The sequence below is a fragment of the Mesoplasma sp. JKS002658 genome, from assembly GCF_023566355.1.
Lineage (GTDB): Bacteria > Bacillota_I > Bacilli_A > Mycoplasmatales > Mycoplasmataceae > Edwardiiplasma > Edwardiiplasma whartonense.
Genome location: NZ_JAKNSW010000001.1, coordinates 1 through 230,686, shown reverse-complemented (window position 1 = coordinate 230,686; position 230,686 = coordinate 1). Strand labels below are relative to the sequence as shown.

Below are 230,686 nucleotides of genomic sequence, written 5' to 3'. Positions count from 1 at the left end.
GATAAAGCTAAGTTATTTCCAACAAACTTTAAAGAATTAACCGAACTAGATAAATCACCAAGACTAATTTTTCCAGTTAATAATGGTGATTGAGAGGTTAAATTACTAAAAATCGGTAAACCTTGATCAATTAAATCATTAACATCAGCGGCAAAAAACTTTTCTCGAAATTGGTGATAATCAACATCTAAGGGTCATCCACCATTAGTGAAACGGAAGGTGATTGCTTTATTAATTCCTACAACCCTAACCTTGATAGTTTCTCGTTGATTAGTATCGGTCTGGGCATTAAAAACATCACCAATCGCCCAGTTATTTTCTCTTGCTAATCCATAAGGAATGATTGCATTAATACTATCATCAGTTGAAGGTTCAGCAATCTTGGCAAATTGTTCTTGACTAACACCATTCAAACTATAAACTTGGTGATAATCTCCATACTTGGTGGATTGACTATCAATTAGTCGTAAATAAGAAGAACCTTCTCCTTTCTTTTTATCTAAGTTTAATAAGGGTAACTCGTACTCAAGAAAATCAGTCTTTTGATTATAAAATAGTTCATTAATTGTCAAAGTTGGCGAGTGGTTAATATCACTAGGATTATCCTTTAGCATCATTGAAGACATCACCAAAGAGATAGTTTCTTTACTTAATTTATTTAAAGAAAGACCTCCACTATTAGCATCGCTATCATCACTATCAGAATTGATTAAGGTGTTGATATTAATTAACGGGTTGTTGTTAATCCCTCAGTACTTAATTAGATTAGGACTAAACTCCTGCACCAAATTGTCATTTTGAGCTCAAGTAATCGCCTTATCAATATCACTACGAGAATACTTACCTTCATCATTTGCACTTGCCTTCGTAGTTAAATAATTGTTCACCCGGTTATCAACATAGTTTTCAAATAATTCTAAGACAATAATTTTAGTAATATTGCTAATAAACAAATTATTCTTTAAACCATTACTAGTATCTAACATTCCAAATAAAGTGTTTGGGAAGTTAGCAATTAAAGCATCTCTAGCATCATCATCTCCACTTAAAGCACCTGCTAGATCTAAACGACTATCAGGATTAGTGGCAACAAAAGCATTTAAATCATTCACATTGAAGTGTTGATTATTCTTAACTCCTTCAACTTGAATAGAAGTTAAAGCATTAATTTGAAAACCTAAAATTCAATTTAAATAATAATCAGCATAAATTATTTTTGGTGAAAATAAGGTTTGCAGACGTGTGTCATCATTCACTGGTTGATCACTATACTTATCATAATAAGCATCAACTGGCATGACCATCTTCAAGGCAAGACTTCGGTCTTGACCTTGATCAAACTGGTTAGCAATTGAGTCAACCAAATAACTAGCACGAAAACGAGAATCAGATGTCTTTTCATTATCATTCAAGACATCTCCAATACTTTGATTATCATCTGGATTATAAGCAAAATATTGAAAATCACGAGCTTGATAACCACTCAAATCTTTAAAGTTATACTTATTAGTTTGATAGGCGATATTTAACTCTTGGGCATTAGTTCAATAAAAATTGTGGTCAACTGTTTTTTGAACTGAAGAAAATCCTTGATTAACTGTTGAATACATGATCGATTGTGCCCCAAACATTAACGCAAATGTTAACGAAGCAAAAGCAAACAAAATCTGCACCACTAAAAATTTTCCAAAACTTGTTCGCACAAACGAGCGTTGTAACCTATAACTAAACCCCTTACCAGTTTTAGCTAAGTAGTGCACCAATGGAGATGGGTGAATTTTAATTTTACTAATTTTAAATCCGTTTGATAATAACGAAAGGGTTGGTTCTTTTAGATAAATTAAGGTTAATAAATAAGAAACTCCCAAAAACAGTGCAGGAACAACAATAAAGATTAGTGCCATGAAGAACGGATTAAGATAAACATGGTGAAAAGAAAAAGTTAAGTTGCTTGTATAGTTTTTTGCTGAATATAGTTGCAAAGGAATTGAAGCTAAATATCCGCATAAAACTCCCAAAGAAATACTGATTCAAGTTTTAATAGCAAAAATTCAAGAGAGTTCAGCAATTTTATACCCAAAAGATTTAAAAATTCCAATCTGTTTTCTAGTTTCGTTAAGTTCTTTTCGAATACTAAAGTTAATAAAAATAAAAGCCAGGACTAGGACCACCATTCCCAAGATAAAGTAAATCACTACTTGAATCTTAAGATTATTTAATGAACGTTGTGTTGTCGAAGCAGTAGCATCTCCCAAACTACTTTCTTTTCAATCATAAATTCCATTATTAGCTGCCGCATTTTTACTAAATGCTTGCTCTACACTAGCATTAATGGTTAATTTCTTGACACGATGTACACTTGCAAAATTTGCTGTATTTGTATTAGCATAATTTCAACGAGCATTTCTAAGAATATTAAAAGCAGTGTCATCAACATAACCAATTGCATAGTTCTTAATATCTTCTAAAAAGGGAATGTACTTACTTCCTGGGGTTAAATCATCATACTTTTCTCCAGTTCCCACAATCTTAAACTTGAGTTCACGAGTCAAAATTGCATCAACAGAAGTTGAATCCAATACCTGGTTAGCCTCTGATCCACCAGGAAGATTGATAATATCACCAACCTTTAACTTATTCATTTTCATATAAGAACTAGATAAAACAATTTCAGGAGTTACTTGGTTATTCATCCATTCTCTAAGCGTAATTGTGTTTGGATAGCGACCTTTCTCAATTTGTAACTGGTTTAAAGCAGTTGGTTTACCCACGTTTTTTAATTCTAAAGCAAAGGTTGGAAAGAGTGATTCAGTTGAGGTTTGACTTAAATAGTAGTTGTTTTCGACATCATATTGGAAATTATAGATTTTTCCAACACCATCGGGGTTAACATCACTATTAGCGATGTTATGAAAAACTTGATAATTAATAAAAGTTTGAAAATTATAACTATAAGTTGGATCTGCTAGAATTTCATACATTCCAGGCGAAAACATTTGAAAGGCTAACAAAGGAGCTTCTTTATTAGCAATATTATTATCAAAAGAATGTAATTTTTCATCAACTAATTTCAACAACACCGAAGAAAAGGCGTCATTTGTATCACCTAATCCGTCTAAGCTATTATTAATATTAGTTAAATCAGTAGTGGTAATTGGTGCTCCCAGAGTTTTGAAATATCCAAATAATTTTGAAGCAGCCCGAACTTTACCATCTTTTAATCCCTGGTTTTGAGTTACCTTTAAATCAGTAGTTAACATTTCTAATAAGTTATTTTTTATTAGGTTGATATTAGCAGTAACCGGATTTTTGTCATTATCAGTTAAAGGTAGTCCTGTGGTGGTGTCTACCAAGGCCCCTATCTGAAATGATTCCATTCCAATTACAATTTCATCAGCAACTGATGATTGTTTTTCTTGATCACTAACTTGTGAAGATGATTCCAAAGTAGCCAAGTGTAGGTCAAGTGCTTTTTTATAAGCATCTGAAAGGATGGTAATTTGTCCCTTTTGATTTGCAGGAATCGCTAAAATTTGTTTAGCGATTCCTGAAGCAGGACTACTAACTTTATAATCTTGGTTTTGATAAACATAATCATAAATGAAACTAGCATTATAAAGTTTGTTTTTCGTGTTGGTTGGAGAATTCTGATTAATATAAGTGTCAAATTTGTTGTTATTTTGTTCTGATCGAGATAATTTGTTACTGATTTGCAAAGGCGAGGTCAACATTCCAATAACAATTGCACACATCATTAAAATAAAGAGAATTGTCCCTAAAGTTTGGATCCAGTTATTAATGAAGGTTTTTAAATAACTTTTAAAAATAATCCGCACAAATTAACTTCCTTTCCCTTTATATTCGACAACAAAAACTACTTCTATTATAAAGATATTTAGCATTCTTGCCTACTATCAGTGGGTTTTAAAACAAAAAAACAAGCCCATTTATTCAATAGACTTGTTTTTTTTGTTGACCTGGCAACGCGCTAGTTTCGCACAAATGCACTATTTTCACCGTAATAGAGCTTAACTTCTGTGTTCGGCATGGGAACAGGTGTAACCTCTATGCTCTAGTCACCAGATTAGTGGGATTATTCTTTGAAAACTAAATACTTGAATGAGAAATCACTTGTAAATTGTTTGTTGTCCATTATATTTGCGTCTAATTTCTCTCGATCGATTAGTAATGGTTAGCTTAATGCCTCACGACACTTACACACCCATCCTATCAACCATGTGGTCTACATGGGATCTTAACTCACCCGAAAGTGAGGGGGAAAATTCATCTTGAAGGGGGCTTCTCGCTTAGATGCCTTCAGCGATTATCCTATCCACATTTAGCTACCCAGCTATGCCGTTGGCACGACAACTGGAGCACCAGGGATGTGTCCAACTCGGTCCTCTCGTACTAGAGTCAGCTCTTCGCAATTTTCCAACGCCCACAACAGATAGGGACCAAACTGTCTCACGACGTTCTGAACCCAGCTCGCGTACCGCTTTAATGGGCGAACAGCCCAACCCTTGGAACCGACTTCAGCTCCAGGATGCGATGAGCCGACATCGAGGTGCCAAACCTCCCCGTCGATGTGAACTCTTGGGGGAGATCAGCCTGTTATCCCCGGGGTAACTTTTATCCGTTGAGCGACGGCCCTTCCACTCGGGACCGCCGGATCACTAAGTCCTGCTTTCGCATCTGTTCGACTTGTAAGTCTCGCAGTTAAGCATCCTTCTACCTTTGCGCTCTATGCATGATTTCCAACCATGCTGAGGATACCTTTGAGCGCCTCCGTTACATTTTAGGAGGCGACCGCCCCAGTCAAACTACCCACCAGACACTGTCCTTGGCCCCGATCAGGGGTCGAAGTTAGAAATTCAATGTGCCAAGGGTCGTATTCCAAGGTTGACTCCCCACCCCCTAGCGGTTGTGGTTCAAAGTCTCCGACCTATCCTCTACATAGCACACCAAATTTCAATATCAAGTTATAGTAAAGCTCCACGGGGTCTTTCCGTCTAGTTGCGGGTAACCAGCATCTTCACTGGTACTAAAATTTCACCGAGTCTGTAGTTGAGACAGCGAAGGGATCATTACGCCTTTCGTGCGGGTCAGAATTTACCTGACAAGGAATTTCGCTACCTTAGGACCGTTATAGTTACGGCCGCCGTTCACCAGGGCTTCAATTCAAAGCTTCGCTTACGCTAACCTCTCCTTTTAACCTTCTAGCACTGGGCAGGCGTCACCCCCTATACTTCGTCTTACGACTTAGCAGAGAGCTGTGTTTTTGTTAAACAGTTGCCCCTCCCTCTTCACTGCGGCTTGGTTTTCACACCAAGCACCCCTTCTTGCGAACTTACGGGGTGATTTTGCAGAGTTCCTTAACTACAGTTTTCTCGCTTGCCTTAGGATTTTCTCCTTAACCACGTGTGTTCGTTCTCGGTACAGGTAATTAGTTATTAAGTTAGAAGCTTTTCTTGGAAGCTTAGGGTCATGTACTTCACTACTAAGCGAACTGTTCGTTCCCCATCACACTTCAGTGTTGAATACGTTGTGGATTTACCAACCAACGCCACCTTTGTGCTTAGCCCAGGACAACCAACGCCTGGGATACACTACCTTTCTCCGTCACTCCATCACTAACTAATCAGTACAGGAATATCAACCTGTTGTCCATCGAATACGCCTCTCGGCCTCTCCTTAGGTCCTGACTAACCCTGGGTGGACGAACCTTGCCCAGGAATCCTTGGTTAAACAGCATGAGAGATTCTCACTCTCAAACGTTACTCATGCCGGCATAATCACTTCTAAGCGCTCCACCAGTCCTCACGGTCTGACTTCATCGCCCTTAGAACGCTCCCCTACCACTGTATAAAATACAATCCGCAGTTTCGGTGGAATACTTAAGCCCCGGTACATTTTCGGCGCAAAATCACTCGACTAGTGAGCTGTTACGCACTCTTTAAATGGTGGCTGCTTCTGAGCCAACATCCTAGCTGTCTGTGCAATTTCACATCCTTACACACTTAGTATTCACTTAGGGACCTTAACTGGCGATCTGGGCTGTTTCCCTCACGAGCATGGACCTTATCACCCATGTTCTGACTGCCGTGGACGAGATAGTGGCATTCGGAGTTTAATTTTAGTCAGTACCGCTAGGTGCGGCCATTCTAAATTCAGTGCTCTACCTCCACTATTCTAACCACGACGCTATCCTTAAAGATATATCGGGGAGAACTAGCTATCTCCGAGTTCGATTGGAATTTCACCGCTAGCCACAACTCATCCACGGTCTTTTCAACGAACGTTGGTTCGGTCCTCCATTGGGTTTTACCCCAACTTCAACCTGGTCATGGCTAGATCACTCGGTTTCGTGTCTACAACTACATACTAAACGCCCTATTAAGGCTCGCTTTCACTACGGCTCCACACTAAAAGTGCTTAACCTTGCATGCAACTGTAACTCGCCGGCTCTTTCTACAAAAAGCACGAGGTCACGCCTTAACGCGCTTCCTCTTCTTGTAAGCATATGGTTTCAGGAACTATTTCACTCCCCTCTCGGGGTACTTTTCACCTTTCCCTCACGGTACTGGTTCACTATCGGTAAAATGGGAGTATTTAGGCTTACCAAGTGGTCTTGGTAGATTCCGACAAAATTTCACGTGCTTCGTCGTACTCAGGAACATTTCTTGAGGTTCAATGATTTCGTATACGGGAGTATCACCCTCTGTGCTGTGGTTTCCCAACCACTTCTACTATCATTAAACTTGATTACTCGTTATGAAAGTCCTACAACCCCGGTTCGAAAACCGGTTTGGCCTCTTCCCTGTTCGCTCGCCGCTACTAAGAGAATCATTATTTATTTTCTTTTCCTCTAGGTACTAAGATGTTTCAGTTCCCTAGGTTCCCGACTTTGTAGCTATGTATTCACTACAAGTCAACAAGAGGTAAATCTTGCTGGGTTTCCCCATTCGGATATCACCAGATCAAAGCTCACTTCCAGCTCCCTGATGCTTTTCGCAGGTAGTCACGTCCTTCTTCGGCTCCATTTTCCAAGGCATTCACCATATGCCCTTACTTTTATTAGAAGAAATCTAATGGCAATTTACAAATTTTAGTTATTTTTTTCTGATCTCAATATCATCGATTAATAACTTAATTTTAGAAAATTGTTTTGTTTTAATTTTTATTTTTTCTCATCAAATATTTAGTTGTCAAAGAACAATCTGTTTTTCAGAAGTTAAATTAATAACCCCTGAAAACTAAATAGAACCAAATAGTCAAGATTGGTGGAATCCAATCCATTCTTATCAATAAACTCCATAGAAAGGAGGTGATCCATCCGCACGTTCCCGTACGGATACCTTGTTACGACTTCACCCCAATCGCTAGTCCTACCTTGGAAGGCACCCTCCTAAAAGGTTAGGTAACCTGCTTCTGGTATTACCAACTCTCGTGGTGTGACGGGCGGTGTGTACAAGACCCGAGAACGTATTCACCGCGGCATCGCTGATCCGCGATTACTAGTGATTCCGGCTTCATGAAGGCGAGTTGCAGCCTTCAATCCGAACTGAGACTGACTTTATGAGATTAGCTCCTCCTTGCGGGATTGCGACTCTTTGTATCAGCCATTGTAGCACGTGTGTAGCCCAGGACATAAGGGGCATGATGATTTGACGTCATCCCCACCTTCCTCTAGCTTACACTAGCAGTCTCATTAGAGTCCTCAACTGAATGTTAGTAACTAATGACAAGGGTTGCGTTCGTTGCGGGACTTAACCCAACACCTCACGGCACGAACTGACGACAACCATGCACCACCTGTCTCAATGTTAGCCTCCGGTATATCTCTATACCATTGCACTGGATGTCAAGCCCTGGTAAGGTTCTTCGTGTTGCTTCGAATTAAACCACATGCTCCACCACTTGTGCGGGTCCCCGTCAATTCCTTTGAGTTTCACACTTGCGTGCATACTACTCAGGCGGAGTATTTAATGCGTTAGCTGCAGCACCGAACTTAAGTCCGACACTTAATACTCAACGTTTACGGCGTGGACTACTAGGGTATCTAATCCTATTTGCTCCCCACGCTTTCGTGCCTCAGCGTCAATAATGACCCAGTAAACCGCTTTCGCCACAGGTGTTCTTCCATATATCTACGCATTTCACCGCTACACATGGAATTCCGTTTACCTCTGTCACATTCTAGTCGTATAGTTTTTAAGGCGAACCAGAGTTGAGCTCTGGACTTTAACCTTAAACTTACACAACCGCCTACGCACCCTGTACGCCCAATAAATCCGGATAACGCTTGCCCCCTATGTATTACCGCGGCTGCTGGCACATAGTTAGCCGGGGCTTTCTGGTAAGGTACCGTCATCACCAAGACATTTCCTTCCTGGCTTATTCTTCCCTTACAACAGAGCTTTACAATCCGAAGACCTTCATCACTCACGCGGCATTGCTTCATCAGACTTTCGTCCATTGTGAAAAATTCCCTACTGCTGCCTCCCGTAGGAGTCTGGGCCGTATCTCAGTCCCAATGTGGCCGATCAACCTCTCAGTTCGGCTACGTATCATCGTCTAGGTGGGCCTTTACCCCGCCTACTAACTAATACGCCGCATCCTCATCTTTTAGCGATCCAAACGGATCTTTCCTCTTCTTCTGATGTCATAATGAAGATCTTATGCGGTATTATCCTTCGTTTCCAAAGGTTATCCCCCACTAAAAGGTAGATTAGATACGTGTTACTCACCCGTTCGCCACTGGAGTGCAAGCACTCCCGTTCGACTTGCATGTATTAGGCATGCCGCCAGCGTTTATCCTGAGCCAGGATCAAACTCTCATTTTAAATATAAATTCCTTTTTGATGCTGACTATTCTTTTATCTCAATTAAATTGTACGAGTTATTTTACAATAACTTTTTTTAACAAGTAATTGGTTGTTCTATTTAGTTTTCAAAGATCATTTTTCGTTAAAAAACAAAGAAAGATTGTGAAGTTTTAATTCATTTTCATAACTCGTTTTTCCCTAACGACAAATAAGATATTAACTTATTCAAAAATCAAAAGCAACTAAAAAAAACTTTTTTTTAAAATATTTTTTGTTTTTCCTAAAACCCCAGAAATTAAGGAGTTTTTAAAATAGAATCTTTCCTGATATACTGCTTGGTTTTCTGAAAAGCACTTTAATCATAGTGCGCTTTTCAAAAAGAAAAAAACACCTCACTCAAGAAAGGTGTTTTTCTACTTACTATTTCTTTAAAGGATCTTTGTAATTAATCACAATTCCCCGATAACGCGTACACGATAGCAAGGTTTCGTGAATTCCTTGTACTCCATAACCTGAATCTTTAATTCCTAAAAACGGAAAAGAATCAGGTCCTCGTTGTGATTTTCCGTTAATATTAACTGTTCCTGCTTCAATTTTTCTAGCGACACTAATCGCTAAATCTAAATCAGTGGTAAAAACACTAGCTTGTAAACCAAAGTTTGATTGGTTAGCAAGTTTAATTAGTTCTTCAACATTATCGTTACGAATTACTGGTAAGACAGGACCAAAAGGCTCTTCTCAAGCCAAGCGTGATTTAACATCAACCCGGTCAACAAGAGTTGGTTGCATTAAGTTCTTTTCACGACTATTACCAAAAACAATCGTCGCACCATCACTTTGAGCATCATCAATTAACCCTTGGACATAATCAGCAGTTTTCTCATCAATCACCGGAGTAATAAAGGCGTCATCTTCCGGTTTACCCACACTTAGCTTACTGATTTTTTCTTTTAACAAAGGCACTAATTGGTCAGCAATCGCATTAGTGGTTAAAACCCGTTTAATCGCGGTACATCTTTGTCCTGAATAAGATAAACCACCACTAATAATTTCTTCAGCGACAAATTCTAAATTATTTGCATCCAACACCAAAGCCGGGTCTTTTCCTCCCAATTCAAGAATTACATCTTTAGTTTTAGCGATTTCTAAAATATGGTGCCCGACCTTAACACTTCCGGTGAAAGAAATAAAGTCTAACTCTTGATTCTGGGTAATAATATCCCCAATTACTGAACCTCTTCCTGTCACCACGTTAAAGATTCCTTTTGGTAAACCAGCCTCAACTGCTAATTTTCCTAAATAACTTCCAGTTAAACTTCCTGCTGTAGCTGGTTTAAACACCACAGTGTTTCCCATCACCAAATCAGGAGCAATTTTAGACATTGACAGATTAAGTGGATAGTTAAAGGGTGAAATTGCTAATCCTACACCTTTAGGAACCCGATCATAAAGAGCATACTTGTTGTTAACTCCCATTCCTCTTCCAGTAAACACTGATGGCTCTAAACGTTTCGCTTCTTCAAGAGTGTAATCAAAATATTCAACAGTTCGATCAACTTCACTCAATGAAGCCTTATATCCTTTAGCCACTTCACTGACCATAATCTTGGCGATTTCTTCACGTTTTTCTTGAATTAAAGCGTTCCACTTTTTTAAAACTTCAATTCTTTTCATTAAGGGTAAATCTGCTCAAGGTTGTTGAGCTTTACGGGCTGCCTGATAGGCTTGATCGATATCTTTTTCTTCTAATCCTGCAACACTACCAGCAGATTCTAAAGTAGTGGGGTTCAAGATTTCTACCCGATTAGCACCTGAAACAAATTCATTGTTAATCATTGCATCAAATTTATACATCTTGATTTCTCCGTTTCTAAAATTTGTTAAGTATATTTTACCTCTGCTAAAACTTTTTTGTAAAAAGTCCCATTAAAGGACTATAACTTATGTTCATAAATTTCATACATCAGAATTGAACCAGCTACTGCAGCATTTAGTGACTCCACTTCTTCTTCCATCGGAATCAAAACATTATAATCAATCAACCTGCTAATTTCAGGAGAAATCCCTTTTGATTCATTCCCAATTACAACTGCATATTTTTGGTTATCTTTTAAACGAACCTTTGGTAGCATCTTACTCTCTTCATGCATTTGCGTACCAATAATCACATACCCCTCCTCTTTTAAATCATTGATTGTTTGCATTAAATATTCTCGAACCAAATTAATTTGAAAGAAGTTTCCTTGAGTAGAGCGAATGACTTTATCATTATAAAAACTTACTGAGGTCGGAGCACTAATTACAGTTCTAAAATCAAAAGAAGCCGCACTCCGAATCAAAGTACCAATGTTACCTGGATCTTGAACTCGGTCTAACAAAAGGATATCGTGGTCATAATCAACTTCTTGTGCCACCATTTTACAAACTGCAAAAATCCCTTGGTTGTGAACAGTCATCGAAACTTTATCAGCAACATGATTTTTAATAATAAAGTATTGGTCATTACTTGTAGGCAACGATTCGTACAATTCTTCATAAACACCTTGAGTTAAATAAACCGCTTCCACAATTCCTTTTTTTAACGCTTCAGCAACTAGGTGAATACCTTCAACAACAAACTTCTTAACTTCACGACGATAAGTAGCGTTTTTTTGAAGTTTAACAATTTCTTTTATTGAAGGATTATTAACTGAATTAATAATCTTGCTACTTTTAATTACTTTAACTATCCTAGTTCCAGGTTTTTTTGATTTTACTGACTTAGTTGTTTTTGAAGTTTTACCAGTTTTTTTACTACTCTTGGTTTCTTTACTAGTTTTTGGGTTTTTGGGGGGCATCTTGATTAAATATCCTTCTTACTTTCTTGTATTATATTGTACTAATTTTTTGTAATTCTTCAGCAATTCGCTTGGTATATTCTTTCTGCAAAGTATTATGCGCTGTTTCTAAAATATTAACTTGTTTACTTAAAGTATGCCCAACTTTTAAAATCGCTTCTAATTGAGTTTCAAATTTCTTTTTAAATCCTGGAAGTTTTTCAATTAAAAATTGTTCTAGTGCTTCGTGCTCTTTTTCATACTTAGAAAGTAAAACGTTTTTCTCATTAGTACTTAATTCTTTTACCTTTTGACGATAATAGTTTTCGTTTTCCATCATTCTTCGCAAAATTTGGGCCACAAAGACAAAACTATCACCATCAGTTAAATAAATATGATCGTTTTCTGAACTTTTGACAAAGGGCACATCATGATATTTATCATTAAATTTAGTAGCGACTAAAATTCCATACTGAGCCTTTTGTTGGGCAGTATCAACCACCAACTTTGCTTCCCACTTGTCAGATCATTCGGCATTTTTGACTTCATAAACAATTCTGCCCAGTTCTTTTCTTTGACTATTGCGAACAATTTGTAGGTAGTCTGCTTTTTTATCAGCAACTGTGATTTTTTCAATCATATCATCACTTGAACCAAAAGCTTTGCGTAATTCTCCCTCCACTTCATGTTCAAAGTTTTCACCTTTGATCTTGTTATTGATAATACGATTTTCATTGTTTTTTAAAATAAGGTCAGCTTTTTCTTTTTCTAACTGATGAATTTTTTCGTTTAATTCCAACTCTTTGGCCTGTAAAGCAGTTTTAACTTCATTATCATAACCTGATTTTAAAGTTTCAATTTTTTGGTTTAACAACTGAATTTCACTATTTTTTGTTTCCATGATTACTGCTTTTTGAGCATCTAAATTCGTTTGAGCTAAATCCAATTGCGCTTTTTGATCTTGTTTTAATCTTTGAATCTCTAATTGCTGATTATTAATCTGATCTTGATATTGTTTTTCGATCGTTTGTTTTTCAGTTTGGATAACTAAACTTTCTTTATCTTTTTGATCATGTAACTCTTTCTCTAAATTTTTAATCTGTTGGGTTAATAACTGAATTTCACTATTTTTTGCTTGTACTGCTGATGCTTTTAATGCAGCAATCTTTTCTTCAGTTAACTTAAGTTGAGCTTTTTGATCCAATTCCAATTTTTGAATTTCAGCTTGGTAATTTTTAATCGCATCTTGATACTGCTCTTTAAGTTTATTTTTTGTTTGCTCTACAATTAAGGCTTGAGCTTGGTTTTCTTGAACAAGTTGGTGCTTTAGCTTAGTAATTTCATCTTGACTTTGTTGCAAATTTTGTTGGTGTTCTTGTTGAATTTTGCTCAACTCAATTTTTAAAACTTGTTCTTGTTTGCTAACTTCATCTTGACGAATTTCACCTTCACGGATCTTTAATTGTTGTTGAGTTTTTTTATTGATATAGTCATTTCAAGCATCAGAATTATGTTCTAAAAACTCGTTTAAACTATATTTACCACCACAACTTGGGCATTTAAATTTAACTTCTGTTTCGTTCATTTTTTCCATCTCCCTTTGATGCATATTGTACAGAAAGTTTTCCCAGGCAAAAAGACAGAGGGATTAAATTCCCATCTTTTTAATGAGCTTTAGAACGTTTAGGCGGGGTGTCTGATTTTCTTGTTGAAAACACTTTCATGCTTTTATTACTTAGAAAGTTTAATAAATTACCCAGAGCATAGGGAGAGAAAATCAGCAGTACTAGTGCTGGTGCTCATAAATAGGCAGGTTTTTCTCACGGGTTTAAACCATAAGGAAAGATAATTGACACCCCTTCTTTTCAACTTCTAGTTTGGTTTCAAGTTAAGTAATCCGACTTTGGCCCGTATTTATAAAGCATCGCTGCTCGAATCACAACCACCAAAACATAAACAACCGGAAAGATGATGGTAATTCAACCAGTTTTTTTTGCATAATTACGGGTTTTAACCATTCCTGTTGGGTGAAAAAAATAAAGAACAATTAATAACAAAGGAGTAATGAAGTGTTCAAGAATGGTCTTCAAAGTCTTGTATCACACGCCAAAACGATTCTCACGTTCAGGATTAAAAATCAACATTAAAGTATAAGCTATCATAATAATAATTCCCATACTGGTAATAAAAGTATGGTTATTCTTTGTGGTTAATCAACGGGGCATTTTGTTAGTAAATAAGTTAATTAAATTAACCAAACCAAAAACAGCAATCCCTAGAGTAACTCAAACTGAAAAATAAACAAACTGGTTAATTACAGAAAGGTCAAAATAAGACGTTGGGTTCTGATTCCCGTTTTTACTGATCGTTGGCGAAATTGTTGACATAAATAAATCTAAAACAATACAAAAAATCGGTACAACTACCATTCAAGCATAAAAAATAATTAATCATTGTTTTTTCATTTTTTCTCACTTGGGGATTTTAAATCTTTCCAATTTTAACAAAAAAACACACTCGTAAGTGTGTTTTTCATAGTAAGAATTAAGAACTATTTTACCCCTGGCTTCCCAAGTAATTTAAACATGTTGTGTTTATAAATTTCTACTCCAGGCTGATTAAACGGATTAACCCCCAAAAGATAACCGCTCATAGCAACAGCGCGTTCAAACCAATAAACCAAATATCCAAACATAAACCCATCCATTTTTTCAAACTCTAAAATAATGTTAGGCATTTTCCCATTATTAACGTGGGCATCAACCACACCAGTTAAAGCAGTTTGGTTCACCTCGTGGAAAGTTTTTTCCTTTAAGTAATTTAATCCATCCAAATTATCTGCATCAGTAGGGATCTTTAAATCAACGTTTGGTTGGGCAATCTTAATCACAGTTTCAAACATTATCCCTCTACTTCCTTCTTGGACTCATTGCCCTAAAGAATGAAGATCAGTAGAATAAATCATCGCTGAGGGTAATAGTGATTTACCATCCTTACCTTCTGACTCACCAAAAAGTTGTTTTCACCACTCACCAACCATTTGCATCTGCATTTCATAATTAACTAAGGCTTCAGTTTTATAACCTTGATTCAACAATAAATTTCTCGCTACTGCATATTGATAAGCAGAATTAGTTAAATCAGGAGCAGTTAAATCATTCAATGCTTGCAAAGCACCTTGCATGATTTCATCAGTATTAATTCCTGCAACCATTAAAGGAAAAATTCCCACTGGGGTGAGTACAGAAAACCTTCCTCCAATATCATCAGGGATAGTAAAAGTTTGATACCCTTTGTTATCAGCAAGTTGTTTTAAAGCTCCTTTACTTTTATCAGTAACTGCAATAATTAGTTCCTTAGCTTTTTGTTCACCAACCTGAGTAACCAACTCCTGTTCAAATACCCGAAAAGCAATTCCAGGCTCAGTTGTTGTCCCTGATTTAGAAACAACACAAATCCCATATTTCTTATCTTTTAAAAATTCTTTAAGTTGCGCAGTAAAAGTTGAAGAAATGGTATTTCCTGCATAAATTAGATTCACACCATTAACTGGGTGTAACCCGCGGATCATTTCATCAGCAGCACGAGTTCCCAAATAAGAACCACCAATCCCAATGACAACTAAATAATCAATCTTCTTGGCTAAAGTTCGACTAACTTCTTTCATTAAAGCATACTCTTTTTGATCATAAGTTTTTGGTCAGTCTAACCATCCCAAGAAATCTGCTCCTGCACCAGTTTTTTTAAAAATCATTTCATGAATTTGTTTTACTTTTGTTACATCAATTTCTTGATCCAAAGCTTTTAAACCTGTTTGTGATAAATCAACATTAATCATTACCAAACCTTCTTCCTATGCTTTTATTTTAGCGATTATTTTTTCAAAAAACATCAGCAAAGACAAAACAATAGCGGTTATATTTCACTTAGTTTGCGATAATAAACTTCTTTTTCACTAATAACTGCACTTAAAGGTTGATCAAAGGGTTCGCTATCAATTAACTGCTTGGTGTGTTGAGTTTCAAAAGCTAAACCAACCACCAAACCATGATAATTTCGCCCCTTAAAGTAACTATCATAATAACCTTGACCAGAACCAATTCTATTTAAACGATTATCAAAACAAATTAAAGGGAGAAAATAAGCATCAAGTTGAATTTCTTGGGTTAAAAGCGAAGTAATGTTAGGAACTGGTTCTCAGATTTTTAAAGCAGAATTAAAGGTTAAATCTTTTTCAAGATTAAAAATTTGATAAAAGTCCATTGTTTTATCCTGATTAACCTTTGGTAAATAAACTGCAATCGAATGTTCAAGTGCATACTTAATCATTGTTAATGTGCCAACTTCATAGGTTCTAGCAACATATAAAGCTAAACTTTTAATTGTTTTTTGGCGCACAAAATTAATAAACCCCACATCAATCAGTGCTTGAGCTTGGTTTTGATATTCTGGATCAAGATTTTGTTGTAACTTTAAATATTGTCCTCTTAAGATTGGCTTATTATTTAGCATGGTTAATAAAATCAATAATCCCTTCTGCTCCTAAAGTTGCACATTTTCATCTTCCTTTTTGATGGTGAAGATTTTCAAAAATCATTAACTCGCTTAAATTATCTTGAGGAATTGTTCCTTTATAAATCATTGAAAGGTATTCATTAAGCAAACTTTGAGCAGTGGCTAAACTTTTACCAATTAAAAAGTCGCACCATAAATCGATACTACTAGTAGCAATTACACAAGCACTACCTTCAAAGCGCAGACTCTGAAACACTCCATTTCTCACATCAACTTGTAGGGTTAACTCATCAGCGCAACTATCTGATTGCAAACGTTTGGTATAAAGTTGAGAATTATCAACAAGTCCTAAATGCACAGGCTTAACGTAATGATTCATTAAAACTTCACGTTTCTTTTTAAGATTATCCATCTTTATTCCTTTCCTTTCTTATAAAATATGATCTAAAAAGTGCTCAATATTTTTTAACCCTTCAACTAACTTATCAATTTCTTTCTCCGTATTATAAATTCCAAAGCTTACCCGAACACTAATTTTAAAACCAAGTTCAGCAGTCAATCGCGCACACATAGCTCCACTACGAACACTGATTTGATAATCATGAGCCAGAAAACTAGCAATATCTTGAGGGTTAACACCTTTTAAGTTAAATAAAAGCATTGGGGCATCGTTTTCTAAATTATAAAAAACAAGTTCAGAATTTAAGTTAGCTGCTTTAATCTTTGTTTGAGCATATTTTTTGAGTTTAAGTTCGTGATTATGAATTGTTTCAATCCCAATCTCATTAATAAAATCCAAAGCTTTACTAAAGGCATAAATTCCTGCGATGTTTGGTGTTCCTGCTTCTAAACGCACTGGTAGAGGGGTTAATTGATATTTTAAAGGTTCAACTCGCACACTCTCACTCATTCCCCCACCAAAAACTAGCGGTTTTAAAGTTTCTAAAACATTCTGGTTTCCATATAAGACTCCCACTCCAAACGGACCATACATTTTATGAGCAGAAAAAGTAAAAAAATCTACTCCTCAAGCTTGGACATCAGTTTTTTGGTGACCTACACTTTGCGCACCATCCACACACACTAAAGTTTGCACATTAACTTGTTTAATTGCTGTTGTAATTTTCTTTACATCATTACTAATTCCGATTGTATTACTCATCACAGCAAAACTTACCACCTTAGTTTTAGGAGTAATCATTTTGCTTAATTGATCAATATCAATAGCAAAAGTTTCAGTTAAAGGAATTTCTTTAATAACTAACTGCTTTTCTTGAGCCAAAACTAATCAGGGAACAAGATTAGATGAGTGTTCTAAATCACTGACAAAAATTTCATCACCAGGGTTTAAATAATCCCTCAATCCAAAAGCAATTTGGTTTAACCCAAAACTTGCACCGCTTGTGAAGACAACTTCCTGCTCACTTCGAGCATTAATGAAGGTTTGAACTTGTTTTCTAGTTTGACTTAAAATTTGGTTACTTTGATAAGCGTTTTGATAATCAAAACTGTGGGGATTAGCGTTAATGTGCTCATAGTAAAACTGTTCAGCCCGACTCACAATTAGAGGTTTTAAAAAGGTTGCACTACTATCAAAATAAATTTCTTGTGGATTATTTTTTAAATAACCAAACTGCGCTCTAATATTTGCTAAGTTCATTTTCCTTTTCCCTTTTCTTTTTGTTGATTTTATTATAAACAACCCTTGGATTAATCAATCAAATTTTTCTAAAAACCGCCTTAGTACTTTTCTTTTTGGGTTATAATTACTAAGTCTTTCTTTTTATTTATTTTAGCAATGATTAAAAAGAAAAAGAGATTATTTTGTTTCGGGAAAAAGACTCAAAAAGGAGAATGGCAACTATGAAAAAATTACTAAGTCTTTTGGCAACGATTACCTTGACTGTAACTCCAGTCACCAGTGTAATTGCTTGTACCAATAAAACTAGTGATGGGGATAATAATGCAACAAACAGTATTTTAAAAAGTCCGATTTTTAACTTAACTGCTGATGACTTAGTAAAGAGCGCAAAAGCAGAAACTTTATTTGGCGGGCATGATAATGCAGTTCATGATTTCATGAACTATTTTGCCTTTCAAGTTTCTAAGCAATTGAGCGACACTAAATCTGATCTTTACCAACAATTTAATGCTGCAGTCGAAGCTGATAACACTTATATTAATGATGAATTTATCAATAGTGTGCAAACACAATACAACAGTTCTAGACAATATGCGATTAGTCAGTGAAATGAAGCAGTCGATGCTGCTAAAGATGATGGAAAGAAATGAGAAGAAACTTTCCGTAAAGCTTTAGAAAAGCAATTAAACCGAACTTTTACAAAATATCAAGATGCCAAAGATGTTTATATCACTAACCAAATGATGAAAGGAACTAACAACACTTCGGTGATTGATTCGTTATTAAATGCAATTTATGCAATTCCTCAAGATAATAAAGTTTTAACTTTCGACCAAATCATTCAGAACTTTTCTGGACAAATTCTAGGATTAAACCAAACTATTGGGGGAATTAGTTTTAACCTTTTAAATGCTTGGGGAGCAAACTGAGTTAAAGATTCAGGTTTAGATTTGGTTGGAGAATTAACCAAGTTGCTTCAGGGATTAGCAATAGAAGTTGGTAACTTGAGTCACCCTTACTTTGATTCACTCTCAACTTATTTAATTGACTTTATTAATGCTACTGGAGGAACAAATAGTCCAAGTAGCAACACTACTGCTCAACTATCAAACATCACCTGGATGACCCAATCTGCTTTCAAAAGTAGTGTCCTTGGTGATCCTGCCACTTGAGCGAAGGAAATCATTGCTCGTGCTTGTTCAACTTACACCACTGATTATGATAGTTCAGGAACACCAACCAGTAATTACAAACCTAAAATTGATGGAAAAGGTGCAGGAGTAGCGAAGTTTGCTGCAATTAATTCTTATGTTAGTTTAACTGATAATAGCAGTATTTCTAACAACGCTTCAACAAAGGGATTATTTTCTAATGCTCAACGTTATTTTGCTAACCAATACTTTAATACTAAAAAACCATTAGCAATTTCTGAATTTATCATTAAACCTTTAACTAGTACCAATACTCTTTCAACCAACATTAATAACGCTGGTTATATCGCTGATAATGTTGCTAACCAAGCTGATGTCGGATCACTTTACAACTTTATGAATTTATTTGTTAACCAAGGTAATTGAGGCGGAACAAGTTCAACTGATAATACCAAGACAATGGTGAGTGGATCTAGTGATTATTCTTGAGACCAATTAATGAATAGCGGAGGAAGTTTAAGTAATTGAACTAACCAGGCAGGAAAAAACTATACTTGAACTGATACTTTTACCAGTGATTTTAGTTTAAACCAACACACCAAGCTTTTAACCATGGATTCTATAAGTAGTGATTATAGTGACATTTTAAAATATTCAGTTTATGATTATTTGGCAAAAAGTTCTGCAACTGAATATACTAGCAATACTAGTGCTCCTACTGTTGAAAATGATGGTAGTGTTACTACAAATTTAAGTGATCAACAAAAAGCGATTACAAACTGAATTACTAGTATGAACCGTCGAACTAGTGGAACAAATAATGTTTATCAGGTTTTAAATAACACCCAAGGAATTATTAGTTTTGTTGATACTGATGGAATTCACATTACCAGAATTGAAGGTTATGGCTTATTGAAGGATGCCAATGGGTTAACAAGTCAAACCAAACTTTCTACCACTAGTTTTGTTGATGGTAATCAAGCATTGATTAACAACTATCAAGCAATCGAATCAATTAGTCGTAATTTAAACAATAATAGTAACAGTAGTGTGGTAAAAAACGCGATTAAGAACCAAACTTATGATTATACTAATGCTGATGCTACTAGTTATTATCAATACAATAACTTGAATACAAGTTTTGGTAACAAGTATTTACAGTTCCTTGCCAATAGTTCGGTGTTAGCTTCTATCGGGATTACTAATACTAAAGAAAAGTATGATTTAAATAGTGAGGTCCAAAGTTATCTTGCCTCAGCAATTCCAAGTAGTAGTGCTACAAGTACCAATATGTGAATTAGTGCTTGAACTTATTTCAAAGAAATTCTAGGACTTGATGATAGTGAACTTTTTGATTTAATTTTCCCTACTTCTAATGCAACTTATGATTTGTTTGGAATTGGTGCCTATGCGACCCAAACCACAATTTACACCAAATATCGTCAATATATCTTAGATGTTTTAAATAATGTTGGTAATGATATTAGCAATAGTGTCGAGGATGCTTTTGAAAATGGATGAAACACTTGAGCAAAATCTAATAACAATGTTCCAATCGACAATCCAGAAAATGATTATAAACCTTTAAAGACTTTGCCTGTAGGATACTCAGACATTGAAAATGCTACTTATTGAGATTATCAAGTCGCTAGTCAGAAGGAGAGATCATAATGAAAAAAATATTATCAATTTTAACAATTACAGGTCTAACCATCACAACAACAGCCACGGTGGTTGCTTGTGGATCTAATTCAAGCAATGAACATAAACGTTATGACAACCTAAAACCAGACAACAATGATGAAGTTATCTTGAAATTTGGAGATTCAGCTTTAGAAGTTGGTGATTTAAGTGGGTTGACTGGTGATAGTGCTAAAAATTTAATTTTAGATTGAATCAACACTAAATCAACTACCCGTTATTCTCAAGATGTTTTAAATAGTACAAATACTTCACGATTAAAATTAACTGATGAAAATATCAATAACCTCATCACTAACGCTACAAGCAGTCTTGATCCAAGTAAGGTTGATAACAGTACCAACTACTACTATCAAGAATTTAATACAATTGCTAACAATTTAACTTTAGAATTACTATTTACTAATTACACCAAAGCGGTTTCTACTGATGGAACAAAAACTTTAGATGATCAAAAGCAATATTATTTTGGTGGTTTAAATCCCAATAGTTACTTAGATACTGATGGGGGAACTCGAGACAACAGCGGTAGAGAAAGTACCCTTTCAATTTGGTTTACTGATCCAAGTGATTCATCAAAGTTAATTCGTTGAGTAGCTAAACATGAAGTTCCTCGGGTTGGAACTTATTCTAAATCATTAGACTTAAGAAACTCTTTAACAAACAAAGAATTTTCTCCTACCGGGCAATCATTAACCACTAGTGAATTTTATATTGTTAAGGACCAAACCCTTTTAAGTGATGCTAATTTAGTAGCAACAGATTTAACCAGTAGCAAAACAAGTTTAGGCGCTAACATTCTTAACACTACTCCTTTAAGTGGTCGTGAAGCTTTAGCTTTACGCTTTGAAAACTACATTGCTAACCAAAGCCCTGAAACTGAAAAAATTATGGCAATGCAATACTTAAAAGGCGATCTTTACAAGATGCGTACCAATAATGGAAATTTGAGTGGAGGATTAGGAGACCAAACATTAGAAAACTTAACTAAAACAAGTTTATTTTTAAATCGAGATTCCTTGTTAGCTAAAGATGTGCAAACTTGAACAAGCAACGGCCGAGCAAGTTATACACCAACCTACAAGATGGTTTGGGCGTTTAGTTTCAAAAAAGATGACGCAATCATTACCAAAGTTAATAATTTGTTAAACAGCGCTTATAACGCTTCTACTGCTAATAGTGATGATGTTTTAAACCTTAACACCATTACCAGTGATACTACTTTAAATAGTTTTACCACTGCTCTAGCAACTTTAGTTTCAACTGTTGGGAACGCTAATTTAAACACTTCAGGATTAGATCCTTTCTTTAACCAAGGTGGGTTCCAAGGTATTGTTAAAAGTAGTGGAGGGACTGTAACTTCTGTGTTGGGAGGAAACCTTAACATTAATGATAGTACTAAAGCTAAACTTGCTAATGTTAATGGGCCTTCATTCTTAATTAACAAACTGGTAGGAAACAACTCAACAAAATATGATTTTACCTTCCAAAGTACCACTGATGTTAATAACCAAGTTGATGTTGTCTTAGCATTACCGATTTATTTACAAGATTTACTTGGTGATATTGCTACAACCACAACTACAAATAGCACCAGCAACACTTTAAATAATCTTGCTTTGAATACTTGAGTAGAATTAAATCCTCAAGATAGCAGTGACACTTGAACCAGTAGTGCAACAATCACTGGGGGAAGTTTTAGTGAATACACACCTACTACTCAAGTTCCTGTTGGTCCAAGTTATTATTATTTAAATAAGAAAACTTATGTTTATGTACCAAGCAGTGCTCAAAGTAATGATTTAACCCTAACTCTTTCTAGTGGAGAAACAATTAGTTTTAATTGAAGCGATAATAATCAAGAAAATTATCTTGGAATTCAAGGCGTTTATAACAATGCCAAGACAACTTTGAATGGTCAAAATGTTGCTTATAAACTTCACTTAGGAAACGATACTACTAATCCTGATGTTTTAGAAACTGACTGAAAAACCAACTTCACCCAACAACAAACACTTGATATTCTTAACTTAAGCACAACTGCCAAACAAGCTTTATTAGATGATCTGTTGTACTTAACTGCAGATAGTGATTCTCAAGCGATCGAAAACGCAAAGAACGGAATTTATAAACGTTACATTAATCCTAATGATATTTGATACCAACCGATTTATGATGCCCTAATCGGGTATATTAAGGTCAATGATGAAGATGAAGACTCTGATTAAAAATAACCTCGAACAAGAATGTTTGTTTTGCAAAATTATTCGTCACGAAGTTCCTAGTGATATTGTTTATGAAAATGAAATGGTTTTGGCTTTCTTAGATATTAATCCCAATAGTAATGGTCATACCTTGATCATTCCTAAAAAACACTTTGAAAACTATTCTTCATGTGAAGATGACTACCTAGTTGCAATTGCCTTAGCTAAGAAAATTGTTGCTAAGAAAATGTTAACTGCTTTAGGACCATTAGAAATCAAAGGAATTAATTATACTTCTAATCAAGGAAAAGAAGCTTATCAAGTGGTAATGCACTATCACGAGCATGTCATTCCTAAATATCTTAAAAATGAAGGTTATGTTATTACCAACAAAACTAATCATGCAACTTTAAAACCAAACACCGAAATTATCGATTTGTTGAAAATCGATTAGCATTAGTAAAGTAAAAAACCAAGTAAGTACTTGGTTTTTTTATTTCTCTTTTTCTGAAGTGTGATTATAAAACATTTTCATATCTTCGGTAGGAATTCGAGGAGTTCATTCACCATAACCAATTTTTTGAAGTTCATCGTTTACTTTAAAGATTTTAGCATCTAAGTTATCGAAGGTAGAAAGAATAATTGCTTCAATCAACAACGGCTCCACAGGTGATCCATACTCATTTTTACCATGACTTGCTAAAATCATGTGTTCTAATAAAGTAATGTTAGGGTTAATAACACCATCATCCTTATAAAAAACTCCTAAACTTTTAGCAGCTTCAGCCACAAACGTATTTCCAATTGAAATATGACCCAAAAGCTTTCCTTCTAAGCTATAATCAGTAGCTCCGACATCAGCCATTTCAACAACCTTGCCAATGTCATGTAAAATTGCTCCACAAACAACTAACTCCCAATCAACTTGCGCATAAGCATAGTTTGGTTTAATTGCTAAACAATCACGCACTAACGTGTAACTATGTCAAAACAAACCAGACTGAACATTGTGATGAATTGTCATTGCTGCTGGATACTTCTTAAATTTTGCTTCATTATCATTTAAAATTTTTAGAGTAACTGCCTTGTAATCCTGATTCTTAAATCCTTGAATTAATTCGATTAACTTTGGGTATTCTCGTTCAACATCTAATGGTGCACTGATAAAAAAATCATCATAACTCAAATTCCACTTTTTCAACTCTTCTTGATCAAGAATTTTATAGTTTTGCACTTTTAGTTGTAACTGATTCCGATATTCACTTGCAACACCATTTTCAATCAAAATAATCTCATTTGGCTTAATTGTTTCAACATCTCCATCCTGAACTAATCATTTTCTCGCCTCAATGCGACCAGATTGGTCCACCAGGTTAATGATCATATAATTTTGCCCATTACTTCCAGTAGAAAGAATCACCCTTTCAATTCTCCCAATCACTTGAACATCACGATCGTTATTTACCAAATTAGCAATCGGTTTTATCATCCTTGTCACCTTACTTCTATATTGTAATTCTACTTGATTTTTGGTAAATAAAAAGCACCCTCGAGCCATTACCCAATTTAGTGCTAATTGAAAAATTATTTTGAATAAGTTTTTAAAAAAGCTTTTAATTCTTCAACCTTATCAAGTTGTTCTCAAGGTAATTCGTTCTTACCAAAATGACCATAAGTTGAGGTTTTTTTAAAGATTGGTTCTCTTAATTTCAAAGTTTCGATCATCCCTCCAACAGAGAAATCAAAAAATTGGTTGATTGCAGCAAGAATTACTTCGTCATTAACTTTTTGAGTACCAAAACTTTCAATAGCAATTGAAACTGGATTTGGTTCACCAATCGCATAACCAACCTGGATTTCTAAGCGATCAGCATATCCTGCTGCCACTAAGTTTTTAGCGACATACCGACTCATATATGCTCCAGAACGGTCAACCTTAGTAGCATCTTTACCACTAAAAGCACCTCCCCCGTGACGAGAACTTCCCCCATAAGTATCAACAATAATCTTCCGACCAGTCAGGCCAGTATCACCTTGAGGTCCTCCAATTACAAAGCGTCCCGTCGGGTTGATTAAAACCTTGAAATCAGTATTTAAACCAAAATCCCTAGCTACCTTCTTCATAATTTTTTCGTGAATATAAGCTTTAAATTCTTTAATATCAACTTCAGGGTCATGTTGGATTGACATTAAAATAGTAGCAATTCTGGGATGATTAGGTTCTTGATAATCAATTGTTACTTGTGATTTCATATCAGGACGAGCATGCTTAAACTCACCACTTTTTCTTAATTGGGTTGCAGTTTGCACTAAATCATGAGCGATTGAAATCGGTAAAGGGAGCATTGTTGGTGCTTCGTTGGTAGCATAACCAAACATGATTCCTTGATCTCCTGCACCAATTTCACCATCAAGCAAATCAACTCCTACAGCAATATCACTTGATTGTGCTTCTACCTTTATCAGAATTTCACAAGTTTGATAATCAATTCCATAACTCTTATCAACATAACCAATTTCTTTTAAAGTATTGCGAGCAATTTGCTCATAGACACCATCAGGAACTGCAAAATTGGCACTAACTTGACCACCAATCAACAAAAAGTTGGTTGTAGCAAAGACCTCAATAGCAACTTTAGCATTTGGATCTTGATCAATAATATAATCTAAAATATTATCGGCGATCTGGTCACAGATTTTATCTGGATGTCCTTCAGACACCGATTCACTTGTAAAAAGACTTTGATTCATACTATACATACCTTCCCAACCAATAGTTAATAACCCTTAAATTCAATGTTGTTGTTTAACTAAATTCTTTTTAAATCCTCAAGCAACTAAGTTCGTAATTATTCCCACCACATTTAAAGTACAACAATCAATTCAGAAAAATGAATTTAACTTTAAAAGATAAACCTTATAATCACGCACCTTACCAAGATTTAAGATTAATCACAGCAACGTCAATGAAAGTATACTAAAAACAAGTCCGATTTTCCATCCTTTTAAAACATCAAGTTGGATTAAACAAATTAAAGCAATCACTAAGCCAAACAGAAGAATTGCGTTAATCATTAAGGTGTTAATCATCAATAAATTTAACTTTTTATTGATGATTTTGAACCGATTATTATCTTTAAAATTAGCACGAAGGGTAAAAATCATACTATAAAGACAAAAGAAAATGTTTAGAGTTAGCAAATCAACAATCCCTACTCACAAGGGTGAAGCAAGGTTTGATTCTAAAAAATATTTTTTCACTCCCAAACAAAAAGCACTTGTAATAAAGGAAAACAAACACAAAAGATAAATCCAAGCATAATGATAACTAAACATACTATCAGGAGAAAAAGTATTAATCATCAAAACATCAATTACAAAAATTCACAAAACGGTTAATAAAATTAGTAGATCCAACCCTCAGTTCAAGAATTTGTTAATTTTAATATTCTTATCCAAAGCATCAACTGTGTTTAAATACTCTTCGTCATAATCAAGCATTCATGATAAATACTGACGGTCTTTGAAAGTGTAAACCAGAAAAGGAATCGAAATAAAGAAGAATGTCGCAAAAAAACTTAATGAAGCAAGCGCAATCTTATCGCGAATATCACTATTTTTTAACAAAGCATAATCAATTTCTAAAAATAAGTAGATACTAACAATCATGAAGGGAGAGAAAAACACCATTGAAATGACGCTACTAATCTTTAACACATAAACCCACACTCAGTTTTGTTTCTTGTAATAATAAATATCAGTCAAGATAATACTATTAATCGTTTCTTTGGGGTCATTGATTTTTTTTAAGAAGCGAATTAAACAAAAGAAAGCCAAGAAATTAAAGGTAAACAAAGCAGTCGCCTTGAGAAACTCTTGGTGATAACTTAATCGTGGTTTGGTAGCAAAAGCAAGAATAAATCACAGCGAACTGTGTCACCCACACACAAAACTAACCACAGCACTAATAATGGTAAACTGTTTAATATGAATCGTAACGTTTAATGAATCAATTTTTAACCAATTAATATTATTAATTTCACCAAGTGCAATAGATAAATCAATATAACCAACAAAAGCCAGGGCACAAAAAACAATTCCAACCACAAAAAAAGCTTTTCCGTAGTTTTTATCAGGAAAAATGATTTGGTTAAAGTTAATTCGATTTGATGGTTTGGTTGGTTTAGTCGTTTTTTTCTTGTTCATTATTTTTTAGCCATTCAATTAAACTCTGCAACATCTCTTGGTTTGGATTAAGGAGCAAATCGTGTTTCTTATCAGCAATTCATTGATGATGTTTTTGAGAATAACTAATCTGGTCGTAAAACTTTGTAGTTTTACTTGAGAGTTGAAAAACATCATCAGAACCATTCAACATTAACACTGGTTTGGTAATTAAACCAGAAGCTTTTAAACTAGTCTTAACCAGTTTTTTATTTTGAAAATACTCTCGTACAGTAATTTCACTAAAACTATTTAAGTTCTGAGCCAAACTTTGAACATCTTTATCAGACACATTATAATCTGCTGCGCTAAGATTAATTTTAACCATTCTTGTATAAGCAAACAAAGTTCCCTTAATTAAAGCAATTGTAATTGCTGAAGAATTTTTATCTGGTTTAAAATTAATCATCGAATCAAGCACGATCCCATCAACCAAGTAACCGCGTTTTTTCATAAAAGTAACAATAATATTAGCCCCAAAACCACTACCATAAAGATACAACTGTTTACCTGGATAAGTGGTTTTGCAATAATTAAGAATTTGTTCTAAATCACTAAGAACAGCTATGCTACTACGATCCTTAGCATCCTGGACTTTGTTTTGACCAAAATTACGTTGGTCAAAACTAATTAGACTAATCTTCAAATCAATACTAGTCAAATTCTTAGTTAACTGTTCAAAACTTTTTGCTCCCAAAGCAAAATCATGAACTCCCAAAATAATTATTTCATCATCAGGTTTAACCTCTCCATACCATCGTAACTCATACCCATCACTAGTAATAAAAGCCTTCTTTTTTATTAATTCTGGAGTTTGGTTATGATTTGGATGAAACTTTAATGAACCAAAGGCTTTAATTTTTAAAAGTAGGGAAGCAAAAAAATATAAAGCAACTAAAGCGGCTAAAATAATTACTACAATGATAATAATTGAAATCCCACTACTTTTTGACATCGTTTTCCCTCTCTTTGATAAAACTAATTTTTAGTTTTCTTTAAAAAAATCCGTTTAATTTCCATAGCTTGATTAGTCTGATCATTAATTTCAATAATCACTCCACACAACTGTTGGTGGATTGAAGTTGCTGGTTCAAAAACAACAGGTAAACCAGTTTTTTCCTTAATGATGACATTTTTAGGATCAGCACCAATAATTGAATCAGTTGCCCCGCACATACCAAGATCAGTGATAAAAGCACTTCCCTTGGGCAATAACCGTTCATCAGCAGTTTGAACATGGGTGTGAGTCCCTACAACCGCAGTCACTTGCCCATCATAATTTCACGCAAAAGCAGCCTTTTCTGCACTAGCCTCAGCATGAAAATCAACCAACAAAAGATCATAAACAAGTTTTTGGGCTAGAAAAGCATCCATAGCTTCGTAAGGATTATTTGCCTTATCCATAAAACTTGTTCCCATTAAGTTTAAAACACAAATCTTTTTGTCATTTTTCTTAACAATTACATACCCAGAACCTGGAGTGTAACTAGACATATTTAAAGGTTTTAAAAGGTCAGGAGTAGAAGCAATGTAGTCAAGCACCGCTTTGTTTTTAAAGATATGATTGCCACTAGTAATCACATCAACTCCAAACGATTTTAATGCTTGGAAATGTTTAAAAGTAATTGATTTGCCGTGAGTGACATTCTCCCCATTAGCAACAACAAAATCAATCTTTTGATCAGTAATTAAAGAGGGTAATTCTTGTTGAAGAATTAAACGACCCTCACTTCCATAAACATCTCCAAGCATTAAAACTTTCACTAAACTAGCTCCTTAAGTTTCTTAATTATACCACTAACCTCTTGGTCGAAACTATTTTCATATTGACTAATTATTGCTTGTAAAGTCGCAGTTTTAGCAACTATTTGTAAGTTTAATTCAAAGTTTTCTAAAACTTTAATCGTCTTATTAATCGAATCAGAAACTGCTGCACGGCTAATTTCATAATCAACAGAAATTTCGTTTAGCGAATAATCTTCATTGACATATAATTCAAAATAAGTTTGTTGTTTTTCAGTTAACAAACTTCCATAGGCTGCAAACAAACGGGAGTGATAGAGTTTGGTGGCAACTAAGTTACTCATTTTCTGCCTCATTTTCCATAAATCCACTAGTTAATCCATAAATATAATCATCAACATTAAAGAGAATTAAATCTTCAACTTGTTCTCCAATTCCCATTAATTTAACTGGAATTTTTAACTGGTTTTTAATCGCTAAAGCAATTCCACCCTTAGAAGTTCCATCCATCTTGGTAAGAATAATCCCGCTAATGTTGGTGACTTCATCAAATTGCTCAGCTTGCATCACCCCGTTTTGTCCAGTGGTAGCATCAATCACTAATAAAGTCTCGTGAGGTGCTTTTTTATCAAAGCGATGAACAATAGTATTCATTTTTTCTAGTTCTTGCATTAAGTTAACTTTATTTTGTAGTCTTCCTGCTGTATCAATAATTAATAAATCATAATTTTCTGCTTGACCCTTTTTTAAAGCATCAAAAATCACTGATGAAGGATCAGAAGTTTTCATCGTAAATAAATCAACATTTTCTAATCTGGTTGTAGTTCATTCTTGCAATTGTTCTACCGCGCCAGGCCGAAACGTATCAGCAGCAGCAATTAAAACCTTAAACCCTTGACTAGCGTAATAATTTGCCAATTTTGCTACAGAAGTAGTTTTTCCTGTACCATTAACTCCAATCACTAAAAAAACATTTAAACGGTCAGGTTTAAAGTCTATTTCATAATTATCGCGAGTTTGGTGATAAAGTTCATAAATCTCCTCACTAAGCAAATCTTTAACTGTTGTCATTGAAGTAGTGGCATCAACCTTTTTTTGTAAATTTTTAGAAATCCCTAGGACCAATTTCATTCCCATATCAGTTTTAATCAAAATTGCTTCTAAATCCTCAAAGAACTGGTCATCAACTTGGTGGTATTTTTTTGATAACTTCTGAATATCTTTAGAAAAGGTCAAAGAAGACTTCAATAACGCTTGGTTAGCTTTTTTTTGTTTGGCTTTTTGTTTTTGAAGAAGCTTAATTCGTTTTTCTTCTTGTTTACCCCCAGTTTTAATAACATCAGGTGGTGAGACCACTTGCTCTTCATCATGCTTTTTTTTAAATTTATCTCAAAAACCCATCCTTAATAAATCCCTTCTGTTCAAGTTTAACCATTTTAATACTTAATCTTGAGTTTCATCAAGAACATCATCACCCTCGTCATCTCGAGGACTGATTTCTTGAAATTTTCCTGTTCGAATGAAGTTTAAAATTTCTTGAATCCCAACCATGTGATCAGCAGCACGTTCAAGTTTTTTTAATTGTCGCAAAGAAGTATAAAGTAACAAAGCTTCTTGATCACTTTCTGAATGACGCATACGGTCAATAATCTTGCTTCTAGTTTGAACAAACGCTTGGTTTACTTCTTCTTCAAAACCTTCAACTTTTTTAGATAAATCAACATCAGAACGATCAATTAAGTTATTGATTAAATCTAACATTTGTAAAACAATATCAAAGTTTTGCTCAATAATTTCAGTGTATTTAATATCTGGTTCATAGTCTAAAACAAAATAACTAACTGCTTTAGCATAACTTGCAATTTTCCGAATTTCTCGTGCGATTAAAACTGAACCAATCGCAAACCGTAAATCCCCAGCAACCATGTTTTGTTTTGCAATTTTTCACAAAACCGTGCTAATAAACTCGTTTTGTTGTTCATTAATTTTCTTATCATTATCAACCACTTTTTGGGCTAACTTATAATCTTTTTTTGTTAAAGCCTGATACGTATCGTTATACTGTTTTTCAACTTTTTTAATTAATCCATCTAACTGGTCTTTAATCACGTCAACATCGTGGTCTAAAATTTTATTGATTGACATTTTTAAATAACCTCCTATCCATTAAATCTTCCTGAAATATAGTCTTCAGTACGTTTATCCTTGGGGTTGGTAAACATTCTTTTAGTAGTACTATACTCAATTAACTCTCCTTTTAAAAAGAAGGCAGTGTAGTTACTAATCCGAGTAGCTTGGGCCATCGAGTGCGTCACCATAATAATGGTATAATCTTTTTTTAGATTTAAAACCAACTCTTCCACCTTTAAAGTTGCAATTGGGTCTAAAGCTGAGGTTGGCTCATCCATCAAAAGAATTTTAGGATGCATTGCAATTGCTCTAGCGATACACAAACGTTGCTGTTGTCCCCCTGACAACCCTAAAGCAGGTCCGTGAAGATTATCTTTAACCTCTTCTCATAAAGCGGACTTTTCTAAAGCATCTTGCACCAACTGGTCTAAGACATTTTTTTTCTTAACCCCTTGTGAACGCGGTCCATAAGCAACATTCTCATAAATCGAAATTGGAAACGGGTTGGCCTTTTGAAAAACCATTCCCACATCAGTCCTTAATTCAGTAACATCATAACCATAATCAAAAATATTTTGATCAAAAACCAAGATTTCTCCGCTTGAAACACTACCCTCAACCAAATCATTCATCCGGTTGATTGAACGTAACAACGTCGATTTACCACAACCAGAAGGCCCGATAAAAGTAGTGATGGTATTTTCTTTGATATCCATATTGATATCAAACAACGCTTGCTTCTTACCTTTATTATAAAAGAAATTAAATTCGTTTACTTTGACAATAACTTCTTTTTTCCCTCCACTACCATTTCTTGGTTTTTCAGGATCACCTTCATGAGCAAGTTTTGCTGCAATCATTTCTAATTCATCAATCTTTTGGTTCTTTTGTTGCTGGTGTTTTTGGTGTAAGACTTTAAAAACACTTTGATGGTGTTTTTTAGTACGAGGTCGATGATCTTTGGTTTTCTTAGCTTTAGGTTTTTTGGGAGCAGAATTTTGTTTATTTTTCTTAATCTTCATAATCATGAACCTCCTTTTTTTGAGTAATCTTTTTAATAATCCAACGGTTTTTTCACTCTTTTTTTAGTTGAGTTTTAATAGTCTTTCAACCAAAACGACGTGAGAAAGCTTTAAATTTTTTCTTGATTTGTTGCCAAGTTTTTCTGAAGAACTCCTTGTAATGATAATGGAAAATTCCAGTTCAGTTAATCGCTTTTAAACGCAAGAACCAAACTTTGAAACTTTTAGCTCTTGAAGTCACTCTTTCGCTAAGTACATTTAAACTAAAGACTAAAACCATTGTCACTAACGAGAACAGGAAGGCAATTGAAGTAGCTTCTCCTCCGCCTCCTTCAGAAGCTAACATATAAATTTCAGTAGTTAAAGTAGCTCCGCTTGCTAAGAAACCTTCACTTGGCATTCTTAGTGCTGTTCCTAAGGTTAGATAAACTGGAGCAGTTTCTCCAATAATCTTTGCCATTGCCAAAATAATTCCAGTCACAATTCCCTTAATTGCATTAGGAATGGTGATTTTAAAAAGTACTTTACTGCGACTTAAACCTAAAGCTGATCCAGCCTCTTTAATATTATCTGGTACCTGAGTTAAAGCATCTTCAAAGTTAGAAGTTAACATTGGAATCACTACAATCGCCATTGTTAAAGAAGAGGCGAAAATACTCATTGGTAATTTAAACATAACAATAAAGATCGAAAGACCAAAAATCCCAAAAACAATTGAAGGAGTTGATGCCAACAAACTAATCATAAAACGAATAAACTTCGTGGTGATTGAATTTTTATTTGCATATTCGCTTAAATAAATTGCTGTTCCCAAAGCCAAAGGAATTGCAAACAAAAGGGTTGAAAGAATTAAAAGAATAGTTGTAAACAAAGCAGCAAAGATTCCTGCTTGACCCTTAACACTAATAAAGGCATCAATGTGTTGCAATCCAATTAAACCTTCAATCAAAATATCACCAAGAATTCAAATTGCAAAAGCAAAAACAATTAACACCGAAGTTCACATAAAGAACAACGCCACTGCTGACTTTAGTGACTTATTAATTTTATTACCTGCATTTGCTTTTACAATTACTTTCAGTTCATAATCACTATACTGTTTGTTATCATGACCAGTCGTAGTTTTGATAGCTTCTGAACGATTAGGATCAATTCTTACTTTATGAAGTCTTTGAAATCGTTTCTTTAAATAATCAGCATTAGAAATTAATAAAATCGTTAAATTAATAATAATCACAAGAATAAAAAGAATTAATCCAATCGCAAATAAAGCAGACTCGTGATAAGAACCTGAATTTTCTAAGATTTCTAACCCAATTGTTCCTGCTAAAGTTTTGATTGAAGAAAAGATAAATCCTTTAAATCCATTACTACTATCCAGTCCTGCTGCTGAGTTTCCTGCAATTAAAATCACAGCCATCGTTTCACCAATTACTCGAGCCATCCCCATAATCACTGCAGAAATAATTTTTGGAGTTACGCTTCTTCGTACAATACTAAAAGTTGTTTCTTCTTTAGAAATTCCTAAACCCAAAGATGCATAACGATAAGCATCAGGAACAGTTTGTAAGGCGTTATAAGTTAGGCTGACCATCGTTGGCAAAGCCATAAATGCCAAAGTGAATGAAGCAGTCATCAAGTTACCATTTGTAATTGCGCCCATCTTAATAAACATTGGTCCTACCTGATTAATAGCAAAGAGTCCAAAAACAACTGAAGGAATCCCAGCCATTAACTTAATTACTCCCATGCAAAAGTTTTGCACTCTTCTACTCATATATTCACTTATGAAAAGCGCAGAAAAAAGCGTTAATGGAACCACGAACAACAACGCAAACACCATCATTAGCAAAGTAGAGGCAATAATTCCTCCAATCCCATAATAAGAACCAGCACGATCATGAGCACTTCAAGTATTATTAGGTCCTGGTTGTCAACGGTCAACAAAAATAAACTTGAAAAACCCTTCTTGTTTAAAGATTTTTCCAGACTTAATTGCTACAAATATCAAGATGATCAATAACAAAGCAGCCACAATTAAAGTGAATAAATAAATAAAGGTTTTGACCGAGACATCACCAAGCGAACTTTTTGGTCTTGAAGCGTTGATTTTAAAATCATCTGGAGCTTGAGACTTATGAAAAAAATGATGATTACTAAACTTTTTCTCTTCTTTTCGAGTTTTTTTAGTCATTGAAGGTTCTTTTCTTTCTTTCTTTCTTATCTTAAGCATTGACTTCATACTCCACTCCATCCAAACCAAATCTTGGGGTCAAACCCTCTTTTTTATACTGTAAAGCAGGAATGCTATCAACATCTTTTTGTGCTAATACCATCCAAGCAATGAAAGCAGCAATTTTGTTTAAAAGTTTACTATCTAAATTAGCCTTAAATAACCCGATATAAGGACGAGTTAAAGGATAATCAGTAAAATCTTCTAGTTGGGATGGATCATAAGTAGTTCCATTAGCCTTGATTGTCAATAAGTTCAAATCGCTTTTTTCCTTAACAGCATCTAAATAGTTTAAAGAAAGATAACCAAAAGATGAAGCACGCGCCATTTCTTGAAACATCATTCCATTCGAGTTCAAAACACTAGAATTAGTCGTTGAACTTAAATCTGAATCTAGTTTCATTTGGTGTTCAAAAGAGTTTCTTGTTCCTGAACCTGGCTCACGAGAAAAAGCTTTTAATTGGTTTTCACGATCGCTTGCTAACTTGGCAATAACCTCCTGATCTCCATCAAGTGGTTGGGCTCGACTTAAAGATGTAGCAATTTTATCCCAAGTAGGATTTTTATCATAAATTAATTTGATTAACTCTTCAGAAGCAACATCGACCACTTGGTTTTCAATTGTAATTGTAAAACGTTCTTTAAACTGCTCATTAAAGATAGTTGGTGCATGATAAACAATGATAATTGCATCAAGAGCAATTTGAAGTTTATGTTTTTGATCACCAAAACCACGAGTATTTTGTAAATAACTAGCAATTTGGTTTTCATCACTAAGATCAGAGGTTAAGCCATTAGTTTTTCCGTTTTCCACTAAAGAAATTGATGTGTCATCAGCAGCAATTTCTTTAGAAATAAACCCCATTTTATAAGCATTTGATTCAATGTTTTTAATCCCTCCCTGTGATCCAGAAGAGGCATAAATAAAACTTTCTTTACTTGTTTTTTTGTATTCATTTGTTAAACGTTGCATTAACGGGTCAACTGAAGTTGATCCTCCGATGCTAATGCTATCTTTTGGAACTACAAGTGTTCAGATTCAAAGTATAACTAAGATTGCAAACACCGCACTTAAAAGAATGCCAGCTTTTCTACTCATTTACTTCCTTTATTCTAGGCAATAAACCAATGATTATCTTTGTTAATTATATAGAATTCCAATAAAAAGAAAAGCAGACTAAACTTCAGGACGCTCTAAACCAGCTTCTGCATCAACCAGAACTTTTGCTTGGTTTAACTTGATTTTAACAATTTTAGTGATTCCCTTTTGTTCCATAGTCACACCATACAAGACATCACAATTTTCCATTGTTCCTTCTCGATGGGTCACCACAATAAACTGAGTATCATCAGTAAAATTCTTAATATACTTAGCAAAACGCTCGACATTAGCTGGATCTAAAGGAGCTTCAGCTTCATCTAAAATTACTAAGGGAAGTGGACGAACCTTTAAGATTGAAAACAAAACACTTAAGGCAACCAAAGATTTTTCCCCACCAGAAAGCAAGTTAATGTTGGTAATCTTTTTGCCTGGAGGATTAACTTTAATATCAATTCCTGTATTTAATAAGTCGTCTGGATCAGTATAAACTAAAGCAGCACTGCCTCCACCAAATAATTTTGCAAACGATTGGGGCAAGGCTGCATTAACTTCATCAACGACTGCTTTGAATTGTTTGACCATGCTTTCATCCATGTCTTGAATAATTTTATTCAAGTTATTAACAGAGCTTTGCACGTCTTTTCGTTCTCGATCAAAAGTTTCAAAACGTTCTTTCTCTTGTTCATATTCTTGGATCGAATCTAAATTAACGTTTCCTAATCCAGTCAAATCAGCAGTTAATTGCTTAATTTGACTACGAACAGCATCTTCATCTTCAATTGAAACTACCACATAATCTGGAGCTAAAATTGCTTCAGGAGTTAAGTTGTACTTGTCTAACAAACGCTCAGTATAACCTTGAATTCGTTCACTTAACTTCCCTTCTTCAACCCGTCAAACTGCAGTTGAATCTTTTAGTTGGGTTAACTCCTGGCGTTTTTCTTGGTTTAAATCACTTAAAGAAGCCTGACGAGCAGCATACTTAGTTCGTGCTTCAATAATTTGGTTAACCATTTGTTGCTTTTCTACCAATTGGTTTTGCATCTTACTAATTTCACGAGCAATTTTCAAAGATTCACTCTCACCACTCTCTTCACGAATACCTCCTTCAATGTTGGTTTTAGTAATCAAACGATAATCATCATTTAAAGACTGCAACTTGCTGTTTAAATCACGTTTTGTTGCTAAACATGATCTTATTGATACTTCGAGTTCGTTAATGTTTTCTCGGACTTTGTCTCGAGCTTGGCGATATTCATTCAGAGTTTTAGTTTCAACTTCTTCAGTTTGATTTAACTCTTCGACCTGTTTTTTTAACTCTTCAAGGTTATTAACTGTCTGTCTAGTAAAGATATTATTATTCCGTCCCTTACCACCTTGAACTGCTCCCTTGGGCATAATGCGACGACCATCTAAACTGACGATGTTATAACGGTAATTAATTTGTCGACCCAAACTAAGAGCATGATCATAATCATCAACTACAATTACACTTCCCAAAGCATAATCTAAGGCTTTTTGATAACTTGACTGAATGTTAACAAGCTCGTTAGCAAACCCTAAGAATCCTGGAGCTTGCTCAATGACATTACGGTTAACCCCACTAATTGTGGTTGGAGCAAGAGTATCAAGGGGGAGAAATGTTGCTCTTCCTAAGCGGTTGGTGTCTAAAAATTCAAGGGCGTTTTTTGTTGCTTGACTTGATTCCATCACCACTGAAAACATATTTTGTGCAGAAACTACTGAAATTGCTTCTTGATATTGATTATCAACTTCAACTAAATCAATTAATTTTCCAATCACTCCCCCAATCCGACTCTTGTTTTGAATAATATAATCTTGAGCAGTTCGGTTAGTAGTTTGGTGGTTATTTTCATAACTAATTCTTGCTTCTAACTGGTTAACATTTTTCCGAATTTGGTCAATCTTTTTCACAATTGCATCAAATTGTTGGGTTAATAAATCGTTTTGTTCGCGTTCTTTGGTTATATCAGCATTTAACTGTTGACTTCGTCCTTCTTCTGTTTCCAAACGAACTTTATTTTCTTGATACTCTTTTTTTAAACGGGTTGCTTGCAAAACATCATCATTAACATTCGCATTTTTTTGACTTTCACGACTATCAGCCTGGGTCTTTTTTACTCGTAAATCAACTAAACGTTGGTTTAGTTGATTAATATCGTTTTGAAGACTAGCATTTTGTTGTTCATAATCGTTTAACTGGGTTGCAAGACTTTTAAATTCATCATCAGATCCATTAATTTCTTTAGTTAATTCAGAAATCTTTTGGTTAGTATCACTTAATAAACCATTAATTTCTTCAACTCGAGCAAAAAAGATTTGTAAATCTTTTTGAATAATTGCAATTTCAATTTCTGCTAATTCTTTAGACTTTTCTTGATAAATCTTTGCTTTTTTAGCAGCGCGCTCCAGCGAAGGGAGACGTTTACTAATTTCACTAACCAAGTCATTGAACCGGTTTAGATTCTCTTGAGCATGAATTAATTTATTTAAAGCTTCTTGTTTACGTTTTTTATACTTGGCTACCCCCGCAGCTTCGTTAAATAATTCCCGACGATCCTCGGGACGTGAAGAAGCAAAATTAGTAATCGTTCCTTGGGAAATAATTGCTAAAGATGACTTTGTTAGACCAGTTTCAAGTGCTAATTCTTGAACTTCACGTAATTTAACCTTTTCACCGTTGATAAAAAACTCACTTTCACGTTTCTTTTTGTCAAAAGTTCTGGTAATTTCAACCACATCAGCATCAAGGGTGCTAAAAGTGTTGCGTTCGTTACTAAAAGTCAAACTAACTTTGGCATTATTTAACGCAGCTTTGTTTACACTACCAGAAAAAACAATATCATCCATTGATTTTCCCCGTAACGACTTATTACTTTGTTCTCCTAATGCTCAACGAATTGCATCAGTGATGTTTGACTTTCCTGATCCATTTGGACCAACAACTCCAATCATTTCACTGGTAAAGTCTAGAGTGGTTGGGGTGGCAAATGATTTAAAACCATATGCATAGAGTGTTCTTAAAAATAACATCGATTATACCTCCTTGTGGTAATCAGTATTAATAATTGAATTAAAAACAATTAGTTCGTCTTTAATTTCTTATAATTACTCTCTTATTTTCTTCTCAGTTTCTCTAAACAATTTTTAGCCGCTTGTTGCTCAGCAGCTTGTTTAGAAAGACCCGTTCCCTCACCATAAACTTGTCCGTCCAACTTAACTTCGACTATATACTCAATACTATTATTTTCAACTGGGTGATGCGATTTAACAATATACTGCAAATCACTACGATTTTCTGCTTGAATTAATTCTTGAAGTTCGGATTTATAATCCTTGATTGATTCAAGATATTCACTTTGGGAAATATAGGTAATCAAAGTTTGTTTTAATCATTGTTTAATAACTTGATCAGCACTACCATTAGCTTCGTTATCTAAATAAATTGCTGCTGTGATTGATTCGAAAACATCAGCAAGAATTGAAGGTTTATCATTTCCTCCGCTTGCCATCTCACCATTACCCAAACGAATATAACGATTCAAACCAATCCTGCGCATCACTCCTGCTAATGTTTCTTCTCGGACAGCATTAGAACGCTCTTTAGTAAGCTTTCCTTCATCAACTCTGGGATTGTTCTTATAAAAGTAGAGCGACATATACTCTTGCAAGATTGCATCACCTAAAAATTCTAACCGCTGATACGTATAGTCTAATTTATTTTCATTAGCATAAGAATTATGGGTTAAAGCTTGATCATAATAACAGTGATCATTAATTTTAATTTGAAAAGTAGTTTCAAAATAGTCTTCAAACTTAGATGAATTAATTTTCTTGGTCATGATTTTGTTTATCCATTCCTTCAACTAAATTAACTAAAACTTCGTTTTTCACTGCTTGATAAGTCATCCGTAAAGTTGCTTCAAACGAACGCACATCACTTGAACCATGTGATTTAAAAACAATCCCATTAATTCCTAACAAAATTGCTCCTGCATGATTTTTATAGTCAAATTTTTTAGCTATCGCTTTAAAGGTAGGAATCATTCCAACAAGTGCCATTTTTCTAAAAATTGACTTCTTAACTTGGTTTTTAACTTCTCTAAAAATACTTTTTGCAGCCCCTTCAGCAGTTTTTAAGGCAATATTTCCTGAAAATCCGTCAGTGACTAAGACATCAACTTTTCCTACCAAAAGTTCGCGAGGTTCTAAATTACCATAGAAATTAATGCTTTTATCAGCACTTAAGAGTTTATATGCTTCTTTTTGCAACTCTTTTCCTTTACCCTCTTCTTCACCAATATTCATTAAACCAACCAAAGGTTTTTCAATTTTATTAACACTGCGAGAATAAACTGTTGCCATTTGTGCATATTGCAATAATTCTTCGGGACTATTTTCTAAATTAGCACCAGCATCCAATAATAACAAAACCTTGTTATCAACATTAGAAGGAATTGTAGGCATAAATCCCGAACGTTTAACCCCAGGAAGGTTACCAATAATAATTTGTGCTCCTGCAATAAAAGCAGCACTTGGTCCTCCTGTGAGCATCGCATCAACGCTATTATTTTTGACCGCTTCTAAAGCACGTACAATTGAAGCATCTTTTTTGCGACGAACGTCTAAAATTGATCCATGAACATCAATTACTTCATTGGTAGGAACAATTGAATAACGAACCGGGTCAACCTTGTATTTTTTCAAAGCAAAAAGATGCGCTTTAATTTCAGTTTCATCACCATAAAAAACTAGTTCTAAATCATCATGAGTCGATAAAAACTTCAATCCCGCTTCAAGCGCAACCTTTGAACCTTTATCTGAGCCCATGACATCAAAAGCAATTTTAATCATTTTTATTTTTCCTATCTATTAACGATACATTATAAAGAAACTAAAAGACGACGACATCTTTTAGTTGAATTTTATCTATTCAATTCCAATAATAAAGGTATAAATTTTTTGGCCACCATCAACAATTTCATATTCAATATTGTAATCTTCATCTAACATCTTGCGTAAATCATTGACATTGCTTGTATCAGCATCTTGACCTACAAAGATTGTTAAAATTTCAACTTTGTTAGTAATATATTTTGAAAGGCTTTTTTCAAAAACCGCACGAATTGAAGGTTGTGTTTCAATAATCTTATTATCAACAATCGCCATTTGTTGACCCTTTTTAACATCAACACCATCAGAAACTGAGTCTTTAGCAGCTTGGGCGATTGAGAAAGAAATGACATTCTTAACTGCTTTAGTTAAGTTTTTCACATTAGCAGAAGTGTTTCCACCTGGTTCAAAAGAAAGTGCTGAACTAACTCCTTGAGGAATCGTTTTGGTTGGAATTACTAGTACTTTTGACTTCTTTTCTTCTTTTTCAGCTTGGCGAGCTGCGAGAATAACATTAGAGTTGTTCGGAAGAATAAAAACATTTTTTGCATCAACATCGCGAATTGCTTTTAAGAAATCATTGGTCGAAGGATTCATTTTATCCCCCGCATTAATCGCTAAATCAATTCCTAGTTCTTTTTCAAAATAATCTTTTTGTTCTTCTGATTGCACCACAGCAATTGTTGCTGTTTGGTTAACTAAATTTCGCTCCTTCAATACTGTTGAAGATTCACTTCACCCTTTTTTAGCATTGGGATTACCACCCTTAACTTGATAATCTGATTGTAAGGTCATGTTTTCAACCTTAACAGTTCTAAAGTCTCCATACTGCTGTAAAAAGGTTAAAACTTGACCAGGATTTAAAGCGTGGGTATGGACCTTTAAAATATCATCATCAATAATCACAACCATTGAAGTATTACCATACAACTGTAACTGATCACGAATTGTGTTAACTTTTAGTTTATTGACATAATTTGAACTTAAATCAACAATTGTTTCTGTACAATAACCAAATTCAACGTCTTCTAAATCAATATCTAAGTTACCACCATCGTTGACCTCTAACTTTTGTAACTCTGCAACAATTTTGCTGTTTTGGACATAATAACTCATTCCTTCAAAGAATTTAACCAGACCATAACCACCAGAATCAACCACACCAACATCTTTTAATTGCTGCAACAAGTTAGGAGTATTATCTAAAGAGGTGTTGGCAAATTGGCAAATTTGAGTTCAAAACTCCTTGTCATCAAGATCATCTGCTAAACCATTGGCTTGTTCAGCAGTTTCACGAATAACTGTTAAAATGGTTCCTTCAACTGGTTTCATTACTGCTTGATAAGCAATTTCACTTGCTTTAATTAATCCTTGTTTTCATTCACCAGGATTTAATAAAGTAGCATCTTTCATCCCTACAGAAAAACCTTTAACAATTTGCGAAAAAATAACTCCTGAATTCCCACGAGCGCCCATGATTAACCCACGCGCAAAGACTGACAATTCTTCACCAATTGTTTGAAACTTTTTATCCTTAATATCTCTATAACCATTAGTTGCAGTTAAGTTCATATTTGTACCTGTATCACCATCAGGAACAGGAAAGACATTCAATTTATCAATATGCGGATAATTATTATGTAAATTATTTACACCGCTTAAAATCATTTCCTTCAAGTATTCAACTTTGTCCATTGTTTCCACCTTATTTTTTCTATTTACAGTCTTAATTATTGCTTAATATTAGTTGTTAGTAATGCCTTCTACTATCACATCAACTAAGTATTTATTTGTAAACTTGTTGCTTTTTTCCAATTCGTACTTAACTCTGATCTGAATTTCGTTAATTACATCTTTAATGTTTATTCCGCTGATTAAAATTACATGAATTTTGAATCTTGAGACTTCAGCGGTTAATAACTCAATTGATTTATCGATATCTAATGTCGCCAAATTGTCATTACCAACTGATGGAGTAGTAGTATTATGATAATCAGCAAAAGAAGCAACACCCGGAACCGTCACAACAGCATTCTTGATAATCTTTAAAATATTTTCATCAATATCAGTTATCATTTAATGAACCTCTTTTCCTTGATTTTAACATATTTTTAGAGAGTGTCTAAAACTATTATATTTATAAAAGTTTCATTGTGAAATATTTAATTTAAACTTTCTACAGAGCTTTTTTGATTTTTTAAAATAAGTATTAACGCTTTTTGGTTGCATATATACAGAAAATTATTTACAATAACCTATGTGTTTTAATATTTTTACGGGTTTAAATTTTTTTAAAATACAGATTAAGGGAGAGGTGAGTAATAATGGCAAGAAAAGATGCTTTAACAGGTAGAGGTCCGCTTTCTGGAAACAACAGATCTCATGCATTAAATGCTACAAAAAGAAAATGAAACTTAAACCTGCAAAAAGTTAAAGTAGTAGACGAAAAAGGAAACATTAAAACAGTTAAGGTTTCTACTCGTACTTTAAGAACTCTTAAAAAAACTGAAAAGTTAGTTTAATATTACAAGCGTAAAAATAAAGCATCTTAAGATGCTTTATTTTTTTTAACAGTCGTATTCATTTTAGCCTTAATTTCCATATCAACTCTATCTTGTTTTAAAGCAACCTTAAACTCTGTGCTTGGAGTTTCAAGTAAAACTGTTTCCACCTGACTATTTTGATTATAGTCAGGAATAAATTCCTTTAAATCCTTGCGAAGTGAAAATTCATGAATATTTTTAGTCAATTGCTTAGGATCATTAACTATCGTTTTATAACTTTCAATAATTTCATAAGTATTGGTAATTGTTGGAGTTTGTTCATAGATTAAAAACAAAAGATAAACTCCAAAACCTCAAATAATTTTTCGATTAGCTTCAATTGAAGCGTTGTTTAATTGATTAATAGTTTCTTTCTCTTGAACTCTTTGTAACTTTTGGTCTTGTTTGATTTTAAAAGTTTTTAATTCATCATCAGTAAAATCAAAATCAAAGTCTTCAATTTGTGGTTCTTTATCCTCAACATTAGTTTGTTTATGGTTGACAGGAAAAACATAACGATGGTTTTCTTGAACTTTGCGTGCCTTTTTAACCTTATTGATTTCATAAGTTTTTTTGATCGAAAAATAAGCAAAAACATTTAGTACTAATAAACTACCAATTTTACTAACGATATCCATTTTTGGATTATTTTTATTCAAAATAAATCAAATTAAATTAAAAACACAAACAATTGAAATCAACGCCAAGTAGTAATAACTATCATCTTTAGTACTATAAGAAACTACTCCAGCAATTACTGGGAAGAGAACAATTCAAAGAATTAAAAAAAAGTAGGAAAGTAATCGCATTTTAGAGCCTCATATCGAAATTATATTATAAAAATAGCTGGTTTTTCTATATAATAAGACTATGCCCTCTTGGCGGAATTGGCAGACGCATTAGACTCAAAATCTAACGAGGAAACTCGTACCGGTTCGACCCCGGTAGAGGGCACCATTGTATTTTATCCGGTTTCACGACCGGTTTTTTTGTTCCAAAATGGTAAAATGTATCTATAGCGAGGTCAGTGATTTAATGGATAAAAAATGATCAATTATTAAGAACGAAGACGATAACCTTTTATATGTAACTGAAGATGAAAACGGAATCTATTCAACTAAAGAGGCTGCTTTAGCTGATGCGCGTCAACAAGCAATCATGGATAAAACTTTTTTAAAAATAAACAATGAAGCAGAACCTGATACTTATGAAATCACCAACTATACTAGTGCCTTATCACAAGCAGAGTGAAATTCGAAGTTAAAATCAGAATTTAAAATTGCTAAAGCAGAATATATGATTTCTAGAACGAGAGAAAAAAGTATCAAACAAGCGATTCGTAAAGCTAGATTAGTTCGAGATTATGAGAAAGAAGCTAAATTAAAAATTCGACTTAACGAAACTATTTTGAAAAAAAGAAAAAACGAAATTAACTTAAAAGAAGCTAAAATTCGTTTAAAAGAATCTAACAAAATTAATAAAAGAAAAGCAAAAGCTTAAGTTTACTTGCTCATAATCACTACCAAAGGTTCACTGTTACTAATCTTTGGATTCTGATAAGCAATGAAAGCATTAGAAATGCATCGAGTAGAGAAAACGTCCAAAATTCCTTGGTAGGGATATGCTAAGTTTTCTAAGATAAGGTGATTGTTATTCTTTAAACTAAAGAAAGATAAGTAAGTCATTTCTTGAAAATTATTAAAGTTAATTTCCCTAGTACCGGCAGGGATTTTTTTTATCAGAGAATGTTCATTAAAAATTTCTACATCGTCATATTGATTCATAATATCAAGAATTGAAAGGTTCATATCATAACGTTTAGTTGGTTTAGATACAAATTTTATTGGTGCTTGAGGGAAAAGTTCTCTTGCTGTTTTGAGTGCTACCAAACCATCTAATCAATCCTTATCAAAACTTAGTTTAGTGAATTGCAAAGCATAATCCTTAATTAAGACCAATTCTTCTGGTAGAACCTGATCAAAATCACTAATTGCTAAATCAAGTTTAATTTTCTTTTCAATTAAGTCCAAACATCCCCGTTCAACACCGATAATAAAAAATTGTTCGTTATTATAACGATCAAAGTTGAGTTGGGTGGTGGTGGTAACAATTAGAACAACTTTTTTATTTTCCATAATTTATGAATGTTTCTACAAAGACTTTTTTTTGATTACTTTCAAAAAAGCTATTTCCTGCTACAAATTGGTTTGCTCCTGCTAAAAAAGCAAGCTTCCCAGTTTCTAAATTAATTCCTCCATCAACTTGAATATCATAATTCAGAGCTTTATCCTTCTTAAACGCATCTAAAAATCGAATCTTATCTAAAACCTCGGGCATAAAAGTCTGACCACCAAAACCTGGTTTTACACTCATGACCAAAACTCCATCCAAACGGTCCAGAAACGGAACGACCTCAACAATCTTTGTGGTCGGTGAAATTGCCAAAGTACAATTGACTCCATGAAAGTGGCATTCATCAATAAATTGATGAATATTACTTTTCTTTTTTAGCGATTCAATGTGCATTGTCATTGATTTTGGTTGACAAGCAAAATACTCTTTTAAATATTCTTGAAGATTAACAGTAATTTCTACCATGAAGTGAAGATCTAACTTTAATTGCGGAAACTCACTGACAATATCTTTTAAAATTTTGGGTCCAAAAGTTAAATTTGAAACAAAGTGTCGATCCATCACATCATAATGAATTCAATCAGTACCAGCTGCTAAACAACTTTCAATTTCAGTTTTTAAATTAATAAAATTCGCACTTAACAAACTGGGTGCAATTATAATTTCTGCCATGAACTTTCCTCTTTCTGTACTTCTTCTGCAATTTTGATATAGTCTTCATAAAAAAACAACGGAATATCCTGGGTTTCAACCTTTTTTTTAATCATACATCCCTTTTCACTTAAATGTAAACAATCATTAAACTTACACTCGCCTTGATATTTTTCAAAAATCCGAAAAGCAGAACGTAATTCTGCTAAACTAATTCCTTTTAAATCAAATGCAGAAAATCCTGGAGAATCGGCTAAAAAAATTACTTGATTAATAACATAAATTCGAATTTTGGTGGTTGTGTGTTTTCCACGATTTAAAGCTTTAGAAATAGAATTCGTTCTTTGTTGGTTCTCAAAACTTAAGAAATTATTCAATGTACTTGTTTTCCCTGCTCCTGTTTGTCCAACAAAAACTGAAAGTTTGTTTTCCATTATCTTTTCAATTTCACCCAAAACCTTTTTGTCTGGAGAATTATTATTTAAAAGAAAAGTGGTATAACCCATTTCTTGATAAGCTTTAACTTTTGTAAAAATTAAGTCATCATTTGTTAACAAATCTTTTTTAGTAAAAACTAATAAAGGTTCAATTTGGTATACTTCTAAAAAAGCAAGATACTTATCTAATAAAAAAGTATTGAGCGAAGGTTCTTTTAAAGCGTTCACGAGTAAAACATTGTCAATATTAGCGATTTTAGGACGAAATAAAGTATTTTTTCGAGGAAAAATTTTGGTAATATAACCACTTTGATCATTTAAGTGTTCAAACATTACCAAATCCCCAACATAAAAAGTTTTGGTCAGCTTTTTTAAATTCCCTTTGGCATAACACGAAATGATTTCTTGACGATCAAAAGCAAAAACCTCACTTTGATCACTATCAATATCTAAAATCATTCCTTTTTCTTTTTTTATCATTTTGCTTTCCTAAACTAAGTTAATTACTAATGCAAAACCAAAAACAATTACCAACAAGATTAAAATCATCATCACTAATCATTTTCAGTTAAAGATTTTTAAAAACCGATTAAACTTGCTAACATAAGTTACTAATGGTTTTTCAATATTTTTAGGACGAGTATTGTAATCTTCAAAAGGTTTAAAATTATTGTTATCAATTTGGTCAAAATCATCCATCAATTCATTTAAAGTTTGATAACGTTTATGATAATCTTTCGCCATCGCCCTTAAGATTACGTTTTCTAAAGCACGATTAATTTCAGGATTATAAACTGAAGGTTTAACTAAATCCATCCATAAGTTTAAATCACGCGTTGCAATTTCCTTCTTATGGGTTTGTTCAGGATAATCAATTACATCAAAATTTTCAAAAGGAATCATTCCTGTTGAATAAGCATAAAGCATCACTCCAATTGCATAAATATCGATATAGTAGGGTTGGTTAATGTTTTTATCATAATTGTTTTCTAAAAAGAGTTCAGGAGCCATGTACTTTGGTGTTCCGCTAGCTTCAATCAAAGTATTTTTTTCAGTTTGTAAAACTTGGCTAATCCCAAAATCAGCGATGAAAGGATCTCACTTTGCGTTCAATAAAATATTCTGCGGCTTAAGGTCTTTATGAATCATTTTGGTCACTTGATTATCATGAATCCCCTTTAACCCCAGCAAAATTCGTTTGAAATAATATTCTAATTCGTTATTAGAAAAAAGCAAATAGGTGTTAGTAGAAGCGATATTTTGAATCGTTTTATTTGGATAAAATTCTAAAACCATATAAGGATAATTTTCATTTTCAAAAGTAAAGATTCCAAAGTCATCAATCGGAGTAACATAATGTTCAAAATTTAGCGAAGACAAAATTCCTGCTTCTTTTTTAAACGCAACATCAACATTTTTAGCTGTTGTTAAAATTTTTAAAGCTTTAAAGGCATTATTGGTGAGGTCAAGAACTTTATAAACTAAACTAGTAGCCCCCTTGCCTTCTTTGCTAATGATTTTGTACCGACTATCAATTACTTGATTAATTTTTAATTCCATTTTGTTCACCACTAACTTCTAAAATAATTAAAGATAAATTATCAGCCGAAGCTCCAGTCAAGGCCAAATTAATTAAATTTTTTCCCTTCTGTGCTAAAGCATCATTACTCGCCAAAACGTTTTTAATTACTTCAGGATTGATATAATCATGAACTCCATCACTAGTTAAAAGAAAAGAACCACGAATTTTTTTTAAGTGCTTAACATCAACTTGAATATTTTTTTCTGGCCCCAAAGCACTGGTTAAAATTTTTCAATAGTGACGAGGATTAAACCGTTGATCATCTTCATAAAGATGGTTAATCTTTCTTCGTTCAGAAGCTCTTGTTTGATTATACAAATTTTGATCAATTGTTAACTGTTTTAATTTGTCATGGTAGAACTGATAAATTCTTGAATCACCAACATTAACAGTAAAACCATTTTTTCCATCAACAATTAAAAGTGCTGATAAAGTGGTCCCCATCGCCAATTTTTGTTGATCATCGTTGGCGATTATCTCCATTTTTACCCGAATTTTCAGTACCACAACTTCTAATCATTGTCTGATTTCGTATCTTTTAAAATTAGCAAAGTTTGTCGTTTTAAATAAAGCTAAAAACTCATTTAAACCAATTTCTGCTGCCAAATCACCGTGAGGATGACCTCCCATCCCATCACAAACAATCGCTAAAAACTGACCATACTTATTGAATGCATAATCAACTCGATCCTGATTTTGCGTTCTAAAATCACCTTTTTCAGAAATTTTGCTTACTTCGAATTTCACAGTTACCTCGTATAGTTTTATTTTACCATTATCTTTTCTTTTTCTTTTTAATTCGTCACCAGATAAACAACAGCAACAAACAGACAAAAACTCCTAATAACAACAACCACAATAATTCAAGATTTTTAGAACCAGAGTTTTTATAATTTGTAGATTCAGAATCAGGATTAAGTTGATCATTGTGATTATTCCTATCATCAGGAATCAAAGAAGGCGCTTCGACAAGTGGTGGAGGTGATGAAGTTTCTTCTTTATGTAGAAGAATCTCTATTTTATTGCTAACTTGAGCATTGTTTCCTTCTAAAAATAGTTTGTTATTGATAACCTTACTAATAACATCTGAGGGTAATAGGTAATTTTTCACCAATAAAGTGTTGATAATTGTTTCTAATTGCGTTGGAGTCTGATAAGTAATTACTTCTGGTCAACCAATTGTTTTCAAATCAATCTTCTTAAAAATATTGACCTTGACCAAAGGTTGACCAAGAATTTGTTGATAATTACTACTTCCCATAGCCTCTTTAAAAGAAATTGGCAAGCAAAGAGTTGTGTGATTATTTGCATGGTTGAACACAGGTAATGGTTGAGTACGTAAATTTTCATACCAGAGTTGAATCGGAGAATTTGCTTTAAAATGACTTTTAATAAAATTATCAATCTTGAAGTAGAGATCAAGATTATCAATCGGAAGTTGTTGTTTGGTGGGGTCAAACTCTAAATTAATTTCGATTTGTTGAGCATGGGTAAAGTCAAGAATTTTGATAAGGTGAAACAAAGACATTGCAATAATTTTAGTGGTAAGGGTTGCATAAACTTCGTTATTATAAGGAACATTTACTTGCAAATCTTCAAAATATTGAGAGTTATAGCACCCACTGATTCAAAACCGAGGCATCACTCCTGGTCCTTGCAAATCACTCTCGGTGTAACGTTTTTGTTCATGAACAGAAAGAAATGGTTCAAAGTGAATTTGAGCTTGATAAAGTTGGTTTAAAATCACTTGAGCTGAGTTGGGGAAATCTTGATAAGCTACACTGGTAAGAATGCCAGTTTGATAACTATAACGTGGTGTAAATTCTCCAACAAATTTATAGCTTTGATCATTAATTGTTAAACCAAAATTAACTTGAATTTTAAACTGGAAAAACTTTTTCTCATCATTTGCTTGTTGCTCTTCATCACTTAAATCAACCATTTTCTCTTCAAAACTTAAATGATCATAATTGATTAAGTGTTTAGTTAAGTCCCAAATTTCTTGCGAAGGTTTAAAAGCAGTGTCAATAACATTAATTCCCGATTCACCTCCTCCATAGCAGTTGGTTTCATGAGCTTGAAGTGGTTTAGTGTACTTAAAAGTCGTTGTTGCTAATAAACCGTGATGAATAAAAAGGTGTTGCTCGTTATTGGTATAAGTAGAACTAAATTCACCCTCGCTATTAAGTTTATAAGTATCTTCTTGATAACCAGGACGAATAAAGTCATCAAGATAAGGTAAAGAAAAATTGATGTCAGCAACTGGTGCGATACTAGAAAATAAAGGCGTGGAGAATAATCCTAAACTAAAGAATAAACTTTTAAACATAAAAAAACCTCCCGTTGAAGTATACGGAAGAAAAAGACTTATTTTTTTAAAAAGTTTTCAATTTCAAAAAGATGGTCAATTTGATAAGTAGCCAAAGGTTGAATTGCCTTGTTATAGGGTTGGTTAATCACAAAAGAATTTTCAAAATATTCTATCATTCCCACATCATTATCATCATCGCCAACCACAATCACTTGGTTGTCAGAAACATTAAACTTTTTTTGTAATACTTGAATTGCATGACGTTTAGAAGAGTGAGGTGGATGAATTTCTAACACTTCACTATCATTATTTTTAATAATTGTTAAATTGGGAGCAATTCTTTGGACATCAAGAGCAATCTGGTCAAGTTTTTCGCGTTTTTCTTGAATTTTAAAACAAACTAATTCAAACGATTTTAAATCAATAAACGAATAATTAGTAACCTTCCGTTTCAACTGACCGTTTTCATAATATGAAGGATGGTCAGTAAATAAGTAAAACTCTTCAAAAGGAGTAGCATAAATTAAACTTTGCAATTCCTGGTTTTCCAAATAATCAATGATTACGTCACGATCTTGATGAGGCAAAACACATTGATAAAGAATCTTTCCGTGTTGATCACGAATTATCGCCCCTGCGTTAGTAATATAAAATGATGACTGAATCTTTAAAGTTTTCATTTCATAAAGCATTTGTTCATAAGGTCGACCACTTGCAATCACAAAAACTTGGTTTTGGGCGATAAATTCTTGAACAAACCGCAAATCAGAAGGATCAACTTTCCCATCAGCGCCATTTCGAAGCGTACCATCATAATCACTAAATAATCATCACTGCATTATTTCTCTTCTTTCTTCATAAGTTTACAAATAAAAAAACCATCAGTCGCTTGTTCAAAACCAAATAATTGTTGACTAAAAACCACTTTCATATCAGGATGAGCAGATAAAAACCGCTCAATCTGGGTTTGGTTTTCAACCTTATTTATCGTGCAAGTTGAATAAACCATAACCCCACCTTTTTTTAAAACTTGATAAGCAACCTCTAAGAGTTCAGCTTGGGTTTGGACTAAGGTAAAAAAATCATCACCAGAATTATTAAAGTTTAATTTAATTTCTGGTTTTCTTTTTAACACCCCAAAGCCAGAGCAAGGAGCATCTAATAAAATAAAATCATAAGGTTCGTCATTAATTGCCAAAAGTGCATTTTGAGTTCTCAATTCAACATTATTGCATCCTAATCGAACTAAATTCTGTTGAATTAAATCAATTCGTCAAGGGTTCAATTCATAAGCGATAATGACCCCAGTATTTTGCATCAAAGCGCTAAGATGACTAAGTTTACCCCCAGGAGCACTGCACATATCAAGCACCCGACTATTAACACTAGGGCTTAAAACTTGTCCAACCAATACTGAAGCTGCATCCTGAATTGTAATTTCACCAAGCCTATATAATTCAGAATGCACCAAAGGTTTAGTAGCAATCAAACAATCATCAACTCCCAAAACCCGAGTAAGACCAAACTGGTCTTGATACTGATTTAGAATTTGTTCAACGCTGGTTTTTAAAGTATTTACCCGAAAATTAATTAATGGTTTTTTCACCGAGTCAATTACAACTCCCATAGCATTCTCTTTCCCATAATCATTGCTTAATAAGGTGAACAATTTTCACGGAAAGGCATGAGTTAAACAAAAGTTTTTGTCCTGATTCTTTTCCTTAACAAGATAAAGTTCACTTTCTTGAGGAACAAGAGTTTTTAAAACCTTATTAACTAGTCCGGCGAACTTTGGATCAATAGTTTTAACTAAATTAACACTTTCATTAACAACAGCGTAAGGCGGAATTGAAGTTAAATAACGGAGTTGATAAACTCCCATTCAAAGCAAAATTTGCACTGATACTGGTGTTTTTTTCTTATCGATTAATTTATTAACCACATACGAAAGATAAATCTTCCAGGTCACCACTCCATGAACTAAGTTAAACACTAAATTCTTATCAACTGGTTTTAATTGATTATTATTTGCAACTTCATTTAATAAAAGGTTTGAAAAAGCGTGATTTTCAATTACTCTAATTAAAATCTCTCAAGCTTGATGTCGAGGATTAGAACTTTTTGGCAATGTCATTTCTTACCCCAAAAAAGTCAATCTCCAAAATATTAGTGTTTACAAGCACTTGCACTTTTTTATGATCTTCTAAATCAGTGAATAAACCATGAGCGAGAATATAAGTATAAATTCGGTCGCTAATTACTTTTGATAATTGATCAATAAAGTTATCCTTAGTAAACAAAGTTTTATAAATCGAAGCTAAGCGGGGGAGGTTTTCTTGGATAATTTCAATAAATAAACCATAATCTTTTAAGATAATTTCTTCAACCTCACTTGATAATTTCTCATAAGCTGAAACTGATTCATAATCAGTTAAACCTTCCTTAATCAAAATATCACGAACTTTAGCAATAGCATTTTCCACAGTATCATTTTGAACAACATACTGGTAATTATCTTTTAAAGGAATTTCAAATAAAGATTTTGCTAAACGTTGTTTAATAATTTCCTTACCTTCAGTTCCGCGAGTAATAATCCGTTGTTGAAGTTCATAAAAACTTGGAGGCATCAAAAAGATTGAAAGGACGTTCTTTTCTTTTTTAACCACTTGAGTTGCACCTTCAACTTCAATTTCTAAAACTACGTTCTTCCCTTGTTTTGTTTGTTCCTCTACTAACTTTCGCGGAGTACCATAATAGTTCCCGATGAATTCAGCATACTCAACTAAATCTCCGTTCTGAACTGCTTGTTCAAATTCACTTTTCAAGACAAAATGATAGTTTTTTCCATCCACTTCTCCAGGACGAGAAGCACGAGTTGTCATTGAAACTGAATAAACTAAACGGAGTTTTTCATCTTCAAACAACCGCTCGTTAATTGTTCCTTTTCCCACTCCGCTTGGTCCAGAAATAACCACAATTTTTCCAGTTTTGTCTGTTAATTTTGTCATTCTTAATTCTCCTCTAATCTAAAAATATAAAGATACTTATCAACCTTGCTTTTGACCACTTTGCTTTTCAAAAGTTTTAACCAACCGTTGATGATTTCTTCCAAAGGAATTGGAGATTCCACCACAACTACACCCCAATTGTTTAAGAGATTAATTGAGGCTAACTTTTGAAAAAACTGCTCGTAATATTCAGTGTGAGGAAAAGGGGGATCTAAATAAATCAAATCAACCTTAACTTGATTGTGAACCAATTGGTTCAATAAAACCAAATAATCACTTTGACTCAAAACAAAGTCATCAGGATCAAGGCCATGAAAATTTTCTTTAATAATTTCTAATGCTTCAGGGTTTAAATCATTGACATAGGCCTTCTTTATTCCTCGTGATAAACCCTCCAAACTTAAAGCTCCACTACCAGCAAACAAATCCAGAGAAATTTTGTTTGTAAAAATAAAGTAGTTATTCAAAATATTGAATAAATCTTCTTTCACTCTTGCAGTGGTAGGACGAGTAGAAAGTGAAGGTAAAGTTTTTAATTTTCGGTGTTTATATTTACCAGCAATTACGTTCATTAAACCTCACCTTGATGCTTTCTTATTTTAATAATTATAACAATAAGCTCTTTGGGGTTGTATAAACTTTTTTCACAAAAACAACCATTAGTTTAATTAAAAGCAAGGGTTTGCTAAAATATGAAAAGAAGCGGAGATAGAAACTATGAAAATCGATTTGACCAAGGATTTACTCCAAGAGCAGATCCCAACCAATGATTGGTTAATTAAAGACAACGAGTCTACAATTATTAGAAGAATAAGTGATAATGTTCTGGATGTTGAGCACCTTAATGCTGATGAAGAACAAACGATGCAGCGATTAATTGATTTTGTCCGTTATTCTCAAGATCCTGACTTAAACCCTGAAGATAAACCAGACCATCTTCGTCCAGCAGTTGGCTTAGCTGCCCCTCAAATTGGAATTAATAAAAACCTCTTTTTTATTCGGATTGAATGAGACAAGGATGATTTAACCAAGGTTGAAGAAATTGCAGCAATTAATCCTAAAATTCTTTCACGCTCTTCACAAATTGTTGCTCTTGAGGATGGCGAGGGGTGTCTTAGTGTTGATATTGATCACGAAGGATTGGTTCCTCGTAGTTATAAAGTTATTGTTAGTTATTATGATTACTTATCAAAAAAACTTGTTAATAGAACTTTAAGAGGTTATCAAGCGGTCGTCTTCCAACACGAATATGATCACAATATCGGGAAGTTATATTATGATCATATCAACCAAGAAAACCCTTACTTTAAAAAAGATGATTGGTTATTTATTTAAAGGATAACCAATCACTGGTTTAATAGATATGACTAAAGAACAACAAAAGTTGTTCTTTTTTTGGATAAAAATAAACCATCATTTCAACAATTAATTACCTTTGATAATTACGCTTGTTATAATCTGGTTTTTAGATATCAATTGAAATTTACTGTTTTTTTATCGAGATAGACGCCAGACAGAAATTAGGGTAGAATAAAAATAATATCAGTCTTTTTTAAAACCTATTATTTAGCTTAACCAATAAGAGCTCGGGTTAAACTAAACAAATTTTAATATTAACATTATTGATGGGTGAAAAAGACCAGTTTTTAAATTTTTAAAAGGAGAAAGAAATCAATGGAAAACAAAAAAAAGGAAGTAACTAAAAGCCCAATTAAGAAAGTTATCAACCAGAATGAAAAAGCACCACTAGTTGAGGAAGAACCCTTTCATTTTCGTCAACGTGAAGTTGTTCGAAAATACAGCGGAGGGAACATTCCTACCAAAGTCTTTGCTTTAGGAGGATTAGAAGAAATCGGAAAGAATACCTATGTAATTGAACATGATAATGAAATCATTATTATCGATGCAGGGGTAAAATTTCCTGATGCAGGAATGCTAGGAGTTAATGCAGTTATTCCTGATTATTCTTATTTAGTCGAAAACCAAACAAAAATTAAAGCGATGTTTATTACCCACGGACACGAAGATCACATCGGTGGAATTCCTTATTTATTAAAACAAATTAAAATTCCAGCAATTTTTGCTCCTGAATTAGCTGCAGCTTTAATTCGTGACCGAATGAAAGAAAACAAAGTTACTGATAAAACTGTAGTCAAAGAATATGTTGCTGAAGATAAATGAAGGTCAAAAAACTTCCAAGTAAGTTTTGCAGCATTGAATCACTCTATTCCTGATGCTTTTGGAATTCTTGTTAAAACACCTAATGGAAACATCTTCTCTACAGGTGATTATAAGTTCGACTGGTCACCTCTTGGACACTTTGCAGAGATTGACAAACTTGCAGAAATTGGAAACGAAGGAGTGGAGTTATTAATGGCTGACTCCACTAACGCTGAAGTGGTTGGTTATACTCCTGGTGAACGAGGAATTATTGACAACTTGGATAAACATTTTATTAAAGCAAAGGGGAGAATTTTAATTACCACTTTTGCCTCTAATGTCCACCGAATTCAATACATTATTCAATTAGCTAATAAGTACAATCGAAAAATTGTAATTCTTGGTCGTTCAATTGAACGAATTATTAAAATTATTCGAAAAATGGGACATTTAAAAATTAGTGAAAAACGCTTCATTAAACCAACTGATATGCACAAGTATCCTGATAACGAATTAATGATTATTACCACTGGATCACAAGGTGAACCAATGGCAGCACTTTCACGAATTGCCAATGATAAACACCAAAGCGTCCGTATCAAACCAGGTGATACAGTAATTTTCTCTTCTTCACCAATTCCAGGAAATCGTGCTGATGTTGAGCGTTTAGTTAATAGTTTGACCAGAATTGGAGCGACTGTCATCGAAAATACTCCTACTAACCAAATCCATACTTCTGGACACGCTAGTCAAGAAGAACAAAAGCTTTTGTTCACCCTTTTAAAACCAAACTACTTTATGCCAATGCACGGGGAATACCGCATGCTAAAAAAACATGTCGAAACTGCTCGTTCAGTTAATTTAAAGTCTGGTCATGGTTTTGTAGTAGCAAACGGAGATCAAATTGAGTTACTGAATGGATTTGCGAAGGTTGGTCGGAGAATTGATGCTGATGCAATTTATGTTGATGGGAAAGATATGACTGGGCAAGCATCAAATGTGATTCGTGAACGTGATACTTTAAGTAAAGATGGACTAATTGCTGTTGTGGTTTCAATTGATTCTCAAAACAATAAGTTGTTAGCTCAACCCCGCATCATTTCTCGAGGAAGTTTCTATGTCAAAGATTCTGGAAGCATTATTGGTGAATCAATTGGAATTGTTACCAACGCTGTAGTTGAAATCTTAAATTCTGATCGACCAACCTTCGGAGCGATTAAAAAAGCAATCAAACAAGCACTTTCACCTTACATTTTTAAAGTCAAACGTCGCAATCCCTTAATTATTCCTGTTATTCTCAACAAGAAATAAAAAAAGCACTTTTGGAATTGCTTTATAATATAAAGTGTATTAAAAGGAGGAAATAGTTATGAGAAATTCAGTTACTGGAATTTCAAGAGGATTTATTATCTTTGCTCAGGTGTTTGGAACAATGTTTGCCATAATCGGTTTAATTGCCTATTGTGCTTTATTAGATGATGTTATTAAAGGTTTGGGCAACGGGTCTAATGATAATATTGTTGCAAAAGCAAGTGCAGGGGCAATTATGGCTTTAATTGTTTATTTTGTGTGAAAATCAGTTTGATCTTGTGTTGTTATTATTCGTAGCATGAATGAAATGGATGACTTTACTTTGAGTGCTAACAAATGAATAATTTCAGCATTAAGCTTAACTGTTGGTGGGTTTTTTACCCCTTTCATTATTAGTTCATTTCCCAACATTAAAGTTAGTGCCACTATCAAACCAAAACCATTCTTAACTAAAGCATTTGGAATGTTTATGGTGGTGGGAGCACCTTTGGCAATGTTAACTTATGGAATTTATATGCGTAACAATATGGGCGGAGCAGCGCAAGGATGAACGATTGCAGTGTTTGCTATTAGTGGTTTCTTGTTGGTTTTAGGAGCGTTAAATGTTGGTTTCTTCTACCAAAAAAATGCCAATCAAAAGTACGAATCAAGCACTTTTATGAAACTTTTAGCAAACACTACCCTAGTAATTGTTACTTTAGAGTTAGTCTTTGTGATGTTAGAAGCGGTTTTAAGATTATTAGCCAACCTTTATCGAATGATTTACGAATTCTCACAAAACGGGTTCTTATGAGGACTATTGGCTTTGGTTAACTTTATGTTTGTGATGATTTATGTCTTGTTTGTGATTCGTCTTACTTGAGAAACAATCACTGGAATTTGAGCAGATGAAGTAGAATTCAACGTCTTTGAGCCATTAAAGGATTATCAAAAAGATCAAAAAAACAGTCAGCTCGCATAGCTCTGATTTAGTTAAAATAAAAGAACTTCCAATCTGGAAGTTCTTTTATTTTTTATCGTTTTGGTTTAATTTGGTACTTTTGTCTCAAGATTTTAATGATTGAAAGAATTACTAGAGACATTCACGTTAAATACTGAATAAACAAGGAGATGTTTAATAATCGCAAACCTGCTAAACCAGAAAACTGTAAAATACTAAAAACATCGCAAAGCAATCAGAACAAGAACTGGATCTTTAGTCCTAACACTTGAAGAATTGTTGCAGTCATTTTAAACGAACTTGCCAAAGAGTCTAAAGTTCACTTTAAACCAAGATTGAACCCATCATTATAACCAAAATCAGGATACTTGCCATTGTTATCATGAGGATAAGGGTTATTTTCATGACCAAACAATAAGTTTCCTGCATTAGATAAATAAGCAAACCACGAAAATACTAACATTCCAAACAAAGCAAGACCAGTGAAATAAATTGTTGCTTTAACAACAACTGGTTGAGTTTTTAAATCCAAAACAAGTCTTGCTTTTTTATGCAAAATTATTCATCCCACCGGGGTAACTAAAACAGTAAACAGCCCCATCGTCATATCACCGATATAACCCATTCCCAGAGTTGTTAAGAAAAAAAAGGCATTAGAAACCATACTTCAGAATCATTGTGATTCCTTGTGTTCAGTAATCATTAACACCATTAAGATTCCTGTAAAAGAAGCCACTCCTGATAACGCTCAAAAAATTGCTACTAAAATTCCTGCCGCACTACTAGTTCCAAATACTGAATGACCACCAGGTCCAGTGACGTAGTTATACTTATCTAAAGGAATAAAATAACTTGCACCTTCCTTATAACCTTGAACATTAAATAAGGCAAAAAAGGTAGTAATAACCATGGAAATAAACATTACATAAATCAAAGGTTTAGAAAGACTTTTAAGATCACTTTTAATGCTTCTCAGACCTAAAAAACTTGATCCGACCACTTCGTGTTTAGCCATTAATGGAGATTTCGACTTTCCATATCTTTAATGGCATCTTCAAAGGAATTAACCACCAAGACAACTTCTTTTAATGTTGGATCAGCAAAACTTCCTGTCAACATTTCATTCACTCCTCATCCCGGGATAGCATCACCACTTGGACGTAATTGGGCACGAAAGTCAGAAATCACTGGATAAATTGCTAAGACGTCACCAAGTTTTTTAGCTCTAGTAATTGCATAACCCAATTCAAACATCGTACCACTATCATATTCAGCCAAATCAAAAATAAAGACATTAGCTTTTTCCATTAAATTATAGTCGTTAATAAAAATTTCATAGTTAGTACGAACACTACCATCATTGTGGGGTAAATCGATTGGATTAAAGATTAAACTACTATCCATTTCATATTTTTTAAAATATTCAACTAACATTTTTCCCTCGTACTTACGTTGATTTTGTTCAGCACTAGAGAAAAGGGGACCCGCATTATAAATCCCAGTAATTTTTGTTTCAGACATAAAAACCTCCTTGTTGATTTCTGACCTCCCCACCAATAGTCACAATGTTATTTCCCAAATTCTAAATTAAACTTGAAATAACTCCCTATTTATTGACATTATTGGGGACGAATTCAACAAGTACGACATCGGGGTTGATAGCTATCTTGGGCCCCAATTAAAACAATTGGATCATCTTTTTTTGCTGGTGCTCCATTAATTAATCGCTGACTAAAACTAGCATCACGTCCACAAATGGTGCACACAGCTTGAAGTTTAGTAACATAATCAGCTTCCACTAATAATTGATCAGTATTTTGAAAGGCATCACCCTTAAAATCTTTATCTAAACCATCAACAATTAAGTTAATTCCCTGTTCTGATATCTCAAGAATTACTTGCATAATATTTCGATCAAAAAACTGCACTTCATCAATCCCAACCACCAACCTACAGTGATCTTCAACATCTTCTTTGTGAACATAGTCAAGAATTTGACTAGATTCTGTAACTACAAAAGAAGGCAATTCTTCTCCATCATGAGACATAACTTTGCTTTGTTCGCCCCGAGTATCTAAAGATGGTTTAAAAATTAAAACCTTTTGATTAGCAAAACTTTTGCGACGTAAACGTCTTAAAAACTCTGTAGTCTTTCCAGAAAACATTGGTCCACAAATTAATTCAATGATTCCCTTTCGCTGTTTGGGTTCATGTGTTGTCATCTTTGTTGATAATCCTTTCCTCTATTTTACTCATATTCATAATAAAGGAATTTTAGCAACAGTTATAGTCGCTATAACTGTTTTGTCAAGACACTCAAATCAAAACCTCCCAGTTTTGATTAAAAAACCTTTTTAAATCGCCCTTTGTTCAAAATAACAGTTGCAATTGGAAAAATTTCCACTTAAATCACTGTTCTAAATGAAAATGGAAAATAAGCACTAAGATTTAAATAATTGCTCATTTGACTAGTTAAAGTTTGATAACCCAAACTCTTAATTTGCGCTTCCACACTTTCATTAAATTTTATCGTCACATTCATTCACCAAAAGATAATAATTAACATTATCACCCAGCCAATGATTGCTAAAGCTTCAACACTGATCCAATAACGTAGTGACACTTTTTGATTCCCATCAACCCCGGGAAGAAAAGTTAATAGCATCATCGCTAAAAACAAACCATCCAACAAGAAGTTTAAAAGGTTTAAACCTCAATATTGATAATAGTAAAGGTTGTGGGTTTGATGAGTCTTTTCTTGAGCATAAACAACACTTTGACAAACAATCAAGTTGGTGGATAAATTTTCTTGATCCAAAACACGGTTAGAAAGCCAAAATTGTTTAGTTCTTTGATGATAAGTATAACAAGCACTGGTTAACCCAAGCTTCTGAGTCTTAATCAGAGGGTGATCAAAGTGACTCTTTTCAATTAATTGGTCAAAAATTTCTCGACCACTAAAACTAGTTTTCAGACGAGTTGCTCACCAATAAAAACCAAGTCTACCAACTGTTGAAAACAAAAATAACACACAAAGAAAAATAATAAAGATGATAAGAATGGCCCCAGTTTGGGTACCTAAACGTTGAAACATTCATTCACTTCCTTCTATTTAATAAAAATTAAGGGTTGATCATAATCAAGCAGATGATTATCAAGATAAAGCGGTTTTCCAATCAATAACTGCTTTTTTCACGATGCTAAACGATAAAAATATTGTGAGGTTAAAGGGTTAAAGTGATCATAAGCATCGCCATTGACATAGTAAGTTTCCTGCTCTTGTTCTACTGAAATCAAAAACGAAGAAGCATCAAAACTACTAATAAAAAATTCAGAATCAAATTGTTTAATTAAATTAGACGCAGCTGTCTCTTTTCAATATACATAAAGCTTAAAATCAAGTGTACTTAAAAGATAGGCGTTTTCCACTTCAACTACCTGATTAAGGTTGGTTAAGTTAAATTCTTTAAATTCATTATTCACGTAGAAATATGTTTGTTTTGAAGTTAAAGTTTGAAAAAGTAAACCATCAAGAAAACAGCCGATCAAGACATAATCATTTCAAGTTTCCACTTGTTGAACTTCTTCTCACTGATGGTCAAATTTCAGAATATAACTACTCAAACGGTTAGGCTTAATCAACGAAAGGTAATAATTTTCGTTCACCTTTACAACATTATAAAGATAATCATCAAAATAATTAATGGTAGTAATTGCTGTGTGTGAAGCTTCTAAAAACGAAGAGTTCAAAGGGTGGGGGTGCTTTAAAAAATCTTCATTCAGAACACCTTTTTTAGAAATATTCACGTTAATATCGCCCATCGGGATTGTAGCTAAAAGTTTTGGTTCAACATCAAACTTAGCATCAGTTAAATACAACCAGTCATCAATAATTCAAAAATTAGTAATCCAATGACTGCTTTCAACTTTTTGGTGCAGCAATTTAGAAAGATTAGGAGGAACTTGCTTTTTTCAATTAAACTTTTTCATCGTTTTAATTATAAATTAACAATTGCCAAACCTAACTCTAATTGAAAAAATAGGACCAAAGTCCTATCATTTTCTCTATTTATCTTGGATCGCTTCGATTCCTGGTAATGCTTTACCTTCCATGTATTCCAAAGAAGCTCCCCCTCCAGTAGAAATTCAAGAGAATTTATCAGCCAAACCAAGTTTTTTTGCAGCTGCAGCAGAGTCTCCTCCACCAATTAAAGTGAACGCACCATCTAAATTAGCAATTGTCTGACCAACTTCTAAAGTTCCTTTTTCAAAGTTCTTAAATTCAGTTACTCCCATTGGCCCATTTCACACTACAGTTTTTGCCCCTGTTAGTTCTTTTTTAAAGAGTTCAATTGTTTTTGGTCCAATATCTAAACCCATGACATCTGTTGGCATATCGTTGCTTGTATCAGAAAAGGTTGGAACGACATCTTCAAAACTTGGTGCATTAGCAGAATCAATAGGAAGAATAATTTTTCCTTTACCAATTTCTAGGTAATGTTTAGCATCTTCAATTTTATCTTCTTCTAATAAAGATTTACCTACCTTATGACCCTGAGCTGCAAAGAAAGTATAAGCCATTCCTCCACCAATCAAGATTTTATCAACCTTGTTTAAAAGGTTATCAATTACCCCGATTTTATCAGAAACTTTCGCTCCTCCTAAAATCGCCACAAAAGGAGTAGCAGGGTTATCAATTCCCTTGCTCAAATTAGCCAACTCTGCTTCTACTAAGAAACCAATTCCTGACTGAGCAATATTAGCTGCAATTCCAACATTTGAAGCATGAGCACGATGGGCAGTTCCAAACGCATCGTTAATGAATAAATCCCCTAATCCCGCTCAATACTTACCAAGTGATGAATCATTTTTTGATTCTCGCTTCACAACTTCGCCATTAACAACATCTTCAAAACGAGTGTTTTCTACTAAAAGAATTTCACCTGAATTTAATTTATTAACCGCTGTTTCTAACTCTTCACCTTCAGTTACAGGAACAAAAACCACTTTTTGTTTCATCAATTCTTCTAAACGTTTTGCAATTGGTTTTAAAGTTTTAGTTTGTTTATCTGCTTCACTTTTAATTCGACTTAAGTGAGAGAATAAAATAACCTTCGCTTGATTTTCTACCAAGTATTTAATCGTTGGTAACGCAGCAGTAATTCGGTTATCATCAGTAATATTTCCCTGTTTATCTAAAGGAACATTGAAATCAACTCTGACCAAGACTTTTTTATTAGCAACATCAAGATCTTTAATGGTTTTTTTCTTATTGTAATCCATAATTAGTTTCCTCTTTCTTATTAACTAGTATAATTCTATTCTAACTCGTTTTTAGCAATTTAGATATTCAGATTAAAACCTTTATCGACAAAAAAACAACCCTTAATGCGGTTGTTTGTTATTATAAAGATTGTCTTGACGATTATAATGATAAAACGTGAAGTGCAGTTCTCACAAATTGTGAAGTATATGAACTTTCGTTGTCATATCAAGCAAATACTTTTACCAATTGAGTACCATCATTTTCAATTACCTTAGTTAAAGTAGCATCAAAGATTGAACCATGTGATTCTCCAACAATATCAGCAGAAACAATTTGTTCTTCATTATAAGACATTGCTTCTCCTAAAGCTTTATTTGAACTTACTGCTTCTTTAATTGCAGCATTAATTTCTTCAACACTAGTATTTTTGTTTAATTCCACAGTTAAATCAGTAATTGATCCAGTGATTACTGGCACTCTTAATGCAAATCCATCCATTCTTCCGTTCAATTCTGGTAGAGCTTTACCAACAGCTACTGCTGCTCCAGAAGTAGTTGGAATAATGTTTCAAGCAGCAGCACGTCCACGACGTAAGTCACTGTGTGGTAAATCTAGTAATCTTTGATCGTTAGTAACTGCGTGTACAGTAGTCATCAACCCTTGTTTTACTCCAAATTTTTCGTTTAAAACAAATGCTAAGGGAGTTAAACAATTAGTAGTACATGAAGCTGCAGAGATGATGTCATCTTCGGGAGAAATATCTTTTTCATTTACTCCATAAACAATAGTTTTTAAATCCCCTTTAGCAGGTGCAGAAATTAAAACTTTCTTTGCTCCTGCAGTCAAGTGCGCTTTTGCCTTTTCTTTATCAGTGTAGAATCCAGTTGATTCAATTACTAAGTCAACACCCAAATCGCTTCATTTTAAGTTAGCAGCATCTTTTTCAGCAAAGATTTTTACTTCTTTACCATCAACAATAATTGCCCCGTCTTTAGCACTAATTTCACCTTTGTGGAATCATCCGTGTGCTGAATCATGCTCTAACAAGTAAGCCAAGGTTTTTGGATCAGTCAAATCGTTAACTGCAACAATTTCAACATCTTTGTTGTCTCACAATTTTCTGAAAGCTAAACGACCAATTCTTCCAAAACCGTTAATTGCGACTTTTTTTGCCATATATAATATGTTCCTTCTTTCGTTAATAATTCATAAGCTTATTATAATATAAGAACATTAAATACTCAAAGATTTTCCCCAAATTACTAACTAATTATCATCAGAAAACTAACTCAAAGTTATCATCATTATCAACCTCTATTCAACCTAGTGTTGATCTTGAAAAAATGAAAAACAAACCTTTCTTTAAACCAAGAGAGGTTTGTTTTTTACATTATCGGTTTTTAACCATGACTGTGTTCTAAATTTCTTGGAAAGGATACTTCTTGTAGCGACAAATCTCAGTTATTAATTCCAACTCTCTTATTAGCACTCTTGATTGCAAAGTAATTGCCTTCGATAAATTTTATAATATCTGGAATTGACAAACTAACTGCTAAGGCATTGTTTAAATATCAAGATGGAGCCTTATTGCAATAAGAATTAATCGAATCTTCTAAAGTTGAATTGTCACTGCTGATAACATTGTCTTTATTACAAAAAATGCAAGCACTATTCTCTATTCAGGGAATAAAAAATGGACCAATAGTAGAAATATCGTTAAAATAACCCACATTCAACATCGGTATTTTGAATTTGATTGTTAATTCATTGATTTCTTCAACAATTTCTTTTTCATCAGCAGATAGAATTAATATCGTTTTTTGGAAATTCATACTACGAATTTTTTCTATTAAAAACAAGGATTCTGTACCAGAATAATCTTCATTTGTTTCAATTTTCAGATTATCAAACCGATCGATTAATCCTGATTTTAGTACCTTTGTTTTTAATTTTCCTGCGTCTTTTTTTGAAAAAATAAACTGTCGATTTAGATTTGTGTCTTCGATAATATCTTTGTCAAACAAAACAAAATTTTTAGCTCCAATAGAAGCCAAGGCATAACTAATCGCGTTTCCGATTCCGCCACACCCGACAATAAAAAAATTAAAAGACTCTATTTTATTTAAAAGACTTTTGTAATCACCAGTTCCTACATGATAATTTAGCATTAACTCACTTCTACTCAATAAGTCTTCTTCATCAAAACAATCATCGATTATAATTGAACCGTTCAAAATATAATCTTGCATATCTTCATCTATTGATAAGCGATGCATTTCTTTTTTTAATTCATTTTTAGAAAAAAATGTTGTGTTCAATAAATAATTAAAAATCGATTTGTTCTTTTCTCATTGATTGTTGCTTATTATTTTTTGATTAGTTCCTTTGTTTAAAACAACAAATTCTTTTGCCTTAAATACCATAAATGTTTTGGCTAATTTATATTTTTCCATTGCTCCTCCTTAAAAACAGTCTAGTTATAAAAACTAGACTGTTTTACTCTACTGATTAATTCATCATTAAACCAACAAACATAACTCACACCTCCTCTCCCTACGTCGAATTGCAAGAACTATGGATTAGGTTTAATAATTCTTTGTTTTTTACCATCAATTATAATTGGCTTATTTAATTCAACAACTAACATCGGTTTGGTATGTGAAAAATCAACATCATACACAATGGGAATCTCTTTTTTAGCTTCATCTAAAATTTCTCGAAGAATTTCAATTGGTTTAACACCAGTTCCTTGATCATCAAATTTTTCATATTTTCCCAAGATAATGGCAGATACTTGATCAAAAATTCCGTTCAATAAACAAGCGCTAAAGTTCTTCTCCACAACCTCAGCATTCTTGCAACTATCTTCTAACAACAAAACATCACCTGGTTGGATTTTTAAACCGTACTCTGAACCAAAGGTTCCCAGCATTGCATTGACATTACCACCAATCAAGCGTCCTTTAATCGGATGAGACGACTTGAAAAATTCATATTTCCACGAGGACTGACTAAAAATCTGTTTAGGCTGTTCAAAGTCTTCTCAATTTTTTCAATCATCAGTCCATGAACCTGGAACATTATAAATATGTTTTTTTGAACTTAAAACACAGTCAAGAAGGGAATTATATGTTATTGACTTAAATTCTGGCTCTATATCACCAAAACTAGGAATCAAAGCAGGACCATACAAAAAACGAATTTTAGAACTCTTAATTCTATTCATCGCACCAAGTAATAAAACAGTAATATCAGAAAAACCGCAGATAACTAGGTTCCTTTTTCTGTTTTCTAATAATTCATAATCAAGATGGGGGAGGATTGAATTGGTATCAAACCCGCCAATTGAAGACATCAACACATCCAAATCTTCATCTTTTAACAAATTATTAATTTCTGCAGCTCTCTGTTTTATAGAACCAGTTCGATAACCTTCATCGTTAAAAAACAACTCACCTAAAACAAGCTCATTGCCTTGCGATCTAAGATATTCTAGTGCTCTATTTACACGATTAGGGCACTTTGAAACAACCGAAGTTGAAGGAGAAAAAATACCAATTTTCATTTTCTAATCACCTCATTTGATTTTATTACTTTTGTTATAGAAAAACGACAAAAGGAAATGAAATACCCACGTTAATGAATAAAAATATTATAGTTAAGAAACATTATTTTATTCGGTGATTAGTACCAATCAATTCAATCTCTTTAGCTAAAACATTAATTCGTTCGATGAAACGTTCATTTTTCAGTTCGTTATCTTCTTTTGACCCTGGATAAGTTTTACCAATTTTAGCTTGATAATTTTTTCTTAACCGGTCAATTGAAAAATTAGAAGTAAAAAAAGTAGTCTTTTCGTGAGTCATTCGATAGTTTAAAACCGTAAACAAAACATCATCTCTCAATCATTCACTAGCAGGTTCCCCTCCGATATCATCAAGAAAGAGAAAATCAGCAATTTGTAACTGTTCAAGAATTTTTTTACTACTTTCAACGTGATTATTAAAAGATCCTTTTAATAAATTTGCAAGATTAGAAACGCTATAAAAAGCAATGGTTTTTTTGTGGTTTTTTGCTGCATCAATTGCTAAAAACCGAAATAAAGTAGTCTTACCTAAACCCAAACTTCCTCACAAATAAATTCCATAACGTTTTTTATTTGCCAAAACATCCTGATAATAGGCAACCACTTGTTGTTTTAATAAAAATTCTTCTTTTGAATTAATTCGGGTTTGAATAATTTCCTGACTTTTAGAATCATCATAATTCAAAGCAAAAAACTTTAAGTTTTGCTCATTTGTCTTATAAAAAACCTGTTCTTGTTGCAAGGGGTCAAAATCAGTTAACAAAAAACGGTTCAAAAAGTTTTGTCTATTTTGTTGGTAAACTAAGTGTTCACAAGGAACAAATCCTTTGTAAAACTGGTTATTTTCGTATTTCAACGAGGCCTTATAACCCTTCTGACTTTGTTGACATGAAGGAAAGTTTTCTGGGTTTTGACAATCAAAATGATTATTTACATACCAATTAATAGCAGAGTGATAAAGTTCAAGCGTTTGCTCAGAAACTTGATGAGTTTTAACTAATTTATTAACTAAAGTTTGGTTTTCTAAACGATCAATTTCCATCAACATTTCTCTCTATCTACTATTTTCATTTTAAAAGATTAAATCTAAAGTTGCTAGTTGAAGGTCGAGATCATCTAATTTAGTATGTTCGTCACGATTATTTTTTTGACTATTCATTCAACTTAAATCTGGCATTTTTAATATTTTACTACTCTTATTCAAAGAAGATGGGGTTAAAGTAGAGTGAAAACTAGCTAAAGAACTCTGACAACTATATTTAACCGCTTGCTTCAAATAACTCATTGTTTCTAAAGTATTACTGATGTGTTTTTTATTTAAAGTTTTAGCAATTTTAAATAAATATTCACCAACAATTTTTCCATTATTTTTATAATAAGAAAAATCTAACAAGCAATTCACTACACCATTAGATAAGTGGTATTCACCACTTAAGATGTCAATAATTTTTTTGATATTAAACCCAGGTTCTTTAGACAACAACGCAGTAGCATAATCATAACTTTCAAAAAGATTCATTTCTTTTGCTTTTTGTTGCGAAGGAGTGATAGTTGCTGATTTAATCACCAAAAGTTCTCTTTGAAAAAGCACTTTAAAAACATTGAAATTGATTTTCTTTAAGTTTTGATCGTAGGTTTGAACCAACAAATTAATAATTTCTTGGTCATCTAAACTACAACTAGGTTGATTATCAATTAAAAAATCAATAATCTCAGAAGTCAAGCAACTTGGAACAATACCCTTTTGCGCAAGAGCAACTTGCAAAGTTCCTAAATCAAGATTTTGCTCAGCAACTAAAGAAAGATTATTAACCATTTTTTGAGAGTTATCCCCAATCATTTTCTGGATTTCTCCTGTTGATGGAGAAAAAAACTCACCAAAGATTGCAGCACTTTTTTCTCTATCAAAATCATCATTACTGATTGTACTGATTGTTGTTTTATCTGCTCCTTGACAATGGAACTTTAAAATCTCGTAATTCTCTTCATCTAAGTGATTTTTTAACATCTTGTCATAGAAAACATCACCAAAGAACTGATTAGCAGCAAGAGGTTTTATGATTTGCAAAACATATAAGTTTTTAAGTTTTGTATAGGTTCTTTTTAAAAGACCGATTTCTTCTAAACGTTTAAATCCATTTTCGATTTCTTGGTCCAAAGCGCCTAAAATCACTGTTAAACGACTATTTTCAAACGTTAAGTTGTTCAACTTGGACATGATTTCACTTTCTTCGACCAAAGTTAAATAAATCGCACAAGCCTCTGATCCAACTATGGGTTGATAGAGATTAATCAGGGTTTTACGATCAAGATCACTGATAGGAGAATGTGAAACCACTTTGTACTTATAACTTCCCATATAAGTGATTCACCTCGCATTCTAATCATAATCTTTTTTAACTTTTTTTAAACAAGGTTTTAGCAATTTTTCCCAACCAATTTTTAGAAGAAAAATAATGCTTTGCAATTAAAAAGGAAATGAGAGTTTTCCACATTTCCACTTTTAAATCTTTTTTAATTTTTGGCACCAAGAACAATAATAAGTGCCGCGACCATTAACATTAATTTTCTTAATTTTAGTACCACAAACAAAACAAGGAAGATTTTCCCGACCATGGACTTGGAGATACTTTTGATAATGACCACTTTGATGATTACCCACCATAAAAGAATGGATTGTCGTGCCTCCCTCTTCAATTGATTTGCCAAGAATCTCTTTACTTACTTGTAAAATCAAGGCACAATCTTGCAAAGTTAGGTTTTTCCCACTTTCTAAAGGGTGAATTTTTGCCTGAAAAAGAACTTCATTCACATAAATGTTCCCCAAACCCAAAAGAATAGTTTGGTCCAAAAGCAAGGTTTTAATAGCTCTTGAAGAACTGTGAACTTTATTGAATAAATAATCAGCAGAAGCACCTTTATCAAATGGTTCATATCCTAATTTAGCAATCGCAGGTAAAGTTTTTCATTGGTTTTTAGCAACCAATTGCAAGGTGCCAAAACGTCGAAAATCATAATAACGTAAAACCTTTGCTTCATGTTCGAATTCAATTTCAGCTTCAACTAAATCTTGGGGATAACTAAAAAAGTTATCAGATTCAAAAATTCATTTTCCTTCCATTCGTAAATGAGAAATCATTTCATAATTGGTTAAATGAAAAATAATGTACTTACCATAAGCATCGACTCCTTCAATTTGCTGATTAACAAGTTTATCTTTCAAATCAAGGACTGATGTTTCCACTAGCAACCGATTATAAAAAACTCTCACAGCACTAATCACTTTCCCTTTAACATTTTGATTTAAGTAGTTCACAACCACTCTGACTTCTGGTAGTTCTGGCATTAATTTTCCTCTTCTCTTATTTTAATTCGTATCAGTTTTTCCCACTTGATTGTGAAGTGGCCAATTTCACCTCAATTACTTCTTCAGGACAAAAGATGGATTTTAACTTTATAAAAGCTTCATCCATATGTTTAGTAATAATTTGCTTAGCCTGGTTAATTTCTTCGTTTTTCAAAGAAAAAATAATCTCATCATGAATTTGACAACTCATAAACGAAGTTAACTTCGCTTCTTGAAACTCGCGGTCAATATTAATCATGGCAATTTTTAATAAATCAGCAGCCGTACCTTGAATTGGCATGTTTACTGCAGCTCGTTCACCAAATTCTTTTTGAAAGCGCACTCCTGATTTTAATTCTGGCAGATAACGCCGACGCCTTGACATTGTTTCAACATAACCATACTGGTTGGCAAAAGCAAGGGTTTTATCTTTAAAGGTTTTAATTGCAGGAAAAACCTCATAATAACGATCAATCAATTCTTGAGCTTGTTTGTAACTAATTCTTAAATCTTTACTCAAACCAAACGCACTTAATCCATAAATAATACCAAAGTTAAAAACTTTCGCTACCCGACGCATCTCTTTATCCACCACATCTTGTTCAACATGAAAAATTCGACTAGCTGATTCAGCGTGGATATCACCATTTTTAGCAAAAATTTCTAACATATGTTCTTCGTGTGCCATTTGTGCTAGAACCCTTAATTCAATTTGCGAATAGTCATAACTATAAAAAGTGTAACCTTCATCAACTATAAAAATCTTCCGCACCTGTCTTTGTTCTGGTTCTCTAATAGAAATGTTTTGCAAGTTTGGTTCGATGCTACTCAATCTTCCTGTAGTAGTTAAAGTTTGGTTAAAAATTGTATAAACCCGACCATCATCATGAATATATTTCACAAATCCACTCAAATAAGTTGATTCTAACTTCGTTCACTTGCGATATTCTAAAATATGACCCACAACCGCGTGTTCAGCTAAAAGTTCTTCTAAAGCTTCTCTGTTTGTGCTCCGCTTTTTCTTATTGGTTAGTTTTAAAGTATCATAGAGCAATTCTCCAACTTGTTTAGGACTGGCAAGATTAAAGTCAGCAGTAATTGTATCACCCAAAATTTCCCGAATTTCAAGTTCAATTTCCTTAACTCGTCTTTGTGCAAATTTAATCTGTTCATTTAGTTGGTCTTGATCAATTAAAACACCGTGCTTCTCCATTCTTAAAAGAACAAACCCCAAAGGATAATCAATTTCTTTTAATAAATCTAGTTGGTGGTTGCTTTGTAACTTTTCTAATACTAAGGGTTTAACCTTTTGTAGATAAACTGCCTTTTTAACGATGAAATCACCCTTTTTATTAAGTTCAATTTCACTAGTTTTTTTCATCCCCTTACCATAAAACAGATCATCTTGATCAATACTTAAATCTGGTGAAACCATTCCCAAATGATTACTAAAAGTAGAAGTGATGTTTGGGTCAAGTAAATAACAAGCACTCATCATGTCATAATTAAAACTTTCATAATTGGGATGATAACCCATGTTTTCTAATAAAACTAAAGTTCTCTTCACATCATAAGTTTCTTTTGACAAGTTTGACTGCAAGAACTGGTCGAACTCTTGATCATAATTAACCTTTTGCTCTGATGTTAAAGAAAATAAATCAAGCTGATTATCATTAAAAAAGTTTAAGAAGAAATTACCCTTGGTGTTACTGATTCCAATACCAATTATTTGGCCATCATGATAATTACTATCCAAACTTTCTACAAAAATACTGGTGTTGTCAACATTAAAATCACTAGACCATTGGTCAATCAATTCGTACTCAATAACTAATTCTTGATTAATCCGATCAGCAGTATTAGTTAAATTACGAACAATACTTTTCATCTCATATTTATTCAAAAAATCAATTAAGGGGTTAATTGTTAAGTTGAGTTTGTGAACTTGAAAACCTTCAATATAAATGTTCCTTTCAATCGTAGCAATATCACGACATAAAAAAGCACTATCTTTATCATTGATTAATTTTTCTTGAGTTTTACCTTTAATTTCATCGATATGAACATAAATACTTTCCAGACTCCCATATTCATGAATTAGTTTTTTAGCACGAATTTCACCAATGCCAGCAACTCCTTTTAAATTATCTGAACGATCGCCCATAATCCCCTTTAAATCCGGGACTTGTTCAGGAGTACAACTTCACTTTTCTTGTAATGCTTGCCTGTCAAAAACCTCAAGATCACTGGTTCCTGAATGAGGAACTAAAACAAAAGTACGGTCATTGATTAATTGAAATAAATCCTTATCACTAGAAAGAATTTCAATAAGATATCTTTCTTTCTCGTGATAAATTTGGTTAGCCATACTACCAATTAAGTCATCAGCCTCATAATCATCCATTTCAAAATAATCAATGTTAGCAGCTTTTAAAAATTCACGAGCAATAGGAAATTGTTGAATTAATTCATCAGGAGTCTTTTGTCTTCCTGCTTTATAATCAACCAACTGGTCGTGACGAAAAGTATGTTTCCCCTTATCAAAAGCAACTTTAACATCATAATAATTGTTGCGTTCAATCAACGAAGTTAACATATTAACAAACGAAAACACGGCATTAGTATAAATTCCAGTTGTGGTTTTTAATAAGTTACCCCCTTTATAAGCAGTTGCATAATAAGCACGAAAAATTAAAGCGTTCCCATCAACTAATAAAATTTTCTTTTCATTTTTACTCATTGTTTTTCTCCTTTAATTTAAATATTCACCAATATTTTCTACAATTGCACCAAGTTGATTATTGTATTCTTGAACAACAACTTTCACCAGAATCACTACTCCTGGATGTAAGTAATCTGCTTGCTTTTCATACTGAGAACTAAACATCGTTGCTTTTAAAGTACCACTATCATCACTAAGGTCTAAAAAAGCCATTAGGTGGTTGTTTTTATCCCGTTTGGTTCGAATTGCATCCACACTAGCAATCACAAAGCCTTTTTGGTGTTGTTCTTTGATCTGAGCCAAAGTTAAAACATTATAACTACTATACTCTTTTCGTTTAGTAGTAAAGGGATTGTTTCCTAAATAAAAGCCAAGATACTCAAGTTCTTTTTGCGCAAGAAGTTTCTTTTCAGATTCTTTGATTGTAGTTAATTCAGGAATCGTTAATGGATCAATTGTTACTTTATTTTGGTTTGACAAAGCAAAATTATACAGAAGATCAATGTTTTCTACTAATAAAAAGCGGTCAAAACGATAAAAGTCAAAAGCTCCTGCTCAAATTAAAGCTTCAAACAAACTTTTACTCATCCCCTTATCAATTAAATTAGCAATTAGTAAGCAAAAATCATCAAAAATCGTTTTGTTAGTCTTTCAAAGTTCTTGCAACTTTCTTAAAAATTCAGGACCAATTCCTTTAATAATTGTTAACGGGGCAAGAATCATCTTATTATAGGCAACATACTTCTGATTAACATTCCGAATACTTGGTCCTTTAAAATCAATGCCATAACCATCAATTTCTTTGATATAAGCAGCAACTTTAGGAGAATTTCCCACACTAGCATTAAATAAAGAAACATAAAACTGTTCAGGATAATAAGTTTTTAACCACGCTAATCAATAAGAAATATAAGAATAAGCAATCGAATGAGACTTATTAAAACCATAACTAGCAAAATCAGCAATTCAGGTTCAAATTTCGGTGGCTTTACTTTGACTATAACCATTATTCAAAGCCTGACTAATAAATTCTGGTTTTACTATGGCCATGTAATTGGCATTCTTTTTGCTCATAGCTCTACGAACTAAATCTGCTTTTCCTAAACTAAAACCACTGACTGCTTGCAAAACTTGTAAGACCTGTTCTTGGTAGAGAATAATTCCATAAGTTGAAGCAAGAATATTAGTCAAAGAAGGATCAATAATATAACTATTAAGCTTTTTCTTTGATTCTCGACGTTTAAGATATTCTGGAATCATTGATGATGGCCCGGGACGGAAAAGTGCTGAAGTTGCAGAAATATCATCAATTTTTGTGGGTCGCATCTGCATTAGCAACTTGGTCATCCCTGGTGATTCTAATTGAAAAATTCCCGAAGTTTTCCCACTTTGTAATAATTGATAAACCTTTTGATCATTTAAATCTAACTTATCAAAGTTTAAATTAACCCCCTCGCTGCGAACAACGTTTTCTTTAATTTCTTGGAGTGTAGTTAAATTTCTTAATCCTAATAAATCCATTTTGATTAAACCCAAACCTTCAAGATAGTTCATGTCAAACTGGGTTTGCACGATTCCATCATAACCAGTTCGAACTGGCAAAACATCACGCAAATCATCTTGGCACAAAATTATTCCTGCTGCATGAGTGCCTGTTTGGCGGGGCAAACCAATTAATCTTAAAGCAGTTGTGAAAATTTCTGGGTTATCTTCAGCATAAATTTTTAAAGCCTTAGAATGAGCGATTGCTCCTTGTAAATCACTTTGAAATTGGAACGGAATTAAACGAGTTAACTTATTGGCAAATTCTACTGGTTTATCAAAAGCACGAATAACATCTCTTAACGCTGACTTTGCCCCAATAGTTTGGTAAGTGATGATACTAGCAACATGATAGGTACCATACTTTTCAACCAGATATTCAATCACTTCTTCACGACGATCATCTTGAAAGTCTAAATCAATATCTGGCATTGTTTTTCGTTCAGGATTTAAAAATCGTTCAAAAACTAGGTTGTACTTTAACGGATCAACTGTAGTAATTCTTAACAAAAAAGCTACAAGCGAACCAGCCGCACTTCCTCGTCCTGGACCAACCATAATTTGACGACTTTTAGCAAACCACACATAATCTCTTACAATTAAAAAGTAGTTGGCAAAACCCATTTCTTCAATAATTTTTAATTCTGAATCTAACCGGTCATAATACTTTTGATGATCAGTTTTTGCAACTTTATAAATCCGAAGGTATGAAACCAAAGAATCTAAACTGACTTGACGAAGAAATTGGGATTGAGGGATATTGTTGGGAGTTTTAAATTCGATTAAATGGTTTTGAGGTTGAACAAACAAATCAAAATCAACCATTGCAACAATTTTTTCCAAATTCATTTGGTTTAAACGTTCAACATCAACTTCATAACTAGGATAATGAAGTTCAGAAGTCGCACCAATCTGGGTAATTGTTTTATTTTCTTTGATTGCTAATAAAGTACAATAAACCTTAGCATCATCAGAATTAAGATAAGCAATTCTTTTATTAGCAACAACATTATTTTTGGTTTGAAAATCATCAACAAGAGGATGATTAATTCCAAAAAAGAGGTTTGTTTCATCAATTCTGACTAATAATTCTTCTAGTAGTTGCACATCATCGTTTTTTTCAAAACTAACAACATAAACTAGGTTATTATCAAAATAAGTGCAAGCAAACTTGAAAAAAGCTCCTAGATCAAGATTGCTTATTTGCAACTCTGAAGCAAGATAACAAAGGTTTTTATAACCTTGATGGTTTTTAGCATAAAGGTTAAAGGTAACTTTTTGGTCATGAAGATTATCTTCATAAGTTAAGCCAATGACTGGTTTGATCCCAGCAGCGCTAAACTTATCATAAAATTCTGCAGCTCCATACATCACACCACAATCAGCATAAAAAGCATAAGGAAAGTGATGTTTAACAGCAAAGGCCAAATAATCATCAACAGTGATTAATGATTCTTGAAAATTATAAGCAGTCTGAATATTTAACTGAGGATAATACTTCATAATCGTTTTCCTTCTAAATTTATGCTTGATTAAACACCACTTGACTAAACTCGCCCTCGTGATAGTGAAACTTTTGAATTTCTGATGCCATGATATAGTCTAAAATCGGTTCTCACATCAATGATGCTTCTTGTTTTTCAGCCAATCAAACTCGAGGTTTAGTCACAGGATTGGTTGGAACAAACATTGAACAAACATCATCAAAAGGTAAAATTGAAATCTCATAAGTATTAATTCTTTTCGCAATTTTAATAATATCTTCTTTATCATTCATAATCACTGGTCTAAGGATTGGTAAATCTGACACCAGATTTACTGTTGTTATCGATTCAATTGTCTGACTTGCAACTTGACCTAAACTTTCACCAGTAATCAAAGCTTGATGACCTTCACTAACAGCAAGTTTATTAGCAATGCGCACAAACATTCTCCGCATAATGTTAATCTTATAACTTTGGTCGGGGATATGGTTTAATTCTTGGAGCATTTTAGCAAAATCGACCACATATAAATTAAAACTTTGATAATTATATTTGGCAATTTGACTCGCTAGTTTAAAGACTTTATCTAAAGCTTCTGGTGAGGTATGAGGAGGAGTCATAAAGTGAATAAAGTCTACTTGCATTCCTCTTTTCATCGTTAAAAAACTTGCAACCGGGGAATCAATTCCTCCACTTAACAAGGATAAACCTTTCCCTGATACTCCTACTGGGAGCCCCTTTAAAGCCTTAATTCGCGAACAAAAAATATCAATCTGATCTTTTTTTACCACCACTTCAACCTTTAAATCAGGGTGGTGAACATCGACTTTTAAAGTAGTTGTTTGCAAAACTAATGGTGCTAAAAACTGTTTGATTTCAGTTGAAGTTAAGGGGTAAGTCTTATCAATACGCTTTACTTCTAATTTAAAGGTTTGTGCTTGATGAAGATTTGTTTCAACAATTTTCAACACTTGAGCTTGTAAGTCTTTTAAATCTCAAGTACTTTTTTCAATCACAGATAAAGAATAAATTCCAAAAACAGTTTGTAAATCACTAATTAATCGCTCTAAAAAATCATCTGCTACTTCGATAATTAATGAGTTATGGTCTCTAATCAAAGTGGTTTTTTCTTGATAAGGTTTCAACCGAAATTTAATGTTTTGGATTAGTTTAGTAATAAACTGTTGACGGTTCCCTCCCTTTAAAGTTAATTCTCCATAACGCACTAAAACCCTTTTCATAACTTGTTTTCCCAATTCTCTCTTAAAATAAATTTTTCTTCTCAATGAATTCTGCTACGATTGCTTGGTAGTTTTTTTGCCCATACCACTCAACAATCTTAGTCTTCATCTCATCAACTTCTTTTTTCTCCACATTAGCATCAACTAGGGGAATAATTGCTGAAGCAATTCGGTAAAGCTGATGTCTATATTTTATCTCAGAACCAAGCGTTATCAGCTTAATTAATAAATCTGATAAACTACTATTTAATTCTTTTCTCAAACTTTCATTAGTGATATTTTGTTGATACTCTTCCAAACTTAAATATTCTTTTTTAACCAGAAATTCTTTTAACAAATTCAATTCTTGTTGATAACGTTTCTTTTGAACCGAAGGTAATCATTCACCTTCTTTGATAAGTAACTCAACACTACGAATTAAATGTTTGGCTTCAAAATTTAAATCCAAATACTGACGGTAATCTTCTTCGATTTTGGCAAAGTTTGGTTTAGATTGTTCTAGCACAACAAGATTTTCACTCAACACTTCGAGTTGAACTTGTAAAGAATTCTTCATTTTTAAATAATTTGTTCCTGAATCAACTTTAGCAAGAATTGCCTCAATCTTATTAAGTGAGCCTAAAAAACTTTTTCGTGAATTCAAACCACGTTTTTTATCATCACTTTTAAATTCTGCTAAAATCAACTCAATTTGTTGCACCAAGTCATTAAATTCATCCAAATGATCAGTTAAATAAACCTTGATTTTTTCTTCGTATGCCAATGTTTTCTTATACTTAACAATTAAATCAATCACTTCATCAATTTTGGTTTTAGCAACACGAATTTCTAATTGCTCTAAATCTAAATTAGCCTCATTAATCAAATTTTCAACATTCTCTTTTAAAACTAAAACCCGTGACTTAATTTCTTGGTTATTACTAAAATTATTTTCATTAATAATTTGGTTCCAAGAACTTTCTAAATCAAATTTCAAATATTGATTAACTACTGGATATTCACTTACTAAAAAAGATAACTTGTTAATTGCTAAACTAAGTTTTTTCAATGTTGTTTGAGCATTTAAATAACCCCCAGTTTTGATCAACATTTCAAAAGTTGTTAATTGGTGATAGAGATCAGTCAGTTTTGTTTGGAAAACATCTTGATCCAAGTTCAAGTTTTGCCCGTGAGTTTCAAGATTATGTTGATACATTTGTTCTAAAAGATTAATTTGCTCATGCAAAATAATTGCATCATCTCTTAGGTTGGCTTCTAATTTGAAAAAGGTATTAATACCGTGACTTAAAGCGTCTAATTTTGCTTTGATTAAACCAAGATTTTCCTTCAACTCTTTAGTTTTTTTCCGATTTTTAATCCGTAAACTAAAAGCAGAACTATCAGCAGTGAGCTCAACAAACTCTTCAATTAGCGATGAGGTTTGGTTAAATAACAAATTAAGATATTCACCAGAAGCCGCCTTAAACTCAATTTCGAAGTTATTCTGGTTTTGATGATTAACTTCGTTAAATCATAACAACATTTTATAAGCAGGATGACGATAAATAATTTCAATTAACTGATCAATAGCATAAGCTTTTTTTACTTGTTGGCGATAAATAAAAAACAAAATGGTCGCAACAATTAAACTCAAAAGAAAAAAACAAAAAAAAGTTAAAGCAATGATGTGATCAGTGCTTAAATTCGTGACTAAATTTCTACTATTAGCTAAAAACAACTTATTATAATCCTTTTTTATCTTTCTATTAATTATACCAAAATGAAATAATAGAAAAACCAAGTTCTTTTGGTTAAAACAACCTATTTTTCAACCAAAAAAGAAATAATATCGTGAAAACCAAGATTAGAAATCAAAAATAACTTGGTATAATTAAGGAGTTATTTTGATAATACTGCAGATAAATATATCTCTTGATCTGTCTTATATTTTAATTAGTCGTAACTTTTAGCAGTAAAAGCGAATGATAAGACTCTCATTGATAGGATTTGTTAAAGATTATTTTGATAACCATTAAAAAATTAATAAAGGGAGATTTTGGACATGTCAAGATATACAGGTTCAACATTCAAAAAGTCTCGTCGTTATGGTTTTTCAATTCTTGAAAACGGGAAAGAATTTTCTAAAGGGAAAAAACGTAGTAGTGCTCCTGGACAACACGGTGCTCGTCGCAGCAAACTAAGTGGTTATGGATCACAATTGCAAGAAAAACAAAAAGTAAAATTCATGTACGGATTGAGCGAACGTCAATTTAGAAATACTTTCTCAAAAGCTAAAAAAGTTCGTGAAGGAATCTTAGGGGAAAACTTCCTTGGTTTACTAGAATCAAGATTAGACAACATTGTTTTCCGTTTAGGATTTGCAATGACTCGTAGTGGTGCACGTCAACTAGTTAACCATGGTCATGTTTTAGTTAACGGAAAGAAAATTGATATTCCTTCATATCAATTAAAACCGGATGATGTTGTTGAAATCAAAGCATCAATGCAAAAAAATGACAAAATCATTGAAGCTTTACAAAACAACGAAGCAACTGTAGAATTTGTTAAAGTTGAAAAGTCAGCTTTCAAAGGAACTTTTGTTCGTTTACCACAAAGACAAGAATTAAACCAAGAAATTAACGAAGCTTTAGTCGTTGAATGATACAACCGTTTAATTAAATAATCATTTAAATTAAACTTAAAACCAGAAAGGATTAACTTTCTGGTTTTTTATACCAATCATAAAAATTAACCTATTTGACTCTTTCACTTTACTTAGTTTTTTGTATTATGGAGAGGGAAATCTTCATGGCTATTTGAATAGATAGATACTCTAGATAAAGGTGAACATACAGGTGTAGTAAAATGAAACAAATTGATAGAGATTACAAAAGGGAGATTATTAATCTTCTTAAAGGAAACGGGGATTGATATCCTCGCGATTTTAACTATTTCGGAAAAGGAGAATTAATTCATTTTTTGAATGAGTTATACCCATTAAAAGAAATGAAGGGAATGTACAGAGGAAAAAATGCATATGATGATATTTTTAGACATACAATAAGTTTTCCTTCTGATTGGGATAAAAATGGGGATTAGGTCTTTGCTGATGAAAAACTTTTAGAATTCGTTGTCTATTCCTTTAACCCCTCACCCTCAGTAAGAAACGAAAAACAGAACTGAAAATATTACTTGGAAAAAATAAATGTTTTATTGAATCAATGTGGATATGAAATATATGAAAAAGATAAACTTGGTGAAAAAGTAAAATGTGGTTGAAAACCAATCAATTCAATCTTAATGGAAACATTGAATAATTCAAAATATCTTAGTCTCAAACTGATTGGAGAAGGTTCTTATGCACAAGTTTTTAGTTTTAAAGATCCTAATTTCAAAAAACATTATGTATTAAAACGAGCCCTTTTATTTGTACTGTTATTATAGTCTTTTACTATTTAACTGAAGCAGATAAAAGTCAAACTCAGCAAAAACTCGCTTATTCTCAAGAAAAAAACTTTAATGCAAAATAACCAAGTACCCCACCATATCCAGCAAGAATGAGATAAGCTGGAAACATTGTTGTTTGTTTTAACCCATTTGCACAAGCAGTCATGATCAAGATTCCACAACCAGAAGGGGTAAGATACTGCAGATATTTGAATCAATCACCAAAGATATAAGAAGGAATGGTAGCTCCAGAAACAAGTAATAAAAAGTAAAGAATAACAAAAGTAGCAAAAACTGCGGTGGTATTGGTTTTTGAAAAATTACTAATTAAAATCGCAATTAAAAAATGAATTGAAAAAATAATTACTGGTCAAAACAGTACAGTTAAAATCATTTGATAACTATCAACAAGATTAAAAGCACTTGAAGCAATAATTCAACAAACTAAAAAAATTGCTAAGAAAAAACAATAATTAAACAAAGCAATCCCAAAAAGATACTGGTGCTTTGAAACATTAGCTAATGAAAGTTGCTTGACCCGTTTATTGATTCGATCCGATGTTAAAACAATCGGGATTGATGACAAACTGAAAGTTAAAATCATCATCATGATTACAGCGGGAAATAAAAAGTCCATTACCGAAATATGTTTAGCATCAGAAACTTGAGAACTACCTCAAAGCTCCCCGACAATAATTGTTCATACAATTGGAAAGACAATTCCAAAAATAAGCGATCACGGATTTTTGATAAATTTATAGAAACTAAGTTGAAAAATTTGGGGCACTTTAGCTTTCATCTTCCATCAACCTCGCTAATTTTTGTTCATTTAACTTATTTTTCAAAATTTCTTGATCATAAACAATTTCTTGTTGATCGATTTTTATAATTCTTGTACACAATTTTATTAACTCGGCAGGATCATGAGAAATTACAAAAATAATCGCTTCTCCGCTAGTTTTTTTCCTTGCCAAAGTTTCTTCAAATCATTTCTTAGTTTTTAAATCCAAAGAGTTACTAACTTCATCAAAAAGAATAACTTGGGGATTATTTGCCATCGCAATCATAATTTTAAAACGTTGTTTTTGCCCCCCAGATAGGGTTGAAAATTTATGTTTTTCTAAACCGGTAAGACCATATTTTTTAAAGTCATCTTCTTGAGAAATTTTATTTTTCGCTTTTCCTTGATCATCAAACAATTTTTTGTAAAAAAGATAATTATGTTTTAAATTAACTTCATCATCAAAACTGGTTTCTTGAAAAACTGCATTTTTCCTTAAATTTTCAATTGAATAATTAATTTCTCCACTAGTCTTACTTTTTGTTCCTAAAATAACTTCTGCTAAAGTAGTTTTCCCACTCCCATTTTTACCAATAATACCAACAACTTCACCTTCTTGAAAATTTAAAGAATTAATCTTCAAAACTGGTTTTTTACCATATTTTTTAACAAGATTAGTAATTTTAATTTCAAACATATTTAAGCTAACGGATGGGGATAATAAAAAACATTTTTTATTAAACTACTTTTTTCATAAGGCATGGAAGGTAAAAAAACCGGAAAGAGTTGAGGACTCCATAATCTAGTAACTACTGTGATATTTTTTATTTCAGGAGGAGTGATATCCATCGCATAAACATCGACTTCTTTTTCTTTCAAAGATTTAAATAACATTTTAACTTCTTCTTTCTTATCGTTATTTTTTCTCCCTCATTTTCTTTGTAAATCGCGCAAAGAAATTTCTCCTTCAATTCTCTTATCTATCTCAATTTTATTTTTAACGTAATTCTTAGCATCAGCATACAACAAAACGTTGTCATCAAGATTTGCAAAAAAATTTACATGTTCGTTTTTAAAGTAGTGACTATCACTTTGGAAGATAAAACTATAATAACTTGACACAAAAACAGACAAACATTCTAAAGTAGCCCGCTTGATAGCCTCGGTAGCATCAGTTGAAGCTTGAATACCAAAACTTATTGCTGGAAACTTTTTATCTTTTGTATAAGCAAAACAACCAACGATACAAAGATCACTTATTTGATCTTGATATAAAACATATTCCAATTCAACTTCATTGACATTAGTTAAAATTTCCTTGATTCAATTTAGCATTTGAAAGTCATCAATGATTATTCTTTTGCTCTTACATCCGTAATACCAATTTAAATTAAAATTATGAATTTGAATTAATTCAACCAGTGAATTAAAAAGCGAATTAGGATAATTATTATGAGAAGCTGTTCCTGTCGATACAGAAGCCAGAAACTTTTTTTCATTTCGATTTTCCGAAGGAAAACCGATAAAAAACATTTGAGCAGGAACATAAACCTGCTTTTTATCAAGTAAGTTTTCTAGTTCAACTCATCAAACCAAAGTTTCTTCATTAAAAGCAGAATCAGAATATCCTTTAACATTCAAGCAAATTTCCTGGATTTTCTTATCAGAATAAACATTAATAAAATCTGCTGACAAAAAATCTTTTTTGTTATTTTTTAATTCTTTGATAGAACTGTAAATTAATTTAGTTTCATCAACCAAAGTATGTGCCATGATAGACGCATACCGTTCAACAGTTTCCCCATTTAATCTTCGAAAGGCATTTAAAAACTTTTCATCATAACCGCTGATATGAAATTTTATATTTCTTTCATCTTTAAAAATTTTTCGAGAATATTTGGGTATATCTGCTGATAAAACTTCAAATTTAGGCATATCTGTTTCAATTCATGAATTTAAAAAATATCCTGAGACAATTCCTACATTAGCAGAACCAATAAGATCATATTTTAAAAACTCTTCGCCTTCAAACTCGTAAATACTATTTTTCATTGATAATTTCCTCAATTGCTCTTTTCATATTTATATTCATTTCTTTTGATTGTTGTCTGGAAATAAAACCACAAGTTTCGCAAAAAGAAATTTTAAGTAATTTATCAACATGAAATTCAAAAGTCGGTAAATAGATTGAAAGCACCTTGCTTTCGATCAGTAAAGCGTTGTATTCTCTACTTCTAATGATAAGATTATTTATCAAAGAACTCAGTAAATTAAAATCAGAAACACACTCTTCAAAATTAGTTTTTTCTTCTAATTGATCAAAATTTCTTAAATTTTCTTTATCCTCAATTCTCGAAACAATTCTTTCATAAAAACAATTGAAACATCCTGTAAAGTTTTTATCAATATACAAGGCATGAAGATAATCACCATCTTTAAAACCCAGTAATCAGCGAATGTTATTTTTAAAACAATACTCATTAATTTGTTTTAATTTTTGAATTGAAAAGGAATCCAATAAAACTAACAAATTTTTGCATTCATTATTATCAAACATAAACTCAGCCAAATCTAGAATTTTTGAATTATCATTTTCTAAAAATTGAAATTTATCAAGTAAAACTTCTTTTTGTTTGAAATCAGTTAAAACCAATTCAGGAACAAAAGGTTCTTGCAAAGAAAATGCAAGGGAATATTCTCTCAGTCTCTTTAAAAACGAATCAATAGGATTTTCATCCTCTTGCTCTCTTATTGTTACCGATTCTCCATAACTTAATCTTTTTAACTTGTCTGTCAATTCCAAAAAAAGTTCTTTCTTTAAATCTTTCTTATTTATTATTATCTTGTAATAATTAAAGATACCCTTGGTAATAGAAATACTATCATCAAAGAATTTTATATTTGTAGATTTGTCTAATAAAACATTAATCATTGTTCTCTCCTATAACTGATGAATTTAGTAAATAAATCCCAAAGTAATTATTTAGTTTTAACTTTTTTAAGACAGCTTCTGTTGTATAACTACCTAAATTACAAGTTCCATAATTCAACGCTGCACCTAGCAAATCAACATTTTGTAACATAGATCCAACTTCAATTGCGCCAAAAATTCCCGCAATATCCCCGTATTTATATTTATTAACATTAGAATCATAAACATAAAATAAAAGAAAACTAAAGTTATTATCAGCACTTGGTAGAATAATTAAATTATCGATATTTAAATCTTCATTTTGAATTAATTTCAAAGAGTGACCATAAGGTTGATATTGATAAAAACCTTTTTCTATTTTTTCTACCTTATTTGCATAGATAAATATTTTTATTGGGTACAAACCACCTCCCGAAGGATAACTTAAATGTTCTCCATAAGTAGCTGAGAAAAGGTAACTAAATATCGAAGAAATCTTTTTGAAAGACATAAAACCTTTACCAAATTGTCTTTGACTTTTTCTGTTCTTCAAACAAAAGTCTAAAGATTTCAATTCTTCGTTTACTTTGTCTAATTTAATACATTTTTCTGTTGCTTCTTCTAAAAAGCGATATTTTAAACTCATCTTTGCCGCTTCACTAAAAAAGCTAGCAATTGATACACTAAAATCAGTCTCATTCAAGTTTGTTTTATAATTACGAAAATAAAGATCCATCAATAGACCATCATCATTTTTATAATATAAATTATTTTCATGAGCAAAATTATTCTTTACAAGTGTCTGCTTCGGATATTTCGAGACAAATTGATTTCCCATGTTAAATGAAAAACTCGTTTTTATTTCATCTTCTTTTTTCATTCTCTCTCCTTTTTAAAAACACCACAAAATCTTAACAAACGATTCTATGGCGGAAATATGTGCTAGTTTATTTCTATAATGCACAACAGCAACATGGGCAGCAACTGCAGCAGCAGCAGCAACTTCCTAAAAGCATACCGTCTTTATATTTAGAATCAGAAAAAGAACTATTGTTACTGCGAATAACAAAAAAGTCTTTTTCAATAGAAATTTCGTTGAGCATAAGAAGACCTCCCTTCCTATTTATAATAAAACTTTTCTAAATTAAAAATTTTATTTACCAGTCTTTTTCAAAAACTCGGTCTGCTCTGCTCTTTGAAAATAAAAAAGAGTTATAATGTGCTAATTTAATCTTGAAACTTTAATAAAAAAACTAGAAAGTTGATTTACTTTCTAGTTTTTAAATCAAGTCCAAAGAACTTTCTTTTCCCACGTTTAATAAACAAGTATTGGTGGTTTAAAGCCAAATCAGTACTTAAGACAAAGTTCTCATCATTAATAACTTCACCATTAATACTAATCGCTCCAGATTGAAGAAATTCTCGAGCTTCTCGTTTAGAACCAGCCGCTTTAGAAGTGACTAAACCATCAATCAAAAAACTTCCAGAAGAAATTCTTCCTGAAGGAATTGAATGAAAGACAACTTTCAATTCCTCGTCATTTAAGTTTTTTAAATCGCCATTAAAGAAAGCATTAGTAATATTTTGAGCTGATTTTAATCCTTGTTCATGATGAACAAATAAAGTCATTTCTTCTGCAAGTTTGACTTGCATTAAACGTAATTGTGGTTGAGCATCAGCCTTTGTTTTTAAATCTTCAATTTCACTTTGACTTAAGAAGGTAAAAAACTTTAACATTTGATAAGCATCAAGATCATCTTGGTTAAATCAAAACTGATAGAACTCATAAACACTGGTTTTCTGAGCATCTAATCATACCGCTCCTGATTCGGTCTTGCCAAATTTTTTCCCATCTTTTTTAGTTAACAAGTTAATGGTTAACCCTGCAGCTTTAGTTTGGTCGCGACCCACTTTTGCTCCAATTAAATCAGTTCCTGAAGTAATGTTTCCCCACTGGTCAGAACCACCAATCTGGACTTGACAATTATAGTTTTGATAAAGTTGGTAGAAGTCATAAGCTTGAAGAATTGTGTAAGAAAATTCTGTCACACTTAAACCAGTTTCAATCCGAGTTTTAATTGACTCTTTGTTTAAAAGGTAAGCAAGAGTAAAATCCTTACCAATATCACGCAAAAAATTTAATAAGGTTAATTCTTTCAACCAATCATAGTTGTTAGCAAACTTAACTTCAGGAATGATTCCTTTTAATTGCTTAGTAATCGCATCAGTATTAACTTTTACTTGTTGGGCAGTTTGCAACACTCGTTCCTGGGATTTAAACGAAGGATCACCAATCATCCCTGTCCCTCCCCCAATTAAAGCAATTGGGTCAAAACCAAATAATTTAAAACGTTTTAACAAAGTGATGGGAATTAAATGACCAACATGCAAAGAATCAGCAGTGGGGTCAAAACCACAATAAACGCCAGCTTTATTTTGTTGTGCAGACGTAATTCGTTCAAGACTAGTATATTGTTTAACCAAACCCCTTCACGTTAACTCATCAATAATACTTGATTGTTTAGTATCCATTAGCTCTCCTTTATTTATCATTTTCATGCTTTTAAGCGTTTGTTTTCGTGTTCTTCACGACCAAATTTTGCTTGTCCTTGACCATTCAAAGCAACATTATCACCAGTAAAACCAATATTAACTTTCACCAAAGCTTCACCAATACCATAGAGATCCACTGGAATCTTTTTTTGTTCAAAATCAGCAATTTTTTCAGCATTGAATCCAGAAGAAACAATAATCTTTACATGATTGAATCCTTCTTGATTTAAAGCTTCACGAACGGCCACCACGAGATATTCACTAACACCATTTAACTTCGCATCCTCTGGATATTGGTCTTTAGTCTTACTCAAGGTTTGATCAACTAAATTAGCAGCAGTATCTAAACGAATTGCAAACAACTTCTCTTTAAAATAACGAGCAACCTTTAAAGCATCATTAACACAATCATTATGATAGTCCACTAACGCAACCAGTCTATTATCTGGAAAAGTTTCATGAAAAGCTTTGGTAGCTTCTAAGACGTCACCATCAAAAATTTGAATTAAAGCATGGGGCATTGTTCCACTTGGCTGTTTAACAGTTTCATCATCAATTAATTCCAAGGCCGCCTCACTGACAAACTGGCGAAAACCACCCACATACGATGCATAGCCATCAAAGGGTTGGTTAAGATATAAATCAGCACGATCGTTCATATTTAAGGCTCTTTGGGATCCAACCACCGCAATTACCCGAGCACTATTGGTCGCAATCGAAGAATTGCGGGCAAGAATTCCATCAATCATTCCTTCTAAAAAACCAAAATCTTGGTAATGACCAGTAATTTTTAAAACCGGCTCTAAGGGTTGAACAACCATCCCATCATCAAGAGCTTCAATTTTTAAAGTTAAATAGTTAGGACAAGCAAACTTAATCAAAGCCAAAACTTGTTTAATTCCACATACAACAGTATTTTCCTTGCGTTGAAAGAACTGCATTGTTACCACAGCATCACTTTTATATTTTTCAACAATCTTAACAGTTTTTTTAAAATAATCTGCTAAATAATAACCCTTTTTAACCTGGGCATCAAATTGATAGTTTTTCATGAATTATGCTTCTGACTCCTTGAAAAAATCTTGACCCACTTTATTTTCAAACATTGGGGGCAAAACAACAATTCCAGTTTGGTTAAAATCATCATTTTCTAAACCCAGTTCCTTTTGGCTACAAATCATTCCATTAGATTCATATCCTCTCAATTTTGAAGGCACAATTTGTTCACCATTAGGCATTCAAGCACCATTTAACGCCACTACTACCAACTGGTCAATAGCAATATTAGCCGCTCCACAAACAATTTGTTCCACTCTGGTTCCTAGATCAACCTGACACAAATGTAAATGAGTTCCCTCAATATCTTCACACACCAAAACTTTGCCAACTACAAATTGCGAACTTTGAACAAACAAAAAATGATCTGCTAGTTTTGTCTTAACGTAATCAAGCACTTCAGGTTCAAAAGAATTAAAAGCTTTAATTGGATGCAAATCTTGAGAAACCTTAAAAATATTTATCCCATTAATTTCATCATTTTTACCACCAAGCAAGACAACATCACCCTTGATATCGATTAATTGTGAAGGTTCGTTTTTCTTGACTACCATTAACACATCAAACAGCTGATTGTAATAAATTCCGTACATCTTCGCACCCGTTTTCGTTTTTGTTATAAAATCTATTGAATATAAAACAAATAGAATCTCTTTTTACTGATATCATTATATCAAACATTATAGAATTGTTTTAGTATCGTTATGGAGGGCATTACGAATGAAAATTGCTATTTTAACTGATTCATCCTATGATGGAAAATTAAAAGATTATAAGGATCTTTATTTAATTCCGCTAATGATTATTACTGAAGATGGAAAAGAAATCAAAGATGATAGTAGTTTTAACAAAAACGAATTCTACGAATTGTTAAAAAATCAACAATTAAAAACTAGTCAAACAAGTCCAGGAGACATGATTAAAATGTGAGATCACCTTTTAAAAGATTATGACCAAATCATTTGTGCCTTCATTTCTAAAGGTTTAAGCAGTCAATTTAGTAATTATCGAGTTTTAAGTGAAACTGAAGAACGCTACAGAGGCAGAGTATTTGTCACTGATACTAACGGAGTGAGCATTGTTCAACAACACATTGTAAAAAAGATTGCCAGTTGGATTAGTCAAAATAAAACTGGTTTTGAAATTCTTGAATTAGTTAAGCAAGAATCAGAGAATTTTTATGGATTTATCATTCCAAAAAATTTAGAAACTTTAAAACGTGGAGGAAGAATTACTCCAGCAGCTGCTAATTTAGCAAAAATTTTAAAAATTGTCCCTGTTTTAACTTATGATGGAACAATTGATAAAGCATTCACAACCAGAACCTTTAAAAAAGCAGTCGCCGAAGCTGTCCAAGCAATTAAAAAAGAAATTAGAGATTTAGAAGTGGTTGACTTAACTTATTCTCGAACTGCTGAAGAAAATGTTGAATTAGTGAAACAAATTATTGAAAAAGAAGGCTTAGAAATCGGAATTGAATCAGAACTTACTAACGTAATTGCTGCTCATACTGGAAGAGACGCTTTCTCAATTATTGGATGAAAGGAATAGTTTAATGAATAACCAAAAAATCGGAATCTTAATTGATACAGCTGCAGGAGATGATTTTCAACTTTATGAAAATACAGCTATCGCCCTACTTCCTTTGCATATCATTTTTGAAGATGAAACCGACATCATTGATACCCCCCAAAACTTAATAGAAACTAACTTCTATCAACGTGTTGCTGATGGAGAAAATGTGAGAACTAGCCAAGCGAGTCCAGGTGAGTTACAAGCAAAATATGAAGAAATGCTTAAAACATATGATTATATTATTCACTTGCCAATCCCTGGTAATCTATCTTCAATGTACCAAACTTCTTTAATGGTTGCCAAAGAATTTGCCAACAAAGTTAAAGTGATCGAACACTCAATGGCTGCAAACGGAATTAAAGAATGCGCTTTAGTCTTAGACCAACAAATCAAAAATGGAACCTTAAATTCCATTGAAGCAATCGAAGATTTCTTAAAAACTTATGAAGAAGAAATGTATTTAGGGATTGTTCCTGGAGATTTGAAAAAGTTAGCTCGTGGTGGAAGAGCGGTCGGGATTATTCAAACAATTCTGAACGTCTTCAAAACTAAAGTATTAATTAAATGAGAAGCAAAACCAAAAAAACAAGCTTTTGGTCGTACAATTGGTTCGGTTTCTAAAACTGCAATTAGTACAATTAAAGAAAAATACGATAATACAGAATATAAACTGATTTTTGTCACCACTCCCTTAACTGATGAAAAAATCAAACAAGCAGCGATTGAAGTTCTTGAAAAAGAAAAGGTTGCCTACGAAAACGAAGAAATTCCTGCAATGTACACCGCTCATGCTGGAGTAAATACAATCGGTTTTATTTCTGTCAAGAAATATTAATTAATCATAATAAAAAAATACCCCATGGGGTATTTTTATTTTTTACTTTGGCAGGGGTGAAAGGAATCGAACCCTCAGCGCACGGTTTTGGAGACCGTCGTTCTACCACTGAACTACACCCCTATAAAAAATCGCACCCATTGAAGTGCGAAGACTGAAAATCATCATGGCAGGGGTAGCAAGACTCGAACTCGCGACACTCGGTTTTGAAGACCGATGTTCTACCAACTGAACTATACCCCTAGGTCTCAACCTTAAAATTATACCTAAATCTCGCTACTTTTTTGCAAAAAAAAGAAGAAAAAGGCCTTTAACTCCAAAGAAAGCTACTGACCCATTTCTTGTTTAATTACACAATTTTCACAAACCCCGTGACACTCAATTTTAAAATGATCCATTAAAAAATTAATTGATGCACCAAGAGTAATTAACTGGTTATCAGCGATTTGTTCAAACTTAGTTGCATCAACATGATAAAGTTGATTACACTTGATACAAGAAAAGTGAATCAGATTGGGAGCAACAATTTCATAACAAATTTGCTTACCATTAAAGGTATTGGCACTAACCACATGATAATCTAACAAAACATTGAGAGTATTATAAACACTCGCAACATTGATTAGGTGATTATCTTTTTTTAACTCATCAACAATCATTGGTGCAGTGGGATGGTCTAAACGAATTAAAATTTTAATAATTGCTTTTCGTACCTGAGTTAACTTAATATTTTGTTGTTTTAATTTTTGCGTAATAGACTCATAAAGTTTTTCTTGTGCTTTAGTTATCGCTTCACCCATGTTTTATTGTTTCAACTTAATAATTAGTTGATTCAATTCTCCTATTGTTTTAAAATTTTGTAATTCCTCATCTGGTACAGAAATTTCCAATCTGTCTTCTAAATCAATCACCATATCCATCAAATCTAAAGAATCAATTCCAACAGCAGTTAAGATGGTATTCTCATTAAGATCACCTTTTGCACCGTGTTTTTTTAATTCTTTAATGATTTCTTGTGTGTAATCCATTTGTAACCTCCAGGATGAATTTTTTTATCTAAATTAGATTATACTATACTTTCAATTTAATTCATTTTGGTCATTTAAGTGAATTTTTGCCCGAATTACTTTGGGCTGTTTTTGATTTTCAGTTGAAAAAGTAATGGTTTTAGCTAATAATTCCCGATAGCTTGTTTTCAGTTTCATTAAAAACAAATATTGAAAATTAACTAAATCAAAATAATAATTTTGATTTTCTACTCTTAATAATTGTTGTGTTTCTCTAGCAGTAAATTTTAGTTGTTCAAAATTATGTTTCGTAGTTTCATCATCTTCATAATAAAGATTTGGATGCTGCCTGCTAAATTGATAAATTAAATATCCTCCTCCACCAATACTTGAAAGCACAATTAGTGCCAAGAGAATTTTAGCGACAATTTTTGCTTTGTTCATCAAGAATCGCCCTTAATTTGGTGGTAAATATTTCGTATGTGAATGATGATGACAAGAAGAAATCTTGTGGTTGATAAGTGACATAATCAATTAAATCAAGTTCTTGATAATCATAATTAATTATTGGTTCATGATTATTAATTAAAATTTTATAAGTAAAAGGCTTGCCAAATAATAATAAATTAATTAACAAAGTTTGATTAAATTCACTAGAAAAAAGCACATCACCACTACTAGTTTTGACAATTTTTTGCAAGTTATAATCATAATCAAAATGATCAGCAAGTCTGAGGATTCTTTTATCTTGAAAATCATAATTAACTTCATCGAAGTTATAATAATTTTTCCATTCATCACTACCAATAATTTTTAGTTGGCCAACCACTATTTCATCACCAACAAGGCTATTGCGTATGTCCCATAAGATGTTTTTTAAATCAACAAGCTCTGCTAAAAAAGGTGGTCATTCTTCTGTGGTATCAATTGTGAATCCCAAAAGTGGATCATCACTTCTCATCCGAGTCTGCACGAAATTAGCTTTTAATGAAATAGTCTTCCTTAACAAAGGATAAAAGACGTTTTCTTGCTTGGTAGTGGTGTCTCTGCTTAGACAAGCCACTACTTGGTTAGAAACAAAGTTATTGTCTCTAATTGTTTCTGTCGCTGTTTTAATATTTAAAAACCCCTTATTAAACCCAACCCCATAATTATTAGTTAAGCCGATTTTACTAGTTGACTGATACTCTAAATTAAACAAAAAATCATTTGAACTAGGATCGATTAAAGTTGATGGAATTTTGTATTCGAAAAAATCTTGGTGTTTGATTTCAATGCGGTGGTTATTATCATCATATTTGAGGAAAAGTTGTTCCATCAATGCTGATGGTTGCTTAGTAGCATAATCAATAGAAACTAGCCCACTATTTTCTCGTTTAAATAAAGTAAAACTTAAATTAGTTAAGAGAATGGCTCGTGGTAGTTTTGTTCAATCAACTTGGTTATTGTTTGCAATTAACTCAAACCAAACAATCAACTTGTAATAGCTTTGTTTATCAATCGTAGTTGGTTTATTTACAAACATAAAATTAGGTGCTAATAATAATCCTTGCTCTGAATCGTTGTAATTTATAATACTAGCCAGAACGTCATCTTTAGCCATTTGATTGGATATTACCTGGTTAATATTCATGTTTTCTATCCTCCCGTTTATGGTTTACGAGAGAAATAAAAAAACTTCCCAAAAATAGGAAGATAATTTTTAAAATGGGGCGTTTGAGGGGAATTGAACCCCCGTATGTCGGAACCACAACCCGATGCGTTAACCACTTCGCCACAAACGCCATTTCAAAGTGTTGAAAACTCAACACTAGAATTGTACCTTTTCTTTCAGCGTTCTGTCAAACAAAAAGCGCGGAGTTAAGCGTTATTTCTTTAAAAAGTTTCACTTTCTAAAATGGTTAAAATTTCGCGGGCTTGTTTCTTATTCTTTAAAAAAGCACCAGCTCCATGGCGAGTTCCTCACCCTCCGTATTTGGCAGCAAACATATTTACTGGTCGGGTTTTTGAAGAGAATTGGGCGCGAATCCTTTTATCATCATATTCTACAAACATCACACAAAATTCAGTAGTAGCAAAATCGAGTAATAATCAGTTGAATTGTGAGGCACGATTAGGTTCAACGTTATAGCGTTTTAACACTTTGTTAGGTAAAAAAACTCATGTCGTGTTTAAAGAAGTTGACTTTAAATGGTTAACCAAATAAGCTTTTAGTTTATTTTCTTCAACCGAAGCATAAACCCTGCGATTCAGAATTTCATGAGCACTAGGACTTAATTCCACAAGTTTAGCTAGAGTGGTAAAAGTTTTCTTATTGAACCCTGAGGTGAGAAAGTTAGTTGTTCCTTCTAAAATTCCAATCAATAAACATTGAGCAGCTTCAGGAGTTAACATTCACTTTAAACTTAAAGCAATGTTAGCGATTAATTCACTACAACTCGAAACACTTTGGTCGTTAATATCAACTTGACCATAGACCTCTTTTTCAGGATGATTATCAATTTTAATGACTGTAGCACATTCTTTTCAATCATCACCATCAATTCAATCACTACTTGGTGTATCCACCACAATTGCTAACGAGGCAGAAATTAAAGCAGGATCATAACTATCCATTCGTCCTAAAGGGTTGAGATATTCACTATTCTCTCCAGCAGCATAAACGTTCTTATCAGGAAAATTAGTCTTAATAATTTCTTTTAAACCCAACTGTGAACCATAAGCATTACCATCAGGATTATCGCGTCGATAAATAATAATCGTGTCGCTTTGACTAACTATGTCTGCTAATTTTTGATAATCTCTATTCATAATTGTTTTCCTTCTTATATTGCTTAATTTCTTTTAATAAAGTTGAGCTAGTTTTTTTATCATCGGGTTGGCTAAAAAAGTAAACTAGTTCTAATTGAGGATTTAACACCTTATTGTAACTAGCAATTTTGGCTTCATAAGCAAAGTCAACATCATTTCTAAATCCCCGCAAGCAATAGTTAATTTGGTGCATTTGGGCAAAAATCGCAGTCAAGTAATGTTCGTTGAGCATTACTTTCACTCGTGGGTTAGTCTGAAAGATTGTCTCAATCATCTCTACACGACTTTGACCTGAGTGTTGATAGGTTTTTTCTGGATTTCTTGAAACTACAATCACTACTTGGTCAAATAATTGTAAGGCTTTTTCAACTAAAACTTGGTGACCAGAATGAAAGGGATCAAAACTCCCAGGAAACATAATTACCCTATCATTTTCAATCTTTAAGTTTGGTTTCATCAATTGTGCCAATGTAAGGTAGGTTTCTTAAACGTTCTTGATAATCCAGACCAAACCCGATGATATATTCATCATCCATTCCAAAACAAAATCAATCCGCCTTTATTCCTGGTACTCTGGTTTGGTTGTTTTTATCAATTAAAGCCACAATCCTTACACTGTTAGCTCCTTTCGCCATCAAATAAGCTTTAATATATTTCAAGGTCAAACCACTATCAATTACATCTTCAACAATCAAAATGTCTTTATTTTTGATTGTGGTGTTAACATCTAAAACAATCTTGGGTTCACCACTAGTTTTCATCGTTCCCTTATAAGAAGAAACTACCATAAAATCAGTTTCACACTCATAATCAAAGTGCTTTAAAAACTCGGCATAAAAAGGAACACAACCTTTTAACAAGCCTAAAATAAGAATCGTATGTTCTTTAATGTTTGGTTGTTTTTGATAAAAAAGACTAACCTCTTGAGCAACTTCTTGAGTTTTTCTAACAATTTGTTGGTTGGTAAACTTAATTTCTTTTACTAAAGGGTGTTGTTGACTAATCATAACTGACTCCGTTCTTAATTAATTGAATTTAGGTATTGCTCTAAAATTAATTGAGCTGCTAAAGAATCTTTTTTTTGTTTTTGTTGCTCGCGTGACAAGTTTGCTTCAATCATAATTTGTCGAGCCATTTTTGTTGTTCGGCGTTCATCGACCTTAATAATGTCTGAAGTCTCAAATCTTGGATTATCTGCTAAAAATAATTCAATAAAATAGTCAATCATTTCTGCTCGTTCACCAATACTTCCATCCATGTTTTTAGGATAACCAATAATGATTTTTTCACACGGATTTTTTCATAAATAATCTAACAATTTTTCTTTTGCTTGCTCAAAGTTTCACTCTTCAAATTTCAAGGTGAGCGAAGGAGAAGCGACCACACCTTGACTGGTAGCCAATCCTAGAGTTTTACTTCCCAAATCAATACTTAAATACTTGTTCATATGCTTTTAATTATCACTGTTTTAAGGAGAAAAAACAACCCAAAAGGGTTGTTTAATAATCTTAGGAATTATTTATTTCATTCCAAGTTGTAGAAGGTTTTTGCTCCTTCATAAACTGCATTTACCCCTAGTTCGTCTTCAATTTCTAACAAACGGTTATACTTAGCAATTCGATCAGATCTTGACATTGATCCAGTTTTAATTTGACCAGTGTTAAAGGCAACTGCTAAATCAGCGATAGTCGTATCTTCAGTTTCTCCTGAACGGTGAGAAACAATTGCAGTCCAATTATTTTTTTGCGTCATTTGAATTGCTTCAATTGTTTCTGATAAAGTTCCAATTTGGTTTAACTTAATCAACACGGAGTTGGTGGCATTTTTATGAATTCCTTCACGAATGAATTTAGGGTTAGTAGTGTACAAATCATCTCCCACGTTTTGTACATTTTTCCCAACTTCCTGGTTAAATTTGCTAAATCCTTCTCAATCTCCTTCGTCAAACCCATCTTCAATCGAAACAATTGGATATTTCTTCGTTAGGTCTTCTAAGAATTTATTTAACTCAACTGAAGTCATACTAAATTCTTGACCAGTAATCTTTTCAATTTTCTTAAAGTGGTATTTTTTATCCTCAAAGTATAGTTCTGAAGCAGCAGCATCCATGGCAAACATGAATCCTTCTTTCCCAGTTTTGTACCCTGCTTTTTCTACTGCTTCAACTAAAATATCTAAAGCAACTTCAACAGGCATTTTCTTTTTGAAAGCTTCAGCAGTTTCTTTTGGATAAGCTCACTTAAAGTTTGGCGCAAATCCTCCTTCATCTCCCACAGCAGTAATATCACCTTTTTCTTTTAAGATTGATTTTAAAGCTTGAAAGACTTCTGAAGACCAACGAATTGCTTCACCAAAACTTGGTGCTCCCACTGGCATAATCATAAATTCTTGGAAGTCAATTGCTGAATCAGCGTGTTCTCCTCCGTTAATTACATTTAACATTGGCACTGGTAATTTATGTGCTCCTGGTCCACCTAAGTAGTTGTATAAAGGCATTTCCATTTCATCAGCAGCAGCACGAGCAGCAGCTAGAGAAACTCCCAACATTGCGTTTGCCCCCAAGTTCTTTTTAAATTCAGTTCCATCTAAATTAATCATGGCTTGGTCGATTGACAATTGATCACGAACTTCCATTCCCACTACTGCTGGAGCAATTTTTTTATTAACATTTTCTACTGCTTTGCTAACAGCTTTACCGTTATATTTTTCGCCACCATCACGTAGTTCTAAAGCCTCATTAGCACCAGTTGACGCTCCAGAAGGAACTTTAGCAATTCCGTGACCACCAAATTCAGTTCATAACTCAACTTCCACAGTTGGAGTTCCACGTGAATCTAGAATTTGACGTCCTAAAACTTTGACAATTTTTGACATGTTTTATTTCCTCTTTTCTTGTATATATAAGTATTATAGACCATATTTAAAAGAAAGATAATCCCTCAAATCCCCAACAAAGTGGTTTGGCCTCATTTTCATACATAAAAAGAAAAAAACGGGGTAAAACCCGTTAAAATGCCTAATTTAGGATTAATCCATTAATCCTGCCTTGTATAAACGTTGGAATTGACCCGGAGTATTCTTAAGTTCTTCAAAAGTTCCTTGTTGAACAATTCCTGCTCCATTAGCACCTAAAACAATAATTTGATCAACACCTTTAATTGTTGATAAACGGTGAGCAATTGAAACTGTTGTCCGGTCTTTCATCAACTTGTTCAACTCAGTTTGAATTTCTTGTTCGACGATGTTATCCAAAGAAGAAGTTGCTTCATCAAGAATCAGTAATTCAGGATCTTTTAAAAACATTCGCGCAATTACTAACCGTTGTTTTTGTCCTCCAGAAAGTAACATTCCTCGTTCTCCTAACACGGTTTGATATTTATCTGGTCAACTCATGACAAGATCGTGTAAATCAGCTTTTTTAGCCGCTGCAATTACCTCTTCTTCACTAGCATCAAACTTTCCGTACTTAATGTTTTCAAAAACATCACCATACAGAATTTGGGGTTCTTGTTCTACATAACCCACATGTGCTAAATAACTTGAAAGGTTAACATCTTTTAAGTTAATATCCCCATTAATATAAACATCCCCCTTAGTAGGATCATAATATCGTAACAATAACTTAGAAATTGTTGACTTACCAGCCCCAGTTTCACCAACAATCGCATACGATTTTCCTTCATGGAAAGTAAAGTTAAAGGTTGGTAAAATAACACGGCCTGGTTTTTCAGGATATTCAAATTCCACATCTTTAAAGATAATATCACCAGCGACAGCTTCAATTTGGATTCCTTGCCCATCATAGTGGGGGTCAAGAATTGAAGTAGCGTTAATCGTATCAAAGATTCTTCCAGTAGCTACAGTTGCATTTGCCAAGTTAACTGTGGTCATCAAGGTTTGCATAATTGCTCCCACTAACAATCCTTCAGCCAAAGAAATTGAAGCAAAGGTTGTTGCATAAAAAGTTGCTGCAGCATCTCCTGAGTGGTAAAACCCAGCACTAGCAGCAATAGTAATTAGTTGTAAGGCGTTGACCCCCCCAAATAGAACTGTCACCATCATTGCTGTAACTTTAGCAAAGGGTTTGTTGATACTAAAGTAGCGTTTATGAATTTCATCAAATCCTTTGATTTCTCGAGCTTCGGTTCCTGATGATTTAATCAAACGCACGTTATTAATTCGGTCGGTGACAACTCCGTTGATGTCAGTAATTGTTGCTCGGACTGCAGTTCCTCTTTTGCGAATTAAGTTAAATGATGAAAGTAAAGTCACCATAATTAAAATCATTGCTGCTAGAACAATGAAAGAAATCTTTCAATTAAAGATAAACATCATCACAAATGATCCTAAAACTGTTAGTGATGCTCGAATAATCGTGGTTGGGGTTTGGTAAGCTTGGTCTCCCACAATTTGAGTATCAGAAATAATTTTAGTTAAGATTTCTCCAATTTTCTTATCTGAATAATAAGACACGTCTTCTTTTACCAAAGTTTCTAATGCTCGTTCACGTAAACTAATTTCGATTCGTTTACTTAATAAAAACCCAGCATATTGCGAAGTGAACATCGCTATCATGTTTATCAAAAGTAAAGCAACGTTAATGATAATATAAAGTCATCATTCTCCGCCCCAATAACCAGTGATATTATCCCGCATCGCAGGAACTGCATCAAGCATAATTCCTTTTGTCATTTGGTTAACTAATAAAGGACTTAACACCGCGGCCACAACTCCGAGAATTGAAGTGAGAATCGTGATTGAAGCTAGCAAATGCTCTTTTTTATAATAGTGCACAATTGATTGGGTAAAGGTAACCCGAGGTGCTGAAGTTTGATTAACATCAGCATGATTGTTCTGCACTTTTTGTTTTTTCTTAAACATTCTTTTTCCTCCTTAGTAAAAGTGTAGCAAAAATTACCCAAGAACATAAGCAATAAAAAAGTGAGTTCGCCAATTGAACTCACTTTTTTTAAATACACCTTAATAAGAAACACTAATAGATGATGAATTTACTAAATTATTGTTACTGTTAGTAATAATATTCTTACCGCTTAAGTAATTGTTGTAAAAATCTCTTCTAAATTGTTCTTCTTTCACAAATGAAATCAAACAAACATAATAAAAATTTAATCTCTGAAATGATTGTAAGGATTTTCCTTCTCCGAGCAAGTCTTGTTTTTTATAAATCTTCAAGCGCGCGTTTTTGGTCGTTGCGGTGACGTTTACGTTCATTAATTGTTAATCATTTCTTGCGTAAACGAATGTCATCAGGAGTAACTTCAACCAATTCATCCCACTCAATAAATTCCAAAGCTTCTTCTAGAGTTAGTTTTTTAAATGGAGTTAATTTTACTGCATCATCAGTTCCACTAGAACGAGTATTAGTTAGTTTCTTTCCTGTTGTTGGGTTAACATCTAAATCATTTCCTCGAGAATGTTGACCAACAATCATTCCTTCATAAACTTCAGTTTGTGGTCCAACAAACAAGATTCCACGAGCTTCTAAGTTATTTAGCGCATAAGCAACACTAACCCCATTAGCCATTGAAATCATCACTCCGTTAGGACGAGATTCAATCTCACCCTTGTAAGGTTCAAAACCATTTGCAGATTGAACTAAAATTCCTTCTCCGTGGGTATCGTTGGTAAATTCTGAGCGAAAACCAATTAACGCACGTAACGGCACATTGTAAACCACTCGATCACGAATCCCATCAGAATCCATGTCAATCATCATTCCTTTGCGAACATTTAACTTATTAATTACAGTTCCAGAATATTCACTAGGGACGTTAATAATTACTTTTTCCATTGGTTCGAAAACTTCACCAGTAGTAGAATCTTTGTGCAAAATAACTTCTGGTTTAGAAATTCCTAGTTCAAAACCTTCGCGACGCATTTGTTCAATTAAAACCGAAAGGTGTAATTCCCCACGACCCAAAACCTTAAATCCTTCGACTTCTGAATTAACTAAAGGTTCAACTCTTAACCCCACATTAACCTCTAATTCTTTTTCTAAACGTTCTTTAATGTTTCTTGAAGTAACAAACTTTCCTACTCTCCCTGCAAATGGAGAAGTATTGACTAAAAAGTTCATACTCATCGTGGGTTGTTCAATTTTAATCGGATCCATTGCTTCAACTTTATTTAGTTCGCCAATTGTATCACCAATTGAAACTTCACTTAATCCTGCGACCACAACAATATCTCCAGCGCTAGCTTCTTGAACTTCCACCCGGTTTAAACCTTGGTAAACAAAAAGTTTTGAAATTTTACCATTATAAGTCGAACCATCATTACGCGCTACACTAACACTTTGTCCAGTTTTAATTGTTCCTTGATAAATTCTTCCAATTCCTAAACGACCAATAAAAGAATCATAAGCCAACGATGAAACTTGAATTTGGGTTGGATTAGCACTTAGACTAGTATCATAACTACCCACTTGAGTCACAATCGTCTCTAATAAAGGTGAAAGGTCTTGAGCGGATTTCTCCATACTAAATTGAGCAATTCCTTCTTTAGCAATTCCGTATAATACCTGAAAATCTAGTTGTGATTCAGTAGCATCTAACTCCATAAACAACTCTAAAACTTCATCAACCACTTCTTGAGCACGTTGGTCTTTTTTATCAATCTTATTAATCATTAAGATTGGGTGTAACCCCAACTCTAAAGCTTTAGAAGTTACAAAACGAGTTTGAGGCATCGGTCCTTCGCTGCTATCAACTAACAAAATCACTGTGTCAACAGTTTTCATAATTCGTTCCACTTCTGAAGAAAAATCAGCATGACCAGGAGTATCAACAATATTAATTTTAATTCCTTTGTATTCGATTGCACAGTTCTTTGAATAGATTGTAATTCCTCGTTCACGTTCTTGATCATTACTATCCATCACTTGGGCATCAATTTGTTGGTTATCACGAAAAACTCCTGCTTGACTTAATAACCCATCAACCAGAGTAGATTTTCCTGCATCAACGTGAGCAATCACGGCAATATTAATAATTTTTTTAGCGTCCATTTTCTGCTTTCCTTCCCCTTTTTAAAAGTTTCCCATAAAGACAATAACCTAACGATTTTAACATATTAAGAATAAAAAAATGAGTGTTTTTCACTCATTTAATCTGGGTTTTCTAGAAAAATTTATTCAATTGATGGTGCTTGTGGAGTTTTGTTGGTTCTTAGTTTGCTTAATAAGTTCTTGCTTCAATTCATTCTTAAAAAGACTTCATAACTGATTAAAGTATAAAGAACCATCAACATTCCAAATAAAGGAGTCAAGATGATTAAGAAAACCACACCAATTCTGGTTTGATAATACATCACAGTAAAGTTTGGATGGTATAAATCGTTTCCAGAAATTTGCACAGCACTTTTTCCATCAGTAGTTAAAGCATTCAATGTTTCTTGAGCATCTTTAAACACTGTTCCTAACGTCGGGTCAGCAGCAATTGTGACAATTCCTGTAATTTGACTGTTAATGAAAGCAACTTTATTGTTAACTACATACGTTCCGTTCTTATAAGCAGTTTGATCAATAATTGTTTCGTTTTTGTGGGCTTCTTGATAAAGTGCACTGGTAGGGAAGTCGTTATTTAAAAGTTGACTAACTGTACCTGTTTTTCCAATTCAACCCAATCCTGAGTGAGTAAAGGCATAATTGTGAAATGCTTTTGCCACTTTAACATCAAATTGCACCAACGCATGAGAAAATTGGTTAACATCAAGATCTTCTTTAGCTTCGTACTTTGCTTTTCAGTCATGTTCAAAGCTATCAGTAGCATAATCTGTGAAGAAATTCACGACTGTTTTGTCGTTTAATTGTTCTTGAGTTAAAGTAGAAAGTACATCTTGTTGGTAAGCTTCTCTTAAGGTTTCTACTCCTGCATCATAGACAGAAAAACCACCAATTGGTTCAGCACTACCATTAACAACTACCTTTCCTTCTGGAATGTATTTGTCAATCATTGCATCAACACTATTGATGAAACGTTGACTTTCCATTCCCATTCCAAACGCAGATAGGCCTAAACCCAAACCTAAGAATAATACCAAACAAGAAAGCAAGATTGCTGCTAAAATGTGTTTTGAATTCTTTTTTAATAAACGCATAATTTTGTTCCGATTCTGTAAAAAATAATATTTGAGCGGGATAATAATTATTCCCTTAATTAATTCTGATTTAAGCAAAACATTGCTATTCAACCAGGGTATTTTATCTACTAGCTATTAATAACTATTTAAAAAGATTATCTTCTTTCATTTTCGCTTAAACTTATTTTTCCTTTCGCTGCTTTTAAAAATAATATCAGAAATAACTAAAAAAATTTAATTTTAGTTTTAAAAAGAGACAAAAGTTCCTAAAAAAGAACTTTTGTCTCTATCTTTTTAAACGAATTTAACTTTGGTTAAACCATTTCTTTAGTAAAACTTATTTTTTTTGATTTGCTTGATAATTATCAATCATTTGAATAGTTTCTAAGTCACTAATAATATCATTGCGGTTATCAGAAATAAACTTAATGTTTTGCAGAGTTTCACCACTCTTAATTTCTTGAGTTTCAAGATAATCTTCTTTAAATAGAAGGAAATAATAGATCAATGATTCCATAATAAAAACCAAACCCATAAAGTTGTTCGCCTTTTCAATCACTTTTGGAGTTCAATCAAACTCTTGGTTTTCCATTTGTTCTAAAAAGGTATTACAATATTCAAAAAAATCATAAAGGTTAATGTAGAAATCAACAATACTCTTTTCACTATTGTTTAACTCCTGCATTTTCATCAGTAAATGGTTGGAAAAATTTTTTAAAGGACGGGGGATATCAAGTTCTTTCACCAAACCATAAAAAGTATTGATATATTTATAAGCCACAAAGGTTAGACTAGCAATTTCAGTAAAATCAACTTCCAAGTCAGGATAACGCAACTGCAATTTTTGAAAAACTTCTTGTTTTTGAATATGAGGAATAGTTTCCATAATTTCAATCGCGATGCTAAATAAACAATATAAGCGGATAATTCCAATTTCGCGAAAGCTTTCACTCTCACTATCATCAGGAATTAAAAAACTAATTTCCCGATTATTGATCAGTTGATCCAATTTATTTTTGATTCCATCAATATTTTTTGCTTCCCACAATCTGGTAACTTCTTTTAACTCTTCCACTTCCTGGTATTCGATTGAATTATTAAAAATATATAGTTCTTTATCAATTTCACCATAAAGGTTCTTGAGATACTCTGCTCGTTTTGCCATTTTAATAGCCTCTCTGTTATCTTTTTCTCTATTCTAACATTGATTAAAATATAAGTATTAAAATGAGACAATTAAAATTTTAAATTATTTTAGATTCCTCAATCATTTAAATTTTTAGTAATCAAAAGATAATCTGGCTGATATTGATAAACTAAGTTTCAAAATGAGCGCGAATGATTGGGGTGAACCAAGTGAGCTAATTCATGAATAACAACACAATTAATTACTTCGATAGGGAAATGCAAAAGTTTGGCATTGAAGATTAACTTCGCTTGATCTGGATAACAAGCACCTCACTTTCCCACTAAATTTTTAACAGTTAAATTTTTAAAAGTTAAATCCATCAGTACCGCTTGGTTTTTAGTTTGTTTGAGAAACCAATTGTAATAATAACGTGCTAAAAAGTTATAAAGTTTTTTCAATTGTTCGTCTTGATCATGATAATTTTTGATATAAATTTGATTTTCAACCATTTTTGGACGAATGTCTCCTTCGACCAGAACCAGATTAACTCTCTGATCAAAAACAAGGATTCAAGGGTTTGTGGTGAATAAATCATACTTATTATTAATTGCAAATTTAGTTTTTAACTGGTTAATCTTTTGATAGTTAGCCTTAATTAAATTTTCAACACTTTGCACATCAACTCAAGGCGGAGATGAAACATAAATTTCTGCTTTGCGGATCTTGAGAATAAGTTTTTTTTGGTACGGATTTAACTTTCAAAAATACTTAATCACCTCGTTGTTAATCATCACGAAGCATTCTTGACTTGTTATTTGATCGTTCAAATTAATCCTCCAGTTTTAAAACCGCAATAAACGCTTCTTGAGGTACTTCAACGTTTCCAATTTGTTTCATCCGTTTCTTACCTTCTTTTTGTTTTTCTAATAACTTCTTTTTTCGTGAAATATCAGCAGCATGCAGTTTTCACGTCACATCTTTTCGATAAGCTTTAATCGTTTCGCGAGCAATCACCTTATTACCAATCGCTGCTTGAATCGGAATTTCAAAATTTTGGCGAGGAATGATTTCTTTTAACTTTTTAGTTAACTCTCTTCCCCGTTCATAAGCAAACTTAGTATTAACAATCATTGATAGCGCATCAACAACTTCTCCGTTTAACAACACGTCCATCTTTACCAATTTTGAAGGTTGATAACCAATTAGCTCGTACTCAAAACTGGCATAACCCTTAGAAATTGACTTTAACTTATTAAAAAAGTCAAAAATAATTTCTGCTAAAGGCATGTCATAAACCAATTCCATTCTGGTTTCATCAACATAAATTAAATCCTTATAAACGCCCAGTTTTGCTTGCACCAAGTTCATCAAATCGCCCACATATTCTTGAGGAGTAGCAATCTTAAGGTTCACATAGGGTTCTTCAATAACTTTAATTTTTTGCACTTCAGGAAATAATGAGGGATTATCAATTTCAATCACCTCATTATTAGTTAAAGTAATCTGGTAGTTAACACTAGGAGTGGTGGCAATCAAGTTAAGGTTGTATTCTCGTTCTAGGCGTTCTTGAATTACTTCCATATGTAATAGTCCCAAGAACCCCACTCTAAACCCAAACCCTAAAGCTTGAGAAGTTTCTGGTTCATAGATTAAGGAACTATCACTTAACTCAATTTTTTCTAAAGCTTCTTTAAAATCAGTGTACTTCGCATTATCAATCGGATAAATTCCTGAATAAACCATTGGTTTTAACTTTTTATAACCAGGAAGTGGTGTTAGTGCGGGGTGTACAGCACTAGTAATCGTATCCCCAACATGGACATCTTTAATCGTTTTAATTGAAGCTGAAATTCATCCTACTGCTCCTGCGCTCAAGTGAGAGGTCTTTAGAATCTTGGGAGTTTTAATTCCCACTTCAGTGACTTCGTATTCCGCGTTGGTGTTCATCATTTTAATTTTATCCCCAACTTTGACCACCCCTTGACGAACTCTGATTGACATCACTACTCCTAAATACTGGTCATAATAACTATCAAAAATTAAAGCACGTAAAGGTTCAGAATCGACTGCATCAGCAGGATAGGGAATTTTAGCAACAATTGCTTCTAAAACTTGGTCGACATTCAACCCAGTTTTCGCACTAATCAAGGGGGCGTCGCTGCAATCTAAACCAATCATTTTTTCAATTTGGGCTTTAGTTTGTTCCACATCAGCACTTGGCAAATCAACTTTATTAATTACAGGAATAATTTCTAAGTTATTATCTAATGCAAGATAAACGTTTGCTAAAGTTTGGGCTTCAACACCCTGAGTGGCATCAACTACTAAAATTGCCCCTTCACACGCTGCTAAAGAACGCGAAACTTCGTACTGAAAATCCACATGACCAGGAGTATCAATCAGGTTGAAAACATATTCTTCATCATTTTTAGCTTGATACTTCAACTGCACCGAATTTAACTTAATTGTAATTCCCCGCTCACGCTCAATTGCCATCGAATCTAAAATTTGGGCTTGCATTTCTCGACTTTCAACAGTTTTGGTCAATTCTAAAATTCGGTCAGCCAAAGTGGATTTCCCATGATCAATATGCGCAATTATACTAAAATTTCTAATTTTTGTTTTATCCATTAATATTTCTCTCTTTATTAGCAGTCATTATCCTTATTATACTAAATGATTGTTTCAACCCCTTATAAAATTTTATGTGGAATTAAACACCGTTTAACTTCAAACCCCGTGATTAATCACGGGGTTTTGGGTTCTTTTTTAAAAAAGTATACTTATCATAAAGTCCAGGAACACTTTTAAAGGATAAACCTTTTTGTTCTAGTTCTTTTCAAGAATAAAATTGGTTTTTGTATAGAAAGTGTCGTTTTAGAGGTTGAGCATTTGCTGGATCAAGATAAAACGCGTTTCAAAACCCCATACTTCAATAACTTCAAATAATTGATTTTTTGATGATTATTGGAGAATAACCTCCTCAACCATAATTTACTAAATAACTCTTTGTGGTTGTATCATATCCATAAATTAAAACATTATGTGGAGCTGGTTTAACAAATGAAACCAAAACTGGCATGTTATACTTCAACAACAAATCTTCAGGACTTGAAGAGTGCATAAATGAAGAACTATAATGATATTTTATTTTTGAACTAATGCTTTTATTACTTAATCAATTTTTATAAGCTCTAGCTAAAGTTTTTCCTGTTTTTATGTCTTTAGCAGACTTATTTTTTTTTCATAATTTACGAACTAAAGAATTCTCTGGTTGGTTATACTCATAATATTTGTGTTCTGGCATTGCTATTTGATTATTACTTACTTGTTGATTATTTTCAAAATAGGTAGCAAACTCTTCGTCAGTGAAAAAACCCGAAGAGATGAAGAGTTCGTTATATAAAAGTAACGTTGACAAAGAGACATACTCACACAATCCTTGATGGTTTTTTGGTCCTGTAGTGTATCCTATACTCTTATCTCCTCATAATTTAGTAAAAAATTGGTAGTAGGGAACAAGGTTAGAAAATTTGTCAATTTCAACTTGTGATGCCTCATAACCAACAATGCCCCCATCCTTGGAAAGGTTGCTTAAAATCAAATCTTGGTCTTCTAAGTTTTCTTGACTATTAATCGAAATAAGATTGGCATTGGATTTTGGTGTTGATTTAATAATTTGGCTATTTGCAACTAACACATTTGAACTAGATCCAATAATAATTAACGAACTTAAAATTTGAAGTATTTGTTTCATAATTTATTAACTCTTTCTATTTTAATTAGATTTCTACTTTAAGATTTATGTTGGCAAGCACTGAACCGTTAGAAATTTCAAGATCTTTTGCTCAATAAAGAAATTCTATTCTACCACTAGCATTCAAGGAATAATTAGCATTTTCGTTTAATAAAACAATCACTTGGTAACTTTTTTCTACTTTATCAATTTGGTAACTAAATTCAATAAGATTAGAAAGGATATCATCTCCGTAATTGTTATATACGAATCACGTTATTTTTGGATCAACATTTTCATCATATGTATCATCTAAAATTCGAAAGGAAATAACAAATTGATTATTTTCTTTTGTTAATTGATAATCTTTTTGATTGGTTTGATCAAAATCCAATTTAGAATAATAAGTTATTTTAATCGTTGCTCGTTTGTAATACACTGAAAAAATATCAATCGTTGCTTGACGACTATCTCCATAGACACTCAAATATTTCGGCAGAGCTTCTTTGTTTACTTTTGGATTTTTATCTAAAAAAACCTTAAAAATGGTTTCTGAACTTAAATCGCTAACATAACCTAAATCAGTAGTTTCCAAGTCATTTCTAATGTCGTGAAACTGATTGGCGCAAGAAACTACTGCAAGAGGTACTGTGCCAACTACCGGGACGCTTAAAAATGACAAAGCTATTTTTCTAAAAATACTTTTCATAATTTATTCCTCCTCAATTTAATAATAGCATCTCGTAATATTAATCTAGGTACACTGTTAAGTTGTTTTATCACAAAAAAAATCATCACAATTGATGACTTTCTTAATGGATGATGTCTTTCATAAACTTCAGTAAGTCTTTTTCCACTTGTTTATGGTCTGGTTCAAATAAAATTTCGTGACGTAAGTTTGGATAAAACATCACTTTAGTATCATAATTCAACCCAATAAAATGAGTGGCAACTTTTTGCACATTTTTACCATATTCTCCTACAGGATCATCTAAACCTGCCAGAATTAAAATCGGTAAATCCTTGCGCATTAATTCAATGTTTTTCTTTTTGCGAATATAGTTTAAACCATAAAACAGATCCTTAAATCCTGAAGTTGTGAAAACAAAACCACATAAAGGGTCATTAGCAAAGGCTAGTTGCACTGCTTGATTAGCAGTTTGTCACTCACTACCGTTTGCTTCAGGTGAGTTAAACTTTTTATTAAAAGTGCGATAACTTGCATTTCAAAGTAATTTGGAAGGTTTTTTACCTTGATTAAACAAAATTAACAAACGACTGACTATTGAACCTAAAAAAAGTAATTGGGAATTATAATCAGTTGTACCACTTAAAATTAGACCATCAATTCGTTGCGAATACTTAATTGCAAAATTACGAGCCATAAAGCTTCCCATCGAATGACCCAACATAAACACAGGCAAATCGGGAAAATTTTTTTCGATGTAATCATTAACTACAAGTTCGTCATCAACAATTTTGTTTCATCCGTTGTGAGCATCAAAATAACCAAGGATTTGACCATTATCTAAAGCAGTTTTACCATGACCACGATGGTCATCGCCAACCACAATAAATCCTTTTTTATTCATCTCTTGGCCGAACTGATCATAACGAGTTAAATATTCAGCACTCCCGTGAACCAGTTGAATCACCCCTAAAGGTTTTTTGACATCATCTCACACATAGCAATTCAAAATTTTGTCATCAACTGTACTTAATTTAAATTCCTTCATGGGTTTTTCCTTTCACCAAGTTTTGATAAAGCTCACCAGTAGCTTTACTTGCTAACGTGTCAACTCACTCGTTGCCCTTTTCGCCACTATGTCCTTTGACCCAAACAAAAGTTAACTCCACTTTTTGATTAATTTCTTGGACAAAATCGCGATATTTTTTGGTTAATGGTTTTTTAGCTTGTCACGCTTTAGTAGCTCAAGCAGAAATGCCTTCATAATCATGGTGAACCTCTAACTTCTTAATGTGGTGGTTATAAGCATACTCCATCACTTTTGCTGCTCCTGCAATTTCTCCAGCCACATTTCTTAAATCTGCTCTAGAAGGATCAAAATAACGTTGACTCAATTCTAAGACCCCCTCAGGAAGAAAAATAATTGCTCCATAAGCATAAGAATGATCCTCACTGCGATAACTACCATCAGTGTAAGCAACAACTCACTTAGAATCATCAAGTGGTTCTGACCCTAAAAAAGCTGCGGCCTTGTCATGAGAATCAAAGACTTTAAAGACTGGGTTTAAATACCCTTGAATTTGTTGATTCATTTCTTGTCAAGACAAATAAATCCCAGGAACACGACCCTTCTTGACCACATAATACTTTTTATCCATTAGTATGCCCGTCCAAAGTAAGCTTTAATTTTGGTGGCTTGCCCACAGTTAAAACATGGTTCAACACTTTGATCATGATTAAAGGGAATACAGCGCGAATTGGTACTAGTTTTTTGCTTAACTTCTTTTTCACAAACCACGCGACCACAGAAAGGGACAAGATAAAGTCCTGGTTGAGTTTCAATCCCTTTTTGGTATTCGCTTAAAGTTTGCGCTTGATAAATTCTGGTCTCAAGACTAGTTTTTGCTCGACTAAACAGTTGTTGATCATAAGTTATCACAGCTTGATCAACAAAGGTTTTTACTTGATCTAGTTTAACTGCAGTTTTGCCTTCACCAACTCTTGAAGAAATTATCACCTGCTCTTGGGCGACATCACGCATTCCTACTTCAATTCGAATTGGTATTCCTTTAATTTCTGAAGCTGACATTTTATAACCAAATGTTTTATCTGAAGCATCAACTTTAATTCGATAATTTTTAGATAAATCCAGTTTTAATTGGTCAACCACCCTTTGCACTGGTTCATCTAAACCTAATTGTAAAATTTGCACTTGAACAGGAGCGATTTTACTTGGTAAGACTAAACCTTGATCATCAGCATGAGTCATGATTAAAGCTCCAATCATTCTGGTGCTAACCCCTCAGCTAGTACCATAAGCATACTCTAATTCACGATCAGCATTTTGAAACTTAATGTCAAAAACCTTAGCAAAATTATCACCCAAAAAATGACTAGTTCCTGTTTGCAAAGCCTGACCATCATGCATCAACGACTCGATTGTATAAGTTTCTCGAGCACCAGCAAAGCGTTCGTTGATTGTTTTAATACCTTTAACAACAGGAATTAATAAGTATTCTTCGACAAACTTCGCATAAAGATCTAAAATAGTTAGCGCAAACTGGTTTGCTTCCACACTTGTCTGGTGCATCGTGTGGCCTTCTTGTCATAAAAATTCTGAAGTTCTTAAAAACGGACGGGTAGTTTTTTCTCAACGCATGACATTAACCCATTGATTATTTTTTAAGGGTAAATCACGATAAGAGTGAATGTTGTTTTTAAAATATTGAGAAAACAAAACTTCACTAGTAGGTCGAATATATAACTCTTCTTCTAAAGGTTTATCCCCAACCTTAGTTACAGTCAAGACTTCAGGAGCAAAACCTTCAATATGCTCTTTTTCTTGGTTAAATAGTGATGCAGGAATTAGTAATGGTAAATAAACGTTTTCGATTCCCTGTTGTTTAAATTCAACATCTAAAGTTTGCATGATTAATTCCCAAATTCCATACCCATGAGGTTTAAAAATCATCGTTCCTTTAACTGGACCATAATCAATTAAATCAGCTTGAATGACGACATCAGTGTATCATTTTGCAAAGTCAACATCTCTTGAAGTAATTCGGTCATTTCTTTTTTTACTCATTTTTTTCTTCTCCTTGCTGCGGATTCTCATCACTAATCACTAACATAGGATCAGCAACCTTCTTTTTGCTCAAACGTTTAATTTCAGAATTATTTCCATAATAAACTTCAATGCTTGGATTGACCATTTTAGCCATTTGCTCTACTTTTTTTAAGGGTCGTTCTTTTCTAATCATAATTCATTTAATTGATTCTGCAGGAATAGTTTCGTGAACTCCCACTAATTTTAACGAAGTATCAAAAACTCAGTCATTAACAGTTTGCTGAGCTAATTTAACTGGATCTAAGGCAATGATACAAAGGTTTTCTAAGTTAATCCCAGCATCAGTGGCTCACTTTCAAAAATAAGCTCGAGAAGAAATGTCAAATTCTAAGTCAACTGACTCTTCGTGCTGAAGATATGATCAAACATAATAGGCTTCATCTTTTTTTAACTCCACGTTCTTTAACTGGCAAATTCCGTTACCCAAAATGCTTGGTAAGTTCCGATAATCAGTATAAAACAAGAAAAAACTAACATCCTTTTTTTGGACAATTCGCAACACCTTTTTCTTTTCATTTTTATTAACTAAAAATAAACTATTAAAAAAATTGTCAGAAAAAAGTTCACTATTCTTTCGTTTTTTCTTTAGCATCCAAAAACATCCTTTTTCTTATTATAGTGCAAATTAAACCCACAAAGAAGCACAACCAGAATAAAAAAATGATTGTCTTAATGACAATCATTTTTCAACACTTTCTTTTTAATGGCGGGCTGAGAGAGATTTGAACTCTCGCGCCGGTAACCCGACCTAACACCTTAGCAGGGTGCCCTCTTCGGCCTCTTGAGTATCAGCCCAAAATAGTACTTTATTATTATACATAAAAACCACAAACAAGGAAGGTTTAACCATCAAAAACTCCCAAGAGTTTCTTAGAGGTTTTAAAGGAAAGGTTTTAAATAAGTTGGGGTTAACAACTCAAGATCATTAGTTAATTGAAAGTTTGGTTTTAAAGTTAAATAATGTTGGGAAAAATCGCAATCCTGGTAATCTTGAACCACTTGAAAATCTTGATAAACTTCAGTTGCAAGCAATTTTGTTAAACCATCAGTTGCAATCACTTGTTCAGCCACCAAAGGTTGTTGATTATCATAAATTCCTAAATAAAACTTTCCTCCCCGAGCATCAAGTAAAGAAACCTTTTTTCCCTTGCCTGCTTGATATGCCAAGGAGTTAATTAAATAAACTTCGTAGGTTGGATTAATAACTTTTAAGGTTTTCACAAAGGTTAAGCCAACCCTTTCTCCAGTATAACTTCCTGGACCAGTAGTTAAATAAAACCGTTTAATATCTTGAATCGTTAACTGATGCTTTGCAAGTAACCTTTGGATGTTTACTAATAATAAATCTGAAACTTTTTTTGTATTTCTAACCACTACCTGGTCAAGAATTAAATTATCTTGTTCTAAAATTAAAATTAAATTTCAATTAGAAGTATCAATAAATAAGTTCATTTTAATTGTTCCTTTCAATCGTAAGTAAACGTTCTTGGTCTTGAGTTTGTTTTTCAAAAGTTAACTTTAAGCAAGGATAAGAATCATAATCAAAATTAACTTGATTAGGTCATTCAATAATGTTTAATGTTTGGTCTGGAGCGTCAAGATAAAATAATAAATCTTCTTCAACATCTAACCGGTAAGCATCAAGATGACAAATCTTTAAAGTTGGAGTTTCATACTCATTCATAATCACAAACGAAGGTGAAGTTACTTTTTCTTTGACTCCCAATTCTGATAACAAAAACTTAGTAAAAGTTGTTTTGCCAGAACCTAAATCACCAACCAATAACAAAAACATTCCTGGTTTAACCTCTGCACTTATTTTTTTAGCAAACTGGTTGGTATCAGCAAGACTAGTTAGTTTTATGGTTTCTTTATTTGTCATCACTAACTCTTTTTGACAATTCTTGTCCAGATTTCAACACAGTTTGGTTTAACTCTAAATTCAATGATTCAGCTAAAGTGGTAAAGAATTTATTTGCTAGTTTTGGAACTTTGCTCAATCCTCCAAATCCAAGGATGGCTTGAGCAGCGCGGTCAAGACTTTGGGTCAGACTCATTATTCCATCTCAACTACTACTAGTGACAAAAACACCCTGATATTGCAAAATTAAGGCGTTATATGTACTAAAACATTCAACACATTGATCTCATAATTCCGAGGTCAAATCAACTTGATTAACAACCACTCCTACTCCTTGAGGCGCAATTCTGGCTAAATCAGGATAAGCACTTCATAACAAATAACTACACTCTGAGGCTTGATACTGATCAAAAGAATAACTTAGTTGTTGAAGATAACTTGGAGAAGCATAACTCACTGCCACCAAACTAGGATTCCGTCCCAATGAAACATTATGAATCGCTAAATGTTCTTCGAAGCGACGGGTGGGCACCCCACCATTGAAACCTCACATCACACTATAACCCTTACCATCAGGAGTAATTCGAATAATCCCTGCATATTTATGTGCTTTAGAGGTTCAAAGACTAATGTTTCGGGTTGGAATACCATCAACTGTCACTAAAATGAACCGATTCTTTAAGTTAGGATAGGTGTGCTTTAGTTTAAATCGAGCAGGATTAAATTCATCAGTGAAATAAACTTCAACATCACTATCATTAAGAACGATGCTTTGACTACCAACATCACCTGGAATTCACCCAAATCCAGAAAATGTTGTTGCTACATCTCCTAGAGTACGCAAAATACTTGATCCTGAAACCGAACTATTAAACTTCATTGCTTTCTCCTTAAATCAATAACTCTATTTTATCATTATGCTTTAAAACCAGAAAATTATTTCCCTACTAAATAAAAAACTCAAGTTTTACCTTGAGTTTTTCACCTACAACCACGTATGGAAAACTTTCTTGTAAAGCATTTTGACTCCTTGAGCAAGAATAACATAACCAAGTAAAAGTGCAATCAAAATGCCAATATAAGATACTTCTGGAGGACTCATCGCCAAAACATTAGCAATTGGTTCAGCATAACCAATGACAAATCCTAAACCAATGACAAATCCTGTTGTCAAGTTCAATGGTCAAGTTGCCCGAGATTGGACAAACGGAATTTTTTCAGTTCTCAACACTTGAACCACCATCACTTGGCTCATTAATCCTTCCATAAATCATCCAGCGTTAAACATTTGCACAGCAATATTCTTTGTATCAACCACACTTCCCTTTAAATTGTTATATTGATCAATCAGATTATAGCCATAACCTAAAATCGCAAAGGTGGCTACATCAAAAATTGAAGAAATTGCTCCATTAATTAAAGCGAATGGAACAATTTCTTGAGCCCGTCACCGCTGCGGACTTCTAATAAAGACATCATCAACTCGATCAACAGCAATCGCAAATTGGGACATATCATAAATTAAGTTTTGAAACAAAATTTGCACTGGTTGCATCGGAAGGAAAGGTAATCAAGCACTAGCGATAATCATTGAAAGGGTATTTCCAAAATTTGAAGCTGTCGTCAACTTAATGTATTTCAAAATATTTCCAAAGATTGTTCGACCTTGAACGATTCCTTTTTCTAAGACTAATAATGACTTTTCTAACAAGATAATATCACTAGCATCTTTAGCAATATCAGTAGCATTAGCAACTGATATTGCAACATCACTTTGTCTTAAGACAGGCGCATCGTTGATTCCATCCCCCATGTACCCAACAGTATGATTATTTTCTTTTAAAACTTGAATAATTTTTACCTTTTGCAACGGGTTTAACTTCACAAAAATGTTGTTATCTTCAACAATCTTTTTCAATTCATATTCACTGGCGTTTTCAATTAATTCCCCTGTGACTAAACCTTTAATTTCTAGGTTCACCATTTTACAAACTGCGCGGGTAACTGGTTCGTTATCTCCAGTTAAAATCTTTAAATCAACCCCATATTTTTTCAAAAGTTTGATCATTTTTGTTGTTGAAGGTTTTGGTGAATCTAAAAAAGTAGCATAACCCATGAAAATCAATTTTTGCTCATCTTTTGGTGAAAAACTTGTTTTCTTACCAGTAATTGCCTTATAAGCTAATCCTAAAACCCGCTTTCCGTCATTATTCATTTTTTCGTAGTAGGCTTTGATTTGTTTAATTAATGACTCAGTCAGTTTAATCACTTTACCCTTGTAATAAACTCGGTCACACGAATTTAAAACTTCTTCCATACTTCCTTTAGTAATCAATACGCGCCCATCGTGTTCAATTTCAGCAGCAATGGTTAACTTTCTCCGGTTAAAATCAAAAGGAATCTCATCAATTTTTTGAATTTCATTATGCGTATTAAAGTTAAAATTATTATGTTTAACATAGTCAATAACTGCATTATCCATCGGGTTTTTTAATCCGGTTTGAAAATAAGCGTTCACATAAAGATACTTTAACAAGTTCGGATCAGCCTTTTTATCAACAGTTTTAAATTCAATTAACTCAATCTTATCATTGGTTAAAGTTCCAGTTTTATCTGTGGCTAAAATATCAATTGCTCCCAGAGCTTGAATTGCATCCAATTGTTTTACAACTACCTTTTGTTTAGCCATTTTTGTAGCTCCATTAGCAAGGTTAGTAGTTACAATTAAAGGTAACATTTCTGGAGTTAATCCCACTGCAACTGCCACAGCAAAAAAGACCGCTTTCAATCACGGGTTATCCCCTCCTGTTGCACCAGGATTGTGAGCATAACCGACTCCTCCATTAATTAGATAAACAATCGGTACCATAATTAACATGAAAACAACTAAAACTTTGGTAACCGCCTTCACTCCTTTAATAAAGTTACCATCAGGTCGACGTTCAGCAATTGATTTACTAATCGTAGCAAAATAAGTATTTAAACCAGTCGCTACTACCATCGCTAAAGCACTACCAGACACGACGCTAGTTCCTGTATAACAAATGTTTTCTAAGTCTAAAATATTATTGTTATGCTTACTAGTCGCATGTTTTTCAACAGGGAGTGATTCACCAGTTAAAGAAGACTGATTAATAAATAAGTCTGTAGACATAATAATCCGGACATCAGCTGGAACCATATCACCACTGGCTAAATAAATTAAATCCCCAGGAACTAAACTTTGAACGTTTAGTTCCTCACCAAGTTTAATCAAACTTAACTGGTTAGCTTTATTTACTGTGGTATATTTTTCGTTCTTACTATCAATTTTTTTGCGAATAACATTAGTTTTACTCTCCACGATTGCAGAAATTTTCTTAGTTGAATAATAAGTTCGGATTGTTTGGACGTATGAAACTGTTCCACTAATAAGCACCATTAACAAAACAATCAGAGCACCGACCAAATCAAAAAGGTCACCTAATTTATGGTCAAAGGCAAAAGCATTGGTAAAATAAGAAATAAAGTTATAGACCGAAATTAAAAGAAGAATGATGTTAAAAGGACCAAAAAAATTCTTGATAAATTCCTTTATTCAAGCAAAATGTTGTTTTTCAATTTGGTTTGGACCATATTTTTCTGCTAAACGTTGGTATTCACTATTGGTCAATCCAAATTCACTAATGCCAAAATTAGTTAATAATTCTTGTTGACTCATTTGTGAAAGTGTTTTAATGTTTTTCTCGTTAGCGAACCTAGTTTTAGCCACTCCCTTTTTCTTAGTGCGAGTTTTTCTTCTTTTCAACGATCTATTTTGGACCATTTCTTTACCCCTTTCAGTTGGTTAAACGAAAATGGCATTTTAAATTACTTTATTAACAGTTGAAAGTAAAAGGAATAACATAATTTAAAGTACCACTTCGTTGTTGATATAAATTTTGACAAAGTCTCGAGTGAGGATAATCTTCAACATAAGCTTGTAATTTTTTCATTATCATAGTTCCTTTTCTAAAGTTATTTTTCTTATTTTATCATTATCAACCCTCAAAACTTAAAAAACTTCGTGAACTTTTCAAGCACCAAAAATAAAAAAACAACTTAGAAAAATAAGTTGTTTTAAAAATAAAGGACACTACTAACTAAGAGATCGAAAGAAAACTTGACCATCACTACCACGAACAATGCTAAATCCTAGTGATTTTCATAATGCTGATGATGAAGAGTTATTTGGATTTGCAGCAGGGCTTAAACCTAGTTTTACTCCATTAACATAATAATCAGTATAAGCGTAAGGATAATTTGCCTTTCGAATAACTCATTGTTCGATAACTCAAGTATTACCATTTTTCATTTTTCTTGTAATCGTACGATTGGTTGAGTCAGAAGAATCTAAATACCATTTTTCTGATCCAAGATATTCATTAAGTTGAGCATTTAAATCAGTGATAGTTTTTTGATTTGCAGCAATCGTGGCATTAGTAATTGAAAGTTGTGAGTTCAAATCAGTAATCGTTTGATTAGCTTGGTTTAGTTGATTTTGCAAACTAGTTTTATCATTAGTTAAATCCTTAACTTGATTTGTTAAGCTTTCATTTTTTGTAGTTAAACCACTAATTATATTTTGATTATCACTGATCGTTTGATTAGCAGTATTAATTTGTTGTTCTAAGGTCGCTTTATTAGCACTTGCATCACTCAATTCACTATTTAAACTAGCAACTTTATCTTGCAAAACTTGGTTATCATTAGTTAACTTGGTAATGGTGACTTTATTAGCACTAATTGTTGCATTAGCAACACTTAATTGATTTTGTAAAACAGTAATTTGATTATTCAAACGATCAATAGTAGTTTGATAGTCAGTGACTTGAGCTAGTAAGCTATCAACTCGATCAGTTAAAACCTTATTATCTTTCAAGGCGGCAGCCAATTGAGAAGCGATATCACTTTTTCCATCATCAGTTTTGGTTGTACAAGCAACAATGCTTGTAGAAGCAACAACGGTTAAACCAATAGCACTTAAAATTGCTAATAAATTTTTCATCATTCTCTCCTCTTAGTTTCATCTTATTAATTAGATAATCTGTTTTTTTATCTTAATTATCAGACTATTTAACTAACTTTTAGTAATTTATATAATTTTAACACTTTTATCTAAGATAACTAAAATTAAGTAATTAATATTAGTTCAAAGAGAGGAATTAAAAAGAGGTTTTTGAAGAAACCTCTCATTGTCTTTTTTCATTTTAACCTGTGCAAAATAAAAAGGAGAAATTGATAATAAATTTCAACAAAAAACCTTAGTTATATACTAAGGTTTTTTAAGATTATAGAGTTTAAATGACTATTTTTCAATTAAACTTGGTTGACTCATTTCTGCAGGAATGTCTTCACCAAGCAACTCTAAAATTGTTGGTGCGACATCAGCAATTGCTGGGTCATTTTGACGAAGTTTTAAGTTTTTATCAGTAATAATAATCGGTACTAAATCGTTAGTGTGTTTCTTATTTGGTTGACCTTTTTCATCAATCATTACTTCAGCATTCCCATGATCAGCAGTAATAATCATAATTCCCTTATATTCCTTCACAAAAACGTTATAAATTGCTTCTAACTGATGGTCTAAACATTGAACTGCTTTAATTGTTGCTTCCAAATTACCAGTATGACCAACCATATCACAGTTAGCAAAGTTAAGAATAATAACATCAAATTCTGCTTTTTTAACTTCCTCAATCAACCGACTAGTAATTTCTGGAGCGCTCATTTCTGGTTTTAAATCATAAGTTGCTACTTTTGGTGAGGAAATTAAATCAATACTTGCTCCTGTTAAACTAACTTCTTCAGGAGTTGCTAAACCATTTTTGAAGTAATCATTACCTCCATCAAAGAAAAAGGTTACGTGAGCAATTTTTTCAGTTTCAGCGATTCTTAATTGTTGATATCCTCTCTGACTTAACACTTGCCCAAGAGTATTTACAACCAGATGAGGTGGATAAGCAATGTGAGAAGAAGTAACGCTATCAGCATATTTCATCATTGAAACAAAGTAAATTTTATCGCCCAAAAAAGTTGCACCTTTGAAGTTGTCATCTTTTCAAGCTAAATAATCATGATTAGTCATCACCGAAGCCATTTGAATAGCACGATCAGGACGGAAATTGGTAAAGATGATACTATCACCACTCTTCAATCCTTCCACCCCTTCATTGAACGCTGGCACGATCATTTCATCATCTAGTCCTTGACCATATTCTTGATCTAGATAAGCCAGTGGATCAGTAAAACTTGGAGTATTTTTATGGGTAGTGATTGCTTGATAAGCTTTTTCTACTCGGTCAAAACGTTTGTCACGATCCATCGCATAGTAGCGACCATTAATAGAAGCAATCACCCCAACATTATTATTTTTTGCAATTACTTGTAATAGAGTTTTGATATAACTCTTAGCCACTTTGGCTGCTGTGTCTCTTCCATCAGTAATCAAATCAAACTTAATATCAGTCAACCCATACTTTACTGCTGCTTCATAGACTGCAATCATATGATTCATATGGGCATGTACGCCCCCATCAGAAAACAATCCCATTAAGTGTAAAGAAGTTTGGTTATCCTTAACATTTTTAAAAGCAGCAACAATTTCAGCATTAGTACTGATGCTGTTATCTTTAACTGCATTATTTAACTTCATTAGTGATTCAGGATTAATTCGCCCTGCACCTAAATGAATATGACCAACTTCTGAATTTCCCATCTGCCCTTCAGGGAGACCAACTCATGTTCCTGCAGCATGCGCTTGTACTCAAGGGTATTCTTTTTGGAGTTGTTTGACAAACTCCATGTTTGCATCAGCAACAGCATTACCCTTATTATCGGGTGCAATTCCTCATCCATCTAAAATTGCTAATAAAATTGGTTGTTTAGCTTTCACAATTAATCCTTCTTTCTTACTTTTTCAATATGTACTGGTTGATCGCTTCAGCAACTCCACCTTCAACATTAGTTTTATCAATATGGATTGCAGCAGCCTTTTGCACTGCAGCAACTGAATTTTTTAACGCTACTCCATGAGAGGCATATTCAATCATTGGCAAATCATTCATTCCATCCCCAATACTCATAATTTGATCAGGAGTAATGTTCAACTGTTGAGCGATTCACTTCACTGCAAACGCTTTATTAATTCCTTGAGCATTAATCTCTAAAGTTTGGTCACTTGCTGATAAAGCAGTCTCAAAGTTCAATTCTTGCATTGCTTGCAGAAATTCTTGACTCACATTAAAAGCAAGAAACTTAAAAAACTGCATTTGGTTAATCTGAGACTTAACATTTTGATATCACAAGTATTCTCCTTGAAAAAAGTGACTTTCAAATTCTCAACCAGAAGTATGATGGTCGTTTCTGGTATGAACTACTTGGGTTAAATTATCCACATAACCTCAGAGCTCAACTTCAGGAAATTTGGTAATTAAATCAAACAATACTTGGGCTTGATCACCTTGAATTGAACTTGATTTTAAAAGTTTATCCTCAACAAAATCATAGATACAAGCTCCATTACAAGCAGCGATAATCGCATTTTGAAAAGCAAACCCATTTTCCACCAACTTATTTTGAGGAGCTAAGGCGGGGCGACCAGTCACAATCACCACTTCCACCCCTTGCTTTAAAGCGGTTTGAATTGGTTTGACATTAGCAGGAACAATCTCACCACCCTTATAATAGGTAGTGCCATCCATATCTAAAACTAATAGTTTAATCTCCATCGACTAAATCCTATCTATCTGTAATAAATTATTTGTTATAGTTGATTAATTCAAGGTAATCTTCAGCAATTAGAGAAGCTCCACCAACTAAAGCGCCATCAATATCTTTTTGTTTCATTAAATCTTTAATGTTAGCTGGTTTCACTGAACCACCATATTGAATCGCAATTTCTTTAGCAATAGTTTTGTTATAAACCTTTCCTAAAGTTTCACGAATTGTTGCACAAACATCTTGAGCAATTTCAGGGGTAGCAGTTTTACCTGTACCAATTGCTCAAATTGGTTCATAGGCAACAATTACTTTTTTAGCATCTTCAGCAGAAATATCTTTGAATCCTTTTTTAATTTGATCAGAAACGAACTTATTAGTTTTCTTGTTTTCATAAGTTTCTAAAGTTTCTCCACAACACAAAATTGGCACCATTCCTGCCTTTAACAAGGCAAGCGCTTTTTTATTAACTGCTTCATCAGTTTCACCAAACATTTCCCTACGTTCAGAGTGACCAATTACGACATATTCTACTCCCAATTCTTGTAACATTGGAATTGAAACTTCACCAGTGTAAGCTCCATTTTCTGCTCAGTGCACATTTTCTGCAGCAATCTTAATATTTTTTGCTTTTTTAATCGCAGTTTCTAAAGCAGTGAAAGGAACTGCTAGCCCAGCAATTACTTTATCATTTTTTGCTTTCTTATCAACTGTTTTTAAGAAGGCTTTAATGTCAGCATTAGTTCCGTTCATTTTTCAGTTTCCAAAAATAACTTTGTTTTTCATTCTCTTTTCCTTTTCGTTTTTAAAATACTTTTTTAACTCTCTAATTATAACATTAAGACCACAATGACTATAATTTTAAGTTGTTGGTAAGTAGTTTGAAAATTACCAGTCGAAGAACTTTAACACTATTCCAAACCACGCTTCTTTTGCTAGTTAGCACATTAACAAATAAAACGTTTACAATCTTATCGAGGTGAAAAAATGAAAACAAGAACTTTAGGAAAAAGTTTAATTGTTTCTGAAATTGGTTTAGGATGTATGGGATTGAGTTTTTCATTCCCTCCTTTTCCCACTAAAGAAGAAGCGATTACATTTATTAGAACAGCATATGATAAGGGCGTTAGATTCTTTGATACAGCAGAAATTTATGGACCTTTTGTTAACGAAGAGGCGGTTGGTGAAGCGTTAAAACCTTACCGCGACAAGGTAGTAATTGCTACTAAATTTGGTTTTAAATACGAAGGTGATCAAGTCACTGGATTAGATAGTAGTGAAGCTAATATTCGTCGCGCGATAGAAGGCTCATTAAAACGTTTGCAAACTGACTATATTGATTTATTCTACCAACACCGAGTTGATCCCAACACTCCGATTGAAACAGTAGCCAAAGTAATGCAGCAACTAATGGATGAAGGTAAAATTCGTCATTGAGGATTAAGTGAGGCCTCAGCAAAAACGATTCGTAAGGCCCACCAAGTTTGCCCTGTTACTGCTGTACAAAGTGAATATTCAATGTTTTGACGTGAACCAGAACAAGAAATTATTCCTACTTTAGAAGAGTTAGGAATTGGTTTTGTACCTTTCAGTCCATTAGGAAAAGGATTCTTGACTGGAACAGTTAAGCCAGGACAAATTTTTGGTGAAGGAGATTATCGAAATACAGTTCCTCGTTTTAATAATCCTGAATACTTTGAAGCAAATATGAAACTAGTCGACTATGTTAAAGAATTAGCAAATAAAAAACAATCCACTCCCGCAGCGATTGCAATTGGTTGAATTCTAGCTCAAAAACCTTGATTTGTGCCAATTCCTGGAACAAAAAAAGTCAATCGCTTAGAAGAAAACTTGTCTGCTGCAGCAATTGAATTTACTCCTCAAGAATTAAGTGATATTGAAAAACATTTAGATAGTATCAAAATTCTTGGTCATCGTTATAGTGACTTTGCTGAATCACAAATTGATAAATAAAACAAAAAAACCAAGGTGTTTTATCTAAACCTTGGTTTTTTTGTTTGTCCTCTTAATCAGCAATAATTTTTAAAATCGCAGGTTCAGCACTTGAGGTTGAAATTAATTCAAAAGTAGCTTTCGCATCATCAACAAATTCTTGGTTGAAAGCTTTATTGGTATAAAGAGTCATCACCACTTCACCTTTTTTGACTAACTCTCCATTTTGATGATTTAAAACAATTCCTGCAGCAAAATCAATCGCATCAGTTTTTGTTTCTCTTCCTGCTCCAAGTTTCATTGAAACCGTTCCTAGTTTTCCTGCAGAAAGGAACTGTAAATAACCTTCTTTATCAGCTTTAATCTCAATTGCTTGAGTAGTCTTAAAGTTTTGATCATAATTTTCAATCACACTAAAATCACCACCCTGAGCTTGGATAAAATCCTTCAGATAATGAGCAGCTTCACCACTTTGCATTTTCTGGAACACATCACTTTTTGCAGTCTCTATATCCTCAAATAGTCCTGCTTGAACCAAACTCAAAGCAACACTAGTTGCTGCCACTTCATTTAAATCATCTGGTCCTTTGCCGTGTAAAGTATCTCAAGCTTCTCTAACTTCTAAAGCATTACCAATTGTTTTTCCTAATGGTTTATTCATATTTGAAAGCATTACCGCCATTTTTCGATGGTGGCGATGACCAATTTCAATCATGATTTTCGCCAATGCTTCAGCTTGATTAAGATTCTTCATAAAAGCACCATCACCAACCTTTACATCTAAAACCAAACCATCAGCGGGAATAATTAGTTTTTTACTCATCACTGATGCAGCAATTAAAGGTAGTGAGCCAACCGTAGCAGTTACATCTCGTAAAGCATAAATCTTTTTGTCCCCAGGAACCATGTTTTCAGATTGAGAAATCACTGACATCCCTACTTTATTAATCACTTCTTTAAATTCAGGTACTGATAGCTCACATTGTCATCCTGGACATGACTCTAACTTATCAATTGTTCCTCCAGTTGGTCCAAGTCCTCTTCCTGCTAACTTACACACCTTTAAACCATAACTTGCTGCTAAAGGAGAATAAATTAAAGTGATTTTATCCCCAATTCCTCCCGTAGAGTGCTTATCAACTTTAAAACCTTGAATATCACTTAAATCATAAGTGTCACCCGAATTAGCATAAGCACTAGTTAAAAAAGCTGTTTCTTCATCGTTCATTCCTTGAAGATAAATTGCCATTAGTAAGGCAGAAACTTGGTAATCAGGAATTTGATCATGAACATACCCTTCCACAAAAAAATTAATTTCTGCTTCACTTAAAACTTGGTTTTCTCTTTTCTTTTCAATAATATCAATCATGCGCATGATGATTTACCTCCTTTAATCTTTTAATAAACTATTACTTCTTTAAAATGTTTTTATTCATTCAGTCATATCTCTTCAAATTACATCCGCTTGATAAACATAAGTTTTTAATTTATTTGAATATATTCGTCCGAAATAATCATTTTCAGAACTATTTTTAAAATATTCATCGAGATTTGAATAAAAAGTATTCGAGACCATAATTTTTCTATAATCATTTCTTCCTGCTTCAGAAGACAATTTAGAAGCATCAATAACTGCATCACCAATTCAAATATTATTGCTAATTCCAGTTCCTTTTTTACCTGCTTTGATAATCAACGCTTCAGAGGCACCAATACCTATACCAATATCAAATGTTGGAAAATTAATATTCTCAAGTAATTTCTGAAACATATTATTAAATGTATTTACCGTCACCGCATCATCGTATATGGAACCAATATCGTCTTTGTATGGACAGTTATAAATAGCATAAACACAATCTCCACGAATTCCAATCTCTCGATAATTAGGATTTTGATCAAGAATTCTGATGATTTCTTGACAAAAAGCTCGCATCATTCGTGCTATTTTTTCTTCACTCTCATTTTTAAATAAATTTGTAGAATCAACAATATCAACAAAAAGCGCACCAACTCAAGCCTTTATTCCATTCTTATAACTAAATGCCGATTCATCTTTCGGAATTTCTTTGACATTTCTTTCAACATCTGTTCTGGAATTTAATATGTCATTAATTCGCTTCTTGGCATCTTTGTAATCACAATTATTCATCTCTTTTTTCTCCCTTACACAAACACGTGAACCATTATTGCTATAAACATCAACAACAAAGAAACTATCAAAAGCTCAATACCAAACACCAATAACTTATGTTTTCTCTTTGCGACCATTGAGTTTATTTTTATTTGCTTTGTCAAATCATCATGATACAAATCAACTTTTTGAATTTCTGTCCTAATCTCACTAGGTTCGGCATCAGCAAGATCTCAATAATATAAATTAGAATTTGTCTGAATTTTTTTAATCTTCTTGCTTCTTTTTCTCGGAATAACAACTAAGATAAAACTAAAAATTGAGCCAATAAGTAGAAATGTATAAATCACCAAGAGAATTAAAAAAGATAACTGTGTACTATGCTTAATTGTTACTGGTAGCAAAGAAACACTAACTGTTGAAAGAATTCCTGAAATGGCTAACAAAATGTTTGCTTTTGCATCAAAACTATCTATTTGTCTTTTTATTTGTTCTAGTATCAGATGATACTTGTTTGTAACTTCTTTATCATCCATAAATTTTATTTCTTAATTTGACTTGCTGCCTGTTCATCAATAATAATCGTCACGTTAGGATGATTCTTTAAAACCGTCACTGGTCAATTTTCATTAGGAGCATCCTCGACTAAATGTTTAATCGCTTCACTCTTATTTAAACCTGTAGCAATCAAAACAATCTTCTTTGCCTGCATAATCGATCCTAAACCCATTGAAACTGCCTTAGTAGGTACTTCGCTTTCGTTTTTAAAGAATCTCGCATTTGCCGCAATGGTTGAAGGAGTTAAATTAACTACACTTGTTAACGAATCAAACTTGGTTCCTGGTTCGTTAAACCCAATGTGACCATTGACTCCCAAACCTAATAATTGCACATCAATTCCTCCAGCTTGTTTAATCAATTCATCATATTGCTCGGGATGATCCAAAGCTTCGTGTTTAACACTAGGAATATGGGTATTTGGCTTGTGAATATCAAGATGATTAAACAAGTTTTCGTTCATAAAATGACGATAAGAATGACTGTCACCTTCTTTTAAACCAACATATTCATCTAAGTTAAAAGTTTTGACATTTTTAAAAGATACTTGATGATTTTTGTGAGCCTTAATTAACTCTTGATAAGTTGGTAATGGTGACGAACCAGTTGCTAATCCTAAAATTGCATTTGGTTTTTTTTCAATTGCTTTAATAAAGATTTCAGCAGTCTTTTTCCCAACTGCTAAGGGATCATTTAAAGTGATAATTTCCATTGTTTTGCTCCTTTATTATTTTCACCTTTATTTTAACTTAGAAAGAAAAGCAAACAAAGAAAAAAGGTACCAATCAGGTACCTTTTAAAATCATCAATTGCTTGTGTGGTGGTTGTGGACGGAATTGAACCGCCGACACGCAGAGCTTCAATCTGCTGCTCTACCGACTGAGCTACACAACCATAAAAAATGGCGACTCCAACGAGATTTGAACTCGTGATCTCCTCCGTGACAGGGAGGCGCGATAACCAGCTTCGCTATGGAGCCACTGTGGTTGCGGGGGCTGGACTTGAACCAACGACCTTCGGGTTATGAGCCCGACGAGCTACCAACTGCTCCACCCCGCGATATAAAGATAAATGGCGGAAGATGAGGGATTCGAACCCCCGCTCGGGTCTCCCCGACTCCCGGTTTTCAAGACCGGTCCCTTCAGCCAGACTTGGGTAATCTTCCAAAATAAAAAGAATGTTCCAACACGTCCATTTTATTGTCTAAAAAAAATGGTGGACCTTATTGGACTTGAACCAATGACCGTCCGGTTATGAGCCGGATGCTCTAACCAACCTGAGCTAAAGGTCCTTGAATAATGGTAGCGAGGGAGAGATTTGAACTCTCGACCTCTCGGGTATGAACCGAACGCTCTAACCAACTGAGCTACCTCGCCAAAATATAAAAATGGTGGACCCTATCGGGATCGAACCGACGACCCCCTGCGTGCAAGGCAGGTGCTCTCCCAGCTGAGCTAAGGGCCCAAAATATTGAAATGGTCGGGAAGACAGGATTTGAACCTGCGACCCTTCGGTCCCAAACCGAATGCTCTACCAAGCTGAGCCACTTCCCGAAAAATAAATTGCCATTGCATCATTTAACAAAATCAAACAACAATGACAAGTAATTTCAAAATGGTGCGCTCGAAGGGACTCGAACCCCCAGCCTTTTGATCCGTAGTCAAACGATCTATCCAATTGATCTACGAGCGCATGTAAATAAACTTAAACTTTAAATTTTCTTTATACCTATCATCTCTTAATGACTATAAGATTATAGCAAACAATCAGAAAATAAAGCAAGTAATAATTTACTTTTTATCACGATATTAGAGGAACCTAACCGGATTTCCTCCTACTCAATTTACCAAATGACCAACGTCTTTATTATCGTAAATAGAATGATTAACAGAATCGCCATCAAAACCTCATCGGTTCCCGTTTTCAGGAAAACGATATCACTTGGTAGGACGAAAGGTTTTACAAATTATATTCTGATAAACAGCACAAACATAATCCACCTCTTTTGCGCGATTCTCATTTACCCGCCAAGCTTCCTTTGCTGCCAGATAAAAATTCCCCATTTTTGGATAACTTCGATCAACATTTACCAATAGAATCTTATGTCTAATTTCTTCTCTTAGTAATCTCTCTCTCTCTCTTATTTTCAAACATATTTCTTTCTCTCCTCTTACATACTTTTATTATAACTAATTCCAATTTGTTGTGAGTCAAAACAAAATAAAAAGTACTTAAAAAGTACTTTTGTAATTAACTAAATATGGAGGTACTAATCGGATTCGAACCGATGATCAGGGTGTTGCAGACCCATGCCTTAGGCCACTTGGCTATAGTACCAATAAAAAGACCTAATTATTATAAAAATAATTAGGTCAAACTACAAGACTAAATCTTGATTAGTTCTTTTATTGACTAATAATTTATACTGGTTAATAAATCGTTGAACTTCTTCACCAGATAAGCATCAACCTCATTGTTATTAATAAATGCTAATGGTTCAGTACCACTATAATAACTTGCATCAACAGCAATGGGTTGGTATAAGTTCTTATACTCACTAAACCCATCATCATCAACACTAGTATTACTTAAATCAGTTAAGACACTATCAAGTGGTGAGGCTAAGCCAACATAACTTGAGTTGGCTGTAGCGTTTTTAGCATTATAAATAAAGTTAATAAAATCATATGCTGCTTGTTTATGGTGAGCATCTTTAGCAATAACCATATTATCAGAGTAGACATTGGTTCGTTGGTTAATTGTTCCAACCCCTGCTAAAGGACTAGTTAAGGCATCTGCTTTGACCCTTCCATAAGCAAAATCAGTCGGTAATTTCTTTAGATCCCGGTTTAATTGCGAGAATAACGCATCCCCGTTATACATTAATGCAATGTCAAACTGACCTTCTTCCACGGTGGTAATTAAACTATCACCCTCAGCCAAACTAATATGTTTATCTTTAATCAAATCTCGCAAATAACTATAAGCTTGATCAACTTCTGAATTTGTTTTTAAATTAGTGCGACCATACAAGATTTCTGCACCAATCATAAAGATGTTTTTAGGATCATTGTTTAATTGGACATTTAAACCAGCTTGTCCTGCTGCTTTAATAATTTGTCAATCCAATGAGCTGTTTTTTGGTTGAACTTGATTGTTATCATCAACAGTTAAACCATAACTGGTTAAGAAGTTGTTTAATTTGGGATTATTTTGGTTAAAAACTAGGGTTAAATCACCTCAGAAGTAAGGAATGGCATAATCTAAAATATTGTATTGTTCTCCTGTAGTTTCATCAGTTTCTTTGACCACTGATTTGCTCATTAAAGTGGTTAAACTACTATTAATTACTTCCTTAGTAGCCTCATCACTTGGCACTTTAATCGTGTCATCAAGGTAATTACTAATCACTTGAGTTGGTTTTTGAATATTTAGTTTTGACCAATCAACCAAGGATAGTTTGTTTTCATCAGCTAACTTCTGGACCATATAATCACTAGGAACCATTAAATCATAAGTAAAAGTATATAACTTGTTGTACAAAGTTTCATTAGCGTCAAAAGTTTGGTAGTTAATTTTATAACCTGTTGTTTTTTGAAACTTGTTAATCAATTCAGGATCAATATACTCTCCCCAGTTAGCAACCACTAAATCATAGATATTGTTCTTAACATAAGCAACAGTCAATCCTGAAAAAGCTCCCAGAGCAATGACAAATACACCTAGGGTTTTTCAAGATTTTTGTCACCAATTTTTAACCTTAGGACGATTATTACCTTGACTATCTAAATTCAAAACTTTAACTGCTTTTCGATCAACTTTAGTTTGTAAATGCGTCACTTTTTTTTCTAGATGCAGAATTTTAACTTCAACTTTGCTCAACGTTGCCTCCAAGTGGTGGTTTCGATACGCTTGCAACATGACAATTTCTAATTGACCCTGACTTTGATTAATTGTTTTATCATAGTCATCAGTGATATCTTTTCAAAGGTATAACTGCGCGTTTAAAACTTCAAGACGAGTGCTTAACGCTTCAATCTTGTTACTCTTTAAATCTCGCAATTCGTTTAATTTCTTGGTAGTTTTGCGTAAACGATAATGATTTTTCCCTTCTTCAACTTCAAGCTTTCATTGTTCTAGACCCTTAATCTTTTTCTTATACCAAACAAGATCTTTTTTTGAAAGGGTTTTTTCTTGTTTACCTTGCTCAAATTCTTTAACCCAACGATCAATTTGACGTTGGATTCGAGCAGCATGACGAGCAGCTTTTTCGTCACGATTTTCCATTCACTCAATTTCTGCTTCTAACTCTTTTTTGCGGTCCAAGAGACGAATTAATTGATTTTTTAAACGTTGTTTTTTCTTCGAATCATTACTCTTCTTTTTTAAATCCTTGCGAACTTTAACAATTGCTTTCTTAGTTTTTTCCAACCGTGAGTAATAACGTTTTTCATTACGAATTTCGTTACGAATTTCATATTGTTTTCACTCTAAACGCGAAATTCTTTTCCCGTAGTTTTTTAGTAAATAAACCTTGATTAATAACTTGATTCATCAATACCGAATTCAAAGATCAATTCGTCAAGAGTGGTGCATCACTTTTTTAGTATTTAAAATCAAGTATTCTTGGTTAAGTTTTTTATAATAACGGTCAAATTGGGGAGTTTTATAATCACCTTGACGTAATTCTTCTTCAGTTTTTTTGTTTTTGTTCTTAATAGTTTGAAAAACGTTTCACACCAAAATTGCAAAAATAATCACTGCTACTAATAAAGTTCCAAACGCATAGATAAAGGGTTTAATTTTCTTCGCTGTATAAATAAAAGTAGAAACGTTAGTTTGCGAACCACCTGTAAAATAAGAGATAATAAAATCATCAAAACTCATTGAAAAAGCAATTGCTCCAGCAGTAATAATCGCTGGTTTTAGAATTGGTAAAACCACTTTTCACAAAATTTGGTAAGGTTTTGAACCTAAATCTTGAGCCGCTTCTAAAATTGAAGGATCAACTTTTCGCAACCGAGGCATTACAGTAATTAACACATAAGGAACGTTAAACGAAATATGGGCAAATAACAAGGTTCCGATGCCAAACTTCATTCCTGCTAACAAGAAAATAATCATCAAAGACACCGCTGTCACCACATCAGCATTAATCAAAGGAACGTTGGCTATCCCAAACCAAGCTTTTTGACTCAAAGGTTTACATTTTGATAACCCAATTGCTGCAGCAACCCCAATTATTAAAGAAATCAGGGTTGAAACGACAGCGACAAATAACGAAGTAATAATTGATTTAACAAACGGCGAGTTATGGACAAAATCATCATAAGCTTTACCTGAAAAATGAACGAAATTAAAAACTGTATCCCCAGAGTTGAATGAGAAAATAACCATAATCACTACAGGGATATAAATAAACAACATTATAATCGCGAAGTACGAGCTTTTCACCAGTTTTTTCATGAGCGACGATGACCCCTTCCTCTTTTTTCAATTCGGTTAGAAAATAAACGAATGATTAACATCAATAAGAAAATCATAATGGTTAAGACGACGGCAATCGCACTACCATAACCAAAGTTCGATCCTTTAAAGAAGTAGGATTCAATTACTGATGAAATTAGGGTAATTTTTCCTGCTCCTAAATAATGGACCACAATCAAAGAAGTGGCTGCTTGGACAATCACCAAAGAAAATCCAGTTAAAATTCCTGGCATTGTTTCTCGTAAAGTAATGGTGAAAAAAGTTTTGGTGCGACTAACCCCAAGATCCATTGCTGCTTCTTCTAAATCCACGTTTCTTGCAATAATCGCATCATAAATTGGTGTGATTGCAAAAGGTAAGAACATATAAACCATCCCTACAATGACAGCAATTGGTGTACCCAAAAAAATTGGACTAAGCAAATAAAAAAATGATTGAAGTCCAAGAACTTTTAACAACATACTAATTCAAATTGGTAAAGTCACCAACACCCAAATGTTTCTTGCAAAAATCTTTGAGCGCATTTGCCCCATAATATAGGCAATTGGATAACCAATAATGACGCACAAGATTGAAGCAATTAAAGCATAAGCAATTGATAATCCCAAAGCAATCATTACCCCTTGATTGGTAAACATTTCCATAAAATGAGCAAAGGTTGATTGGAATTGAATCGAATCCCCAGTTGGCTTAATAAAAGAATAAATAATAATCGCAATTAAAGGCAGAATTACTAAAAAAATCATTACCACCATAAAAGGTGATAAGTATGGTCAAACTCGGTTGTAAAACAACTTTGAAAACTTCGTGTTTTGCAAAGTTTCCAAAGAATGATTAATGGTTTGTTTTCATTTTTTAGGCGCTTGAACTGTATCACCAGCGTTTAACTCTTCCATTGTTAGTGCTGGCATTGAAGTTTGTTCACTATTTGTAATTGTTACTGGTTCTAATGCTTCTGATTTTGTTTTTGCCACTGATCCAACCTCCTTCTAATTAACTAATCATCAACTTCTTTTCACATCACGTGAATCGCTTCGTTATTTCATTTAATCGAAACTTTTTCATTAACAGGATAATATTCTGTAGTGTGAATAATTCATTCACGGTGTTTGGTACTCTTGAAAACTAATTCCCAGTGTACCCCCATAAAGGTCGCAGAAATAATCTTCCCGTTGAAAAAACCGATATTTGGTTTTCTGACAATAATGTCTTCGGGACGAATTAGAATATCAACATTAGTTTCATTTTCTCCAAAGTTACTGTCCAAACATTTAAAGTTCTTACCATCAAATTTAACCGAATGGTCATGAACAAATTCCCCGTTTTCAATCACATTAGAACTACCAATAAACTTTGAAACTCATAAGTTTTCTGGTTCATTATAAATTTCTAAAGGAGTACCAATTTGATGAATTGTTCCTTGGTTCATAACTACAATCCGGTCACTCATCGTCAACGCTTCTTCTTGGTCGTGAGAGACCATAATAAAGGTAATTCCGACCTCTTCTTGTAACCGTTTTAACTCAGCACGCATCACTTTTCGCAAATGGACGTCTAAAGCTGCCATTGGTTCATCTAAAAGTAAGATCTTAGGTTTCATAATCAACGCTCTTGCAATTGCTACACGTTGTTTTTGACCCCCTGATAATTCATTAATCTTTTTATCTTCATGATTTTCCAAGCCAACTAACTTTAAGATCTTATCAACTTCGTGGTTAATAATTTCACGTTTAACCTTTTTGTTTTCTAAACCAAAAGCAACGTTTTCTCACACATTACGGTTAGGAAATAAAGCATAGGATTGAAAAACAGTATTAATTTGACGCTTATTGATTTTTACAGGTAATAAATCTTTCTTTTCAAAAAGAATTTCACCACTATTAGGTTTTTCAAACCCACCAATAATTCTTAAAGTTGTTGTTTTTCCACATCCCGAAGGTCCTAAAAGGGTAATAAACTCTCCTTCGTGGACATTAAAACTAACGCCTTTAAGTACAACTTTACCATCATAATACTTCGTGATATTACGAATTTCTAAAATATTAGTTTCCACTTAAAGGTCTCCTTTCAATTTAAAAGTAAAAAAACATTGCATATATTTTACTACAATAAAATAAAAAGTCACACTAAGCACCTGCTAAGAGGGGTTGAGAGTGTAAGAAAATCATAACTAAAAAAGTTTTATTTCACAACTTATTTAGTTTTTAAAATATTTTCTTCAATCCAAACTGCAACTCCGTCTTCTTTGACTCCCAAAGTTACTTGGTTAGCATAACTTTTAATGTCATCGTGAGCGTTCCCCATTGCTACACCAATTCCAGCTCACTGCAATGCTTCTTTATCATTGGCTCCATCCCCAAAATAAATAACATCTTTTTGCTCAATTTTAAGAATTTCAGCAGTTTTTTCCATCCCCACAGATTTATTAATCCCAGTCATATTAACTTCAATATTATGAGTTTTGTGTTCAGTATAACTTCATCCAAACACTTCTAATCCTAATGACTTCATTTTTTCTTGAAAGGATTGCATATTTTGACTTCTTCCATGACAAATAACTTTCATCACATCCAAATTTAAATTAATCAAATTCTTTTTTAACTTAATAAATTCTGCACGTTTACTCCGAAGATACATAAAAAAATTTAAAAAACTTACCCTACGGTTGGTATACAAATAATGTTCATCAAGAGTATAGGCAACACAATCAATCTTTTGGGTTCTAGCAGTCTCAAAAAGTTGCACTGATAACTGTTTAGTTAAGGGTTTTTGTCACAAATGATTTGTAGAATTGTCAGGATTTAAATAAAAAACTTCAGCTCCGTTTAACCCAATAATTGGTGTTTGTCCGTTATTTAACCCCAATAAACAAGCAACTTTCAAAATTCCGCGACTATTTCTACCCGTAGCAATCGTAATTAAATGACCTTGTTGTTTTGCCATTTTTAAGGTTTGAATTACTTTTAGTGAAACCTTATTGTTGTGGACTAAGGTACCATCAATATCAAAAATCAATAATTTCTTTTCCATTACTTCATCCAACCTTTATCTATTTATATTCTGACATAAAAAAAGTAACTTGCAAAAGTTACTTTTAGTTATTGAATAAATTGACTTATTTTTTGTTTTGATTGTAATCCAATCAACTTACTTGTTGCTTCTCCATCTTTGAAAAGAACTAGGGTTGGAATTGACATAATTGCAAATTCTGCAGCTAAATCAGGAAGATTATCAACATTAACTTTCAAAACAGTTAAATCACTATTTTCATTGACCAACTCTTCAATCATTGGCTCCATCATTTTACATGGTCCACACCAATCAGCATAAAAATCAACCAATACTTTTCCTTCATTCTTTGCTTGATTAAACTCATCAACACTATTAATTTTAACAATAGCCATTATTATTTCTCCTTGCTTGGTTTATTCTTTAAGAAGCGAGTTGCTAAGTAGTTAGCAACTCCATCATCCATGTTGGAATCAGTTGCATCATCAGCAACATCTTTTAGTGCTAAAGCGGCATTTTCTACCACCACACCAACATCAACTGCATCAAACATTGATAAATCATTGTATCCATCTCCAAAAGCATAAGTTTTGGTTTGATGACGATCAACTTGTAAATATTCTAACGCTTTTTTCACAGCATAACCTTTAGAAACGTTTTTTGGTGCAATTTCTAAGACACGATCGCTATATTTATGAACATCAGCACCTAATTCTTTCAACTGAGTACTAATTATTGTAAAGAACTCTTGATATTGTTCTAATGTTCAAGATTTTGGTAAAGCAATTGTTAAGTGGTTAATCTTTTGTTCTAATGCTTGGTGACTATCAATCACAATATAATCTGATCCCATAATCTGAGCTCAATATTGAGAATTAGCACCAATCGCATAAACAAACGTGGTGTCATCAGAGAAAAAATGCACTTTCATATCTTTAACACCATGAGTATGTTCAAAGACTCACTTCAAAACTTCTGTTGATAACGATTCATTAATAATTCAGACTTGATTTTTGAAGTCAAAAAGTTGCGAACCATTGTTAGCCCCAATTATTCCACCATTGACATCAATTTTCAAACGTTTGGCTTGGCGCATGACATCTCCAGTCGAACGAGCTGTAATTGGAATCAAAAGATAACCTTCTTCATAAATCTGTTCCACCACTTCTTTGGTATAAGCAGAAAAGAATCCGTTGTCTTGTAATAGTGTGGAGTCTAAATCCGAAAAGAAAAGGAATTTTTTATCATATTTTCCCATTGCAGTTGCTCACTTTCTGACTCTTTGATTATATCAATTAATTCCAAAAACAAAAAACAAGCCCATTTATTCAAATAGACTTGTTTTTTGTTGACCTGGCAACGCGCTAGTTTCGCACAAATGCACTATTTTCACCGTAATAGAGCTTAACTTCTGTGTTCGGCATGGGAACAGGTGTAACCTCTATGCTCTAGTCACCAGATTAGTGGGATTATTCTTTGAAAACTAAATACTTGAATGAGAAATCACTTGTAAATTGTTTGTTGTCCATTATATTTGCGTCTAATTTCTCTCGATCGATTAGTAATGGTTAGCTTAATGCCTCACGACACTTACACACCCATCCTATCAACCATGTGGTCTACATGGGATCTTAACTCACCCGAAAGTGAGGGGGAAAATTCATCTTGAAGGGGGCTTCTCGCTTAGATGCCTTCAGCGATTATCCTATCCACATTTAGCTACCCAGCTATGCCGTTGGCACGACAACTGGAGCACCAGGGATGTGTCCAACTCGGTCCTCTCGTACTAGAGTCAGCTCTTCGCAATTTTCCAACGCCCACAACAGATAGGGACCAAACTGTCTCACGACGTTCTGAACCCAGCTCGCGTACCGCTTTAATGGGCGAACAGCCCAACCCTTGGAACCGACTTCAGCTCCAGGATGCGATGAGCCGACATCGAGGTGCCAAACCTCCCCGTCGATGTGAACTCTTGGGGGAGATCAGCCTGTTATCCCCGGGGTAACTTTTATCCGTTGAGCGACGGCCCTTCCACTCGGGACCGCCGGATCACTAAGTCCTGCTTTCGCATCTGTTCGACTTGTAAGTCTCGCAGTTAAGCATCCTTCTACCTTTGCGCTCTATGCATGATTTCCAACCATGCTGAGGATACCTTTGAGCGCCTCCGTTACATTTTAGGAGGCGACCGCCCCAGTCAAACTACCCACCAGACACTGTCCTTGGCCCCGATCAGGGGTCGAAGTTAGAAATTCAATGTGCCAAGGGTCGTATTCCAAGGTTGACTCCCCACCCCCTAGCGGTTGTGGTTCAAAGTCTCCGACCTATCCTCTACATAGCACACCAAATTTCAATATCAAGTTATAGTAAAGCTCCACGGGGTCTTTCCGTCTAGTTGCGGGTAACCAGCATCTTCACTGGTACTAAAATTTCACCGAGTCTGTAGTTGAGACAGCGAAGGGATCATTACGCCTTTCGTGCGGGTCAGAATTTACCTGACAAGGAATTTCGCTACCTTAGGACCGTTATAGTTACGGCCGCCGTTCACCAGGGCTTCAATTCAAAGCTTCGCTTACGCTAACCTCTCCTTTTAACCTTCTAGCACTGGGCAGGCGTCACCCCCTATACTTCGTCTTACGACTTAGCAGAGAGCTGTGTTTTTGTTAAACAGTTGCCCCTCCCTCTTCACTGCGGCTTGGTTTTCACACCAAGCACCCCTTCTTGCGAACTTACGGGGTGATTTTGCAGAGTTCCTTAACTACAGTTTTCTCGCTTGCCTTAGGATTTTCTCCTTAACCACGTGTGTTCGTTCTCGGTACAGGTAATTAGTTATTAAGTTAGAAGCTTTTCTTGGAAGCTTAGGGTCATGTACTTCACTACTAAGCGAACTGTTCGTTCCCCATCACACTTCAGTGTTGAATACGTTGTGGATTTACCAACCAACGCCACCTTTGTGCTTAGCCCAGGACAACCAACGCCTGGGATACACTACCTTTCTCCGTCACTCCATCACTAACTAATCAGTACAGGAATATCAACCTGTTGTCCATCGAATACGCCTCTCGGCCTCTCCTTAGGTCCTGACTAACCCTGGGTGGACGAACCTTGCCCAGGAATCCTTGGTTAAACAGCATGAGAGATTCTCACTCTCAAACGTTACTCATGCCGGCATAATCACTTCTAAGCGCTCCACCAGTCCTCACGGTCTGACTTCATCGCCCTTAGAACGCTCCCCTACCACTGTATAAAATACAATCCGCAGTTTCGGTGGAATACTTAAGCCCCGGTACATTTTCGGCGCAAAATCACTCGACTAGTGAGCTGTTACGCACTCTTTAAATGGTGGCTGCTTCTGAGCCAACATCCTAGCTGTCTGTGCAATTTCACATCCTTACACACTTAGTATTCACTTAGGGACCTTAACTGGCGATCTGGGCTGTTTCCCTCACGAGCATGGACCTTATCACCCATGTTCTGACTGCCGTGGACGAGATAGTGGCATTCGGAGTTTAATTTTAGTCAGTACCGCTAGGTGCGGCCATTCTAAATTCAGTGCTCTACCTCCACTATTCTAACCACGACGCTATCCTTAAAGATATATCGGGGAGAACTAGCTATCTCCGAGTTCGATTGGAATTTCACCGCTAGCCACAACTCATCCACGGTCTTTTCAACGAACGTTGGTTCGGTCCTCCATTGGGTTTTACCCCAACTTCAACCTGGTCATGGCTAGATCACTCGGTTTCGTGTCTACAACTACATACTAAACGCCCTATTAAGGCTCGCTTTCACTACGGCTCCACACTAAAAGTGCTTAACCTTGCATGCAACTGTAACTCGCCGGCTCTTTCTACAAAAAGCACGAGGTCACGCCTTAACGCGCTTCCTCTTCTTGTAAGCATATGGTTTCAGGAACTATTTCACTCCCCTCTCGGGGTACTTTTCACCTTTCCCTCACGGTACTGGTTCACTATCGGTAAAATGGGAGTATTTAGGCTTACCAAGTGGTCTTGGTAGATTCCGACAAAATTTCACGTGCTTCGTCGTACTCAGGAACATTTCTTGAGGTTCAATGATTTCGTATACGGGAGTATCACCCTCTGTGCTGTGGTTTCCCAACCACTTCTACTATCATTAAACTTGATTACTCGTTATGAAAGTCCTACAACCCCGGTTCGAAAACCGGTTTGGCCTCTTCCCTGTTCGCTCGCCGCTACTAAGAGAATCATTATTTATTTTCTTTTCCTCTAGGTACTAAGATGTTTCAGTTCCCTAGGTTCCCGACTTTGTAGCTATGTATTCACTACAAGTCAACAAGAGGTAAATCTTGCTGGGTTTCCCCATTCGGATATCACCAGATCAAAGCTCACTTCCAGCTCCCTGATGCTTTTCGCAGGTAGTCACGTCCTTCTTCGGCTCCATTTTCCAAGGCATTCACCATATGCCCTTACTTTTATTAGAAGAAATCTAATGGCAATTTACAAATTTTAGTTATTTTTTTCTGATCTCAATATCATCGATTAATAACTTAATTTTAGAAAATTGTTTTGTTTTAATTTTTATTTTTTCTCATCAAATATTTAGTTGTCAAAGAACAATCTGTTTTTCAGAAGTTAAATTAATAACCCCTGAAAACTAAATAGAACCAAATAGTCAAGATTGGTGGAATCCAATCCATTCTTATCAATAAACTCCATAGAAAGGAGGTGATCCATCCGCACGTTCCCGTACGGATACCTTGTTACGACTTCACCCCAATCGCTAGTCCTACCTTGGAAGGCACCCTCCTAAAAGGTTAGGTAACCTGCTTCTGGTATTACCAACTCTCGTGGTGTGACGGGCGGTGTGTACAAGACCCGAGAACGTATTCACCGCGGCATCGCTGATCCGCGATTACTAGTGATTCCGGCTTCATGAAGGCGAGTTGCAGCCTTCAATCCGAACTGAGACTGACTTTATGAGATTAGCTCCTCCTTGCGGGATTGCGACTCTTTGTATCAGCCATTGTAGCACGTGTGTAGCCCAGGACATAAGGGGCATGATGATTTGACGTCATCCCCACCTTCCTCTAGCTTACACTAGCAGTCTCATTAGAGTCCTCAACTGAATGTTAGTAACTAATGACAAGGGTTGCGTTCGTTGCGGGACTTAACCCAACACCTCACGGCACGAACTGACGACAACCATGCACCACCTGTCTCAATGTTAGCCTCCGGTATATCTCTATACCATTGCACTGGATGTCAAGCCCTGGTAAGGTTCTTCGTGTTGCTTCGAATTAAACCACATGCTCCACCACTTGTGCGGGTCCCCGTCAATTCCTTTGAGTTTCACACTTGCGTGCATACTACTCAGGCGGAGTATTTAATGCGTTAGCTGCAGCACCGAACTTAAGTCCGACACTTAATACTCAACGTTTACGGCGTGGACTACTAGGGTATCTAATCCTATTTGCTCCCCACGCTTTCGTGCCTCAGCGTCAATAATGACCCAGTAAACCGCTTTCGCCACAGGTGTTCTTCCATATATCTACGCATTTCACCGCTACACATGGAATTCCGTTTACCTCTGTCACATTCTAGTCGTATAGTTTTTAAGGCGAACCAGAGTTGAGCTCTGGACTTTAACCTTAAACTTACACAACCGCCTACGCACCCTGTACGCCCAATAAATCCGGATAACGCTTGCCCCCTATGTATTACCGCGGCTGCTGGCACATAGTTAGCCGGGGCTTTCTGGTAAGGTACCGTCATCACCAAGACATTTCCTTCCTGGCTTATTCTTCCCTTACAACAGAGCTTTACAATCCGAAGACCTTCATCACTCACGCGGCATTGCTTCATCAGACTTTCGTCCATTGTGAAAAATTCCCTACTGCTGCCTCCCGTAGGAGTCTGGGCCGTATCTCAGTCCCAATGTGGCCGATCAACCTCTCAGTTCGGCTACGTATCATCGTCTAGGTGGGCCTTTACCCCGCCTACTAACTAATACGCCGCATCCTCATCTTTTAGCGATCCAAACGGATCTTTCCTCTTCTTCTGATGTCATAATGAAGATCTTATGCGGTATTATCCTTCGTTTCCAAAGGTTATCCCCCACTAAAAGGTAGATTAGATACGTGTTACTCACCCGTTCGCCACTGGAGTGCAAGCACTCCCGTTCGACTTGCATGTATTAGGCATGCCGCCAGCGTTTATCCTGAGCCAGGATCAAACTCTCATTTTAAATATAAATTCCTTTTTGATGCTGACTATTCTTTTATCTCAATTAAATTGTACGAGTTATTTTACAATAACTTTTTTAACAAGTAATTGGTTGTTCTATTTAGTTTTCAAAGATCATTTTTCGTTAAAAAACAAAGAAAGATTGTGAAGTTTTAATTCATTTTCATAACTCGTTTTTCCCTAACGACAAATAAGATAATACCTAATTATCAATAGCAGTGCAAGTACTTTTTTCTTTTTTTAAAAAATAATTTCAAAATTGAATTTTTAATGCTTTTTACACATTAAAAAGACAAAGATTTACATCTATCTAATAAAATACAAAGTTTACCACTTGCTCAATTTGTTTAATTGTTTCATAATAAGATTATTAATTAAAAGAGGGTGAAAGAATGAATTTAACTGAAGGAAAGATTATCACTTTAAGTCATGAAGGCAATGATGGTCGAATGTATAATCATCCTCATCTGGTTATTAGTGTTATCAACAAAGAAGCAGTTGTCCTACAAATAACAGCAATTAAATACGATGAAAATAATCAGCATCCCTACTTTTCTAATAAACAAATTGAAGAAGAGGATTACCAAGGTTTTACAGTTGATTTAACGACTGAAGAAGGAATGAAATACAATTCAGTTGTTCTTTTGCGATATGTCACCATCGTCGCTGAACAAGATCGCTATCGAATCGTTGGTGAATTAACTAATCTTGAAAAGTTAATTCTAATAAATTGACGTTATTGAAATGAAGTAGAACCATTATTAAATGAATAATAAAAACCAAACAGATTTTTTAATGTCTGTTTGGTTTTTTGTTCATAAAATGGTGCGGGATAAGGGACTCGAACCCTTACGTACAAAGACGCTAGATCCTAAGTCTAGTGCGTCTGCCAATTCCGCCAATCCCGCATTGATAAGTGGTGACTCGCCGGGGACTTGAACCCCGGACCCACTGGTTAAAAGCCAGTTGCTCTACCAACTGAGCTAGCGAGTCGTACATACAAACAAGCAAGATTATAATAACACAAGTTAAAAGACATTTTCCATATCAAATTTTAATAAGATGAAAAGAAGTGAAAAAAGTAGCCTTAATCGTTTTTCGCTTTCAAATCATTGACAATTTGTTCCAAATTTATCACTAACTCTTGGTAATTTTCAAGGTCTCAACTATCTTTAGATTTTTCTCTGTCGAGAATTCAATCAGTTCTTAATCAAGTCAACAAATCATCAAAAGAAAATCTACAATTAAGTTCTTCGTATAAATCTAGATATTCAATTACTGAAAAATTTCCCATTCTCTTATTAACCATATAAATAAAGATAGAAAATAATCTTTCCTTTTGTATTCATTTGGAAATATTCCCGTAATCTTCTTTACCAAAATCATTCAAACTAAAAATATCAATTAGTTCTGCGGCAAGAAATTTTTTATCGCTAAATTTATCTTGCTCTAAATTTATGGTCTCAACGATTAAAGATAAATCGTAATGTTCTATCGACCTTAATTGTTTCATTTTAAACAAGGACATTAGAACCAATGAAGATGATTGAATAGAATCATTCATTCTATTCTGTTTTTGTTTAATAAAAATAGAATCACCAGGGAATATTTCGTTCTGTTTATTCGTTTTAATTTCTTGAAAAAAAGGATCATCAAACCAACCACTGTTTAAATCATCAGATGTGTAAAAAACATTTTCTTTACTATCATATGAGAAAGTAATCAAACTTAATTGATCCGATTCTCCTATTAAAAATTTAAAAATCAACTTCTTTTTTTCTCATTTGAAATTATCAAATATTTTTTTGTTAATTTTTAAAATATCAGAAAGATTATTGATTTTGTATTCATCATCAAAAGCATTTTGAAGTTTAAAAAAAACAAAAAATCGAATCATGTATATTATTATTGTTATATATTCAGGACTATAGTTATTTAACAAATTATTAGTTGAATCGGAAAAAAAATCTATTTTTTTAAAATAATTTTTATTAATTAAAAATGTATAAAAGAAGTGTAAGAAAATTTCATTGATTTTGATGTTATTTTTAAATCACAAAGAAATTAAAAACTCTTGCAAATTAAAAAGAGAGATTTTATTCGATGTTTCAAATAAATCTACTATTTTTTTAAAAGTGTCAATATTCCAACCAAAGTTTTCATTAGTTCTTTCAGGCATTATCAACTGGGAAAAAACATTGTAAACAATTTCACGCATTTCTACAGAATAAAACGTTCCCTTAAAAATAGAAATTTTATTCCCATTGTCATCACAGAGACCGCTTGGACTTATACTTAATTGTTTTTTCTGTTTAAAAAAATAAGTTGGTTGGTAAACTCTTAAAATAGCATAGTCTATTACCATATAAATAAAAAAATCATCATCTGAAAAAATAATCTTTAATCAATTAATATTTGTATTATTTTCTAATAACGAATGTATTATTGGAAAAATCATATTGATTTTTCTTACATTAAACTTTTTAATCATTAATTCTCAATAATGCTTGTTAATTTGATTATTGAAAAATTCTTCTATTTTATTTTCATAATTATTTAATTTTCCATATTTTTTTAACGCAGAGAAAATCAAGTCCCTAGCCTGCAAATCATTGATAGCAGCTTCATAAATGAAATCAAAATTTTTATTATAAAAATCAATTAAATTTTCTTCATAATCAATCGACAAAATGGATGAAAAATTCCTACTTCTTCTATTAATGAGATTGCGCTGAGAAAAATAACTACCAACATTATGAGGACTATTTCTAGAAATTGATGGTATATAAAACCCTATTTTATCAATTCCGTCTTCTATATTTTTTAAGTTTCTATTTAATATTTCAAATTCTTTACTTATTTTACTTAATTCTTCATTTTTTTCCTCTCCTGACTTTTCTTCATAGTTAGTAACGGCTACAATCGAGCAAGAAATAAATTTCTTTTTCCTAAATAAATTTATTAGACAATGATTTTTATTTTTCCTTAAAAAAACACTAATCATTTTATCTCTAAACAATGAAATTTCATTTGTGATATTCCTTTTAAGAGAACTATCTTGTAATCTATCTAAATCATCAAATATAATTATCAAATTTTCAAAGTCAACAAAATGTTTATTTGATATTTCATTAATATTTCTAGAATTAAAATTAGTTTTTAACACATAGGTAACGTTATACAAGACTGCAATTAATGAAGTAATGGTGATAGCAAAAATCAAATAAATTGGTCAGTACTTTTGATTACTTGTCCCAAAGAATATTCCCATTAATCCACCAATTAAACCTAAATAAGGAACTAAAACGTAAACTCAAAAATTCACTAACAATTGATTAAGTTTATACATGAATCGGGACCACTGAGAAAAAATCTTTTTTTGTATAAACTCACAGAAAATGCTCCCAGAAAAATTATTTTGAATTTCAAAACAATTTAAATAAATAATTTTTCGATAAATTTGAAATTTCAATTTGTTAATCTTATCTTCATTATCTTTTATTAGTTTTTCCAATTGATAAACTCAATTATTATGATTTTTTATGTCTAATTTTAAATTTGAAATTTCTTTTCTCTTGTTCTTGTTTTCTTTCTGCAAGTTTTTAATGTTTTTCTTTATCCGTCTAGTTTGACGATTAGATAACTTATTATCAATACTTCAACCCATCTTGTTTTTTAAATAATAAGTTTTACCCATTCCTGGGTTTCCTACAATTAAAGTACTAAAAACTTTATTTTCATTTTGTTCCCTTATATTCTCAAATTCTTCCTCAAAATCATCCATAATTATTCTCTCCTATCTAAAATAATCTTAAACTCCTTCAGAATCGAAAACAGTTATTATCAAACTTTTCTACAAAAAAACATACCCGAAGGTATGTTTTGTGATTCTTAGCAATGGTGCTGGCTATAGGAATCGAACCTACGACCTACTGATTACGATTCAGTTGCTCTACCGAACTGAGCTAAGCCAGCAAGAAGGAGTCTTAATGACTCCCAATTTATTAGACATTTGTTCATAAACACCCAGCCTACAAACAAGATTATCTTAACATAAGTTATTTTAATTCTGGTCAAGACATTAGCGATCTTTTCAAAATCAAAACATAAAAAAACACACCCCAAGGCGTGTGATCAATTCCGGCTTTTTGAATGGTGCTGTCTATAGGAATCGAACCTACGACCTACTGATTACAAGTCAGTTGCTCTACCGAACTGAGCTAAGACAGCGAATGGTGGAGTGCAACGGGCTCGAACCGCTGACCGCCTGCTTGTAAGGCAGGAGCTCTCCCAACTGAGCTAGCACTCCAATATTTAAATAATGGTAGCCTGTACGGGGCTCGAACCCGTGAATCCACGGATGAAAACCGTGTGTGTTAACCACTTCACCAACAGGCCATTGTTAATGGCGGCTTTTACAGGACTCGAACCTGTGACAAATCGGTTAACAGCCGATTGCTCTACCAACTGAGCTAAAAAGCCAATTACTATTCTCCTATCAAGACAATAAAAATTATAGCAACCTTCTAAATTATTGTCTATATCTTTTTTGTTTTTTTCAAAAATAGTTTTTATCAGGACCAATTTAGTTTTTTTCGTGACTTAAATAAAGTAAAAAGGTGTTTTTCAAAAGCATTACAACAGTCATTGGCCCCACACCACCTGGAACGGGAGTCAAATAACTTGCGACTGTTTTAACTTGAGCAAAATCGACATCTCCAAACACCTTTTTTGAACGAGGATCTTTGATAAATCCAATATCAATTACCACTGCTTGGGGTTTAACCATCGCTTTGGTAATTAAACCTTGATGCCCAACAGCGCTTATCAAAATATCAGCTCTAAGCGTATGACTTGCCAAATCAAGGGTAAATTCATGACAAAAGTCGACACTTGAGCCTTGGTTTAACAACATCATTCCCAACGGTTTACCAACAATATTAGAAGCACCTACGATACAAACGTTTTTACCTTTTAACTCAATCTCATAGGCTTTTAATAATTCAATTACTCCCAAAGGAGTGCAAGGAAAAATTGTTGGCTGGTTTTGCATTAATAACCCTTGGTTTTGGTAGTTAAACCCATCAACATCTTTGCTTGGATCAACCAAACTCATCATTTTAGTCTTGTTTAAATGTGATGGCAGAGGGAACTGTAAAAGAATACCATCCACACTAGAATCAGCATTAAGTGCTTGAATAGTCGTGATTAATGTCCTCTCAGTAACATCTGAGGCAAACTCAAGAAGTTTACTAGTAATTCCTACCCGCGCGCAAGCTTCTTGTTTGTGGTGTACATAAACTTCAGAACTTGGGTCTTTACCAACCATAATAACTACCAAACTTGGCTTTCTACCCTCTCTCAAGTTATTAATTTGAGTTTTTAACTCTGTTTCTAGCTGTTGGGCAAGTTTTTTTCCATCCATTAAAACCATCAAAACTTCTCTTTTCTAACCAATGACAACTTCTTCTTCTAAATAGCCAAACTGTTCGTTACTACTATTTTTAGCAAAGACTAACAAGGTATTAGAAATTCCTAGTTGCCCCATAAACATCACCACAATTATAACAAGTTTAGTTAAAACTCCTAACTGGTACATTTGATCACTGGTTAACGGATTCATTCCTGTAGTTCCAAACGCACTACTGATTAAGACAAATAAACCAACCACTGCTTCATCACCTTTATAAGCAATACTTAGCACTGCATGCGAGTCTGCATAACAAATAACTAGGGCCAGACTGACTAATACCGCTGAAAGGAAAAAGACTCCAAAAGCTCGTTTAACCGTCTCTTCAGGAACTGTTTTTTTAAACGCACTCACCCGAGTTTTCCCACGGGCAATTGAAACAATTCCTAAAATAATAATCGCTAGAGTAGTTGTCCGAATTCCTCCAGCTGTTGATGAGGGTGCCGAACCAATAAACATCAAAATTCCCATGACTGTTTTTGAACCCGAACTAAAATCATTAATGTTAATACTTGAAAATCCCGCGTTCCGAGTAGAAGTGGTATTAAAAATAATATCCATAACCACTTCTCCTAAGGGTTTGGAAGTTGTGATCACAATCGTTTCAGCATCAATGATTCCTAACGGGTTGGTATTAGCAGTATAGTTATTAAAAATTAAAGAGTTACTGCGGTTAGAAAACTCAATTCCAAAAATTGCTAGAGGACCTGCAAAAAACAAAAATAAATAAATCACAAAGTTTAACTTGGTAAATAAAGAAAACGGTACACTTTCACCCTTTCTTCAAGCATTAATCTTGTTTTTAATATCATGGAAGGTTGGATATCCCAATCCCCCAATAATTCATTCCACAATAAAAGTAATCTGAATTAAATAACTAACATTACCACTATGATTATAAGGTTGTAGCGAACCAGAAGACACAATATCAAACCCAGCATTATTAATCGCACTAGTAGAATGAAAAATGCAAAACCATAAAGAACGCACAAAGTTATGATAAGGTGAAGTTAACTCCAACACTTGTCGCTCTCCATTATAAATATAGTTAGTATTAGGATCAGGAACAGTAAAGTAAAAGGCAAAAAACAAAATTGCAGCTCCAATAATTTGTACTGCAGTTAACCATAAAAACCCATCACGAATCATCACCACGGCACTGTTTAAATTACTAGATCCCCGTTCACTTTGTGCCAAAGAAGCATCATTGACTGAAATTTTGCGGTTAATCATTAAATAAAGGATAACTTTAAAGGTTAAAACCCCAATTCCACCCATTTCAATGAGTAAAACAATAATTAATTGTCCTCAAAACGAATAATCATTTGAAGCATCAGCAATATTAATTCCTGTATCAGAAAAAGCTGAACTAGTAGTAAATAGTGAAGTTAAAAAATCTCATTTATAGTTATGGTTTAGCACGACTCCAGGAACTGCTAAAAGAATCATTCCTGCAATGATTGTTACAATATAAATCAAAAAAATGCGGCCACTAATTTTTGAAAGGGGTCACCAGTTCTTTAACTTTAAAAACGCTTTATCCTTTGTAGTTTGTTCTTCAACCTTGGAATTAATTGAAAAAAAACGCTTCAGACTTCGAAAAAAAGAAGCATTAACCTTGTTTTTTTCAAGCGAATGGTCCAGAGGGTTGCTTTTTTTATGAGTTCAAGAAATTTTATGAGGATTGCGCTTTTTTTTCACCGCTTTTTTTTCATTTTGGGAACGGGAATCATCGAATGGTTTCTTAGCCAAGCAAAAGCCTCCTTAGGGGGAAATAAGAAAATTACTTTTATCATTATACAATAACAAAAGTTATATAGGTATAATATAGTGAGAATGTTGAGGTTTGAACCAGTGCCCAGAAAGAAAAATTTTGCGATCCTAGGAGCTTCCAACTTTAGTTTAGTTGTGATTCAAACTTTGCTAGAAAAACGCCAAAAAGTCACCGTGTTTGACAATGACAAACAACGTTTGGACCTGAATTTATCTGATTATGATCAAATTGACAAAGTTATTTTGGATGCGACCAACAAGTCAGCGTTAGAAAAGAATGCGATTAAAAGTTTTGATGGAGTTGTGGTTGGATTTGGAAGTACGATGGAAACTTCTTTAATTACTGTTCTAAACCTTTTAGACTTAGGTGTTAAGAACATTATTTCTCGAGCTCGTGATGAAAGACATCGCCGCATCTTAAAAGCAATTGGACTGGTTGATAACCAAATTATTACCCCTGATGCAATTGCGGGAAACACAGTGGGAAGTCGATTAGTTTATGATATCGATGTCAACATTGATATCCAATCTTCAAGTGATGATTACTTCTCAACTGTAGTGGTAGTAAAAAATCCTAGTGTTTTTAGTCGCACCCTTGATGAGTTAAACTTAGTTAACTCCAAAGACTTTAATATTATTCAAATCCGAAGAGCTGGTAAAGTTTTCCTTCCTGATGAAAATACCATCTTAAAAGAAGATGACATCATTACCTTGTTTGCTGCTTCTAATATTATTAATGATATTGTTAATAAGATTCAAGGAACGCCACCAACTAGCAATGAAACCAGAACTGAAAAAACACCAGTCTAAACTGACTGGTGTTTTTCTATCTTTAAGCTTTAGTTAACAACTTTAAAATAATTTGGTTGGCAAGATCAGGATTAACATTACCTTGAGTTACTTTCATGAGTTGTCCCATTAAAGTTTTTAATACCCGTTCAGGACGAAGTGAATATTGTTCGACCACACTTTGATTTTGAGCAATGATTGGAGTTAACAACGCTTCAATTTCCTTAGAATCATTGATAAGTTTTAAGTTTAATTCTTCAACAATTACTTCTGGCATCTTTTGATCATCAACTAAAATCATTTCTAAAATAGTTTTAGCATGTTTAGAAGAAATCACTCCTTGGTTTAATAACTTCACCATTGAAGCTAAATTAGCTGGGGTTAACTTAATCTGGTTGATTTCTTGGTTTTGCTCGTTTAAAAACGCCATTACTTCTCCAGTAAGATAATTACTAATTTTAATTGGATCGTTTACTAATGCTAAAGTTGCTTCAAAAAAGTTAGCTAAAGCAAGCGAACTCATTAAGGTATTAATAGTCTCTGCACTTAACCCCATTTCTTCATAACGATCACGTTTTTTGCTAGCTAATTCTGGAGCATTGCTAATGATTTCTTCAATTCATTGCTCATCAAGTTGGATTGGTGATAGGTTTGGTTCAGTAAAGTAACGATAATCTAAAGCATCAGCTTTTGACCGCATTGAGACTGTAGTTTGACTTTGTTCATCAAACCTACGAGTTTCTTGTTCAACCACAAGGTTTTGAACTAGCAAAGCACTTTGTCGTTTCACTTCAAATTCAATTGCTTTTTTAACGTTCGCTAACGAGTTCAGGTTTTTCACTTCCACTTTATGAGAATATTTTTCTGAACCGATAGGACGTAGCGAAACATTAACATCACATCGCAATGACCCTTCACTCATCTTGACATCACTGACTCCCAAAAATAAAAGTGTTTCTCGTAATTTTTCCACATAAGCAACTGCTTCTTGAGCACTTCTCAAGACTGGATGCGTGACAATTTCAATTAACCCAATTCCACTACGATTATAGTCAATCAAAGTGAGGTTTTGACTGTGTTTTTGTTGAGCAGTATCTTCTTCAATATGTAAACGTTGAATCGCAATTTTTTTGTTTGAATCGGGATCTAAACTAATTTCTAACCACCCGTCTTGACCGATTGGGTTAAATTGTTGGGTAATTTGAAAACCCTTAACTAAATCAGGATAAAAATAATTCTTCCGGTCAAAGGTTAATAACGAGTCAATCTTCATGTTCAAAGCATGAGCAGCTAAAATTGCTAACCTCACTCCTTCTTGATTAACACTTGGTAATGCTCCAGGATAACCTAAATCAACTTCACTTACCTGACTGTTGGGAGTTTGACCAAAACCAACCAGACCAGGGCCAAACATCTTTGATTTTGTTTTCAACTCAACATGGTTTTCAATCCCGATAATTACTTCAAAATTATTCATGATCTAAAACCTGACTTTCTAGTTGTTTAATCATTGTTTCTAAATATTTCGCCCCTTGAAACATCTTTAAATCTTCACAAGCAGCAGCATTAACATTAATCCCAATTGGCATCTTGTTGTGATCAACAACAAAAGGAATCGTAATTGAAGGAATTCCACTAAAGTTTCCTAACGTTAAAATGTCATCAATGTATTCAGTTTGGTTATTTTGGTTGTCATCAAACTCTTGTCCATTACCAATTAAAGGAGCAACAGTTTGTGAAGGTGGAATAATTAACAAATCACATTCTTGAAAAACCTGATTGATTTCTTCACAAATCAAGCGGCGCACCTTCTTTGCTTTGTGCAAATAAATTTCCTGGTTTTCTTTTTGTAAATTTAAAGAACCAATTAAAAACCGACGTTTAACAACACTACCAAAATTAGTAGTTCTGGTGTTTTTCATCACCGCTTCTCACCGATCCCCCTCCACTCTAGTACCAAAATTAATCCCCGCCAAGTTAGCATTACTAGAAACTGCTTCTGAAAAAGAAATCATCATATAAACTGGTGATAAGGCTTCAAGTAAAGGTTGTGAAAACTCTAAAGGTTTAACCATTACCCCATTCTTTTTTAACAAAGCATAAAGTTCATCGTATTTCTTTTTTAAATTAGGTGGTAAAAAGTTGTGAACATTAGTCAAATAACCAAAAGTTAATTGTTTATCAAAGTTATTTAAGTTTTGATAAAACCCTTTCTTTTCTACTGCTAAGGAAGTAAAGTCTGCAGGATCAAATTCGACTAACACATCAGCTACAATCGCACTATCTTCAATTGTTTTTGCCAAAACACCTGGGTGATCTAAACTAGGAGAATAAGGCAGCATTCCATAACGCGAAATTGCTCCATAGGTTGGTTTATAGCCAACAATACCAGCAAAAGAAGCTGGTCTACGAATTGAATCACCTGTATCACTTCCCAAAGCAAAAGGAACAATTCCTTTTGCTACTCCATAAGCAGAACCAGAACTTGACCCACCCACTAAGTGCTTTTTATTTAACGGGTTAGGCACAGTTCCAAATGCTGATGAAGTTCCTGTTCCTCCCATTCCTAATTCATCAAGGTTACTCTTTCCGCTCATCAGCGCCTGCTGATTGTTTAAAAGATTAATCACAGTTGCATTAAAGGGAGGAATATAATTTTTTAAAATTGCTGAACCACCAGTAGTTGTTAAACCTTTAGTGGAAAAGTTGTCTTTGGCAAAATAAGGAATCCCTGCTAAAAGGTTTTGTCGATCAACTCCTTGTTGATCAATTTGTTGAGCGACACTTTTCATTTTTGTTTCATCAAATGCTAACAAAAAGTTGTCTTTTTTATCGGTTTTAATCATCATCAAGACTTCTTCAACAATTTTAGTAGCAGTTGTAGTTTTATTTACTAACTCTTCGTGAAGTTGCACAATCGTTTTATTTTGAATACTCATTTTATTTCACCACCCTAACCATTGTCACATAATCTCCTTCATGACTTGGAGCATTCTCTAATACCGCACTTTGATCGATGGTTTTAGTTTCTTCATCACTTCGCAGATAGCTATGAACTTGATCAAAAGGATAATATTGAGCTTGAATGTCATCAGTATTAATACTTAATACCTTCAAAAACTTTTCTCTTAAACTTGATTCAATTCGCTTAATTTCTCTAACGTCGTCAGGTTTTAATTCAATCATAATGTCATCACCTAACTTCTTAAGATATTCATCACTTAACTCCTTTTGTGGTGAATTAAAAACAAAGTTAAAGGTTAGGGTTGTTTTTCTAGTTTCTTGGTTTAAAACTAAAGCATGATCTAGCAAACTAACTTCATATTTTGCTAAATTCTGGTCAACAAATACCATCAAATCATCAACATTACTAAATGTTTGATAAATTGTATCGCCAGTTTCCTTCAAAGAAACTGCAATAACATCCCAATGGTTATTTTTAATTATTTCAGTAATTTTTTTCTTCATTGCGTTCTCCTCTATTTAATTAACTCGTTAAACTCTGCTTCAGTTAAAATTTTAACCCCTAACTCTTGGGCTTTGTTAAATTTTGAACCTGCCATTTCTCCTGCTAACAGATAACTAGTTTTAGCTGAAACACTACTACTAGTTTTCCCTCCTCGAGCTTGGATTATTGCTTCAAAATATTGGCGAGGATGAGAAAGAGTACCAGTAATCACCCAAGTTTGACCAGTCAAAGTTTGGGGAATAACTGGAGAATTATCAAAGTAGTCAAAATTCAAACCATGCTCTTTCAAAGCCTGAATCACGTGTTGGTTTCTGGTTTCATTAAACCAATCAACCAAGGATTCGGCAACAACTTCACCAACCCCCTCAATCAAAGCAAAAGCTTCACTTGAAGTTTGCATCAACGTATCAAGATTACGAAATTCCTTAGCAAGAATCAGGGCAGTTTTGTTACCAATATGGCGAATTCCTAAACCAAACAAAACCCTTTCCAACGAATTTTGTTTTGATTTCTCAATTGATGCTAAAAGGTTGTCGACTTTTTTTTGACCAAACTTATCTAAAGCAAGCAGTTGGTCAACTTTATCTTTTAATTCATAAATCCCGACCACATCTGTTAAGATTTCATTTTCATATAATTGCACCACAATCATTTCTCCCAATCCCACAATGTTTTGAGCTCCACGAGAAGCAAAGTGTTCAATACTTCTTTTAATTTGTGCTGGACAATCAATGTTAATGCAATACTGGTCGACTTCACCAGTGTTTTTTTCCAACAAACTGTCACAAACAGGACAATGAGTTAAAGGGACAAACACTGGTAGGTTAGCATAAGTTTTACCTTTACTAATACTAATTACTTCTGGAATGATATCTCCAGCCTTTTTAACTTTAACTTTACCCCCAACCCTTAAATCAAGACTTTGAATAAATTGGGCATTGTTTAAAGTTGCAGCACCAACATTTGTTCCTGCTAATTGCACAGGATTCAGTTTGGCATTATAAGTAATTTTTCCTGTTCGCCCCACAGTTCCATAAATATCTAATAGTGTAGTTTCTTTTACTTCAGCAGGAAACTTATAAGCAATCGCTCATTTAGGTACTTTAGCAGTGTAACCAATCTCATCATATAAATTAAAGTCATTATACTTTAAAACAATTCCATCAATCTCGTATGGCAAGTTATTTCTTTTATCACTATATTCTTGAATATAAGTTTTAACTTCAGTCAAGTTCTGACACAACTTACCCTCAGGATTAGTAGGAAAACCAAGTGTTTTTAAATGAGCGATTGCTTCGCTTTGACTCGCCACTTTTTGATCACCATAATAATAGTAAATAAAAGCACTTAGGTGACGATTGCGAACAATTTTGGGATCAAGTTGGCGTAAAGTACCAGCAGCAGCGTTACGAGGGTTGGCAAATAAGGGCTCATCATTTAATAAGCGGTGGTGGTTTAACTTTTCAAATTCAGCTTTTGGTAAATAAACTTCTCCCCGAACTTCTACATGACCTTTCTGAGGAATTGTTAATGGAATTGCTGCAATTTGACGAACATTGTTAGTCACGTTTTCACCAATTTTTCCATCCCCTCTAGTAGCTGCAGTTACTAACCGCCCTTCTTCATAAATTAAAGCAATTGAAAGTCCATCGATCTTGAGTTCAGCAAAGTAAGGATTATCAATTTGGTTGCTAACTTTACTGATTTGTTGGTTAAACTTTTCAAGCTCTTCTACAGAAAAAGCATCACCCAAAGACATCATTGCCTGAGTATGATGATACTTACTAAATCCTGAAGCCACAGCCCCACCAATTAACTGACTTGGTGAATCTTCACTGATCAGTTCAGGATACTGTTCTTCTAAAGCCAACAGAGTTTGCATCGCTTGATCATACTCAGCATCATCAACACTAGGAGTATCATTTTCATAATACTCTTGTCCCCATTGAATTAATTTTGTTTTTAACAAGTTATATCGATCAAGAATTTTTTTATCCATTCTTAAAACCTCACAATAGTAATATTATACTTTGATTAATCACGAAAGAAAAAAGGGATTGCCATCCCTTTTACCTTAAAGAAGCAATTTATTCATCTTCATCGTTTTTTAGTTTATAAACTTTAGGACGAAAGACTTCATCAATCTCATTCATCCGCTCTAAATCGTACTCCTCTTGTTGAATGGTTGTAGAAAGTTCACTATAAACTAAATTGTTATTCCCGATTTTAGCAACATCAACATTTGCTTGAGTTAAGCGTTTATAGCGCGATTCATTCTTGGTTCGGGCCACAATCTGTTTGACAATCGGAAGCATTAAAATTAATAAGACTGCCACTTTTGGTCGCATCGAGAGGGCACAAATAATAACAACGACTAAATCACCAGCAATGACAAGTAAAATCACCACAATCAAGGATCACAAACTTTTCATCTCACCAATCGGATAAAGCGTTTGAAACAAGAACAAGTTTCCAACCACTCCTAATGACACGGGAATAGCAAACGCCAACAAGTTAGGAATAATATAGTGTAAGTTAGCATTATAAGTACCATTCTTTCAGTTTTCTACTCATAAATACCCATATAGTGCTGCCATAAACACAATCTTGGTACTATAAAAAATCAGTAAAGTGTCCCGAATAAAATAATCACCAGTTTGGGGAACAGAAAAAATCAAGGAGAGAGCCGTGGCAAAAACAATATAAAGGATTGCAATAATCGTAGTTGGTTTAGAAACCTGTTCAGAACGTTCTTTAGCTTCAACCAAGGTAAATTGTCCTTGAATTAAAAGAATAAACGCAGTAGAAGTGGCATAAATAATCGAAAACGATGGTCCTTTAAACATAAACTGATAAGCATTTTCTAATGCTGCTAGGTTCAAACTTAAAACCGCTTGACTAGCATTAGTAGTAACACTTTCAAAATCTTTATTCACCATTGGTCCGTACAAGGCTGAAACCAAATAAGGACTAAGTATAGACATAAGTACAAACGTAAACGCAGAAACCGCATACAAATAGAGTTCATACTTAGAGTATGATTCCCAGTACAACCGTCCGTCTTTAACAATGACACTAACAAAATATTCACGAAACGAAGTAATAAAGTTAGTCATAATCAAACGAGTATTAACCCCGATTAATAAGTATAAAGAAAGCATTGATGAAGTTCTCAACCCATACCCTCCCAAAACAATCATTACTAAAAAAATATCAGTGTTAAACAATAAGGTTCTTCCTAACGAAATTGAAAACATTTTTGCTGATGACTTCTTGAGTTGAAAATTATCAAAATCAGGATAAAACTTTAACCATTCGTAATTCCGTTTAACATAAATCATAATTAGCAACCCTCGTAAGGGTCCATATCCTAAAAGAATCATGAACGGAAAAATCGGATTAATTGGTAAATCGCCCTTAGTAGTAATGTTTAATAAGTAAAAGAGGACGCCATAAATCACTAAATCAGTGAACAAAATAATTACTCTTCTGGTTCCGTTTTGTTGGTCAGCTTGAATAATGTTTTCATACGCGCCAAAAAAACCAGCACTAATAATGTTTTTTACGCCAAAAAATAAAAAGATAAAGATTAGTTCAAAAAAAGGTACGGTCATAAACTGTACTTTTCCTTGGGTTAAAACCATTGAAAAGTTAATCTCCCCACTACCCTTAACCAGCACAGGCGAAATTACAATTCACAAAGGATAAAGAACTGAAAGTAAAACAATAATCACTGTGTTGGTAATCATTCCATTAGAATAACGTTTTTTACTAGTAGAAAAGATTTCATTAGCAGTAATAAAGTCATTGTTCTGTAAAGGTTTCATTAAAAGAACAACAGTCGAAACTCCTAAGGCTCCTTCAGTTGTGCCTCCAACTGTTGTAAGCGCTGCAGAAAGACGAATAAATCCGTTGAATTCTGTCCCATAGGCTTTCAAAATTCAATAAATCATCATAAATTGAATAATCGCATTAATTAAAGAAATTGAAGCCCCGATTAGGGTTCCAGTGAAATTTTGGTGGTTCTGTTTCTTGGATCTTTGCAAATGCAAATTATCATTGGCATTCTGTTCTTGTTGACTCATCACACCCTCCTTTTTAACACTTCACTTAATTAAAGTTTTGATCTATTTCTATTATTCTCTCATTTAAATACAATAATGGTTCATTTAAACCGTGAAAAATAATTTTGTATGCCTTTAAAAAAATCATTCTTTGGTTATTAATCTTCTTTCCTTGATAACGAAAATCATTAATAATTGGAAAACCATAATAAGCAAGCGTTGCCCGAATTTGGTGTTTTCTTCCCGTTTTTAAACTAGCTTCGACGACACTAAAATCTTTATTTTGGCTAATTAATTTAAACTGAGTGTGGCACGGTTTCATCCGGGCATCACTTTCTTTAGGACTAAAAACTGATTTTTGCGCTTCAGAGTCATAATAAACATAACCAGGAGCATCTAAAAACTCTTGAAAACCTGGAGCAGTATGTAAAACATACTGTTTTTCAATGGTGGTCTTAATAGCACTTAACAACTGGGTTAGGGCGGGTTTATTTTTAGCATAAATTACTAAACCACCAGTTAATTTATCCAACCGGTGGACATGACTAACAACAAAACTTTGTTCTTGACCAGGATCGTATTGGTGATGGTCAACTAAATAACTTCGCACCATTGCATCTAAAGATAAGTTAAACTCAGAATGAACTTCAATATTAAATGGTTTATTGACCACTAAAATATTTTCATCACTATAGACCACTTCTAATAAAGAATAATCTACTTGCTTAAACTCTGTTCTTTTTAGGGGTTGGTTTGTGTCATAAACAACCACCACATCACCCGCCTTCAACTGGAGTTTTTGGTCATTAATCCGGTGGTTATTCACCTTAATTTCTTTCTTTCTAAACCACTTATAGATTACTGATAAGGGAGTAGTTTGATAAACCTTCTTTAAAAAGTTGAAGACACTCTGATTAGCATCGTTTTCTTTAATAATAAATTCTTGCATGATAACTCCTAAAACTTTTGACTAAACATCACAATCAAGACAATTAAATTATAAGTGGCATGGGTTAGCCAATTATAAGTTACATTTCCCCGACTGATAAGAAAAATACTCCCCAAAATTAACCCAGCTAAAACATAGTTTAAAATGTGCTCAACATCCCCAGTTTGGGTATGAAGAATCCCAAAAAACAACGCGGTAGTGATTAAACCTAAGGTTTTGTTTCCAACTCCTGCAAACCATGCGTTTCTTGTCGCAATTTCTTCACATAAAGGTGCCACAAGAATCGTCAAAACAAAGAGAGAAAATGCATAAAAAATCCGGTAGACAAGAGGGCGTCCAGTTTCAAGTCCATCTTCTAAACCTTGCTGATTATTCGATTGGTTATTAAGGGACAAGGGGGTATTTTTAAAAATTGCTTGATAAGCACCCTGAACTAAACCAAAAAATACTGCTGCACTAATAATCACAACAATTAAAACCATCACCCAATTTTCTTTTAAAGTAGTTAGAATTCGGTTTTTTAGATTAGTAGTGTAATGAAATGCCAAGTATAAAACAAGTACTTCAGCAAGAATTTGAGTTCAGATTGTTAAAAACGGAGCAATAGGAGAATTATTATCAACTCCTGCCAATGAGGCAATTAAGATTATGACAAACGAAATCAAGTTTGGCACTATAATAAAACAATAAAAAACAAAAGTTCCTGACCTTAAAAATAATTGTTTATCACGTTGATAAAACTGATAAAAACCAACTGTTGATGAAACTAAAGTGATTGCTCAATAAATTAGTTGTAAATAACTGTTGCCGATAACCGAAGCATCAGTACTCATTTTCAAAGCAAAACGGAAAATAAATAAGAAGAGAAACGGAATCAACAAAGCAGTGGTTAAAAAAATCATTCCTTCAGTTTTTCAAGAATAAAGATAAAACCGATAAGAATAATCTTGATTAACCTTGCGCAAAGGAAGTTGTAATTTTGCTAAAAAGGGTTTGAGATAATTATTAAACCCAGTATTAAAAAATGACTTCATTATCCACTCCCCCTCTTTTTGTTTTAATCAAAAATAAACTCAATAATTACAAGGACATTTTAAATTGATCCTTGCTAACTTAAAACTAACTTTCCTGCTTATTTTATCATTATTTGATTATTTCTTGATTTTGAGAATAAAAAAGGCCTTTAAAAGGCGCTTTCTACTCAGTAAGGTTTAACCGATTAACCCAGTATCAGTCATTACTTTTTTAATTCCTGCTAATGCTTGTTCTTCATCAGGACCATCAGCTTCAATCACTACTTCTTGACCACTTTTAATAGCCATAGCCATCACGTTCATGATTGATTTTAAATTACCATTTTTTCCATCAACACTGATTTTGATATCAGCTTCGTATTTAGAGGCTTCCTTCGCTAGTTGAGAAGCAGGACGAGCGTGTAAACCAACTTTATCAACAATTGTTGCGTTAAATTTTTGTGCCATTTTGAAATCTCCATTCCTTTTAAACTAATTTTATTATAGCATTTAGCAATTAAAATGATTTTTTAAACCACCTTTTTAATTGCGACAGAATTAATCGGGATAATTTTAATCCCGTAGCTTGGATTATTAAACGCAATTTGGTACTGGTTGTTATTCACAATTTTAACAACCACTCCTTGACCAAACATCACATGTTCGATTACATCGCCCACTTTTAAAAGATCAGAATTTGAATTTGCAACTTGAGAGTTGGTGCGACTTTTATTATCTGATTGACTAAAAGTGCGACTATAAGCATTTGTTAATGGTAGTGATAGTGGTTGTTCAAGTTCGTATAAATCTGGATTTAATTCCTTAATAAAACGCGAAGGTTCTAAAGAACGATTGGTAATAAATGAATATTCACCATTAACATAAGTTAGGTACAATCGTTCTTTAGCACGAGTCATACCCACATACATCGCACGACGCTCTTCTTCTAAAGCAGCAGGATTACCAATTGTACGATTAGAAGGGAAAATTCCACTACTATTCCCAGTGACAAAGACAACTTTATTTTCCAAACCTTTAGCAGCGTGAATCGTCAGTAAGGTAACTTTATTAGCTACTCCGCTTTCATCATCACTTCCCAAAGCTTCTTCTTGTAAAAACGCTAATGTTTGGTTTGTTTCGTTATAGAATTGGGGATCAAACTGGTCATGAAAGTGTTTTAATTGGTCATAAAAAGCGTTTAAATTTTCGATGTCCTCGTCATTTTTTGCCAAGGTTTTCACTCTTGATTCATATCCAGATTGAATTAATAAGAAGCGGAGCAATTCATCAACAGGGAGATTTTCTTGAAATTTGGCTTGCCCTTTACTTAACAAGTCACTAATTCCGATTAAATGTTTACTAATTTGTGCTGCTTCTTGATCATGAACAGTCAACAAAGTAAAGATTGACATGTCATTAACTGTTGCATAATTAATTAACTTGCTAATCGTTACTTCACCAATTTTTGGCGTTGCGCGTAGGATCCGTTCTACAGAGATATTATCGTTCAAAGCCACCGCCTTTAAATAAGCAACCGCATCTTTAATCACCTTACGATCCCTAAACTTAATCCCCCCGATTAACTGGTAAGGAAGATGGTTATTATCAAAAACATGTTCAAATTCTCTTGACCAAGCATTCATCCGGTATAAAACAAAGAAATCACTGTATTCATACTGTTTTTCTTTCATCAGTTTTTTAATTGTTTTAGCAACATATTCTGCTTCACTATTTTGTGTGGTTACTTCATGAACAGTCACTGTTACTCCCGTGACGTCTGTATAAATATCTTTTTTTTCTCGGTTGAAATTATTATCAATAAAATCATTGGCTAAATCTAAAATTTGTTTAGTAGAGCGGTAGTTACGATCTAAAATAATCGTCTTGGCTTTGGGAAAATTCTTTTCAAAGTCTAAAATAATTTCTACTCTAGCTCCCCGTCATGTATAAATGGTTTGGTCAGGATCGCCAACCACAGTCAAGCCAGGATTAGTTTTTCTTAGCATCTTGATTAGAGAAAATTGTAATTCATTAGTATCTTGAAATTCATCAACTAAAACATGGTCAAACCGATCGGCTCACTTTTGTCTGGTTTGTTCATCAGTGGTAAATAGCTGATACGTCTTTAGTTGCAAATCATTAAAATCAACATAATTATTTTCTTGTAAATACTTTTCATAAACTTGGTAGACTAAACTAAAATCTTTTTCTTGCTCATCAACTGAAGTTTTTTGTGCTTCAGCAGCATCCATAAAGTTAGTTTTTCAAGCTTCAATCATTTCTAAAGCAGCATTTTCTGCGCGAGGATAATTCTTTTGATCAATACCCAAATCTTTAATAGTTCTCCGAATTAGCGTACGTTGATCAGCAGTATCAATAATCGAAAAAGGATTCTTTAACCCAATTACTTCTCCATCTTCACGTAATACTCGGTAACAAAAAGAGTGAAATGTTGCAATAAAAGGATTAATTCTTTGGTCATTGCCCAAAATTACTTCCACCCGATTGCGCATTTCTTTAGCAGCTTTGTTTGTGAAAGTTAAAGCTAAAATTCTCCAGCTAGGAATGTTAAGATTATTAACCAAATAGGCAATCTTCATTGTAATTACCCGAGTTTTCCCCGAACCTGCTCCTGCAATTATTCGCAACGGTCCATCATTATAAACCACTGCTGCTAATTGGTGAGAATTCAAGTGCTCCAATTCTTGGTTAAAATCAATCATCCTATTTTCCTCATTCTTTCTCATTCTCTTTGTCATTGTAAATTAATTTGACAGACTTTTTCTGCTTCAAGTGAGGGGTTTTGGTCGAATCAAGTCGATCTAAATCACTTAACGAAATAATTTTCTCATGTTCTTTTTGGGGCGAAGAGGTTAATTCTGCTAAAGTTTTCATATCAAAATTAGCAGGCAATTCACTTAAAGCAATGTGGGCATCATCTCTTTTTAAAGTTGTGTTTTTATATTCTTGATGGACTTGGTTTAATGGTTCTTTATTGACCACATATAAATTAAACTTAATGTCAAGACCACTTTGGTGCAAGGGTTGAACCTTGATTGTTAAACACAAAAAGAAGAACCAAAGAAAATAGAACAAATACCCTAACTGATAGATTAGATAAGCTCCAGAATTAGCACTTCCTTCTTGGTCACGATTATCAGGAGAATGGACAGTAATTATTACTAAAGCAACAATAAAAAAAATTAACGCCACCACTCAAGGAATCAACATGAAAAACGCTTCTCGCACTAAAAGCATGTAAAAACGAACTGTTTGGTTTTCTCCCTTATGTTTTAAGCGAATTTTAAAAATTAGTTTACCAAAAGTGTTACCGTGAAAAGCAGTAGGTAAAATCACAAAGTACAAAACCATCATCCCTAACCCAACACTAAGATTAATTGTTGCTCCAATTCAATTACCAACTACCCGATCTTTTAGAACCGCTACTAAAACAAATCCTGGAATCGCAGAAATAACAATATCAAAAACCCGAGCAAAAAAAACCCGATAAACGTTGGCTAACTGGTATAAAGAAGGCTTTTGTTCTGGTTTAACTTCGCAAGAAAGTTCATAACTTGTTGACTTTATTTCATTACTCATTATTAATAATCTTAACGATTTTTTTTAAGTTCTGTTTTAATAAAACTATTAAAATTTTCAAAGTCACCATTAAATTGTGAATGCTTAGCTTCTTTAAAAATTGGGTTGGTGCGAACAAATAAATCAATTCGTCCTTCGTATTTGTCTCTAACAAAAATTAACGCTTTTTTGTACAAAGTTTTGTTTTTAAAACGTTTAATCAAGCCCAAGAAGTTAGCATAAAGATTATAAAATTGCGCATAAGTAATTTCATCTCTCATAGTTTTATAAATTCCCATACGCCGATAATTATTTAAAATGTGAGGTCATTGGTTCGTCACATCAAAAACTGAATAACGAGGAATCGAAACCGTATTAGTTAAGAGATTGGCTCCTAAATTATAGAAACTATCACTTTTGGCTAAAACATCGTATAAAAATAAAGCGTCATAACGAACTCGAGGTTTGAACTTAATTTCATCATCAATTAACAAACTGGTGCGAAAAGCTTTATTATAAATTGTGGCATCGACATAAGCAAAAACCTCTTTATTTTCGCTTAAATCATAAAGATAATCTTCAATTAAAACTGAAGGAGTCTTTTCCACTTCGTATAACCCAATCAACTTGCGTTGAAATTGAATCACATCAACAGCTTTATTAGTTGCTTTTTGACTTACTTTTTTAATCGTTTCTACTGTGGATGGATTCAAGACATCGCCTTCTTTGACAAACACGACATAAGTTCCTCGAGCTAAACTTACTCCTAAATTTCAGTTAAAAGCATCGCTTTGGGGTTTTGAATTATCAACCAAAACTAAACGTTTATTCTTGATAAAAAGCGCTCCTAGCGCATCGTGTTCCTCTTTAGAAATTGATGGATTATCGTTAATCAAAATCACTTCATAGTCAATTGAAGTTTGTTGATCAAGCGAAGTCAACGTTTTTAATACGCGGTTATCCTCTTTTTGAGTGGTAGAAATAACAAAAGAAATAAGCATAACAATATCCCGCTTTCTAAAAGATTATATTTAAGTTAATTTTACACTATTAATTGACCTTAATTGGGTCTGTTACTTTCTGAATACACACTAGAACAATAAGTTTTTTGGTGTTCGAGGGAAAGGTAAAACATCACGAATGTTACTAGTCCCAGTCAAATACATAACCAAGCGTTCAAATCCTAAACCAAAACCTGATGATTTATAATAACCAAACCGACGTAAATCTAAATATCATGATAAATCAGTAGGATTAATCTTTAATGCTTCACACCTGTTTAATAATTGCTCATAATCATCTTCTCGTTGCGATCCACCCACTAACTCACCAATTCCTGGGACAAGCAAATCAACTGCTCCAACAGTTTTTTGATCAGAATTTAACTTCATATAGAAAGCCTTAATTTCTTTAGGGTAATTAATTACAAAAGTAGGACATTGGTTCACAACTTCACACAAGTAACGTTCGTGTTCGGTTCCCAAATCCAAGCCAAAACTAATCTTGTTGTTTTCAAAGTTAACCTTTTTTTCAGCAACCGCTTGACTTAAAATTTCAATCACTTCTTCATAAGTATTTATCACATACTTACTTGTCGATAAGGTTTGAATTTTCTCCACCAATCCTGGTTCATTAACTGTTGCTAAAAAAGTCAGCTCAGCCAAACCGTTGATTAAAACATCATTAAAGACAAACTTCAGCATTCGTTCAATTAAATCAATGTTGGCTGATAAATCATTAAAAGCAACCTCTGGTTCAATCATTCAAAACTCACTAGCATGACGAGAAGTGAACGAACTTTCAGCACGAAAGGTTGGTCCAAAAGTGTAAACCTTTTTAAATGCCTGAGCAAATGCTTCAGCATTCAATTGTCCTGAAACTGTCAATGAAGCTTTCTTATTGAAGAAATCAGTTATTAAAGGTTTGTGATTTTGATCATAAGTCACAACCCCGAACTCTTCACCAGCACCCTCAGCATCATTTGAAGTAATAATCGGGGTATTAACATAAACAAAGTTTTCTTGTTGAAAGAACTTGTGAATTGCAAAAGCAGCTAAACTTCGGATTCTAAAAATAGCGTTAAAAGTTTTTGTACGAGCTCTTAATTGAGCAATTTCACGTAAAAATTCCAAAGAATGTTCTTTTTTTTGTAACGGATAGTCAGGAATTGCTTCATCAAGAATTTCAATATTTGTTGCCTTAATTTCAAAGGGTTGGTCTCTAGTGGGGGTCAGTTCCATTACTCCCTCAACTGCTAAAATTGATCCTACCCGAACTCTACTTACATCATGATAATTTTTTAAATCAGCTTTATAAACTACTTGGACATCATGAATTGTTGTACCATCACTTAACACTAAAAACGAAACTTTTTTTCCATCTCGATTCGAACGAACACGAGCAATAAATTCCACCATTTGTTCATTTTTTAAATCTTGATATAAATCTTTAATTTCCATCAATACTCTCCTTCTTAATTGGCAAACGTTGTCAATTCATTGCTCTCTTCACCACTATTTTTAATATCTTCATCAGTTAAGACTAACCGTTCAATGGTTTTTTGACTATTCTGATCATCTCCTACAACCTGATTTTCAAAGTCAATAATTTCTCTCAAGTTCTTCTTAAAGTGATCTTTAAAAATTAAACGGGATTGAGAAAAGTCATAGATGACGATTTTATCAAGGTTTTCTTTTTGATCAAAAAATTCTCCCCGACTAATGGTTAATTCATATGAATCTTTAGCTGGTACTAAGTTGTTGATTGAAGAATTGGTATAAAAAAACGGAACATAGTCTAACTCTGTTTTCTCCCTTAATTTTACAAGTAAATTATTATTTTTAAAATCAACTAACTCTTCTTTTTCTGCAGCAGCAATGATTTTTCTAACTCTTTTAGCAGTTCATCGCACAAACGAGTCTCGATAAATATAACGTCATTTTCGTCATTGACTAATGATTAAACTTTCTACTGAATTATAAGTTGATTCACACACAGCAAACTTAACTTGGGCATTTTTAAATAACTGGTTATCTTCGATAAATAAATTATTAATCACATAACTTCCTAGACCTACCCCCATCAACCCGATGCATTCAGGGTGTTTATTTTCCACAAGTCATTCCACTGCTGATTTTAAATCAATGGTTTCTAAAGTCCCCAAAGTTACTGGATCTAAACCCTTATTATCGCCGTGATTGCGAAAATCAAAAGAAAGAACATTATAACCAAGTTCGATAAAAGGTTTGGCAAAAAACAATGACCAGTACTTATTTTGACCAAAATCGTGAGTACTAATAACCCATTTATTGGTATTTGGGTCACTAATATATTGCACCCCATTTAAAATCATTTGATCAGTGGTGTAAAACCGAAAGGGAATAATGTTATTTTCCTTAGAAATAACCATTTCTGGTTGGTGAAAAAACTTGATCATCAGTTTATTCATCTTCGCAACCGAAGTATTTTGAAACTTATTGTTGTATTTAAACGGAATACTGTTATCCACATAAAGTTTGTGAATAAATCGATTTAAAGCTCGTGACTTGGCAATGTTTTTTTTAAGTTCAATCATAAAAGGACTTTCTATTTATAACGTTTTGAATTAGTATAGTGATAAATTAACAAATCGTTGAAGTATAAAAAAGGAATGGTTTTAGAAATATATAACTTTTCTTTTTCCAAATGATTAGCAGTTGTAATTAAAGTATGAATCGAATCAACATATTTACTAATATTAGGATCAGCTAATCTTGATGAAATTAACACAATGTTGGCTTGGTTAGTTTTAATTTTTTTAATCAGTTTTACTAACAAATCATTATTACTATAAAAAGTATAAAAGATAAATAAATCACCTTTTTTTGTGTTGCGAATCCGGTTTTCAATCATTGAAAATTGATTAAATAAAAAATAGACGTTTTGACTATGAAGCACTAAAAAGTTTTCTAACTCTTGCACCACTTCTAACAAGGAAGGTTCTCAAGCAACCAAAAACACTCGTTCTGATTCGTGAATCAAAGTTAAGGTTTGGTGAATTTCTTTGCGATCAGTAATCGTATAGTTTTGCTTAATTAAGTTAATCAAATTACTGGTGACTTGTTCATCATTTTGAACCAAGTCATTTTCAATATTAATGGCATCATCACTCAACGCCATAATAAAATCACGATAACCACGTAAATTTAACTTTGTTAATAAACCATAAATCGCACTATATCCAGTCCCAGCTTCTTGAGCTAAACGTTCAATTTTCATTTCGTTTTTCACAATGTGTTGAAGATTGCCTTGGACATACTCTACCAAACGTTCTTCTCTTGGGGTCAATTTATCTTCATCAAGCATGGCTAACCTACTAAAAAACGATCTCATAATCTTACACCCTTTAACACTATCTACATTTTATTTTACACGATTATCTTATTATGAAACTTTTTGTTTTTCATACGCCAGTTTAGCCATCATTGCCGCATTATCAGTACAATATGCTAAATCAGGAATGATTGTTTGCTCTAATTGGTACTTTGTTCCTAATTGTTGAATGATTGTTCTTAACAAAGTATTAGCACTGACTCCACCCCCAACTGTTAAAGTCTTAGGGTGATAAGTTTGAATCGCTCTTGCTAGTTTAATTTCAATAATCTTCATCGCTTGTTTTTGAAAAGAAGCTGCTAAATCATTTAAAGGCAACGGTTCATTTTTTTGGTTCAAACGATGAATCAAGTTAATCATTGCTGTTTTTAAACCAGAATAAGAAAAATCATAAGTAGCATCATTTTTTGCTAAAGGTAAGTCATAAGCATCAGGATTGCCTGTTTTGGCCAATTTGTCAATAACTGGACCTCCTGGATAACTTAACCCCATAACTCTAGCGACCTTGTCATAACATTCGCCAATTGCGTCATCTTCAGTTGATCCAATAATTTGAAAATCATTTGGCGAATTAACCAATTCAATTTGAGTATGACCCCCACTTGCAACCATTGCAAGTACAGGATAAACAAAATCATGGTTAATTGCAGTACCAAAAATGTGACCTTGAATATGGTCATAACCTTGAACTGGTTTATTTAAATAAAGTCCTAAGGTTTGGGCAACAACTTTTCCAATAATTAATGATCCAATTAAACCAGGATGATCAGTATAAGCGATTTGATCAATTTCTTCAAGATCAACTTGACTCTGCTCTAATGCTTCTTGTAACACCCACCCACAATTTTCTAAATGTAATCTAGCTGCTAATTCAGGAACTACACCACCATACTCTTTGTGTTGATCAATTTGTGAAGAAATGACATTACACAAAATTTTATCCTCATCAAGAATCGCTACAGAAAACTCATCACAACTCGACTCGATTGCTAAAATCTTCATTTCTTCATCCCCTTTTTTTCTCTAATGATTTTATTCTGGATTGAACACTAATGCTGCTAATAATTGGTCCAAATTTTTAACATTACTTTTTAAATACTCTTTGATGAGATTTTGACGAAAACTTAAGTAATCTTGATAAATTTTATTCAAATCCTTAACATGAGGATTTTGGGTAAACAAAGTTTGAATCTCATTACGCTTCTCACGATAAGTTTTATTAAATTCTTCAACCAAACCATCGCTATTTTTTAGATCCTGATTTTGTAATGACTGTTCAAACTCTCTCTTATTAACTTCTAACTTAACTAATTCATCTTGAGCAGTTTTCAATTCACCCCTTAATTCTTGATTGCTATACTCTTGAAAACTAGTCATTGTTTGTTCAATTTTATTTCAGTCTTGGTTAATCTGGTTAATCTTCTGAGTAACTTCGTGAACAATTTGTTTATTTGCTGCATTAGTTTTCCCAGGATGATAATAAATCTGAAAAAGCTCTTTTCCTGGATGATAAATTAATTTGTACTTAGTTTCTAAATCACTTAAATAACTTGCTCAAAACAAAGTCAATAATTCATTATCCTCATTAGCTGTTAACAAAGCTTGGTAATTTTCTTTCTGATTACTTTTTAAGTTTGTCCCTGTTGGTAAAGGACGAATTGCTGCATTATTTCTCATTAAACTCACCACTATTCTCAGTAATTTAATTTTACCAAACTCAATTTCTAAAATTATCAAATCGGCTATAATTAAACTCATAATAGGGCAAAAAAGGACGCTAGTTTTGGATTTTCAATTATTTAAACCACATTTAAAAAGAACCAATCTTGTGGTGATGATTAGTTCTTTAATTTTATTATTAATTGGGTTAATCATTGTTTTAACAATTAAAAACTTAGATGTGAAAACTACCAAAGTTCCTCTCGCTATTTTGATTGTTTTGAATTACTTGTTAATAATGTTAATCACATGATTATTAAATCACAGTAAAACCTTTGTTAGTTTTACCTTTTTATTTGTAACTTACAAGTATGAAATTGATCAGAAAACCAAACAAACCAGTAAGTTTCAAGTCAATTGACAAACCTACTTGATAATCATTAGTTTTTTAGTTGTCCTTTACTTTGTTGAACTGACCGCGACAATAAATGGTTATGATAACAACTGAATTAAAGCGGCGAAAAATAATTGATGAACAGTTCTAATTTTAATTGCTAGTAATTTAATTTTAATTATAGGAAGTTATTTGTTAACTTGCCAATTGCTAAATCATGACCAAAAGTTAATCGCAGCGATGAGCAAATAGCTTAACTCTATTTCTTTTTTAATTTAAACCCCTTGTATTCTTTTGATGGCAAAATGTTAATTCGTTTTTTAACTTTTTGAGGATTGTTCCCAAAATTATAATGAATAAAAGGATTAACGACAGAATTATTATCATTTGTACTATTCAAATAATCATGCTTAAATACTTCAAAATTCTTTTTATCAGTTTGCGTATAGTAGTAGAAATTTAATTCATAACTAACGTTTGCTTTCTCAAGTTCGTCTAAGAGAATTTTAAATAATCCTTCATCATTATTTACCGATAAACCAAAAATATTAATTTTAATGACTTCACTTTGGTTCCAAAGAATTTTAGAAATAGCACTTTTTAACGGGTTTTCGTTTTTCTTTGCTAAATTAATTTCAATGTTTTGAAAGGTTTGATCATCAATAAAAGTTTTGCTTGATTTTTGAGTTGCTTTAACTGGTTGATTAGCACTAAAATAAGGAGAATTGGCTTGATAAATATCACCAAGTTGGGAAGCGCCAAGATAAGCTGTTGTTGGTGAAAATGTTGATGTGGTTCGAAATAAAAATTGACCATGTAAATAAATCACTTTCGCTTTTTTCAAAGAATCTTTGGAGTAGGAATTAGTCAAATCAAGGGGTTGAAAAAGAGAACCTTCTGTTCAAGATTCGTAAGCCTCCTGAGCTGAATTGGTATAATTTGTTGTTCAAATTTGGTCTGGTAATTCTTTCATGCGAAAATCCATATATTGATCAATTTGTCGATAATCAGTGGTGAATTCATTGATAATCAAACCAACTAAATTTTTTAAACAATGAAAAATTAAATTCTCACTTGCAACCAGCGTTCGAGCTGGAGCATTAGCTAAATGCATCCCAATATCACGTAATTCTGATTCTAAAATAAAATTTTCATTAAATTCAATTTCATTCCGAATCGTCGTAACTATCGCTTGATAAATTTTTTGATCATGTTCACAAAAGCTTTTAATCTTTTTTAATAATTCTTTAGTTTTATTCTCATCATTAATAAACTCAACAAATTTTTGGTTAAAATTGCGGACATTGGGGTTATACTGACATTCAAACCCGTTCCCTAAAATCAAAATTTCCATTTTTATAATCACCATTCCCTATTTATTCATTTCTTATTTTACAAAAAATAAAAGACCAAAAAATGGTCTTTTGCTAAGTTTTGTTTTAGGGCTGATTATTTCAACTTTTCCTTAATTAATAAATCATCAATCATGGTGTTATTAACCTTTTTTTGTTAAGAACTTTTGACAGTTTTTATTATCTCATTCTTAACTAACAATTCCAGACCTTGACTAAAATTCATCCAAATAAAAAGCACTCATTTGAGTGCTTTTAAACTAATTTAACTACCGCAGGGCCTTATCAAAAGGCTGCCCGTTCGCTGCTGGAGCGTGTGATCACTTCGAAAAGATCACCATGACAACAATTGTTAAGACAAAGGGAATAATTCTAAAGATTCCTGCATTATTCTTAATTGATATATTAGTGGTTAAAGTCCCTAATTGGTTTCCTAAAGTGTATAAGAACCCAAAAGCAACAACCCCAATGGTAATATAAAGAATATTTCATTGACCAAAGATTAGAATCGCTAGTCCTAAGAACCCAAAACCAAAAGTGGTTCCTCCAAAAGTTCCTCCTCCAACAATGGTGCAAATCATCACTCCTCCACCAATTCCAGCTAAGAAACCAGATAAAAAGACAGCAAGGTAACGATATTTAGTTACTGAAATTCCTGCTGCATCAACTGCATTAGGATTTTCTCCAACCATTTTATAGCGCATTCCAAACTTAGTGAAAGTAAAGAAAACTAGTAATAACACCGCAATTCCTAGACCGATTAATAATCAAACTGGAAGAACATGATTGGCATCAACATATAAAGAATGAAAGTTAGTAGAAATATCTGTGGCACTTGAACCAAAAAATCCTGAAGTAGCAAAGAATAATGCGATTCCTGCAGCCAGAATATTAATTGCTGTTCCTGAAATTACCTGATTGGCTTTTAAAGTAATTGAGGCAAACCCGTGGAAGAGGGCAAACACAGCAGCAACAATTCCTCCCACCAAGACGACTCAAAGTTGATCTAGGTTGTGAGTGGAACTTTTGTTCACCGCTGAGCCAATCATTGCTACGACTAATGCCCCAATACTCATCATTCCTTCGATACCGATGTTAACAACCCCACTTCGTTCACTGACATATCCAGAAAGTGCTGCTAATAATAAAATTGCACATAAAGCAAAAGCATAATCTAAAAAGGATAACATTAGCTATTTCACCTCACTTTCAAGAAAACTTCGGCTTCTGGTTTTTGCTTCCAAATCTAAAATATAGGTTTGTAAACGTTCACTATAAGTTCGTTCATTTTCATTTAGCATCAAACCTTTGGTTTGATGGTTTAAATCTTTGTTGTTCATAATTTGTTGTTTTTCAGTTTTATAATCTTCACTGAATAACACCAAACTCTGTTTATAAGTGGTCATTATTCGCTTTGTGTCCACTTTAATTTCTCTAGTTTCATCCAGATTATGATAAGCAATCTTTGATTCTTCAACCCACTTTTCTTCTTTTGCTAATCATTGATAAATTCGCTTCTTAATATAGAAAGAAACTCGAGTATCTTGAGCAGTAAAGAAACTATCGTGATTGATTGTTTGTAAGTCGACTCACATTAAAGTAATTTTTTCTGCTAGTTGATTTAAATAAATTCCTGAATAAACTTGTTGGTTTTTTAACTGATTTTTATAGTTATCATAAGTGCTAACAAATCCTTGCATTGCTGCAATTTGACCCTGACTAGTGGTTTTATCAAACTGGTGACGACGAGTTTCATTCGCTTCTTTAAGAGCAACGACCTTTTTTTGATAAGTTTCTTTAGCACTATCCAACTTGTGAAGATAACTCTTTTGCATCGTTTTAAGTTTTGCTCTAACTTGAACATTATTTTTAGCCTTTTGATAATTAGTTTTTGCATTAACCGCAAGTGCTTGTTGTTGTTCAATCACTGCTTGACCAGCTTCTCTTAAAGCTATAATTTGATCAGTGATTGCTGTTTTTAGCTTAGCAAGTGCTTGTTGTTTTTCTGCCCCACCTAATGTTTTGTCACGACGAATAGCGCTCTTATTCAAACGATAATCAGTTCTTAACGATTCAACTTTATTCTTGGTCTTAATCTTTTGTTTTTTGATTTCTCCCTTAGTTTCAATTGATAAGTTAAATCAAGTTCAGTAGTGAGTTAAATCTCCACTTTTCCCTTCATATCAAGCTTCAATTTCATAAACCTTTTGTTGATATTCTGCTTTGATTGGTTCTAATTGAGTTTTTAGTCAGTGATGATAGTTGTGCGCTTCTTGTTTTAAGTAGTCTTGGATTCCGATATAAGTTGCTTTAACTTCTTCTAAATGTCCCAAGGCGTTTTGATCGCTGATTCTTAATAACAATCGTTCGCGACGTTTAATCCCTTGTTTTGCTAAGGTCAAACGTTGAATGTAGTTATCTTTTTTCACAGTTTTAATTGCTTGACCAAGTTTTTTATCAACTTCTCTTAGGTTTTTTCTATAATCACGAACATAAGCACGAATTTGCTGATTAATTGCTTGAACTTGTTTTTTGTATTCTTGATAAGAAATCTTTTCAACCCCTTGTTGATAACTAAGTTTTAAAAGACGCTTTTCTTCTTTCATTGCTTGAGTGTAGTTTTGCACATCTAAACCAGGACGCAAACTTCAACGAATTTTAATAATCTTTTGACGTTCTGATCATAACTTTTGAACTTGTTCACGAGTCGTACGCGAAGAAAAACTAGCTAAATTAATCTTCAACTTCAAGATTGGATAATAATTAATAAAGACTACTGAAATGGCAGCAAAATAAACAATAATTCCAAAGATTAAACTTGAGGTTTGGTTCGACATGTTAAATAAAGATGCAGTTCCAGCTCCTCCTGATTGTAAAATTCCTCACAAAAACGAAGTGAAGAAGATTCCGATTGGATTATTAAAGGCTACTAGAGAAATCGCAATCGCATCATAACCAATTGCAGGAAGATTGTCCACAGTAAAGGAAATGTTGGGATTTAAAGTTAACACGTTAACAAACGAAGCGATTCCTGCTAATCCCCCAGAAATCAACATTGATTCAACAATTTTGGCTTTAACATTAAACCCAGCATATTTTGCTGCATTTGGTGAGGAACCAACCGCTTTTAATTTATAACCAAAAACAGTTTTGGTTAATAAGAAAGCAACCAAAACCAAACAAATAAAGGCAATAATTAAAGGAATGGCGATTGAACTGCCATTAATTGCTAGTTGATCTGAAGGCATTGAAGCACTCGTGCTAATTCCAGCTCCAGTCAAACTTTGATACTTGGTAAACAAGAATTTTAACAAGTATCAAATTGTTCAGTTCAACATAATTGTAGTTACAACTTCGTGAATGTTGAATAAAGCTTTTAGAGCACCAGCAATTCCTGCTAAGAATGCTCCTGAAAACAGACAAATCAAGAAAACAACAATAATATCACCAGCATGCATCGCGTGATTATCACCAACTGCTAAACGATAATAAATAATTGAGATTCCTGCCCCTAATAACATCTGTCCAGAGACCCCAATATTAAAGATCCCGGATTTGAAACCAAGCCCAACTGCTAAACCAACAACAATATAAATTGCCAATCATTGGAATGTTTGTTCAACAAATAAGCTACTAAAAGAAACATTAAATAATTCTCTTAAATAGACAAAGGGATTGACGTTTTGAGCAGCAATAATAATCCCAGCAATAATTAAACCTAAAACAATTGCAAAAACTGATCCCTTAATATATTTAAACTTCTCACGAGTTTCATAAGAAGAAAATACATCACGAGTTTTTCGCTGTAGTTTTCAGTTGAATAAATTTCATTTATTCATGAAGATTAACCCCTTTCTGAGTTAAGGTGCTACCACCCATTAATGCCCCAATCTCTGCTCGTTTAACTTTATTAGCACTCAAAGTTTTAATAATCCGACCATCATTAATCACTGCAATGTTATCAGCTAAACTCATGACTTCACTAAGTTCATAAGATACTAGTAACACCGCTTTATTCTGCGCTTTTTCTGCTAAGATTTGACTGTGGATATATTCAATTGCGCCAATATCTAATCCACGAGTTGGTTGAACCACTACTAGTAAGTCATGAGCCCGATTAATTTCTCTTCCAACCACAAACTTTTGTTGGTTCCCTCCTGACAGACTTCGTGATAATGCTTTTCCGTTGCGACTACCGCGCACATCATACTGGTGAATAATTTGTTCACCATATTTTTCCACTTCGTTTTGATTAATCATTTTTAAAGTTGTGAACGGTTTCTTATCAATACTTTGTAAGACAATATTGTCTAAAACGTTAAAATCCATGATCATTCCGTACTTATGGCGGTCTTCAGGAATATGACTCATTCCCATTTCATAACGCTTTTTAATCGAAGTGTTATTGATATTAACCCCTTTAAAGACAATTCCTCCACTTGATGGTTTAAGTAAACCAGTAACAGCTTCAATTAGTTCTTTTTGTCCGTTTCCTTCTACTCCTGCAACTGCAAGAATTTCTCCTTCATGAATTGTTAAACTTAAGTTCTCTACAGCATTTAAACGGTGATCGCTTTCCTTTTTGACAGTTAAATTAATTACTTCAAAAACTTTTTTCTTGCCATGAGTATGATCTTTGTTTTTAACTTTAACAAGTTTTCTTCCTACCATAGCTTCACCAAGCACGTTGCCTTTGATCTCTTTAACATCAAATTCTCGGACGTTTTTACCAAGACGAATAACTGTCGCTTTCGTAGCAACCTTTTTAATCTCTTCAAGTTTGTGAGTAATAAAAATAATCGTCTTCCCTTTAGCTTGTAAGTTCTTCATAATCATTAATAAATTATCGATTTCTTTAGGAGTTAGCACTGCTGTTGGTTCATCAAAGACCAAAATATCAGCATTACGATAAAGAATCTTTAAAATCTCTACGCGTTGTTGCATCCCCACAGAAATATCTTCAATCTTAGCGTTCAAGTCAACGTGTAAACCATATTGATCCATAATGTTAGTAATTTGGTGTTTAATCTTCGCTTGGTTGGTAAAGATTTTTAAACTAGTTTCTTCTACTCCCAGCGCGATGTTTTCTCACACCTTCATCACCTGCACTAACTTAAAGTGTTGGTGAACCATCCCAATTTTGTATTGATTCGCTTTAATCGGATCAGTAATAATTACTGGTTCACCATTAATTTTAATTTCACCACTATCTGGTTGGTACATCCCAAATAAAATACTCATCAACGTTGATTTACCAGCCCCGTTTTCACCAACCAAAGCATGAATGTCATTCTTTTTTACCCTTAAAGTTAAATGATCATTTGCAACAATCATTCCGTTGTTAAACGTTTTGGTAATATCAAGCATTTCTACAGCATATTCACTCATTGTTTTTTCCTTTCTTTGCTCAGAGTCATTAATTATCATTGACTAACTTAATTTCACCGCGATTAACTTTTTTGCAACAATTTCCTCAGCAATCTTCTGAATTAAAGCCCCGTCCATATAACTACTAATCTCCATGCTGGTTTTTTCAAAAGCAGCATTGACGTAATTAATTAAGACATTGGTAGCATCTGGTGCATCGTCTTGTTTTTCTTCATCATATAAGAATAACTTATGGGTTTTAAGTTGATATTTCCCACTACCATCATCAACCAAATCCACGGACCAATTCAAAGCTGGAGTTGGAGAAAGACCATCCCACACGTCAGTTCAAGCATTCCCGCTCCTATCTTTTAAAGAAGAAGAATGTTGTAAGGCAGCTTGTGTGGCACTACTAATATTTTTAATTGCACTAGTAATAAAACGTCCGTGAACAGCATCACTATCATAAGCAGTCGCTTGATCTCCATCCACCCCAATAATGTAAGGTCGACCATTAAACCCACGAGGAATATAGTTTAAAACATCTTGAATTTGAGGCCCAGCAATCGGAAAAATTAAGTCTGATTTTTCTTGACCAATTAACTTATCAACAATACCTGATTTAGTAGCCCCTCCTAATTGAAAATTACCGCTGTAATAAGCAGCATCGGATGAAGAAGTAATTTTCAAATCACCCACTTGATGAGTGGAAGTATTGGCTAAATAAATTTTTCGGTATGATTCAGAGGTAGTGGCATAATACTGATTGAAAAGTTCAACTCCCAAGAATGCCCCCCACATATAGTTATCTACTGCATACTTAAACGAGGTTCCTCCAAAAGTACCAAAAGTAATTTTTCCATCCCCATTAACATCACCTTGCATTTTTTCTGTTTCATTGCCTTGAGCATCCTTAACCTTGGTAGTTGCTCAATAAGCAGCATCAAAAACTGCTTGCATACTTGCAATTTGGGAATTAAAAACAATACTAATCACATTTTGATATTCAGGATTATCATAGTCTGCTTTTCCATCAATCAGAATTACAGATTGATTTTTAAACAACTTGGTAGCTTCACTTAAAGTAGGGATATGAGCAAATCCTGACAAAACCAACGCATCAGCTTTTTTAAGTTTTGCTAAACGGTAACCTGAAACCAGGGAAGTGTAAGAAGCGTCGACTGACTCAACATAATTATTTTTCCCAATCAGGTTATAATTGTACATTAAATAGGTATTCATTCCTTTGTAAGCGTCTTCATTGAAAGCGTGATCGTCGACTTTACCACTTTCAGTAACTAAAACCACTCGTTGGCCCTCAACACCACTAGCATATTTAGGAGCAATACATCCAATTACACTTGTAGTACTAATGCCAATCACACCAATTGATGACAAAATGCCTAAAGTTTTTTTCACACCATTTCCCTCTTGCCAAGATTCAAACAAAAGTGGAATGTTTCAGATAAGAATCAGAAGTTATTTTTAACTACTAAATTCTCATAGTCTCTAATAGGTTAGAGGTAGAAACAATATCCCGTTCTGATATCTTATATAAGAATTTCCTTTATTTTATATATTTAATTTTAACATGAGGTTTTAATTTATTACTAAATTATTTTTCATCATAAATTAGTCTAAATTCTTCGTTTCTAGCTCTATCGATAATCTCTTGAGCTAACTTAGTAATAATTTTTCCGTTCAAATAATCAATTGCTGTAGTTCCTAAATCAGCAAACGCGTTATTAACAAAATTAATTAGCACATCACTTGCATCAACTGGTAGTGATCCTGCTTCATCAGGGTTATCACCATTTTCTCCATCAAACAAGCGTAAATAATGCTTGCTGATTTTGTACTTACCACTACCATCATCTAAAAGGTCAACTGACCAGTTTTTATAACGTCCAGGAGTAGTACCATCCCACATTTCATCAGCACTTGTTTTGGCAGCATAACTTCCATCAACTTGTTTATTTACTAACGATTGAGCGTGTTGTAAAGCAATTTTTGTGGCACTATGAACATTTTTAATTGCACTAGTAATAAAGCGCCCGTGATAAGCAGAACCATTAAAAATTTCAGCTTGATCAACATCAATTCCAATAACATAAGGTAAACCTTTATAACTACTACTACGAGGATGATAATTTAAAACATCTTCAATTTGAGGTCCAGCCACAGGAAAAATGATATCAGCCTTGCGATCATCAACTAGCTTAGAAACAATCCCTGATTTGGTAGCTCCTCCTAAATCAAAATTATTAGTTCACCAGTCGTAACTACTGGTGTTGGTCACTTTTACTGATTCAATTTTATAATCATCAGTGTTTGCAAGACGAACATAACCACGAGTTTCACCATATCACTTATTGAATAGATCCATTCCTAATAACAAGCCTCACATGTAGTTATCAACTCCATATTTATTTGAAGCTCCAGCAAAAGTACCGAAGGTAATTTTTCCATCCCCACTCGCATCACCTTGCATTTTTTCTGTTTCATTGCCTTGGGCATCCCTAACCTTAGTAGTTGCTCAATACGCAGCATCAAAAGCCGCTTGCACACCTCCTAGTTGAGAATTAAATAAAACACTAATAACATGATCATAAAGTTTGTCAGTACTTCCTGGTGTTCCATCAACTAAAACAATAGTTTTTTCACCAAAAAGCTTTGCTGCTGCAGCAATTGTAGTTATGTGATTAAATCCTGGTAAAATAACAGCATCAGCCCTTTTAAGTTTTGCTAAACGATAGGCAGAAACCACCGAAGTGCTTGAGGTATCAGCAGCTTCAACATAATTGTTCTGACCATCCAATCCGTATTCTGATTTAACAAAGTTTTTCATGCCAATATAAGCATCTTGATTGAAAGAATGATCGTTAATCCGACCACTGGTGGAAACTACCACCCTTTGTCCCGGACTACCCACAGCATATCGGGGAGCAATACAAGAAACAACGCTTGTAGAGGCAATACTGGTAATTACAAGACCCCCTAATAAAGGCAGGATTTTTTTCATTATTCACCCTCCTTCAGGTATGTTTTAAAAAAGAAAACACGTATTCTCAATCAGCAGACCCATAAAAAAGAGGATTATTTATTATCAAAAGTAATAATCCTCATTAAACATACCTAGAGTATGTTCTTATAGTCCCTGATTTCTGGTAGGGGTGGAGTCAGTAACCCATTGTGTTACCCTATATAAGAATTTGATATTCAATTTTATGTAAATAATAATAACCTTAATTGTTTTTAAAAAAAACAGTAAAAAACAAAGTTTGTCATTCTGGAATTATTACCTTTTTAAATAAGCCCCTATTTATCAAGGTGATAATTATTTTTCCACAGCACAAAAAAAGTTAACTAAAAATTATTTTCCCTGTTTTAATTTGGGACAGTCTATTTTACACCAAAATAGACTGGCAAGGCTTCAGTAGAAGCCTTGGATCCTTTTTAACTCTTGGTTTTTTGCAATAAAATTTTTATAGTGACTGGGGTTGGAAAATGATTTTCTTAATCGTTTTTCCTTGAGCATGAAACTTCTTCTCATATTCAGTAGGAACATTAGTTTTTAACTGGTTAGCATCAGCATACAAATCAGTAGTTTGATAAACAATTCTCCATTGCGGATGTGCAGTTATTTGTTCTAAACTAAACTGATAAAGTTGGTCATTATCAGTTTTTAACTCAACTTTTCCTGATGGTTTTAAAATTTTAAAATAGTCATCAAGAAATGTTTGATAAGTTAACCGTTTTTTATAGTGTTTTGCTTTTGGTCAAGGATCGGAAAAATTTAAGAAAAGACAATCAAAAGAGTTAGGCAGAAAAACTTGTTGAAGTTTTTCTGCAAATCCATTCATAAACTTTAAATTATCAAGTTGTTCGTGCTTTGTAATTAAAGCTTTTTTTAAAGCAACCCCAACCACCGTACTTTCTTTTTCCAAACCAACCAAGTTTCAGTCGGGATGAATTAAAGATTGAGCAATCAAAAAATCACCCTTACCACAACCAATTTCTAAAGCATAAAATTGGTTGTGATTAGCAAAAAAATCTCCTACTTTCAACTGGTCGTTTGACACAGAAATTAAATGCTGAGGGTGATTTAATAAATAATCTTTTGTTCAGTTTTTATTTCTTAAACGCATGTTTTTCTCTCTCTATTTTTTAGTAAAATGCTAGTCCTAAACCAAAGAAAATCGCACAAACAACAATAGTAATAATGCCAATCATTAGTGGAGAAGAAACTAATGAAGGATCACGTTTGAGTTTTTTAGCCCCAATTGGTAATAGCGATCCTAATAATCCACTTAAAAGAATACCAAGAATCAAAGTCACACTGCTGGCTAAAACCGCATCTCATAAACCTTGACTTTTGATGTCATTGAATTGAATTGCATAGAAGATTACTAATCGTAAGATATTTAAAACAACCATCACAACACTAACAATTAAAGAAGTTAACATTTCTTTAAAGACTAAACGACGCAGTTTTTTATGATCATCATTAATTGACAACGCGCGAACAACATTACTTGTTGATTGGTTCACACCAATTCCACAAACTCCCATTAAAACAAAAACTAACGGAACATACAAATAAATAGCCCCATACTTAGCATCATTAACTGTTCCTAAATCAGCGAGATTTAAGCCATAGTCATTGAAAAAAACGACTAATAAAATTTGCACAATCGTGGCAAACAACATTCCCCCACCCAGTCAAATTAAACGAGAAAGAAACATTCCCCCAATTCTTTGTTTGAAAGGATCATCATCGTTGAATGGTGTAATCCCAGCAAAACGTTGTAGATCTTCAGTAGTTTCTCGTTCGATTACATCAACCACATCATCAATCGCAATTACTCCTGCTAACTTATTATCAAGAGTAACTACAGGCAAACTATTCAAATCATAACGTTTAAAAACTTGAGCAACTTCTTCTTGGTCTTTATCAATTTTTGTTGAAACTACTGCTGTATTCATAATGGTTTCCAACTTAGCTTCACTATCATTGAACAGTAGGTCTTTCAGCTGGATTTGTCCTACCAAAGTTTCAAAGTCATCAACAATGAATAAATCATCAACATTTTCAACCTTATCATGAACAGCTTGGACTGCTTTAATTGCTTCTGAGACTGTCAAAGTTTGGGGTAACTTTAAAAAGTTAACACTCATAATCCCTCCAGCAGTTTGTTCGTCGTGTTGAAGAATATTGTTTAATTCTAAGCGCTTTTCAGCACTAGTTAAATCAAGAACTTTTTTAACATCATCTTTGTGTAAATCATCAATTAAATCAACCAAGTCATCACTATAAATATTGTTAACTAAAAGCTTTAAATCATTGTTATTTAAATTCTTTACCAATAATTCTTGAGTTTCTAAGTTTAAATAAGGAAATAAGGTAGTTTGATATTTCTTATTAATCAATTCAAAAGTAGCAATAATCTCAGCTTCATCATCTAACTGGTTTAAAGCACTAGCAATGTCAACATCTTGGTACGTGTTAAATAACTTATTAATTCTTTTTTTATCACGGGTTTGTAAAACTTTTTGGATCTCTAAAGTGAGTTCGCTCAATTCTTTCATTAAAATTTTCCTTTGTTAATACTTCTGTTAATTCTATCAAAAATAAAAAAACAAGACATCATTTGCTTGTGCATGTCTTGTCTTGATGGTGCTGAATTCAGCATTTGGTGGAGATGGCGGGAATTGAACCCGCGTCCAAGAAACCCTTGTCTATAACGTCTACAAGTTTATTTGCTTTCCTAACTGATGATTAATTAACTGAAATCAACAAAGGATTAAAGAATCATTTGCAATGGTATTTAAAAGCTATTTATTGCAATCATAACTTCGGAATCGATTGGGTAAAAAGATAATAATTAACCGACTAAAACTACTACCCTTAGAAATGTTTAACTTAAATTAAAGTTGGATTAAGCAGTTAATAAAGCTGCCCCAGCTTGATTGTTTGTCATCATAAATGCTGGCATTTCAAATTTTTCTTCTTTTTTGTTTGCGTTTAATCAAACCTAGTAGTCTTTAGGTTTACCAGACCACTGCTGTTATAGACAACAGATATCCTGTCGAAACCAGGACACCCCCGTGATGATCTAATTGAAATCACACTCTTATTTTATGCGAAAATTAGGTATTTAACAAGCAAAACTCATTGCAAAAAACTCAGGTTAATTAGTCTAAATAGATGAAAGATTGAGGAGCAACTTTAATGTTGTAATCACTCAAATCTTTAGGATTTGGAAACTTTTTAACCTTTATCAATTCAAATGCTAATGCCTTTTCTTTATTAATGTAATAATCATCAAAAAAATCTTTGCTAATTCCAGAAAACTCTTTTGTTATGTTTCAAATAGTTTCTAAAGAATCGTAAAGTGTTGTTTTAACTTCCGCTTCAGCAACCACTTTCATTAAAGGATAGGTTTCATAAATAATAAGTTTATCAACTTTTCGTTTCGGATTAATCTTGCGAAATTCGTATTTCTTTTCACCACTTAAAATTTTTTCAACATATTCAGGATTGATTGAAATTAAAATTTTACACATAACAATCACCTATACCTTATTCTAAACTTTTAGTTCTTTGATAGTTTAATTATTTTATCAAAATTTTCTTTCGAAACTACATCAAATGATTGGGGTCCTGATCCTGGAGAAATTATATTTACATCTCATAATTCATTCAAAACCACATTATGAGGCATTTTATAAAGTGGTATGAACTTAATAACTGCAAGATTAATTCCGTTTTTTTCCTTTCAATATTTTTCCAGCTGTTTCTCATCAAAAATACTACGATTCTTACAAAAATCAAAAAAAGTAATTTTATCAGATGGAAGAAATATTTCAGAAATTACTGCAACAGTTGTCACTACAGATTTATACTTTTGTCCATTTAATCCACGACCCATTCTATAAAGTAAAATTAAATCACCTTCACTTGGTGGATTTTTTTGCCTAAATTTTCATTTAGCGCGAGACACATAAACTTTTTCTAGCGCATTTCTATAGGGTTTAGTGGGGTCATAATCAGGAATCTTCTCATATTTAACTATGTGTTCTGGAATGAGTTCGTTGTGAAATTCTGGATTTATAGGTAAAAAGAAATAATTGTGATTTGGCTTTAGAACTGGAAAATTTCATTTTATATTCTTTGAACTATCAAAAGAAGACTTGTTTAGATTTTTTATATAAATTTTCTCACCTGTTTTTTTATCAACTCCTCATTCGAGAAAACCTCATTGTTTAAAAATTGCGATAAGTCCTTGCGTATACTCTCTCTCATCAAAAATGGTTACATAAATTTCATCAACTTTACATTCTTTAGCATTATCAAAAACAAAGCCCAAAAACCTTTCGCCCATCTTTTGACCTTTTGGTTCGGATTCTACTTTAAAAGTTCCAATCTTTAGTCTTTTTTTAGGAGGTAAAGATGGTGAAAAATTAGAATAATCTTCATTTTTATCCTCAATTTTAAAATAGAGAAAACCATAAAGTTTGTTGTTATCGTCAATGGCCAGAAAAGCCATTTCATCAGCTTTCTTTTTAAATCAAACTTCAAATTCATTTTTCCCAAAATTGTAGTCTTTCTTCAAACTATCAAAAAATGAATCATTGATATCGAGTTCATTAAATCTCTTCTTTTGAATATGAAGTTGTTCCTTACCAATTAATTGATTCATAACACCAAACCTCTTTTCATAATCAATCTTAATTTTACTTAACCTATCGTTTATAACCCTTATTAATTTCTCGTTGAGAATCGCGTTCTTTAATTGTTTGACGTTTGTCGTGAAGTTTCTTTCCTTTTCCTAAAATAACCTCTAATTTAACCCGATTATTAGTTCAATATAACTTTCCAGGAACTAGAGTTAATTTTTCTTCTTGAACCCTTTTTAATAAACGGTTAATTTCTGTTTTATGTAACAATAATTTTCTAGTGCGACTAGGATCTAACTTAGTAGGGGTATTAGTAGAATGTTCATATCTTTTAATATTCATATTAATAATAAACACTTCTTGTTTTCGAATTAAAACAAACGCTTCATTAATTGAAACATCACCTTGGCGAATTGATTTTACTTCACTACCAGTTAAACTAATTCCTGCCTCAACACTATCAATCACTTCGTAATTAAACCGTGCCTTTTTATTAGTGACAATAATTTTCATACCCATTGTTTTCACCTTTTCTAATTAACAAACTGGAAATCAATTTTGCGAGTTGGTAAATCCGCTTTTATTAGTTTAACTTTAACCTTATCTCCCATCTTGTAAATCTTATTTTGGGGAGTAATTAAACTTTGACTCTTTTCATTATAAGAGGTTCCCTGAGGAAATTCAGAAATATGCACTAAACCTTCGACCATATTTTCTAACTGAATAAAAGTACCAAACTTTAAAGCTGTTACTACCACACCAATGAATTCTTGACCCACTTTATCTTGCATATATTCCACCATGCAAACCTTAATCACTTCACGTTCAGTATCAATTGAACTTTGTTCAGTATCATTAATGATTAAACTCGCTTTTTCCACAAAAGCAGCATTTTGCTCTAATTTTCAAGCATCAGTTTCTTGTTTAACTAAATATTGTTTCAAATAACGGTGAACAATTAAATCACTGTAGCGACGAATTGGCGAAGTAAAGTGCGTGTAGCACTTCGAAGCTAAACCAAAATGACCAATGTTAATTAAACCATACTTTGCTTTGTCCATGTATCGCAACAAACTTAGGTTTAAGAGTTCTACTTCTAAAGAATCAGTAATCTGTTGATCGATTTGCTTTAGTGTATGATTCAAGTTTTTAGGATCAAGTTTTTGTTTATCAGTTAACTTTACATCAATTCCAAAGTTAATTAAAGTAGCATACCATTCTAATAATTTTTCAGCTTCAGGACGACCATGATTTCGGTAAATAAAAGGTAATTCTTTTTCATAAATTGTTGTAGCAACCGCTTCGTTGGCACTTACCATAAAGTTCTCAATCAACTTTTCACTTTCTCCACTTGTTCGTGAACTAATCTCCACAACATTGGCATTATCATCTAAAATAACTTTAGGTTCACGAATTTCAAAGTTGATTGTGCCACGAGCAATTCGCTCTTTATTTAAAATGTGGTGCAATTCAAAAGCATGATTTAGCATTGTTTGGACTTCTTTACTAGCACTAATCGTTTTTGTAGCATAATACTCATTTACCTGATTGTAATTTAAGCGGCCAACTGAAATCATGACGCTTTCATAAATTTGTTTCTCAACCATTTTTCCCGTTAAGTCAAAAACCATTTCACAAACCAGAACAAACTTCTTTTCATTTGGGTTTAATGAACAAACTCCATTAGATAAAACCTCTGGAAGCATCGGAATCACAGTATCGACCAAATAAGTTGAATTTCCCCGCATTAACGCCTCTTTGTCTAAGAAGGTTTTTGGTTGAACATAGTGCGCAACATCAGCAATTGCGACAGTTAAGCGATAATGTTGGTCATCAATTTTTTCAACCCCAATTGAATCATCCAAATCCTTAGAGTCAACCCCATCAATTGTCACCATCGTTTTACCAATCAAACTTTGCTTGGTTCTCTTATTCAATTCTTCACTTTGGTTATCAGGAGTTAGAGCAACCTTTTGTGCTTCATTTAAAGTATTTTTATTAAAATCAATCTTGATGTTGAATTCTTCAGCAATCGCAATGATTCGGTCTGATGCTTTTAAAGCATTACCAATAACTTTAATAATTCTGACAAACAACTTGCGACCTTCACTCCGTAAAATCTTTGCCTTTAACAATAAATTTGCATCTAAGTGAAAATCTTTTTTGTTAACCATTACTACTCGAAACGAACTTAAACTTTGATCAGTTGGGATTAAATCAAGAAACCTTTCATCGCTTGATTTTTTTAATTCTCCAACCAAAAATTCTTTTTCTCGACTAGAAACTTCAGCTACACCTGCTTTAAATCGGGGTGGAATGGCAGGATCGTGTTCTTGATAATTATCTTTTTGAATTCGATAAACAACAACATCACCACTAATGGCATTATTTAAATTTACTGGGGGAATAAAAAAATCATCACCCTCTAAATCGTGAAAATTTGTCACAAATCCAAAACCTTTGGGATGCATTTTAACATGACCCTTAAAGTAAGGTTCTTGATCAATTAAATAAACATTAAAATCGGGAGTTAAAGCAATCAGATTTTGCTCATCCATTTCTTTTAAAAGATTCAAAAGCTCGTTTGAATTAGCCTTTAAGTTTCGCTCTAAAATCGTTAAAGGCAGCTTCTTCTCATGTTTCTTTAATAAATTAATAATTTTGGTTTCCATCATGCTGATACTAAACTCTCCTTCTGGTAATTAAAAAGTAAAAAACACTACTTTAAAATAGTGTTTGTTAAGATACATATAACTAAAGTGATGACAAAGAAAACTATTCCTAAAGACAACATCCAGATTGAAAAGACCTTATCTGCACCACGTTCTTTAGAATTGGTAAATAACTCTTCGTTTCCACCATTTAATGCACTTAAACCAGTTTGTGATTTTTTATTCTGTAATAAACCAATTACAATCATGGCTACAGCAACAATCATAATCGCAATTTCAAACCCTAAAATAATTCGATTTGCCGTATAATTTGCCCCATTACTTGCTAATAATGCGCCCATAGAAATAACCCTCCTCTCCTTTTAAAACTAATTGTAATTCTACTATATTTTTGTACTTAATTAAACCTGGCCTTTAATTTTTATTAATGCTACTAGTCAAAAAAAGACCAACCTCTTTTTAATGGTTTGGTCTTTTAAAATTAGTTAATTATCCTTTTTTAAAAAGCTCAGCTAACTCAACATTTAATCCCTTAGCAATCTTTTCAACTGCTTTTAGAGAAATATTTCTAGTTCCCCGTTCAGTATCAGAGATGTAATTGCGGTGTAATCCTGAACGAAAACTCAATTCTTCTTGAGTAATGTTTTCCTTAGTTCGGAGGTTTCGCATATTTTGACCAAGAATCCCGACGATGTCTTCTTTTTTTATTTCTTTAGTCATCCTTATTACCCCTTTCTTTTTGCTGATTTAATTATATCTAAAATAAATTGAAACAACACTTTTTTGTTTACTAATCATCTTTATAAATTTCGTGATAAAGTTTTTCAATGTTTTTAAAAAGATTAGCAATCCCAGACTTAGTAATCACAAAACCTTTTTTTTGCATCTCACTCTCTAACTCCACATATGACGATTCAGGAAATCTTAACCTTAAATTTGCTAAAACATTTGCTTTCTCGCTTAACTTTTGCATTTGATGGTGTTGTTTAATGTAAGTAATTTGTTTTACTTGTTCTTCAGCAGTTTTTAACACCTTTGCTTGGTTAGAAATATCAATATTAGAAATTCGGTTAATGCTATTAACCATGTCTCGTGAAATGCGTTCGTTTTCAAATTTCATTACACTTAATCCTGCATCAATAAATTTCAAAAAATCAGAAATCAAGGATGCTTTCTTTAAATAAGTCAGATAAATCTGATTTTTACGGTTTAACAGTTTAAAATTAAAACCCTGATTGTCCATTAAACTTTGAAAATAAAGCGCATCAGCATTTTCTCGAAATCTTAACTCCAAATGGTAATAAGACTGGGGCGCATTAACTGAACCAATCGCTACAAACATTCCCGCCACATATGAACGTAATAAATCAGAATGACTAAGAATTTCTTGATCAAGGACAATAACCTTACTTTGTCTAGTATCAATGATGTTTAATTGGATTAAAAAGTTTTTCACTTCACCATTTAAAGTTAAATGATAAACTTTTTGTTTCTTTAAAGTTTGAGATTGAGTAATTGAAATTAAAACCTCACCTTGATAGTGTTTTTTGACAAAAGTTAATAAAGTTCGCGCAATCTTGTTACTAATCGTGCTAATGTGCAGCTTTAATAAGTTATCAGAATAAATCAACTCACCGTTGTATTTAATAAAACCACACAAAAAAGCTTGTTCTTGAGCGTCACTGAAAGTATGAGAAACAATTTCTTCTTTAACTTCTAAAGCAAATGACATCAATTCACATCCTAATCATTAGTTTTCTTTTTTTGCATTTTAGCAAGTTTTTGCGCTGCCTTATCTTCTTTAGAAATTTTTTTTCTCTGTTTGATTTGTTCTTGTTTACTTGAATTAGTTTGCTTCTTTCTTGACTTTGGTTGTGAAGTTTTGTTCAAGTTCAATCATTTTCTCAAATAATAAAAGTACGCTTTATCAAGATGAGATGCTTCAAAGTATTCTTTTTCATACAACTTATTTGGTTGACGGAAGAATCAAGCAATCACATTTTGACTAAGAATCATCATTAATAGTCCCAGTCCTGCTGTCACCATAATAATTACTAACGATAATGTCTTTTCATACATGATAAACAAGTGGTCGTAAGGTCGTTGCAACTCTAAAGCAAATCTGATGATATTTCAAGCTAAGAAGTACCCTCCAGCCTCTGCTCCAACCTTAGTAATCCAGTACTTTTGGGGATTGTTTGCTTTAATTAAAGTTCTTCCACTATGATAACGACGCGAAGTTAAACTAGCGCTCTTATGATTAATTTTAGCAATCTCTTTCTCATAGGTTGGTTTTTGATCAGTTTCAAGTTTTTTATAAAAAGCTTGGTTTCAAATTACAAAATAACTTTGGTTTCGTTCTGGGTGTTTAACCAATTGTTTAGCTGAATATTTTCAAGGCATAATAAAGTTTAATCATCCTTGCCCAGCATTAAAGTGATATTCTTTAGGAAGTTTTTTTCAAGGTTTAGAGCCAATTCATTTCCCAATATTTGGCAAAACAAAAGTAATTAAACCCCAAACAATAAATAAAGCAATTGATTCATAGAAGAAGATTGGTGCCATTTGATAAACTTGACCATTTTGCAAATTAATTCCGTTAATTATTTGACCAGTTGCTCCAGTATATCTTCATTGCGTATTCACTTGAATATAATGAGGTAACCAAGAAAGTGGGTTGCTAGATACCGATCCCACTGGTGGTCCCATCACTTCGTGGTTAAAGAAGTTTCCTCACCGCCCAATACCTTGCCCTAACAAGATGTTGGGAATGATACAGTCCATATAAGTTCATAAAGAAACTTTAGTGTAACGACCCATAATTCCATAAACAATTAAACCAGTTAAAGTTCCAACATAAACCCCACCATGAATAGCCATTCCTGCGTGTCAAAAGGCAAATAATCCTCAAAATCCAACTCCATTAGCATTAACTCCAGGACCATCAGCGTTTAGCTTTCCAAAAATTGAAGCTCCAAATAGCGACATAGGAATAATCGCAATCACTCCTCATGCCAATTGAGTGACAGGAATACCTTTTTTTCAAAACTTAAACGCACTATAACCAACTGCAAGAATCATTCCCAGAGTCATCGTAAACGCATAGACATGAAACCATCCCCCATAATCAGAACTAACTGTTCAGGTTCCTGGATCTTGTCAGTTATCACCTTGAGTTCAATCAATCACCTTTAGTACTCCTTAATATTGTAATTGATTATACCGATTCTCTGGTTAGAAAGTATTGTTATAATCAATTACAATATTAATGAGTATAAATAAAGGAGAATTATTATGTACCAAAATCGAGAAAAATATCTTAGTGCCTACCAGTCATTATTAGGAATAGCTTATGCGTTTGCAATTCTTAGCACCGTGCTTACAGCAGCGTTATTGCTTCCGATGTTATGAACAATTCCAATGACAAAAAGCATCAATAAAAAACGTTTAGCTGCTGAGCCAAGTGAATGTTTAACATTAGGAGTTTGTGCTTTATTCTTTTTAAGTATCATTTCTGGAGTTCTATTAATCGTTGCTAATGGTAAGGTTGATCAATATGAACGAGCAAAAATCAGTGATGCTACTAACACCAGAATGGATGAAGCTGCAAACAATTTTCAAGTTTAAGCATTAAAAAATATTAAAAAACCTTATCATTGTTCAAAGATAAGGTTTTTTGTTATTTCATCACGACATAAAATATTAATAAAAGCACTTACATAAACATAACCAAGGATGTATCATAACAACCTGATTGATGTTATCAGAACCCTCATCAAACAATTGAAGCAATAATGATTAGTTAGTTATTTAGAAATCATCAAAAGAAAAAAGGAAGATTTTATCTTCCTTTTTTTAGTTTATTTAGTTTTTGCAGTTTTTGGTTCTGAGAATTGATTTGAAAAATCTTTCTCAACTACTTTTTTAATCTCATTTGCGTGAGTTTCGACAGAAGCAGCTTTTTTCTTTCATTGGTTAGAAAATTCAGTTTTTTCTAATAAAGCATCGAACTCAGCTTTCACTGATTCTGCTTCAGACTTCACAGACTCAGCATTTTCCCAAGCTTTCTTTGCTTCCAATCCCATTTTAACTGCTTCGGCAGCTTCTCTTTTAGCTTTTTCTTTTAAGTTTTTCAAATGTTCGATTTCTTCTTTTGTAAACATTATTCATTCCTCCTTTAGATTTATTATAATTAGTTATATCTATAAATTTATAAAAAGAACTTATCTTTTGCAATTAAAACTGACGAAAAACGTAAAAAAAACCAAACTAAGTTAAAAATACTTAGTTTGGTTTAATTTTATTTACTAAGATTGGTTTTTTATCCCAAGTTTTGAATGTACTCCACAGCCATTTGTCCCGCTAACGCTCCGTCTCCAGAAGCGATGGCAATCTGACGTAAGGGTACTTCGCGCACATCTCCAGCACCAAATAACCCCGGAATAATTGTTGACATATCCGCATTAACTTTTAAATAACCTTGGTCATCTTTTAAGTTAAGTTCAGAATGGATAAAATCAGTAATTGGTTTTGAACCAATATAAGGGAAAACTGCTTGAACTTTAACTTCCTTTACCTCACCAGTGATTAAATTTTTTGTTTTTATTGCTTCGACTTTATCAGTACCAATGATTTCTTCTACCACCGTATTCATAATAAAGTGGACCCCTGGTTTTTCTTTTAATAAACTAACTTGAAATTCATCAGCTTTAAAATGATCCTTGCGCACAAAGACATACAAGTTTTTGACAAAAGCAGTTAAATAAGTTCCTTCACTTAAAGCAGAGTAACCTCCACCAACCACAGCAACATCGCCACCTTTGTGAAAAGCACCATCACACACCGCACAATAACTGACACCTTTACCATATAAGCGGTCTTCACCAGGAATGCCTAACTTGTTTTCTAAGGTTCCTGTAGCAATAATTAAGGTTTTAGTATAAAAAGTGTTTGGTTGAAGAGTGTGGACTTCAAACAAGTTATCATCCCGTTTAGTAAAATGAAGCACACCATCATACTCAAATTCAGCTCCTAAACTAGTGGCCTGTTCATACATCCGCATCGCTAAATCAGGACCAAGGATTGAATTAAATCCTGGGTAGTTTTCAACTTCAGCAGTTTTAACCATTTTTCCTCCAGGAACTTCTTTTTCTAAAATAACAACCTTTAATCCTGCTCTAGCAGCATAGATTGCCGCAGTTAAACCAGCAGGACCACCCCCAACAATAACTACATCATAAATTTTTTCTTGATTTTCATTAGTAAGATTTTTCATATAATCAACCTACCATTCTTCATTTATAAGGGGAAATCCCTTGAGCAAAAACGATTAACACAATTCCTAGAAAAAGAATTAAACTTAAAACTAAATAATCAGCAATTGGAGTATTTTGAATAAACAACTCACTTGCTTGGCGATGAGTTTCTAAAATAATCCGAATTAATAAATAACCAAAGAGATAACCACCACTAATAACCCCACTTCGTAAAATTCAGAAGTGATTTGGATTATTTACTTGTTCTAAGTACTTTGCATCAGGATTGGCAGCAAAATGACGCTTAAAACCACCAAGTGATGCCAATTGGGTTTGTTTAGCCTTCTGATATTCAACTCGATTAGTTCTTAATTCTTGATGATAAGTAGTTTTGGCTTTTTTAAATTGCGCATTCCCTTTATCATATTGATGAGACTGATTTAAAAACCTCTGTTTTGCTTGATTTTGACGTTTAGTTTTTTGCTGACTTAAACCTTCAACTCGTTGATAAACTTGTTGAATTTTCTCACTGCGTTGCTCTTGAGAAGCAAGGAGTTTTTCGGTTTCTGCCTCATCACTCTCATACCAATAATAAGCTTTGTTTCAAGCATTAAAGAACGAAAGTTTGAGTTCTGGTGTTTGATCGTCACCAACCAGTACTCGCTGATATTTTATCGGTTTTTGACTGTTCATGCTACTAATTTCGCTTTCAGGCAAATGTTTATATTTTTTGTTATATCATCCTGGATATGCTTTTGGTTCAACATCTCAAGGATACTTAAGGGGGGGTTGGAACCAGCGCGAAAGGTTAGGAACAATAAAAGTAAGAATTAATCATAAGCAACTATTACTTAATGATTCATACAAAAATAATGGTTCACGATATTGCAAGGGTTGGGTTAAAAGATTTTTCATTGTTTCACCTTGATCAGAAGGGAGTCCTGCATCAATCAATGCTTGGATAGCTTCATCAAGATTAGAACCATGATTAGCTACAATTTCACCTCACCCGTTAGGTAAAGCCAAAGTTGCTAATTCACTAGGAAAGTAAAATAACTGGTCTCGAATTGAACCTATCAATCATCCTAACGATTCATAACTAACTACTTGTCCTAAAATTTCGTGGTTATACATGTTTCCTCACCGACCAATAATTTGACCTAAAAGGATATTTGGTAAAATACAATCAGCATATACTCATACTGAAATCATCGTCACTTTTGACCGACGATAAAACCAGACAAAACCAGCAGCAACTCCTAATCCTAACGCACCAAATAAACTCATTCCTGGTTCTCAAAAGAAAAACACGTGATACCACACTAATCCAGGAATAAAAGCCTTACCAAAAATCGTTGCTCCCAAAATTCCCAAAGGAACAGTAATCACAATCGCCAATTCTAACTCTCTTAACGGAATGCGTTTTGTTTTCATTTTAATAATCGAAGCCACGATTACTAGGATAATTCCAATGAACATAAAAATAGGATAGGCTGGTATCACTCCATTTAAGTTTCTGACATTACTTGGATCACCATGAAGACTAATTCAATTAATTAAATCCTGACTTTGACTAAAAAAACTACTAGTTATTTTCACGACCTTCATTTCCCTGCTCTTGGTTAATTCGGTCATCCATTACTTGGACAATATCTTCAGCATTTCCTGACTTAACTAGTTTTAACTGACCAACTGCTGCTTCAACAATTGTTGAAATATTTCGTCCTGAAGAAACTGGAATCCTAATAAAAGGAACCTCTACACCCAAGATATCTTTGGTTTGATAATGAGCATCCAAACGTTCAGAATCATCAAGTTTATTTTGTTCAAAAGAAAAGAGTTCTACAACCAAATCAATTGTGGTGGTATCCATAATTGCCTGATAACCATTAGTTTTAGACATATCCATAATTCCGATTCCACGAACTTCAATTAAGTTCTTTAAAATAGGATGAGAACGCCCATACAACACTGAAGATTTATTAGTAATAATAATTCGGTCATCACCAACAAACAAATGGTTATTTTTAATTAATTCAATCACCATTTCTGACTTCCCAATTCCTGACTTCCCAATAATCAATACTCCTTGACCATAAATATTAACTAACGAACCGTGTTCTTCAAGTTGAGGAGCAAAAAAATTATCAAAGTAATCAAGAACTTTTTGGGTCAATTCAGAAGTAGATTCGGTTTCTACCTTCAATAACGGAAAGTTTTTAGCTTTAGCAACCTTGGTAATTGTAATTAAATCACTAAATTTTTGGGTCACAATAATCCCTGGAACACTATCAAGCATCAACTTTTCATAACGTTCTGCACGCGTTGCTTCATCTAATTGTTGAATATAAGCTGCCTCTTTAGACGAAAGGAGGAGCATTCTGCGCGCATTATTACTATTAGGAACAGGAACAAAAAATCCTGTTAATTCTAACCCAGCGCGATTTAACCCATAAACATTAACAGTTTTGGTTTCAAGTTTATCATCACCTGCTAAAACTTCCATTCCAAATTGATCACAAATCTTTTTTAACGTTAATTTTTCAGGCATACTTAACTCCAATCACCTTCATAGTTTAATTATAATTTAAATCACTTCTTCTGCTGCATTTTTGTCTAATTCTTCTTTTTTTACCCTCTTTAAAGCACCAGATTTTTTTGTTTAGGTAACTTTGAAGTTTTTTTCAAGATAACCCTTCCGTTCCTAAAGCACCATAATTTGTTTTTCTTTTGTTTTCCTCGAACTCTTCATAATAAAAAACTTAACAGATTAAAAGAAAGAAAAACCAGAGGAAGATAGATACCAATTTCAATCGGAAAACGAAGTAACTTTCCAACTCCCATTAAGATCGCAAGTGAGTAACTATTATATAAACTAGCAACACTTAATGGGGAAATTACAAAACTATAAATCAGGAAATTTAGACTAAAATAACTAATGATTTTCAAAAATAACCACTTATTATTTTTGTAAAGAAACACAAGTCCTCCGCTTAAACCAAACAAAGATTTAGCAAAAGCAAAGCCAAAATGATAAACTCCACCATTATTAATTAACGTTCCTAAAGTGTCACTTAATAACCCTGAAATCATTCCTGTGAACGGGCCAAAAATCATTCCCGTAGTAAATAAAAGGAAGTTACCCAAAGCTAACCGAATCGTTGTTCCAACTACTAAGAAAGAATAACTCAACAAATTGGTTAACAAAACACTTAAAGCAATTAAAAAAGCCATTAAGGTAATGTTTTTAGTCTGATAAGTTTTTCTTAACTCTCAACGTTGAAGTAGATAACATCCTGCTAATAAACCAAGAAATGTTCCTAAAAAAATCAACGTAGTCAATAAATACAAGTTGTGATTAATAGTTGGTAATTTTCTCCTTTTAAACTTTAGTGATAATTATAATATCATTGTTCAACCAGGGGGATAAAATAAAGACTACCACAAACCAAAACATCGCAATTATTAGCTAATTGAGTTTGGAGGAAAGTTTTCCAATCACCAATTTTTTCTCCAATCATAACCTGATCAAGATTTCAGCTTTGAAAGTGATCAAAAGCAGTTACATAAAGTTTTGAAAAGTGATTGCTTAACACTTTAAGATTGGTTTGATAATCTTTATGAGCACTGCACCCCACAATCACTACTGGATCTTTGTTAGGATACTTGTTTATAAAACTTTTAATTAAAGCTTCAATTCCAGCAGGATTATGAGCACCATCAACAATTAATAAAGGTTCGGTTTGTAAAACTTGAAAGCGCCCCAGAAGTGGTGGTGCTTTTAAAAAATCAAAATCATTAATTTGAAACTCTTGAGAAAGAAAGGTTTTTACCAAACCCTTATTTGCTTGTTGGTATAAAACTTCATCATCAATAATTTCACCAAGGACAATTTCTACTTGTTGATCTTTGAGAATTTTTTCAATTGAAATCAAGTACTTGATATTATCACTACTAACATAAAGTTTAGTTTTAGGTTTAGCCATTAAAACTTTATTGGTTAAAATTGTTTCAATATCAGTTCCTAATACTTCTTCATGATCAAAACCAACCATCGTTAACAAGGTTGCAATTTGGTTTGAAAAAAGATAAGTCACATCCTTGACTCCCCCAATTCCAGCCTCCACGATTGCTAAATCAACTTTCTGGTCACAAAAATAAAGAATCGCAATTAAAGTTCAAATTTCAAAAAAGGTTAACTGGTATTGTTCGATTCAAGGCTGAACCATTGCTAAATATTGTCTTAAATCTTGATCACTAATTAAAGTTTGATTAATTGCAATCCGTTCGTTTTGATAGAAAAACGCTGGCGAGCTAAAGACACCTACCTTAGGATATCTTTGAGCTAAAGCCAAAGCAAGAAAGCGGGTGACTGATCCTTTTCCGTTGGTTCCGACAACATTAATCGTTTTAATTGCTGTTTGAGGATTACCAAGGTGAGCAAGCACTTCTTTCAAATGATATTTTTTGTTAAAACGTTTTTTAATCGGGAGAAAACTTTCATCAACACTAATCATAAATCATTAAACTAGATAGTTCTTCAAGTATTGACCAGTATAACTATCTTTAACCTCCACAACTTGTTCAGGAGTACCACTAGCTACAACCATTCCTCCAAATTCACCACCTTCTGGTCCCATATCAATAATATAATCGACGGTTTTAATAAAATCGAGGTTATGTTCAATTGCCACAACCGTATTTCCCATATCCACTAATTGATCTAAAACCATTAACAAACGTTTCACATCATCAATGTGTAATCCAGTCGTTGGCTCATCAAGTAAGAATAAAGTTTTCCCAGTGGCCTTTTTTAACAAGTAGGTTGAAAGTTTGATCCGTTGCGCTTCTCCCCCTGAAAGAGTGGTAGCTGATTGACCTAAACGAATATAATTTAAGCCCACTTGGTTAATTGTTTCAAGTTTTTCTTTAATTTGAGGAATGTTAGCAAAGAAACTCAACGCTTCTTCAACAGTCATGTTTAATACATCAGAAATGTTTTTCTCCTTATAACGGACTTGTAAAGTTTCTTCGTTATAACGTTTTCCTTCACACACTTCACACACAATCTCCACACTAGGCATAAACTGCATTGAAATTGTAATTACTCCATCTCCTTGACAATTTTCACATCGACCTCCAGGAACATTAAAACTAAAACGTCCCTTTTTGTATCCCCGAATTTTAGCTTCAGGAAGTTCGGTAAATAAATCCCGAATGTCATCAAAAACACCCGTGTAGGTTGCAGGATTAGACCTTGGCGTTTTACCAATCGGATCTTGAGAAATGTAAATTACCTTATCAACATTTTCTAAACCTTTGATTTCCTCAAATTTTCCAGGAACAATCACTTCTTTAGAAAGGTTGGCTTTAATCCCTTTATAAATAATATCTTCTAATAAAGTTGATTTTCCACTCCCACTCACCCCAGTAATCGCTACAAATTTACCCAAAGGAACTTTAACATTAATTTTTTTCAAGTTGTTTTCTGCAGCTTTTTTAATTTCTAAAACTTTCCCATTACCACCACGACGAGTTTTTGGCACGCTAATTTTTTGCTTTCCTGTTAGATATTGTGCAGTTAGAGTTTGATTTTGAGCAACCATATCATCATAAGTACCACTATAAATTATTTCCCCACCATGCTCTCCAGCACCAGGACCAATATCAACAATCCAGTCCGCTGCCTTCATCGTGTCTTCATCATGTTCGACCACAATTAAAGTGTTACCAAGATCACGTAACTCTTTCAAAGTCCGAATTAAACGGTCGTTATCACGTTGGTGCAAACCAATTGAAGGTTCATCTAAAACATACAAAATCCCAGTTAATTGGGAACCGATTTGTTTTGCCAACCTAATTCGTTGCGCTTCTCCTCCCGACAAGGTAGTTGCACTACGAGCTAAGTTAAGATAACCCAAACCAACCTCATCTAAAAAATGGGTGCGCGAAATAATTTCTTTTACCACTAAATCAGCAATTTTAGCTTGGTTTGGGGTTAACTTTAAGTTAAAGATAAATGCTAATTCATCACTGATTGACATGCGGGTGTAATCATAAATTGATTTTTCATTAATTTTAACAGCCAAGGCAACCTTATTTAATCTTGCTCCAAGACAAGTCTTACATGGTTTTGCTACCATATAACGGTTTAAATAACGACGCATTTCTTCACTTTTAGTATCAAAATAACGTCTTTGAATCATTGAGGCAACCCCTTCAATGAAGTCTAGGTTTTCAACCTTTCTTCCTCCCGTAGAAATTAACTTATATTCAATTGGTTGATCACTTCCTCATAAAATCATTTCCATTTGTTTTTTTGACAGGGTATATAAAGGTTGATTCAAATCAATAAAATAATAATCACAAAGGGTACGAAAACGTTGTCATTCTAAATTATCAGTACCAACTAAATTTTTAAAATAAAGTACTCCGCCCTGATTAATTGAAAGTTGTTTATCAGGCATGATTAAACTTTCATCAGCTTCTAAACTAACTCCAAGTCCATCACACTCTTCACAAGCACCCAAAGGCGCATTGAAAGAGAATAAACGGGGTTCTAGTTCAGGAATAGCAAATCCACAAACTTTACATGAATAAGAAGTAGAAAACAATTGGTCGGATTTATTGTCATTTTGAGAAAAACTAACTTTAATTAATCCATCAGCATATTTTAATCCAGTTTCAATTGCTCCATAAATTCTTGAACGCATTTCTTCGTTGTTCTTAAAAATCAAACGATCAACAATAATATCAATCGAGTGTTTTTTATTCTTCTCTAACTCAATTACTTCACCAAGTTGATAAGTGGTACCATCAACAATTACCCGAATAAAACCTTCTTTTTCCAAACGAGCAAACAAGTCAACAAAAGTTCCTTTTTTCTCTCTGATTACAGGACTAAGAATATAAACTTGATCATCATCAACAATTTCATTCATAATCGAATCAACAATTTCTTTAATTGATAACGCATGAATTTTCCCATGACCATTAATACAATAAGGTGTTCCTACCCGAGCATATAACAACCGTAAATAATCATAAATTTCAGTCACCGTTCCTACTGTTGAACGGGGGTTATGCGAAGTGGTTTTTTGATCAATTGAAATTGAGGGCGACAATCCTTCAATTGAATCAACATCAGGTTTTTCATTGCCACCTAAAAATTGGCGTGCATAAGCACTTAATGATTCAATATAACGTCTTCGTCCCTCAGCATAAATCGTGTTAAATGCCAATGATGATTTCCCTGATCCAGATAGACCAGTAAAAACAATTAATTGGTCTTTTGGGAGAGTCAAATCCAAGTTCTTTAAGTTATTTTCTCGAGCACCTTTAATAATAATTTGGTTCTTCATTTATCAATTCCTCTTATTCTTTTTGACCTTCTAGTTCAATAATTGTATCGCGTAAATCAGCAGCGCGTTCAAAGTCCAACTCTTTGGCAGCAGCAAGCATTTCTTGACGTAAATCTGCTAATAAACGTTCCAATGCACTGCGTTTTTCTTTGCTACTTTTAGCTTTATTAACCTTCTCAATTTCTTTACGGGTACATTGGGTTAATTGACTTTCAATAACCTTTTTATAAACCGTAGTTGGAGTGATGTGATGAACGCGATTATACTCCTCTTGAATCGTTCTTCTCCGAGCAGTTTCATTGATACATTCTTGCATTGCTGGTGACATTGTATCAGCATAAAAAATTACTTTCCCCTCAGCGTTTCTAGCAGCTCTTCCTACTGTTTGAATTAAACTTCTCGCGTTCCGCAAAAATCCTTGTTTATCTGCATCCAAAATTGCTACTAACGAAACTTCAGGAATATCTAAACCTTCTCTTAACAGGTTAACTCCAACCACACAATCATAAACACCTTTTCTTAAGTCATTGATAATTTCACTACGTTCTAAGGTTTTTAACTCTGAGTGAAGGTAGGCAACCTTGACTGCTTTCTCTTGTAAATAAGTGGTCAAATCTTCACTCATCCGAATTGTTAAAGTGGTAATTAATACCCGTTCTTTTTTCTGAGCACGAAGACGAATTTCCTCAATTAAATCATCAATTTGACCATTACTTGGTCGAACTTCAATCACAGGATCTAACAACCCTGTAGGACGAATAATTTGTTGAACAGTTTCATTATTAGTTAAACTTAATTCATAGTCTCCAGGAGTAGCAGAAGTATAAATTGTTGTTTGTAAAGCGCTGGTGAATTCTTCAAAGTTCAACGGACGGTTATCTAAAGCTGAAGGAAGACGAAAACCATAATCAATTAAAGTAGTTTTACGAGAGCGATCGGTATTAAACATTCCTCTAATTTGTGGAATCATCATGTGAGACTCGTCAATGATTGTTAAAAAATCATCACCAAAATAATCAATTAGACTATAAGGAGCAACCCCAGGGGGACGAAAATCAAGTTGAGCAGAATAGTTTTCAATCCCACTACAAAAACCAAATTCTGATAAAGCTTCTAAATCATATTTAGTCCGTTGTTCTAAGCGTTGTGCTTCTAATAACAAACCTTTATCGCGGAAATACTTTAAACGTTCTTCTAACTCTTTAGCAATATTTTCTACAGCCCCCTTCAACCGTTCTTCGCTAGTTATATAATCTTGAGCAGGAAAAATTGTTACTGTTCTGCTATGACCAGAAACCCCACCAGTAGTACTATTCATAACCGAAATTTCTTCAATTTCATCACCAAAAAGTGAAATTCGAAACATTTCACTACTCATTCATCCAGGAACAATTTTAATCACATCTCCCTTAGCACTAAAGGTTCCAGGAGCATTTTCAATTTCGTTACGAACATAACCAGTACGAACCAAAAAAGTTAATAAATCCCGTTTAGAGATTTTTTGACCAACGTTCAGTTCAAAAAAGAGTTTTGAATATTCCCTAGGGTCTTGCTCAGCATAAATTGCAGCCACACTTGCAACCACAATCGTATCACTTCTAGTCATTAACGCATTCATCGCACTTAAACGCATCATGTCTAATTCCATATTTTGGCGCGCATCTTTATCAATATACAAGTCTTTAGCAGGAACATAGGCTTCGGGTTGGTAAAAATCAAAGTTCGAAACAAAATATTCCACCCGGTTGTTAGGAAAAAACTCTTTTAATTCATAATAAAGTTGCATCGCTAAAGTTTTATTATGAGCAAGAACTAGGGTTGGTTTATTTAACTTATCAATGATATTAGCCATGGTAAAAGTCTTTCCAGTTCCCGTAGCCCCTAATAACACTTGGTCCTTTTTTCCTTGTTTTATCCCAGTTAATAACTGTTCAATTGCTTTGGGTTGATCGCCACTAGGAAGATAAGGAGCTTTTAACTCAAACTGTTTAAATTGTTTTTTAATTGACATTTTCTTCCCTCTCTTATCAACAAAGACAAAAAAGGAGCAAACTTAGGTTAACTCCTTTAATATATCTATAATTATACACCCTTTTTAACTAACCTATTTTTGAGCGTTTTTCACCAACTTTTTCTCCTGGTTTAGGGTCATCTTGGTTATTATTATCATTGATTTTTTTCATTTCATCAGCAATTGAGCCTAACACCTGTAAAGCAACATTCAAAGAAAAGAGTTCATTAACAGTCTTACCCTCAGCAAGTTCTTTAAATTTTGCTTCTACTTGTTCACGAGTAAACTCTTGATTTTCAAACCCAAAGGTTTTAATCATTTGATTAACATCACTTTGGTTTAAGTTAATTTCATTATTAACCACAGGCATTCCCCGTTTAGCTAATTCAATCACTAATCCTTGCAAAATATCTTCTTGAACCTTTAAACGTTTTAATTTTGTTTCGTCTTGAGCATCAACTTTTGCTTTTAATTGGGCAAACTTTTCGCGCAAAATCTCAGGATTTAAATCTTCTCTAGTAATTCCAGTTTCAGCAAAAATTGCATCAATGTCCTTATCAGTAATTTCAATTTGTTGAGGTTGGTTTGTGGTTTCGACGTCTCGTAAAATTACTTTACTCAACTTGTCACTAACATCTTCAGCAATTTCCACTTTCATTTTGTTATAAAGTCTGGTTGCTTGTTCAACATATTCACTTAAAGGGTTATTTTGAGCATATTGTTGGAGATAAATTCCTGATTTTAACTTCGAAACCACGTTAAGGTGCGTAGTCCAATGGCGATCAAAAGCTTCAAGAATAATTCCTCGAGCCATTTTTTGCACCACCTCAGAACCAATTCCTTCAGTTTTACCATGATAAAACTTCATCATTGCTTTAGTAATTAATTCAGCAATTTGATTATTTTCTAACCCTTCAAAGTCTTGAGCTTTAAATTCTCCCTTAGGAATTAACTTTCCATCAATGCTTGAAAGTAAATTATTAACCTCAAGAGTTCGTTCCCCTTGAACAATTCTAGAATACTTCAAGACCAATTCATAAGCAGTGGTATAAAACATTCTTCGAATCACTAATTCAATATCAGGAGTGGTGAGAATGTCATCACGTTGAGAGTACATCGTTTCACGTTGTTGAGCAACAATATTGTCATAATCAAGGACGTTTTTTCGCTGGTCAAAGTTCATCCCCTCCAGTTTTTTTTGCGCATTATTTACCGCACGGTTAAAGATTCGACTCTTAATATAATCATCACCCAACCGTAAGAAATTCTTCCGAATTTTAGGCGAAGTAAACCGAATCATCAGTTCGTCTTCCATTGAAATATAAAACCGAGAAAAACCAGGATCACCTTGACGACCACTTCTTCCTCTTAACTGGTCATCAATTCTGCGTGCTTCATTATGTTCGACGCCAAAAACAACTAAACCACCTAACTCAGCAACTCCTTCTCCAAGTTTAATATCAGTTCCTCTTCCTGCCATGTTAGTAGCTAAGGTAATTGCTCCCTTTTGTCCAGCACGAGCAATAATGTCAGCTTCTCGTCCATGATTCTTGGCATTAATCATTTCATACTTCAATCCCGCTTTGGTTAAATAACGCGAAATTTGTTCTGAAGATTCCACACTTGTAGTTCCGATTAAAATCGGATTTCCTTTGGCATGAAATTCTTTCACTTCTTGGACTAAGTGTTTCAAACTGGCATGCTTAGTTCCAAACGTATAGTCCTCAGCATCTTTTCGTACAATTGGTTTATTAGTAGGAATCACAATTACGCGGGTATTATAAATCTTAATAAACTCTTCTTCTTCAGTTTTAGCAGTTCCTGTCATCCCTGATAACTTCGCATATAAACGATAGAAGTTTTGATAAGTAATGGTTGCCAAAGTTGCTGTTTCTTCTTCAATTTCAACATTTTCTTTTGCTTGTAGCGCTTGTTGAAGTCCATCAGAATAAGATCTTCCGTGCATAATTCGACCAGTAAACTGGTCAATCAAAAGAATTTCTCCGTTTTGAACTGTATACTCTACTCCTTCTTTGAAAGTAAATTCAGCTTTCAAAGCATTTAAAATCAAGTGGAATAATTCGGTATTTTCAATACTAAACAAATCATTAACACTGAAATAATCCTTAGCTTTTTGCATCCCTTTTTCAGTTAAATAAACTTGTTTAGTTTCCAAATCAACTTCCACATCATTCTCACTACCTGTTTTTAAGGTTTTAGCAAACTGATAAGCAGCCTGGTACATGTTAGCAACAATTGTTGACCCTCCAGAAATAATCAACGGTGTTCTTGATTCGTCAATTAAAATTGAATCTGCCTCATCAATAATGGCAAAATTCAAACCTCTTTGAACTTTTTGATCAAAGTTGCTAACCATATTGTCACGGAGATAATCAAACCCAATTTCTGAGTTTGTTGTATAAGTAATGTCTTGAGCATAAGCTTCGCGCTTTTCAGATTTCGAAGCATTAGCAGAATTCAAACCATAACTAACCCCTAAAAAATCAAACACCTGACCATTAATTTCTGAATCCCGTTGTGACAAGTATTCATTAACAGTAACAATATGAACACCTTTACCAGTTAAAGCATTTAAGTAGGTAGGAAATAGTCCAGTCAAAGTTTTTCCTTCCCCAGTACGCATTTGGGCAATATCACCACTATTTAAAACAATCGCCCCAATTAACTGCACCTTAAAAGCATTTAATCCCAAAATTCTCCGCGCCGCTTCTCGAGCTAAGGCATAAGCTTCAATTAATAAAGTATCAACATCACGATTAGACTGAGATAGGTATTCTTTAAACTCTTTGGTTTTCTTTGGGAAGTCTTCATCTTTTAAAGCCCGCATTTTGGATTCTAAAGCAATAATTTGGTCAGCAATCCTTCCATACTTCCGCACTAATTGTTTATCACTAGCCATTTTTACCTCTTCTACTTCCTTACTTATAGATAATAGTAGCAATCATTAGGCCACATTTATATAATTATAAAATAAATAGTTTATTTAAAAAATAAGTCCTAGGCAAAAGATTGTTATAATTAAAGGGTAAGAATGCATGAATGTTCTTGTTAATCAACACGAGTATCACACCACTCTTACTATAAAAAATCATTTTTTAAAGTCTATATCCAAAAGAAAACTACAAAAAATGAAGTTACTGATTTTTTGAACACCTATCAAGATATTAGAACGACCAACAATTGTTATATTTATAAACTCACAAGCAAAGCAGTTTAGTGGGATGATTAGTCGAAAAGACTGCTAGTTGAGCAATCTTTTTGATGGTTGAACAGTTTTGATTTAATTAACCTTTGTATTCTAATCGTCTGTTATTATGGAAGAATTAAGTTTAGAAGTGGGTGTTTAGTTCGAGCTTATCGTCAAAATGCTAGGACTATTGCGCAACACACAGTAGCTATTTATCACTACTTATTGGAATTTAACTATCAGTTTTATTAAGCTATTTGACTGATTTTACTCACAAAATGACATTAAAATTGTGAATAAAGTTTTCTATCACAAAATTAGTTATGAGATTACTCTTCATGCTCTAAACTCCGATCAACTTCCAGTGAAGGTATTAAAAAAGAAAAAACAGAAATTAGGTAAAATATGGATGACAAAACAAAAAACAAGCAAACCATTCTACTCATTGATGGTTATCACCTTCTTCATAAGGGTTATTATGGTTCTTTGAAACGAAAAAAGGTTGCTACTAACCGGGATGGGGTAAAAATTAACGCCATTTACACTTTCATCTCGAAGATTAACGAAATCATTGATCTTAACATTTATCACACCGTGATTGTGACCTTTGATGTCGGTCAAGGGTGTTGAAGACGTGATCTTTACCCTTTATATAAAGCAAACCGAAAAGAAACTCCTGCTGATTTAATTCCTCAAATGCAAATTATTCGCACTTTTCTCTCTCAAGCCCATATTCCTTGATATGAAAAAGAAAATTTTGAAGGCGATGATGTAATGGGAACTATTGCCCGAATCGCAGTCAAGAAAGGATATAATGTCCACATTCTTTCTAACGATAAGGATTGCTACCAATTAATTAATCCTAACGTTAAAGTTGTTGTGAAATCAACCAGAAATACGCCAAGCAGTTTTATTGATGAAAACGTTGTCGAAGATAAAATGGGTTGTTCACCATCACAAGTTGCTGATATTAAAGCATTGATGGGTGATAGTTCTGACAACATTAAAGGAGTAAGATACCTTAATTATCAAACTGCACTCCGACTATTAGCAGAATATGACACCGCAGAAAATATCGTTGCTCATGTTAATGACTTGCCCAAAAATGTTCATTTCAAAATTAAAAATGCTCAAGAACAAATTTTAATGAACAAAAAAATTACCACCATTGGTAAAAATTTAGATTTAGGACGTATCGATTTTCGTCCTTTGAGAGTTAATTGACGTGGTTATATTAACTTTTTGAAGAAAAATAAGATGTGAGCTTACCTTCCTTATGCTGAAGAAAGACTTGATCAAAGTTTAAAAGCTATTCCCAAGAAAAGCAAAAAACCAAAAGGAGTTAAATTTAACAATAGCAAAACAATGCCCTTAAGTTGTAACTCTCCAGCTGATGAATTTGTTTTTAAAATGAGTGATTATGAAATTAAAACACCAAATAAACATTAAAAAACGCTCAAAGTAAGCGTTTTTTTAGATTTAATTAAGTTTATTTGGTGTATCAATTTTCTGACCACTTTGATTCACCAAATAAAGTCTTTCAGTAATGATTCTGCACTCCTGAGGGCTAACTTTTAAAATCCCACGGTGTAGGTGAACATAAGTCACGCTATTATTAATGCGGAAACTCATTGTCCCGATTTTTAAAGCAGAAACAATTGGAGTCATATTTTTCATAATCCCCATGTCACCATCAATTGTTTGAACATTAACAATATCAACTTCTTTATCATTGATAAAAATTCCATCAGGAGTAACAACTCTAAGTTTAATTCCCATCACTAAACCCTATTGTTGAACCTTTTTTGCTTGGTTAGTATGGGCTTGTTTTACATCCTCAATGTCCCCAGCATACATAAATAAAGCTTCAGGAATTTCATCAACCTTACCATCAAGAATTTCTCTAAATGAACGTACCGTATCACTGGCTTTGACATATTTTCCTGGTCTTCCGGTGAACTTTTCCCCCACAAAGAAAGATTGAGAAAGGAAGTTTCGAATCTTTCTGGCACGAGAGACTACCAGTTTATCTTCTTCTGATAATTCATCTAATCCCAAGATATTAATAATTGATTGTAATTCTTTATATTTTTGTAACGTAATTTGTACATCCAGAGCAGTTTGGTAGTGTTCTTCACCAACCACATCAGGATCTAACATTCTTGAAGAAGATTCTAGCGGGTCAATTGCTGGATAAATTCCTAATGAAGCAATCGAACGGTCTAAGACAATTCGAGCATCAAGGTGGGTAAAAGTTGTTGCTGGAGCAGGGTCAGTTAAGTCATCAGCAGGAACATAAACCGCTTGAACAGAAGTAATTGAACCTTTACTTGTCGAAGTAATTCGTTCTTGCAAGGCCCCCATTTCTGTAGAAAGAGTTGGTTGATACCCAACAGCTGATGGCATTCTTCCTAAAAGTGCTGAAACTTCTGATCCTGCTTGGGTAAATCTAAAAATGTTGTCAATGAATAAAAGCACATCCATATTTTTTTGATCACGGAAATATTCTGCAATTGTTAATCCAGTTAACGCCACTCGCATTCTTGCTCCTGGTGGTTCATTCATTTGACCAAACACCAACGAAGTCTTATCAATAACTCCTGCTTCAACCATTTCAAAGTAAAGGTCGTTTCCTTCACGAGTTCGTTCCCCAACTCCTGCAAAAACTGACACCCCACTATGAGCATTGGCAATGTTGTTGATTAATTCTTGAATTAGCACAGTCTTTCCAACTCCTGCTCCTCCAAATAATCCAACCTTCCCTCCTCGAGCAAAAGGAACCATTAAATCAATAACTTTAATCCCAGTTTCAAGGATTTCTGCACTAGTAACAAGCTCATCATAAGAAGGTGCGGCACGATGAATTGGGTTTCGTTCTCCATCAGGTTGAGGTTTTTCATCAATTGCTTCTCCCAACACATTAAACATTCTTCCTAAAGTTTGTTCACCCACTGGAACTGTAATTGGGCTTTTGGTGTTAATCACCATTTGTCCCCGCATTAGACCATCAGTTGAACCCATCGCAATAGTGCGAGCAACATCATCACCCACGTGTTGTTCTACTTCCAAAGTCAAAACCTGATCTTGGTTCTTAACTTGTAAAGCATCCAATAAGTTTGGCATATTGTCTTCGTCAAACTTTACATCCACTACAGGACCTAAAATTTGAATAATTTTTCCCATAACCTTTTCATCAGTTTTAAGAGTAGTTTTTTGTTTTACTTTTGTAGCCATTCTTCTTTTGACCTCCTTTAATTTTCTGCTAAAGCGTTTGCTCCACCCACAATTTCAGAAATTTCTTGGGTAATTGCTGCTTGTCGTTCACGGTTATATTTAATGTTAAGTTTTTCAACCATTTCTTTACCGTTTTTTGTCGCAGCATCCATAGCTGTTCTTCGAGAAGCTTGTTCAGAAACCTGTGATTCAGCAATCGTTCCGTACAATACTGTGTTGAGATAAAGGTTAATAGTTTTTTCTAAAATTGTTTGGGCATCTGGTTCAAACTCTACTTGTAAATTCGTAGCATTAATTGCTTTATCAACGACTTTATTTTTAACAATTGGAAACAATCGTAAGGTGGTGGGAGTAAAAGTCACGTTATTAATAAACTTTGTATAAGCAAGTTTGATTTCATCAAACTGGTGGGAAGTGTAATACCCCATTAATTCTTGTCCAATTTCACCAGCAATTGAGCTAGAAAAATTCACATCAATATCAACTCTGCTTTTAATAATTTTAATCTTTCTTGCACTATAAAATGCAACTGCTTTAGAACCCAAAGCATAGATTTCATCATCTGGTTTAATTTGGTGCATGACTTCTTTGTTAATATTAGTGTTATAACCACCACATAACCCAAGATTAGAATTAACAACTACTCAGAGAGTTTTTTTAAAGGTAGTTTCATCTGGTTTTAAAAAAGGCGAATCATCAGTTTGTTGAATAATTTCATTAAAGACACTATAAACTTCTGAAACATATTGTTGGGTTTCAGTAATTTTTTTTCCTGCTCTCCGCAACTTGGCTGAAGCTACCAATTGCATCGCATCAGTGATGTTAGTAATTTCACCAACCGAAATAATTTCTGCTTTTAATCCACTTAAATTTGGCATCTTATTTACCTAAGTGATCAAAATCAGCTTGATTACCATAATTACCAACTTGGTAGTTAGCAAGATTATTAGTCAAAGTTTTAACCACTGTTCCTAAGTATTTTTTACCCTCTGCTAAACTAGCATCATCAAAAGCTTTTGCTTTAGCAACTTTAGTATAAAGTTTTTTAGCATCAGCATCCTGGTGGAAGAAATCAATAATTGCATCCTTAAAGTTTTTCATCTCATCAAGAGGTAGTCACTTAATTAAACGTTCTTTAATCGCTAATAAAACAAACGCTTCATCGATTTGATTAATCGGATGGTATTGTTTTTGTTTCAGCATTTCCATAATCTTCGTCCCATTATCCAAAATTGCTTTAGTCGAATCATCAAGATCAGAACCAAACTTAGCAAAAGATTGTAATTCAAAGTATTGAGCTAAATCTAATTTTAAAGTTCCTGAAACTTGTTTTACTGCTTTGATTTGCGCTGAAGACCCTACCCGCGATACAGATAATCCTGTATCAATAGCAGGACGAATTCCAGCATTAAATAAATCTGCTTGTAAGAAAATTTGTCCATCAGTAATTGAAATCACATTGGTGGGAATATAGGCAGAAATGTCACCTGCTTGGGTTTCAATCACTGGTAGAGCTGTAATTGATCCTCCACCATATTCCTTTGTCACCCTAGCTGCTCGTTCTAATAAACGAGAATGTAAATAGAACACGTCTCCAGGATAAGCCTCTCTTCCTGGTGGTCTTCTTAATAGCAACGACATTTCTCGATAAGCAACTGCATGTTTAGACAAATCATCATAAACAATTAAGACATCTTCACCTTGACTCATTCATTCTTCAGCCATCGTGACCCCTGTATAAGGAGCAAGATATTGCATTGGTGCGGCTTCAGAAGCACCCGCATTAACAATCACTGTATAATCCATTGCTCCAAATTTTCTTAACTTTTCACTAATTTGCGCAATTGTGGAGTCCTTTTGGCCAATCGCAACATAAACACACTTTACCTTTTTTCCTTTTTGGTTCAAGATGGCATCAATTGCAATCGCAGTTTTCCCAGTTTGACGATCACCAATAATCAATTCCCGTTGACCTTTACCAACCGGAATAATCGCATCAAGAGAAAGAATTCCAGTTTCTAGGGGTTGATCAACAGATTTTCTGGCCATAACTCCTGTGGCAATCTTTTCTACTGGAGCATGTTTGCTAACTTTAATTTCTCCTCCACCATCAATTGGTTGACCCAAAGCATTAACTACTCTTCCCAACAGGGCATCTCCGACTGGTGCTTCAACTACTTTTGCAGTGCGACGAACCTTATCACCCTCTTTAATCAAAGTGTCATTACCTAAAATAACTGCTCCAACCAGACCTTCTTCCAGATTTAAAACCATTCCATAAACATCATGAGGAAACAATAACAATTCACCCATTAAGGCATTGTCTAAACCATAAATCATAGCCACACCATCTCCTACAGTGATGATTGTTCCTTCTTCGCTTTGAACAACTTCTTGTCCATAACGCTTAATCTGGCTCTCAATCACTGTTGAGATTTCTTTAATATTAAAAGCCATAAATCTACTCCACCCCTTCTGAATTCTTTGTATTTTCCATTATTTCATAACGAATCTTATCCAACTTACCTTTAATTGATCCATCAAAAATTCGGTTTTCAATTACCACTTGCACCCCACCAATTAAATCTAAGTCAAGCTTGTTTACTAATTTAACTTTGTGGTTCAAGATTGTACCAATTTTCTTTTCTAAAGCTGTTAAAGTCTTTGCATCAAGTGATTGCGTCGATCACGCTACTCCGTAGGCCAATCCCGCTGCCTGGGTTAAAATCTTCCGGGTTTTTTTAAAAATATCGCGAGCATAAACAAATTCACCTAATTGTGAAAGCATTTTCATCATGTTTAAAATTTCAGGAACGAAGCTAAATGATGCAAAGGTTTCATCAACTATCTTGGCTTTCATTTCCCCACTTTCATCACTGATGTTCTTTGCACTTAGCATCGCTACAAATTTGTCTTGATCTTTTAAAACTTCTACCAGAACACTAGCTTGTTCAACATAGGCTTTGGCTTGATTTTGCTCTAAGGCAATATTACTTAACGCTATTGCTCAATTATCAATCACCCTTTGGTCTAATAACGCCATTATTTTGAACCTTTAACTTTATCAAGTTGTTCTAAAAAATCTTCAATCAACGCTTGATTCTTCTTTGAGTTAATATCTTCTTTTAAAATTTCTTGAGCAGCTTGAAAGGCAACATCAATAATTGTTTGTTTAATCTCACTCTGAGCATCTAAACGTTCTTTTAAAATTGAATTTTTTGCTTGTGATTGCAGTGTTGTTGCTTGTTTAGTGGCTTCATCAAGAATCTTCAAACGTTGAACATCAGCATCAGCACGGGCATTTTTCAAAATTAATGAAGATTGACTCTTAGCATCATTTAACAATGATGCTGCTTGATGGCGATCTTTGTTTGCCTTAGTTTGTTTATCAACCGCTTCATCTAATAATTCGTTAATTTTTGCCCGACGGTTATCAACTGAATTCCGAAACGGCTTATAAACTCATTTGGTTAGTAAAACCAAAATAATAATTGTTGCTAAAACATGGGCAATAAAGTTTGGTAGGTTAGGAAATAACTGGGCAACAACTTCAGGAACCCCTGCTGTTCCTTCTAATAAAAACATTCTTTAACCCTTCTTTCTATTCATAAATACTTTTAACTAAGCAACAAAGACTAATAAAATGGCAATAACTAGTGAGTAAATCGCTCCAGATTCAGCGATTCCAGCACCAATAATCATTGCTGATTGGATTTTTGAAGCCATTTCTGGGTTTCTTCCAATCGCCATACATGCTCCTTGAGCAGCAATCCCTTGACCGATTCCAGCTCCAAGTACCCCAATACCAGCAACTCCAGCACCAAGAAATTTCAATCCATCTCCAGTAGTAGCTCCAGTGGCAAGTAAGTTTGGTAAAACAGTGGCAAAAGCACTAAAAAAGTTTAAATAGACATTAGTCATTAAATCAGCAAATAACATTTGATTTTCTCCTTAAATTATTTTTTATAAAGCAATTTGAATTGCAAGATCTTCATTTGGTGAAGTAGTTTTCTCTGCTCGTCCATGATGACGATGCAAAATCGAACCCTTCCCTTTTTGGACAGTTTTTACACTGGTACTGTCATCAGTTTCTCCCATCGCTTCTGATCAATAAGAGAAGGTTAGCATCGTAAAGACCAACGCTTGTACTCCTCCATCAAAAAGGTCGAAATACATGTGTAATCACGGCGCAAAAGCAGTAGTAAAGATATTAAAACCAGACCAAAAGTAAATATACTGGTAGTTTCAATTATCTTCAAATCCTCCAACTGTTCCATAAATTCTTCCCACATGGTTACCTGTACCATCAAAACTTGATTGAACGTTGATAAACAACGCATAAACCAATCCCAAAATGATTGATCCACCCAACAAATTCCCAAATAAACGGAAAGAAATTGAAATTAATGGGGTAAATTGGGTAAAGATTTCAATCGGATTCTTATAACGTTTAAAATAAGCTCACTTTTGGTATTTAAACCCAAAGTAGTAAACTGACAAGAAGCTAATTAAACCAAGACTAAAAGCAATAGTATAAGAAGTTGCTAAGGATTCAATTCCGATTAATGAAATCAAACTACCCACAAAAATGTACATAATTAGATACATTGCATAAGGAGTTAATTTCCTGTGTTTCTTGCCCATTGCCTGCACGACTAAATCTTCACAAAAAAGAATGAACATTTCCATCAAAACCAGAAAACCACTCATCCGTTCTTCTTCTTGGTGATTGCGAATCTTGATGTTATAAACCAAACAAATCGCACTAATAATTAAAGCGGTAAAAACGATTGATAGTAATTGTGGTTGTCAATGGTGTCAATTATCAGAAAAATAATCCCCAATTGAACTAAGTTGTGGCCCCAACATTAAGCCCCCCTTCCAGACTTCTTTAATTTACTCGTACTTGTTGTTTGTTTAGTGGTCAGAATCTGATAACCTCCTTGAAAAAGTGGTAACAGAACAATTGGGGCAAAACCAATTAGCACCCCAAACACCGAAACTTTATCTCCAGGAACAAAAACAGCAAGTATGAATGGAATAAAATATAGACCAAATCTTGAGATAAATAAGAAAAGATAAGTGTAATAATTTTCTGTTCTAATTAAAACTTTATAAGCGTAATAGATTAAAAAAAGAGCTGTGGTACTACAAAAAAAGGCCACCACATAACCAATTATTCAACTTCAGTCAACTTTGGTTGTCTTGGTTGTCACTAAAATGATTAAAACCAAAAAAATAGTTATCATCAAAGAAATCAATCCAAGCACAAATCATTTATTTGTTTGTCTTCACTTCTGGGCAAGAAAAGATTGGCCCATCCCTATACCTCAATCTTAAATATAATATCCATCTCCTTTATTTTAATACAAACTAAATTTTATTGCGCGACTAAAACTAAAAAAACCTGCTAAAAAGCAGTTGCTTCCAACAGGTTTTTTCCTTCTTTAAAATGCTTATCTAAACTGTTTTTGAAAATTACAAGCTTGGTTTTATTAACAAAAACTACTTAGTACCAAAAATTCGGTCACCAGCATCCCCTAATCCAGGAATAATATAACCCTCATCATTTAAACTTTGATCAATACTTGCTACATAAATGTCAACATCAGGATGAGCAGTTTGCAACGACTCAATCCCTTGAGGCGCTGCTACCAAACAAATAAACTTAATCGTTTTTGCTCCTCACTCTTTAGCAATCATTAGTGCTTTATTAGCAGAACCACCAGTTGCTAACATCGGGTCAACCACCAAAACATATGATCGATTAACATCAGGAGTAGGTTTAGCATAGTATTGCACTGGTTGTTTAGTAACCTCATCACGATACAAACCAATATGTGCTACCCGGCTTGTGGGTACTAATTGTTGAATTCCTTCGACCATTCCTAATCCAGCTCGAATAATTGGGACTAGTACCACAGGAGTTTTAATTACATAACCAGTTGTCTCAACCAAGGGAGTTTGAATGGTTTGTTCACTTAAAGGTAAATCACGAAATACTTCATAAACCATTAATCCAGCAATCTCATTGAGATTTTCACGAAAATCTTTACTCGTAGTTTCTTTGCGACGCATTCTGGTCAACTTGTCAATAATCAAAGGATGTTTTAGTTCAAAGACAGACATAAATAATTTCTTCTTTCTAATATTTTAAATTGGGATAAATCAAGAACTGAGCACAAAGCCCTTCTACTTGTTGATGTAAGGTAGTTAAATTAGCAGAATCAGGATTCTTCAAAGCCTGAGCAATGATTTCTCCCACAGCAATAAATTCTGGTTCTTTAAAACCGCGAGTAGTCATTGCTGGAGTTCCGATTCTTAATCCTGAAGTATTATAAGGAGTTTCTTTGTCAAAGGGAAGTAATTCTTTATTTGTGACAATGCCAATACTTTCTAAAATCTTTTCAGCTTCTCTTCCAGTTAAATTAAAGGTTTTTTTAACATCAAAATTAATCAAGTGATTATCTGTTCCGTTAGTTAATAACTTAATTCCGTTTTGCTCAAGTGCTTGAGCAAGTGCTTGAGCATTTTTAACAATTTGTTGGCCATAAAGTTTGAACTCTGGAGTTTGAACTTCGCATAATGCTTGGACTTTTCCTGCAATTAAGTTTTCTAAAGGGCCACCTTGAGTTCCAGGAAAAACTGCAGAATCAATCTTTTTAGCATACTCTTGTTTACACAAAATCATCCCCCCCCTAGCTCCACGAAGCGTTTTGTGGGTTGTGGTTGTAACTACATCAGCATAAGGTACTGGATTTTGATGCATTCCTGTAGCCACCAATCCAGCAATGTGAGCCATATCCACCATCAATTTCGCACCAACCTCATCAGCAATTTCTTTAAATTTAGCAAAATCAATTTTACGAGAATAAGCACTAGCTCCAGTAACAATCAATTTTGGTTGAAATTCTCGAGCTTGTCTAGCAATTAAATCATAATCTAACATTTCAGTTTTTTGATCAACACCATAAAAAGCAAAGTGATAGGTTTTTCCAGAAAAGTTGACTTTAGAACCATGCGTTAAATGCCCTCCAGCATTCAAATCCATTGCTAGCACCTTATCACCAGGATTTAATAAAGCTTGATAAACCGCTTGGTTTGCTTGCGATCCTGAGTGGGGTTGAAGGTTGGCGTGATCACAACCAAAAATTTCTTTTGCTAATTCAATACCTAAACTTTCAACTTCATCAATATAGGCACAACCTCCATAATAACGTTTATGAGGATATCCTTCAGCATACTTATTGGTAAAAATCGAACCATTGGCAGTTAAGACCGCCTCTGAAACATAGTTTTCTGAAGCAATTAATTCAATGTGAGTTTGTTGACGATTTAATTCTTTGTTTAAAGCTCTCTGGATGCGCTTATCCATGGTATTCATTAATTGTTTTTACCCTTTCTTCGTGACGACCATGAGCAAATTCACTCTTTAAAAAGGCGTCAACTAGTTTTAAAGCCTTATCAACAGCGATCATTCTTGCCCCCATCGCAATCACATTACAATCGTTGTGCTCACGAATCAACTGGGCAGTCTCTAATTCAGAAACTAATCCTGCTCTAACTCCTTTAACTTTGTTTGCCGCAATTGAAATGCCAATTCCCGTACCACACAAAGCAACTCCTAAACAGTCTTTATCACCAGCAATCTTTTCTCCCAATTCCAAACCTTTGCTAGCATAACTGCAAGATTTTCCATCAACATTTCCTAAATCAGTTACTTGATAATCAAGACTGGTTAAATATTTGACAATTGCCTGTTTCATTTCTACCCCAGTATGGTCATTACTAATATAAATTCTTGGTTTCATCAACAAAACCTTCTTTCTTTTTCTTGTTTTAATTATACAAAATTCAGCTTTTGTTTACAGCACAGAAAAAAAGCAGTTGTTAACAACTGCTTTTAAATTTCTTAGTATTCAGACTTGTGATATTCTTCACCAATCTTCATAACTTCTTGTGTGCCAGTTAAACCAGTTCCTGCAGGAATTAGGTTCCCTAACATAATGTTTTCTTTCAAACCATCCAAGTGGTCTTCTTGACCACGGACAACTGCTTTAGTTAAAACTCGTGCTGTATCTTGGAATGAAGCTGATGATAATCATGATTCTGACTCCAATGGTGCTTTTTTAATTCCAAAAATCACTGGTTTTGCTAATGGTGGTTGTTGGTTGTTCAAGAATGCTTGTTGAACAGCATTACGGAAACGTTTTTGGGTTACAACTTCTCCTGGTAATAAATCAGTTTCTCCAGCTTCAGTAATTTTTACTTTTCCTAACATTTGTTTAATAATAATTTCAATGTACTTGTCAGCAATTTCAATTCCTTGTAAACGATAAACTTGTTGGACTTCTTTTAAGATGTAGTTTTGAACCGCCTCAACAGACGCTACATCTAGCAATTCTTTAATATCAATTGAACCTTCAGTTAATTTTTCACCAGGTTCAACTTTTTGACCAACTTCAACCCGAACAATTGCATTATAAACAGTATGGTACTTTTCATCTTCGCCACTTAAACTTTCAATGACAATTTCAGAAATTCCGTCGTTGTTTTGAATACTTTTAACTGCTCCTGCTACTTTTGAAATTACCGCAATTGAACCTTTTGGCGTAGTCACGTCAAGCAATTCTTTAATTCTTGGTAATCCTTGGGTAATATCAGCATCTCCAGCAACCCCACCAGTATGGAAGTTCCGCATCGTAAGTTGAGTTCCTGGTTCTCCAATTGATTGTGCAGCAATTACTCCAACTGGTTCTCCATACTTAACTTCACTACCAGTTGCCAAGTTAATTCCATAACATTTTTGACAAACTCCGTGATCATTGTCACAAGTTAATACTGAACGAATGTTGATGGTTGTAATTCCGGCATCAATTACTTTTTGCGCCAAGTCAGGAGTAAACAATTCGTCTTTATGCACCAAGACATTACCTTGGTCATCTTCAACATCATCAAAAGAATGACGACCAAGTAAACGATCTTTTAATGGTACAATCACGTTTTGATGTTTAGTATCAATAATCGCTGAAACCATAAATCCTTTAGCAGGATGACAATCTTCTGCTAAAACAACCATTTCTTGCGATACATCAACTAAACGACGGGTTAGATATCCAGAGTCTGCAGTTTTTAAAGCAATATCAGCCATTCCTTTTCTCGCTCCGTGAGTTGAGATAAAGTATTCTGAAACAGTTAATCCTTCTCTAAATGAAGACTTAATTGGAATTTCTTTAATATCTCCCTTAGTATCGTTCATCAATCCCCGCATTCCTACAAGTTGGGTAAAGTTCGAAACATTTCCCCGTGCTCCCGAATCTGACATCACAAACACCGGGTTTTTTGGATCTTCTTTTAAAATCACTTCTAATTCTTTTTGAATGTTATCTTTAACATCAGATCAAACCTTGATGACACGTTGTTTCTTTTCACCTTCAGTTAATAATCCTTCGTTGTAGAATTCATTAATTTGATCAACTTTTTTATCAGCAACTTTAAACTCATCATATTTTTCAGTATAAGCAACAACGTCTCCAGCACTAATTGTCGTTCCAGATTTAGTTGAATAATAGTAACCCAAATCTTTCATGTTATCTAACATTTGTGCTGTTGCTCTTGATCCATAAGCATTAAAGTAACGTTCAATAATCTTTGAAAGTTCCTTTTTCTTAATTGGTTGCATAATTTCATGAGTATTAATTCATTCTGTTACTGTAGTCTGGTTTGGATCAATTAAATAATCTTGCACCATAACTTCAGCATTCATAATATCAGGAGTATTAATTCAAGGAAATGGTTCAACAAAAATTTCGTTAAACAAAATTTTTCCTACTGTAGTCATTAAATAACTATTCTTATCCTTTTGGTCAAAATGATATTTTTTTAAACTATCAACAGGAATCGCTACTAACGCATTTAGGTTAACCACCCCTTGTTCATAAGCTGTTTTTGCTTCTAAAGAAGAAGCAAATACCATACCTTCTCCCTCAACACCCTTCTCTTCTAAAGTGACATAATAGTTACCAAGAATCATATCTTGAGTTGGAGTTACAATAGGTTTTCCATCTTTTGGTCCCAAAATTGCATTTGATCCCAACATTAAAGCTCTCGCTTCACCGATTGCTTCAGGAGTAATTGGTAAGTGAACTGCCATTTGGTCTCCATCAAAGTCGGCATTAAATGCAGTAGTTACTAGTGGGTGCAAACGAATCGCTTTTCCCTTAACAATTTTTGGTTCAAAAGCTTGAATTCCCAGACGGTGAAGGGTTGGTGCCCGGTTTAACAAAACAGGACGATCCTTAATCACTTGTTCAATCGCTTCTCAAACGTGAGGATCGTTTCCATTAATCATTCGTTCTGCTGATTTAACATTATCAGCATAATCATGTTCTTGTAATCATTGAATAATAAATGGTTTGAACAAGGTGATTGCCATTTCACGAGGAATTCCTGCTTGGTACATTTTTAAATCTGGACCAATTGCAATTACTGAACGACCAGAATAATCTACTCGTTTTCCCAGTAAGTTTTGACGGAAACGCCCTTGTTTTCCCTTTAAAGTTGAAGTTAATGATTTTAATGGACGCTTATCTTTTCCTACCACTGGACGGGCCTTACGGTCGTTATCCATCAAGGCGTCAACTGCTTCTTGTAACATTCTTTTTTCATTGTTAACAATAATTGAAGGCGCGCTCATTGACTTCACTTTTCTTAAACGTTCGTTCCGAATAATGATTCGACGATACAAGTCATTAATCTCAGAAGTGGTAAATCTTCCTCCATCCAATTGAATAATTGGACGAATATCTGGGGGAATAACTGGCAAAACGTGCATAATCATTCATTCTGGTTTAGCATTAGATCTCTTAAAAGCATCTAAGACTTCTAAACGTTTCATCATTTTAGTTTGATCAGTTGCAGAATGGTTTGTCTTTAGATTTGCTTTCAAAGTTTTGATTTCATCATCAACATTGATTTTTTGCAACAAGTATTCAATTGCTGCAGCCCCAATACCAAACTTAGCTTTGGTATATTTTGCAATTAAACCAGATGCTTCATCAATTGAAAACGGAATCATTGGGTCTTCTAACTCTAAAATCATTCTCTGAGCTTTTCTGGCATCGCGTGATTCAAGATCTTCAATTTTAGCCAAAACTTCCTCACGAATTGTATTTAACAATGCTTCACGAGTTTTTGAACTTGACTTTGAATTTTCTAAATCAAGCACTTGTTTAGCAGTTAGATACTGTGAATCCCCGGTTTCTAAAACAATATAAGAAACAAAGTAAACAACTTCTTCTAATTCTTTAGTTTTCAAATCTAAAACTGCTGCAATCCGACTTGGTGCCACTTTTAGCATTCAAATGTGCGCAACTGGTTCTTCTAACTCAATGTGCCCCATTCTTTCTCTTCGTACGATTGATTCAGTTAATTCAACCCCACATTTTTCACAAACTTTTCCTTTGTTCATCGGGTTAGCTTTTTTGTACTTTCCACAAGCACATTCAAAACTTTTAATCGGTCCAAAGATTCGTTCATCAAATAAACCATCTTTTTCTGCTTTTAAAGTTTTATAATTAATAGTTTCTGGTTTTTTAACTTCACCATGAGATCAAGAACGAATCGCTTCTGGACTTGATAATTCAATCTTAATTGATTTTTTATTCTTCTTATTTTCCATTTAGTTACGCCCTTTCTTAATCATTACTTTCTTCACCACTAGTCATATTTACTAAGACTTCTGGCTCAATATTTGATGCAATAATTTCTTCATCACTTGGAGAGTGATAATCACCTTGATTTGAAGCATACAAGTCTTCTTCCACATCACTATCAGCGCGATCATAAGCACTAATTGCTGATTTGTTGCCTTGTTCATCAATCATAAACATGTCAAATCCTAGACCCATAATTTCTTTAGTTAACACATTAAATGACTCAGGAATTCCTGGTTCAGGAATTTTCTTTGAACGCACAATTGCTTCATAAGTTTTTACCCGACCTTTAATGTCATCAGATTTAATCGTAAGAATTTCTCTTAAAGTATGTGCAGCTCCATAAGCTTCTAACGCTCAAACTTCCATTTCTCCAAATCTTTGTCCCCCATTTTGGGCTTTTCCACCCAATGGTTGTTGGGTAATTAAAGAATAAGGACCAACATTTCTTGCATGTAATTTATCATCAACCATGTGAGAAAGTTTTAGCATGTACATAACTCCAACTGCAATTGGTTTATCCATAACCTCTCCAGTTGCTCCATCAATTAACTTCACTTTTCCAAAGTTAGTCATTCCAGCTTCTTGCATAATCTCATCTAACTCTTGTTCATTTAAACCTTCAAAAACAGGAGTTGCAACCTTGATACCAAGTTTTTTAGCAGCCATTCCTAAATGAATTTCTAAGATTTGTCCAATATTCATCCGTGAAGGCACCCCTTGAGGGTTTAACATAATATCAACTGGGGTTCCATCTTCTAAGTGAGGCATGTCTTCTACAGGAAGGATTCGTGAAATAACCCCTTTATTCCCGTGACGTCCAGACATTTTGTCCCCTTCTTGGATTTTTCGTTTTTGAACGACATAAATCTTAACAATTTCTAAAACATCAGGTGCTAAGTCATAATCTTCACGCGTGAAACGTTTAACAGTTTGAACAATTCCATCCCCACCATTTGGTACTTTTAAAGAATTATCTTTAACGTTACGTGATTTTTCACCAAAAATTGCGTTTAATAACTTATCTTCTGGAGAAAGTTGTACTTGTCCTTTGGGAGTTACTTTTCCTACTAAAATATCACCATGCTTAACTTCAGTTCCGATCGCAACAATTCCATCACTATCTAAATATTTCTTTGAATTTTCAGAGATGTTAGGAATTTCACGAGTAATTTCTTCTTCACCTTGTTTAGTATTTCTACGTTCAATAGTGTACTCATCAATGTGAATTGAAGTAAAACGGTCTTCCATAACCACACGTTCACTCATTACAATCGCATCTTCATAGTTGTAACCATTATAAGTTGTAAAGGCAACCACAACGTTTTGACCAATCGCTAATTCTCCTTCATCCATTGAAGGACCATCAGCAATAATCTCACCTTTTTCAACTGTATCACCAAGGTTAACAATTGGGTTTTGCGCAATTGCAGTTCCGTTATTTGAACGTTCAAAATCAGCTAATGGGTAAGTAGTAGTTCCTTGACTAGTTTCCACAGTAATCACTTTGGCATCAACATAACGAACAATTCCGCCTTCTTTAGCAACAATTGCACTTCCAGAGTCTCTGGCAGCTTCAAATTCAACCCCAGTTCCTACTAATGGTGCTTCAGGTCTTAAAAGTGGTACAGCTTGACGTTGCATATTTGCTCCCATCAATGCCCGGTTAGCATCATCGTTTTCTAAGAACGGAATACAACTAGTAGCAATTGAGAAAATTTGTTTTGGAGAAACATCAATATAATCAACATCTTGAACGTTGGCAATGATGTCATCACCTTTATAACGCGAAATGACAGTTTCTTCTAAAATTTTCCCACTATCATCTTGTTTAACGTTTGCTTGCGCGATTACATAATTATTTTCTTCATCAGCAGTTAAATAACGAATATCATCGTTATTAATAACACCGTTTTTAACTCTTCGATAAGGAGTGGTAATAAATCCATACTCATTAACTTTTGCATAGGTTGCTAAGTTGTTAATCAACCCAATATTTGGTCCTTCAGGAGTTTCAATTGGACAAATTCTTCCATAATGAGAATCGTGAACATCCCGCACTTCTAAGCCAGCACGATCACGAGACAATCCTCCTGGTCCTAGCGCAGTCAACCGACGTTTATTAGTTAATTCTGATAATGGGTTAATTTGATCCATGAATTGAGAAAGTTGGGATAGATTAAAGAATTCTCCAATCACAGCAGTTAAAGGTTTGTTGTTAATAATTGTTGAAGGCTTAACCTTAAATAATTGAGCGGTTGAAAGTTTTTCTCGTACGTTCTTTTCAATTCGAATCATTCCGATACGTAATTGGTTTTGCAACAATTCTCCCACTGTTCTTACGCGGCGATTTCCTAAATGATCAATATCATCAATTTGACCAATGTTATAATGCAAGTTTTCTGCATAAGAAATTGTTGCTAAAACATCAGCAATGTTTAAGAATTCATCATTTGAGTGACCAGTAATTCCTAATAAAGTGATTGTTTTAGTTTTCAAATCATTATCACGGTAAACTTTTACCTTTTGAATAGCTTTAGGACTGTTGATATCATTTAGGAAATCAAGAGTAGTGGTCATCACATCACGACTAAAAATCTCACGAACTTCTTCGTAGTTTTCTTTGTTAACTAATGTGTCTTTGGGAATTAAAACTTTACCTTGTGCATCAAGAACGTCTTCAGCTAATCTGGTTCCTAAAAGACGGTTTTTAATCGCTAATTTTTGGTTTAATTTAAAACGACCTGCTTTAGTTAAATCATATTTACGACGGTCAAATAATAATCCATTTAAATACTTTGAAGCACCATCAGCAGTAGCAGTTTCTCCTTGACGAATCTTTTTATAGATGTCTTGAACTGCGTTTTCTCAATCAGTTTCCCCATCTCCAGTTAATCCATCTTGTTGGTAAGTATTATTAATCAAATTAGAACTGTCAAATAGTTCTAAAGCTTGAGCGGGTTTAATTCCCAAGGCAGTAATTAAACTAGTAGCTGTAGTTTTACGAGATTTGTCGATTTTAACATACAAAACTTCTTCTAAATCACCATTGGCATTACGTTTATTTTCAGTTTCAAATTCTAATCAAGTTCCTCGCGAAGGAATAATGTTAGCACTGTAAATCATCTCTCCATTTTTACGGTTCAATTCCTTGTTAAAGTAAGCACCTGGTGAACGAACTAATTGAGAAACAATCACTTTTTGACTACCATTAATAATAAAAGTTCCTGCATCAGTCATTAACGGGAAATCTCCCATAAAAACTTCACCCTTTTTATAAACAGTTAAGTTAATAACTAATTCTTCTTCAGTTTCATCAATCAAAGTTAATTCAATAATGTCTGGATGAGTAGAGCTTTTAGTCTTTGCTTCATAAAAGTACAAATTATCAACATTTTTGGTTAAGACCACGTTTTTATTTTCCAACTGGTTTTCTAACCAATTCTTAAAGAAAACACCAAAATCGCCACCAACAATTTTTAATCCTTCTTTGCTAACAATTTCATTTTCTTTATTAATTGTTAAGGTTAAATTAGCGTAAATGGGTTCATCATAAATCTTTGATTCTTCTTTAGCTTGAGCGATGCTAATTCGTGGAGTACGAAACTCTCAATCATCCAATGCTAAAGTTGCTTGACCATTTGGACTAACAATAGGAAAAATTTCATCAAATACTTCTTGAATCCCCTTAGTCTTAAATCATTCAAAAGTGTCAGTTTGAACTTCTACTAAATTTGGTAAAGGTAACTTCCCAGAAACTTTGGTGTAATCCCTTCTTGTGGTGCGGTTATTAATTTTCTTAATTTTATAACTCATAGTTTCTCCTTATTTTTGTTTGCATGCTTCATCCACTAACAAGTGGTTAATTTTGTGATAGTCAGGGTTTGCTCATATATAATAGTCTTTGTTTTTCTGACGAGATCTTTGTAAAACCTCTAAATTCACCAGTTGGTTCAACTTAGTGGTAATGACTTCTTTTCCATTTAAAATCTGATTAATGAAAGGGTTTTCTTCAATCATTTTTTCATTAAACTCTGAAGGCAAAAGCATTAGACAACTCATAAAAAACCTTAAATCATCAGCATTAAATTCTTTTTTCGTTCTTAAAGGTTTCTTCACGCTATTAACCATTCAATAAAATCGTTTCATCATATTAGCTTGGTTTTTAGTCATTAACCGAAACAAAGCTAAATATCGGTCACAATTAAAATCAGTTGCAAACAATTCATCAATCACTTCAACAAATGTTTCGAAATTTACCCCCATTAGCAAACCAAAGCCAAGATAAGTAAAGTCATTATCAAGTTGAAATAAATACCATTTAATAATAAACTGCATCATCATTAGGTTTAAACTTTGAAACGGACTGATATAGAGAAACTCTAACCCTAAAATAAACGCTTTAGTAAATCCAGAAAAATCATTTTCAGGAATGTCTTTTAAGTATTCCCAAAAGTTATGCATCTCTTGATCAATTAATCCTGGATCTAATAAATGATGAAAGGCACTTGGAGTTTCTTTTGTTCTTTTTCGATCACTTAAAGAATCTAAACTAGAATCCAACCCCAAAAATAAAATGTGAACCACAAGTTCAAAATTTTCCTCGTTTAAAGGAAAATTGTTTTGATATATTAAATCATATACTTGCAGAATGTTCCGCATCAACTTCAAGTCATAAGAATTAGGCTTCAATCTGTCATTGTTCAACTGCACTAAATTCTTATATAAAACACTGGCGGGTTTGTCCTCTTTTAAGTTACCATCAATTAAAAGAAAACTGATAATCTCAAAATAATTAAACCCACGGTAAGTTTTTTCCATTCGGTCAACCCGATAAGCAGCAAGATAATCAAAAAGAAAACGGTCTTGTTGTACATTTTCTCTGAATTTTCAACTAAACTTGTTACCTTTAATTCCAGGTAGTTTAGTTAAAAAACGATTGTCCTTTAATTTAGAAAGATTTTTCTTATACCATTTTTCATCGAGAAAATATTCAAGACTAATCATGCAAGTATCACTTTCTACTGTTAATTATCTGCAGATTTTATTAAATGCTTGATCTAGTAGAAGCTCTTAACTAACTAAACTAAAATCACTGCAAAAATTTTACCATAAAAACAAAGAAAAAAGGCAAATTTATAGAAATAAATTTGCCTTGTTATTTAATTAGGTTTTAAATAAGTCTAATTATTTAATATCTACTGAAGCTCCAGCAGCAACTAATTTTTCTTTAATTTGTTCTGCTTCTTCTGGTTTAATGTTTTCCTTAATTGCTACTGGTAAAGTTCCATCAACCAATTTTTTGGCATCCATTAACCCTAATCCAGTAAGTTCTTTAACTACTTTGATAACTTGCACTTTTTGTGCTCCTGCTTCTGCTAAGAAAACAGTTACTTCTGAAGGGGCAGCAGCAGCGTCAGCTCCAGCTGCTGGGGCAGCAACTGCAGCAGCAGCAACTACTCCAAAGTGTTCTTCAATTCCTTTAACTAAATCGTTTAGATCAGTTAAAGTCATGGTTTCTAATGCTTTAATAATATCGTCTTTTGTGACTGCCATAATTTTATTCTCCTTTAATGGTTTTCATAATTAATACTATCTAGTACGAGTTTGTTGTTATTCTTATTTAACTACGCTTTAGTGTCAGCAACTGCTTTGATTGCATTCATCACTTGACGCAATGGATACAATAAAGAGTTGGCAAACATTGAATAAAGTTCTTCTTTTGATGGAAGAGAAGCAATGTTATTAATTGCAGTTGTGTCTTGAATTTTACCTTCAAAGATTCCTGCTTTTAAAACTAAATCTTTGTTCTTTTTGGCAAATTCAGCCACGAGTTTAGGTGCTGCCACCCCGTCTTCTTTTGAAAAAATGAAAACATTTTGTTGAGTTAAGAATTCATTTAAAGGTTCAAGGTTACTTTCACTAGCAGCTCTTCTTACTAATGAATCCTTGTACACTTTAACTTCGATACCTTGTTTTAACGCTTCTTGACGTAAAGTTGTCATTTGCGCAACTGTTAAGTTTTTGTATTCAGCAATTGCCACCCCATTGTTAGTGGTTAATTTTTGGGCAATTTCTTGAATAACCAAAGCCTTTTTGGCGTGTGCTGGTCTTTCTTGTGTCATCTATTTCCCCCCTTTTTATGTTTAACGAATAAATAAGAAAAACCTTGATCTAATTTTCGACCAAGGTTAAAAAGCAAACTTTTATTAATAAAGATATGTTCTAGCTTTTTCCTCGGTAACAAATTAAGGTTTCCCAGTTACTTTCTTCGGTACTAATAGCATTATCATCATATCTAAAACCAAGAACAATTACAATAAAAAACGTCTTGAGAAAAGACGATTTTCTTAATTTAATTGAATTTTAATTCCTGGACCCATTGTTGAAGAGATTGTCACACTCTTGATATAGTCACCTTTAACAGTTTGAGGTTTAACTCTTTGTAGTTCACTAAGGATAGTCTTAAAGTTGTTTTCTAAAGCGCTAACATCAAAAGAAACTTTTCCAATAATCGTGTGAATGTTTCCTTCTTTATCAGCACGATACTCTACTTTTCCTTTTTTAACATCTTCAATAGCTTTTTTAACATCCATTGTAACAGTTCCAGTTTTTGGGTTAGGCATCAAACCTTTAGGTCCTAAAACTTTACCAATTGGTCCTAATTTAGCCATGATTTCTGGAGTGGCAATAATCACATCAAAGTCAAACCAATTTTCATTTTGAATTTTATAAATCATGTCATCAGAACCAACAAAATCAGCACCAGCATCAGTTGCTTCTTTTGTTTTAGTAGTAGTTAAAACCAAAACACGTTGACTTTTACCAGTTCCTGAAGGTAAAACAACCGCCCCTCTAACTTGTTGATCGGCTTTACGCGGATCAATGTTTAAGTTGAAAGCCAATTCAACAGTTTCATCAAACTTAGTTGAAGCAACTTCTTTCATTAAATTAATTGCTTGAGCAACTGGATAAAGGGTTTTCTTATCAACTTTTGTTAAAGCTGCTTTACGATTTTTACTCAACTTTGCCATTATTTAGTTTCCCCTTCATCTCATCCAGTAATTTTAATTCCCATATTTTTAGCAGTTCCAGCAATAATTTTCATAGCCGCTTCAACACTATTAGCATTCAAGTCTGGTAATTTATACTCAGCAATGCTTCTTAAATCTTCAATACTAATCGTTCCAGCAGTTTCCTTTCCAGGATTATGCGCTGCTTTTTGAATCTTAGCAGCTTTTTTCAACATCACTGGGGCAGGAGTTGTTTTTAAGACAAAATCAAATGATTTATCATCATAAGCAGTAATAACAACTGGCACAACATCTCCTGCTCTTTCTTTAGTTGCGTCGTTAAATTGTTTGGTGAATTCTGGCATGTTAATTCCCAAAGAAGCTAGTTCTGCTCCAGGTTTGGCTTGCATTGCCATAAATTCCAGTTTTGCAATACGTGTTACTTTTTTAGCCACGGGTATTTCCTCTTTCTCTCTACTCGCTGTGGTCCAAACGAAACTCTTGGCTTCTTCCACAATAAAATTTACTCATTGATTTTAACATAATTTTAATAATTTTGAGCTTTTTTCTTAGTTAATTTCGACATATTTCCAGACTTTTTGTTAATTTTGAACAAGAAAAAAGCCCTTTTAAAAAAGAGCTAACAATCCGATTCACATTGCACTGGTATTCAACTACAATTACATTATTTTTCTTAAACGATTAATCTTCAGTGAGGATTTTTGCGTTTTTAAATTCGACCTCGGTTGGTGTATAACGACCAAACATCTCAATTGAAATAATCGCTACTCCCTTATCAAAATCCATATCAATAACTTTTCCATCTTTGTTCATAAACGGTCCAGTTTGAATTACTACTTGATCACCAATTTTGAAATCAGCAGTATAAACAACTTTTTCCTGAGTAGCATTTGGTCCAGAAGTAATCACTTTATTTCCAGAAACAGGTTTAACTTCTTTACTTGGTTCTAATGGCTCAACAGGATCAGATTGGGTTTGGTCATTTAAAATCATTCTTGCCACTTCTTCGCTTGTTAATGGAAATGGTTTTGCTCCTCTTCCAGATGAACCAATAAACCCAGTTACTCCTGGAGTATTACGCACAATAAATCATGCTTCTTCAGTCATGTTCATATTAATGAAAATATATCCAGGAAATTTGTTTTTTTCTGTTTCTTTACCACTCTTAGTTTCAGTCAAGTACTTTGAAATTCGCACATCAAAAATAATGTTACCCAGATTTTGATTTTTAACTTTTTCTAATAAGTCCTGGCGAACCTTGTCTTCATGCCCAGTATTACTATTAATTACGAACCATTGGCCTGGATATTTCTCTAATTCCGCTTCTAATTTTTCGTTTTCCAAATTCATTTTTAATACTCCACTCTTCTATATCACGTGCATCACTGAAAATAACGTCTGAAATCCTCAGTCAATTAAATAAAAAACCACTGCAAAAATTAACATAAAGATAATTACTTGCACAAACTTATTGGTTAAATTTTGCTTACCTGACCATTTAATCTTGCTCACTTCTTTAACCATTTTGACTGGAAATTCCTTAAAAGAAAGTTTTCAATCAATTTTTTCTTTGGTTTTTGTGGCTTTAAAGTTACTCCGGTTATAGAGATTTTTCTTGATTTCTTTTTCTCTCAAAACCCGTTTAGTCGTCCCTTCACTCTGAGCATGATCAGACTTTTTGCTCTTTGCTTGTTTACGAGTAACTCTCGTCTTGGCCTTCGCCTCTTTTTTTAACCTTTTTTGGGTTTTTTTTAACTCTTTTTCTTGTGGAGTCATCAAATCTTACCTACTTTCTTTGTGTAGGGTATGACGATTACAAGTTGAACAATATTTCTTTACTTCTAAACGTTCTTTTTGTGTTAAATTTCCCTTAGTTAAAGAGTAGTTACGACTTAAACAATCAGAGCAAACTAAAATAATCTTACGATGGTCTTTTGGCATAATTACTCCCTTTTTATTACATTACAATATATAGAATATCATAAATTAGAAAATGATTAAATCAGAAGGTGGGTGATATCTTTTATCACTTCTTTTGATAAACGATAGACTTTTGATTTACTCATCGGATATTTCTGGTAAATGTTTTTAGGTTCGAGATAATCATAAATTAACGCTTTTGCTACCAACTGTTTATCATAATCTTTTAGAGTTGCTAAATAACAAGCAAACAAGGAATCTAAAGCAATTTTTTGGTCAAATAATTCATTCACGTTACCAACCCTTTCCTCACTTCAATTTTTTGTGCTTGCTAAATTCAAAACTTTATGATGATTGGTAACATAACGTTCACAATAATCATTGCACCGTCATGTAATTGCATCAATTAAAAAAGATTCAAAAGTTTTCCTTCCCTTTTGATTTTCATACTTGTTGATGGCTTCGTTAAAAGCAATTCAAGCAACTAGTTCTAAATCTTCTTTCTCAATTGGTAAATTATAATAACATCGATAACTTTTATTAATCGCATAATTCTTGCATTTACTTAATTGTTGATAAATTCTTCACCGGTCACTTTGACTTGTGCTTAATGGGTCAAAATGGTGTTCTTCACGGTTTACATGATATTTAATTTCGCTATTTTTCATTTTTTATCCCTTACTTCCTATTTCGGTATAAGGACAAGAATTAATTTTTTCCCATTAACTTAAACAAGTTAACCAAGAAAAACACAAAAAGGGAGCATTTTTTAAGAAATGTTCCCTTTTTCAACTAAATTAAATTGATGTGGTCACTAATAATGAACATCAACAATGATGCAGCAACTGAAGCGTTATAAGAATCAATCTTCTGGGTTGAAGGTAGAAAAACATTAACATCAGCATGATGGGTCAATTTTTCTCCTATCCCTTTTTCTTCGTTACCAATAATTACCACTGTTTTTGGTGCATAATCAATTTTTCTTGCATCAAGAGCTTCTTGGTTTAAATTAGAAGCATAAATTCAAAAACCGACTTCTTTCAATTTTTCTAACGCATTAGTTAGATTGTTAACTTTAGAAATTATCATATCATAAGCAGTTCCCGCACTAGTTTTAACCACTGTTGGGTTAACTAAAACTTGTTTATGGTCTAAAATAATCAGATAACTAACATTCAAAAGTGTCGCACTCCGGATAATAGCTCCAAAATTATAAGGATCGTGAATTTGGTCTAACACCAAAACTATTGCCTTTTCTTGGGTATTAATCGCGGCAAGCAGTTCGTTAAATGGGGTGTAATTAAATTCTTTAATTTCTGCCACATATCCTTGATGATTAACTTTTTGATCAAACATTTTTTCCATTTTTTGATTTGTACTAACAGTTATTAAGGTTTGATTAAGTGAAGTTCTCTTAACTAGTTCTTGGTAATGACTAGTTCACACTTGTTTGACCATTGTTGGGTGCTTTTGGATAAATTCTTCTACCACTCGTCTACCATAAATTAAATTCTTCATTTTAAAGTAATCCTTTAGCAATTAATTGGCTTCGCAAAGTATCAGCATTTTTATAATCTTTTTGTTCCAAAGCTTTTTTCCAAGCTAAAAATAACGACTTTTCTTCCTGATTAACTGCAAGATTCACACTAGTAGAAAAACCTAAAACCTTTAACATAGTTTTTAATTGATAAAAATCAGGGGTTATTTTGTCTTTCATTAAGTCTTTATTAATTGCTTTAATTGCTTGTTCAAGAACGCTAAGAACTAAAGGGGTGTTCAAATCATCATTCATAAAGTCATTAAATCGTTCTAAAAAATGCGAAGAACTTTCTTTGGTACTTTCATCAATTAACTGGTTAAAAGCGGTTAGTTGTTTCGCTTTTTTAGTTAAGTTATTTAAGCGATCTAAAAACTTTTGACCCTGAGTTAAAAGATCATGACTGACATCCAAAGGTTGGGTATAAGCAGTAGTTAAAAACAATCATCGTAAAACATCAGGATGATAATCTTTTAAGAAGTCTCGCACCAAAATCATATTATCTAAAGATTTTGACATTTTTTCATCATTAAAAGTTAAATGACCGTTGTGCATTCAAATTTCACTTAACTCTCTATTGTTAGCAGCAAGATACTGAATCCGTTCATTTTCATGGTGAGGAAACTTTAAATCAACCCCACCACCATGAATACTTAAAGTTTGGTGGTTAAAATAAAAATCATTTAGGAGAGCACATTCAGTGTGTCACCCAGGTCTCCCTATCCCAAAAGGAGCAGTTCACTTAATTCCTACTTCGGTTTTTTTTCATAACGCAAAATCAGCAGGGTGATGTTTGAGATTAGTTTCTGGTTCAATCCGTGCAACAGCTAAACTATCTAAAGTACGGTTAGATAACTTTCCATACTCTCCTTTTCAACGATTTAAGTCAAAAAAGACGTTTTCTTGTTCAAGATAAGCGTCACCTTGATGAACTAACTTTTGAATGAATTCAATCATCAAATCAATGACAGTTGATACTTTAATAAGCTTGGTTGGAGGTTGGATGTGTAATGCAGATAAATCTTCAAGATAAGCATCAGTATAAAAATTTGCTAAATCTGTTTCTGATTGTTTAGCAGCAAGAGCTTTATCAATAATCTTGTCATCAACATCAGTGATATTTTGCAAATAATCAACCTTAATACCCTTCCACTGCAAAAAACGCACCAAAAAGTCCATTGTAAAACTTGGTCGACTATTTCCTAAATGAATGTAGTTATAAACTGTTGGTCCACAACAATAAAGACGAATTTGGTTATTTGTCACCTTTAACTCTTGTGTTGTTTTAGTCAATGAATCATAAATTTTCACAATTAATCCTCCTATTTTGTTTTTACTAATGGTCTTAAAATGTAATAGACCGTTGATAAAATTATCGTGTTGAATAAGATTTTTAGTGGCGATTCAATCAGACGCACCATTAAAATCGAAGTATAACCTCCATTATCACGCGGAATACCTAAAAAACTAGAATCTCCTCAAGATCCAATTAAGGTAGTTGCTAAAAATTCAGTAATTACACAAAGCAAAATAATTGGTAAAACAATCTCTAAGAGCTCTGACTTTTCTATGACCAGAAAAACTCCTACAACCATCCAAATAACAAATAAACTCGCACCAAGGATACCAATAAAAACAAATTTATAGGTATCAGGACTAATTTCTGCACCAAAGATTTTAACATTTTGATCATAACTACTCGTAATTAAAACCATAATCACGCCATAAAGAATAATAAAAAGGTTAATTACTAAAAACGTTAATCACTTCTTTTTCCCAGTTCATTTTTGAGAAACTGCTGCAATTCCACTTAAAAAACCGACTCCCAACTCTAAAAGCAAATAGGCTATATGGATATAGGAAGGCACAAACATTATCGTGATTAATTCAGTAATCAATCCCACAATCATTCCTACCAGCGGTCCAAAGAACATTCCCGCAATTTTAATCATGATTCCTTCAAAAGACATCCGAACAGGAGGAAGAACAGTAATCGGTAAAGTCAAAGAAATCACAACTGTTACTGCAGAAGAAACTGCTGCCATCATCGCAATATAAGTAATCTTTTTAGTTGTGAACTTAAATCCCTTGTAAGTACGTTTAAAAAAAGTTGAGCGGATTAAAGAATAAATTAAAAATAAAGCAATTAGACTCAACAAAAAATAAGCAACGACATGAGCTAAATTATTCTCAGTTAACAAATACCTACTAATTGATTTCATCCAACCAAGATCCTTTTCAATTTTTTTATTGTGCCCAATTAATTGGTGTTAAATCATGAAACTCTAACCAACTATTGATTTGACTGAAGGGACGGGTACCTTTGAAATATTTATCATAGCTAAACGGACTCGGGTGTCCATACCTCAAGATATTCTCTGACTTAATACCATTAATTTTACTATACATTTTCATTGCTTGATTACCAAAAGCACAGTACAAAATCACTTTGTTGTTAGAATTTAAGAAATTAAGAACATTTAAAACAAAAGTTTCTCACCCCAGCTCTTGATGACTTAGGGGTTGGTGTTCACGCACAGTTAAAATCGTATTCAATAAAAAGACACCTTGCGCTACTCAGCCACTTAAATCATTACTAGGATGATCGATATCTAAATCACTCTTTAATTCTTTAAACATGTTAGCCAAACTGCGTGGTGTAATTGCTGAAGCAGTTGAAAAAGCAATACCATTAGCTTGATTTTTTCCATGATAAGGATCTTGACCAAGTAAGACAATCTTGACGTCTTCTGGACGGACTAGTTTAAACACTGCAAAAACATCTTTTCCTGGCGGATAAACTGTCGTGGTGTAATATTCGTGTTGAACTGTCTTTCAAAGTTGTTGAAAGTAATCCTTTTTTACCTCTTCTTCAAAAAAGGTTTCTCACCCTTGGGGAAATCTGCTCATAATTTGCTCTCCAATCTTTAAAAAAGTGCCTCACGGCACTTTTAACTCTCATTAATATTATATACACCTTTAAATTGGCTTTCTTTAATAACAGTGTTGTTCTTGTTATTTATAACAACATCTTAAAAAAATAAATAAGTTAATGGATTATCGTTGTTGACCAATAATAATTTCACATTTTAAAAAGTGAAATTCAAAAGGAATTATTTCTCCACTGGCTGTAACCATATATCCTCCAATAGAAATTCCCTTGGTGGTGTGTCAATCATAGTAATCACTATCCAATTGTTCATTACTTGGAGCTTCACCTTCATAACCACCAGAACCGTTGTCAAACCATTGTTGAGTAATAACCATATCTTGAAGGTTTATTTGATAACCTAAACCTACAACTAATCTAATAAATGATTGTTTTAAAGATTGAACATAGGTGCTATCAGCACCACCATCACCTTTGGTTGTTCCTGAGGGAATACGTAAAACTAATTGATTATTTTTTGAAATTTGTTCAACAATATCCACAAAGTTACGCTCATCAACAACATTGGTTAATTTAGTAATAGTAATTATTAAGGTTCCGGTATATGCTGTATTTGGTTTAGCACTAATAGTCAGCGAACCATCAGTCGTTGAACTAGGAGCTATGAATGAATCAGCATCATAATCAACAACAGTATCTAATCCTATAAAACTACTATTGGCACTCAAAAAGGCCTGA

At 33.6% G+C, this 230,686-nt stretch carries 189 protein-coding genes, 22 tRNA genes, 6 rRNA genes, 1 other RNA gene, 1 riboswitch and 1 other annotated feature (1 of these 220 cut by a window edge); of the genes, 19 read left to right on the top strand and 199 right to left on the bottom strand.

Annotated features, from left to right (window positions below; translation table 4 throughout):
• The 12 genes from LD125_RS01090 to LD125_RS01035 all read right to left on the bottom strand — a co-directional run.
• A protein-coding gene (locus tag LD125_RS01090) for an ABC transporter permease (protein ID WP_250137477.1) crosses the window boundary here: on the bottom strand, positions 1 to 3,836 show its 5' portion. The gene continues 592 nt to the left of window position 1, outside the view; the window shows 3,836 of its 4,428 coding nt (coding positions 1-3,836); the start codon lies at positions 3,834 to 3,836; the stop codon falls past the left edge of the window.
• A 139-nt stretch (positions 3,837 to 3,975) separates the two neighbouring features.
• A 5S ribosomal RNA gene (gene rrf / locus LD125_RS01085) occupies positions 3,976 to 4,084 on the bottom strand.
• A 77-nt stretch (positions 4,085 to 4,161) separates the two neighbouring features.
• Positions 4,162 to 7,082, bottom strand: a 23S ribosomal RNA gene (locus LD125_RS01080).
• A gap of 238 nt (positions 7,083 to 7,320) precedes the next feature.
• Positions 7,321 to 8,846: ribosomal RNA gene (locus tag LD125_RS01075) — 16S ribosomal RNA — on the bottom strand.
• The 16S, 23S and 5S rRNA genes sit together here, the layout of an rRNA operon.
• A 402-nt stretch (positions 8,847 to 9,248) precedes the next feature.
• On the bottom strand, positions 9,249 to 10,682 hold the full coding sequence (locus LD125_RS01070; protein ID WP_250136817.1) for an NADP-dependent glyceraldehyde-3-phosphate dehydrogenase: 1,434 nt from the start codon (positions 10,680 to 10,682) through the stop codon (positions 9,249 to 9,251).
• An 80-nt stretch (positions 10,683 to 10,762) separates the two neighbouring features.
• A complete protein-coding gene (locus tag LD125_RS01065) occupies positions 10,763 to 11,665 on the bottom strand; it encodes a TrmH family RNA methyltransferase (protein ID WP_250136818.1) in 903 nt (300 codons plus the stop codon).
• A gap of 31 nt (positions 11,666 to 11,696) precedes the next feature.
• A complete protein-coding gene (locus LD125_RS03875) occupies positions 11,697 to 13,229 on the bottom strand; it encodes a DUF2130 domain-containing protein (RefSeq protein WP_250137564.1) in 1,533 nt (510 codons plus the stop codon).
• A gap of 79 nt (positions 13,230 to 13,308) precedes the next feature.
• Positions 13,309 to 14,109, bottom strand: coding sequence for a hypothetical protein (locus tag LD125_RS01055; protein ID WP_250137565.1), 801 nt, complete (start codon positions 14,107 to 14,109; stop codon positions 13,309 to 13,311).
• A gap of 86 nt (positions 14,110 to 14,195) precedes the next feature.
• The gene (locus LD125_RS01050) at positions 14,196 to 15,482 is read right to left on the bottom strand and encodes a glucose-6-phosphate isomerase (RefSeq protein ID WP_250136821.1); all 1,287 of its coding nucleotides are present in this window, start codon (positions 15,480 to 15,482) and stop codon (positions 14,196 to 14,198) included.
• Between the two features lie 77 nt (positions 15,483 to 15,559).
• Positions 15,560 to 16,171 carry a 5-formyltetrahydrofolate cyclo-ligase gene (locus LD125_RS01045; RefSeq protein ID WP_250137566.1) on the bottom strand — a complete coding sequence of 204 codons (612 nt, stop codon included), beginning with the start codon at positions 16,169 to 16,171 and terminating at the stop codon, positions 15,560 to 15,562.
• Positions 16,146 to 16,571 carry an iron-sulfur cluster assembly scaffold protein gene (locus LD125_RS01040; RefSeq protein WP_250137567.1) on the bottom strand — a complete coding sequence of 142 codons (426 nt, stop codon included), beginning with the start codon at positions 16,569 to 16,571 and terminating at the stop codon, positions 16,146 to 16,148. Before LD125_RS01040 ends, LD125_RS01045 begins: the two co-directional genes overlap by 26 nt.
• 18 nt (positions 16,572 to 16,589) lie before the next feature.
• Positions 16,590 to 17,819, bottom strand: coding sequence for an aminotransferase class V-fold PLP-dependent enzyme (locus LD125_RS01035; RefSeq protein WP_250137236.1), 1,230 nt, complete (start codon positions 17,817 to 17,819; stop codon positions 16,590 to 16,592).
• Positions 17,820 to 18,022: 203 nt separating this feature from the next.
• Between LD125_RS01035 and LD125_RS03870 the strand changes: the two genes are divergently transcribed.
• Genes LD125_RS03870 through LD125_RS01020 form a run of 3 tightly spaced genes read left to right on the top strand, consistent with a single transcriptional unit; the run spans position 18,023 to position 23,311 of the window.
• Complete coding sequence (locus LD125_RS03870) at positions 18,023 to 20,623, top strand: lipoprotein (RefSeq protein WP_250137568.1); 2,601 nt, start codon at positions 18,023 to 18,025, stop codon at positions 20,621 to 20,623.
• A complete protein-coding gene (locus LD125_RS03865; protein WP_250137569.1) occupies positions 20,623 to 22,881 on the top strand; it encodes a lipoprotein in 2,259 nt (752 codons plus the stop codon). Before LD125_RS03870 ends, LD125_RS03865 begins: the two co-directional genes overlap by 1 nt.
• The gene (locus LD125_RS01020) at positions 22,859 to 23,311 is read left to right on the top strand and encodes an HIT family protein (RefSeq protein WP_250136827.1); all 453 of its coding nucleotides are present in this window, start codon (positions 22,859 to 22,861) and stop codon (positions 23,309 to 23,311) included. Before LD125_RS03865 ends, LD125_RS01020 begins: the two co-directional genes overlap by 23 nt.
• 39 nt (positions 23,312 to 23,350) lie before the next feature.
• Here the strand turns inward: LD125_RS01020 and LD125_RS03860 are convergent, their stop codons facing one another.
• The 16 genes from LD125_RS03860 to LD125_RS00940 form a co-directional block, all read right to left on the bottom strand.
• Entirely contained in the window at positions 23,351 to 24,346 is a 996-nt protein-coding gene (locus LD125_RS03860) for a 3'-5' exoribonuclease YhaM family protein (protein WP_250137240.1), read from the bottom strand.
• Between the two features lie 95 nt (positions 24,347 to 24,441).
• Positions 24,442 to 25,608, bottom strand: coding sequence for a methionine adenosyltransferase (metK, locus tag LD125_RS01010; RefSeq protein ID WP_250137241.1), 1,167 nt, complete (start codon positions 25,606 to 25,608; stop codon positions 24,442 to 24,444).
• Between the two features lie 36 nt (positions 25,609 to 25,644).
• Positions 25,645 to 27,063, bottom strand: a complete 1,419-nt coding sequence (locus LD125_RS01005) for a hypothetical protein (protein ID WP_250137242.1) — start codon at positions 27,061 to 27,063, stop codon at positions 25,645 to 25,647.
• Complete coding sequence (locus tag LD125_RS01000) at positions 27,041 to 28,036, bottom strand: alpha/beta hydrolase (protein ID WP_250137570.1); 996 nt, start codon at positions 28,034 to 28,036, stop codon at positions 27,041 to 27,043. Before LD125_RS01000 ends, LD125_RS01005 begins: the two co-directional genes overlap by 23 nt.
• Positions 28,037 to 28,059: 23 nt before the next feature.
• Positions 28,060 to 28,845: a TIGR00282 family metallophosphoesterase gene (locus LD125_RS00995; RefSeq protein WP_250137244.1), complete on the bottom strand. Its 786-nt coding sequence runs from the start codon at positions 28,843 to 28,845 to the stop codon at positions 28,060 to 28,062.
• Complete coding sequence (gene ylxM, locus LD125_RS00990) at positions 28,845 to 29,168, bottom strand: YlxM family DNA-binding protein (RefSeq protein ID WP_250136833.1); 324 nt, start codon at positions 29,166 to 29,168, stop codon at positions 28,845 to 28,847. The genes LD125_RS00995 and ylxM overlap by 1 nt, the downstream gene beginning before the upstream one ends.
• A complete protein-coding gene (gene ftsY / locus LD125_RS00985; RefSeq protein ID WP_250137571.1) occupies positions 29,161 to 30,225 on the bottom strand; it encodes a signal recognition particle-docking protein FtsY in 1,065 nt (354 codons plus the stop codon). The genes ylxM and ftsY overlap by 8 nt, the downstream gene beginning before the upstream one ends.
• Positions 30,226 to 30,267: 42 nt before the next feature.
• On the bottom strand, positions 30,268 to 30,969 hold the full coding sequence (locus LD125_RS00980) for a PhoU domain-containing protein (RefSeq protein WP_250137572.1): 702 nt from the start codon (positions 30,967 to 30,969) through the stop codon (positions 30,268 to 30,270).
• Positions 30,970 to 30,983: 14 nt separating this feature from the next.
• Positions 30,984 to 31,814, bottom strand: a complete 831-nt coding sequence (gene pstB / locus LD125_RS00975) for a phosphate ABC transporter ATP-binding protein PstB (RefSeq protein WP_374982229.1) — start codon at positions 31,812 to 31,814, stop codon at positions 30,984 to 30,986.
• A gap of 151 nt (positions 31,815 to 31,965) precedes the next feature.
• Entirely contained in the window at positions 31,966 to 34,170 is a 2,205-nt protein-coding gene (pstA, locus tag LD125_RS03855) for a phosphate ABC transporter permease PstA (protein WP_250136836.1), read from the bottom strand.
• Positions 34,171 to 34,201: 31 nt separating this feature from the next.
• The gene (gene ptsS, locus LD125_RS00965; RefSeq protein WP_250137573.1) at positions 34,202 to 35,308 is read right to left on the bottom strand and encodes a phosphate ABC transporter substrate-binding protein; all 1,107 of its coding nucleotides are present in this window, start codon (positions 35,306 to 35,308) and stop codon (positions 34,202 to 34,204) included.
• A gap of 78 nt (positions 35,309 to 35,386) precedes the next feature.
• Positions 35,387 to 38,365 (bottom strand): SMC hinge domain-related protein, encoded by a 2,979-nt coding sequence (locus tag LD125_RS00960; RefSeq protein WP_250137574.1) that lies wholly within the window; start codon positions 38,363 to 38,365, stop codon positions 35,387 to 35,389.
• Positions 38,366 to 38,448: 83 nt separating this feature from the next.
• Positions 38,449 to 39,174, bottom strand: coding sequence for a ribonuclease III (rnc, locus tag LD125_RS00955; RefSeq protein WP_250137575.1), 726 nt, complete (start codon positions 39,172 to 39,174; stop codon positions 38,449 to 38,451).
• The gene (gene plsX / locus LD125_RS00950; RefSeq protein WP_250137576.1) at positions 39,158 to 40,186 is read right to left on the bottom strand and encodes a phosphate acyltransferase PlsX; all 1,029 of its coding nucleotides are present in this window, start codon (positions 40,184 to 40,186) and stop codon (positions 39,158 to 39,160) included. The genes rnc and plsX overlap by 17 nt, the downstream gene beginning before the upstream one ends.
• A 75-nt stretch (positions 40,187 to 40,261) precedes the next feature.
• The gene (gene fakA, locus LD125_RS00945) at positions 40,262 to 41,920 is read right to left on the bottom strand and encodes a fatty acid kinase ATP-binding subunit FakA (RefSeq protein WP_250137577.1); all 1,659 of its coding nucleotides are present in this window, start codon (positions 41,918 to 41,920) and stop codon (positions 40,262 to 40,264) included.
• Positions 41,921 to 41,968: 48 nt separating this feature from the next.
• Positions 41,969 to 42,301, bottom strand: a complete 333-nt coding sequence (locus LD125_RS00940; RefSeq protein ID WP_250137578.1) for a hypothetical protein — start codon at positions 42,299 to 42,301, stop codon at positions 41,969 to 41,971.
• Between the two features lie 248 nt (positions 42,302 to 42,549).
• Here LD125_RS00940 and rpmB point away from each other — a divergent pair, with 248 nt between their 5' ends.
• Positions 42,550 to 42,747, top strand: coding sequence for a 50S ribosomal protein L28 (gene rpmB / locus LD125_RS00935; protein WP_250136843.1), 198 nt, complete (start codon positions 42,550 to 42,552; stop codon positions 42,745 to 42,747).
• A 26-nt stretch (positions 42,748 to 42,773) separates the two neighbouring features.
• Here rpmB and LD125_RS00930 read toward each other — a convergent pair whose 3' ends face one another.
• Positions 42,774 to 43,577, bottom strand: a complete 804-nt coding sequence (locus tag LD125_RS00930; RefSeq protein ID WP_250136844.1) for a hypothetical protein — start codon at positions 43,575 to 43,577, stop codon at positions 42,774 to 42,776.
• A 63-nt stretch (positions 43,578 to 43,640) separates the two neighbouring features.
• Here LD125_RS00930 and LD125_RS00925 point away from each other — a divergent pair.
• Positions 43,641 to 43,725 (top strand) — tRNA-Leu (locus LD125_RS00925).
• Between the two features lie 78 nt (positions 43,726 to 43,803).
• Positions 43,804 to 44,268, top strand: a complete 465-nt coding sequence (locus LD125_RS00920) for a hypothetical protein (protein ID WP_250137250.1) — start codon at positions 43,804 to 43,806, stop codon at positions 44,266 to 44,268.
• 2 nt (positions 44,269 to 44,270) lie between these two features.
• Here LD125_RS00920 and LD125_RS00915 read toward each other — a convergent pair whose 3' ends face one another.
• The 10 genes from LD125_RS00915 to rsmD are packed head-to-tail and all read right to left on the bottom strand — an operon-like array spanning position 44,271 to position 53,462.
• Complete coding sequence (locus LD125_RS00915; protein WP_250137251.1) at positions 44,271 to 44,903, bottom strand: motility associated factor glycosyltransferase family protein; 633 nt, start codon at positions 44,901 to 44,903, stop codon at positions 44,271 to 44,273.
• Entirely contained in the window at positions 44,893 to 45,573 is a 681-nt protein-coding gene (locus LD125_RS00910; RefSeq protein WP_250137579.1) for a ribulose-phosphate 3-epimerase, read from the bottom strand. Before LD125_RS00910 ends, LD125_RS00915 begins: the two co-directional genes overlap by 11 nt.
• Positions 45,558 to 46,469 carry a ribosome small subunit-dependent GTPase A gene (gene rsgA, locus LD125_RS00905; protein ID WP_250137253.1) on the bottom strand — a complete coding sequence of 304 codons (912 nt, stop codon included), beginning with the start codon at positions 46,467 to 46,469 and terminating at the stop codon, positions 45,558 to 45,560. The genes LD125_RS00910 and rsgA overlap by 16 nt, the downstream gene beginning before the upstream one ends.
• Before the next feature lie 9 nt (positions 46,470 to 46,478).
• Positions 46,479 to 47,549: a serine/threonine-protein kinase gene (locus tag LD125_RS00900; protein WP_250136849.1), complete on the bottom strand. Its 1,071-nt coding sequence runs from the start codon at positions 47,547 to 47,549 to the stop codon at positions 46,479 to 46,481.
• On the bottom strand, positions 47,533 to 48,318 hold the full coding sequence (locus LD125_RS00895; RefSeq protein WP_250136850.1) for a PP2C family protein-serine/threonine phosphatase: 786 nt from the start codon (positions 48,316 to 48,318) through the stop codon (positions 47,533 to 47,535). The genes LD125_RS00900 and LD125_RS00895 overlap by 17 nt, the downstream gene beginning before the upstream one ends.
• A gap of 28 nt (positions 48,319 to 48,346) precedes the next feature.
• Entirely contained in the window at positions 48,347 to 49,900 is a 1,554-nt protein-coding gene (locus tag LD125_RS00890; RefSeq protein ID WP_250137580.1) for a hypothetical protein, read from the bottom strand.
• 38 nt (positions 49,901 to 49,938) lie between these two features.
• Positions 49,939 to 50,721, bottom strand: coding sequence for an HAD-IIB family hydrolase (locus tag LD125_RS00885; protein WP_250137581.1), 783 nt, complete (start codon positions 50,719 to 50,721; stop codon positions 49,939 to 49,941).
• The gene (gene rsmB, locus LD125_RS00880) at positions 50,721 to 52,016 is read right to left on the bottom strand and encodes a 16S rRNA (cytosine(967)-C(5))-methyltransferase RsmB (RefSeq protein WP_250137582.1); all 1,296 of its coding nucleotides are present in this window, start codon (positions 52,014 to 52,016) and stop codon (positions 50,721 to 50,723) included. Before rsmB ends, LD125_RS00885 begins: the two co-directional genes overlap by 1 nt.
• Complete coding sequence (gene gmk, locus LD125_RS00875) at positions 51,994 to 52,890, bottom strand: guanylate kinase (RefSeq protein WP_250137257.1); 897 nt, start codon at positions 52,888 to 52,890, stop codon at positions 51,994 to 51,996. Before gmk ends, rsmB begins: the two co-directional genes overlap by 23 nt.
• Before the next feature lie 2 nt (positions 52,891 to 52,892).
• Complete coding sequence (gene rsmD, locus LD125_RS00870; RefSeq protein WP_250136856.1) at positions 52,893 to 53,462, bottom strand: 16S rRNA (guanine(966)-N(2))-methyltransferase RsmD; 570 nt, start codon at positions 53,460 to 53,462, stop codon at positions 52,893 to 52,895.
• 145 nt (positions 53,463 to 53,607) lie between these two features.
• On the opposite strand from rsmD, the gene def reads away from it, so the two are divergent.
• The 3 genes from def (at position 53,608) to LD125_RS00855 (ending at position 57,322) form a co-directional block, all read left to right on the top strand.
• Entirely contained in the window at positions 53,608 to 54,225 is a 618-nt protein-coding gene (def, locus tag LD125_RS00865; RefSeq protein WP_250137258.1) for a peptide deformylase, read from the top strand.
• A gap of 339 nt (positions 54,226 to 54,564) precedes the next feature.
• A complete protein-coding gene (locus LD125_RS00860) occupies positions 54,565 to 56,361 on the top strand; it encodes a ribonuclease J (RefSeq protein WP_250136858.1) in 1,797 nt (598 codons plus the stop codon).
• 58 nt (positions 56,362 to 56,419) lie between these two features.
• Complete coding sequence (locus tag LD125_RS00855) at positions 56,420 to 57,322, top strand: hypothetical protein (protein WP_250137583.1); 903 nt, start codon at positions 56,420 to 56,422, stop codon at positions 57,320 to 57,322.
• A 52-nt stretch (positions 57,323 to 57,374) separates the two neighbouring features.
• Here the strand turns inward: LD125_RS00855 and pnuC are convergent, their stop codons facing one another.
• The 16 genes from pnuC to LD125_RS00775 all read right to left on the bottom strand — a co-directional run bounded on the left by pnuC (position 57,375) and on the right by LD125_RS00775 (position 78,205).
• The gene (pnuC, locus tag LD125_RS00850) at positions 57,375 to 58,316 is read right to left on the bottom strand and encodes a nicotinamide riboside transporter PnuC (protein WP_250137584.1); all 942 of its coding nucleotides are present in this window, start codon (positions 58,314 to 58,316) and stop codon (positions 57,375 to 57,377) included.
• Entirely contained in the window at positions 58,316 to 58,822 is a 507-nt protein-coding gene (locus LD125_RS00845) for a nucleoside 2-deoxyribosyltransferase (RefSeq protein ID WP_250137585.1), read from the bottom strand. The genes pnuC and LD125_RS00845 overlap by 1 nt, the downstream gene beginning before the upstream one ends.
• A gap of 98 nt (positions 58,823 to 58,920) precedes the next feature.
• The gene (locus LD125_RS00840; protein ID WP_250136862.1) at positions 58,921 to 59,523 is read right to left on the bottom strand and encodes a thymidine kinase; all 603 of its coding nucleotides are present in this window, start codon (positions 59,521 to 59,523) and stop codon (positions 58,921 to 58,923) included.
• A 182-nt stretch (positions 59,524 to 59,705) separates the two neighbouring features.
• Positions 59,706 to 60,395 carry a hypothetical protein gene (locus LD125_RS00835; protein WP_250136863.1) on the bottom strand — a complete coding sequence of 230 codons (690 nt, stop codon included), beginning with the start codon at positions 60,393 to 60,395 and terminating at the stop codon, positions 59,706 to 59,708.
• Between the two features lie 14 nt (positions 60,396 to 60,409).
• Positions 60,410 to 61,291: a hypothetical protein gene (locus LD125_RS00830; RefSeq protein WP_250136864.1), complete on the bottom strand. Its 882-nt coding sequence runs from the start codon at positions 61,289 to 61,291 to the stop codon at positions 60,410 to 60,412.
• A 75-nt stretch (positions 61,292 to 61,366) separates the two neighbouring features.
• The gene (locus LD125_RS00825) at positions 61,367 to 62,584 is read right to left on the bottom strand and encodes a phosphoglycerate kinase (RefSeq protein ID WP_250136865.1); all 1,218 of its coding nucleotides are present in this window, start codon (positions 62,582 to 62,584) and stop codon (positions 61,367 to 61,369) included.
• 142 nt (positions 62,585 to 62,726) lie between these two features.
• Entirely contained in the window at positions 62,727 to 63,743 is a 1,017-nt protein-coding gene (gene gap, locus LD125_RS00820) for a type I glyceraldehyde-3-phosphate dehydrogenase (RefSeq protein WP_250136866.1), read from the bottom strand.
• Between the two features lie 224 nt (positions 63,744 to 63,967).
• Complete coding sequence (locus LD125_RS00815) at positions 63,968 to 65,020, bottom strand: ThiF family adenylyltransferase (protein ID WP_250137264.1); 1,053 nt, start codon at positions 65,018 to 65,020, stop codon at positions 63,968 to 63,970.
• A 119-nt stretch (positions 65,021 to 65,139) separates the two neighbouring features.
• Positions 65,140 to 66,132, bottom strand: coding sequence for a S66 family peptidase (locus tag LD125_RS00810; protein ID WP_250137586.1), 993 nt, complete (start codon positions 66,130 to 66,132; stop codon positions 65,140 to 65,142).
• A gap of 103 nt (positions 66,133 to 66,235) precedes the next feature.
• Entirely contained in the window at positions 66,236 to 67,195 is a 960-nt protein-coding gene (locus tag LD125_RS00805; protein ID WP_250136869.1) for an ATP-binding protein, read from the bottom strand.
• A gap of 30 nt (positions 67,196 to 67,225) precedes the next feature.
• The gene (locus LD125_RS00800) at positions 67,226 to 68,512 is read right to left on the bottom strand and encodes a replication initiation and membrane attachment family protein (protein ID WP_250137266.1); all 1,287 of its coding nucleotides are present in this window, start codon (positions 68,510 to 68,512) and stop codon (positions 67,226 to 67,228) included.
• A 144-nt stretch (positions 68,513 to 68,656) separates the two neighbouring features.
• Positions 68,657 to 69,499: a DNA-formamidopyrimidine glycosylase gene (mutM, locus tag LD125_RS00795; protein ID WP_250137587.1), complete on the bottom strand. Its 843-nt coding sequence runs from the start codon at positions 69,497 to 69,499 to the stop codon at positions 68,657 to 68,659.
• A 16-nt stretch (positions 69,500 to 69,515) separates the two neighbouring features.
• The gene (gene polA, locus LD125_RS00790) at positions 69,516 to 72,239 is read right to left on the bottom strand and encodes a DNA polymerase I (RefSeq protein WP_250137588.1); all 2,724 of its coding nucleotides are present in this window, start codon (positions 72,237 to 72,239) and stop codon (positions 69,516 to 69,518) included.
• A gap of 12 nt (positions 72,240 to 72,251) precedes the next feature.
• Positions 72,252 to 75,266 carry a DNA polymerase III subunit alpha gene (gene dnaE / locus LD125_RS00785; protein WP_250137589.1) on the bottom strand — a complete coding sequence of 1,005 codons (3,015 nt, stop codon included), beginning with the start codon at positions 75,264 to 75,266 and terminating at the stop codon, positions 72,252 to 72,254.
• Positions 75,267 to 75,285: 19 nt separating this feature from the next.
• The gene (thiI, locus tag LD125_RS00780) at positions 75,286 to 76,488 is read right to left on the bottom strand and encodes a tRNA uracil 4-sulfurtransferase ThiI (RefSeq protein WP_250136874.1); all 1,203 of its coding nucleotides are present in this window, start codon (positions 76,486 to 76,488) and stop codon (positions 75,286 to 75,288) included.
• A gap of 22 nt (positions 76,489 to 76,510) precedes the next feature.
• On the bottom strand, positions 76,511 to 78,205 hold the full coding sequence (locus tag LD125_RS00775; RefSeq protein ID WP_250137590.1) for a hypothetical protein: 1,695 nt from the start codon (positions 78,203 to 78,205) through the stop codon (positions 76,511 to 76,513).
• Between the two features lie 324 nt (positions 78,206 to 78,529).
• Between LD125_RS00775 and rpsD the strand changes: the two genes are divergently transcribed.
• Positions 78,530 to 79,150: a 30S ribosomal protein S4 gene (gene rpsD / locus LD125_RS00770; RefSeq protein ID WP_250137591.1), complete on the top strand. Its 621-nt coding sequence runs from the start codon at positions 78,530 to 78,532 to the stop codon at positions 79,148 to 79,150.
• Positions 79,151 to 79,332: 182 nt separating this feature from the next.
• A complete protein-coding gene (locus LD125_RS00765) occupies positions 79,333 to 79,566 on the top strand; it encodes an AbiJ-related protein (protein ID WP_250137271.1) in 234 nt (77 codons plus the stop codon).
• Positions 79,567 to 79,963: 397 nt separating this feature from the next.
• Here LD125_RS00765 and LD125_RS00760 read toward each other — a convergent pair whose 3' ends face one another.
• From LD125_RS00760 to ytpR, 8 genes are all read right to left on the bottom strand, one after another.
• On the bottom strand, positions 79,964 to 80,713 hold the full coding sequence (locus LD125_RS00760; RefSeq protein WP_250137272.1) for an ABC transporter permease: 750 nt from the start codon (positions 80,711 to 80,713) through the stop codon (positions 79,964 to 79,966).
• Positions 80,703 to 81,392 carry an ATP-binding cassette domain-containing protein gene (locus LD125_RS00755; protein ID WP_250137273.1) on the bottom strand — a complete coding sequence of 230 codons (690 nt, stop codon included), beginning with the start codon at positions 81,390 to 81,392 and terminating at the stop codon, positions 80,703 to 80,705. Before LD125_RS00755 ends, LD125_RS00760 begins: the two co-directional genes overlap by 11 nt.
• 2 nt (positions 81,393 to 81,394) lie before the next feature.
• A complete protein-coding gene (locus LD125_RS00750; protein ID WP_250137592.1) occupies positions 81,395 to 82,747 on the bottom strand; it encodes a YcaO-like family protein in 1,353 nt (450 codons plus the stop codon).
• Complete coding sequence (locus LD125_RS00745) at positions 82,737 to 83,627, bottom strand: hypothetical protein (RefSeq protein WP_250137275.1); 891 nt, start codon at positions 83,625 to 83,627, stop codon at positions 82,737 to 82,739. Before LD125_RS00745 ends, LD125_RS00750 begins: the two co-directional genes overlap by 11 nt.
• Entirely contained in the window at positions 83,620 to 84,486 is an 867-nt protein-coding gene (locus LD125_RS00740; RefSeq protein WP_250137276.1) for a SagB/ThcOx family dehydrogenase, read from the bottom strand. The genes LD125_RS00745 and LD125_RS00740 overlap by 8 nt, the downstream gene beginning before the upstream one ends.
• A 386-nt stretch (positions 84,487 to 84,872) precedes the next feature.
• Entirely contained in the window at positions 84,873 to 86,138 is a 1,266-nt protein-coding gene (tyrS, locus tag LD125_RS00735; protein ID WP_250137277.1) for a tyrosine--tRNA ligase, read from the bottom strand.
• Positions 86,139 to 86,152: 14 nt separating this feature from the next.
• A complete protein-coding gene (locus tag LD125_RS00730) occupies positions 86,153 to 87,211 on the bottom strand; it encodes a nicotinate phosphoribosyltransferase (RefSeq protein WP_250137593.1) in 1,059 nt (352 codons plus the stop codon).
• 3 nt (positions 87,212 to 87,214) lie between these two features.
• Positions 87,215 to 87,808, bottom strand: a complete 594-nt coding sequence (ytpR, locus tag LD125_RS00725; protein ID WP_250137594.1) for a YtpR family tRNA-binding protein — start codon at positions 87,806 to 87,808, stop codon at positions 87,215 to 87,217.
• A 127-nt stretch (positions 87,809 to 87,935) separates the two neighbouring features.
• Here ytpR and LD125_RS00720 point away from each other — a divergent pair, with 127 nt between their 5' ends.
• The gene (locus LD125_RS00720) at positions 87,936 to 88,766 is read left to right on the top strand and encodes a DegV family protein (RefSeq protein WP_250136881.1); all 831 of its coding nucleotides are present in this window, start codon (positions 87,936 to 87,938) and stop codon (positions 88,764 to 88,766) included.
• Between the two features lie 4 nt (positions 88,767 to 88,770).
• Positions 88,771 to 89,625 carry a DegV family protein gene (locus LD125_RS00715; protein ID WP_250136882.1) on the top strand — a complete coding sequence of 285 codons (855 nt, stop codon included), beginning with the start codon at positions 88,771 to 88,773 and terminating at the stop codon, positions 89,623 to 89,625.
• A gap of 48 nt (positions 89,626 to 89,673) precedes the next feature.
• Here the strand turns inward: LD125_RS00715 and LD125_RS00710 are convergent.
• The 33 genes from LD125_RS00710 to tpiA form a co-directional block, all read right to left on the bottom strand.
• A tRNA-Trp gene (locus tag LD125_RS00710) sits at positions 89,674 to 89,748 on the bottom strand.
• A gap of 44 nt (positions 89,749 to 89,792) precedes the next feature.
• Positions 89,793 to 89,868 (bottom strand) — tRNA-Trp (locus tag LD125_RS00705).
• Between the two features lie 83 nt (positions 89,869 to 89,951).
• Positions 89,952 to 90,425 (bottom strand): Fur family transcriptional regulator, encoded by a 474-nt coding sequence (locus LD125_RS00700; protein WP_250136883.1) that lies wholly within the window; start codon positions 90,423 to 90,425, stop codon positions 89,952 to 89,954.
• 3 nt (positions 90,426 to 90,428) lie between these two features.
• Positions 90,429 to 90,653, bottom strand: coding sequence for an acyl carrier protein (locus tag LD125_RS00695; RefSeq protein ID WP_250136884.1), 225 nt, complete (start codon positions 90,651 to 90,653; stop codon positions 90,429 to 90,431).
• A gap of 33 nt (positions 90,654 to 90,686) precedes the next feature.
• Positions 90,687 to 91,076, bottom strand: coding sequence for a hypothetical protein (locus LD125_RS00690; protein WP_250136885.1), 390 nt, complete (start codon positions 91,074 to 91,076; stop codon positions 90,687 to 90,689).
• Complete coding sequence (locus LD125_RS00685; protein WP_250137595.1) at positions 91,051 to 92,265, bottom strand: hypothetical protein; 1,215 nt, start codon at positions 92,263 to 92,265, stop codon at positions 91,051 to 91,053. The genes LD125_RS00690 and LD125_RS00685 overlap by 26 nt, the downstream gene beginning before the upstream one ends.
• A gap of 75 nt (positions 92,266 to 92,340) precedes the next feature.
• A tRNA-His gene (locus tag LD125_RS00680) sits at positions 92,341 to 92,416 on the bottom strand.
• A gap of 91 nt (positions 92,417 to 92,507) precedes the next feature.
• Positions 92,508 to 93,443 (bottom strand): DHH family phosphoesterase, encoded by a 936-nt coding sequence (locus LD125_RS00675; RefSeq protein ID WP_250137596.1) that lies wholly within the window; start codon positions 93,441 to 93,443, stop codon positions 92,508 to 92,510.
• Positions 93,436 to 93,900 (bottom strand): pantetheine-phosphate adenylyltransferase, encoded by a 465-nt coding sequence (coaD, locus tag LD125_RS00670; protein WP_250136888.1) that lies wholly within the window; start codon positions 93,898 to 93,900, stop codon positions 93,436 to 93,438. The genes LD125_RS00675 and coaD overlap by 8 nt, the downstream gene beginning before the upstream one ends.
• Positions 93,869 to 94,447, bottom strand: a complete 579-nt coding sequence (hpt, locus tag LD125_RS00665; RefSeq protein ID WP_374982230.1) for a hypoxanthine phosphoribosyltransferase — start codon at positions 94,445 to 94,447, stop codon at positions 93,869 to 93,871. The genes coaD and hpt overlap by 32 nt, the downstream gene beginning before the upstream one ends.
• Positions 94,448 to 94,464: 17 nt before the next feature.
• Positions 94,465 to 94,890, bottom strand: a complete 426-nt coding sequence (ruvX, locus tag LD125_RS00660) for a Holliday junction resolvase RuvX (protein ID WP_250137283.1) — start codon at positions 94,888 to 94,890, stop codon at positions 94,465 to 94,467.
• A 68-nt stretch (positions 94,891 to 94,958) separates the two neighbouring features.
• Positions 94,959 to 96,317: a phosphopyruvate hydratase gene (eno, locus tag LD125_RS00655; RefSeq protein WP_250136892.1), complete on the bottom strand. Its 1,359-nt coding sequence runs from the start codon at positions 96,315 to 96,317 to the stop codon at positions 94,959 to 94,961.
• Positions 96,318 to 96,470: 153 nt separating this feature from the next.
• The gene (locus LD125_RS00650) at positions 96,471 to 98,324 is read right to left on the bottom strand and encodes an ABC transporter ATP-binding protein (RefSeq protein WP_250136893.1); all 1,854 of its coding nucleotides are present in this window, start codon (positions 98,322 to 98,324) and stop codon (positions 96,471 to 96,473) included.
• Positions 98,325 to 98,622: 298 nt separating this feature from the next.
• A complete protein-coding gene (typA, locus tag LD125_RS00645; RefSeq protein ID WP_250137597.1) occupies positions 98,623 to 100,470 on the bottom strand; it encodes a translational GTPase TypA in 1,848 nt (615 codons plus the stop codon).
• 122 nt (positions 100,471 to 100,592) lie between these two features.
• The gene (locus tag LD125_RS00640) at positions 100,593 to 101,561 is read right to left on the bottom strand and encodes a hypothetical protein (RefSeq protein WP_250137598.1); all 969 of its coding nucleotides are present in this window, start codon (positions 101,559 to 101,561) and stop codon (positions 100,593 to 100,595) included.
• Between the two features lie 319 nt (positions 101,562 to 101,880).
• Positions 101,881 to 102,708 (bottom strand): hypothetical protein, encoded by an 828-nt coding sequence (locus tag LD125_RS00635; RefSeq protein WP_250136896.1) that lies wholly within the window; start codon positions 102,706 to 102,708, stop codon positions 101,881 to 101,883.
• A gap of 89 nt (positions 102,709 to 102,797) precedes the next feature.
• Positions 102,798 to 103,463, bottom strand: coding sequence for a M48 family metallopeptidase (locus tag LD125_RS00630; RefSeq protein WP_250136897.1), 666 nt, complete (start codon positions 103,461 to 103,463; stop codon positions 102,798 to 102,800).
• A gap of 37 nt (positions 103,464 to 103,500) precedes the next feature.
• Positions 103,501 to 105,303: a translation elongation factor 4 gene (gene lepA / locus LD125_RS00625; protein WP_250137353.1), complete on the bottom strand. Its 1,803-nt coding sequence runs from the start codon at positions 105,301 to 105,303 to the stop codon at positions 103,501 to 103,503.
• 112 nt (positions 105,304 to 105,415) lie between these two features.
• Positions 105,416 to 106,429, bottom strand: coding sequence for a putative cysteine peptidase (locus LD125_RS00620; protein ID WP_250136899.1), 1,014 nt, complete (start codon positions 106,427 to 106,429; stop codon positions 105,416 to 105,418).
• A 25-nt stretch (positions 106,430 to 106,454) separates the two neighbouring features.
• On the bottom strand, positions 106,455 to 107,117 hold the full coding sequence (locus LD125_RS00615; protein WP_250137351.1) for a hypothetical protein: 663 nt from the start codon (positions 107,115 to 107,117) through the stop codon (positions 106,455 to 106,457).
• Positions 107,118 to 107,220: 103 nt separating this feature from the next.
• Positions 107,221 to 108,144 (bottom strand): alpha/beta fold hydrolase, encoded by a 924-nt coding sequence (locus LD125_RS00610; protein ID WP_250136901.1) that lies wholly within the window; start codon positions 108,142 to 108,144, stop codon positions 107,221 to 107,223.
• Positions 108,131 to 108,754 (bottom strand): ribonuclease H family protein, encoded by a 624-nt coding sequence (locus LD125_RS00605; protein ID WP_250137599.1) that lies wholly within the window; start codon positions 108,752 to 108,754, stop codon positions 108,131 to 108,133. The genes LD125_RS00610 and LD125_RS00605 overlap by 14 nt, the downstream gene beginning before the upstream one ends.
• Complete coding sequence (proS, locus tag LD125_RS00600) at positions 108,754 to 110,181, bottom strand: proline--tRNA ligase (protein ID WP_250137600.1); 1,428 nt, start codon at positions 110,179 to 110,181, stop codon at positions 108,754 to 108,756. Before proS ends, LD125_RS00605 begins: the two co-directional genes overlap by 1 nt.
• Complete coding sequence (locus tag LD125_RS00595) at positions 110,174 to 110,815, bottom strand: hypothetical protein (protein ID WP_250136904.1); 642 nt, start codon at positions 110,813 to 110,815, stop codon at positions 110,174 to 110,176. Before LD125_RS00595 ends, proS begins: the two co-directional genes overlap by 8 nt.
• A 112-nt stretch (positions 110,816 to 110,927) precedes the next feature.
• Positions 110,928 to 111,018 (bottom strand) — tRNA-Ser (locus LD125_RS00590).
• A gap of 84 nt (positions 111,019 to 111,102) precedes the next feature.
• Positions 111,103 to 111,675 (bottom strand): tRNA (adenosine(37)-N6)-threonylcarbamoyltransferase complex dimerization subunit type 1 TsaB, encoded by a 573-nt coding sequence (gene tsaB / locus LD125_RS00585; RefSeq protein WP_250137601.1) that lies wholly within the window; start codon positions 111,673 to 111,675, stop codon positions 111,103 to 111,105.
• A gap of 1 nt (position 111,676) precedes the next feature.
• Positions 111,677 to 112,105, bottom strand: coding sequence for a tRNA (adenosine(37)-N6)-threonylcarbamoyltransferase complex ATPase subunit type 1 TsaE (tsaE, locus tag LD125_RS00580; protein ID WP_250137602.1), 429 nt, complete (start codon positions 112,103 to 112,105; stop codon positions 111,677 to 111,679).
• The gene (locus tag LD125_RS00575) at positions 112,095 to 112,964 is read right to left on the bottom strand and encodes a class II aldolase/adducin head domain-containing protein (protein ID WP_250137603.1); all 870 of its coding nucleotides are present in this window, start codon (positions 112,962 to 112,964) and stop codon (positions 112,095 to 112,097) included. Before LD125_RS00575 ends, tsaE begins: the two co-directional genes overlap by 11 nt.
• Before the next feature lie 105 nt (positions 112,965 to 113,069).
• The gene (mgtA, locus tag LD125_RS00570; RefSeq protein WP_250137604.1) at positions 113,070 to 115,889 is read right to left on the bottom strand and encodes a magnesium-translocating P-type ATPase; all 2,820 of its coding nucleotides are present in this window, start codon (positions 115,887 to 115,889) and stop codon (positions 113,070 to 113,072) included.
• Positions 115,890 to 116,201: 312 nt separating this feature from the next.
• Positions 116,202 to 117,110, bottom strand: coding sequence for a lipoprotein (locus tag LD125_RS00565; protein ID WP_250137605.1), 909 nt, complete (start codon positions 117,108 to 117,110; stop codon positions 116,202 to 116,204).
• Positions 117,111 to 117,410: 300 nt separating this feature from the next.
• Positions 117,411 to 118,997, bottom strand: a complete 1,587-nt coding sequence (gene gpmI / locus LD125_RS00560) for a 2,3-bisphosphoglycerate-independent phosphoglycerate mutase (RefSeq protein WP_250137606.1) — start codon at positions 118,995 to 118,997, stop codon at positions 117,411 to 117,413.
• Positions 118,998 to 119,013: 16 nt separating this feature from the next.
• Positions 119,014 to 119,832, bottom strand: a complete 819-nt coding sequence (locus LD125_RS00555) for a Cof-type HAD-IIB family hydrolase (protein ID WP_250137607.1) — start codon at positions 119,830 to 119,832, stop codon at positions 119,014 to 119,016.
• Positions 119,833 to 119,860: 28 nt separating this feature from the next.
• On the bottom strand, positions 119,861 to 120,607 hold the full coding sequence (gene tpiA / locus LD125_RS00550) for a triose-phosphate isomerase (RefSeq protein ID WP_250137608.1): 747 nt from the start codon (positions 120,605 to 120,607) through the stop codon (positions 119,861 to 119,863).
• A gap of 201 nt (positions 120,608 to 120,808) precedes the next feature.
• Between tpiA and LD125_RS00545 the strand changes: the two genes are divergently transcribed.
• Positions 120,809 to 121,795: an aldo/keto reductase gene (locus tag LD125_RS00545; RefSeq protein ID WP_250137609.1), complete on the top strand. Its 987-nt coding sequence runs from the start codon at positions 120,809 to 120,811 to the stop codon at positions 121,793 to 121,795.
• A 52-nt stretch (positions 121,796 to 121,847) separates the two neighbouring features.
• Here LD125_RS00545 and LD125_RS00540 read toward each other — a convergent pair whose 3' ends face one another.
• The 23 genes from LD125_RS00540 to LD125_RS00430 all read right to left on the bottom strand — a co-directional run bounded on the left by LD125_RS00540 (position 121,848) and on the right by LD125_RS00430 (position 139,184).
• Complete coding sequence (locus tag LD125_RS00540) at positions 121,848 to 123,152, bottom strand: thymidine phosphorylase (RefSeq protein WP_374982318.1); 1,305 nt, start codon at positions 123,150 to 123,152, stop codon at positions 121,848 to 121,850.
• Between the two features lie 39 nt (positions 123,153 to 123,191).
• A complete protein-coding gene (locus tag LD125_RS00535; RefSeq protein ID WP_250137611.1) occupies positions 123,192 to 123,926 on the bottom strand; it encodes an adenylate/guanylate cyclase domain-containing protein in 735 nt (244 codons plus the stop codon).
• A gap of 14 nt (positions 123,927 to 123,940) precedes the next feature.
• Entirely contained in the window at positions 123,941 to 124,444 is a 504-nt protein-coding gene (locus LD125_RS00530; protein ID WP_250137612.1) for a Pycsar system effector family protein, read from the bottom strand.
• Positions 124,445 to 124,449: 5 nt separating this feature from the next.
• Positions 124,450 to 125,178: a glucosamine-6-phosphate deaminase gene (gene nagB, locus LD125_RS00525; RefSeq protein ID WP_250137613.1), complete on the bottom strand. Its 729-nt coding sequence runs from the start codon at positions 125,176 to 125,178 to the stop codon at positions 124,450 to 124,452.
• A 106-nt stretch (positions 125,179 to 125,284) separates the two neighbouring features.
• Positions 125,285 to 125,360 (bottom strand) — tRNA-Phe (locus tag LD125_RS00520).
• An 8-nt stretch (positions 125,361 to 125,368) separates the two neighbouring features.
• Positions 125,369 to 125,445, bottom strand: a tRNA-Asp gene (locus LD125_RS00515).
• Between the two features lie 4 nt (positions 125,446 to 125,449).
• Positions 125,450 to 125,525: transfer RNA gene (locus LD125_RS00510), tRNA-Met, on the bottom strand.
• A 13-nt stretch (positions 125,526 to 125,538) separates the two neighbouring features.
• Positions 125,539 to 125,631: transfer RNA gene (locus tag LD125_RS00505), tRNA-Ser, on the bottom strand.
• Positions 125,632 to 125,679: 48 nt separating this feature from the next.
• A tRNA-Ile gene (locus tag LD125_RS00500) sits at positions 125,680 to 125,757 on the bottom strand.
• An 8-nt stretch (positions 125,758 to 125,765) separates the two neighbouring features.
• A tRNA-Met gene (locus LD125_RS00495) sits at positions 125,766 to 125,842 on the bottom strand.
• 12 nt (positions 125,843 to 125,854) lie between these two features.
• A tRNA-Ala gene (locus LD125_RS00490) sits at positions 125,855 to 125,930 on the bottom strand.
• Positions 125,931 to 125,942: 12 nt separating this feature from the next.
• A tRNA-Pro gene (locus LD125_RS00485) sits at positions 125,943 to 126,019 on the bottom strand.
• Between the two features lie 62 nt (positions 126,020 to 126,081).
• Positions 126,082 to 126,158, bottom strand: a tRNA-Arg gene (locus LD125_RS00480).
• A 569-nt stretch (positions 126,159 to 126,727) separates the two neighbouring features.
• A tRNA-Cys gene (locus LD125_RS00475) sits at positions 126,728 to 126,803 on the bottom strand.
• Between the two features lie 75 nt (positions 126,804 to 126,878).
• Positions 126,879 to 129,932, bottom strand: a complete 3,054-nt coding sequence (gene potCD, locus LD125_RS03850; RefSeq protein WP_250137615.1) for a spermidine/putrescine ABC transporter permease/substrate-binding protein — start codon at positions 129,930 to 129,932, stop codon at positions 126,879 to 126,881.
• Positions 129,893 to 130,927 carry a spermidine/putrescine ABC transporter permease gene (gene potB, locus LD125_RS00465; RefSeq protein WP_250137616.1) on the bottom strand — a complete coding sequence of 345 codons (1,035 nt, stop codon included), beginning with the start codon at positions 130,925 to 130,927 and terminating at the stop codon, positions 129,893 to 129,895. The genes potCD and potB overlap by 40 nt, the downstream gene beginning before the upstream one ends.
• Before the next feature lie 23 nt (positions 130,928 to 130,950).
• Positions 130,951 to 132,006, bottom strand: coding sequence for a spermidine/putrescine ABC transporter ATP-binding protein (gene potA / locus LD125_RS03845; protein WP_250137337.1), 1,056 nt, complete (start codon positions 132,004 to 132,006; stop codon positions 130,951 to 130,953).
• A 140-nt stretch (positions 132,007 to 132,146) separates the two neighbouring features.
• Positions 132,147 to 132,983: a Cof-type HAD-IIB family hydrolase gene (locus tag LD125_RS00455; protein WP_250137617.1), complete on the bottom strand. Its 837-nt coding sequence runs from the start codon at positions 132,981 to 132,983 to the stop codon at positions 132,147 to 132,149.
• 68 nt (positions 132,984 to 133,051) lie between these two features.
• The gene (gene trxA / locus LD125_RS00450; protein WP_250136921.1) at positions 133,052 to 133,357 is read right to left on the bottom strand and encodes a thioredoxin; all 306 of its coding nucleotides are present in this window, start codon (positions 133,355 to 133,357) and stop codon (positions 133,052 to 133,054) included.
• A 2-nt stretch (positions 133,358 to 133,359) separates the two neighbouring features.
• Positions 133,360 to 134,286: a Cof-type HAD-IIB family hydrolase gene (locus tag LD125_RS00445; protein ID WP_250137898.1), complete on the bottom strand. Its 927-nt coding sequence runs from the start codon at positions 134,284 to 134,286 to the stop codon at positions 133,360 to 133,362.
• A gap of 27 nt (positions 134,287 to 134,313) precedes the next feature.
• Positions 134,314 to 134,422 (bottom strand): 5S ribosomal RNA (rrf, locus tag LD125_RS00440).
• A gap of 77 nt (positions 134,423 to 134,499) precedes the next feature.
• Positions 134,500 to 137,420, bottom strand: a 23S ribosomal RNA gene (locus LD125_RS00435).
• Positions 137,421 to 137,658: 238 nt separating this feature from the next.
• Positions 137,659 to 139,184, bottom strand: a 16S ribosomal RNA gene (locus LD125_RS00430).
• A gap of 391 nt (positions 139,185 to 139,575) precedes the next feature.
• On the opposite strand from LD125_RS00430, the gene LD125_RS00425 reads away from it, so the two are divergent.
• Positions 139,576 to 139,956, top strand: a complete 381-nt coding sequence (locus LD125_RS00425) for a hypothetical protein (protein WP_250137653.1) — start codon at positions 139,576 to 139,578, stop codon at positions 139,954 to 139,956.
• 50 nt (positions 139,957 to 140,006) lie between these two features.
• Here the strand turns inward: LD125_RS00425 and LD125_RS00420 are convergent.
• The 10 genes from LD125_RS00420 to LD125_RS00375 form a co-directional block, all read right to left on the bottom strand.
• Positions 140,007 to 140,091: transfer RNA gene (locus LD125_RS00420), tRNA-Leu, on the bottom strand.
• Between the two features lie 9 nt (positions 140,092 to 140,100).
• Positions 140,101 to 140,176 (bottom strand) — tRNA-Lys (locus LD125_RS00415).
• A gap of 94 nt (positions 140,177 to 140,270) precedes the next feature.
• Entirely contained in the window at positions 140,271 to 142,967 is a 2,697-nt protein-coding gene (locus LD125_RS00410) for a hypothetical protein (RefSeq protein ID WP_250137654.1), read from the bottom strand.
• Between the two features lie 114 nt (positions 142,968 to 143,081).
• Positions 143,082 to 143,158: transfer RNA gene (locus tag LD125_RS00405), tRNA-Thr, on the bottom strand.
• Between the two features lie 178 nt (positions 143,159 to 143,336).
• Positions 143,337 to 143,413 (bottom strand) — tRNA-Thr (locus LD125_RS00400).
• A 3-nt stretch (positions 143,414 to 143,416) separates the two neighbouring features.
• Positions 143,417 to 143,492 (bottom strand) — tRNA-Val (locus tag LD125_RS00395).
• Between the two features lie 13 nt (positions 143,493 to 143,505).
• Positions 143,506 to 143,581: transfer RNA gene (locus LD125_RS00390), tRNA-Glu, on the bottom strand.
• Positions 143,582 to 143,589: 8 nt separating this feature from the next.
• Positions 143,590 to 143,665, bottom strand: a tRNA-Asn gene (locus tag LD125_RS00385).
• Positions 143,666 to 143,768: 103 nt separating this feature from the next.
• Positions 143,769 to 144,617 (bottom strand): bifunctional 5,10-methylenetetrahydrofolate dehydrogenase/5,10-methenyltetrahydrofolate cyclohydrolase, encoded by an 849-nt coding sequence (locus tag LD125_RS00380; protein ID WP_250137655.1) that lies wholly within the window; start codon positions 144,615 to 144,617, stop codon positions 143,769 to 143,771.
• 15 nt (positions 144,618 to 144,632) lie between these two features.
• A complete protein-coding gene (locus LD125_RS00375; RefSeq protein ID WP_250136526.1) occupies positions 144,633 to 146,405 on the bottom strand; it encodes a TrkH family potassium uptake protein in 1,773 nt (590 codons plus the stop codon).
• Between the two features lie 84 nt (positions 146,406 to 146,489).
• Here LD125_RS00375 and LD125_RS00370 point away from each other — a divergent pair, with 84 nt between their 5' ends.
• Positions 146,490 to 147,236 carry a potassium channel family protein gene (locus LD125_RS00370; protein WP_250137656.1) on the top strand — a complete coding sequence of 249 codons (747 nt, stop codon included), beginning with the start codon at positions 146,490 to 146,492 and terminating at the stop codon, positions 147,234 to 147,236.
• Between the two features lie 22 nt (positions 147,237 to 147,258).
• Here LD125_RS00370 and gatB read toward each other — a convergent pair whose 3' ends face one another.
• From gatB to LD125_RS00290, 16 genes are all read right to left on the bottom strand, one after another.
• Positions 147,259 to 148,692, bottom strand: a complete 1,434-nt coding sequence (gene gatB, locus LD125_RS00365) for an Asp-tRNA(Asn)/Glu-tRNA(Gln) amidotransferase subunit GatB (protein ID WP_250137657.1) — start codon at positions 148,690 to 148,692, stop codon at positions 147,259 to 147,261.
• Positions 148,685 to 150,154 carry an amidase family protein gene (locus LD125_RS00360; RefSeq protein WP_250137658.1) on the bottom strand — a complete coding sequence of 490 codons (1,470 nt, stop codon included), beginning with the start codon at positions 150,152 to 150,154 and terminating at the stop codon, positions 148,685 to 148,687. The genes gatB and LD125_RS00360 overlap by 8 nt, the downstream gene beginning before the upstream one ends.
• 1 nt (position 150,155) lies before the next feature.
• Positions 150,156 to 150,683, bottom strand: coding sequence for an Asp-tRNA(Asn)/Glu-tRNA(Gln) amidotransferase subunit GatC (locus LD125_RS00355; protein ID WP_250136530.1), 528 nt, complete (start codon positions 150,681 to 150,683; stop codon positions 150,156 to 150,158).
• An 11-nt stretch (positions 150,684 to 150,694) separates the two neighbouring features.
• Positions 150,695 to 152,683: an NAD-dependent DNA ligase LigA gene (gene ligA, locus LD125_RS00350; RefSeq protein ID WP_250137659.1), complete on the bottom strand. Its 1,989-nt coding sequence runs from the start codon at positions 152,681 to 152,683 to the stop codon at positions 150,695 to 150,697.
• An 88-nt stretch (positions 152,684 to 152,771) separates the two neighbouring features.
• Positions 152,772 to 154,769 carry a hypothetical protein gene (locus tag LD125_RS00345; protein WP_250137660.1) on the bottom strand — a complete coding sequence of 666 codons (1,998 nt, stop codon included), beginning with the start codon at positions 154,767 to 154,769 and terminating at the stop codon, positions 152,772 to 152,774.
• Positions 154,770 to 154,794: 25 nt separating this feature from the next.
• The gene (locus LD125_RS00340) at positions 154,795 to 155,697 is read right to left on the bottom strand and encodes a pseudouridine synthase (RefSeq protein ID WP_250137661.1); all 903 of its coding nucleotides are present in this window, start codon (positions 155,695 to 155,697) and stop codon (positions 154,795 to 154,797) included.
• A gap of 8 nt (positions 155,698 to 155,705) precedes the next feature.
• The gene (locus tag LD125_RS00335; RefSeq protein ID WP_250136534.1) at positions 155,706 to 156,731 is read right to left on the bottom strand and encodes a CPBP family intramembrane glutamic endopeptidase; all 1,026 of its coding nucleotides are present in this window, start codon (positions 156,729 to 156,731) and stop codon (positions 155,706 to 155,708) included.
• 177 nt (positions 156,732 to 156,908) lie between these two features.
• The gene (locus LD125_RS00330; RefSeq protein WP_250137322.1) at positions 156,909 to 157,178 is read right to left on the bottom strand and encodes an HPr family phosphocarrier protein; all 270 of its coding nucleotides are present in this window, start codon (positions 157,176 to 157,178) and stop codon (positions 156,909 to 156,911) included.
• A gap of 62 nt (positions 157,179 to 157,240) precedes the next feature.
• Complete coding sequence (locus LD125_RS00325; RefSeq protein WP_250137662.1) at positions 157,241 to 159,433, bottom strand: ATP-dependent helicase; 2,193 nt, start codon at positions 159,431 to 159,433, stop codon at positions 157,241 to 157,243.
• 1 nt (position 159,434) lies between these two features.
• Positions 159,435 to 160,310 (bottom strand): RDD family protein, encoded by an 876-nt coding sequence (locus LD125_RS00320; RefSeq protein ID WP_250137663.1) that lies wholly within the window; start codon positions 160,308 to 160,310, stop codon positions 159,435 to 159,437.
• Positions 160,311 to 160,321: 11 nt separating this feature from the next.
• On the bottom strand, positions 160,322 to 161,290 hold the full coding sequence (locus tag LD125_RS00315; protein WP_250137320.1) for a glycosyltransferase family 2 protein: 969 nt from the start codon (positions 161,288 to 161,290) through the stop codon (positions 160,322 to 160,324).
• A gap of 90 nt (positions 161,291 to 161,380) precedes the next feature.
• Positions 161,381 to 162,748: an asparagine--tRNA ligase gene (gene asnS, locus LD125_RS00310; protein WP_250137319.1), complete on the bottom strand. Its 1,368-nt coding sequence runs from the start codon at positions 162,746 to 162,748 to the stop codon at positions 161,381 to 161,383.
• 14 nt (positions 162,749 to 162,762) lie between these two features.
• On the bottom strand, positions 162,763 to 163,863 hold the full coding sequence (locus LD125_RS00305) for an alpha/beta hydrolase (protein WP_250136540.1): 1,101 nt from the start codon (positions 163,861 to 163,863) through the stop codon (positions 162,763 to 162,765).
• Positions 163,864 to 163,874: 11 nt separating this feature from the next.
• A complete protein-coding gene (locus LD125_RS00300) occupies positions 163,875 to 164,660 on the bottom strand; it encodes a MurR/RpiR family transcriptional regulator (protein ID WP_250136541.1) in 786 nt (261 codons plus the stop codon).
• 51 nt (positions 164,661 to 164,711) lie between these two features.
• Positions 164,712 to 165,662 carry a tRNA (adenosine(37)-N6)-threonylcarbamoyltransferase complex transferase subunit TsaD gene (gene tsaD / locus LD125_RS00295; protein WP_250136542.1) on the bottom strand — a complete coding sequence of 317 codons (951 nt, stop codon included), beginning with the start codon at positions 165,660 to 165,662 and terminating at the stop codon, positions 164,712 to 164,714.
• A 30-nt stretch (positions 165,663 to 165,692) separates the two neighbouring features.
• The gene (locus tag LD125_RS00290) at positions 165,693 to 166,337 is read right to left on the bottom strand and encodes a hypothetical protein (protein WP_250137664.1); all 645 of its coding nucleotides are present in this window, start codon (positions 166,335 to 166,337) and stop codon (positions 165,693 to 165,695) included.
• Between the two features lie 106 nt (positions 166,338 to 166,443).
• On the opposite strand from LD125_RS00290, the gene LD125_RS00285 reads away from it, so the two are divergent.
• The gene (locus LD125_RS00285; protein ID WP_250136544.1) at positions 166,444 to 166,965 is read left to right on the top strand and encodes a hypothetical protein; all 522 of its coding nucleotides are present in this window, start codon (positions 166,444 to 166,446) and stop codon (positions 166,963 to 166,965) included.
• Between the two features lie 7 nt (positions 166,966 to 166,972).
• Here LD125_RS00285 and LD125_RS00280 read toward each other — a convergent pair whose 3' ends face one another.
• The 17 genes from LD125_RS00280 to LD125_RS00200 all read right to left on the bottom strand — a co-directional run bounded on the left by LD125_RS00280 (position 166,973) and on the right by LD125_RS00200 (position 186,973).
• The gene (locus LD125_RS00280) at positions 166,973 to 168,067 is read right to left on the bottom strand and encodes a hypothetical protein (protein WP_250137316.1); all 1,095 of its coding nucleotides are present in this window, start codon (positions 168,065 to 168,067) and stop codon (positions 166,973 to 166,975) included.
• Positions 168,068 to 168,334: 267 nt separating this feature from the next.
• On the bottom strand, positions 168,335 to 169,255 hold the full coding sequence (locus tag LD125_RS00275) for an ABC transporter permease (RefSeq protein ID WP_250136546.1): 921 nt from the start codon (positions 169,253 to 169,255) through the stop codon (positions 168,335 to 168,337).
• Between the two features lie 3 nt (positions 169,256 to 169,258).
• Entirely contained in the window at positions 169,259 to 171,904 is a 2,646-nt protein-coding gene (locus LD125_RS03840) for an ABC transporter permease (RefSeq protein ID WP_250137665.1), read from the bottom strand.
• Positions 171,897 to 173,453 (bottom strand): ABC transporter ATP-binding protein, encoded by a 1,557-nt coding sequence (locus LD125_RS03835; protein WP_250137666.1) that lies wholly within the window; start codon positions 173,451 to 173,453, stop codon positions 171,897 to 171,899. Before LD125_RS03835 ends, LD125_RS03840 begins: the two co-directional genes overlap by 8 nt.
• A gap of 42 nt (positions 173,454 to 173,495) precedes the next feature.
• Positions 173,496 to 174,851, bottom strand: a complete 1,356-nt coding sequence (locus tag LD125_RS00260) for a BMP family ABC transporter substrate-binding protein (protein WP_250137667.1) — start codon at positions 174,849 to 174,851, stop codon at positions 173,496 to 173,498.
• A 196-nt stretch (positions 174,852 to 175,047) separates the two neighbouring features.
• Positions 175,048 to 176,454 (bottom strand): hypothetical protein, encoded by a 1,407-nt coding sequence (locus tag LD125_RS00255; RefSeq protein ID WP_250137668.1) that lies wholly within the window; start codon positions 176,452 to 176,454, stop codon positions 175,048 to 175,050.
• Positions 176,455 to 176,578: 124 nt separating this feature from the next.
• A riboswitch (nucleoside riboswitch) is annotated at positions 176,579 to 176,642 on the bottom strand.
• A 275-nt stretch (positions 176,643 to 176,917) separates the two neighbouring features.
• Entirely contained in the window at positions 176,918 to 177,580 is a 663-nt protein-coding gene (trmB, locus tag LD125_RS00250; protein WP_250137669.1) for a tRNA (guanosine(46)-N7)-methyltransferase TrmB, read from the bottom strand.
• Between the two features lie 19 nt (positions 177,581 to 177,599).
• Complete coding sequence (mgtE, locus tag LD125_RS00245) at positions 177,600 to 179,021, bottom strand: magnesium transporter (protein ID WP_250137670.1); 1,422 nt, start codon at positions 179,019 to 179,021, stop codon at positions 177,600 to 177,602.
• Between the two features lie 105 nt (positions 179,022 to 179,126).
• Positions 179,127 to 179,540, bottom strand: a transfer-messenger RNA (tmRNA) gene (gene ssrA, locus LD125_RS00240).
• An 87-nt stretch (positions 179,541 to 179,627) separates the two neighbouring features.
• Positions 179,628 to 179,999: an ASCH domain-containing protein gene (locus LD125_RS00235; RefSeq protein ID WP_250137671.1), complete on the bottom strand. Its 372-nt coding sequence runs from the start codon at positions 179,997 to 179,999 to the stop codon at positions 179,628 to 179,630.
• A 29-nt stretch (positions 180,000 to 180,028) separates the two neighbouring features.
• Entirely contained in the window at positions 180,029 to 181,135 is a 1,107-nt protein-coding gene (locus LD125_RS00230; RefSeq protein WP_250137672.1) for a hypothetical protein, read from the bottom strand.
• A 43-nt stretch (positions 181,136 to 181,178) separates the two neighbouring features.
• A complete protein-coding gene (smpB, locus tag LD125_RS00225) occupies positions 181,179 to 181,631 on the bottom strand; it encodes an SsrA-binding protein SmpB (protein WP_250137673.1) in 453 nt (150 codons plus the stop codon).
• Positions 181,632 to 181,645: 14 nt separating this feature from the next.
• Positions 181,646 to 183,787 carry a ribonuclease R gene (gene rnr / locus LD125_RS00220; protein ID WP_250137674.1) on the bottom strand — a complete coding sequence of 714 codons (2,142 nt, stop codon included), beginning with the start codon at positions 183,785 to 183,787 and terminating at the stop codon, positions 181,646 to 181,648.
• Between the two features lie 44 nt (positions 183,788 to 183,831).
• Positions 183,832 to 184,125, bottom strand: coding sequence for a preprotein translocase subunit SecG (gene secG / locus LD125_RS00215; protein WP_250136555.1), 294 nt, complete (start codon positions 184,123 to 184,125; stop codon positions 183,832 to 183,834).
• Between the two features lie 148 nt (positions 184,126 to 184,273).
• Positions 184,274 to 184,504: a helix-turn-helix domain-containing protein gene (locus LD125_RS00210; protein WP_250136556.1), complete on the bottom strand. Its 231-nt coding sequence runs from the start codon at positions 184,502 to 184,504 to the stop codon at positions 184,274 to 184,276.
• Between the two features lie 70 nt (positions 184,505 to 184,574).
• Positions 184,575 to 185,516 carry a DNA-binding protein WhiA gene (gene whiA, locus LD125_RS00205; RefSeq protein ID WP_250136557.1) on the bottom strand — a complete coding sequence of 314 codons (942 nt, stop codon included), beginning with the start codon at positions 185,514 to 185,516 and terminating at the stop codon, positions 184,575 to 184,577.
• 11 nt (positions 185,517 to 185,527) lie between these two features.
• On the bottom strand, positions 185,528 to 186,973 hold the full coding sequence (locus LD125_RS00200) for a prolipoprotein diacylglyceryl transferase family protein (RefSeq protein WP_250137675.1): 1,446 nt from the start codon (positions 186,971 to 186,973) through the stop codon (positions 185,528 to 185,530).
• Positions 186,974 to 187,078: 105 nt separating this feature from the next.
• On the opposite strand from LD125_RS00200, the gene LD125_RS00195 reads away from it, so the two are divergent.
• On the top strand, positions 187,079 to 187,411 hold the full coding sequence (locus LD125_RS00195; RefSeq protein ID WP_250136559.1) for a hypothetical protein: 333 nt from the start codon (positions 187,079 to 187,081) through the stop codon (positions 187,409 to 187,411).
• 233 nt (positions 187,412 to 187,644) lie between these two features.
• Here LD125_RS00195 and LD125_RS00190 read toward each other — a convergent pair whose 3' ends face one another.
• From LD125_RS00190 to secA, 9 genes are all read right to left on the bottom strand, one after another.
• Positions 187,645 to 187,947: a hypothetical protein gene (locus LD125_RS00190; RefSeq protein WP_250136560.1), complete on the bottom strand. Its 303-nt coding sequence runs from the start codon at positions 187,945 to 187,947 to the stop codon at positions 187,645 to 187,647.
• A 158-nt stretch (positions 187,948 to 188,105) separates the two neighbouring features.
• Positions 188,106 to 189,059: an NAD(P)/FAD-dependent oxidoreductase gene (locus tag LD125_RS00185; RefSeq protein WP_284069348.1), complete on the bottom strand. Its 954-nt coding sequence runs from the start codon at positions 189,057 to 189,059 to the stop codon at positions 188,106 to 188,108.
• Positions 189,043 to 190,647, bottom strand: a complete 1,605-nt coding sequence (locus LD125_RS03830; RefSeq protein ID WP_250137676.1) for a prolipoprotein diacylglyceryl transferase family protein — start codon at positions 190,645 to 190,647, stop codon at positions 189,043 to 189,045. The genes LD125_RS00185 and LD125_RS03830 overlap by 17 nt, the downstream gene beginning before the upstream one ends.
• Complete coding sequence (hprK, locus tag LD125_RS00175) at positions 190,625 to 191,590, bottom strand: HPr(Ser) kinase/phosphatase (protein ID WP_250136562.1); 966 nt, start codon at positions 191,588 to 191,590, stop codon at positions 190,625 to 190,627. The genes LD125_RS03830 and hprK overlap by 23 nt, the downstream gene beginning before the upstream one ends.
• A gap of 89 nt (positions 191,591 to 191,679) precedes the next feature.
• Positions 191,680 to 192,381, bottom strand: coding sequence for a folate family ECF transporter S component (locus LD125_RS00170; protein WP_250136563.1), 702 nt, complete (start codon positions 192,379 to 192,381; stop codon positions 191,680 to 191,682).
• A gap of 47 nt (positions 192,382 to 192,428) precedes the next feature.
• Positions 192,429 to 193,556, bottom strand: a complete 1,128-nt coding sequence (locus tag LD125_RS00165; RefSeq protein WP_250137677.1) for a bifunctional folylpolyglutamate synthase/dihydrofolate synthase — start codon at positions 193,554 to 193,556, stop codon at positions 192,429 to 192,431.
• Between the two features lie 6 nt (positions 193,557 to 193,562).
• On the bottom strand, positions 193,563 to 196,400 hold the full coding sequence (uvrA, locus tag LD125_RS00160) for an excinuclease ABC subunit UvrA (protein WP_250137678.1): 2,838 nt from the start codon (positions 196,398 to 196,400) through the stop codon (positions 193,563 to 193,565).
• A gap of 13 nt (positions 196,401 to 196,413) precedes the next feature.
• A complete protein-coding gene (uvrB, locus tag LD125_RS00155) occupies positions 196,414 to 198,411 on the bottom strand; it encodes an excinuclease ABC subunit UvrB (protein WP_250137679.1) in 1,998 nt (665 codons plus the stop codon).
• 88 nt (positions 198,412 to 198,499) lie between these two features.
• Complete coding sequence (gene secA / locus LD125_RS00150; RefSeq protein ID WP_250137680.1) at positions 198,500 to 201,331, bottom strand: preprotein translocase subunit SecA; 2,832 nt, start codon at positions 201,329 to 201,331, stop codon at positions 198,500 to 198,502.
• A 693-nt stretch (positions 201,332 to 202,024) separates the two neighbouring features.
• Here secA and LD125_RS00145 point away from each other — a divergent pair.
• Entirely contained in the window at positions 202,025 to 203,068 is a 1,044-nt protein-coding gene (locus tag LD125_RS00145; protein ID WP_250137299.1) for a 5'-3' exonuclease, read from the top strand.
• A 30-nt stretch (positions 203,069 to 203,098) separates the two neighbouring features.
• Here LD125_RS00145 and LD125_RS00140 read toward each other — a convergent pair whose 3' ends face one another.
• The 28 genes from LD125_RS00140 to LD125_RS00005 all read right to left on the bottom strand — a co-directional run.
• Positions 203,099 to 203,398, bottom strand: a complete 300-nt coding sequence (locus LD125_RS00140; protein ID WP_250136569.1) for a F0F1 ATP synthase subunit delta/epsilon — start codon at positions 203,396 to 203,398, stop codon at positions 203,099 to 203,101.
• 9 nt (positions 203,399 to 203,407) lie between these two features.
• Positions 203,408 to 204,853 carry a F0F1 ATP synthase subunit beta gene (gene atpD, locus LD125_RS00135; protein ID WP_250136570.1) on the bottom strand — a complete coding sequence of 482 codons (1,446 nt, stop codon included), beginning with the start codon at positions 204,851 to 204,853 and terminating at the stop codon, positions 203,408 to 203,410.
• A 17-nt stretch (positions 204,854 to 204,870) separates the two neighbouring features.
• Positions 204,871 to 205,731, bottom strand: coding sequence for an ATP synthase F1 subunit gamma (atpG, locus tag LD125_RS00130; RefSeq protein WP_250136571.1), 861 nt, complete (start codon positions 205,729 to 205,731; stop codon positions 204,871 to 204,873).
• 1 nt (position 205,732) lies between these two features.
• Positions 205,733 to 207,310, bottom strand: a complete 1,578-nt coding sequence (gene atpA, locus LD125_RS00125; RefSeq protein WP_250136572.1) for a F0F1 ATP synthase subunit alpha — start codon at positions 207,308 to 207,310, stop codon at positions 205,733 to 205,735.
• A gap of 4 nt (positions 207,311 to 207,314) precedes the next feature.
• Positions 207,315 to 207,896, bottom strand: coding sequence for a F0F1 ATP synthase subunit delta (locus LD125_RS00120; RefSeq protein WP_250136573.1), 582 nt, complete (start codon positions 207,894 to 207,896; stop codon positions 207,315 to 207,317).
• On the bottom strand, positions 207,896 to 208,438 hold the full coding sequence (atpF, locus tag LD125_RS00115) for a F0F1 ATP synthase subunit B (protein WP_250136574.1): 543 nt from the start codon (positions 208,436 to 208,438) through the stop codon (positions 207,896 to 207,898). Before atpF ends, LD125_RS00120 begins: the two co-directional genes overlap by 1 nt.
• Before the next feature lie 36 nt (positions 208,439 to 208,474).
• Positions 208,475 to 208,792 carry an ATP synthase F0 subunit C gene (atpE, locus tag LD125_RS00110; protein WP_250136575.1) on the bottom strand — a complete coding sequence of 106 codons (318 nt, stop codon included), beginning with the start codon at positions 208,790 to 208,792 and terminating at the stop codon, positions 208,475 to 208,477.
• A 24-nt stretch (positions 208,793 to 208,816) separates the two neighbouring features.
• Entirely contained in the window at positions 208,817 to 209,722 is a 906-nt protein-coding gene (locus tag LD125_RS00105; protein WP_250136576.1) for a F0F1 ATP synthase subunit A, read from the bottom strand.
• On the bottom strand, positions 209,722 to 210,174 hold the full coding sequence (locus tag LD125_RS00100) for an MG406 family protein (RefSeq protein WP_250137681.1): 453 nt from the start codon (positions 210,172 to 210,174) through the stop codon (positions 209,722 to 209,724). The genes LD125_RS00105 and LD125_RS00100 overlap by 1 nt, the downstream gene beginning before the upstream one ends.
• 184 nt (positions 210,175 to 210,358) lie before the next feature.
• Positions 210,359 to 210,982: a uracil phosphoribosyltransferase gene (gene upp / locus LD125_RS00095; protein ID WP_250137295.1), complete on the bottom strand. Its 624-nt coding sequence runs from the start codon at positions 210,980 to 210,982 to the stop codon at positions 210,359 to 210,361.
• Between the two features lie 16 nt (positions 210,983 to 210,998).
• A complete protein-coding gene (gene glyA, locus LD125_RS00090; protein ID WP_250136579.1) occupies positions 210,999 to 212,237 on the bottom strand; it encodes a serine hydroxymethyltransferase in 1,239 nt (412 codons plus the stop codon).
• The gene (locus LD125_RS00085; protein WP_250136580.1) at positions 212,221 to 212,664 is read right to left on the bottom strand and encodes an RpiB/LacA/LacB family sugar-phosphate isomerase; all 444 of its coding nucleotides are present in this window, start codon (positions 212,662 to 212,664) and stop codon (positions 212,221 to 212,223) included. Before LD125_RS00085 ends, glyA begins: the two co-directional genes overlap by 17 nt.
• 101 nt (positions 212,665 to 212,765) lie before the next feature.
• Positions 212,766 to 216,533, bottom strand: coding sequence for a DNA-directed RNA polymerase subunit beta' (rpoC, locus tag LD125_RS00080; RefSeq protein ID WP_250136581.1), 3,768 nt, complete (start codon positions 216,531 to 216,533; stop codon positions 212,766 to 212,768).
• A gap of 16 nt (positions 216,534 to 216,549) precedes the next feature.
• The gene (gene rpoB / locus LD125_RS00075; protein ID WP_250136582.1) at positions 216,550 to 220,383 is read right to left on the bottom strand and encodes a DNA-directed RNA polymerase subunit beta; all 3,834 of its coding nucleotides are present in this window, start codon (positions 220,381 to 220,383) and stop codon (positions 216,550 to 216,552) included.
• A 9-nt stretch (positions 220,384 to 220,392) separates the two neighbouring features.
• Positions 220,393 to 221,574 carry a hypothetical protein gene (locus LD125_RS00070; protein WP_250136583.1) on the bottom strand — a complete coding sequence of 394 codons (1,182 nt, stop codon included), beginning with the start codon at positions 221,572 to 221,574 and terminating at the stop codon, positions 220,393 to 220,395.
• A gap of 180 nt (positions 221,575 to 221,754) precedes the next feature.
• On the bottom strand, positions 221,755 to 222,123 hold the full coding sequence (gene rplL, locus LD125_RS00065; RefSeq protein ID WP_250137294.1) for a 50S ribosomal protein L7/L12: 369 nt from the start codon (positions 222,121 to 222,123) through the stop codon (positions 221,755 to 221,757).
• Between the two features lie 71 nt (positions 222,124 to 222,194).
• Positions 222,195 to 222,692, bottom strand: coding sequence for a 50S ribosomal protein L10 (rplJ, locus tag LD125_RS00060; protein ID WP_250136585.1), 498 nt, complete (start codon positions 222,690 to 222,692; stop codon positions 222,195 to 222,197).
• A 26-nt stretch (positions 222,693 to 222,718) separates the two neighbouring features.
• Positions 222,719 to 222,860 (bottom strand) — a sequence feature (ribosomal protein L10 leader region).
• A 57-nt stretch (positions 222,861 to 222,917) separates the two neighbouring features.
• On the bottom strand, positions 222,918 to 223,601 hold the full coding sequence (gene rplA / locus LD125_RS00055; RefSeq protein WP_250136586.1) for a 50S ribosomal protein L1: 684 nt from the start codon (positions 223,599 to 223,601) through the stop codon (positions 222,918 to 222,920).
• Positions 223,601 to 224,035, bottom strand: coding sequence for a 50S ribosomal protein L11 (gene rplK, locus LD125_RS00050; protein WP_250136587.1), 435 nt, complete (start codon positions 224,033 to 224,035; stop codon positions 223,601 to 223,603). Before rplK ends, rplA begins: the two co-directional genes overlap by 1 nt.
• Positions 224,036 to 224,282: 247 nt before the next feature.
• The gene (gene nusG, locus LD125_RS00045; protein WP_250137292.1) at positions 224,283 to 224,951 is read right to left on the bottom strand and encodes a transcription termination/antitermination protein NusG; all 669 of its coding nucleotides are present in this window, start codon (positions 224,949 to 224,951) and stop codon (positions 224,283 to 224,285) included.
• Between the two features lie 18 nt (positions 224,952 to 224,969).
• A complete protein-coding gene (secE, locus tag LD125_RS00040; protein WP_250137291.1) occupies positions 224,970 to 225,377 on the bottom strand; it encodes a preprotein translocase subunit SecE in 408 nt (135 codons plus the stop codon).
• A gap of 6 nt (positions 225,378 to 225,383) precedes the next feature.
• Positions 225,384 to 225,542, bottom strand: a complete 159-nt coding sequence (rpmG, locus tag LD125_RS00035) for a 50S ribosomal protein L33 (protein WP_250136590.1) — start codon at positions 225,540 to 225,542, stop codon at positions 225,384 to 225,386.
• Between the two features lie 56 nt (positions 225,543 to 225,598).
• Positions 225,599 to 226,189 (bottom strand): hypothetical protein, encoded by a 591-nt coding sequence (locus LD125_RS00030; protein ID WP_250136591.1) that lies wholly within the window; start codon positions 226,187 to 226,189, stop codon positions 225,599 to 225,601.
• 124 nt (positions 226,190 to 226,313) lie between these two features.
• Positions 226,314 to 227,039 carry a 23S rRNA (guanosine(2251)-2'-O)-methyltransferase RlmB gene (gene rlmB, locus LD125_RS00025; protein WP_250136592.1) on the bottom strand — a complete coding sequence of 242 codons (726 nt, stop codon included), beginning with the start codon at positions 227,037 to 227,039 and terminating at the stop codon, positions 226,314 to 226,316.
• Between the two features lies 1 nt (position 227,040).
• The gene (gene cysS, locus LD125_RS00020) at positions 227,041 to 228,369 is read right to left on the bottom strand and encodes a cysteine--tRNA ligase (RefSeq protein WP_250137682.1); all 1,329 of its coding nucleotides are present in this window, start codon (positions 228,367 to 228,369) and stop codon (positions 227,041 to 227,043) included.
• Between the two features lie 11 nt (positions 228,370 to 228,380).
• The gene (locus LD125_RS00015; protein ID WP_250136594.1) at positions 228,381 to 229,280 is read right to left on the bottom strand and encodes an ECF transporter S component; all 900 of its coding nucleotides are present in this window, start codon (positions 229,278 to 229,280) and stop codon (positions 228,381 to 228,383) included.
• Positions 229,281 to 229,305: 25 nt separating this feature from the next.
• Positions 229,306 to 229,968 carry a uracil-DNA glycosylase gene (locus LD125_RS00010; RefSeq protein ID WP_250136595.1) on the bottom strand — a complete coding sequence of 221 codons (663 nt, stop codon included), beginning with the start codon at positions 229,966 to 229,968 and terminating at the stop codon, positions 229,306 to 229,308.
• Between the two features lie 147 nt (positions 229,969 to 230,115).
• Positions 230,116 to 230,686 (bottom strand): hypothetical protein (locus LD125_RS00005; RefSeq protein WP_250137683.1); only part of this gene is annotated, 571 nt, incomplete at its 5' end.